Annotated in this window: 194 protein-coding genes, 1 pseudogene and 1 riboswitch (2 of these 196 cut by a window edge); of the genes and pseudogenes, 164 read left to right on the top strand and 31 right to left on the bottom strand. The window is 41.0% G+C overall.

Features of this window, described 5'->3' with window-relative positions; all coding sequences use genetic code 11:
• Both qoxB and qoxA read right to left on the bottom strand, forming a co-directional pair.
• Window positions 1–557: the 5' portion of a cytochrome aa3 quinol oxidase subunit I gene (qoxB, locus tag ACQV1I_RS24130; RefSeq protein WP_438769902.1), read on the bottom strand. It extends 1,387 nt beyond the left edge of the window; the window shows 557 of its 1,944 coding nt (coding positions 1–557); its start codon is at window positions 555–557; its stop codon lies off the left edge, out of view.
• A 26-nt stretch (window positions 558–583) separates the two neighbouring features.
• A complete protein-coding gene (qoxA, locus tag ACQV1I_RS24125) occupies window positions 584–1,546 on the bottom strand; it encodes a cytochrome aa3 quinol oxidase subunit II (protein ID WP_018671130.1) in 963 nt (320 codons plus the stop codon).
• Window positions 1,547–2,388: 842 nt separating this feature from the next.
• Between qoxA and ACQV1I_RS24120 the strand changes: the two genes are divergently transcribed.
• The 10 genes from ACQV1I_RS24120 to ACQV1I_RS24075 all read left to right on the top strand — a co-directional run bounded on the left by ACQV1I_RS24120 (window position 2,389) and on the right by ACQV1I_RS24075 (window position 12,097).
• On the top strand, window positions 2,389–2,532 hold the full coding sequence (locus ACQV1I_RS24120) for a hypothetical protein (RefSeq protein WP_161555061.1): 144 nt from the start codon (window positions 2,389–2,391) through the stop codon (window positions 2,530–2,532).
• A 204-nt stretch (window positions 2,533–2,736) separates the two neighbouring features.
• Window positions 2,737–3,294, top strand: a complete 558-nt coding sequence (locus ACQV1I_RS24115; RefSeq protein WP_094700113.1) for a GNAT family N-acetyltransferase — start codon at window positions 2,737–2,739, stop codon at window positions 3,292–3,294.
• Between the two features lie 163 nt (window positions 3,295–3,457).
• Window positions 3,458–4,069, top strand: coding sequence for a class I SAM-dependent methyltransferase (locus ACQV1I_RS24110; protein WP_116333554.1), 612 nt, complete (start codon window positions 3,458–3,460; stop codon window positions 4,067–4,069).
• Between the two features lie 43 nt (window positions 4,070–4,112).
• Window positions 4,113–5,606 (top strand): DEAD/DEAH box helicase, encoded by a 1,494-nt coding sequence (locus ACQV1I_RS24105; protein ID WP_094700111.1) that lies wholly within the window; start codon window positions 4,113–4,115, stop codon window positions 5,604–5,606.
• A 247-nt stretch (window positions 5,607–5,853) separates the two neighbouring features.
• A complete protein-coding gene (locus ACQV1I_RS24100; protein ID WP_268878063.1) occupies window positions 5,854–6,414 on the top strand; it encodes an MFS transporter in 561 nt (186 codons plus the stop codon).
• A 125-nt stretch (window positions 6,415–6,539) separates the two neighbouring features.
• Complete coding sequence (locus ACQV1I_RS24095; RefSeq protein WP_116333555.1) at window positions 6,540–7,766, top strand: multidrug effflux MFS transporter; 1,227 nt, start codon at window positions 6,540–6,542, stop codon at window positions 7,764–7,766.
• 190 nt (window positions 7,767–7,956) lie between these two features.
• Complete coding sequence (locus ACQV1I_RS24090) at window positions 7,957–8,721, top strand: TerC family protein (RefSeq protein WP_116333556.1); 765 nt, start codon at window positions 7,957–7,959, stop codon at window positions 8,719–8,721.
• Between the two features lie 93 nt (window positions 8,722–8,814).
• Window positions 8,815–9,504 carry a 23S rRNA pseudouridine(2604) synthase RluF gene (rluF, locus tag ACQV1I_RS24085; protein ID WP_094700109.1) on the top strand — a complete coding sequence of 230 codons (690 nt, stop codon included), beginning with the start codon at window positions 8,815–8,817 and terminating at the stop codon, window positions 9,502–9,504.
• A gap of 304 nt (window positions 9,505–9,808) precedes the next feature.
• Window positions 9,809–10,051, top strand: a complete 243-nt coding sequence (locus ACQV1I_RS24080) for a glycosyltransferase (RefSeq protein WP_094700108.1) — start codon at window positions 9,809–9,811, stop codon at window positions 10,049–10,051.
• 114 nt (window positions 10,052–10,165) lie between these two features.
• Window positions 10,166–12,097 (top strand): tetratricopeptide repeat-containing glycosyltransferase family 2 protein, encoded by a 1,932-nt coding sequence (locus ACQV1I_RS24075; RefSeq protein WP_116333558.1) that lies wholly within the window; start codon window positions 10,166–10,168, stop codon window positions 12,095–12,097.
• Between the two features lie 54 nt (window positions 12,098–12,151).
• Here ACQV1I_RS24075 and ACQV1I_RS24070 read toward each other — a convergent pair whose 3' ends face one another.
• Entirely contained in the window at window positions 12,152–12,460 is a 309-nt protein-coding gene (locus ACQV1I_RS24070; protein WP_161555062.1) for a methyltransferase domain-containing protein, read from the bottom strand.
• An 86-nt stretch (window positions 12,461–12,546) separates the two neighbouring features.
• On the opposite strand from ACQV1I_RS24070, the gene ACQV1I_RS24065 reads away from it, so the two are divergent.
• Both ACQV1I_RS24065 and ACQV1I_RS24060 read left to right on the top strand, forming a co-directional pair.
• Window positions 12,547–15,387: a response regulator gene (locus tag ACQV1I_RS24065; protein WP_116333560.1), complete on the top strand. Its 2,841-nt coding sequence runs from the start codon at window positions 12,547–12,549 to the stop codon at window positions 15,385–15,387.
• Window positions 15,388–15,415: 28 nt separating this feature from the next.
• A complete protein-coding gene (locus tag ACQV1I_RS24060) occupies window positions 15,416–16,261 on the top strand; it encodes a CheR family methyltransferase (RefSeq protein ID WP_018671117.1) in 846 nt (281 codons plus the stop codon).
• Between the two features lie 89 nt (window positions 16,262–16,350).
• Here ACQV1I_RS24060 and ACQV1I_RS24055 read toward each other — a convergent pair whose 3' ends face one another.
• Together ACQV1I_RS24055 and ACQV1I_RS24050 are read right to left on the bottom strand one after the other, a co-directional pair.
• Window positions 16,351–18,027, bottom strand: coding sequence for a YcdB/YcdC domain-containing protein (locus ACQV1I_RS24055; RefSeq protein ID WP_116333561.1), 1,677 nt, complete (start codon window positions 18,025–18,027; stop codon window positions 16,351–16,353).
• A gap of 185 nt (window positions 18,028–18,212) precedes the next feature.
• Entirely contained in the window at window positions 18,213–19,349 is a 1,137-nt protein-coding gene (locus ACQV1I_RS24050) for a PP2C family protein-serine/threonine phosphatase (protein WP_116333562.1), read from the bottom strand.
• Between the two features lie 219 nt (window positions 19,350–19,568).
• On the opposite strand from ACQV1I_RS24050, the gene recQ reads away from it, so the two are divergent.
• The 4 genes from recQ to ACQV1I_RS24030 all read left to right on the top strand — a co-directional run bounded on the left by recQ (window position 19,569) and on the right by ACQV1I_RS24030 (window position 27,375).
• Window positions 19,569–21,341, top strand: coding sequence for a DNA helicase RecQ (gene recQ / locus ACQV1I_RS24045; protein WP_116333563.1), 1,773 nt, complete (start codon window positions 19,569–19,571; stop codon window positions 21,339–21,341).
• 219 nt (window positions 21,342–21,560) lie between these two features.
• Entirely contained in the window at window positions 21,561–23,918 is a 2,358-nt protein-coding gene (locus ACQV1I_RS24040; RefSeq protein ID WP_116333564.1) for a 5'-nucleotidase C-terminal domain-containing protein, read from the top strand.
• A gap of 192 nt (window positions 23,919–24,110) precedes the next feature.
• On the top strand, window positions 24,111–25,586 hold the full coding sequence (locus tag ACQV1I_RS24035; protein ID WP_116333565.1) for an FAD-binding oxidoreductase: 1,476 nt from the start codon (window positions 24,111–24,113) through the stop codon (window positions 25,584–25,586).
• Window positions 25,587–25,818: 232 nt separating this feature from the next.
• Window positions 25,819–27,375: an ABC-F family ATP-binding cassette domain-containing protein gene (locus ACQV1I_RS24030; protein ID WP_116333566.1), complete on the top strand. Its 1,557-nt coding sequence runs from the start codon at window positions 25,819–25,821 to the stop codon at window positions 27,373–27,375.
• 144 nt (window positions 27,376–27,519) lie between these two features.
• On the opposite strand, the gene ACQV1I_RS24025 is transcribed toward ACQV1I_RS24030, so the two are convergent.
• Entirely contained in the window at window positions 27,520–29,718 is a 2,199-nt protein-coding gene (locus tag ACQV1I_RS24025) for a HAMP domain-containing sensor histidine kinase (RefSeq protein ID WP_116333567.1), read from the bottom strand.
• Complete coding sequence (locus ACQV1I_RS24020; protein WP_094700098.1) at window positions 29,696–30,388, bottom strand: response regulator transcription factor; 693 nt, start codon at window positions 30,386–30,388, stop codon at window positions 29,696–29,698. The genes ACQV1I_RS24025 and ACQV1I_RS24020 overlap by 23 nt, the downstream gene beginning before the upstream one ends.
• A 287-nt stretch (window positions 30,389–30,675) precedes the next feature.
• Here ACQV1I_RS24020 and ACQV1I_RS24015 point away from each other — a divergent pair, with 287 nt between their 5' ends.
• Entirely contained in the window at window positions 30,676–32,823 is a 2,148-nt protein-coding gene (locus ACQV1I_RS24015; RefSeq protein ID WP_116333568.1) for a YhgE/Pip domain-containing protein, read from the top strand.
• Between the two features lie 131 nt (window positions 32,824–32,954).
• Here the strand turns inward: ACQV1I_RS24015 and ACQV1I_RS24010 are convergent, their stop codons facing one another.
• Both ACQV1I_RS24010 and ACQV1I_RS24005 read right to left on the bottom strand, forming a co-directional pair.
• Complete coding sequence (locus ACQV1I_RS24010) at window positions 32,955–34,265, bottom strand: haloacid dehalogenase-like hydrolase (protein ID WP_116333569.1); 1,311 nt, start codon at window positions 34,263–34,265, stop codon at window positions 32,955–32,957.
• A gap of 108 nt (window positions 34,266–34,373) precedes the next feature.
• Window positions 34,374–36,428, bottom strand: coding sequence for a methyl-accepting chemotaxis protein (locus tag ACQV1I_RS24005; protein ID WP_328208483.1), 2,055 nt, complete (start codon window positions 36,426–36,428; stop codon window positions 34,374–34,376).
• A 558-nt stretch (window positions 36,429–36,986) separates the two neighbouring features.
• On the opposite strand from ACQV1I_RS24005, the gene ACQV1I_RS24000 reads away from it, so the two are divergent.
• The 10 genes from ACQV1I_RS24000 (at window position 36,987) to ACQV1I_RS23955 (ending at window position 46,780) form a co-directional block, all read left to right on the top strand.
• On the top strand, window positions 36,987–37,592 hold the full coding sequence (locus ACQV1I_RS24000) for a glycerol-3-phosphate responsive antiterminator (protein ID WP_116333570.1): 606 nt from the start codon (window positions 36,987–36,989) through the stop codon (window positions 37,590–37,592).
• Window positions 37,564–38,292 carry an HAD family hydrolase gene (locus ACQV1I_RS23995; RefSeq protein WP_116333571.1) on the top strand — a complete coding sequence of 243 codons (729 nt, stop codon included), beginning with the start codon at window positions 37,564–37,566 and terminating at the stop codon, window positions 38,290–38,292. Before ACQV1I_RS24000 ends, ACQV1I_RS23995 begins: the two co-directional genes overlap by 29 nt.
• A gap of 1 nt (window position 38,293) precedes the next feature.
• Window positions 38,294–39,379 (top strand): ABC transporter ATP-binding protein, encoded by a 1,086-nt coding sequence (locus ACQV1I_RS23990; RefSeq protein WP_116333572.1) that lies wholly within the window; start codon window positions 38,294–38,296, stop codon window positions 39,377–39,379.
• Window positions 39,380–40,330 (top strand): carbohydrate ABC transporter permease, encoded by a 951-nt coding sequence (locus ACQV1I_RS23985; protein WP_018669634.1) that lies wholly within the window; start codon window positions 39,380–39,382, stop codon window positions 40,328–40,330.
• A 57-nt stretch (window positions 40,331–40,387) separates the two neighbouring features.
• Entirely contained in the window at window positions 40,388–41,173 is a 786-nt protein-coding gene (locus tag ACQV1I_RS23980; RefSeq protein WP_438769998.1) for a carbohydrate ABC transporter permease, read from the top strand.
• A gap of 32 nt (window positions 41,174–41,205) precedes the next feature.
• Window positions 41,206–42,522: an ABC transporter substrate-binding protein gene (locus tag ACQV1I_RS23975; RefSeq protein ID WP_116333666.1), complete on the top strand. Its 1,317-nt coding sequence runs from the start codon at window positions 41,206–41,208 to the stop codon at window positions 42,520–42,522.
• Between the two features lie 16 nt (window positions 42,523–42,538).
• The gene (locus ACQV1I_RS23970) at window positions 42,539–43,264 is read left to right on the top strand and encodes a glycerophosphodiester phosphodiesterase (protein WP_116333574.1); all 726 of its coding nucleotides are present in this window, start codon (window positions 42,539–42,541) and stop codon (window positions 43,262–43,264) included.
• A 286-nt stretch (window positions 43,265–43,550) separates the two neighbouring features.
• On the top strand, window positions 43,551–44,975 hold the full coding sequence (locus ACQV1I_RS23965; RefSeq protein WP_104031447.1) for an amino acid permease: 1,425 nt from the start codon (window positions 43,551–43,553) through the stop codon (window positions 44,973–44,975).
• A 142-nt stretch (window positions 44,976–45,117) separates the two neighbouring features.
• Complete coding sequence (locus ACQV1I_RS23960) at window positions 45,118–45,657, top strand: flavin reductase family protein (protein WP_116333575.1); 540 nt, start codon at window positions 45,118–45,120, stop codon at window positions 45,655–45,657.
• 172 nt (window positions 45,658–45,829) lie between these two features.
• Complete coding sequence (locus ACQV1I_RS23955) at window positions 45,830–46,780, top strand: aminopeptidase (RefSeq protein WP_116333576.1); 951 nt, start codon at window positions 45,830–45,832, stop codon at window positions 46,778–46,780.
• Window positions 46,781–46,899: 119 nt separating this feature from the next.
• Here the strand turns inward: ACQV1I_RS23955 and ACQV1I_RS23950 are convergent, their stop codons facing one another.
• Window positions 46,900–48,228, bottom strand: a complete 1,329-nt coding sequence (locus tag ACQV1I_RS23950) for an FAD-dependent oxidoreductase (RefSeq protein ID WP_116333577.1) — start codon at window positions 48,226–48,228, stop codon at window positions 46,900–46,902.
• Between the two features lie 482 nt (window positions 48,229–48,710).
• On the opposite strand from ACQV1I_RS23950, the gene ACQV1I_RS23945 reads away from it, so the two are divergent.
• The 3 genes from ACQV1I_RS23945 (at window position 48,711) to rihC (ending at window position 51,835) form a co-directional block, all read left to right on the top strand.
• Window positions 48,711–50,177, top strand: a complete 1,467-nt coding sequence (locus tag ACQV1I_RS23945; protein ID WP_116333578.1) for a flavocytochrome c — start codon at window positions 48,711–48,713, stop codon at window positions 50,175–50,177.
• A 34-nt stretch (window positions 50,178–50,211) separates the two neighbouring features.
• On the top strand, window positions 50,212–50,580 hold the full coding sequence (locus ACQV1I_RS23940) for an FMN-binding protein (protein ID WP_116333579.1): 369 nt from the start codon (window positions 50,212–50,214) through the stop codon (window positions 50,578–50,580).
• A 328-nt stretch (window positions 50,581–50,908) separates the two neighbouring features.
• Window positions 50,909–51,835, top strand: coding sequence for a ribonucleoside hydrolase RihC (gene rihC, locus ACQV1I_RS23935; RefSeq protein ID WP_094699945.1), 927 nt, complete (start codon window positions 50,909–50,911; stop codon window positions 51,833–51,835).
• A gap of 85 nt (window positions 51,836–51,920) precedes the next feature.
• Here the strand turns inward: rihC and ACQV1I_RS23930 are convergent, their stop codons facing one another.
• Complete coding sequence (locus tag ACQV1I_RS23930) at window positions 51,921–53,351, bottom strand: alanine/glycine:cation symporter family protein (RefSeq protein WP_094699944.1); 1,431 nt, start codon at window positions 53,349–53,351, stop codon at window positions 51,921–51,923.
• 240 nt (window positions 53,352–53,591) lie between these two features.
• Between ACQV1I_RS23930 and ACQV1I_RS23925 the strand changes: the two genes are divergently transcribed.
• Both ACQV1I_RS23925 and ACQV1I_RS23920 read left to right on the top strand, forming a co-directional pair.
• Complete coding sequence (locus ACQV1I_RS23925) at window positions 53,592–54,392, top strand: TatD family hydrolase (RefSeq protein WP_094699943.1); 801 nt, start codon at window positions 53,592–53,594, stop codon at window positions 54,390–54,392.
• 178 nt (window positions 54,393–54,570) lie between these two features.
• A complete protein-coding gene (locus tag ACQV1I_RS23920) occupies window positions 54,571–56,241 on the top strand; it encodes a glutamine--tRNA ligase/YqeY domain fusion protein (RefSeq protein ID WP_094699942.1) in 1,671 nt (556 codons plus the stop codon).
• Between the two features lie 84 nt (window positions 56,242–56,325).
• Here the strand turns inward: ACQV1I_RS23920 and ACQV1I_RS23915 are convergent, their stop codons facing one another.
• Together ACQV1I_RS23915 and ACQV1I_RS23910 are read right to left on the bottom strand one after the other, a co-directional pair.
• Window positions 56,326–57,105, bottom strand: coding sequence for a DUF2705 family protein (locus tag ACQV1I_RS23915; protein WP_094699941.1), 780 nt, complete (start codon window positions 57,103–57,105; stop codon window positions 56,326–56,328).
• Between the two features lie 2 nt (window positions 57,106–57,107).
• Window positions 57,108–58,022 carry an ABC transporter ATP-binding protein gene (locus ACQV1I_RS23910; RefSeq protein ID WP_018669650.1) on the bottom strand — a complete coding sequence of 305 codons (915 nt, stop codon included), beginning with the start codon at window positions 58,020–58,022 and terminating at the stop codon, window positions 57,108–57,110.
• Between the two features lie 250 nt (window positions 58,023–58,272).
• Here ACQV1I_RS23910 and ACQV1I_RS23905 point away from each other — a divergent pair, with 250 nt between their 5' ends.
• Window positions 58,273–58,455 carry a hypothetical protein gene (locus tag ACQV1I_RS23905; protein ID WP_094699940.1) on the top strand — a complete coding sequence of 61 codons (183 nt, stop codon included), beginning with the start codon at window positions 58,273–58,275 and terminating at the stop codon, window positions 58,453–58,455.
• An 8-nt stretch (window positions 58,456–58,463) separates the two neighbouring features.
• On the opposite strand, the gene ACQV1I_RS23900 is transcribed toward ACQV1I_RS23905, so the two are convergent.
• Window positions 58,464–59,072, bottom strand: coding sequence for an acetate uptake transporter (locus ACQV1I_RS23900; RefSeq protein ID WP_018669652.1), 609 nt, complete (start codon window positions 59,070–59,072; stop codon window positions 58,464–58,466).
• 401 nt (window positions 59,073–59,473) lie between these two features.
• Window positions 59,474–60,493, bottom strand: a complete 1,020-nt coding sequence (locus ACQV1I_RS23895) for an Ig-like domain-containing protein (protein ID WP_116333580.1) — start codon at window positions 60,491–60,493, stop codon at window positions 59,474–59,476.
• 646 nt (window positions 60,494–61,139) lie between these two features.
• Between ACQV1I_RS23895 and ACQV1I_RS23890 the strand changes: the two genes are divergently transcribed.
• The 9 genes from ACQV1I_RS23890 (at window position 61,140) to ACQV1I_RS23850 (ending at window position 71,438) form a co-directional block, all read left to right on the top strand.
• Window positions 61,140–62,402 carry an exosporium glycoprotein BclB-related protein gene (locus tag ACQV1I_RS23890; protein WP_201747396.1) on the top strand — a complete coding sequence of 421 codons (1,263 nt, stop codon included), beginning with the start codon at window positions 61,140–61,142 and terminating at the stop codon, window positions 62,400–62,402.
• Between the two features lie 455 nt (window positions 62,403–62,857).
• Window positions 62,858–64,111 (top strand): cation:dicarboxylate symporter family transporter, encoded by a 1,254-nt coding sequence (locus ACQV1I_RS23885; protein ID WP_018669654.1) that lies wholly within the window; start codon window positions 62,858–62,860, stop codon window positions 64,109–64,111.
• A gap of 183 nt (window positions 64,112–64,294) precedes the next feature.
• Window positions 64,295–64,972 carry a uracil-DNA glycosylase gene (locus tag ACQV1I_RS23880; protein WP_018669655.1) on the top strand — a complete coding sequence of 226 codons (678 nt, stop codon included), beginning with the start codon at window positions 64,295–64,297 and terminating at the stop codon, window positions 64,970–64,972.
• Window positions 64,973–65,101: 129 nt separating this feature from the next.
• A complete protein-coding gene (locus ACQV1I_RS23875; RefSeq protein ID WP_003334154.1) occupies window positions 65,102–65,467 on the top strand; it encodes a DUF2294 domain-containing protein in 366 nt (121 codons plus the stop codon).
• 156 nt (window positions 65,468–65,623) lie between these two features.
• Window positions 65,624–66,424 carry a formate dehydrogenase accessory sulfurtransferase FdhD gene (gene fdhD / locus ACQV1I_RS23870; RefSeq protein ID WP_094699936.1) on the top strand — a complete coding sequence of 267 codons (801 nt, stop codon included), beginning with the start codon at window positions 65,624–65,626 and terminating at the stop codon, window positions 66,422–66,424.
• A gap of 91 nt (window positions 66,425–66,515) precedes the next feature.
• Window positions 66,516–67,778, top strand: a complete 1,263-nt coding sequence (locus ACQV1I_RS23865) for a molybdopterin molybdotransferase MoeA (RefSeq protein WP_116333581.1) — start codon at window positions 66,516–66,518, stop codon at window positions 67,776–67,778.
• 18 nt (window positions 67,779–67,796) lie between these two features.
• Window positions 67,797–68,828 (top strand): GTP 3',8-cyclase MoaA, encoded by a 1,032-nt coding sequence (gene moaA / locus ACQV1I_RS23860; RefSeq protein ID WP_201747397.1) that lies wholly within the window; start codon window positions 67,797–67,799, stop codon window positions 68,826–68,828.
• Between the two features lie 291 nt (window positions 68,829–69,119).
• On the top strand, window positions 69,120–71,012 hold the full coding sequence (locus ACQV1I_RS23855; RefSeq protein ID WP_116333582.1) for an OPT family oligopeptide transporter: 1,893 nt from the start codon (window positions 69,120–69,122) through the stop codon (window positions 71,010–71,012).
• A gap of 66 nt (window positions 71,013–71,078) precedes the next feature.
• Entirely contained in the window at window positions 71,079–71,438 is a 360-nt protein-coding gene (locus ACQV1I_RS23850; protein WP_094699933.1) for a PqqD family protein, read from the top strand.
• A 52-nt stretch (window positions 71,439–71,490) separates the two neighbouring features.
• On the opposite strand, the gene ACQV1I_RS23845 is transcribed toward ACQV1I_RS23850, so the two are convergent.
• Window positions 71,491–72,858, bottom strand: a complete 1,368-nt coding sequence (locus ACQV1I_RS23845) for an aldehyde dehydrogenase (RefSeq protein WP_116333583.1) — start codon at window positions 72,856–72,858, stop codon at window positions 71,491–71,493.
• A gap of 109 nt (window positions 72,859–72,967) precedes the next feature.
• Here ACQV1I_RS23845 and ACQV1I_RS23840 point away from each other — a divergent pair, with 109 nt between their 5' ends.
• The 5 genes and pseudogenes from ACQV1I_RS23840 to ACQV1I_RS23820 all read left to right on the top strand — a co-directional run bounded on the left by ACQV1I_RS23840 (window position 72,968) and on the right by ACQV1I_RS23820 (window position 80,304).
• Window positions 72,968–74,473 (top strand): DUF4153 domain-containing protein, encoded by a 1,506-nt coding sequence (locus ACQV1I_RS23840; RefSeq protein ID WP_161555063.1) that lies wholly within the window; start codon window positions 72,968–72,970, stop codon window positions 74,471–74,473.
• Between the two features lie 334 nt (window positions 74,474–74,807).
• Entirely contained in the window at window positions 74,808–76,559 is a 1,752-nt protein-coding gene (locus ACQV1I_RS23835) for an ABC transporter ATP-binding protein (protein ID WP_116333585.1), read from the top strand.
• Between the two features lie 5 nt (window positions 76,560–76,564).
• Window positions 76,565–78,586, top strand: coding sequence for an ABC transporter ATP-binding protein (locus ACQV1I_RS23830; protein ID WP_116333586.1), 2,022 nt, complete (start codon window positions 76,565–76,567; stop codon window positions 78,584–78,586).
• A 22-nt stretch (window positions 78,587–78,608) separates the two neighbouring features.
• A pseudogene (locus tag ACQV1I_RS23825) lies at window positions 78,609–79,630 on the top strand (DUF2804 domain-containing protein).
• A 53-nt stretch (window positions 79,631–79,683) separates the two neighbouring features.
• Window positions 79,684–80,304: a sterol desaturase family protein gene (locus tag ACQV1I_RS23820; protein WP_094699956.1), complete on the top strand. Its 621-nt coding sequence runs from the start codon at window positions 79,684–79,686 to the stop codon at window positions 80,302–80,304.
• Between the two features lie 58 nt (window positions 80,305–80,362).
• On the opposite strand, the gene ACQV1I_RS23815 is transcribed toward ACQV1I_RS23820, so the two are convergent.
• Window positions 80,363–81,817 carry a catalase gene (locus ACQV1I_RS23815; RefSeq protein ID WP_116333587.1) on the bottom strand — a complete coding sequence of 485 codons (1,455 nt, stop codon included), beginning with the start codon at window positions 81,815–81,817 and terminating at the stop codon, window positions 80,363–80,365.
• Window positions 81,818–82,126: 309 nt separating this feature from the next.
• Here ACQV1I_RS23815 and cls point away from each other — a divergent pair, with 309 nt between their 5' ends.
• From cls to ACQV1I_RS23795, 4 genes are all read left to right on the top strand, one after another.
• The gene (cls, locus tag ACQV1I_RS23810) at window positions 82,127–83,644 is read left to right on the top strand and encodes a cardiolipin synthase (RefSeq protein ID WP_116333588.1); all 1,518 of its coding nucleotides are present in this window, start codon (window positions 82,127–82,129) and stop codon (window positions 83,642–83,644) included.
• 276 nt (window positions 83,645–83,920) lie between these two features.
• Window positions 83,921–85,297 carry an aspartate kinase gene (locus tag ACQV1I_RS23805; protein WP_104031423.1) on the top strand — a complete coding sequence of 459 codons (1,377 nt, stop codon included), beginning with the start codon at window positions 83,921–83,923 and terminating at the stop codon, window positions 85,295–85,297.
• A gap of 181 nt (window positions 85,298–85,478) precedes the next feature.
• Window positions 85,479–85,751, top strand: coding sequence for an NAD/NADP transhydrogenase alpha subunit (locus ACQV1I_RS23800; RefSeq protein WP_094699955.1), 273 nt, complete (start codon window positions 85,479–85,481; stop codon window positions 85,749–85,751).
• 104 nt (window positions 85,752–85,855) lie between these two features.
• Window positions 85,856–86,668 (top strand): class I SAM-dependent methyltransferase, encoded by an 813-nt coding sequence (locus ACQV1I_RS23795; RefSeq protein ID WP_116333589.1) that lies wholly within the window; start codon window positions 85,856–85,858, stop codon window positions 86,666–86,668.
• Window positions 86,669–86,780: 112 nt separating this feature from the next.
• Here ACQV1I_RS23795 and ACQV1I_RS23790 read toward each other — a convergent pair whose 3' ends face one another.
• The 7 genes from ACQV1I_RS23790 to ACQV1I_RS23760 all read right to left on the bottom strand — a co-directional run bounded on the left by ACQV1I_RS23790 (window position 86,781) and on the right by ACQV1I_RS23760 (window position 93,777).
• Entirely contained in the window at window positions 86,781–87,830 is a 1,050-nt protein-coding gene (locus ACQV1I_RS23790; protein ID WP_116333590.1) for a polyamine ABC transporter substrate-binding protein, read from the bottom strand.
• 30 nt (window positions 87,831–87,860) lie between these two features.
• A complete protein-coding gene (locus ACQV1I_RS23785) occupies window positions 87,861–88,649 on the bottom strand; it encodes an ABC transporter permease (RefSeq protein ID WP_372486635.1) in 789 nt (262 codons plus the stop codon).
• Between the two features lie 10 nt (window positions 88,650–88,659).
• Window positions 88,660–89,508, bottom strand: coding sequence for an ABC transporter permease (locus tag ACQV1I_RS23780; protein WP_018669675.1), 849 nt, complete (start codon window positions 89,506–89,508; stop codon window positions 88,660–88,662).
• Window positions 89,505–90,479: an ABC transporter ATP-binding protein gene (locus tag ACQV1I_RS23775; protein WP_018669676.1), complete on the bottom strand. Its 975-nt coding sequence runs from the start codon at window positions 90,477–90,479 to the stop codon at window positions 89,505–89,507. Before ACQV1I_RS23775 ends, ACQV1I_RS23780 begins: the two co-directional genes overlap by 4 nt.
• 396 nt (window positions 90,480–90,875) lie before the next feature.
• Window positions 90,876–91,715: an ABC transporter ATP-binding protein gene (locus ACQV1I_RS23770; RefSeq protein ID WP_104067817.1), complete on the bottom strand. Its 840-nt coding sequence runs from the start codon at window positions 91,713–91,715 to the stop codon at window positions 90,876–90,878.
• A gap of 14 nt (window positions 91,716–91,729) precedes the next feature.
• Window positions 91,730–92,767 carry a FecCD family ABC transporter permease gene (locus ACQV1I_RS23765; protein WP_116333591.1) on the bottom strand — a complete coding sequence of 346 codons (1,038 nt, stop codon included), beginning with the start codon at window positions 92,765–92,767 and terminating at the stop codon, window positions 91,730–91,732.
• Window positions 92,764–93,777, bottom strand: coding sequence for a FecCD family ABC transporter permease (locus ACQV1I_RS23760; RefSeq protein WP_116333592.1), 1,014 nt, complete (start codon window positions 93,775–93,777; stop codon window positions 92,764–92,766). The genes ACQV1I_RS23765 and ACQV1I_RS23760 overlap by 4 nt, the downstream gene beginning before the upstream one ends.
• Window positions 93,778–93,963: 186 nt before the next feature.
• Between ACQV1I_RS23760 and ACQV1I_RS23755 the strand changes: the two genes are divergently transcribed.
• A complete protein-coding gene (locus ACQV1I_RS23755; RefSeq protein WP_094699919.1) occupies window positions 93,964–94,968 on the top strand; it encodes an ABC transporter substrate-binding protein in 1,005 nt (334 codons plus the stop codon).
• Between the two features lie 63 nt (window positions 94,969–95,031).
• Here the strand turns inward: ACQV1I_RS23755 and mutM are convergent, their stop codons facing one another.
• A complete protein-coding gene (mutM, locus tag ACQV1I_RS23750; protein ID WP_094699918.1) occupies window positions 95,032–95,844 on the bottom strand; it encodes a bifunctional DNA-formamidopyrimidine glycosylase/DNA-(apurinic or apyrimidinic site) lyase in 813 nt (270 codons plus the stop codon).
• 227 nt (window positions 95,845–96,071) lie between these two features.
• On the opposite strand from mutM, the gene ACQV1I_RS23745 reads away from it, so the two are divergent.
• Together ACQV1I_RS23745 and ACQV1I_RS23740 are read left to right on the top strand one after the other, a co-directional pair.
• Window positions 96,072–97,247, top strand: coding sequence for a THUMP domain-containing class I SAM-dependent RNA methyltransferase (locus ACQV1I_RS23745; RefSeq protein WP_094699917.1), 1,176 nt, complete (start codon window positions 96,072–96,074; stop codon window positions 97,245–97,247).
• Between the two features lie 66 nt (window positions 97,248–97,313).
• On the top strand, window positions 97,314–100,256 hold the full coding sequence (locus ACQV1I_RS23740) for a DUF4855 domain-containing protein (RefSeq protein WP_116333593.1): 2,943 nt from the start codon (window positions 97,314–97,316) through the stop codon (window positions 100,254–100,256).
• Between the two features lie 101 nt (window positions 100,257–100,357).
• Here ACQV1I_RS23740 and ACQV1I_RS23735 read toward each other — a convergent pair whose 3' ends face one another.
• Together ACQV1I_RS23735 and ACQV1I_RS23730 are read right to left on the bottom strand one after the other, a co-directional pair.
• Window positions 100,358–101,608, bottom strand: a complete 1,251-nt coding sequence (locus ACQV1I_RS23735) for an MDR family MFS transporter (RefSeq protein WP_116333594.1) — start codon at window positions 101,606–101,608, stop codon at window positions 100,358–100,360.
• A 402-nt stretch (window positions 101,609–102,010) separates the two neighbouring features.
• Entirely contained in the window at window positions 102,011–102,493 is a 483-nt protein-coding gene (locus tag ACQV1I_RS23730) for a TspO/MBR family protein (RefSeq protein WP_104031412.1), read from the bottom strand.
• Between the two features lie 206 nt (window positions 102,494–102,699).
• Between ACQV1I_RS23730 and ACQV1I_RS23725 the strand changes: the two genes are divergently transcribed.
• From ACQV1I_RS23725 to ACQV1I_RS23685, 9 genes are all read left to right on the top strand, one after another.
• Window positions 102,700–103,812: an aminopeptidase gene (locus tag ACQV1I_RS23725; RefSeq protein ID WP_116333596.1), complete on the top strand. Its 1,113-nt coding sequence runs from the start codon at window positions 102,700–102,702 to the stop codon at window positions 103,810–103,812.
• Window positions 103,813–104,045: 233 nt separating this feature from the next.
• On the top strand, window positions 104,046–104,984 hold the full coding sequence (locus ACQV1I_RS23720; RefSeq protein ID WP_116333597.1) for an RluA family pseudouridine synthase: 939 nt from the start codon (window positions 104,046–104,048) through the stop codon (window positions 104,982–104,984).
• 54 nt (window positions 104,985–105,038) lie between these two features.
• On the top strand, window positions 105,039–106,337 hold the full coding sequence (locus ACQV1I_RS23715; protein WP_116333598.1) for an HD domain-containing protein: 1,299 nt from the start codon (window positions 105,039–105,041) through the stop codon (window positions 106,335–106,337).
• Window positions 106,330–106,836 carry a YwgA family protein gene (locus tag ACQV1I_RS23710; RefSeq protein WP_104066607.1) on the top strand — a complete coding sequence of 169 codons (507 nt, stop codon included), beginning with the start codon at window positions 106,330–106,332 and terminating at the stop codon, window positions 106,834–106,836. Before ACQV1I_RS23715 ends, ACQV1I_RS23710 begins: the two co-directional genes overlap by 8 nt.
• A 136-nt stretch (window positions 106,837–106,972) precedes the next feature.
• Window positions 106,973–107,569, top strand: a complete 597-nt coding sequence (locus tag ACQV1I_RS23705) for a hypothetical protein (protein WP_116333599.1) — start codon at window positions 106,973–106,975, stop codon at window positions 107,567–107,569.
• An 18-nt stretch (window positions 107,570–107,587) separates the two neighbouring features.
• Window positions 107,588–108,619, top strand: coding sequence for an S-layer homology domain-containing protein (locus ACQV1I_RS23700; RefSeq protein ID WP_116333600.1), 1,032 nt, complete (start codon window positions 107,588–107,590; stop codon window positions 108,617–108,619).
• Complete coding sequence (locus ACQV1I_RS23695; RefSeq protein ID WP_116333601.1) at window positions 108,616–113,049, top strand: hypothetical protein; 4,434 nt, start codon at window positions 108,616–108,618, stop codon at window positions 113,047–113,049. Before ACQV1I_RS23700 ends, ACQV1I_RS23695 begins: the two co-directional genes overlap by 4 nt.
• 203 nt (window positions 113,050–113,252) lie before the next feature.
• Window positions 113,253–113,768 (top strand): YwhD family protein, encoded by a 516-nt coding sequence (locus ACQV1I_RS23690; RefSeq protein ID WP_116333602.1) that lies wholly within the window; start codon window positions 113,253–113,255, stop codon window positions 113,766–113,768.
• A 259-nt stretch (window positions 113,769–114,027) separates the two neighbouring features.
• Complete coding sequence (locus ACQV1I_RS23685) at window positions 114,028–114,249, top strand: hypothetical protein (protein ID WP_018669694.1); 222 nt, start codon at window positions 114,028–114,030, stop codon at window positions 114,247–114,249.
• 149 nt (window positions 114,250–114,398) lie between these two features.
• On the opposite strand, the gene ACQV1I_RS23680 is transcribed toward ACQV1I_RS23685, so the two are convergent.
• Complete coding sequence (locus ACQV1I_RS23680) at window positions 114,399–116,441, bottom strand: transglycosylase domain-containing protein (protein ID WP_116333603.1); 2,043 nt, start codon at window positions 116,439–116,441, stop codon at window positions 114,399–114,401.
• Between the two features lie 341 nt (window positions 116,442–116,782).
• Here ACQV1I_RS23680 and speE point away from each other — a divergent pair, with 341 nt between their 5' ends.
• The 80 genes from speE to ACQV1I_RS23280 all read left to right on the top strand — a co-directional run bounded on the left by speE (window position 116,783) and on the right by ACQV1I_RS23280 (window position 198,328).
• Entirely contained in the window at window positions 116,783–117,616 is an 834-nt protein-coding gene (gene speE / locus ACQV1I_RS23675; protein WP_026314975.1) for a polyamine aminopropyltransferase, read from the top strand.
• Between the two features lie 11 nt (window positions 117,617–117,627).
• Window positions 117,628–118,497: an agmatinase gene (gene speB, locus ACQV1I_RS23670; protein ID WP_094699904.1), complete on the top strand. Its 870-nt coding sequence runs from the start codon at window positions 117,628–117,630 to the stop codon at window positions 118,495–118,497.
• 196 nt (window positions 118,498–118,693) lie between these two features.
• Window positions 118,694–119,110 (top strand): DUF1934 domain-containing protein, encoded by a 417-nt coding sequence (locus ACQV1I_RS23665; RefSeq protein WP_094699903.1) that lies wholly within the window; start codon window positions 118,694–118,696, stop codon window positions 119,108–119,110.
• A gap of 15 nt (window positions 119,111–119,125) precedes the next feature.
• Entirely contained in the window at window positions 119,126–119,515 is a 390-nt protein-coding gene (locus ACQV1I_RS23660; protein ID WP_116333604.1) for a hypothetical protein, read from the top strand.
• 110 nt (window positions 119,516–119,625) lie between these two features.
• On the top strand, window positions 119,626–121,041 hold the full coding sequence (locus ACQV1I_RS23655; protein ID WP_094699954.1) for a sigma-54 interaction domain-containing protein: 1,416 nt from the start codon (window positions 119,626–119,628) through the stop codon (window positions 121,039–121,041).
• Window positions 121,042–121,292: 251 nt separating this feature from the next.
• Window positions 121,293–122,660: a lysine 2,3-aminomutase gene (ablA, locus tag ACQV1I_RS23650; RefSeq protein ID WP_018669701.1), complete on the top strand. Its 1,368-nt coding sequence runs from the start codon at window positions 121,293–121,295 to the stop codon at window positions 122,658–122,660.
• A 338-nt stretch (window positions 122,661–122,998) separates the two neighbouring features.
• Window positions 122,999–125,083: a (Fe-S)-binding protein gene (locus ACQV1I_RS23645; protein WP_018669702.1), complete on the top strand. Its 2,085-nt coding sequence runs from the start codon at window positions 122,999–123,001 to the stop codon at window positions 125,081–125,083.
• Window positions 125,084–125,242: 159 nt separating this feature from the next.
• On the top strand, window positions 125,243–126,430 hold the full coding sequence (locus tag ACQV1I_RS23640; RefSeq protein ID WP_116333605.1) for an acetyl-CoA C-acetyltransferase: 1,188 nt from the start codon (window positions 125,243–125,245) through the stop codon (window positions 126,428–126,430).
• 79 nt (window positions 126,431–126,509) lie between these two features.
• Window positions 126,510–127,361, top strand: a complete 852-nt coding sequence (locus tag ACQV1I_RS23635; protein WP_116333606.1) for a 3-hydroxybutyryl-CoA dehydrogenase — start codon at window positions 126,510–126,512, stop codon at window positions 127,359–127,361.
• Between the two features lie 68 nt (window positions 127,362–127,429).
• Window positions 127,430–128,572 carry an acyl-CoA dehydrogenase gene (locus ACQV1I_RS23630; RefSeq protein WP_116333607.1) on the top strand — a complete coding sequence of 381 codons (1,143 nt, stop codon included), beginning with the start codon at window positions 127,430–127,432 and terminating at the stop codon, window positions 128,570–128,572.
• 29 nt (window positions 128,573–128,601) lie between these two features.
• On the top strand, window positions 128,602–129,744 hold the full coding sequence (locus ACQV1I_RS23625) for an acyl-CoA dehydrogenase (RefSeq protein WP_094699898.1): 1,143 nt from the start codon (window positions 128,602–128,604) through the stop codon (window positions 129,742–129,744).
• Window positions 129,745–129,756: 12 nt separating this feature from the next.
• The gene (gene meaB, locus ACQV1I_RS23620; protein ID WP_018669707.1) at window positions 129,757–130,698 is read left to right on the top strand and encodes a methylmalonyl Co-A mutase-associated GTPase MeaB; all 942 of its coding nucleotides are present in this window, start codon (window positions 129,757–129,759) and stop codon (window positions 130,696–130,698) included.
• A 131-nt stretch (window positions 130,699–130,829) separates the two neighbouring features.
• Entirely contained in the window at window positions 130,830–131,462 is a 633-nt protein-coding gene (locus ACQV1I_RS23615) for a TetR/AcrR family transcriptional regulator (RefSeq protein WP_003334210.1), read from the top strand.
• A gap of 32 nt (window positions 131,463–131,494) precedes the next feature.
• Complete coding sequence (gene icmF, locus ACQV1I_RS23610) at window positions 131,495–134,740, top strand: fused isobutyryl-CoA mutase/GTPase IcmF (RefSeq protein ID WP_116333608.1); 3,246 nt, start codon at window positions 131,495–131,497, stop codon at window positions 134,738–134,740.
• Between the two features lie 155 nt (window positions 134,741–134,895).
• Window positions 134,896–135,525, top strand: coding sequence for a DsbA family oxidoreductase (locus ACQV1I_RS23605; RefSeq protein WP_161555064.1), 630 nt, complete (start codon window positions 134,896–134,898; stop codon window positions 135,523–135,525).
• A gap of 153 nt (window positions 135,526–135,678) precedes the next feature.
• On the top strand, window positions 135,679–136,242 hold the full coding sequence (rpoE, locus tag ACQV1I_RS23600) for a DNA-directed RNA polymerase subunit delta (protein WP_116333610.1): 564 nt from the start codon (window positions 135,679–135,681) through the stop codon (window positions 136,240–136,242).
• Window positions 136,243–136,477: 235 nt separating this feature from the next.
• The gene (locus ACQV1I_RS23595; protein WP_018669711.1) at window positions 136,478–138,079 is read left to right on the top strand and encodes a CTP synthase; all 1,602 of its coding nucleotides are present in this window, start codon (window positions 136,478–136,480) and stop codon (window positions 138,077–138,079) included.
• A gap of 279 nt (window positions 138,080–138,358) precedes the next feature.
• On the top strand, window positions 138,359–138,724 hold the full coding sequence (locus tag ACQV1I_RS23590) for a response regulator (RefSeq protein WP_003334216.1): 366 nt from the start codon (window positions 138,359–138,361) through the stop codon (window positions 138,722–138,724).
• 98 nt (window positions 138,725–138,822) lie between these two features.
• Window positions 138,823–139,677 carry a class II fructose-1,6-bisphosphate aldolase gene (gene fba, locus ACQV1I_RS23585; protein ID WP_018669713.1) on the top strand — a complete coding sequence of 285 codons (855 nt, stop codon included), beginning with the start codon at window positions 138,823–138,825 and terminating at the stop codon, window positions 139,675–139,677.
• 15 nt (window positions 139,678–139,692) lie between these two features.
• Window positions 139,693–140,337 (top strand): fructose-6-phosphate aldolase, encoded by a 645-nt coding sequence (gene fsa / locus ACQV1I_RS23580; RefSeq protein ID WP_018669714.1) that lies wholly within the window; start codon window positions 139,693–139,695, stop codon window positions 140,335–140,337.
• 206 nt (window positions 140,338–140,543) lie between these two features.
• Window positions 140,544–141,815 (top strand): UDP-N-acetylglucosamine 1-carboxyvinyltransferase, encoded by a 1,272-nt coding sequence (locus tag ACQV1I_RS23575; protein WP_094699894.1) that lies wholly within the window; start codon window positions 140,544–140,546, stop codon window positions 141,813–141,815.
• Between the two features lie 14 nt (window positions 141,816–141,829).
• Entirely contained in the window at window positions 141,830–142,792 is a 963-nt protein-coding gene (glpX, locus tag ACQV1I_RS23570) for a class II fructose-bisphosphatase (protein WP_094699893.1), read from the top strand.
• Between the two features lie 54 nt (window positions 142,793–142,846).
• Window positions 142,847–144,139 (top strand): transcription termination factor Rho, encoded by a 1,293-nt coding sequence (rho, locus tag ACQV1I_RS23565; RefSeq protein WP_094699892.1) that lies wholly within the window; start codon window positions 142,847–142,849, stop codon window positions 144,137–144,139.
• Window positions 144,140–144,205: 66 nt separating this feature from the next.
• Window positions 144,206–145,108, top strand: coding sequence for a M23 family metallopeptidase (locus tag ACQV1I_RS23560; RefSeq protein WP_104031392.1), 903 nt, complete (start codon window positions 144,206–144,208; stop codon window positions 145,106–145,108).
• Between the two features lie 71 nt (window positions 145,109–145,179).
• Window positions 145,180–146,445, top strand: coding sequence for a radical SAM protein (locus tag ACQV1I_RS23555; protein WP_116333611.1), 1,266 nt, complete (start codon window positions 145,180–145,182; stop codon window positions 146,443–146,445).
• A 121-nt stretch (window positions 146,446–146,566) separates the two neighbouring features.
• Entirely contained in the window at window positions 146,567–146,767 is a 201-nt protein-coding gene (rpmE, locus tag ACQV1I_RS23550; RefSeq protein ID WP_018669720.1) for a 50S ribosomal protein L31, read from the top strand.
• A gap of 191 nt (window positions 146,768–146,958) precedes the next feature.
• On the top strand, window positions 146,959–147,567 hold the full coding sequence (locus ACQV1I_RS23545) for a thymidine kinase (RefSeq protein WP_094699953.1): 609 nt from the start codon (window positions 146,959–146,961) through the stop codon (window positions 147,565–147,567).
• Window positions 147,568–147,650: 83 nt separating this feature from the next.
• Window positions 147,651–148,106, top strand: coding sequence for a hypothetical protein (locus ACQV1I_RS23540; RefSeq protein WP_328207594.1), 456 nt, complete (start codon window positions 147,651–147,653; stop codon window positions 148,104–148,106).
• Window positions 148,107–148,283: 177 nt separating this feature from the next.
• Window positions 148,284–149,357 (top strand): peptide chain release factor 1, encoded by a 1,074-nt coding sequence (prfA, locus tag ACQV1I_RS23535; RefSeq protein ID WP_018669723.1) that lies wholly within the window; start codon window positions 148,284–148,286, stop codon window positions 149,355–149,357.
• The gene (gene prmC, locus ACQV1I_RS23530; RefSeq protein WP_116333612.1) at window positions 149,344–150,243 is read left to right on the top strand and encodes a peptide chain release factor N(5)-glutamine methyltransferase; all 900 of its coding nucleotides are present in this window, start codon (window positions 149,344–149,346) and stop codon (window positions 150,241–150,243) included. Before prfA ends, prmC begins: the two co-directional genes overlap by 14 nt.
• 86 nt (window positions 150,244–150,329) lie before the next feature.
• Window positions 150,330–151,097, top strand: coding sequence for a stage II sporulation protein R (gene spoIIR / locus ACQV1I_RS23525; RefSeq protein WP_116333613.1), 768 nt, complete (start codon window positions 150,330–150,332; stop codon window positions 151,095–151,097).
• A gap of 185 nt (window positions 151,098–151,282) precedes the next feature.
• A complete protein-coding gene (locus ACQV1I_RS23520; RefSeq protein ID WP_116333614.1) occupies window positions 151,283–152,362 on the top strand; it encodes an L-threonylcarbamoyladenylate synthase in 1,080 nt (359 codons plus the stop codon).
• Window positions 152,363–152,443: 81 nt separating this feature from the next.
• Entirely contained in the window at window positions 152,444–153,004 is a 561-nt protein-coding gene (locus ACQV1I_RS23515) for a manganese efflux pump MntP (RefSeq protein WP_116333615.1), read from the top strand.
• Window positions 153,005–153,035: 31 nt separating this feature from the next.
• Window positions 153,036–153,515, top strand: coding sequence for a low molecular weight protein arginine phosphatase (locus tag ACQV1I_RS23510; protein WP_116333616.1), 480 nt, complete (start codon window positions 153,036–153,038; stop codon window positions 153,513–153,515).
• Window positions 153,516–153,699: 184 nt separating this feature from the next.
• Window positions 153,700–154,155 (top strand): ribose 5-phosphate isomerase B, encoded by a 456-nt coding sequence (gene rpiB / locus ACQV1I_RS23505; protein ID WP_094699884.1) that lies wholly within the window; start codon window positions 153,700–153,702, stop codon window positions 154,153–154,155.
• A 1-nt stretch (window position 154,156) separates the two neighbouring features.
• A complete protein-coding gene (locus tag ACQV1I_RS23500) occupies window positions 154,157–154,723 on the top strand; it encodes a TIGR01440 family protein (RefSeq protein ID WP_094699883.1) in 567 nt (188 codons plus the stop codon).
• Window positions 154,724–154,796: 73 nt separating this feature from the next.
• A complete protein-coding gene (gene glyA, locus ACQV1I_RS23495; RefSeq protein ID WP_094699882.1) occupies window positions 154,797–156,047 on the top strand; it encodes a serine hydroxymethyltransferase in 1,251 nt (416 codons plus the stop codon).
• A gap of 292 nt (window positions 156,048–156,339) precedes the next feature.
• Window positions 156,340–156,969: a uracil phosphoribosyltransferase gene (gene upp, locus ACQV1I_RS23490; protein ID WP_018669732.1), complete on the top strand. Its 630-nt coding sequence runs from the start codon at window positions 156,340–156,342 to the stop codon at window positions 156,967–156,969.
• Between the two features lie 15 nt (window positions 156,970–156,984).
• Window positions 156,985–158,151, top strand: a complete 1,167-nt coding sequence (gene wecB / locus ACQV1I_RS23485; RefSeq protein WP_116333617.1) for a non-hydrolyzing UDP-N-acetylglucosamine 2-epimerase — start codon at window positions 156,985–156,987, stop codon at window positions 158,149–158,151.
• Window positions 158,152–158,310: 159 nt separating this feature from the next.
• Entirely contained in the window at window positions 158,311–161,043 is a 2,733-nt protein-coding gene (locus tag ACQV1I_RS23480; protein ID WP_116333618.1) for a phosphodiester glycosidase family protein, read from the top strand.
• 284 nt (window positions 161,044–161,327) lie between these two features.
• Window positions 161,328–162,518, top strand: a complete 1,191-nt coding sequence (locus tag ACQV1I_RS23475; RefSeq protein ID WP_116333619.1) for an acetyl-CoA C-acetyltransferase — start codon at window positions 161,328–161,330, stop codon at window positions 162,516–162,518.
• A gap of 129 nt (window positions 162,519–162,647) precedes the next feature.
• A complete protein-coding gene (locus tag ACQV1I_RS23470; protein WP_018669736.1) occupies window positions 162,648–162,860 on the top strand; it encodes an AtpZ/AtpI family protein in 213 nt (70 codons plus the stop codon).
• Window positions 162,861–162,871: 11 nt separating this feature from the next.
• Window positions 162,872–163,234, top strand: a complete 363-nt coding sequence (locus tag ACQV1I_RS23465) for an ATP synthase subunit I (protein ID WP_018669737.1) — start codon at window positions 162,872–162,874, stop codon at window positions 163,232–163,234.
• Window positions 163,235–163,322: 88 nt separating this feature from the next.
• Window positions 163,323–164,165, top strand: coding sequence for a F0F1 ATP synthase subunit A (atpB, locus tag ACQV1I_RS23460; protein ID WP_094699878.1), 843 nt, complete (start codon window positions 163,323–163,325; stop codon window positions 164,163–164,165).
• Between the two features lie 35 nt (window positions 164,166–164,200).
• Window positions 164,201–164,422: a F0F1 ATP synthase subunit C gene (gene atpE / locus ACQV1I_RS23455; RefSeq protein WP_003334246.1), complete on the top strand. Its 222-nt coding sequence runs from the start codon at window positions 164,201–164,203 to the stop codon at window positions 164,420–164,422.
• 116 nt (window positions 164,423–164,538) lie between these two features.
• The gene (atpF, locus tag ACQV1I_RS23450; protein ID WP_018669739.1) at window positions 164,539–165,042 is read left to right on the top strand and encodes a F0F1 ATP synthase subunit B; all 504 of its coding nucleotides are present in this window, start codon (window positions 164,539–164,541) and stop codon (window positions 165,040–165,042) included.
• Entirely contained in the window at window positions 165,039–165,566 is a 528-nt protein-coding gene (locus ACQV1I_RS23445) for a F0F1 ATP synthase subunit delta (RefSeq protein WP_094699877.1), read from the top strand. The genes atpF and ACQV1I_RS23445 overlap by 4 nt, the downstream gene beginning before the upstream one ends.
• A 29-nt stretch (window positions 165,567–165,595) precedes the next feature.
• Window positions 165,596–167,107: a F0F1 ATP synthase subunit alpha gene (gene atpA, locus ACQV1I_RS23440; protein WP_018669741.1), complete on the top strand. Its 1,512-nt coding sequence runs from the start codon at window positions 165,596–165,598 to the stop codon at window positions 167,105–167,107.
• 76 nt (window positions 167,108–167,183) lie between these two features.
• Complete coding sequence (atpG, locus tag ACQV1I_RS23435) at window positions 167,184–168,050, top strand: ATP synthase F1 subunit gamma (protein ID WP_094699876.1); 867 nt, start codon at window positions 167,184–167,186, stop codon at window positions 168,048–168,050.
• Between the two features lie 51 nt (window positions 168,051–168,101).
• A complete protein-coding gene (gene atpD / locus ACQV1I_RS23430) occupies window positions 168,102–169,511 on the top strand; it encodes a F0F1 ATP synthase subunit beta (protein WP_094699875.1) in 1,410 nt (469 codons plus the stop codon).
• A gap of 25 nt (window positions 169,512–169,536) precedes the next feature.
• Window positions 169,537–169,941, top strand: a complete 405-nt coding sequence (locus ACQV1I_RS23425; RefSeq protein WP_094699874.1) for a F0F1 ATP synthase subunit epsilon — start codon at window positions 169,537–169,539, stop codon at window positions 169,939–169,941.
• 150 nt (window positions 169,942–170,091) lie between these two features.
• Window positions 170,092–170,838, top strand: coding sequence for a DUF6042 family protein (locus tag ACQV1I_RS23420; protein ID WP_018669745.1), 747 nt, complete (start codon window positions 170,092–170,094; stop codon window positions 170,836–170,838).
• Between the two features lie 223 nt (window positions 170,839–171,061).
• Window positions 171,062–174,346 carry a S8 family serine peptidase gene (locus ACQV1I_RS23415; protein WP_094699873.1) on the top strand — a complete coding sequence of 1,095 codons (3,285 nt, stop codon included), beginning with the start codon at window positions 171,062–171,064 and terminating at the stop codon, window positions 174,344–174,346.
• A 263-nt stretch (window positions 174,347–174,609) separates the two neighbouring features.
• Window positions 174,610–174,981 (top strand): NADH-quinone oxidoreductase subunit A, encoded by a 372-nt coding sequence (locus tag ACQV1I_RS23410; protein ID WP_094699872.1) that lies wholly within the window; start codon window positions 174,610–174,612, stop codon window positions 174,979–174,981.
• Window positions 174,972–175,490, top strand: a complete 519-nt coding sequence (locus ACQV1I_RS23405; RefSeq protein WP_018669748.1) for a NuoB/complex I 20 kDa subunit family protein — start codon at window positions 174,972–174,974, stop codon at window positions 175,488–175,490. Before ACQV1I_RS23410 ends, ACQV1I_RS23405 begins: the two co-directional genes overlap by 10 nt.
• Window positions 175,487–176,455, top strand: coding sequence for an NADH-quinone oxidoreductase subunit C (locus tag ACQV1I_RS23400; RefSeq protein WP_116333620.1), 969 nt, complete (start codon window positions 175,487–175,489; stop codon window positions 176,453–176,455). Before ACQV1I_RS23405 ends, ACQV1I_RS23400 begins: the two co-directional genes overlap by 4 nt.
• Window positions 176,456–176,469: 14 nt before the next feature.
• A complete protein-coding gene (locus tag ACQV1I_RS23395; protein ID WP_116333670.1) occupies window positions 176,470–177,579 on the top strand; it encodes an NADH-quinone oxidoreductase subunit D in 1,110 nt (369 codons plus the stop codon).
• Window positions 177,580–178,587, top strand: coding sequence for an NADH-quinone oxidoreductase subunit NuoH (gene nuoH / locus ACQV1I_RS23390; protein ID WP_094699869.1), 1,008 nt, complete (start codon window positions 177,580–177,582; stop codon window positions 178,585–178,587).
• Between the two features lie 46 nt (window positions 178,588–178,633).
• Window positions 178,634–179,047, top strand: a complete 414-nt coding sequence (gene nuoI, locus ACQV1I_RS23385; protein WP_003334261.1) for an NADH-quinone oxidoreductase subunit NuoI — start codon at window positions 178,634–178,636, stop codon at window positions 179,045–179,047.
• A 3-nt stretch (window positions 179,048–179,050) separates the two neighbouring features.
• On the top strand, window positions 179,051–179,557 hold the full coding sequence (locus ACQV1I_RS23380; protein ID WP_197261201.1) for an NADH-quinone oxidoreductase subunit J: 507 nt from the start codon (window positions 179,051–179,053) through the stop codon (window positions 179,555–179,557).
• Between the two features lie 5 nt (window positions 179,558–179,562).
• Complete coding sequence (gene nuoK / locus ACQV1I_RS23375; protein WP_003334264.1) at window positions 179,563–179,874, top strand: NADH-quinone oxidoreductase subunit NuoK; 312 nt, start codon at window positions 179,563–179,565, stop codon at window positions 179,872–179,874.
• A 24-nt stretch (window positions 179,875–179,898) separates the two neighbouring features.
• A complete protein-coding gene (nuoL, locus tag ACQV1I_RS23370; RefSeq protein ID WP_116333621.1) occupies window positions 179,899–181,815 on the top strand; it encodes an NADH-quinone oxidoreductase subunit L in 1,917 nt (638 codons plus the stop codon).
• Entirely contained in the window at window positions 181,805–183,358 is a 1,554-nt protein-coding gene (locus ACQV1I_RS23365; protein WP_018669754.1) for a complex I subunit 4 family protein, read from the top strand. The genes nuoL and ACQV1I_RS23365 overlap by 11 nt, the downstream gene beginning before the upstream one ends.
• 3 nt (window positions 183,359–183,361) lie before the next feature.
• The gene (gene nuoN / locus ACQV1I_RS23360) at window positions 183,362–184,882 is read left to right on the top strand and encodes an NADH-quinone oxidoreductase subunit NuoN (protein WP_094699866.1); all 1,521 of its coding nucleotides are present in this window, start codon (window positions 183,362–183,364) and stop codon (window positions 184,880–184,882) included.
• A 261-nt stretch (window positions 184,883–185,143) separates the two neighbouring features.
• Window positions 185,144–185,383, top strand: coding sequence for a DUF1146 family protein (locus ACQV1I_RS23355; RefSeq protein ID WP_003342326.1), 240 nt, complete (start codon window positions 185,144–185,146; stop codon window positions 185,381–185,383).
• 75 nt (window positions 185,384–185,458) lie between these two features.
• Window positions 185,459–186,208 (top strand): YwmB family TATA-box binding protein, encoded by a 750-nt coding sequence (locus ACQV1I_RS23350; protein WP_116333622.1) that lies wholly within the window; start codon window positions 185,459–185,461, stop codon window positions 186,206–186,208.
• 20 nt (window positions 186,209–186,228) lie between these two features.
• Window positions 186,229–187,563 (top strand): UDP-N-acetylglucosamine 1-carboxyvinyltransferase, encoded by a 1,335-nt coding sequence (gene murA, locus ACQV1I_RS23345; protein ID WP_094699864.1) that lies wholly within the window; start codon window positions 186,229–186,231, stop codon window positions 187,561–187,563.
• Between the two features lie 158 nt (window positions 187,564–187,721).
• Complete coding sequence (locus ACQV1I_RS23340) at window positions 187,722–188,222, top strand: Lrp/AsnC family transcriptional regulator (protein ID WP_026314985.1); 501 nt, start codon at window positions 187,722–187,724, stop codon at window positions 188,220–188,222.
• Complete coding sequence (locus tag ACQV1I_RS23335; RefSeq protein ID WP_018669759.1) at window positions 188,219–189,394, top strand: aminotransferase; 1,176 nt, start codon at window positions 188,219–188,221, stop codon at window positions 189,392–189,394. The genes ACQV1I_RS23340 and ACQV1I_RS23335 overlap by 4 nt, the downstream gene beginning before the upstream one ends.
• Before the next feature lie 100 nt (window positions 189,395–189,494).
• On the top strand, window positions 189,495–190,493 hold the full coding sequence (gene spoIID / locus ACQV1I_RS23330; protein WP_104031368.1) for a stage II sporulation protein D: 999 nt from the start codon (window positions 189,495–189,497) through the stop codon (window positions 190,491–190,493).
• 86 nt (window positions 190,494–190,579) lie between these two features.
• A complete protein-coding gene (locus tag ACQV1I_RS23325) occupies window positions 190,580–191,299 on the top strand; it encodes a M23 family metallopeptidase (protein WP_116333623.1) in 720 nt (239 codons plus the stop codon).
• A gap of 263 nt (window positions 191,300–191,562) precedes the next feature.
• Window positions 191,563–191,847 (top strand): sporulation transcriptional regulator SpoIIID, encoded by a 285-nt coding sequence (gene spoIIID, locus ACQV1I_RS23320; RefSeq protein ID WP_003334276.1) that lies wholly within the window; start codon window positions 191,563–191,565, stop codon window positions 191,845–191,847.
• A gap of 95 nt (window positions 191,848–191,942) precedes the next feature.
• Window positions 191,943–192,950: a rod shape-determining protein gene (locus ACQV1I_RS23315; RefSeq protein WP_018669762.1), complete on the top strand. Its 1,008-nt coding sequence runs from the start codon at window positions 191,943–191,945 to the stop codon at window positions 192,948–192,950.
• A 12-nt stretch (window positions 192,951–192,962) separates the two neighbouring features.
• A complete protein-coding gene (locus ACQV1I_RS23310) occupies window positions 192,963–193,865 on the top strand; it encodes a flagellar hook-basal body protein (RefSeq protein ID WP_094699861.1) in 903 nt (300 codons plus the stop codon).
• A gap of 19 nt (window positions 193,866–193,884) precedes the next feature.
• Window positions 193,885–194,739 (top strand): flagellar hook-basal body protein, encoded by an 855-nt coding sequence (locus ACQV1I_RS23305; RefSeq protein WP_018669764.1) that lies wholly within the window; start codon window positions 193,885–193,887, stop codon window positions 194,737–194,739.
• A gap of 27 nt (window positions 194,740–194,766) precedes the next feature.
• The gene (locus tag ACQV1I_RS23300; protein ID WP_018669765.1) at window positions 194,767–195,009 is read left to right on the top strand and encodes a DNA-directed RNA polymerase subunit beta; all 243 of its coding nucleotides are present in this window, start codon (window positions 194,767–194,769) and stop codon (window positions 195,007–195,009) included.
• A gap of 213 nt (window positions 195,010–195,222) precedes the next feature.
• A complete protein-coding gene (locus ACQV1I_RS23295; protein ID WP_018669766.1) occupies window positions 195,223–195,750 on the top strand; it encodes a CDP-alcohol phosphatidyltransferase family protein in 528 nt (175 codons plus the stop codon).
• A gap of 145 nt (window positions 195,751–195,895) precedes the next feature.
• Window positions 195,896–196,324 carry a 3-hydroxyacyl-ACP dehydratase FabZ gene (fabZ, locus tag ACQV1I_RS23290; RefSeq protein WP_026314986.1) on the top strand — a complete coding sequence of 143 codons (429 nt, stop codon included), beginning with the start codon at window positions 195,896–195,898 and terminating at the stop codon, window positions 196,322–196,324.
• A gap of 133 nt (window positions 196,325–196,457) precedes the next feature.
• Window positions 196,458–197,198 (top strand): WecB/TagA/CpsF family glycosyltransferase, encoded by a 741-nt coding sequence (locus ACQV1I_RS23285; RefSeq protein WP_197261175.1) that lies wholly within the window; start codon window positions 196,458–196,460, stop codon window positions 197,196–197,198.
• Between the two features lie 14 nt (window positions 197,199–197,212).
• Complete coding sequence (locus tag ACQV1I_RS23280) at window positions 197,213–198,328, top strand: glycosyltransferase family 4 protein (RefSeq protein WP_018669769.1); 1,116 nt, start codon at window positions 197,213–197,215, stop codon at window positions 198,326–198,328.
• Between the two features lie 482 nt (window positions 198,329–198,810).
• Here ACQV1I_RS23280 and ACQV1I_RS23275 read toward each other — a convergent pair whose 3' ends face one another.
• Entirely contained in the window at window positions 198,811–199,467 is a 657-nt protein-coding gene (locus tag ACQV1I_RS23275) for a YigZ family protein (protein WP_116333625.1), read from the bottom strand.
• Window positions 199,468–199,780: 313 nt separating this feature from the next.
• Here ACQV1I_RS23275 and ACQV1I_RS23270 point away from each other — a divergent pair, with 313 nt between their 5' ends.
• The 5 genes from ACQV1I_RS23270 (at window position 199,781) to ACQV1I_RS23250 (ending at window position 208,977) form a co-directional block, all read left to right on the top strand.
• On the top strand, window positions 199,781–200,950 hold the full coding sequence (locus ACQV1I_RS23270) for a TolC family protein (RefSeq protein WP_116333626.1): 1,170 nt from the start codon (window positions 199,781–199,783) through the stop codon (window positions 200,948–200,950).
• A 519-nt stretch (window positions 200,951–201,469) separates the two neighbouring features.
• Window positions 201,470–204,610 (top strand): S-layer homology domain-containing protein, encoded by a 3,141-nt coding sequence (locus tag ACQV1I_RS23265; RefSeq protein ID WP_236645726.1) that lies wholly within the window; start codon window positions 201,470–201,472, stop codon window positions 204,608–204,610.
• A gap of 136 nt (window positions 204,611–204,746) precedes the next feature.
• Window positions 204,747–206,789, top strand: coding sequence for an Ig-like domain-containing protein (locus ACQV1I_RS23260; RefSeq protein ID WP_438769864.1), 2,043 nt, complete (start codon window positions 204,747–204,749; stop codon window positions 206,787–206,789).
• A 411-nt stretch (window positions 206,790–207,200) separates the two neighbouring features.
• Window positions 207,201–208,064, top strand: a complete 864-nt coding sequence (gene xerA / locus ACQV1I_RS23255; RefSeq protein ID WP_116333629.1) for a site-specific tyrosine recombinase/integron integrase — start codon at window positions 207,201–207,203, stop codon at window positions 208,062–208,064.
• A gap of 91 nt (window positions 208,065–208,155) precedes the next feature.
• Complete coding sequence (locus ACQV1I_RS23250) at window positions 208,156–208,977, top strand: hypothetical protein (protein ID WP_116333628.1); 822 nt, start codon at window positions 208,156–208,158, stop codon at window positions 208,975–208,977.
• Window positions 208,978–209,159: 182 nt separating this feature from the next.
• Here ACQV1I_RS23250 and ACQV1I_RS23245 read toward each other — a convergent pair whose 3' ends face one another.
• Window positions 209,160–211,559: an immunoglobulin-like domain-containing protein gene (locus tag ACQV1I_RS23245; RefSeq protein WP_438769862.1), complete on the bottom strand. Its 2,400-nt coding sequence runs from the start codon at window positions 211,557–211,559 to the stop codon at window positions 209,160–209,162.
• A 335-nt stretch (window positions 211,560–211,894) separates the two neighbouring features.
• Here ACQV1I_RS23245 and ACQV1I_RS23240 point away from each other — a divergent pair, with 335 nt between their 5' ends.
• The 14 genes from ACQV1I_RS23240 (at window position 211,895) to ACQV1I_RS23175 (ending at window position 229,022) form a co-directional block, all read left to right on the top strand.
• Window positions 211,895–213,265: an MATE family efflux transporter gene (locus ACQV1I_RS23240; RefSeq protein ID WP_116333631.1), complete on the top strand. Its 1,371-nt coding sequence runs from the start codon at window positions 211,895–211,897 to the stop codon at window positions 213,263–213,265.
• 271 nt (window positions 213,266–213,536) lie between these two features.
• Entirely contained in the window at window positions 213,537–214,133 is a 597-nt protein-coding gene (locus tag ACQV1I_RS23235) for a TetR/AcrR family transcriptional regulator (RefSeq protein WP_116333632.1), read from the top strand.
• Between the two features lie 86 nt (window positions 214,134–214,219).
• On the top strand, window positions 214,220–215,185 hold the full coding sequence (locus ACQV1I_RS23230) for an NAD-dependent epimerase/dehydratase family protein (RefSeq protein ID WP_116333633.1): 966 nt from the start codon (window positions 214,220–214,222) through the stop codon (window positions 215,183–215,185).
• A gap of 98 nt (window positions 215,186–215,283) precedes the next feature.
• Window positions 215,284–216,258, top strand: coding sequence for an accessory Sec system S-layer assembly protein (locus tag ACQV1I_RS23225; protein ID WP_094699849.1), 975 nt, complete (start codon window positions 215,284–215,286; stop codon window positions 216,256–216,258).
• A gap of 105 nt (window positions 216,259–216,363) precedes the next feature.
• Entirely contained in the window at window positions 216,364–217,296 is a 933-nt protein-coding gene (locus tag ACQV1I_RS23220) for an SLAP domain-containing protein (RefSeq protein ID WP_116333634.1), read from the top strand.
• Between the two features lie 64 nt (window positions 217,297–217,360).
• On the top strand, window positions 217,361–218,365 hold the full coding sequence (locus ACQV1I_RS23215; RefSeq protein WP_094699847.1) for an SLAP domain-containing protein: 1,005 nt from the start codon (window positions 217,361–217,363) through the stop codon (window positions 218,363–218,365).
• Between the two features lie 188 nt (window positions 218,366–218,553).
• Window positions 218,554–221,106 (top strand): S8 family peptidase, encoded by a 2,553-nt coding sequence (locus ACQV1I_RS23210; RefSeq protein WP_438769858.1) that lies wholly within the window; start codon window positions 218,554–218,556, stop codon window positions 221,104–221,106.
• Between the two features lie 73 nt (window positions 221,107–221,179).
• A riboswitch (SAM riboswitch) is annotated at window positions 221,180–221,299 on the top strand.
• A 128-nt stretch (window positions 221,300–221,427) separates the two neighbouring features.
• Window positions 221,428–222,633: a methionine adenosyltransferase gene (gene metK, locus ACQV1I_RS23205; protein ID WP_018669781.1), complete on the top strand. Its 1,206-nt coding sequence runs from the start codon at window positions 221,428–221,430 to the stop codon at window positions 222,631–222,633.
• 161 nt (window positions 222,634–222,794) lie between these two features.
• Window positions 222,795–223,805: a polysaccharide deacetylase family protein gene (locus tag ACQV1I_RS23200; RefSeq protein ID WP_116333636.1), complete on the top strand. Its 1,011-nt coding sequence runs from the start codon at window positions 222,795–222,797 to the stop codon at window positions 223,803–223,805.
• 11 nt (window positions 223,806–223,816) lie between these two features.
• Window positions 223,817–224,995 (top strand): sensor histidine kinase, encoded by a 1,179-nt coding sequence (locus tag ACQV1I_RS23195; RefSeq protein ID WP_018669783.1) that lies wholly within the window; start codon window positions 223,817–223,819, stop codon window positions 224,993–224,995.
• A gap of 5 nt (window positions 224,996–225,000) precedes the next feature.
• Complete coding sequence (locus ACQV1I_RS23190) at window positions 225,001–225,708, top strand: response regulator (protein WP_018669784.1); 708 nt, start codon at window positions 225,001–225,003, stop codon at window positions 225,706–225,708.
• Between the two features lie 92 nt (window positions 225,709–225,800).
• The gene (locus ACQV1I_RS23185; RefSeq protein ID WP_206765409.1) at window positions 225,801–226,181 is read left to right on the top strand and encodes a hypothetical protein; all 381 of its coding nucleotides are present in this window, start codon (window positions 225,801–225,803) and stop codon (window positions 226,179–226,181) included.
• A gap of 75 nt (window positions 226,182–226,256) precedes the next feature.
• Window positions 226,257–228,203 carry a DEAD/DEAH box helicase gene (locus tag ACQV1I_RS23180; RefSeq protein ID WP_116333637.1) on the top strand — a complete coding sequence of 649 codons (1,947 nt, stop codon included), beginning with the start codon at window positions 226,257–226,259 and terminating at the stop codon, window positions 228,201–228,203.
• 12 nt (window positions 228,204–228,215) lie between these two features.
• Window positions 228,216–229,022 (top strand): ComF family protein, encoded by an 807-nt coding sequence (locus tag ACQV1I_RS23175; protein ID WP_236645728.1) that lies wholly within the window; start codon window positions 228,216–228,218, stop codon window positions 229,020–229,022.
• A gap of 88 nt (window positions 229,023–229,110) precedes the next feature.
• Here ACQV1I_RS23175 and map read toward each other — a convergent pair whose 3' ends face one another.
• Entirely contained in the window at window positions 229,111–229,860 is a 750-nt protein-coding gene (gene map, locus ACQV1I_RS23170) for a type I methionyl aminopeptidase (RefSeq protein ID WP_018669788.1), read from the bottom strand.
• A 158-nt stretch (window positions 229,861–230,018) separates the two neighbouring features.
• On the opposite strand from map, the gene ACQV1I_RS23165 reads away from it, so the two are divergent.
• Window positions 230,019–230,432 carry a TIGR03826 family flagellar region protein gene (locus tag ACQV1I_RS23165; RefSeq protein WP_018669789.1) on the top strand — a complete coding sequence of 138 codons (414 nt, stop codon included), beginning with the start codon at window positions 230,019–230,021 and terminating at the stop codon, window positions 230,430–230,432.
• Window positions 230,433–230,622: 190 nt separating this feature from the next.
• Window positions 230,623–230,686 carry the start of a flagellar biosynthesis anti-sigma factor FlgM gene (gene flgM / locus ACQV1I_RS23160; protein ID WP_018669790.1) on the top strand. Its footprint extends 215 nt past the window's final position, so only the first 64 of its 279 coding nucleotides appear in the window; its start codon is at window positions 230,623–230,625; its stop codon lies off the right edge, out of view.

Genomic DNA, 230,686 nt, shown 5'->3' with positions numbered 1-230,686 from the left:
ATGGAATAGTAGTTGTTACCTACTGTAGGACTGAATTCTTTACTTGCTAACGGGAAGTAAGCAGTCCATCCTGCGTCAGGTGATCCACCAATAACAAAGGAGATGTTAAATAGCATTGCACCTGCAAAGAACAGCCAGAAACTAACGGCATTAAGACGTGGGAATGCTACGTCTCTAGCACCGATTTGTAGAGGAATAACAACGTTCATGAGTCCAATGATAAACGGCATCGCCATAAATAGGATCATGATAATTCCGTGTGTTGTAAAAACCTCATTATAATGCTGCGAATTTAAGAAGGTATTATCAGGTGTAGCTAGTTGAATACGCATCATTACAGCATCTACGCCACCACGGAAAAGCATGAGTAGAGCAGCAATGATGTACATAACACCGATTTTTTTATGGTCAACTGTAGTGAGCCATTCTCTCCACAAGTAGCCCCATTTTTTAAAGTAGGTTAAACCGCCAATGATAGCGAACGTGGCAAGGACAATACTTGCCATAGCGCCATAGATCATCGGTTCACCTGTAACGAAAAATTCGTCCCATTTCATACCGATTTGACTCCTTTCTGAGCTAGTTATTTCTTATGCTGGTCGTGATTCATTTCGGAATGCTCGGAGTGCTCGGAAGAAGAATCTGAATGCCCAGAGTGCTCAGAAGAAGAGTTTGGCTCCGATTCAGTTGTTGTTCCGCCTCCATGATTATGACCACCATGGGCACCCTCAGGCGCTGGTCTAAATGTTAAGTGTGTGGAAGAATACGTTTTTCTTCCTACATGCTCCATATCAAGCACGCTATCAAATTCAGGCTCTGTCAATGCAGGAGCCGTTTGCTTTACTTCATCCACCCATTTTGAATAATCAGCAGGTGACATTGCTAGTACTTCAAATTCCATTTGTGCAAACCCTCTACCGGAGAAGTTAGAGTTTTTACCCATAAACGAACCCGGATGATCAGCGGCAAAATGTAATTTGGTAACCATGTCGGACATCGCATATTTTTGACCACCAAGCTGTGGAATCCAGAAGCTCGTGATTGGTCCATACGAATACAGACGGAATTCAATCGGACGGTTTGTAGGGATATTAAGGTAGTTAACCGTCTCAATGTTTTCCTCAGGATAACTAAAATGCCATTTCCAGTTAGAAGATGAAGCATAAATGATCATTGGCTTTTGATCATCATAACCTGCTGGCTTGTTTTCCACTTGATCCAGTGTTTTTACAGTAATAACTGACAAAATCACTACAATGATAATTGGAATGGCTGTCCATGTAATTTCTAGTAGTTTACTACCTTCCTCGTGAGGAGGTTCATAGCCCTCATTCGCTTTGGTAGCGCGATATTTAACTAGCATGTAAACAAACAAAACATAAACTACAAACAATACACCAGCCATAACCCACATAGAAAAAATAATGGTGTCCGATTGTATTTTGGCAACAGGTCCTTTTGGATCAAGTACCATTAATGGCTCACAACCGGATAATAAAAGAGCAAGACAAAAAAACATGAAAAGAAACGACCCTTTGTGTCTCATAAGTGACCCCTTTCTCTGAGATGTGTATTAGTCGAAGGAAGACGGGAGGATTTCTGCCCTAGGTGAAAGTCGTTTACCAATGTTCTATGAGATTACTTTCAATACGAAACCACATATAAAAATAGGGTTCCTAGCGGTATTAATAGACTTCATTTATACGGAATGTTAAATGGAACGCCTTAAACGTAAGGAAGGATTACTACAGGTGAGGCATACGCCATGTAGAATAAGTTGTGGTTTGTTGTTCAGTATGAAATGAATCATGGTTGACCTCCTAGGGTGTGAAATCAATGGTGATTGAAAATAAGAAAGCCTCATGCAATAAACCATATTGGGATATTGCACAAATGTTAAAAATAACAGCATAGAATCATTTTTGAGTTAATTCAATACGGTTTTTTTGTGGAAACAGCTTTGTGCAAAATACCTACTTTGAAGCTCTAACAATTTTGGCAATATGTTAGACAATCTGCTTATGAGCATAAAAATAATTTTGATATGTTCCCATCTACCTCGAAAAAGTAAAAGCGCTTACTGCCCAACCTTCATTTTATGCTTTCTTACCTAAATGGCAAGCACCTGATTGTGGTAGAGATGGGGCTATTACACATTGGATGTTAAAAAAATCACAAATTCGCCACGAATTGTATCAATTTGATGTCATTTTTGGCATTTTTGATTTGTGAAAAAAAGTACAAATATGTTTCTGGTGTTTTTTAGGAAAGAAAGAATTTTGATGATTTCTCTGTCAAAAATCAAATAGAAAAAATTTTTGTAACATTTCTGATAGGTTTCGACTAAACCTTATGATGAACCAAATTACAGGTTAACGGGAGGAGGCTTTGAAAGTAAGCAATGTGCCAAAATATATGATGGGTGGGGACGAGACAGAGTACGATGCTAGCCGGGATGATATCTTCTATAGAGTAACTACACTAGGAGACCGTGTGAAACAATTTAACATCATTGATGCAGTAACACAATGATCGTACAATGTCTTGGCGTCACGCTACCTACTCGATTTGACGACGTTCTAGCCCAAGCTGTACCATTGAAGGATAAGCTAATGAGCAATTAAACAGCTTAGCTTACAAACTATTCAATGGGGTGGAACTATTTGTAGCGCGCACATAGTTAAATTAAAACGTAGCGAGATTGGCCGAGCAGCGAATGTATTAGCAGAAGGGTTTATGGAGGACCCGCTGTATCAGCATATCCTGCCTGACAGTTCTACAAGACTGAATGTTCTACAGATCTTTTTCCAAAACTATGTTACCATGCTGTATGATTACTCCGATTTATATGCGACCTCCGATAGATTGGAGGCTGTTGCATTAGTATACAGATCGGAAAAGGCAGAGGCGTTGCCTAGATTCAGATATATGTGGGATATCTGTCTAGCTATCGTAAAGTCGCTGAAAGCTAGTAAGTATATTGGACTGAGGGGATTTTGGCGGGGAGTAGCTATTCTACGCTGTATGAGCTCTGCTTGGTTGTCAATGTTTGAGGGACGAGTGTATATTCATTTGGATATGCTAGTAGTGCAGCCAGAGTTTCGCGGTCAAGGGTATGTGAGTAAAATCATGAAGCCTCTTTTAGCTGAATGTAATCAGCGAAACATAGTATGCACGCTAGAAACTCAAAACCCTCATAACATTGCTTTATATGAGCGATATCAATTCACCACAATCGAAGTAATTCCTTTGCCTGAGAGTCAGGTAGAGCAGTATTGCATGATTTATCAGTAAACATAAATCAATTTTTAGATAAAAATTATAGATTAGTATAAAGTTATTGCCTATTATATCTGTCGTTTGTGATGATAATAATCAAAAGCGACAGTTTTTTTTATTGTTATGGCATCTGTATAATAGGAAGCAACAAGAAGCGGATATAGAAGGTGATTAGATTTTGTTAGAATGGACAGGAGAACGTATTATTCCTAAATTGCTCAAGCCGATGAATGGAATGCTATTGGAGCATTTGGCGAGGTATTATTTTTCCACCCCGTATTGTCAGGGGAGAGTACTAGATATCGCCTGTGGTACTGGGTATGGGTGTCACATGGTTGTGAAGGAACGCAAACGAGAAGTGACAGAGATGATTGGTGTAGATGCAGATCAGGAGACCTTATTTTATGCAAATCGTGAGTACAATCATCAAAAGGTTACGTACTTACAGCATGATGCGCTCGATCCGGTGCTTCCAGAAAAATTAGGCATGTTTGATACGATTCTAAGCTTTGAAACCATTGAACATGTAGCAGATGATCAGCTGTTTATGGAAAATATATATAACATGCTAAAGCCCGGGGGTACGTTAGTCCTTTCTAGTCCATTTGGTAGAGGAAGAGGGATGCCAACTAGTGAGCCTTTTCATGTTCACCAGCTGACTGCTGAGGAATTTGAGCAACTATTTGTTCGCTTTTCTGAGGTGGAAATTTATTATCAGCGTGGATTAACGTTTGAGAAACCGCGTGACAAAGTTCGCTATTTTATTGGAATAGCTGTCTGCAAAAAGTGATAATCTAAAGGTTTGTTATTGGTAACAGGAAGAGGTGGCGGTTTTGCCAAAGTTTCAGTCATTAGGAATTCAGGCTTCAATAGAAAAAGCACTTCAACAGAACGGATTACATTCACCTACTGCTATTCAGGAGAAAGGGATTCCTGTGGTATTAACTGGCGTAGATGTAATCGCACAGGCACAGACCGGCACAGGCAAGACCTTAGCCTTTGTTTTGCCTATTTTACAGATGGTTGATCCTGAAAACCCGGATGTACAAGCACTAATTGTGACGCCGACCCGTGAACTAGCCCTACAAATTACTGCTGAGGTGAACAAGCTCATTTTCACACAGCCTGGCGTACAGGTCCTAGCTATTTATGGTGGTCAAGATGTGGAGCGACAGCTGAAGAAATTAAGAGGCAGTAGACAAATCGTGATTGCTACCCCTGGTCGCTTGCTTGATCATATGCGTCGAGGTACGATCAAGCTCTCACAGGTATCTCAGCTGGTTCTTGATGAAGCTGATCAGATGCTGCACCTTGGTTTTTTACCCGAGGTGGAAGAGATTATCCGAGCTACGTCGCCGACGAGACAGACGTTACTATTCTCAGCGACCATGCCCAAGCAAATCCAAAGTCTAGCAAAGGGTTTTATGCAACAGCCTGTCACTATTCAGGCAAAGAGTGACAGGGTTACGGTAGCCAACATAGAGCAGCGAGTGATTGAGACGACTGATCGGGCCAAACAAGCTGCCTTACGTCAGGCTATTGATGAATGCCGTCCTTTTTTAGCGGTTATCTTCTGTCGAACCAAACGGAGAGCTACTACTTTAAATGAAGCCCTGCGAGGATTCGGTTATGCAACAGACGAACTCCATGGTGACTTATCACAAGCCAAACGCGAACAAGTAATGAAACGATTCCGGGAGGCCAGCCTCCAATTTTTGGTGGCAACGGATGTGGCCGCACGTGGTTTGGATGTTGAAGGGGTCACGCATGTGTTTAACTATGACATTCCGCATGATGTAGAGAGCTATATACATCGAATTGGCAGAACCGGCCGAGCTGGCGGTACAGGGGTAGCGATCACGTTTGTTGCTCCTAAAGACCGCATGTTTTTAGATATGATCGAAAAGGGTATAGGTCAGTCTTTGAAAAAAGAGACATATGGTAGTTCTTATTCTCAAGAGATTTCTCGTGATGAAGAAGCTGGATATACGGCAGACAAGAAGGCAGGGCGGTCACAGAATAGACGTCAGTCAAAAGAGAGAGACGGCAACCGCGAGAAGTCAACAGGATCACGAGCTGGATCTAAGTCGGTAGCAAGATCAGGCAATGCAAAGCATAATCAGACGAGATCGGGACAAAAGTCTGAAGTAAAGCAAGGGACAAGGGCTCCAAAAAAACCAAGCTCAAGACTAGGTGCACGTCAGGAGACAAAATCAGGAGCAAATCGATCTGGAATGAAAGCTCCAACCAAATCAGGAGCCAAGCCAAACCGCTTAGCGGGTCAAGGGCGGTCAGCTTCCGCTAAAAGAAGAACAAGAACCAAATAATATAGAGGGTAAAAAAGCTGTTCGGTCATATTGCTGAACAGCTTTTTATATGGATAAAGCAAGAAATCAAAAGCCAAAGCAATATATAGTAAACATAAACATTTACAAAGTATCTTATATAAAGTAGGATAGTAGTAAACAAGGTATGGACGGTGATTTACAGACAACTGGAACAACCTTATTAGGTTCAACGATGTTTTGTTCAGGGTTACTTATGTTTCTGATAGGTCCATATTAGGGTACTTTAATTGATCGGTATTCACGGAAAAAAATATTGCTTGCAGAGAACATAGTGGGTTTTCTGGTATTATTTCTACTAACGATTTGGGGTTATTTTGGCGAATATACGAACGGTTCACTCATTGTTATCTATTTGGTGACCACATTGATCTTTCAAGTGCATTACCCAGCTCAGACAGCGCTGGTACAGGAGCAGTTTGAGTCTAAAAGCTATCATGCTATCAATAGCTTGCTCGAGATTGAAAGTCAGACATCTTCTGTACTTGCAGGTGGTGTAGCGGGTTTTCTTTTGGGTCTGATAGGATTGCAATATGTACTATTTTTCAATGCTTTAACCTATCTTTTCGCCTTTCTCATGGTGTGCCGTATTTCTTATTCCTTTACATTTTTTACCTTGGTTGGATTGTTCATGCGCTTGATTTTGATCGGATTATTTACTGTTATTACCGATACAACAGGAGCCGTATTGGGACATATTATCCTTATAGGTTTGTTACTATTGGGTGTGCTTGGAATTATGCGTTCTTTACGCCCTTTATTACAGGAATCAGTTGAGCGGTCTACTTAGAGATAGCGGTAGATATTAATCAGGAACTTTCCAGTTAAAAGCTTGACAGATGTTTACCGATGTAACTATAATCGTTACAAATTGTAATCTTACCTATTCGTTTTAAGAAAGGAAAGTAACATCCTATGAATTCTTCTTCACAGCCAGCAGCTACTGAAGCCGCTGCCAAATCAAAACGCTTATGGCTAGCGATTGTGTTAGGAGCATTATCTGCGTTTGGACCACTTTCGCTTGATATGTATCTGCCTGCCTTGCCAGCAATGGCAACCGATTTTCAAACAACTACTTCAGCTGTACAGCTTAGCTTGACAGCTTGTTTATTAGGCTTGTCCCTAGGGCAATTGTTTGCTGGACCGTTAAGTGACATTCAAGGTCGACGTAAACCGCTACTGATTGGGCTAGCCATTTATGCAGTCGCTTCGATTTTGTGCGTATTTTCTACTTCTATTTGGGCTTTAGTGGCTCTCCGTTTTATTCAAGGAGCGGCTGGTTCCGCTGGGATTGTTATTTCACGTGCAATGGTACGGGACATTTATGTAGGCCCAGACTTAACCAAATTTTTTGCCCTTTTAATGTTGGTTAATGGGGTTGCTCCTATTGCGGCTCCCATTTTTGGCAGTCAGCTCTTACTCTTTACACCGTGGGAGGGTGTTTTTGTAGTATTAGGTGCAATTGGTATTATCATGCTGCTGGTTGTTCTGTTTGGTTTACCTGAGTCATTGCCTGTTGAGCGTCGTTCCACGGGCGGATTCAAGAATACCTTGATTATATTTAAAAATCTCTTAGTAGATAAAATGTTCATGGGTTTCGCTTTGTCACAAGGTCTGGTAATCGCTGCTATGTTTGCTTATATATCTGGATCACCGTTCGTCTTGCAAAATATGTTTGGTGTATCAGCGCAAATGTTTAGTGTGTTTTTCGCTATCAATGGTGTAGGAATCATTCTGGCTAGTCAAATTACGGGTAAGCTGGCTGGTAAAATAAGCGAGAGTAAACTGATGATGAGTGGCTTGATTTTGGCAGCAATCGGTGGTGTTAGTTTACTTATTGTGATCTTACTAGGAGCAGGATTATATGCCATCTTACCTCCTTTATTTATTATCGTATCGTGTGTGGGGATTGTAAGTACGGCAGGTTTTTCTTTAGCAATGCAAAGTCAGGGAAAGGCAGCAGGCAGTGCCTCCGCTCTGCTAGGTGTCTTGTCATTAATCTTTGGTGCGCTTCTGGCCCCGTTGGTAGGTATTGGTGGAAGTGGAACTGCAGTTCCAATGGGTGTTGTAATAGCTGTAGCAGATGTGGGTGCACTTTTGTGTTATTATTTCATGGTCCATAAAGGCAAAAAGACCAGCTAATTCATGTAATTTATATAAATAAAAGGAACTGGATTACGTACACATTTTACGTACTGATCTGGTTCCTTTTTTTTCTGTATGGGGAAGACCTTATGATCAAGTTTGTTTGATCTGGGGCAACTCAGAGCATAATAAGCTGAGCTATTATCCAGATATTTATTATCTAACAAGGAAAGGGTGGGTACCTTAGATGGACGGATCGTTGCTAATGGAATACGTATGGGTGCTACTTATATTAGTGGCTTTGGAAGGAATTCTGGCGGCTGATAATGCGCTTGTACTAGCGATTATGGTAAAGGATTTACCTGAGGAACAGCGTAAAAAAGCTTTATTTTATGGCCTAGCCGGGGCTTTTATCTTTCGCTTTATCTCGTTGTTTATCATTTCCTTCCTAGTTGATGTGTGGCAGGTTCAGGCACTTGGTGCTGTCTATCTCCTGTTCATTTCTATCAACCACATTTTCCGTAAAAGGGGTAGGAATCCCCAAGAACAAGAGCAAGCAGATAAGAAAAAAGGAACGGGAAGCTTCTGGGGTATTGTAGCAAAGGTAGAACTGGCTGATCTTGCTTTTGCCGTAGACTCTATCCTAGCTGCTTTAGCACTTGCTGTTTCACTACCTACAACCAATCTACCTAAGATTGGAGGAATGGATGGTGGGCAATTCTTAGTGATCTTTATAGGAGGATTAATCGGGTTAATCATCATGAGATTTGCAGCCAATTATTTTGTGGCCTTGTTAAAACGGCGGCCTGGATTAGAAACGGCGGCTTTTCTAATTGTAGGTTGGGTTGGGATTAAATTGCTGGTATACACATTCTCACATCCCAATGTGGCTCTTTTACCAGAGAGCTTCGCAACTATGAAAGTTTGGAAAATTACCTTCTACGTAGTGTTAGTAGGAATTGCTCTAGGTGGATGGTTTTTATCAAAAGAAAAAACGACAGAGCCAGGTTAATCATAAATCATGTATAATATAATGATGCCTTAGATCACTTTGAGCCAGAGATTCCTAGGCTGAAATATCTGCTATGGAAGAAGGATATATTACATGAGAATTAATAAGTTTATCAGTGAAACAGGCTATTGTTCCCGCCGAGAAGCAGACAAGCTGGTTGAGGCTGGGCGAGTCACGATTAATGGAGTGGTAGCAGAGCTAGGGAGTCAAGCTGATAGTGGAGACGACGTGAAAATTGACGGGAAAGCGTTGGGGATAAAGAAAGCAGCTGTCTACATTGCTCTGCATAAACCTGTTGGAATTACTTGTACAACAGAGAGGCACATAAAGGGAAATATCATTGATTTCGTCAATCATCCAGAACGGATTTTTCCGATTGGGCGACTAGATAAGGACTCAGAGGGACTAATCCTGTTAACCAATGATGGCGATATCGTGAATAAGATCCTGCGAGCGGAAAACAACCATGATAAAGAGTATATTGTGACGGTCGATAAACCGATTACAGACGCTTTTCTAAAAGGAATGGCTAGCGGGGTACGTATTCTAGGTACTACAACCAAGCCTTGCCAAGTAAATCGTATCAACGAACGATCATTTCGAATCATTTTGACCCAAGGATTAAATAGACAAATCCGCCGAATGTGTCAGGTATTTGGCTATAAAGTTCAGCGTTTGCAACGGATACGTATCATGAATATTCATTTGGACGGAATAAAAAAAGGCGAGTGGCGTGAGGTAAGTACAAAGGAATTGAATCAATTGCTACAAAACGTAACGTAATGAAGCACGTAATGAAGCACGTAATGAAGCTACTAAAACTAAAGTATGAAAAAAGGCACTTTCTTGCCTACTGCTGGTATACAAACAAAGCAGAGGCAATAGAGTGCCTTTTTTTGGGTGGGAGTACCTATACCAATCCTGGTATTACAGCTCCACCAGCATATCGGGTAAATTCCAAGGCTATTGATGTCTTTTTTAATGGGCAAGGTACGTAGTCAAAGGTTCCCACATATAGGTACATGGAGTCCCTTATTACTGGGGTTCATGTGCCTTTTTCATATTTTTGACCGTTGGAGGTACCTTTATGAAGACACGATTACTAGGCGTGCATATGATAGTCAGAAATGAAGAAGAGCTGTTGCCACGTTGTCTGGACAGTATTTGTTCCATTGATGATGAGATTGTAATTGTCGACACCGATTCTACTGATCGAACCCGAGAGATTGCTCTTACATATGAGGCATCTGTCATTCAGACGGAAGGGGAAAATGATTTCTTTAAAGCTAGAAATGAGAGCTTAGCACATGCCAATACCGAGTGGATTTAATGATAGATACAGATGAGGAAGCAATTGCTGACGTTGATAGATTGCGTGATTTTTTAAGCAAACGGAATGTGATTTTTACCCAGTACGAATCGAAAACAAAGGAGGGGGATTCAGTTGACACGATTAAAAATATCTCTGTGTATGATTGTTTGTGATGAGGAGGAGCACCTTGAACGCTGCTTATCTTCAGCGGCAGATACTGTCTCAGAAATCATCATCGTTGATACAGGCTCACAGGATCGCAGTATAGAAATTGCTAGGAGCTATGGGGCAAAAGTTATTTCTATACCTTGGAGGGGGGATTTCTCCGAGGCTAGAAATTTATCATTGGAATATGCGACAGAGCCATGGATTTTGGTACTAGATGCTGACGAGGAATGGGTGGTGCCATCAAAAAAACAGCTAATAGAGATGATGGAAGCAGAAGGAGCGTTTGGTTACTATGTCCAATTGCAAAGCTTTGTAGGCGCTACAGGAGAAGAGTTCATAACTGATGGGGTTTGTCGTTTTTTTAAAAACGATGACCGTCTACGCTTTCGAGGAATTATTCATGAAGAGATTGCAACTTGTATTCTTGAAGTAGAACCAGAGGGAGTAAGATTTTCTCCCATGGTTGTTAAGCACTATAGCTATTTAGATCATGTTATTGCTCAGAAAAATAAAGCTGCCCGGAACGTTTCTCTGATCCAAAAGGCACTACTAGAAAAACCAGATGACCCTGTGTTGATTTACGCTCTAGGGACAGTATTCTTTCAGCAGGAAGAGTACCAGAAGGCCAGGGTATTATTTGAAACACTGCTTACTTCCGTTCCGCATCATGTTGGTTATAGGTCGGATGTATTACTAAAGCTGGCGTTTTCCTATAAAGAAATGGGAAACATGAAAGAAGCGCAAAAAATTACAGAGGAAGCTTTGCGCTTTTATCCAGATTTCGTTGATATGATCGAGCTACAAGCTATTCTTCATATTGAAGAAAATCAACTAGACTCAGCTCTTGAGCTATTACAACAAGCTACCCTTTTGGGAGATGTCTCTCATAAATATACCTCATGTTCAGGCTCGGGTACCTATCGGAGCCTTTATATAAGAGGTTTACTTTACGAGAGGTTACTCTCCTATGAAAAAGCATGTCATTGCTATGAAGAAGCCTTGACCTTTCAGCCACAGTTCAATGCCGCCTGGCAGAGATTAATCCGTATTCGAGGGGCCTTTAATCAAATTGAAGAATTAATGAATCAGCTCCAGCTATATAAAGGGAAATTGTCTACTCAGGTGCAAAACAGCATCGTACAATATCTGATGGAAGTAAACCAACCCCAGTGGTTTGCACAATATCAGTTGTTACTGCCGGATGCATATACCCATAATCCGCTTTGGAAAGGGATTTTCCTCGCACAGCTACGAAAGGAGGAGCTTGCTTTACTAAGCGTAAGAGAGGCACAGCAATGCTTCTATTCCAAAATGCAGTCTGACAAGCAGCATGAAGCGGATCTCTTGCAATGGGCCATTTTACTCCAAATTGATGAATATGCGCAGGCTTACGAAATCGTCTTACGGTTAGCCCAACGGCAAAGAGGGTACCAAGCTTTATTTGGATGGAAACCAGGCCAAATCATTGTACTGTCACGACCCATATACCAATCCTGTAGTCGGGCATTACTGGCGATAGGAGCTTGGGAAAAATGGATAGACCTGTATCGTTCTTGTTCTCCCTTAGGATGGACAGAGGATGTGAGTGATTCATTCGCAATCGCTTTGCTTCGGGCTCCACAATCTATCCAACTCCAATTTCTTCAAATGTTTCTATTGGAAACTCATTTATCTTCTCGGTTACTTCAGATTGCTGGAGTTCTTGCTATATTGTGTGAGAAATACGATGAAGCTACTACTTTGTTCGAAATGTTGAACCATAGCTCGACAGAGAAGGAACAATTAATAGCCCAGCTAGGCTTATTATATTCGCGAGCTGGGCTAGCTAAGACATGGAGAGCAGGTATTTTGCTTGAGCAATTAGATTGCGTACGGTATTTATCTATTTTTTCTTAAGGACGGCCCGAAAGCAGGTTAATGGGCTACCATACATCTGTGTTTGGACAGCATCTATAGGTTGCCCAAGAGTGACTTCTCCTGCAAAAGTAAAGCCTGACGTGAAATCACTGTTGCCAATTGGTCAGGCAGAAGCGGTGGAACGTCACAAGTTATGATAAATAAACCATCCTTTTTGAGAACGCGGGCACATTCGCAGAAAGTTCGATACATGACAGAAAGCTCCACGTACTCTATGACCGAGATACAGAAGATTTTAGAGAAGGTTTCATTGGAATATGGTAGCAGGGTTGATAACCTACTGACGTGTATGGAAATAAGCAGGATTTGAGAACTTTTTTTAAAAAGTAAAAAGGGAGACAAAAGCTGTTTCAATTTTGTTTTATTGGGTAAATAGGAGAGAAATCTGTACTTTCTGCTTTATATTTTGTCTAAGGATGGGAGAGAAAATGACTTTTCGTAGAAAACAATTGCTTGGCTATGGCTGCATATTGTTCTTATTACTGATTTTAGCTTCCCTGGTTATCTTTACGATGAATAGTATTAACGAGAACGTCGAAGAGATTTCGAATGATCGCTCTGTCAAAATAAAGCTGGTAAGTGATTTGCAGAGCAAGTTTTTTCATATTGACCAAGAGCTTAGCTACATCATCGCTGAGAATGATATACAGCTCATCAATCAAAAAATTGAACAAATGAATCAAAAAATACTAGATGCTAACTCTTTAATGACGGTGATCGGCATTAAAATGAATTCAGAGTCTGGTCAGCAATTATTAGCGCAAATCAAAGTCCACTATTCAGATTATCTCACCTATCAAAAACAGATTGTCGCCTATGTTAAAGCAGGAAATAAGGAAATGGCTAGAGCAATGTATGTTGGTGGAAAAGAAGTTACTCGTAAAAATGTTATGGAGATAACAGAAGAATTTAAGAATCGCCAACAAGAATTAATGGATGAAGCAGCTGATGAGTCAGTAAATACCTTCCATACCATGTTGCTCATCATCATTTTGAGTGTTGTACTTTGTTTAGCCCTAGGAATCGGAATTGCGAGTTGGGCTATACGCAGTACCTCACGTAGTCTTAGTCATATTTCCAGTACAATATCCGGAATTGATTTTAAACAAGCTGAAAAATTACCTCGTATACCTATAGTAACAAATGATGAAATAGGGAATATCTGTGAATCTTTTAACGAGATGGCCTCCTCTCTTGAGGAACATACGATTAAGGTAAAAGAATTTAATAATAAGATAAAGGAACAAGGCTGGGTCAAGACTCAACAGGCTAATATGGCAAATTTAACGCAGGGAATACAAGATTTTGATTCTTTAGGACAAGAATTTATTTCTAAGATAGCTTGGATTATAGAAGCATCCTATGGTGCCTTTTATCTAGCTTTTGGGAAGGGAAGGAGCAAGGAATTTAAAAAAGTTGCTTCTTTTGCATCGAGTGGCGAAGAAGTTGGAATTACTAGCTTTCGTTTAGGTGAGGGTGTAGTGGGTCAATGCGCACAGGAAAAGAGAATGATCTCATTAAAAGAGATACCCGAACAGTACATTACAATTAAGTCTGCTTTAGGTGAAGCGTTTCCTAAACAAATTTTGATTGTTCCAGTTACTTTTGAGAATGAAACGGTTGCTGTAATTGAAATGGCTACCTTAGAGTCGTTTTCTGATTTACATTTGCAGCTAATGGAAAATGTCACAAGTCATTTGGGGACTACTGTTAATCGGATTTTCGATCGATTAGAGGTAGACCGCCTATTGCGAGAATCACAAGCGATGACAGAGGAATTACAAGCCCAATCCGAAGAGCTACAGACACAATCCGAAGAATTGCAGATGCAGACAGAGGAGCTTACTAGCATCAATGAAAGGATAGAGGAGCAGAAGCAATATGCAGAAGAGAAGGCCCGAGAGCTGGAGCAAACAAAAATAGAGCTAGAGGGGCGGACAGTAGCCCTATTGAAGAGCTCTCAATACAAATCTGAATTTTTAGCTAACATGTCGCATGAATTACGTACTCCACTTAATAGCATCTTAATCCTCTCAGAAATGCTCTCAGAAAATCTTAATGAGAAACTTACCTCAGAAGAACAAGAATATGCCCGTGTTATAAACTCTTCTGGTTCAGATTTACTCAGCCTGATTAATGATATTTTAGATCTTTCTAAAGTGGAGGCAGGTAAGCTGGAAGTTGTCTTTGAAGAGGTAAATATCAGTGAATTGCCGATGTTTATGGAAAGTCACTTTTCACATGTTGCGGCTCAGAAGAAGCTTACTTTCCATATAGAAGTACACCCAGATGCGCCCGACATTATGTACACCGATGAACAACGGCTTCATCAAATCTTACGTAATCTACTTTCCAATGCTTTCAAATTTACGGAAAAAGGCTCCGTGACTCTACAAATTAAAAAGGCAGATCCTTTGCATGTCAATATGATAATGCCAGAGGAGGATTATACAGATTACTATTTAGAGATTTCTGTAACGGATACAGGTATTGGCATAGCTGAAGACAAGAGAGAACATATCTTTGAAGCCTTCCATCAAGCAGATGGTGCAACAAGCAGAAAGTATGGGGGGACAGGCCTAGGATTATCCATTTGCCGAGAATTTGCCCGGTTATTGGGTGGCTGTATTACCTTAGACAGTGAAGAAGGGCGTGGCAGTACTTTTACGCTATATATCCCAAATATGCAGGAAGGGATGACACAAGAGCTGTTTTCGGTTCGTACAGAAGCCGCTGTAGCTAATATGGAAGAGAGGAATATAGACAGTTCACATCCCCCTGTATCTAACACGGGGACATTACAGGTATCTGTGCAACAAAGCCAAATAATTGTAGAGCAAGATCAATTGGATTCTCCACAAGCACAAAAGCTTGCTCAGCAGGCACCAAGTATGTTCACGGGTAAGCGTGTCTTGGTTGTTGATGATGACAATCGAAATGTTTTTGCGCTCACAACCACGCTTGAACGAGAGGGCTTTCATGTTGTCACAGCTAATAACGGAAGAGAGTGTCTTGAAATACTAGAAAATGATCCACAGATGGATATCATACTTATGGATATTATGATGCCAGAGATGGATGGATATGAAGCGATGCAGACCATTCGCCAAAAAGCTGATCTGAAAAATGTCCCAATCATTGCCCTAACTGCAAAGGCTATGAAATATGACCGAGAAAAATGCTTGAAGGCTGGAGCATCCGATTACATCAGTAAGCCATTAAAGACGAGTCAACTGCTCTCAGTTATGCGTGTCTGGTTGGTGAAGTAGATGTAATAAATAGATGGAGGATAGATCGATGACTTCATTGACTGAGGCAAATGAATATCAAATTGATGAACGAGAAAGTATTGAAATCGATCTTCTTTTAGAAGGAATCTATCGGATGTATGGGTTTGACTACCGTGATTATGTTAGATCATCCATAAGAAGGCGTATATGGAATCGTATGCTACAAGACAGGATTCCTACTGTTACAGCTCTATTGGAGAAAGTACTTCATGATACTAAATTTGTAGATAAATTGCTACGTGATTTCTCGATTAATGTAACAGAAATGTTTCGTGACCCTAGCTTTTTCTATGTTTTTCGTAAGAAGGTTATACCTGTTCTTCAGCAGCTTCCTGAAATTAGAATTTGGCATGCAGGTTGTTCAACAGGAGAAGAAGCATATTCCATGGCTATTCTGATAGAAGAAGAGAATCTAAGTCATAAGACAAAAATCTATGCTACAGATATGAATGAGGAAGTGCTGAAACGAGCTGAAAAGGGCACTTTTTCTTTAAAGAAAATGCAAAATTATACAAGGAATTATATACAGGCAGGTGGCAAAAAAGCTTTCAGTGAATATTACTCGACTGACACTGAATTTGCAATTTTAAACCAATCTATCTTAAAAAACGTAACCTTTGCTCAACACAATTTAGTAACAGATTGTTCTTTTAATGAGTTTCATGTGGTGATCTGTCGGAATGTCCTGATTTACTTTAATACAGACTTGCAGAGCCGTGTCTTTCAATTGTTTGATGAGAGCTTATCTACCAATGGCTTTTTTGGATTAGGCAGTAAGGAATCTCTCTCTTTTGTAAAAGAGATGGGCCATTATCAGGAGATTGAAGGAGTACGTATATACCAAAAAATGTAAACCAGGATATAAAAGAGAGCGAACGGTCCTGTTAATAAGGAAGGTTCGCTTTGTATTTGAAAGGAGTTAGGAGGTATTATGTGATTCAATTATTTTAGGGGTTCACCTGTAAGTGCATCGATGAGGGAGACATCCCGTGGATAACTTAGTACATAAACCAACAAAGGAGCAGGTGCTCTTTGATCCTCATACTGTGGCCATAGATAGCTAAGCTTCATTGGATGTGATGCTACAAGGGCTTTTTTCGCTTGTTCAGCAGTAATGATCTTTTTGCTGTCAGGCAGGGTTGCTTCTGTTTGTAATGCAAAATGGAATCCGACTACTTTTCCTGTAATAGCATCTATTTGAACGGAGTAAGCTTTGTCAGCTACAGGAATGTTTTGATGAAGCTGACTGAAAGTAAGATAATATTCGGGATTTTGCCCATCTTTTTTCAGCTTACTCTTGTCCACCCATTCAGGGATTTGCTCTTTGTCCTGATCGTTCGAGAAAAGGGAGTCGAGAGAGAGCTCTTTTACTTTTGCATCTGCATATTTCTCAATAAATTGCAGAGCTGCTTTTTCAGCATCTGTAGCCGATATGGTACCCTTTTGCCCACGCTTGGAGCTATCATGCAGGTTCATTCTGCTAACTTCTCCGGTTGCCTTATTTGCGGTAATGTATACGTAAAGATTCTTATTATCATCTGTATGAGAGCTCCACGAGTATTCTACATAGGTTGTACCTGTTTCGGAGTCTTTTTCCTCACGTTCGTCATATTTCATCTTGCTCAGATCAAGACCAAATGCTGGCGATGTCAAAAGCTTTTCTGCCTCTGCTTTAGATGTTACCTTCAAGGATTCTCCTTTTGCGGAGATGGTTACTTTTTTAGGGGTAAAGGATTTGAGCGATCCCCATGTAACCACAGGCTTACCTGTCTTTGCATCAATGGTTTTAACTTGTGCTGGAGCGTATGCGAGCACCGGTTTTGCTTTGGTATTGGCTTGGTTATTAGAATAGTTACTGATATAGAATAAATTCATATCTGTCTGCTTCTGAAAAGCTTCTTCAGCCTTTTCTTTACTCATTGCTTCTTTTGGATCAGGAAATTTTTTATCGTCATAGACCAGATCTGAGTCCTCTAGGTAATAAGAGGTAATGTTGCCGGCTTTATCTACAGATACACGGGGACCGCTTGAGAGAAGTGGAATTCCGTTGTACAAACGTTCAAATGTTAAACTTCTATGCTTCCAATCCATTCTTTTCCCGTCTTCAGTTACCATTCCATTTTGTGAGATACCGACATGCTCACTTACCTTTAATTTCTCAAGCTCATCGCCTAGCATCGTTTTGAGAAATTCAGTGGCCTTTTCCTTGGCTAGCTTTTCAGATGGAGGAGTATCCGATACCCATTCAGAATGATTGATAGAAAGCTCGAGTAGTAGACCGGATTTTTGATCAAAGATCAGGGAGGCTTCCGGTTCTATTTTATCTTTAGAGCCTTTTTCGGATTGTTTTAGGAGATAGACATGGTACTTTCCTTCCTTAGTCTTACTATCAGGTTTATGAGATACAACAGTAAATGATTTTAGCTCGGGGATTGCTTTATATACCTTTTCAAGCGTTTGCTTGATAGTTACAGGCAAGGTAGCCTGTTCCTGCTTAGTGGTTGATGTTGGTAAGCTTTTCGTTGACGTTGTGTCCGCTGCCCAAACAGGTGTAACGGATAGCATGCTAACGGCAATGAAAGTAGCTAGCACTGTATGGAGCTTCTTTGCTTTTCTCATAATAACCTCCTTTGAGTGTGGGAAGTAAAATGTTTCCAAATATAAAGACGAGAAAAAACGGGAAAAGTCACGCTTATCAGAAAAAATATTTTAAAAGAATTCAAAGAGTTTCTCTACTCTATGGTTTGTCATTTCCTCAATCATTGGACAAGCAAAGAGAGTCGAATTCTCATGCTAAGGGTAATTTAGTTAGCGCGAATCATTAACAGACACATATCATCATGCTGATGTTCCTTAGCCTCAGGGGGTAAAATATTTTCTACCAGTTGTTCGGGAGTCTGGGGATGTTTGAAAAGCTCTGCCTTTATTGCATCTGTACCATCCTTTACAGTATTTTCTAATACTTCTAATAAGCCATCCGTGTATAAAACCATTTGCATACTTTTCTCATACGGAATAAGCGTTTTTTGTACCTCAATTTCTGAAAAGAAACCAACTGCACAACTACCTTTATCCAAATAATTGACGGATATATCGTCTATAATCATGATTCCCTTTGGATGCCCAGCATTGACGTATTCTACGGTCTTTTTTTCGGTATCAATGACTAGATAAATGGCCGTGAAATAGTATTGTAGGAATCGCTCTGTGCTATTTAACTGATACATGTATCGGTTTAATTCCTGGATAACTTGTTCCGGGTCTGTAATTTTCGTAATGGTATCGCGCAGAACAGATGAAATATACATGCAAACCAAGGAGGCCGCAATTCCATGACCCATCATATCTAATAAAATTACGCCATAGCGATTCTCATCAATGGATATCCAGGAATACATATCTCCAGCTAGTTCAAAGGTTGGTAGATAGGCTGCACTAATCAGAATCTGTTTATTATCGATTGGATGGCTTAATACGCTTCGTTGCACTTGTTTAGCAAGCTGAAGCTCACTTTGGATGACCTTATCACGTTCTCTATGCCAATCGCTTTCGTGCTTTAAACGTAAAGCAACACGAATACGTGCCATTAATTCGATTTTATTAATAGGCTTCATCACATAATCATTTGCACCTACATTAAGAGCTTCTGCCATTTTAAAGGAGTCACCCATAGCCGTAACAAAAATAATCGGGATATGCTTTAATTCATCATTTTGTTGAATGCGGCGACAAGCTTCAATCCCATCTATTTCTGGCATCATTAAATCAAGCAAAATGAGATCCACACTTCGATGAATTTTAGGTGGTACATCTATTTGTAGATAATCAAAAAGTTCGTAGGCTGAATGGAGGAGTTTGATATCTGTATATCCTTCACTGTTTAAAATCTTTTCAATTATGGTTAGATTAATCGGATTGTCATCCACGACGAGAATGCTCATTACCTATTCTCCTTTTTGTAAAGACAGTATAAGTACTCAGTTCATCGTATCATAGTTAGATAGTGAATGAAGCGGCTATGGGTCACTTATTTCTTTACCCGTAACTTACATTTTTGAAACAGACCCATGATAAAATTTTGTCTATCTTCTTTTGATACAATAGAAAAAAACATGGTGGCAAATGAACACGAGGGCTACCGCAAAAAAGTGGTGATGATAATGCTACATCAGGCAGAGGAACTTCTTCAAAAATATTACGGCTATCCTGCCTTTCGAAGGGGACAGCAGCAGATTATTGAAAGTATTTTGACCGGGCATGACACGCTAGGAATTATGCCTACAGGCGGAGGAAAATCCATCTGTTATCAAATTCCTGCCTTACTGTTTGAGGGAATTACGCTCGTAATCTCTCCCTTAATCTCTTTGATGAAGGATCAGGTAGATGCATTGGTTAGTATGGGTGTACCTGCTACTCAGATTAATAGCTCTCTTTCCTATCATGAGGTGCAGGAAAGAATGAGTGATGCTAGACAGGGAAGATACAAATTGGTTTATATTGCTCCAGAGCGTCTTGAATCGGAACAGTTTCGTGAAATGATTCAAGAGATGCCTATTTCGTTAGTAGCCGTTGATGAGGCGCATTGTGTCTCACAGTGGGGTCATGATTTTCGACCTAGCTATCTAGCGGTTGCCAGCCTTGTCCAGTCATTGTATTCGTGTCCTATCGTGGTGGCTTTGACTGCAACGGCTACACCTGAGGTAAAAGAAGATATTTGCCGACTCCTTGCTCTTAAAGAAGGTCAGGTATTCGTTACTGGATTTGGCCGGGACAATTTAATCCTGGCTGTACGAAGAGGCGAAGATAGACGCTCGTTTGTCTCTGACTACGTGACAGCAAATCAGGGACAGGCTGGTATCATATATGCTTCTACTCGAAAAGAAGTGGAAAATCTCTATGAATTTTTACGCCAAAAGGGACATCGTGTGGGCAAGTATCACGCAGGTCTTTCTGAAGATGAGCGTGTAAATAATCAAGATGCATTTCTATTTGACGATGTGAGTGTCATGATTGCAACGAATGCATTTGGAATGGGTATTGATAAATCCAATGTTAGATACGTCATTCATTACAATATGCCAAAGAATCTGGAGGCCTATTATCAAGAAGCAGGGCGTGCAGGGCGTGATGGAGAACGTAGTGAATGCATCCTGTTGTTTCAGGCACAGGATATCCAAACCCAGAAGTTTTTTATTGAACAAAATGAACAAACTGATGAACGAAAAGAGCAGGATTACAAAAAATTATATGCAATGAGTGATTATTGCCGAACCTCACGTTGCTTGCAGCAATATATTTTGGAGTATTTTGGTGATCCGAATGCCAAAGAGTGTGGTACCTGTGGGAATTGTACAGATGACGCAGAATTAATTGATATCACGGTAGATGCGCAGAAGATTTTTTCATGTGTAAAACGGATGAAGGAACGTTTTGGGGCTGTCATGGTGGCTCAAGTCCTTAGGGGTTCTTCCAATAAAAAGGTTCTTCAATTCGGGTTTTCGGCACTGCCTACATACGGAATTATGAAGGACTACACGGAAAAAGAGATTGTAGAAATGATTCAGTGGCTGATTGCTGAAGGATATATGAGTTTAACAGAAAGCCAATATCCGGTTGTTATGCTGGGAGAAAGAGCGGTGCGAGTATTAAAAGGAGAAGAGCAGGTCTGGCATAAACAACGTGCTAAACCGATCAAGCGTCAGGAGGATAGCCAATTATTTGATGTCTTACGTCAGTTGCGCAAGACGATTGCCGAGCGAGAAGGGTTGCCACCTTACGTTATTTTTCATGATAGTACCTTACGGGAAATGAGTGAAATTGTTCCGACTGATAAATCTACCATGCTCACGATCAAAGGTGTGGGAGAAGCAAAGTGGGATAAATATGGCGAAGAATTTATCAAATGTGTAACCGAGTATAGTCAAAAGGTATAGCTAGAAAGGTAGAGTCAGTAGAGTGCTGATTGAACAGGAAAATGTAGGGAAAGCCTTGAATTTGGCTTTCCCTACGTTTTTTGGAAGCGTAGAGAGCGCTTTTTTTTTGGAAATAAAAAACTTCATTTTTTCTTGCTCATTTTTAGTTGTAACATTATTAATATTTAGGTAGTCTACTACTAGGGCATATATCACAATTTGATAAAAGGGAGATACTACATGCACTTACTTCAAAAAGCCTGCAAAGGTTTCTTAACAGCTATGCTTGGTTTTTCCTTTCTTGCTACAGGAGTAGCAACCCCTGCTCCTGTAGAAGCAGCAGAGAGCAAGAGTAATGATGTAAACATCACGCTACTCGGCACATCTGATATTCACGGACGCTTCATGCCGTGGGACTATGGTTTAGATGGTCCTAATCTCACTGGAAGTATGACACAATTATTTACAATTATTAAACAAGTAAGACAAGAAAATCCGAACACCATTTTATTGGATGCGGGTGATCTAATCCAGGATAACTCCGCGGAGTTGTTTAATGATCAGCCAAAATCTCCTATGATGGTAGCCTTGAACGAAATGGGCTACGATGCTTGGGCATACGGGAATCATGAATTTAATTTTGGTTTGGATGTATTAGATAAAATCGGAAGCCAATTCACAGGCACGATGCTCGCAGGGAACATTTACAAAGAGAATGGCGAGCGTTTTATGCCCGCTTATAAAATCATCGAAAAAGATGGCGTTAAAATCGGAATTATCGGGATGAATACCCCAATGATTACTGAGTTTGAAAAAGGTACTGACCATCTGAACGGGTTGGTAATTAAGAACCCGGTTGAAGAAACAAAGAAAGCAGTTAGCGAGTTAAAAGGGAAAGTAGACGTTATGATTGGTCTCATGCACATGGGGATTGAGAATGAGAATGGTATCCCTGGTACAGGTGTAGAGGATATTGCGAACGCTAACCCGGAGCTAACCGCAATTTTCGCTGGTCATATGCACAAATTGGTTAAAAAAGAAGTAATTAATGGTGTTCTAATTACAGAGCCTGATAAATATGGGACACATGTCTCTCGCATCGATCTTTCCTTTACAAAACAAGGAGATAAGGTTGTTTTAAAAGATAAAGAAGCGACTGCTATTCCGGTAAAGGCTACAGATGGTACGTTTGTAACGTCTGACGCTGATTTGGAAAAAACATTGCAACCATTCCATGAATTCGCTCGTGCTGATGCTAACATCGTGATCGCTGAATTAAAGGACGGGAATCTAGTACCACGCGATGAGATTAAAGGAATTCCACAGGTGCAAGTACAAGCGACACCAATGGCTAACTTCTTTAATGAAGTAATGCTGTATTATAGCAAAGCGGACGTGGTTGCCCACCAGATCGATAATGATGATGTGAAGCTAGATGCAGGTCCGATCAAGAAAAAAGATATTGCCTATAGCTATCGCTATGCAGGTGGAGAAGTTACCGTCTATAAAATTACAGGTAAAGATCTGAAGGATTATATGGAATGGGGGGCAGGTTACTTTAACACAACTCGTCCAGGAGATGTTACCCCTAGTTTTGATAAGCAACGCCGTGCATCGAAATACAGCACGAATGACTTTTTTGGTAACGTGAAGTATGAAATTGATTTATCAAAACCAGCCGGTGAACGCATTACTAATGTACGCCGAATGGATGAAACAGCAATCAAGCCAGAAGATACAATTAAAATCGGTATGAACTCCTACCGTATGGAGGCTCTGCAAGCAAAAGGCGGGGCATTGGAAGGACGTAAATTCGATGTTCTTTGGTCTTCTAAGCAAAATGATGCGTATGGAGAGACAGGTGGGACGATCCGTAACCTGTCTATGAAATATCTAAAAGAAGTGAAAAAGGGTGTGTACACGCCAAATAACGAGCAATATTGGAAAGTGATCGGCTTTGATACTAAAGCTCCAGAGCGTGCAGATGTTGTTGAGCTTCTAAATGACGGCATTATGGAAGTGGCGAAGGATGGTAAGTACACAAACGTAGCTTCTATTAATGTAAATGATGCTGTTACGCCAGACGAAATCGCAGAGCTAGCGAAAAAAGCAAATGTAAAAGCAGATCAATTTACTGGAATGAAAACAAAAGGCGAGTTCTATCAAAAGCTAAACCAAGCTCGCAAGGCGGCTGAATCTGCAACGGATAAGGCTGTTGAAAAAGAAGTCTCTAAAGAATCAGCAAAAGAAGCTGAAAAGTCAGCTCCTGCTACTAAAGCTGAAACACCAGCAGTAACAACAACGCCTGCGGAAAAAACAGTGGTTACTCCTGTTGAACCAACAAAACAACCAGTGGTAGAGGTCCCTGCCAAAAAGGTGGAGCCAGCGCAGGTGATCGCATCTGACAAGAAACAAGCTACTGTTACAGCATATTTTTTGAACCTGCGCACCAAGCCATTAGCTGGTTCTAAGATTATGGTAGCTGTACCGAAAAACACCGTTTTAGAGGTCGTAGGTTCTCAAAAAGGCTGGTTAAAAGTATCTTACCAAGGTAAGATCGCGTATGTTGATAATGCTTTTGTAAAGATGCTACCGTAGCCAGATAAATGAAATCAGTGCCGTAGAATATGATGTGGTAGGAAAGCAGTCCGGGTATAAACCGGGCTGTTTTTTTTGTAGGGACAGACCTTCCATCCGTGGTAGACGCCGTGTCCAGCTGTGTTATGTACACATAGAAATAAAGAGGTAAGTAGAATTACCTGATAGCCAAGGTCTAGAAAGGGGGATGACATGCCAAAACAAAAGCAGATAGGTAAAGCTAAGGAACGGTTCATAATTAAAGCAAGGAACGCAGCTATTACAAAAGCTACACCGAAAGAAAAGGTGACAACAAAAACAAAGGTGACAACAAAAACCAAACTAACGGGACGAATCGTTTTCCCAGACGATGCTGATTATGATCGGGCACGTGTAGAGTATAACCGTCGTTTTAATAAGTTTCCCAGAGTGATTGTGTTTTGTCAGCGTACACAAGATATCATTAATGCAGTTAAGTGGGCACGTGAAAGGAAGGTACCTATACGTATCCGCAGTGGTCGCCATAGTTATGAGGGCTTTTCCGCAGTAACAGGTGGAATTATTATCGACGTGAGTGAAATGAACAAGATACGTGTAGATCGTAAGCGTAACCTTGCTTATGTACAGACTGGTGCACAGTTAGCAGAGGTATATCGACAATTATGGGAAAAAGGAGTAACCATTCCTGCCGGTACGGCGGCTGATGTGGGAGTAGCTGGGCTTACATTAGGTGGTGGAATTGGACTGCTGTCACGTCAATATGGACTTACATTGGACCATTTGCAAGCAGTTAACATGGTGGTAGCTTCCGGGAAAAAAGGTGCAAAGCTACTAAAAGCTACTCCAGGCCAACACGCTGATCTACTGTGGGCTTCCAAAGGTGGGGGAGGAGGCAATTTTGGTATTGCTAGTTCCTTTACATTTCGGGTACGTCCCATTAAGTCCGTATCGATCTACAGTATTACATGGAAATGGAAGGACTTTATAAAGGTATTTGATAAATGGCAACGCTGGGCACCAAGTGTAACCAATCGGTTAACATCTACTATTGAAATGTCTTCCAAGCAGGTAGGTACAATTGTATCCACAGGACAACTGCTAGGAACAGCGGAGGAGCTTCGCAGATTAGTAAAACCACTCCTAGACACTGGTTCTCCTATTAAAGTTAAGGTGCAGCAGGTTCCTTATATCGAGGCAGTTAAGTTCTTTGCGGAATCAGATGAGAATTTACTGCCAAAATTTAAAATAACGGGAGCATATGCCTACAAAAATCTGCCGATTCAAGGTATTAAGGTTTTACAGGATTTCCTGGCTAAAGCTCCAAATCGCCATTCTACAGTATGGTGTCAAAGCCTGGGTGGAGCTGTTGGTCGTGTCATGCCATCGGAAACCGCCTACTTTCATCGAGGAGCCAGATATATATTTGAGCTTTCAGCTAGATGGAGGGAGAATACATCCCAACCAGCGAGTGTACATTGGGTCAATCGATTCCGAGAAGCACTTACCCCATATGTCATCGGGGATTACGTCAATTTCCCGGATCTTCATATCAAACATTGGCCTCAGGCTTACTATGGAACCAATTTTGTCCGCTTAAAGCAAATAAAGAAGAAGTACGATCCTCACAATGTATTTTGTTTTCCCCAGAGTATTCCTGTACAAAGGGTTATGAGAAAAAGAGTGAAATAAAGCAAGAAGGTTATGGTTTCCCGGAGATTTTGCTCCGGTTTTTTTTGTTCCAGTAGTTTCCGAGAAAAAGATCAATTTACCTTGAAACTTTTCCTACATTCTGTCGCGATTTTCGATATAATCATAGAGATGTAGATGTGAGTAATTCATCGGTGAAAGTCAATTACGTAAGAAATGATTCTTTTTTCATACAGCAAACTAACAATCAACCATAAAGCTAAAGGAGTTAATCATGAGTATTTTAACCGTACAAGGTCTAAGCCATGGTTTTGGCGACCGTGCTATTTTTAATGACGTTTCCTTCCGTTTATTAAAAGGGGAACATATCGGATTAATCGGTGCTAATGGCGAAGGAAAATCTACCTTCATGAACATTATCACAGGGAAGCTAGAACCGGATGAGGGTAAAATTGAATGGGCGAAGAATGTACGCGTGGGCTATCTGGATCAGCATGCAGTACTACAGCGTGGAATGACGATTCGCGATGTGCTACGTGGGGCGTTTCAATATCTTTTTGACATGGAAGCTGAAATGAATGCAATCTGTGACAAGATGGCTGATGCGACTCCAGAAGAGCTAGAGCAGCTGCTTGAAGATATGGGAACCATTCAGGACACGTTAACTAACAATGATTTTTATGTCATTGACGCTAAAATAGATGAGATTGCTCGTGGGTTAGGTTTAGAAGACATTGGTTTGGAACGAGATGTACAAGATTTGAGCGGTGGACAACGTACCAAGGTGTTGCTGGCCAAACTACTTTTAGAAAAACCAGACATCCTACTACTGGACGAGCCGACCAACTATTTGGATGAACAGCATATTGAATGGTTAAAGCGCTACTTAAACGAGTATGAAAATGCCTTTATTTTGATTTCGCATGACATTCCTTTCTTAAATAGTGTCATTAACCTGATTTATCATATGTCTAATCAAGAGCTGGGCCGGTATGTTGGTGATTATGATAACTTCATGCAAATCTATGAGGCGAAACAAGCCCAGCTTGAATCTGCTTATAAACGCCAACAACAGGAAATCTCTGAGCTTAAGGATTTCGTAGCACGTAACAAAGCACGTGTATCCACTCGTAATATGGCGATGTCTCGTCAGAAGAAGCTGGATAAAATGGAAGTGATTGAGCTTGCTAAGGAAAAACCAAAACCAGAGTTTAACTTCAAGGAATCCCGTGCTTCAGGCAAAGTGATTTTGGAAGCAAAGAATTTGGTTATCGGATATGACGAGCCATTGTCTCGACCGCTCGATTTGTATATGGAGCGAGGACAAAAAATTGCTTTAGTAGGTGCAAATGGTATTGGTAAAACAACCTTAATGCGTAGTATTTTAGGTCAAATTAAGCCAATATCCGGCGATGTGCGTATGGGTGATTACCTGAATGTCGGTTATTTTGAACAGGAAATGAAAGGAAGCAATCCTAATACGTGTATTGAAGAAGCGTGGCAGGAATTCCCGTCATTCACACAATTTGAAGTGCGTGCAGCACTTGCAAAATGTGGACTTACAACCAAGCACATTGAGAGCAAAATTGATGTGTTGAGCGGGGGCGAAAAGGCAAAGGTACGCCTATGTAAGCTAATTAATCGGGAAACCAATTTACTTGTATTGGACGAGCCTACGAATCACTTGGATGTTGAGGCTAAGGATGAATTGAAACGCGCCCTGAAAGCATACAAGGGTAGCATTCTAATCATTTGCCACGAACCAGAATTCTACCAGGATGTTGTGACTGATATCTGGAATTGTGAATCCTGGACGACTAAAGTATTTTAAGCGTAAGTAAGATAACGCTATAATATAATGGTTCCATAAAAGAGAAGCACTCTAAATCCAGCTTTTGCTCATTTAGAGTGCTTCTTCTGTTAGTAAGACGCTTTTTTTCCCAGAATTCCCTTTTTTGTCCGTGACGTTCCATTGCTATGATTGCGACTTGACCTCATGCATAATTGGCTTTGGAAAAATCGCCGTTACTTTAAAATAGTCACCATCAATATCGATGTGCAATTCTCCACCCTGCAAATCCATAATACTCTTGGCTATGGCAAGCCCCAGTCCGGAGCCTTCTGTATGGCGGGATTGATCACCGCGCTTGAAACGCTCAAATAACTCGCTTATTTCAAAGTTAATCTCGTAGGCAGAGACATTTTTGATCGTAAACAGCACGCGATCTGCTTCCTCGTGCAGGGACAGGTAAACACGAGTATTGGGCAAGGAGTACTTAATCGTATTGTTTATTAGGTTTTCGAAAACACGCCAGGTCTTTTTCCCATCCACATGCACGAGCATTTTAGGCGGATCAACATGAAGGCGGAAGGTTAGACCTGAAGCAGGTATCTTATCAGTAAACTCAGCTAGTGCTTGGTTTAGGAGAGCGACAATATCTACCTGCTCTACATGCATCTCAACAGCACCACTCGCGACTTTGGATGCCTCAATTAAATCATCGATGAGTACTTTTAAACGATGGGTTTTTTGGTCCAATACGTTAATGTACTCTTTTGACTCTTCTGGGGTCAGTGTGTCCTGTTTTAAAAAGCCTACATAATTCATAATCGAGGTAAGTGGTGTACGCAGATCATGCGAGACATTAGTGATAAGCTCCGTTTTTAACTTTTCGCTTTTCATCTGGCTATCCAGCGATTTTTTTAAGCCTTCCCGCATATTATTGAGATTCTGGGCTAGCTCTTTAAAATTCCCGGCCTTTGGCTCCTCTATGTGCAGATTAAGCTGGCCTGCTGCCATATATTCTGTAGCTTTCATAATTTTGTTTAAGGTACCTATTCTACGTAGGGTAAGAGGTACTACAAAGAGAAGGTAAAACATGTTGTAAAAGAAACCCAAGAGAATAGGAATACCACCATGATCAACCATTCCCCAGAGGATTAATAGACAGCTAAAGCCAAACCCAGCTGATAAAATTGCTAGCAGTACGACTTTAAACAACAAGCTTTTGTATAAAATGCTTTCTTGATAGAGAATTTTTAGCTGATGCAAAAAACTTTTTTGCCATTGAATCTGAAGCTGTTCTCGATCCTTCATAAGGTACCAAGCTTCGTATATATGCAAGGCGATATAGGCAAACAGTAGTGCAAAAATCGTTAGATTAAAAACGTGTGAGATGTTTGGTGATGAATAGAAAAAAGACGTCTGGATTGATGAAATGAGTGTAATCAAACTAACGATTCCTAGTAAGAAAATACGAATATCAATCGGTATACGACGAATTACTTGTGCCATTTTTTCTATAATGGGTAATAACTTATGCTTTTGTTTGACTAAATAGATCCCAATCAAGATAAGTCCTACAAAACTGACGATACCTACTATACACTCTTTAATTAGCCGATCTCTGATTGACAGATAATAAGTATAATCCATATATATCTGATTTCCTTCACTTATGGTAGCCGGAATCATGATGTAACCGGACCAGTCATGTTGTTTGAAGCGATTATGAACTGATGTGAGATGCTTGTGATTATAAAGGTTAGAGATGGGAAATTTGGTATAATAGAGCGTTTTAGTTTTCAATTCTTCTTGATCTGGCAGACTCTCTATGTTTTTATAGACTTCTTTGGTTTGTTCATTTTGAATATAGTAGTGAAAGCTGCTATCTCGTTTAGAGAGGTTGTGCGTAAGCTCCTCAAACAACTTATCTTTTTTAAGCAAAAAGTATTTTACAAGGTCTTTTGATTCTTCTTCATATTTTTTTTGTATCTCAGCTAACTTTTGAGTTTGCCACTTTTCAATCTCTTCGCCAGAGAGATGGCTCGTTTCTTGCGTATATTCAGAGTCGTAATATTGTTTTACTGCTCGAATTTTTTCGTCTAACTCTGCTTTGTGTTGAAGTTGTAAATCCTCCACGATATCAGTAGGGAATTTTTCAGTAACTGATTTCTTTTCATAATCTTTAAATTCCGTATATCTACGCTCCAAAAGGGTAGAGAATTGATCCAGTTTTTCTGTAAAACTATAAGTAGTAAAATAATAATCCTTGCTTAATTTCTGTTTGTTACTAAAAACATCAATTGTAGCTAGGATTGATAAAGCGAGTAAATAAAAGCTTAGAAGTAAAGCAACTAAGGGGATGTATTTACCCTTCGATTTTGTATCCAATGCCCCACACCACCTTTAAATATTTGGGCTCTTTTGGGTTGATTTCAATTTTTTCGCGAATTCTTCGGACATGAACAGCCACTGTATTTTCTGCATTGTAATAGGGTTCCTTCCACACTTTTTCATAAATTTCCTCAATAGAAAATACATGACCTTTATTGACCATTAATAGCTCTAGAATTTTATACTCCGTTGCCGTCAAACGAATTTCTTCACCATCCACCGTTACGGTTTTCGCATTCGTATTGAGGGTCAAACCGCCGACTGTCGTTTCGCCCTCGCGTACCTTGTAATTGCCCAGATTGGTATATCTACGCAATTGGGATTTCACACGGGCAATTAATTCAATAGGATTGAATGGCTTGGTGATGTAATCATCAGCCCCTACGTTTAGACCTAGCACGATATCGGTATCCTCAGACTTAGCTGAAAGCATAATGATAGGAATATTCTTTGTTTCTCTGATTGTAAAGGTTGCTTTAATTCCATCCATAATCGGCATCATAATATCTAGTAGGATTAGATGAATCTCTTCTTGTTCGAGAATCTCTAATGCTTCCACACCGTTCCTCGCTTGAAAGACGGCGATATCTTCATTACGCAAATAAATCTTAATGGCTTCTCTGATTTCTACTTCATCATCTACGACTAGTACTTGATATTTGGGCATCTGTTATCCACCTTTTCTTCACGTTCCTTTCATTGTGTCATAGGCTTATCTTACAAACAACTTGTTACAAATCATTGGATAGAAATCTTACGAAAGTCTTAAGATGTAGGAATTCCTGCTGCACAAATAACAAAAGCCCCTTTCACAACGTGAGAAGGGGAGCTAGATTTTGTGGACAAGGATAAAATCATTACTTATTGAATGAAATGGTTTCTGGTTTGGATATGTTGATAGATAGAGGTACAATAAAAGCTAATCAAAAGACTAGAGATTATAGGGGATATGCGATGAATAATATTTTTCTGATATTCAAAAGAGACGTAAAAAAAATTGTAACGAATTGGGCCGCTGCCATTATTATTTCTGGACTTGTTTTCTTACCGTCTCTATATGCGTGGTTTAACATTGAAGCTTCCTGGGACCCGTATGGGCAGACGAGTGGGATTAAGATTGCTGTGTCTAATCTGGATAAGGGAGCAGAACTACGTGGAAATAAACTCAATATTGGAGAAGAGATCATTGCCTCTTTAAAAGAGAATAAAAAGATAGGCTGGGTATTCACCGATGCGGATAATGCCTTGAGAGGGGTAGAGCATGGTGATTATTATGCGAGTATCATCATACCTGCTAATTTCTCAGAACGAATCGCAACAGTGCTGTCCAAAAATCCGCAAAAGGCCGAAATTATCTATAACGTAAATGAGAAAATCAATGCTATATCACCAAAAATAACCGCAAAAGGAGCAAGTGGTGTAACGGAAGAGGTAAATCGTAACTTTATCAAGACAGCGAACGGTACCATTTTCCGGATTTTTAATGAAATTGGCATTCAGTTAGAGAGTGAGCTACCTACGATTAGACGATTAATTGAACTCGTATATAAAGTAGAAGCCTCTTTCCCAGAAGTACATAAAGTGATTTCTACAGCTAGTGCCGATTTGAAAAAAGCTGATGATATCTTGAAGAAGGCCCAAAATAATCTACCAGTGGTGACACATCTTGCCCAAGATGCTGAAAAGCTCTCTGTGCACGTAGGTGAGTTCTTGGATCACAGTGCAGATGCTATCGGAACGTTAACACCTACGATAAAAGAGAACCTACTGGTGATTCAACAAGCCTCTGTGCTGAGCGAAAAATTATTAGGAATTCTACAGGATATTAGTTTTGTGCCAAGCTTGGCTAAAGTGGAGCTTGATCGTACTGCTGAACGCTTAGACAGAGCAATAAGCGTCACAAATCGTTTGATAGGGGTGTTTGAGCCACTATCCAATCTAACAGGGAAACGGCTGCATTTTGTTACTGATAAGCTCAAAAGTATAAAATCAACTTTTGAAAAGCAGCAGACCATTGTCACCTCCCTTGCAGATGCGATTGACCGAGGCGAAAGACCAGCTCAACAACTAGTGGATCAGTTTATACAGCTCTCCAGAGACACCTCCCAAGCTATTGATGATCTTCTCAATCGCTTTGACACACAGATTGAACCGCTTATTATGGAAGGGATCGAAAAAGCGAAACAGGATGCCAATCAAGCAAGAGCGGTGATCAGGGATGCCATTACTAGCATACCGGATGTGCAAAAAATCTTACAGGATGCCGCAAAAGGACTGTCTTTGGGGAGTAAAGATCTATTGTTGCTTCAAAAAAATCTGCCTGAGGTAGAAGCGAAAATTAAAGATTTAGCCAAACGGATTAGAGCTTTAGAAAAAGAGGGTAACTTAGAAGAAGTAATCGATCTGTTGAAGAGAAATGCGGAGAAGGAGAGCCAATTTTTCGCGGAGCCAGTTATTTTGAAAGAAAATCGAATGTTCCCGATTCCTAATTACGGTTCAGCAATGTCGCCGTTTTTTACTACATTATCCTTGTGGGTAGGTGCATTGTTACTGGTTTCTTTATTAAGCGTAGAGGTTCATGATGATGAGCATGCTTTTAAAAGCTACGAGGTTTATTTTGGCAGGTATCTGACCTTTGGAATGCTAGCCGTACTACAGTCTGTTATGGTAACGATGGGTGATATATATATTTTAGGTGCCTACGTAGCAGATAAATGGTGGTTTGTCGTATTTGGCTTACTGATTAGTGCGGTGTTTATGCTGATTGTTTATACGCTCGTCTCTGTTTTTGGAAACGTAGGGAAGGCGATGGCAATCGTGCTCTTGGTGCTACAGCTTGCTGGTTCTGGAGGGACATTCCCGATTCAGGTCACACCGCCATTTTTCCAAGCTATCTATCCATATTTGCCCTTTACGTATGCCATTAGTATGATGCGAGAAGCGGTTGGTGGCATCCTATGGGACATTATCAATAGGAATATCATGATGATGACTGCCTATGCCGGAATTGCTCTGATCATTGGGTTAGCTTTAAAGAAATTCATCAACCGATCTTCAGCTAAATTAGTTAAAAAAGCTAAAGAGAGTCAGCTGATCCACTAACACAACCTACCTAAGATAAATTAGAACGTCTCTAAAACAAATGAAAGACCGTTCCCCAACCTGTGGGAACGGTCTTTTACATACAATGTGCGAGTATAGTGAATCGTATCACTCACACTAATCGTGCTATATTACTTACTTGGAAGTAGTTCAGCTTTTGTGCTACCTACTTTAATGGATGATTCAGTAGGAATCCACATACCTGTGTTTTCATCGCGACCTTGTAGTACGAATTTAGGGTCTTGTTTTTTCATTTCATCTACAGCCTGTTTAGAAAGTTTACCAATATTACCATCTTTTAGAAGATTTAGAATTAAAGCTAGTTTTGTATCAGGGAATTGAGTCATCATTTCGTAGTCGCCATTGCTATCGCCACCAATAAATAGAGGACCATTTCCACCGTGTTTTTTAGCAATCTCAGCTTTAATTACTTCTGTTTTTCCACCATAAACTGTTTTGAACCAGTCTTTTTTGTATACTGGCTGCATAACACCTTTTGCATCTTTCTCCAATTCCATACCAATTACGTTTTCTTTTGGAATGTTATAGCCATACTTTGGATTTGAAGCAAATACTTCTACTACTTCTTTCATAGATGCAGACACTACATAAACGTCGATGCCATTAGAACGGAAGGTATTCATCATGTTAGCAACCTCTGGAGATAGACGAAGACCGGATGTATATGTAACGCTGATTACACCAGCTTTACCGCTTAGCGTTTTTGGACTTGTATAGTTGATTTTGCGGATGGAATCACCTAGACCGTAGTCATTGGAAACCTCAGCCAATTCATGAACTTCATCAACGCTCATGTTAGTCAAGAAGTAAAGAACCCAAGGATAACCTACATCGCTACCATGAGAACCGTTAATTGCTTCGTACAAGAAGTACATTTTTGTACGGAAGTCGATGAATTGGTCAGACTTAGTTACTTCTTCTAAGGATTTTTTACCTTTGAAGCCTTTATAATTCTCATACAAGAATTTGTAGTCAGAAATGATGTCAGCAGAAACGTTTTCCATTGTGATTGTTTTGCCGTCTACTGTTTTGTATTTATCAGCAAAAGGACCCTTTGGAACGTTCATAACCAATACTTTTGCAAATTCTTCTGGTGTTAATTTGAAGTTCAAGTGATTGATTTGATAAATAAGTAGCGCTTCTTGAGTATCGTGCATGATGCTAGTGTTATCCCAGTCAAAAACAGCATAAGGTTTTTTATCTGCTTTGTAATTAGGACTCTTTACGCCATATTGGTCGATCATTTTTTGAACAGCAGCGTGAGTTTTTTCAGCCCATTTACCTTTGTCAAGCATTTGTAATTGCTGTTGAGCAATTTGTGTAGCAGAAGCTGTTGATAACGGAGCAGCGAATGCTGGTGCTGCACCTAGCATAAGTGATAGGGATAGACCAACACTTAGCAATACTTTTGTTTTCTTCATGATTTTCTCTCCTTTATGATGTAGGTTTTCTTATAAACAATCGGGAATATCATGGATACTCCCGACTATTTGCGATGGGAATCTTGCTAAACAGAGAGTACAAATGGGTTATACTCGGAAACGGTCAATTAAGCTCGTTAATTCCTGAGATATCTGACGTAGTTCCTCAGATGATCCTTGAAGAGCCATCATTGCAGTTACCTGGGACTCAGAGGATACAGACACGTTTTGCATGTAATCAGCTGAAAGCTTAGCTATATGTGCTGTCTCATCAACAGAAGATGCAATCTCTTCACTGGCAGCGGACATTTCCTCTGAAATGGCAGAGTTATCATGAATTTGTTCCGTTATATTTTTAATTTGTTGAAGGATGCGTTGGAAAGCTTCACCGGAATCTTGTACCATTTGAACACCGTTAGAGACGCTATGGTTTACATCATTCATAGATTCCATGGCACGACTAGTCTCTCCGTGCACTTCATTAATTAAGCTAGCGATTTTACCAGCAGACTCTGAAGATTGTTCTGCAAGCTTCCTTACTTCATCTGCAACAACAGCAAATCCTCTACCATGTTCTCCTGCACGGGCAGCCTCTATGCTTGCATTTAGAGCAAGAAGATTGGTTTGGGAGGAAATGTCGGTAATCATATCTACAATTTTTACAATCTCGTTAGATCGATCCTGTAGGACCTTCACGACAGAGAGGGAATGCTCGACAGATACACCGATGTTGCTCATTTGTTGTACGGCGTGCTGTACGGTATTGTTACCACTCTCAGCTTCTTGTGTTGTATCAAGTGAAAACTCTGCAATTGAGGAGGTAGATTCAGCAATTCGTTGAATACCCAGTGCCATTTCCTCCATGCCCTTAGCACTTTCCTCTGTACGCATGAGCTGATTATCTGCGCCACTTGCTACTTCTTTTACGTTTTCAGCGATCTTATCGATAGCCACTATATTACTCTCCACATGAGCGGATACCTGCTCTGAGGAGGCTACCAGTTTTTTGGATGCGGATACAATCTCTGAAATCAGATACTTAATAGATAATTGCATGGATTGCAGAGAATTAGCCAAAGTACCTAACTCATCCTTACGTTGAAGTAAATGAGGCTGTACTTCTTTGGTTAAATCACCCTCTCCAATCTCTTGCATGTGACCAATTAAGGTAGTGATTGGCTTAGAGAACTTACCAGCTAGAATAATAGATGCAACCAAAGCAATAACACCCAAAATGACACTCATGATCAAAATAAGGAAGAAGATATGATCAATGCTACTATTAAGCTCGCGTTGTTCAATAAATGAGATATATTTCCAACCAGTTTTTGGCGAGGTATAGACGTTCGTTAAATAATTTTGATTCTCCATAACGACATCCAGTTGACCTGTCGACATTTCACTTAGTTGGGCTAATGTTTTATTATCCAAATCTTTTACGTTTTTGGAGATCATATCCGGATATTGAGGGTTAGCAAGTACAGTACCCTCAGCGGAAATCATCATAACATAACCGGTTTCTCCAATTTTCATTTCCTTCAAGACTTCGGTTAAATTCAGTAGGTTTGTATCAATACCAAAAACCCCTACTGCTTTTCCAGTCATATCGCGAAGCTGTGTAACGATACTGACTGCAATAGTATCTGTTCCTGTCAAGATATAAGGAGCAGTGATTACGACCTTGCCTGGTTCTTTCATAGCATCTGTATACCAAGGACGGTCACGTGGGTCATAATGTGAGCTCATATTTTTGACAGGATACTGTGTATAACCGCTAAACTCAGTTCCTACAAATAGCGATGAAGTGTTGGGATGGGCTTCAATATAGCGTTTAAATTCTTGGGCCAGTTCTGCTTCTAAACCACCATTTCCCATAGCATCTATTTTAACTGTCCCAGATTCATTTTTATATGACTTGATCGATGCATCTGTTTTTTTCAACAGAGCAGAGTTTGCAAGCATGAGTACGTTTTCACGGATGGAATTAAAATAAATAGATACGCCATTATCCACTTGGGCTACTTCCTTGGTGTTAGCAGCCAAGAAATCCTGATGAATCTGTCTTTTCATATCCAAGTAAACAACACTACTAATAAGAGCAATCGGGATCGTAATGCATAAAACAAATGCAATGATTAACTTGGCTTTTATTGTATGAAACAAAGGCGTTCCCTCCCACATGCAAGTAACCCCTATCAACTTTTTCCAAATAAAAGGAAATAGAGGCGAAATTTTATTTCTGTTCTATTAATTAATCGGATAAATTCGGAATAAAATGAAGGATTATTTCGAAACGACATAGTCGTGTTAATTATTCATGAACAATTTGTTACATTTATGAAAAGTTTTAAAACAATGATACTGGAGGAATTCTATGGAGTTTTATCGTGTAAAAATAGGTGGTTTTTTGAACTGTTTTTAAGTGGAATTTAAATTTTATATTCACAAAAAATATCATTTTAATAAATATTTTTATGGTAAATATGGTAATAAATGATGGTAAGATTCATTTTCTTAACAAAATGATGTTCTAAACTTAACAGCACCTACACAGCATATTAAAAAACAAAAGGTAAGATACAACTAACAAGTAGATAGCGATAAGGTTGGAGCCGGGGAGAAACCTCAATAGAAATTACCAAAAACTTTTTTTAAAAGAAAGTGTATTGGCAGGTTCTATTTGAGGTTTTTTGTTTTTGAACAGGAGGGTAAATAGCAGACATGAATCAAGCGGAGTTTTACGCCAGATTAGAAAAGCATAAAATCATTGCATCTATTAAACAGCCGAAATCTCTGGAACGTGCATTGGAGGCTCCCATTAGTGCTGTCGTGCTTTCCATCGGGAATGTCAACACAATGAAACGATATGTAGATCTGTTTAAATCACACCAGATTCCGGTATTTCTGCACGTAGAACGCATGGGTGGGATTAGCTACGATCGGGAAGGTATGGCCTATATAGGAGAGAGTGTGAAGCCAACAGGAATCGTTACAACGCGTAATATGCTGATTAAATTAGCCAAAAAACATGGCCTCTTTACTATCCAACGTTTGTTCTTAGTTGACAGCGATTCACTAAAGTCTGGAATTCAATCTATTCAGGAAACTCAACCAGATGCTGTGGAGATCATGCCTGCCTTACTACCGGAGTATATCATTGAGTACCGAAATATGCTTCAACAGCCAATTATAGCAGGGGGGTTGATCAAGAGGCGGGAACAAATGGTGACGGCTCTTCGGCATGGTGCCATTGCGGTATCTTTAGGACAACATCAGTTGTGGAAGGAGAATATGGGAGATGAGAAATTGCAGCACTCTTCTATTTGATTTAGATGGAACCTTGCTTGATAGCAGAGAAGGTGTGATAAATGCGGTTTACTTCACGATAGAAGAGCATTGTCCAGGCTTGTTTACTAGAGATGAAATAACAGATCGCTTTGGCGAATCCTTGGAGGAATTTTTACATGAGGTTGAAATAAGAATCAACGAACAACAGGTACAAAAGTCTGAACTCCCCGACCAGTCAGAATCAAATAAAGGAAAGCTTTGGGATCGCACAGCATATTGTAAAGATTATTTTACTTACATGGAAAAACACCATAACAGGCAGATACAGTTGTTTCCATTTGTAAGAGAAGGACTAGTAGCACTGCAAAAAAGAGGATTTCAGCTTGCTGTTGTCACCAATAAACAACGCGAGTTTGCTTTACAAGGCTTAGAAATGGCAGGCATCCTGCATGTATTGGACACAGTGGTCACGCTAGATGATGTGGCACTTGGCAAGCCTTCTCCTGAGCCAATACAGAAGGCGATAGCAATCCTACGTACTACACCTGAAGAGACACTCATGATTGGTGATAGCAGGTATGATCTGTTATCTGCTAGTGCGGCCGGTGTGCGTAGCGTGTTGTTGGAGTGGTATGGAGTAGATCAACAAATGCAAGAGGAGCCTCATTATCGATTTTCAACATTCCAAATGCTTGTCGATGAACTACTGCTAGCCAGTGTGCAAAGAAAGGGTGAGTAGAGTGGCAGAAGTCGTGCTGAAGCAAGTAGTGAAATCCTATCAACAGCAACAGGTGGTAAAGGGAATGGATTTAGTAATTCCGGAGGGTTCCTTTACGGTTCTTGTTGGTCCTTCAGGCTGTGGTAAATCAACTACGCTGCGAATGATAGCCGGACTTGAGAGTGTGTCGGAGGGTGAAATTTGGATAGGCAAGCAAAAGGTGAACGATGTGCCACCCGGTAAGCGAGATTTGGCCATGGTGTTTCAAAACTACGCGCTGTACCCTACGATGACAGTCTTTGACAACATTGGCTTTGGTTTAAGAAACCGAGGCGTTTCTAAAAAGGAATGCAAGATATTGGTCGAGGAAATTGCTGAAATCGTAGGACTTCAAGATTATTTACATCGCAAGCCAGCCCAGTTATCAGGCGGTCAGCGCCAGCGTGTGGCATTAGCCAGAGCAATGGTTAAAAAGCCAAAGGTGTTTCTCATGGATGAGCCCTTATCCAATCTGGATGCTAAATTGCGGAATCAGATGCGCGTGGAATTAACCAGTTTGCACAAACAGCTAGGGACAACATTTGTATATGTGACACATGACCAGGTAGAAGCGATGACGATGGGCGATCAGATTGTTGTCATGAATGAAGGGGAAATTAAGCAGGTGGCCTCCCCGATCAAACTCTACCATGACCCAGAGAATTTATTTGTTGCACAGTTTATCGGCTCGCCTTCCATGAACATTTGTCAACAGAAAAATCACACAGGAATGATAGTAGGCTTCCGCCCGGAAAAAGTGATGATAGTGACAGAACAAGGAATGGCACAACATGAACATGTGTCGCAATCACCTATTTCAGATTTCTCTAGTAAAGGAAGCATTATCTCGCGTGAAATCCTTGGCTCTGATGTCTTGTATTACGTACAGACGGAAGCAGAGAGAATCATTGTCAAAAAAGAGGCGGATCAGCTTTTTTCCATAGGAGCTGACGTCATCATATCAGTGCTCCCAGAACACCTTTATCTCTTTGATCCAGCTACAGGAATGCGAAAGATTCCCCCTCAACTACCTTATCAAAAATCAGCGATCGCAGGGGGATTGGTGTGAATGGAAAAGGTGGCTACGACACAAACCAAATCGCTGCCCACTCCATCAGCCTGGTCTAGGGAACGGATGATAAAAACGAAATTTTTGGAAAATGTGCGTCCTTATGCATACATTACTCCTGCTTTGTTGTTTTTTACGCTTTTTTTCTTATTTCCGATCGGTTACATGATTTATCTTAGCTTTCATGATTGGTCACTACTAAATTTGGATGCGATCGAGTGGGTAGGTTTTGCCAACTTTCGAGAGCTACTACATGAACCAGATTTTCATCTCGTTTTCCTCAATACCATTGTGTTCACTATTGGTACCGTATCTATCAGTATTTTGTTAGCTTTTTTCCTGGCCCTTTGGCTTAATCGAACAGCTAAAATTTATGGAATTATGCAAGCCGCAGTTTTTAGTCCGCATATCATTTCATTGGTGTCAGTGTCCATGCTATGGATGTGGCTTATGGACCCGCAATACGGTTTATTGAACGCTCTGTTGGAATTTATCGGATTACCTGCTTATACATGGCTCAGTGATACCAAAAGTGCAATGATTTCACTCATTCTGGTGAGCGTTTGGAAAGGTGTAGGCTATAACACGCTAGTCTTTATTGCGGGACTGCAAAGTATACCGAGAGATCTCTACGAAGCGGCCAGTTTAGATCAGGCAAGCAAATGGAAAACGCTACGTAAAATTACCGTTCCAATGCTGTCACCTACTTTATTTTTTCTGACGGTCATTAATATCATTTCCTCCTTTCAAGTTTTTGACACGATTTATATCATGACGCAAGGAGGACCTGTTAATAGTACAAATATGCTGGTCTTTTATATCTATGAGCAGGGAATGGATTTCTATAATGGAGGGATTGCTTCAGCGGCGTCTGTCTTATTATTGGGACTCATCGGAGTTGTTACTTTTCTGCACTTTTTATTTATGGAAAAACGTGTTCACTATCGCTAAAAGGGGGGATGACAAGTGAAGCAAGTAGGACATCTTTCGCTTAAAGCGATTGAATGGATGCTGTTACTAGCAGTATCGCTCGTCTTTGTCTTTCCTTTTCTATGGATGGCGTTGACTGCTTTTAAAACATTGCCAGAGGTCTTTCAATTTCCACCTACTTGGTTGCCTGAATCTTTGCAGTTTCAGAACTTTTTAATCGCTTGGAGTTCAGGACCATTCTTTACCTATTTACTAAACAGCACGTTGGTAGCGGTTGGAATTTTACTTCTTCAAATTCTAACGGCTGTGCCTGCTGCCTATGCATTTGCAAGGTATCGCTTTCGGGGAAGAAATCTTCTGTTTGGCGTAACACTGATCGCTCTTATGATTCCGCCTCAGGTTATCTTTCTACCTATCTATGTGGAGATGAGTAATTGGGGGCTAGTAAACACATTATGGTCATTGATTTTACCTTATGGGGCGAGTGCTTTCGGTATTTTTTTACTACGCCAGGCCTTTATGCAGGTACCAGACGAGGTAATTGAAGCGGCACGACTCGATAATGCATCTGAGTGGAAAATCATGTGGACCATTATGGTCCCTATGGCAAAGCACGTACTGGTCACATTTGGGCTATTTAGCTTCATTTATCACTGGAACGATTACTTTTGGCCGCTCATCATGACCAACAGTAACGAGGTGCGTACATTACCTATAGGAATCTCCATGCTTAAAGCGGCTGACGGTGGCAGTCAGTGGAATGTGGTTATGGCGGGGAATATGATTTTGGTGTTTCCCATACTGCTGATTTTCTTTTTTGCCCAACGCCATATTATTAGCGCGTTTGTCTATCAATCAAAATAAAAGTAAGAATCAAGGAGGGCAAGAACGTGAACGTGAAAAAGTGGGGCTTATCTATTCTCATGTGTACAGTCGGTTTGTCAGGAATGCTAGTGGGATGTGCTCAACAGAAGGCAGCAGGAACCACCGAACGGGGGACACAAGCGAAGCAGGAAGCAACAGCATCCAGCCAGCCTGTTGAGATTGATTTCTGGTATGCAGTAGGCGGTCACAACGGGGAAATGGTCCAAAAGCTTGTAAAGGAATTTAATCAAACTCATAAGGATATTGTGGTAAAGCCTTCTTATCAAGGAAGCTACTACGAGAATCATACTAAGGTACTGTCAGCGGTAACAGCAGGGAATCAACCTGATGTTACGATGGTGGAGATTGCTTCAATTGGTGCCTTTGCCGATGCGAAGGTATTGGAGGATCTAGGACCATATACTGCTGGAGAAGAAAAGAAATACAATCCTGGCCTCATGGGTAACTCCTATTGGAAGGAGAAACTATATGCCATTCCGTTTAATCGCTCCACTCCTTTGTTATATGTGAATCGGAATTTATTGAAAAAAGAAGGACTTGATCCAAATGGCCCCAAAACATGGGAGGAATTACGTAGTTTTTCTCAAAAGCTCACTAAAAAGGAAGGCGGAAAAACCAAAACGTACGGATTCTCCACACCAATTGATATCTGGTTTTATGAAGCGCTGGTATTTGAGAGCGGTGGACAAATTTTAAGTGAAGACGGCAAGAGCTTAGTCATTAATACAGAGGCAGGTAAGGCGCCTTTAGAATTTTGGATAAGCATGTTAAAAGAAGGAATTATGAAAGCTCCTCCAGGTGAGAAGTACAATGCCTGGGATGTAGCCGCGCAGGATTTCCTGAATCAGCAAGTAGGGATGATCTTTACGACTACTGGTGAGCTGAAGGGCATGCGGGAAAAAGCCAAGTTTGATGTAGGAACGGCCTTCTTGCCTGCTAATAAGAATTTCGGAGTACCAACAGGTGGGGCAAATTTAGTCATCTTACAAAAATCATCTGAAGAGGAAAAGAAGGCGGCGTGGGAGTTTGTAAAGTGGATCACTGATACCCCACAAACCAGTGTATGGTCAGCAGAAACAGGATATATGCCAGTCACATCGGACGCAATTCAGTCAGATGAAATGAAAAAAGTATATGAACAGGACCCTAACTTCCAAGTGGCTGTGAAGCAGTTAGAGTATGGTAAGGCACGTCCAATGGTACCAGGCTATAAAGAACTACAGGAAGTCATCATGACAGAAATTCAGCGCGTAATTTTAGGTCAGGCTAGTGTTGACGAGGCTCTATCAAAAGCTGTGGAAAAAGGTCAAAAATTATTGAAGAAATAGGGAGAGGAGATCTCATATGAGCTACTGCATGGCACATCGGGGTTGGTCAGGGAGAGCACCTGAAAATACTATGGCAGCTATTAAGCTAGGTTTAGCAGAACCGGGTATTCAGGCGATTGAGGTAGATGTACAGCTATCAAAGGATGGAATCCCTGTGCTCATTCATGATTTCACACTAGATCGTACCACAAACGGGTCAGGACTAGTCAAAGATCATACGTTTGAACAGCTTCGTGAATGGAGCGCAGGAAGCTGGTTTGCTGAGGAGTTTTCCAATGAACAGATTCCTGCCTTAGAAGAATTGTTTCAAGCTGCATCACAGCATACTTGCCGCCTTAATGTAGAGCTAAAGACAGCAGGAAATTTATATCCGCTTTTAGCTGAAAAGGTCGTGGAGCTGGTAGAAGCATATGAGCTAGCTACACAGGTTTGTCTCACATCTTTTGATCACGAGATAATAAAAAGAGTCAAAGAGTTACAGTCTTCGATTAAAACGGGATTGATTATAACGGGCAAACCAGTTCTGTTGCGAGAACAGCTAGCAAAGACAGGGGCAACCATTCTTTCTATGGCTTATCCATATCTGACAAAAGATTTTGTACAAATGATGTTGGAGGAAGGATTCGAAATATTTGCTTGGACGATTGATGATGAGAATGAGATAGAGCGAATAAGCGAATGGCATCCCAATATATATATTTGTACAAATCATCCTGACCGAATGCTTTCCTTAGCACGCTGAACGAGAAGAGACGGAGAAAATAACAGAATAGAAGAGTGAACCAAAAGGAGCAGTTACATGTAACCGATGTAACTGCTCTTTTTATTTTTTTGATAGATATTTATAAAAACGTGCTTTTTGGTAATGATAATTTTTATGCCTCATGATTATATTTTAGATTTTTTAACTATTAATAAAAAGACAAAAATATTTTGATTTCGTTATAGGAATAGATCGAGCCCTCCTATATAATTTACAAGGGGAATCTTTGTATATTTTTTAATTTCAGGAAGGGGAATTTCTTTTTATGGGAGCGGATTCAAAAAAACTCCGATGGTATAATATTGCGTTAATGGCGTTTGTAGCAGTATGGGGATTTGGTAACGTTGTTAATAACTTTGCCAACCAAGGATTACAAGTCATTACCTCTTGGGTTTTGATTATTGCCTTATATTTTATTCCTTATGCATTAATGGTAGGGCAATTGGGTTCCACCTTTAAAGATGGTAAGGGTGGTGTTAGTACATGGATTAAGGAAACGCTAGGGGCTAATGTTGCTTATTTGGCAGCGTGGACCTATTGGGCTGTTCACATTCCATATCTAGCACAAAAACCACAAGCTATCTTGATTGCGCTAGGTTGGACATTTACAGGTAGTGGTAAGGTACTCGACCAATATTCTACCTTGGTGATTCAATTAGCCTGCTTAGCGATCTTCTTATTCTTTGTATGGATTGCTTCTAAAGGTATTTCGTCCTTAAAGCGCATTGGGACAGTTGCCGGTATTTCTGTATTTGTGATGTCCTTGTTGTACATTGTACTAGCTGTTACTGCACCTGGTTTAACTGGTGTAAGTGTAGCAACAACCAATATGACAGTTAGCACGTTCATTCCTGAATTTAATTTTGCTTATTTTACTACCTTATCCATGCTAGTCTTTGCGGTAGGCGGGGCGGAGAAAATTGCTCCTTATGTCAACTTCACTAATAACCCAACTCGTGAATTCCCTAGAGGAATGTTGATTCTGGCGATCATGGTTGCGGTCTGTGCCCTGTTGGGTTCATATGCAATGGGGATTATGTTTGATGCGAATAATATCCCTGCAGACTTAAAAATGAATGGTCAATATTATGCGTTCCAAATGCTAGGTAACTACTATGGAATTGGTAACACGTTCTTAATTCTATATGCAATTTCTAATACATTGGCCCAAATTTCAGCATTGGCCTTCTCTATTGATGCGCCATTGAAGGTGTTACTATTAGATGCTGATGAAAGATACATTCCAAGAAAGCTTTTGAAAAGCAATGACAAGGGTACCCCTACTAATGGTTATATCTTAACTACGATTCTAGTGGGTATTCTAATCGTTGTACCAGCCCTAGGTATCGGTAATATGAATACATTGTTTAACTGGTTGTTAGACTTAAACTCTGTAGTTATGCCGCTTCGTTACCTATGGGTATTCGTAGCGTATATTGCTGTAATGAAAATGGCTGATAAATTCACGTCTGAATATCAATTTGTGAAAAATAATAAGTTTGGTCTGCTAATTGGTGGTTGGTGCTTTGTCTTCACTGCCTTTGCTTGCTTGATGGGGATGTTCCCGAAAGTACCTGCTTTTACATCAGAATGGTACTTCCAAATTACGCTTAATATCGCGACTCCGTTCGTGTTGCTAGGTCTAGGTCTGATCCTACCATCGATTGCTAAAATGACAAATAATAAGTAATCGGAAGAATCCATCCTGTGTTTATACATGGGGTGGATTTTTTATTATGAAGCACGTCATGCTTTTGTCAAAAAGAGAGAACGGGCACGAGTAAAATGTCAGTACAATGAAGGGGAGGATAAACATCGAAAGGGTGTTCTTGATGGATCAACAGCTGGGGAATATAGAAGATCATGAGCCGAAAAATCAAATGCCCGTAGCTTTTTTAGAGCAAATGGAGCTCACAACAGATTGGCTACATCGGAGAGGGGCTTTTCTAACAACGCAGGTAGGAAAAGAGATCAACACGATGACAATTGCCTGGGGTAGCATTGGTTATCTATTCGGAAAGCCAACGTTGACAGTTATGGTACGTAAAAGTAGACATACCACCCAGCTCTTACAGGCTTCTCAAGAGTTCACGGTCAGTGTTCCTTTTTCAGATGATATGGGAGAAAAGCTTTTTGCCTGTGGAACACAATCAGGTCGTACGGTGGATAAAATCTCCACTTGCCAATTAACTCTGTTAGACTCGCAGGTCATTGCAACACCTGTGATCGGAAATTGCGAGCGTTACTATGAGTGTAAGGTGATTGTAGCCCAAGAGATTACTGCGCCTGTTCTTTCTGAGGAAATAAGGCAGGAACATGTGATAGAGGGTGATCCTTATTATTGTTATATCGGTGAGATCGTTCATTGCTAGTAACAAGGAAAAAGTTATTTCCACGAAATGTGTTGGAGAGGTACTGGATTTGTCGCGGAGCACCCCATAAGGAAGGACAAGGCAGAGTGTGCCTGTGGAAGGTGAACGTGGTAAAGTAGATTTCGGAATGTGTTCATAAAATTTCTGAGATGCTAGGAGAAAGGTGGTTCATATGCAACAATCCATCATTGAAATTAGTAAAAGTGTGCTACAAAGCTCCTTGGGAGTAAAAGCTGGTGAAACTCTTCTAGTTGTAACGGATGACTCAAAGAAAAAGCTGGCGGAAGCTCTCTATGAGGCAGGAAAAAGTCTAGGAGCCCAAACCTTGCTAATGGTTATGCAGGAGCGTACCAAATCAGGGGAGGAGCCTCCTGAAGCTGTAGCTATCGCTATGACAAAAGCTGACGTAGTCATTGGGATTACCGAGCATTCTCTGACTCATACGCATGCTAGAAAAAATGCGGTAGCAGCAGGAGCTAGAGTGGCCACGATGCCTGGAATAACAGAGGACATGTTCTTGGCAGGGGCTATTGCGGCCGATTATGTAAAAGTAAAAGCGCTGACTGAAGTAGTAGCTAGCATGCTTACAGAAGCTAAACAAGTGAGAATTGACAAAGCGGGTTATTCTCTAAGCTTTTCCATTGAACAAAGAAATGGGATACCAAGCACCGGTGTGTATGTTAATCCAGGAGAATCAGGTAATCTGCCTTCCGGAGAGGCTTATATCGCTCCTCTAGAGGGAACAGCTACCGGGCAAATCCTCGTAGATGGTTCCATTGCTGGAATCGGTACATTAACAGAGCCTGTCTTGCTTACAATCGACAAAGGACGAATTATCTCAGCAGAAGGCCCGAGCGGGAAACAGCTTTTGGAGTTGTTGGGAGATGGAGATGGCCGATTATTAGCAGAGTTTGGAGTAGGGACAAATGATAAAGCTCGTATTACTGGAGTAGTCTTAGAGGATGAGAAAGTATACAGCACAATTCATGTAGCTTTCGGAAGCAACAATACCTTTGGTGGAGTCATATCAGCTGGTGTACATATTGATTGCGTTGTTATGCAGCCAGACTTCTATTTGGATGAGAAGCAAGTAATGGAACACGGTGCATTGCTTGGTTTGTAGATTGGAAAAAACCTTTCATAAAGGGAAAAAGAGCGTTAGCTAGGTGGCTGACGCTCTTTTTGCTGATCACTTATGATTAGCTAGATCCAGACGTAACAAGCTACTTGATCTAGCTCTGTCTACATTGCTTGCAATCCAGCCTGATTCAAGAAGTTCCAAGGCTTGTTGTAATGCGGTTGGAAGAAGAAATCGACAAAGGCAAGCTGGTCAATTGTCATGTGATTTTGGATGCAAACAGATAAGGTATTCATCGCTTGCGTCAAATCAGCTTTGGACATGATTTGGGCTCCCACGATGCGACGAGAAGTCTCTTCAAAGACTACTTTTAGTAAAACCTTTTCATGTTCTGGCATGAATTCTGGTCGATAGCTGTCTTCGATTGTGACAGTCTTCACATTCATAGCTAAGTCTGAAGCTGCTCCTTCTGTTAATCCAGTAGAAGCGATGTTATAGTCATAAATTTTAATCCCAGAGGTTCCTTGTGTGCCCATATAAGCCATTGTAGGTGTAACTAGATTCTTCGCAACTAATGTACCCATACGTACGGCATTAGTAGCAAGAGGTATATAGGCGTGTTGCCCAGTTGGATTGTAGCGAATCGCGCAGCTGTCACCAGCGGCGTACACATCCGGTTTGCTAGTTTGCATATATTCACTCACGATAATAGCTCCATTGTTCAACATATCTACTTGTCCTTTAAGCAAACTTGTATTTGGACTAAAACCAATACACAGAATCACCAAGTCAGCCTGGTATTCGCCTTTTGTGGTGATGACCTTTGCCACTTTACCGTCTACGCCTTCAAATCTAGTAACAGTTTGACCTAGAGCAAGTGTAACACCATGATCCTGTAATTCTTTTTCGGTAACCTGAGTGAATTCTTCATCAAGGTAACGGTTTAAAATCCGATCAACACTATCGATGAGAGTCACTTGCTTGCCATTCATTTCAAAGGCTTCAACTAATTCAATCCCAATGTAGCCGGCACCTATGACCACCACATTTTTAGCTGTTTTTGCTTTTTCAATAATGGTATTGGAGTGGTTAAAGTTCTTAGACAATACGATATTGTCTAGTTCAATACCATCTAAATTAGGCATGATTGGCCAAGAACCAGTAGTAACAATTAATTTATCAAAGGAATCGATGATTTCTTCATTTGTATTTAAATTGCGAACGACCAATGTTTTTTGATCAGTATCAATCGAGATAACATCGTGGCGCATATTCGTAACCACGCCCAGCTCGGCTAATTTCTCTGGAGAGGAGTAGAACAATCCTTGAGGATCTTTCACTACACCACCTACATATAAAGCAATCCCGCATGAAAGAAAGGAGATATTATCATTTCGTTCATAAACGGTAATGTGAGCATCTGGATATAACTTAGCAGCAGTAACAATAGCGGCAGTTCCGGCATGCGTGCATCCAATAACAGCAATTTTCATAGGTAGTCCTCCAAGTAGTTAGGATTTATGTGCAAGTCTGTTATTCCTCTTTATACGATTAACACTGTTGTAATAGTGTTTATGAGGTTTATTATAGGAGCGTCCTAGTAAAGATGACAGTGAACGTTTTGTGAATGTTATCACATTCACAACTGTTACTCTTGTAAACTATGCTTTCACAGGGTACAAGATGGTTAGAACCCTATAGCTACAAACATAAAAGCTAATCCAAACATTTTTGGATACGGATCAAGAAATTTTCTAATTATGACAGATATTACCTGCAATTGGTAAATAACGGGAAAAGAAGGGTGAATGATTGGTTAAAAAAAATTATAGTGTGAAATTATTCACATACATTAAAAAGTCTACTGTATATACTACCATCGAAGGATAACGTTATTGCCTTCACAATTAAAGAGAAAAGCAAAGAGGTACTGAATATCCATTGATCACGTGGTAGAAAAAAGGGAGGATTCAACATGAAGAAATGGATGTCTCTTATGATGGCTGCATTCCTGGCAGTTCCTGTACTGTCTGGATGTGGGAGCTCAACAACTCCAGGTGCAACAGAAGGCAAGGCTACAACCGAGGCGGCAACTCCGCAAGATGAAAATACGGATATTGTAGTAATTGGTGCAGGTGGTGCAGGTTTATCAGCTGCGATAGAAGCCACAAATGCCGGTGCCAAAGTCATCGTACTAGAAAAAATGCCGATGGTTGGTGGTAACACAACTCGCGCTACTGGTGGATTAAATGCAGCAGGAACGGAAGCACAAAAGAAAAAAGGAATTGAAGACAGCCAAGAGCTGTTTTACCAAGATACAATGAAGGGTGGATACGATAAAAATAACCCTGAGCTGGTAAAACTTCTGACAACACAAGCAAAGGATTCTGTCGTTTGGTTAGAATCAATGGGAGCTGATTTGTCTGACGTTGGCCGTGCAGCTGGAGCAAGTGTAAACCGTATTCATCGTCCAACTGGCGGAGCGGCAGTAGGCTCTAATGTTGTGTCTACTTTAAAGAATCAAGTGAAAGAAAAAAACGTTGATGTCCGTGTCAAAAATAAAGCAGTCGAAATTATAAAAGATCAAGAGGGTAAAGTTACTGGTGTAAAAGCTGAGAATAAAGATGGTAAGGCTTACACGATTAACGCAAAGGCAGTCATTTTGGCTACAGGCGGTTTTTCTGCTAACCAGGAGATGGTTATTTCTTATAAACCAGAGCTCAAAGGATTTGCTACAACGAACCATCCAGGAGCATTGGGTGAAGGTATTAGATTAGGCGAAAGCGTTGGTGCAAATTTAGTTGATATGGCTGAAATCCAAACACACCCAACTGTTGTTCCCGAAAAAGGTGTGATGGTAACAGAAGCTGTTCGCGGAAATGGAGCTATTCTAATCAATAAAGACGGTAAACGTTTCATCAACGAGCTATTAACTCGTGACGTAGTGTCTAAAGGTATTTTGGATCAAAAAGATGGAGTAGCTTACCTGTTCTTTGATGATGGATTGAGAAAAGGTCTAAAAGCAGTAGAAGAATACTTCAACATGCAATTGGTAACAGAAGCTGATTCTGTCGAAGAGCTGGCTGGTAAGATCGGTGTAGATAAAGACGCTATGATAAAAAGCGTGAAAACATATAATGATGCGGTAGCAGCGAAACAAGATAAGGAATTTAAGCGTGATGACCTACCTCTTCAATTAAACCAAGGTAAGGTATATGCCATTCAAGTAACTCCTGCGGTTCATCACACTATGGGTGGCCTACAAATTAATACAAATGCGGAAGTAATGAATAAAGAAGGCCAAGTCATTAAAGGCTTGTATGCAGCCGGAGAAGTCACAGGTGGCGTACATGGTGGTAACCGTCTAGGTGGTAACGCTATGGCTGATATCGTAACATTCGGTCGCATTGCAGGACAAAATGCAGCAAAGGCCGCGAAGTAATCTTGTAAGGCAAGAACATGGGGAGAGAATGATGATGAAAAAATTATTTTATCTAGTAGCTCTGCTAGCGATGGCGGCGTTGATGCTAGTTGGTTGTGGAGCAACAGGCTCGACCACTGCTGATACTGGAGCATTTAAAGACGGTACATACGAAGGTGCTGCTCGAGGTGCTAGTAGCGATATTAAAGTAGCTGTAGAAGTGAAAGCAGGCAAAATCGATGCCATTAAAATCCTAGAGCATGAAGAAACTCAAAACCTGATTGAAGCTGTTATGGAGAACACCATCCCCGAAATCATTGAAAAACAAAGTACAGAGGGTGTGGAGGCCATTTCTGGTGCATCTAAATCCAGTAATGCTGTAAAAGAGGCTGTAAATCAAGCATTAGAGAAAGCTAAGAAGTAACAACAGCAAGACAGAGATAAAAGAAAAACTCGACCAGTAGAATGTATGAACCAGTGAGTTATCAGCACGAATCGCCTTATCTGTTCGGGTGTATCACTTAATTTCATTACTCATCTGAGAGCTTTTTTGGAGTAAAGCTCTTACGAAGAATACAGCAGTCTGTAAGCCGTTCCTGTAGGGAGCGGCTTTTATTTATGAAAATAGCAACCCTCGCGGTGTTGGTCTATATCGTATGTGGTTATGCCTTATAATTGACTCCTAGCTAGCCCATCTTTACAATAATATGCGTAAACGGTTACATAATGGAAAAGAAGAAGGGATGATCGAGATGGAAAAAATACACCACATTATCATTGATACCGATCCGGGAATAGATGATGCTGTCGCAATCGCAGCTGCTCTGTTTCATGATCAGATAGATGTGAAATTAATCACCACAGTTGCTGGCAATGTGTCGTGTGATAAGACTACCAATAATGCCTTAAAGCTTCTCGAATTCTTTCACAGTGATGTACCGGTTGCCAAGGGGGCAATCAAGCCCCTCCTACGGACACTAGAGGACTCTAGCCATATCCATGGTAACTCTGGGTTAGATGGATATGATTTTCCTGATCCAAAGAAGGAACCACTGGGTATTCATGCTATTGAGGCAATGCGTGAGACCATTTTGAATAGCGAGGAACCTATTACGCTAGTTCCTATTGGCCCTTTGACCAACATTGCTCTCCTATTATCTGTTTATCCAGAATGTAAACAAAATATCAAAAGAATTGTGCTAATGGGTGGTTCAGCTTCACGTGGCAATCACTCTCCTGCGGCAGAATTTAATATGTTTGTTGACCCGGAAGCGGCTAAGATCGTTTTACAATCAGGGATAGATATTACAATGTGTGGTTTAGATGTAACAAGCTTAGCTACTTTGACTAAGGAAAACGTAGTAGCTTTGAAAGAGATGAATCGAACAGGAGAAATGCTCTATGGATTATTCCAGCATTATCGAGGTGGAAGCTTAGCGACTGGTTTACATATGCACGATCTCTGCGCTATTGCTTATCTAGTAAAACCTGAGCTTTTTGTCACAAAGGAATGCTTTGTAGATGTAGAAGTAAATGGGAGCTATTCTGCTGGGGCAACTATCGTTGATCTGAAGGGTTATTATCAAAAACAAGCGAATGCGAGAGTATGCTTGGAGATTCGTGTAGAGGAATTCCGCGAGTGGTTTATGGGAATATTTACTAAATCAAATGTTTTATAAAAAGCTAAATAAGTAAATAAAAGAGGACACTACTGCTAGTAGTATCCTCTTTTTGTGTATATTCGTATGTTCTCAATTCCTATTGCTAGGAGACCTCTTTTACTTTATTAGGATCTCGTTCCCAGCATTCAGCATTTACTAGACCTGGAATAGAGTCTGAATAGAAGACCGGGTCTCGACCTGCTTTTCGCTGCTGAACATAATCGGTTAGAGCAGCAAATGCATATTTTCCAAGTAGGAAAATAGCAATCAGGTTAAGGAAGGCCATCATCCCCATAAATAAATCAGCTAATGTCCAGACGATATTGTTTTGTGCTAGGGATCCAAACATTACCATTCCAATGACGCAGAGTCGATAAAGAAGCGTCCACGTGCGAGATTCACTGCGAATAAAATCGATGTTTGTCTCACCGTAGTAGTAATTACCAATAATGGAACTATACGCAAAAAAGAAAACAATTACGGCAACAAAGTAAACAGCCCAATAGCCGAGTTGAGAGCTTAGTGCTGCCTGTGTTAATTCAATTCCACCCATCCCACTATCTACATAAATGCCTGATGTAAGAATAATAAAAGCAGTCGCACTACATACTAACAGGGTATCTACATAAACTCCCAGCGTTTGTAACAAGCCCTGTTTAACAGGGTGCGTAATATCAGCTGTAGCTGCCGCATTAGGAGCACTACCCATCCCAGCCTCATTAGAGAATAGTCCACGCTTGATTCCCATGCTAAGAGCCATACCAATACCGCCACCAAATGCTTCTTGCAGGCCAAACGCATGACTTACTATGCTCATGAAGACAGCAGGAATGTGCTGATAATTCATAAACATAACAAATAAAGCAATTGCAATATAAAGAGTTGCCATAATCGGTACAATCCATTTAGAGATAGCCGCTACGCGTTTTACTCCACCAAATACAACAATAGCAGTGAGGATGCATAGAATGATACCCATTGTCACTTTATCTACCCCGAAGGCAGTTTGCATAGCTGCTGTAATGGTATTAGCTTGTACTGCATTAAAGACAAATCCGAAGCAAATAGTAATCAGAACAGCGAAGGTAATACCCATCCAGCGCTTATTTAAAGCTTTCTCCATGTAATAAGCAGGACCGCCTCTAAATCCATGCTTATCATGTACCTTATAAATCTGCGCGAGTGTGCATTCTACAAAGCTTGAAGCCGCCCCGATTGTAGCCAGCAACCACATCCAGAATACTGCTCCAGGCCCACCAACTGCGATAGCAATAGCTACCCCAGCTAAATTTCCCGTTCCCACACGGGAGGCTGCACTCATACAAAAGGCTTGGAAAGAGGAAACCCCTTTTTTCTCTTTTGGATTACGATTAACACCATCACCAAGCAGTCTAAACATTTCACCAACTAGGCGAATCTGCACAAATCTGGTTCGAATCGTAAAATAAATTCCGACTGCAATGAGAATGAAAATGAGAATGTAAGTCCATAGGAAATCATTGCTAACAGATAATACTCTTTCTAATGATGCCAAATGAAAGAGCCTCCTTTCTCCATAACCTTAGCTAACATATTTTATCTATTTTAACATACATACGCGTAAATAAAATTAGTAAAAGCTGATTATTTACTTTTGTAAAAAATTATGAATTATATATAAAAACTTAGAATGCTGTTGTTATAGGGTTTTTACTAGGTATTTTTGTTTTCGTAGTAAAGTGTAAATAATTGCTACAATAAAAAGATCAAGTAGTCGACAAAAGGAGGAATTCTCTTGCCGAATGGTTCCTTTCCTATGATTGATTCCCATATTCATTTAGATTTGTATAATCCTGTTCATGCCCAGCAGATCATGGATGAGTGTCAGTCATGTGGGATTCAAAAGGTGATTGCCGTTTCTATGAATTTATCATCATGTCTTGTTAATCGAGAATGGTTACAGTCGTACCCTGAGCAAGTTAAAGTAGCATATGGTTTTCACCCTGAACAGAAATTGCCCGCTGAAGAGGAAATACAGCAATTGTTTGACTGGATCGACCAACATCAAGCTGAGATGGTAGCGATTGGAGAGGTAGGTCTGCCTTACTATACACAATTAGAGGCAAAAAATAAGGGACAAGCTTTTTGTCAAGAGCCATATATTTACTTACTGGAACGTTTTGTAAAGACAGCTGGTCGCTATGAGAAGCCGATTATCCTACACGCTGTTTATGAAGATGCTGAAATAGCTTGTGATCTACTCGAAAAACATAATGTGACGAAAGCGCACTTTCATTGGTTTAAAGGTAGTGAGTCTACTACTTTGAGAATGAGTAAAAGTGGCTATTATATTTCTGTTACACCAGATGTTGTCTACGAGCCAGAGATACAGCAATTGATTCTACAATACCCCTTAGAACAAATCATGATAGAGACAGATGGCCCCTGGCCGTTTGAGGGGCCGTTTACAGGACAAGTTACCCATCCTGTTATGATGAAAGATAGCTGTCGAGCTATTGCCAATGTAAAGGGGCTTTCAATCGAGGAGACAGCCTCCATCCTTTATCAGAACACAAAGCATTTTTACGGTATGTAAGATATTCTTGTTTCTGTCATATCATTGGGTCAGAAGCAGGTGTAGTTTTTTCCTATTTACGGCTAAACTAAAAAAGATCAGCTTAAAAGCGAAGGTAGGTTGAACTAGAAAGTAGTAAACTGTATTATTTTACTTATAAAGAATGGTACAAGGTACACGTTAACTTGGTGGAGAAAGGTTGATTTTAGTGGAAAACACTTCGGCATCATCAAATTTCATTCGCAATATCATTATTGATGATCTTGAATCAAAAAAAGTAGATGAGGTCGTGACGAGGTTTCCTCCAGAACCAAACGGCTACTTGCATATAGGACATGCTAAATCTATTTGCCTAAACTTTGAATTGGCTAAAGAATTTAAAGGAAAAGCATTTTTACGTTTTGATGACACGAATCCTACAAAAGAGGATCAGGAATATGTAGAATCTATCAAGGAAGACGTAAAATGGCTCGGTTTTGAGTGGGATGAACTGTATTTTGCATCTAATTATTTCGAGGAAATGTACGAACGTGCTGTACTGCTTATTAAAAAGGGTAAAGCATTTGTTTGTGATCTGTCTGCGGAGCAAATGAGAGAATATCGTGGTACGTTAACGCAGCCAGGCAAGGAAAGCCCGTATCGCAATCGTAGTATCGATGAGAACTTGGATTTGTTCGAGCGTATGCGCAAGGGTGAATTTGCAGATGGAGAAAAGGTACTACGTGCCAAGATTGATATGACTTCTCCGAACATGAACATGCGTGACCCGGTTCTTTACCGTATTTCTCACTCTACTCACCATAACACGGGTGATACTTGGTGCATTTACCCGATGTATGACTATGCTCATCCATTGGAAGATGCAATTGAAGGCGTTACGCACTCTATCTGTACTCTTGAGTTTGAAGACCATCGCCCTTTATATGACTGGGTGGTTGCTGAGACAGAGATGAAGCATGTACCGCACCAATACGAATTTGCACGTTTGAATCTAACGCAAACAGTAATGAGCAAGCGTAAATTAAAACAACTCGTTGATGAAAACATTGTGGATGGATGGGATGATCCACGAATGCCAACGATCTCAGGATTACGTCGCAGAGGATTTACACCAGAATCTATCCGAACCTTTGCTAGAGAGATCGGTGTTGCTCGTAGCTACAGCGTAGTCGATTCCAAGATGCTGGATCATTTTATTCGTGAGGATTTAAAGCTCAAGGCACCACGTACAATGGGAGTAGTAAAACCACTTAAAGTGGTAATCACCAACTATCCAGAGGGACAAGTGGAATGGCTCGAAGCTGAAATTAACCCGGAAAACCCAGAGATGGGCTCTCGTTTGATTCCGTTCACACGTGAAATTTATGTAGAGCAAGATGATTTTATGGAAAACCCTCCAAGTAAATATTTCCGTCTATTCCCGGGAAATGAAGTTCGACTTAAACATGCTTATTTCATTAAATGTAATGAGGTCATTAAGGATGAAAATGGTAATGTAGTAGAGCTTCACTGCACATATGACCCTGAAACAAAGAGTGGCTCTGGTTTTACAGGTCGCAAGGTGAAAGGTACGCTTCACTGGGTAGATGCAACGCATGCTATTCCTGCTGAGTTCCGTCTCTATGAGCCATTGATTTTAGATGTAGAGGAAGAAGAGGGTAAAACCTTCCTTGATTATATGAATCCATCATCTTTAGAGATCCTGCAAGGATTTGTAGAGCCAAACATGGCAGAAGCAAAACCACAAGATAAATACCAATTTTTCCGCCATGGGTACTTCAACGTTGATCCGAAGCATACAACCTCTGAGAAGCTGGTATTCAACTTGATTGTGTCATTGAAAAGTTCATTTGACCCAACGAAAAAATAAGTAGGTATAATTATTGTGATCAAAAAAAGCTGGTTCTTCCGTTCGAAGAGCCAGCTTTTTGTATATCGTATTTTTTGTCCAGGTTTATTGCACGTCCCGTTTTTTGAAAATCAGGATCGATAGGAACACCATCAGTGCAATATAAATAGCGATTATCATCAAGGAGAACCAGATACCTAAATCGGGATAGGCAGGTGCAGATAAGCGAGAGATTAATGGATTGTCGGAATAAGCATTTAAGTCCAGATGATTAAATATCACAAATTTACCCCATACATACTTCTTGGTAAACATACTAGCGATTGAACCAGAAAAGTTTGCAATAATGGCTATACTAATCGCAAGTGCATTTGTTTTAAATATAGTTGCAGTGAAGAAAGATAGTGTTGATAAAAAGAATAACGCTGGAATGTTGTAGAAATACGCTTGCAGTAACGTTGTGAAATCTAAATCTGCCATTGATTTTGTTCCGAAAAAAACCAATCCAACGAGGCTACTAAATAGCATCAAAAATAAAGTGGCAGAAACTAACATGATAAGGACTGTCACATATTTAGAGAGTAAAATTGTTGTACGACTGCTAGGACGAATCAAGAGCTGCTTAATAGTGCCTTCTTTATATTCATCAGTTAGGATTTGAGCACCTGTAACAAGTCCAAATAGAGTAATTAAAAAGCCAAGACCTATTTGCATAAAGACGGAGAATCCAGCATAACCAATGCCAGATGTCATGTCTGTCGCATAAAATTTACCGATAAGTCCTGCTAATAAAACAAGAACTGCTAGTAAGGAGAAGAACAGAACGGTTTGCTTTTTCGCATTAAGCTTCATGATTTCATTTTGTATGAGGTGGATAAATTTCATCGCTATTTTCCTCCTTTTGTCAGAGCTAAGAAGCGATCTTCCAACGACTTGGTTCTAATTTTAATTTGATAAATAGGGCAACTGTTCTCTACTAATCGTTGTACAATGACCGGGATATCCGATTTTTCGATTTGAAGGAGAAGGAGCTTGTCACTCATTACCTCAACTGTCCAATCAAGTAAAATATCTACTGCCTGCTGACTGCTTTCTACCTCGAATTCAACAGATAAACCCTTAACTTCTGTTGCTTGATTGTTAACAATCATCTCTTCAATAAATTGACCCTCTTGGATAACAAGGGCACGGTCACACATAAGCTCCACTTCGGAGAGGAGGTGACTGGAGACTAGAACCGCGATATTTTCACGTTTTGCTAACTCCCGTAGATAGTCACGGAGCTGGCGAATTCCTGCTGGGTCCAGACCATTTGTTGGTTCATCTAGAATCAAAATGGATGGATTGTGTAGCAGAGCCTGAGCAATTCCTAAGCGTTGGCGCATCCCTAGTGAATAGGTTTTCACCTTTTGATTGATAGCGCCTGAAAGCTCTACAAGGTCAATAATTTGGTGAATTCGTTCCTTTGATACTGGTTGAACAGCCATACGGGCAAAGTGAATCATGTTTTGCATCCCGGTCATATAACCATATAGTTCAGGATTTTCAACAATTGCTCCGACATGAGCCATTGCTTTTGACCGATCTTTTTTTATATTGTAACCTTCTACATATATTTCGCCTTCCGTAATGGAAGAGAGGCCAACAATCATACGAATGGTGGTAGTTTTACCAGAACCATTGGGACCAAGAAAACCGTATACCTCTCCTCGTTGTACGGAGAACGTCAGGTCTCTAACAAGTGTTTTCCCCGCGACTCTCTTTGTCACGTTTTCTAATTTCACCACTGGTTGGTTAGACATTCATTTTCCTCCCACAATTTTTAATATTCTTGTATTGCCGATAGTAATAGAGTTGGAATACCCTTTTTTACTTTTACTAGGCTATTATAGATGAAAAACCTTTCATTGGACTTAACCTACTCTTAAACTTACCTTAAATAAGGGAGTGCTACTAATTTGAAAAAAGCCTTTATTATGTTGATTTTATCTGAAATTTGTTAAAATTACATTAAATTTATATACAGAATGAGAAAAGTAAGGAGGAGTGTAGATGACCATCAAGCGATATCCTCTGGATCAACAGGGGAGTAGTTATTTTGGTAAAGGAGAGATTACGGAACTTCGTGCTATTTCCTTTCCCGGGGAAAAAGGGGTTGTAACACGTGTAGGGCCTCTCTTTTCATGTAAAAGCCGCCTACGCAAAGGGCGCAAGCGGCTATATAGAACTAGGTAACCTGTTCTTTATTTTTTAAAGATGCCCATTGGCTTACCGATTGGTAAGAATTCACGACCAAAATGTGCATTAAGTACACAAGCAGCAGAACCATAGAATGATGATAAAGAAATAAGTAACTCTGATACTCCAGCAAGAGTATGCATTGGATCTTTAGCGATTCCTAGACTACTGAAAGTAAGTCCAATAAATAGGAAATCAATGAAAACAAAGATGATGAAAAGGACTTTATTTGTTTCGGCGGCACCAATCGTCATGAATATGCTAAAGATTAGATATCCAAGGAAAGCAATCCCGAGATGTTTTCCATCTACTTTAGCAGCCATTTCCGCTCCAAAAACCCCCATCTGAATCATCCAGGAAAATGCCATAGCAAACCAGAAAAAAGCAAAAGCACCGAAAGCAGTAGTACCAAAAATATTATTGCGTTTAGAATCATTGATGCAAGCAAATAACTGTGCAAATGCTCCTAAGAAAATAGCCCATGGGACGACCATGGATAGGCCTTCAGTGAAGCCTAATTTTTGCATAGAAGCTACCAATGTTACCATAGCTAGACCAAACAAACCTAATGCTGATGGATCACAGTTGGTAATCTTCACGGATTGAGTGTTCATCCTAGTGTGTTTCCTCCCCATATATGTTGCTACGAAAAATACTTACTTATTCTAAAGCAAGGATAGGGGGATTTTCTATTGTAAATTCTAACAAATGTGTTACATCGTTATATTTGTTATATTCAAAAAACAAGAAAGCGGCCATTCCTCTCTGGAATAACTGTTTTCCATCCTTTAATCTCCTCAATACGGCGTGACAAGGTGTTACCAGTCTCTTTAATAATTCATCAATATATAGGACTGCTCCATTGTAAGTTCTTAAAACCTAGCGTGAAGCCTGAAAAGATTGCCTTTTCTGCATACCAAGCAATGCAGTTTTACATATAAGACTAACTGAATCAAATACAAAGAAAGCAGCCCTGTGGATTGTCAGGCCTGCTTTTTTTAGATAAAGAGACGGATTACTCCTCAGTGCATGTTGTACTACTGCTGGATTCAAAGCAACTGCTAGAATGACTGGAGTGACTGGAGCAGCTGGAGGATGGTTTATAAGAATGAGAGTGACTGGAGCAGCTGGAGGATGGTTCATAAGAATGAGAGTGACTGGAGCAGCTGGAGGATGGTTCATAAGAATGAGAGTGACTAGAGCAGCTGGAGGATGGTTCATAAGAATGAGAGTGTGAATGTGAGCAACTAGATGAACTAGATGAACTAGAAGAACTAAAAGAACTAGAAGAACTAGATTTGTGATGGTGATGGCAATTTTTCCTCACTAGAACAACGACTCGCACAATAGCTGTGAAATGGCAAATAGGATCTACTACCAAAACAGTAAAGATATCTTTTCCTGTAAAACCGCGATTTGGTTTATAGGCGTATCGACCATCGACTAAGAGTTTAATACAACCATGTTTTGGAGAAGACAGAAGTTTAAACAAGAGAGTATTTCGGTTTGGATTAGCGATTTTAATAAATGATTTAATTCCTTCGCCTTTGCAAACAATGATTCCATTATTTGTTGCTTGCAGTGGAATACAGGCTCCCGGAAAAGGAATCGTTACTACATTCGAAAGGACAGAAATAGGAACTTGTCGATCTTTTGGGAAGGTCAGTGTGCCAGTTAATCTTGCTTGACTAATGATCTCTGCTGGGGATGGGACAGAGACTACCTGGAATTGATAAGTAACACTTACGAAATTTACTCTTACAGGAATGGTTCCAAGACTAATACCAGCTATGGGTGAAGCACCAGGTTGAGGGAATCCATTCACAGTGACGCTATTTGGTATAAACACAGTGCCTGTAGGGGCTTGATTAAACAAAAAGGCGTTAGTCAAAACCCCCTTTCTTTTTTTATTAAGTATTCGAACTGTGAATGTAATGATGCTCCCAATTGTAATAGTTGAGGTATTAGCTGAGAGTTTAACAATGACTTTATTGTCGGGATGATGATGGTCACAATCGTGTGATGAAATATTCACGGTAATTTGTTCACCTCCAGAATTATTAGAAAATGGGGTAGCCCAGTTGGGGCGACTAACGTAGAGTAATAAGTTGGGCTACTCACATGAAGTAACCTGGTATTCCTTTTACCTGGTTACCTATAGTGCTTTTTTATCACCTTTTAACAAGAAAAAAGATGATATATACGGAGCGATAAAGCTAGGAATTACTCATAAGTATATTTGGTAATTCGTGCGGGTGTTACTTAACTTGTAGCTAATAGGGGTACATGGCAGGGGGCATAAAAACCAACACTTGCTTTCCCTACATTTTTTCAATGAAAGAAAATATACTGTGTGGAGATCGCCTCTTTAGCAGATGAAGTTTTCCGTAGCCATAGCCAAGGGGAGAACATAGGAAGATGGTAGGAGGAGTGTAGAGAGAAACGCAAATGTGGTACCTCCTTTAACTAAGATAGTTATGTATATGTGTAGTTATGGTAGAAGGGTCACGGTCAAACTTGTTTTGGAGTAAAAATGGTCATATGTAATAGGGACACTAGTCTAGTTTATTAAGTAAAAGGAAGTTATTAAGCCTATTTTTACAAGTACTTTGAAAAATAATGCTAACAGTCTCTAAGGTTTTTCCATACGATATCACATCTTATTAATGGAGGTGTGATTTTTGAGATACGATAGCCATGATGATCTACGAAGGATTAAAGATGAGTTGATTGAACCTGAATTATTGGACTTTATGAGTCGAAATCCAACAAACCATCACAAAATATATTCTCAACATTGTAAGTCTAGCTCGTCCACGTCTTCATGCACACATTTCACCACTTTTTGTCCCATAATAGGTCCAACAGGTCCAACAGGTCCAACGGGTCCAAGAGGTCCAAGAGGTCCAACAGGAGCCACAGGAGCCACAGGAGCCACAGGAGCCACAGGAGCCACAGGAGCCACAGGAGCCACAGGAGCGACAGGAGCCACGGGGGCCACAGGAGCCACAGGAGCGACAGGAGCCACAGGAGCCACGGGAGCCACAGGAGCTACGGGAGCGACAGGAGCCACGGGGGCCACAGGAGCCACGGGAGCGACAGGAGCCACGGGGGCCACAGGAGCCACAGGAGCGACAGGAGCCACGGGGGCAACAGGAGCCACGGGAGCGACAGGAGCCACGGGAGCGACAGGAGCCACGGGAGCCACGGGAGCGACAGGAGCCACGGGAGCCACAGGAGCCACGGGAGCCACAGGAGCCACGGGGGCCACGGGAGCGACAGGAGCCACGGGAGCCACGGGAGCCACGGGGGCCACAGGAGCCACAGGAGCGACAGGAGCCACAGGGGCCACGGGAGCGACAGGAGCAACGGGAGCGACAGGCCCAACCGGCCCAACAGCTCCAACCGGCCCAACCGGTGCAGGTTCAATCATTCCATTTGCATCTGGTGTTCCTCTTGCACTAAGTGCTCTTGGCAGTGGTCTTGCTGGAACTATTGGATTGGTTGGATTTGGGAACTCGGCACCAACAGTATTTGCCTTTGGAACCACTATCGATTTGACTGGAGCAGCAGGTACGCTTCTAAACTTTGCCTATTCTGTACCACGTGACGGTATTATTACGTCCATCTCGGCGTTCTTTAGTACGGCAGTAGAAGTGTTTATATCTATTGTAGGTTCAGCAACTATCACAGCTCAGCTCTACAGTTCGCCTACTCCTGATAACAACTTTACCCCAATTCCAGGAGCAATTGTGACCTTAACGCCTTTTCTTTCAGGAGGACTTGTCCCTATTGGTACGATAAGTAATGGCCTTACCACAGGTTTAGCTATACCAGTAACAGCACAAACTCGTCTATTAATGGTGTATTCCATCACTACTACTGGTTTAACAGTAGCTACTATTGTTACAGGTTACGCAAGTGCAGGTGTGACGATCGTTTAATTCAATATGGATGAAATATCCCTCGATGCTTGAGGGATATTTTTTTGTTTCATAATAGGCAATTTTTTGTTAAATGGATGTATCGAAAATGAATGGGTAATAAATAATCCAAAGGTAATATAGCCTTATAAATCGCTAATTATCGCTTGTATTTTACCGCATAGTGAACGATTCATTGTCAATTAAACTTGTTACATATTGGAACTGAATATGCGCTCAGTTGTGAAAATATATTGTCTACTTGCTAGAGGATTGATAAGATAAGTAAGCGATCACTTTCAACAAAATTAAATAACAAGTACATTTATATTTATACGAATAATGGTATACCCCCTGTGTTATAACTTTTTCAGTTAGTGTAATCGAATTTTTTCCCCAATGATCGTAGGTTACTTTTTCTTAATCACCGTACATTTTTTGTAAATATTTTAAGTTTTTGTTAGCGAGGTGCAGGAATGAAAAAATATGGTTTAGCAGTGCAAATCCTTATTGGTCTTGTATTAGGTATTACAGTTGGTGCAATTTTTTATAATAATCCTGTTATAGAAAGTTATCTAAAGCCCATCGGGGATATTTTTCTTCACTTGATTAAAATGATCGTAGTCCCAATTGTAATTGCTAGCTTAATTGTCGGCGTAGCAGGTGTAGGTGACATAAAGAAACTAGGGAAGATTGGTGGTAAGACAATCTTGTATTTCGAGATTATTACCACGATTGCCATTGTAGTTGGCTTACTTGCAGCTAACGTCTTCAAGCCAGGTGTTGGGGTTAACATGGCTGATTTAACTAAGACTGATATCAACAAATATGTACAGACAGCCGATCAAGCGACACATCACAGTTTTGTAGATACTTTTGTCAATATTGTACCCACAAATGTCTTTGAGTCTATTGCTAAAGGGGACATGCTGGCAATTATCTTTTTCTCTGTTTTGTTTGGATTAGGTGTGGCAGCGATTGGAGATAAGGGAAAGCCTGTATTACAATTCTTCCAAGGTGTGGCGGACGCCATGTTCTGGGTCACCAATCAGATTATGAAGTTTGCTCCATTCGGTGTGTTTGCTTTAATTGGTATCACAGTTTCTAAGTTTGGTTTACAATCACTTGTTCCATTGGCCAAGCTCATGATTTTGGTATATGGAGCTATGTTCTTCTTTATTATCGTGGTGCTAGGTATTGTAGCTAGAATAAGCGGGATTCGCATCTTTACTATAATGAAAATCCTAAAAGATGAGATGCTACTAGCTTATACAACAGCTAGCTCAGAGACTGTATTACCTAAGATAATGGAAAAGATGGAGAAGTTCGGTTGTCCAAAGGCAATTACTTCTTTTGTGGTGCCGACTGGATACTCCTTTAATCTAGATGGCTCTACACTCTATCAAGCGATTGCAGCTGTTTTCATCGCACAAATGTATGGAATTGATCTATCTCTCTATCAACAAATTACATTAATGCTAGTTTTGATGGTAACGTCTAAAGGAATTGCAGGCGTACCGGGAGTCTCCTTCGTTGTATTGCTTGCTACGTTAGGAACGGTAGGAATTCCTCTGGAGGGCTTAGCATTTATCGCGGGTATTGACCGTTTGCTAGATATGGCACGGACAGTTGTTAACGTGATTGGTAATGCTCTAGCTGTTGTAGTTATTTCTAAATGGGAAAAAGAATATGACCCTGAAAAAGGAAAACAATACGTTGCTACTCTCTAAAGGGATGTATTGAATAAGTGTACGAAGGTTGCCGGCAGAAGTCGGCAACCTTTTGTTGTATAAATCGAGACGCATGGAAGAATGTAAGACGCTAGATGACCATACTCGGTAAAGGGTAGAGGCTTGGCGATTTTTTACTTTTACTTTATGCTTAAGAAGTAAAAAAGCGGGGAGGTAAGATACATGGCCATTTTAAAAAACGACTGGGCTCCGTTATTAGAGGATGAATTTCAGAAACCATATTACTTACGATTACGAGAGTTTTTACGAAACGAATACGCTACTAAAACTATATATCCAGATAAATATGATATTTTTAATGCCTTACATCATACGCCCTATCAAAAGACAAAGGTAGTTATTTTAGGACAAGACCCTTATCATGGTCCGAATCAAGCGCATGGATTAAGCTTTTCAGTTAATCCAGGTATTAAAACGCCACCTTCTCTCGTAAATATTTATAAAGAGTTGCGAGACGATCTAGGGTGCTTGATTCCTAATCATGGATATTTAGTGTCTTGGGCAAAGCAAGGCGTACTATTGTTAAACACGGTACTAACAGTTAGAGATGGGGAAGCCAATTCACATAAAGGGAGAGGCTGGGAGCTTTTCACGAATCGTGTAATTGAAGAGATAAACAAGCGAGATAAGCCAGTGGTCTTTATCTTATGGGGGAGAAATGCCCAAGATAAGAAAAGTATGATTGATACCAATAGACATTATATTTTGGAATCTGTTCATCCAAGCCCATTATCTGCAAGTAGAGGGTTTTTCGGGACAAAACCTTTTTCTAAAGCGAATCAATTTCTTTTAGAAATGGGAGAGGAACCGATTGATTGGCAAATTCCTCCGTTAAATTAGATTCGAAATGGTGAGATTGTATTTTACTTAGCTAGTAGTTTTTGTACAACTGATTACAATTGCCTAATCATATCGATACTGTTAGAATTTATGAAATAGGTATATATTTGAATAAGTGAGTTGGATAACATGACGAACTATGAAGCTGAATTTAGCAATTTGGTCAGGACATTTCGCAAACGTCATATGGGAAAAGGACCTAGTCAAATAAAAACCACATTTTGCAAGAACTGGGCGATCTGTGAAATGCAAGGCAATCTCTCTCCTGTAGAGAAATTTATTGCAACTGCAGATACAGGGAAGCAAATGCTTCGTTCAGCTAGGACTGAAATGGTCAAAGAGATGTACCAGAAAACTCGTCCTGTTGAGATGGAAGAGCTTCTTGGAGCAAAGTTTATAGACCTATTTGTAGATATTGATATTGAAAGTGACTTTGGGATGTCCATTTTTGTTTTCGACCAGGATATTGAGCGCAAATTTGGATCGGATCGCTAATAATAAGCATAACTATATCTCATTAGAGCAGTTGGAACTTGGTAGCGTACCTGCTAAAGACTAACCGCCGCAAGTTACCTCCTTGTTTCAAGGTAGGTCTAGCTTGTGGCATTTTTTAATTGGTAAAAAGGTCTGCTATATGGAAGGAAGAGGGCTATGAGCAAGGAAGTATCGACCGTACGTGGCATCATGAGATACGATGGAGAGGTTTTTCGAGTAATAGACGATGAGATTGCCTGTGAATATCCGTTAACCATCATGGTAAATGGAATGGAATTCGCAACAATGGTGTGTACACCTGAACATATGGAAGAGCTTCTTCTTGGTTTCCTTGCATCAGAGGGTGTTATTAGGCTTCCAGATGATGTAGAGTCATTCTCCGTCAATCAAGGAACTGGATTCGCTTATGTGGAGCTAAAAAATAAATGCAAGCTATCACCTCAACATTCTAAGCGTTTTATTGGCTCCTGTTGTGGTAAAAGTCGACAATTTTATTTGCAAAATGATGTTCAAACTGCTAAAACGATCATGTCAAAGCAGCAAATTAGCGTACAAGATTGTCAGGCGATGATGAAACATATGCAAGAAACGTCTTCTTTTTTTAAGCAAACAGGCGGTGTCCATAATGCTGCCTTATGCAATAAAGAAGGGATTGTGGTGACAAGAACCGATATTGGAAGACACAATGCACTAGACAAGGTATATGGATTTTGCTTACAGAATCGGATTGGTTTATCGGATAAGGTTATTGCCTTTAGTGGAAGGATATCTTCAGAGGTCTTGTTAAAGGTAGCCAAAATTGGAGTAGGGATTGTCCTCTCTAAATCAGCACCTACCAATCTCGCGCTTGATCTTGCTGAAGAGTTGGGCATTACAACGGTAGGATTTATCCGAGGGAAAACGCTAAATGTATATACGCATCCCGAACGAATAACAGAGACACAGTCTATAAAATGATGAGAGCCCTCATGATGTATAATACTTTATAGGGACGTAAACATAATGCTGTTAATAAAGAACCTGTACACTAAAGGAAAGTGTGACATATATGAATAGAACTCACCGATTTCAGCGAAAAGCCCTTCGAGTTGAAGAAGCACAAAAACGCATTCTTTCCCGAATAACAACCATGAATACGGAGGAGATCGCATTAGTTGACAGTATAGGGAGACGATTAGCTGATCCTATATATGCCACCAATGATGTTCCAGCTTTCCCAAGGGCAGGTATGGATGGGTATGCTATTAGGTGTGAAGGAATTGAGAAGGCTACACCAGTTGAGCCACTTACCTATCGAATTGTGGGAGATATTGCAGCGGGGAGTGCTCCCGCTATAAAGCTGAATAAAGGGGAAGCCGTTCGAATTATGACCGGTGCCAGCGTTCCCGAAGGTGCTAATGCAGTGATTATGTTCGAACAGACACAGGAATACGAACAAAATGAACAAGCTTTTGTACAGGTCAAACATAATGTAGGACAGGGACAGAATATTGCACAGGTAGGAGAAGAGATACAAGAGGGACAGGCTATTATAGAACCTGGGAGAATCATTCAGCCGGGTCAAATGGCATTGCTTTCTACGTTTGGCTATCACCGTGTAAAGGTATTTGTTCCACCTAAAGTAGGTATTTTTGCTACAGGAACGGAATTGCTACCAATTGAACAGCCCCTGCTTCCTGGTAAAATTCGTAATAGCAACAGCTATATGATCCAAGCATTGGTGGAAGCCTCTGGTGCGATCCCTTGTCTATATGGAATTATCCCTGATGATAAGGAACGAGCAAAAGCTTTATTGATAGAGGCTCTTCAAGAGATGGATATTGTTATTACCACAGGTGGCGTGTCAGTTGGTGATTATGATATTATGGCAGAAATCTTCCGCGAACAGAGTGAAGATATGCTGTTTAACCGGGTATCCATGAGACCAGGTAGTCCTACCTCAGCTGCAGTTATTCATAACAAATTATTATTCGGTTTGTCGGGGAATCCAGGTGCATGTTTTGTTGGTTTTGAATTGTTTGTAAAGCCAGCTATTCGAGCTATGCTGGGTGCTAAAGAGGCACTTCCTACCGTAATGGAAGCTTTTTTAGATACTGATTATGATAAGGGCTCTCCTCATGTACGTTACGAACGGGGCAAATTGTGGATAGAAAAGGGAATAGTAAAGGTAAAGTCGATTGGTGTGACTAAATCAAGCCACATGCTTTCTATACAGGATGCCAATTGTCTCCTTAAGATTCCTTCTGGTAGTGCAGGAGCAGCTAAAGGAGATTTAATTCAGGTAATCCCACTTCAGTACGATGTCACCTAAAGAAGGGAGCTGTGGCTAGTGAACCAGAAGATCTCACATACAAAAGTAACTGACCATTTGCAACGTCCATTGCGAGATCTGCGCATTTCTGTTACAGATAAGTGCAATTTTAGGTGCCGTTATTGTATGCCGGAAGAAATATTCCACAAGGATTTTCAGTTTCTCCCCAAAGAGAAATTGCTCTCATTTGAAGAAATAGAACGGTTAACCCGCATTTTTGTAAATATGGGTGTCGAAAAAATCCGATTAACCGGTGGAGAGCCTTTACTGCGTAAAGATGTAACGGTATTGATACAAAAAATCAGTCAGATCGAAGGCGTAAAGGATATTGCACTGACAACCAATGGTTCGCTGCTAGAAAAGTTTGCTCTCCCTCTAAAGGAAGCAGGTCTTGATCGGGTATCTGTAAGCTTGGACAGCCTTGATGATGATCGGTTCGGATATATGAATGGGCGAGGAGTTAAAGTCAGTACAGTATTAAAAGGTATTGAGGCCGCACAGAAAGCAGGTCTTGGAGTAAAGGTAAACATGGTAGTACAAAAAGGGGCAACAGATCAGGATATACTTCCTATGGCCCGCTATTTTAAAGAAGCTGGGATTACGTTGCGATTTATTGAGTTTATGGATGTTGGCAATGCAAACGGCTGGGAGCTCAGACAGGTGGTGCCTAGTCTAGATATTTTAGAAATGATCAATCAAGAAATGCCGGTAGAACCTGTAGAGGCTGATTATTTTGGTGAGGTTGCCAAACGTTACCGTTATCAAGGAACCGAGACAGAAATTGGATTTATCTCTTCCGTAACGCAAGCGTTCTGCTCCTCCTGTACTAGAGCTCGCCTGTCTGCCGAAGGTTTTATATACATGTGTCTATTTGCTACAGAGGGAATAGATTTGAGAAGCCGTCTTCGTGATGGGACTAACGATGAAGAATTGGCCTACTACATTCAACAGCTATGGTCACATCGTAAGGAGCGTTATTCAGAAGAACGTCTATCAGCTACTAAGGGGTTACCACGGAAAAAGGTGGAAATGTCTCATATAGGTGGATAAATGGATGTAGCCAATTTTAAAAATGAAAAAGAAAGAGGATACAAGAACTTCCGAGTTAAGGTTCTGTACCCTCTTTCTTTTTTTTGCCTCAAGACGTGATAAAGAATGCATCGTGTAAGCATAAGAAAAAGGTATTTTTGGAATGATAATACTAAGAAACACTTTACAGTTTGACCAATAAATGGTTTTGGTGTAAATAATAAGATGTATTATATTTTTTAGCACTCGCATTGTTCTTAAAAGTCAAAAAATTAAGAACTGCGAATCCATTTAAAGTTAGGGGGACTTTATATGAATGGTGGAAAATCTAATTCTTCCTCATTCGTCCCGTATGTTCCTGCATCACGTTCTTTGCCAGAGCTCACTGTGGTTGCAGTCGTATTGGGATTAATTTTAGCTGTTGTTTTTGGAGCAGCTAATGCCTATTTAGGCCTTAAAATCGGTTTAACAGTCAGTGCATCTATCCCGGCAGCTGTTATTTCGATGGCGATTCTACGTGGTATTTTACGTCGTGAATCTATCTTAGAGAACAATATTGTACAAACCATGACAACTGCTGGCGAAGCGGTTGCGGCGGGTGCTATCTTTACGCTGCCGGCTTTATTTCTATGGAATGTTGTACCTAGTCAATTAACGATCAGTTTCATCGTGTTGACTGGTGGTTTTTTAGGGGTCTTAATGATGATACCGTTACGTCGTTTATTGATTGTAAACGAGCATCAAACATTGCCATACCCGGAAGGAACTGCTTGCGCAGAAGTCTTGATTTCTGGTGAAAAAGGGGGCAACAGCGCCAAGCTGGTCTTTACTGGGTTTGGACTAGGGGCTTTAGTTAAAGCGTTGGGTGATGGGTTTAAGCTATTCAAGACGGAAGTAGAGACTGGCATTGCTAATTTTAAAAATGCATTGATTGGATTGGATACATTTCCAGCTCTGCTTGGTGTGGGATATATTATTGGGCCCAAAGTATCTGGAGAGATGATGGCAGGTGGAATACTTGCTTGGGTAGTCATGATACCAATGATTAGCTTTTTTGGTACACATAGTTCCCAGGCAATTCCGCCAGCTTCTGGATTGATTTCTTCCATGGATGCATGGGCTATCTGGGGAGACTATATTCGTTATATTGGTGCAGGTGCGGTAGCTACCGGTGGTTTAATTAGCTTAATAAAAACGTTACCAATATTATATTATTCGTTGCGAGATACACTCACAGGCTTAGGGAAAGGTAATAATCAATCGCTGGTGGAACGTACTGACCGCGATATTTCAAAGACATGGCTCTTACTTGGTATAGTAGCAATCATATTATTAATTGCCTTTTCACCGCTTACTGAAGTGGGGATGATAGGGGCTGTAGCTATTGCCATATTTGGATTCCTATTCGTTACGGTAGCTTCTCGTATCGTGGGATTGATAGGTAGCTCGTCCTCGCCTGTTTCAGGAATGACTATTGCTACCTTGCTAATTGTTACAGTGGTGTTTAAGTCAATGGGTGTAACAGGTCAAACAGGAATGGTCACCGCTTTGATTGTGGGAGCGATCGTGTGCACTGCCCTTGCTGTTGCCGGTGATATCTCTCAAGACCTAAAGACAGGATATTTAGTCGGGGCTACACCATGGAAACAACAGATGGCTATGATGCTAGGGGTGTTGATTTCTGGCTTGGTTATTGGTTATGTCCTTGTTATTCTGCATGAAACATATGGAATGGGAACGAAGGATTTAGCTGCACCGAAGGCCGTTTTGATGAAAATGGTTATTGAAGGACTCATGGAAAATAACTTGCCGTGGGATTTAATCTTTATTGGTGCGGCGACTGCCATTTGTGTTGAATTCTTAGGCCTTCATTCCTTGACTGTCGCAGTAGGAATTTATTTACCAATCCATACTAGTGCACCGATTATGGTTGGTGGCTTAGTTCGTTGGATAGTGGAGTATTACTCGAAGGATAAAAACCGTAAAAAGCTACGTCTGGAAAGAGGAACCTTGTTTGCATCTGGTCTAATTGCTGGTGAGTCGCTGTTAGGGGTAGTGATTGCTATGCTCATTTCAGCCAAAATAACACTGCCAGAGAATGTCATGTTTCAAAGTGGCATGGTAAGCACGGTGATCTTTGCAGTAGTAGCGGCTATCCTTTTATGGGTGTCTATGCGTGCCAAAGATCAGGGTAGTAGTCATTAGTGACTGGATACGAGGGTGTCATTTACTATGAAACTTGCTTATTAATGGGGTGTAGGTGAGGACAGCGTGTGGATTTTTACAAAGAAAAAACATGGAAATTTATTGACGATGAGGCCTATGTTGGCGAAACGGATTATGCTAGAGAAGTCGGAAGATGGCATCTCTACCGTTATTATCCCTCGCGATAGTTGGTTGGAACGCTTGTCTGTACGCTATTTGAGACAGCCAGCCGCCTTCCGAATCAAGCTAGACGTGCTGGGAAGCTATGTAATTGCTAGATGTACGGGCATGTATACGGTAGCAGAAATTGCTGAGGAAATACGACAAGAATTTGGTGAACAAGCAGAGCCTGTACTACCCCGACTAAGCCGATTCTTTCAAATGATTGAAACGAACCAATGGGTGACGTGGAGAGAGCGCGAATAGAACAAAGCCAATGACTGATCTAATGAGATCGATCATTGGCTCTTGTTATGATTTATTTAAAAAACCATTTTATCTTTTTTAAAGCTTGCTTGGTGGTATGATAGCGAACAGGAATGTCAAAGAGTGTAGTTTGCTTCAGCACACTTTTTTGATGAGAGAAAACATCAAAGCTTCCTTTTCCATGGTAGCTACCAATACCGCTATTACCAACCCCACCAAATGGTAAATAGGGAGTGGCGATATGAAAGATTGTGTCATTAATACAACCACCACCGAAGGAAAGATGGGATAAGAGTAGCTTCTCTGTCTCTTTACTTTCTGTGAAAAGATAGAGAGCCAGTGGCTTTGGTTGGGCACTTATTCTGGAAACAGCTTCAGCCAGCTCATCATAAGTCAGGATGGGGAGAATGGGTCCAAAAATCTCGTCCTGCATGACCGGGTCTTGCCATGTTACGTTATCCAAGAGAGTAGGCTCAATAGCTAGTGTACTAGGGGTTACATTTCCCCCATGGATGATTTTTTCCTGGTCCAGATACGAAAGCAACCGCTCAAAATGTCGTCTATTTACAATGTGAGTATAATCCGGATTGCTTAGAGCGTCAGGATAAAGCTCTTGAATAGAGGTTTTGAGCTGTCTAATTAGTTCCTGTTTCACTGATGAGTCCACAAGTAAATAATCGGGTGCCACACAGGTTTGACCAGCATTTAAAAATTTTCCCCAAACGATTCGCTTAGCGGCCAGACGCAGGTTAGCATCTCGATGTACAATGCATGGACTTTTTCCGCCTAATTCAAGCGTGAATGGAGTCAGATGCTTGGAAGCCGCTTCCATTACCACACGACCAACAGGGACACTACCTGTGAAAAAGATATAGTCGAATTTCTCCGCTAGCAATTGATTGCTAACCTCAATACCTCCCTCTACTACACTAATAAATTCAGCAGGGAAGGTCTGTTCAATTAACCGCCGAAGAAGGTCGGAGGTTCGGGGGGTAAGCTCTGATGGCTTGATAACAGCACAATTCCCGGCAGCAATAGAACCAATTAAAGGAAGTAGAGCGAGTTGAAACGGATAGTTCCATGGGGCGATAATCAGTGTAACACCATAGGGTTCGGAATAAATGTAACCCTTGGAACCGAAGTGAGTGAGAGCTGTTTTTACTCGTTTTGGTTTTGCCCAGCCCTGTAAATGTTTACAGATATATCGAATCTCTTCTAGCACGATTCCAATTTCAGTCAAGTAGGTTTCAAATTGTGATTTATGCAAATCTGCCAGTAGAGCTTGATAAATTTCTTGTTCGTGCAACATGATGGTACTTCGTAGTTTTTGAAGTGCTTCTATTCGGAAAGCAACGTTTTTCGTTTGTCGCGAGTGAAAAAATTGATGTTGCTTGGAAAGTAAATCTTGAATGGGATTCATAAGTGCCTCCTCTCATTTTACATTTACGTATGATGAGTTTATCATCGACAGAATATTTATCCAATATTATGCTTTTGAAGATACAGCAGAGCATAGGAGGGATCTTGCTATGATAGATGTTGAGTCCAAACGAGTTAGATGGGCTTTTATCTTCTCCATTCTATTGGGTATTCTATTTAAAATGTTATTTACAGAGTTTATGCTGGGAGTTTCATACCCATTATATTTGACAGCGATGTATTTGATTTTCCTCTACTTCTTTCAACCAGATGTAGCTTGGCAATCGAGCTTTGGGTGGTTTCTATCCATTCCGATGTTCTTACTTTCGCTTATGTTTGCTATTTATGAGCAGCCAGCATTCCGTTTAATTAATTTTCTGCTTATACCTTGTTTATGGATTCTTCATACCTTGCTAATCACAAATAGAAGGCTAGAGAAGACCGGATTATTAGACAACTTGTTCTTCATTATCGACTTACTCCTTCTTAGATATTTGTGCAGTATAGGAACCCCATTTAAATTATGCACAGCATGGTTGAAACAACAGGGGAATCCTCAAACTCTTGGGCAGCTTGGTAAAGTTGTTATTGGCTTACTTATATCGATTCCCATTTTCCTCATTGTGGTTCCGTTGCTGACTTCTGCTGATTCCCTGTTTCGGCAATTTATTATCACAATGCCTACGTGGAGTGGGCTTTTGTCCATTTCTGGTTGGTTTATTAATATAGTAGTGGTTCTAGTAAGCGGAATCGGTTTTTTTGTATACTTGGTTGCTTTAGCTACTCAGCAAAAGGAACAGCTTGTTGAACCGATTGCTTTGCCACAGGAATCAAGTCATGATCAGTCAAAAATAGGATATCTTGATTTTACGGTGGGTGTCACGATCTTATTGGTGTGTAATGTGTTGTATGTGGTATTCGTAGGCTTTCAAGTTTCTTATTTATTTATGGGAGCAAATGGATTACCTGATGGAGTAAGCTATGCGGAATACGCCCAGAATGGATTTTATGAACTAGTAAAGGTGTCATTTTTCAATTTATTACTCTTGTTACTCAGTCTACATTTTATAAAAGGAGACACCCTACTCAAGAAGAGAATTATTAATCTGTTACTGACTGTCCTTACTATAAGTACACTGTTTATGCTTTATTCGGCTCATGTTAGGCTCCAGTTATATGAAGAGGCATATGGTTTCACCTTTCAACGAATCATAGCTCGCTTGGCAATGGGATGCCTACTAATAGCCTGTGGAGTGACGTTATATCAGATATGGAAACGTACATTGCCGCTTATAAAGGTATTTATAATGATAGGATTATGTGCATATACGCTAATAAATGTGATAAATATAGAACATTGGATTGTAAAATTAAATATAGAACGATATCAAGCAATTAAGAAGATAGATTATTTAACTACTTTATCACTTGATGCGATCCCTACCTTAGCGGCTTATGCGGAGAGTGAACCAGAGTTACGTGAGAAAGTAAGTCGAATTTTAGCTAATTATCGTGTAGATGATGAATCAAATAAACATACGTCCTGGAGTTCGTTTGTTTGGTCGCGCTATCGAGCGAATCAAATATTGCATGAATACGTAGAGAATGAACTATAAAATATTCTGAAAAATAGATTGACGCACTTGAGGTAGTGAGGTAGAATTTGTAAATACAAAAGTGAGCCCAAAAGGAAAAGGAGATGAGTAACATGAGAATGATGTTGTTTCCCAATGCAAAACAAATACAATTTCATATCTCCTGTAAGCTATCTCTTACATCCAAGGCATCACTGTCTTGATTGAGTGTAGGTAAAAAATAAGAGCGTAGGTTACAGAATTTTGTACGTGCGCTTTTTATGACAGAATAGGTGTAAAGACATGTCGCACATAGTGACGTGTCTTTTTTGCTTCTGTCAGATGATAGGTTCATGCGAGAAGGGAGAGAGAATGCATGATAGCTGTGTTTCAAAAGTTAGGCTGGTTTTTCCGTGAAGAGTGGAAGAGATACTCCATTGCAGTCGTTTTTTTGGTGATCAATGGTGTGTTGGAAGTCTTACCACCGAAGCTAATGGGGACGTCGATTGACCAAATTTTTGCTGGCTCTATGACAACCACAAGATTGTTCCTCATAATTGGATTATTACTAGCAATCGCTTTAAGTAATTATGGCGTCACTTATATTTGGATGAAGAATCTGTTCGGAGGCTCTTTTTTGGTTAGTAGGAAATTACGTTCCAACTTAATGGGACAATTTTTAAAAATGACGCCAACCTTTTATGAAAAAAATCGGACGGGAGATCTGATGGCCCGGGCGACGAACGATATTCAAGCAGTATCACTAACAGCTGGGTTTGGCATTCTTACCTTAGTTGATGCGACTGTATATCTAGCGGTTATTTTGCTTACGATGACGGTTTTAATTAGCTGGAAGCTTACCCTAATTTGTATTTTACCAATGCCGTTGGCAGCCTACGTGTTGAGTAAGTATGGGGAGATGCTTCATAAAAGATTTATGGAAGCGCAGGATGTTTTCGGAAAAATGAATGACCAGGTCCTGGAGAATATTTCAGGTGTCCGGGTGGTTCGAGCTTATGTACAAGAAGAGGCAAGTCGGAAGAGCTTTCGTGAAATATCTGAGGAAACGTATAAGAAAAATCTGTCCGTTGCCCGGATCGACTCACTATTTGAGCCTACGATGAAATTGTTAAATGGTATAAGTTTTCTACTAGGTATCGGGTTTGGTGCGTATTATGTTTATCATCAAGAAATTACGATAGGCGATATGATTTCATTTAACATTTATTTAGCCATGCTGTCTTGGCCGATGTACGCTATCGGGGAGTTAGTTAATATTATGCAACGGGGTAATGCTTCTCTGGATCGAGTGAACGAAACGCTTGCTTATGAACCAGATGTTCAGAATGAGCACAATCTAGTGGATGTGCCAATGCCTTCTACAATCTCTTTTCAGAATGTGACATTCCGTTATCCTTCATCTGAGGTAGATAACTTGAGAGATGTAACGTTTGAGCTGAACCGAGGGCAGACCTTAGGAATCGTTGGACGTACAGGCAGCGGTAAGACAACTCTGATGCGTCAGCTCCTGCGTGAGTACCCGTTAGGTAAGGGGGAAATCTTGATTTCAGGAACTCCCATGCAAAAAATTGCAGTAGAGCAAGCAGTTGGCTGGCTTGGATATGTTCCGCAAGGTCAAATCCTATTTTCTAAAACGATTCTACAAAACATTCGATTTGGTAAACCGACTAGCTCTATGGCTGATGTGGAGCATGCATTGGTTATGTCAGCTTTCCAAAAGGATATTACCTATTTACCAGAGGGCTTGGATACGATGGTTGGGGAAAAGGGCGTTTCCTTGTCAGGAGGTCAGAAGCAGCGTGTCTCCATAGCCCGTGCTCTAATAGCAGATCCAGAGATTCTTTTGCTAGATGATGCCCTCTCTGCGGTGGATGCTAAAACGGAGACTGAAATTATCACCCATATTCGTGCGGAGCGAACAGGTAAGACCACATGGATTACGACGCATCGCCTGTCAGCAGTTCAGCATGCCGACTTAATTCTAGTGATGGACGAGGGAACAATTGTTGAACGTGGGACTCATGATCAGCTTATGAAACAGAATGGCTGGTATAAACAACAATATGAACGACAGCAAATCGAGGCAACTTTAACAGATGGAGAGTGAGAAACATGGGTAGGCCTTCTAAAAGGTTATGGCAATATGCCTTGCATTTTAAGAAAACACTCATCTTGGCTTTAACCATGCTATCATTAGCGGTTGCAGCTGATCTGATGGGACCTATTTTGGTCAAACAGATGATTGATGTCCATATACGGGGTATTGAGTATAGTTGGTACCAGAGTGAACAGGGGAGCGAAGCTGTTGCTTACCGGGATCACTATATAAAACGAAGTGATCATTGGTTACCGGGTGAGCAAAAGGGTAAAGAAGTCCGCATTCTACAAGTCGGGCGAGACTATTACTTCATTGATCAACCAGTAGCATTTGATGGAGAACGAACAATCGAAAATGGAAATCTCCTGATTCAAAATGGTGCGGACAGAGGAGTATACCCTGCTGAAAAATTAACGACAGCGGAAGTGTTTGCTCTATATAAACCGGAAGTACAGCCGCTCATTACCCTTTGTTTGATTTATCTTGGCTTATTAGCCCTGATTTCACTCTTGTTATATGTAAAAAAGTATTGGTTACAAATCTCAGCGAACCAAATCATTCAGAAGATGCGTGTAGACGTCTTTGATCATATTCAGCGGCTTCCAATTCAGTATTTTGACAATTTACCAGCAGGAAAAGTGGTTGCACGAGTGACGAATGATACGGAAGCAATCCGTGATCTATATCTGACTGTGCTTTCGAACTTTTTTACGGGGATCATCTATATCACTGGTATTCTGATTGCTATGTTCTTATTAGAACCTATGCTAGGTACCATTTGTCTTGTGATCATTCCGATTTTGATTGTGTGGATTTACGTCTATCGATATTTCGCTTCTCGCTTTAACCATGTCATTCGAGCAAGAATCAGTGATATCAATGGGATGATTAATGAATCGATTCAGGGGATGACTATCATTCAGGCTTTCCGTCGCCAAAAGGAGACAAGGAAAGAATTCGAGGAATTAAATTATGATCATTTTAAATACCAAAACAAATTACTGCTACTAAACTCACTTACTTCCCATAATCTAACCAACTTCTTGCGTATTATAGGGTTTGCCCTGCTGCTATGGTATTTTGGAGCACAGTCTTTAACGCTGGGCAATGCATTGTCGCTTGGAATGATGTATGCCTTTTTGGAATATATGGTTCGGATCTTCAATCCGATTAGTGGGATTGTTAATCAATTACCCCAATTAGAACAAGCATTGGTGGCAGCCGAGCGCGTATTTGAATTAATGGATGAACCAGGTATTCCAGTAACAGATGGTAAAATGGATAGATATAGGGGGAATGTAAAATTTGAGAATGTATGGTTTGCTTACAAGGATGAGGAATATGTGCTGAAAAATATCTCCTTTGAAGCTAAGGAAGGTCAAACCATCGCATTGGTTGGTCATACAGGATCAGGTAAAAGCTCCATCATGAATGTTTTATTTCGATTTTACGATTTTACGAAAGGGAAAGTAACCATTGACGGCAAGGAGATTCAGGAATGGCCAGAACAATATGTACGTCAGCATATGGGAATCGTACTACAGGAACCATTCTTGTTCACTGGAACGATTGCTAACAATGTCAGCCTTGGCGACCCAACTATTTCTCGGGAAAGAATTGAGAAAGCCCTAGATGATGTAGGGGCCAGACAGTTGTTTGCCCATCTAAGCAAAGGCTACGATGAGCCTGTCGTGGAGAAGGGAAGTACGCTATCAGCGGGTCAACGTCAAATCGTGTCATTTGCTCGTGCCCTTGCTTTTGACCCAGCAATTTTAATTCTAGATGAGGCAACAGCTTCTATTGATACTGAGACGGAGACCATCATTCAACAGGCGTTAGATGTAGTAAAAAAAGGACGTACTACCTTTATTATCGCACATCGACTCTCTACTATTCGTCAGGCAGATTGCATCCTCGTGCTTGATAGAGGGGAAATTGTGGAACGAGGTAACCATGATGAATTAATGCTAGTAAAAGGCAAGTATTATCAAATGTATCAGCTGCAACAAGGTGAAAAGCAAGAAATAGAGGTATAAGGTTAATTAGGGGGAGGACACTATGGCGTTTCCTGCTAATGTGGAAAGAGAGATTACAGAGCATACCGTTCTTTGTGACAGACGGGGAAAATTGCGACCAGAGGCCATTGGCTGGTCGCGTTACCCCTTGCATGATTGTCAGATATCAGGACATATGGGACGAAAGAAGAAATGGAATTTTTGGTTTATTATAAATAATCAAGTTATTATTACGGTGGCAGTTTGTCATTTGGATTATATTGGGTTAGCGTTTTTTCATTTGATCGATCTTCAATCGGGCCAGAAGGTGGAACAAACGATAAAGGTCCCCTTGGCGATTGGAATATATTTGCCTGATTCCGTTCATGGAGACGTTCATTTTGACCAAAGAAGCTCCAGATTTCTTTTACTCATAACCAGACGACTACAACGATCTTGGTTGATGGGGTGACTAGTCAAGGGATAGCTTATTCAGTAGATATGAGTATCTCAGAGACTGCCGAGGCTTTACATATGGTTATTCCTTGGGCTGATACCAGATTTCAATATACAGCAAAGCAACCGGGAAGAGCAGCGGCAGGTACAGTACGCGTAGGCAGTAAGCTTTACGACCTTACACAGGAAGCAACATCAGCAAGTCTAGATTTTGGTCGTGGTATTTGGCCTTATGTGACCCAATGGAATTGGATGACTTGTTGCTTTCGATGGAGGGGAAGCTGGTGTGGGTGCAATCTCGGAGCTGGTTGGACAGATGGAACGGGAATGACTGAAAATGGCTTATTGCTTCAACAGCGTGCCGAAAAAATAACAGAACCGATTCAATTCCGCTACGACCCAAGCTCACCCATGAAACCCTGGCGCATAACAACTACTAGTAGCGACCGAGTTCAACTCATCTTTACACCTATTCATTATCAGGAGAAACGTGAAAATTATTTGGTATTATCCTCTCATTTACAGCAATATATTGGAAAGTATAATGGAACCTTACAAACGGAGGCCAACGACCTAATTAGGATAGAGGATGCCTGGGGAATCTGTGAAGATCAGAAGGCACGATGGTAACCATGCAGGCAGGTACAATCATTTTAAAGAGATGGAAAAACAGGGGGTTTAATTTGTTGAGGGAGTATGTTAAACAATATTTTAGCCAATTCGATGTGTTAGTGATCAGCATTCTGTTTGTTTTTGGCTTTTTGTGGTTAATTCCCGATATGGAACGTATTCATATATGGATGGCATTGGCGATCGGGATGCTTTCCTACGCGATCAGCGAATACCTCATCCATCGATTTATCTTTCATATGAAACCACCAAAAGTACGTTGGCTTCTGACAATGCTGAAACGATTGCACTACGATCACCATGTATCTCCTGATCAATTACATCTATTGTTCCTACCAGTCTGGTATAGCTTGCCTTTGATCATCATAGCGGGGAGTGTGGCCTTTTTCATCACAAAGGATTTTTCTCTGATGGTTGCATTCGTAACAGGGATTATGGGTTACCTACTTTATTACGAATGGGCTCATTATATTGCACATCAGCCTGTGCAACCGATCACCCCATGGGGAAGATGGATGAAGAAAATGCACCTCTGGCATCACTATAAAAACGAAAACTATTGGTATGGGGTAACCAATCCTGCCCTTGATGTATTATTAGGTACCTATAAGAATGAGAAACAAGTAAAACGAAGCTCAACAGCGCGTAATTTAGAACAAAGCGATATGAAATAAAAGCAGGAAGCCCATCTCTTATACTGTAGAGATGGGCTTATTATGTTGTTGCTAGTTGTTATTTTACATAGGAGCTAATGTCTACATTCAGAGCACTTGCGAGGCGCATTCCGAATTCCCGATCTGCACGGAAGAAGTTACAAATGGCAAGCATTTTTGTACGCTCATGAACAGTAGCCAGATCGTTAGCAAGATTGGCAATCAAATTGACTTTTTCTTCCGGACTATAGCTTCGATAACGTTCACCAGCTTGGGTAAAATCATTAGGTTTCTCAATTTTTTCACGACTAACATATCCAACAAGAAGTGTCTCAGACTCCTTATATGCAGGATCTTCTACCGGATTCTCCGCATGTCGGCTTGGTTCATAATTAACAGGAGAGCTTTGCTGCTGGAATTGCATTGCACCATCACGCTGCTGATTATGGACAGGGGCATACGGACAATTAATTGGGAGTTGCAAGTAGTTAGCTCCTAAACGATAACGCTGTGTATCAGGATAGGAAAACAAACGTCCCTGCAAAAGCTTATCTTCTGATGGTTCGATACCTGTGACGGTTGCACTTGGGGAGAAGGCTACCTGCTCTACTTCCGCAAAAAAGTTTTGTGGGTTGCGATTCAAAGTCATCACGCCCACTTCTTGTAGTGGATAGCTTTGTTCATCCCAAATTTTTGTCGGGTCGAGTGGATCATAATCCAGAGAATCCAATTCATTTACAGGCATGATTTGAACATAGAGTGTCCATTTTGGAAAGTCACCAGCTTCAATATGATCATACAAATCACGGGTAGCATGGTTAAAATCTTTTGCCTGAATCTCTGAAGCCTCCTGGGCAGATAAATTTTTAACACCTTGGGCAGGTTTCCAGTGATATTTCACATATACGACTTGGCCTTCTGCATTTACCCATTTGAATGCATGGACACCAAAACCCTCCATTTGGCGATAGTTAGCAGGTGTACCATAGTCAGAGAATAACCAGGTGAGCATATTCGTTGATTCAGGAGTTAAAGTCATGAAATCCCAATAACGATCCGGTGTTTGGAGATTTGTATCAGGAGATGGCTTTAGGGAGTGAACCATGTCAGGAAATTTTAGAGCATCACGAATAAAAAACACAGGTAGATGATTACCGACTAGATCATAATTGCCTTCTTCTGTATAAAATTTGGCGGCAAAACCACGTGGATCACGTAGTGTCTCTGGGGAACCCTGACCGTGAATAACTGTGGAGAATCGTACAAAGACAGGCGTCTTTTGACCTACTTTTTGCAGGAAGGCTGCTTTTGTAAATGAGCTCATATTTTTGGTCACTACGAAAATTCCATGTGCACCTGAACCTCTAGCATGCACCACACGCTCAGGGATTCTTTCTCGATCAAAATGGGCTAACTTTTCAATTAAATGATAATCCTCTAATGTCGTAGGCCCTCTTCTCCCAGCAGTACGAGAATTTTGATTATCTCCTACAGGGACACCTTGATTTGTAGTTAAACGTGGTTTCTTATCCATATATAAACATCTCCCTTAATTAAAATTATTATCAGAAGAAAAGTATTTTAATTACTAATTTATAATTATTATAAAATGAAAATTATTTTTGTCAATGGAAAATGCTAAGCATGAAATGCAGGGACGTTTGCAACGATTTACATTGTAAAAATAGAAATAATCTTGTTCAGTTAAAGCCAGCAGGTACGGTTCTGCTGGCTTTATTTAATTCCCTGAGATTACTACTCATGATTTGGAAGGAAAGTAGGTAACCTACAAACAAATGAATTATTTTCCTACATTGATCGGACGAAAAGTGAGGGTGGTTTTATGCTTCATTTCTTTTGGATTTCAACAATCATCCATCTTAGTATTACGCTTATTTTTACAGGATTTATTATTACAGAAAAACGTATGCCAGAACGTACATTAGCATGGATTTTTGCTGTGTATAGCTTCCCGGTGCTTGGAATTTGTTTTTATTTTTTTGCAGGGAGACATTGGAGGAAAGAAGAGAAGGATCGACAGCATGAAAAACATCAGGAGATTGTAACTCAAAACCTCACTGAAACTCAGCAGATATTAGCTAGAGGATGTACAAATGGAGCCACCCAATCAGAGGGTACTAGTAGTTTGGACTCGTCTATTACAAAGATGGTAAGACTCATTCAAGCGAATGCAGATGCTAAGCTCACACAGGGGAATCACGTGGAGTTATTTCATAAAGCGGCTCCTTTTTACACTGCTTTATGGGAGAAAATAGACAAAGCTATTTATCAGATTCATGTTTTGTTTTATACAATTGAAGGAGATTATGTGGGACGATCTCTGATTGATTTACTCAAGAAAAAGGCTGAGCAAGGCTGTGAGGTACGAGTTATTGTTGACGATATAGGAAGCAAAACTTTTCCTGAGGCTTGGGCCGATGAATTGTGCCAGGCTGGTGGACAGTTCTACAGATTCAGTTCACGTAAGCATTTACGGACTTTTATGCGCCTTAATTATCGTAATCACCGTAAGATCGTCGTGATTGATAATGATATCGGATTCTTTGGAGGATGTAATATTGGAAAAGAATATGTAGGGGAAGACCCTAAGCTGGGGTTTTGGCGAGATACTCATATACAGGTAACTGGAGAATCTACATGCGAGCTTCAAAAAATCTTTATTCAAGACTGGAAGATGGTATCTGGTCTTACCATAGATATGACCAATTCTGCTACAGAAAATAGTTATTCTGAGACGCAGAAGCAAGATGAAGAGGTGGACAAATCAATAGTTGAACCTACTTATGAGCACAAGAATAAGCATATGATTCAGGTGGTAGCGACCGACCCTAGAGAACGTTGGGAACCAATTCGCCAAGCATTCCTGCAAATGATCATGCGTGCAGAAAAATCGGTAAGAATTACTTCCCCCTACTTTATCCCCGATGAGGTATTGCTGGTAGCTTTGTGCACGATTGCGCAGGCAGGAGTAGAGGTAACGCTTGTCCTACCAGGCATTCCTGACAGTAAGCTGGTCTACTATGCTTCCCAAAGCTTCCTAGATGAGTTAAGAAAAGCAGGGGTTAGCATTTATCTGTACGACAAGGGTTTCTTACATGCAAAAGTGCTACTAGTCGATGATAATCTAGCATTAGTGGGAACGAGCAATTGGGATTTCCGGAGTTTTTATCTCAATTTTGAAGTTAACGCGCTTTGTTATGGAAGATCACTTTTGATCCAAGAGCTAACGAAACAATTTGAACAGGATATTAGTAATAGTAGGATAAGCAGAGAAGAGCCTAAATTAATTGGACGTAAATATGTAGAATCTGTAGCCCGGCTATTCTCCCCTCTTCTCTAATGATCACGCCATAAAAATTTTTGTACGAAATGTACACCTCACAAGGACAATAGTTTTCATGGAATGGATTATGTGGTAGAGTGTAAAAAGTAGAAGGTCGAATAAGGGGATGCTACCTACCTTATCAGGAATGGTAGCATCTCATTCTTCCTTATTTTGGGACTAAACTGTAAAAAATTATGAAATTTGAGCTTGTGTAATAGACATATGGAAAAGCAAGAGGTAGGATAGTGTACAACCCAAAGAGAAGCAATACAGAATGGTGGAGGGAACGACATGAAAGTGTGTAAATTTGGTGGTACTTCCTTGGCTAATGCCGAACAGATTCGAAAAGTATGTCAGATCATTCTGAATGATGAAACTCGTAGGCTTATCGTGGTCTCAGCTCCTGGAAAGCGTTATAAGGAAGATGTTAAGGTCACTGATTTACTGATTACATTTGGGACCAAACAGATTGAACACGGGCAGGCTCAGGAGGAATGGCAGGCGGTTGTAGATCGTTATCAAGAAATTTGCTCCGAATTACAATTACCACCAACATGCATAGGGGCAATCATTGCTGACCTTCAAAAATTATTACAATGGGATGGGACAGACTCAGAAGGCTTTATGGACGTTGTAAAAGCATCAGGAGAAGATAATTGTGCCAGAGTGGTTGCTGAATATCTAAGAACGCTAGGCGCTCCTGCTACGTACATTAATCCGAGAGATGCGGGTCTTCTAGTCAGTGGTGAATATGGCAATGCTCAGGTGCTTCCAGAAGCTTATGAGAAATTAGCTTTATTAAAAGAGAAAGAAGGATTGCTAATATTTCCTGGTTTTTTTGGTTATACACAGGAAGGTAAGCTAACAACCTTTTCACGTGGAGGTTCTGATGTGACCGGCTCCATTTTAGCCGCTGCTGTTAGAGCAGAGCTGTATGAAAATTTTACTGATGTTGATTCGGTGTACGCGGTAAATCCAAATTTAGTTCCTAATCCATGTAAAATAAAGGAGATAACGTATCGAGAAATGCGGGAATTATCATACGCTGGGTTTTCGGTTTTCCATGAGGAAGCGTTAATACCTGCTTTTCGAGCGGAAATTCCTGTTTGCATAAAGAATACCAATAATCCCACAGCACCAGGTACAAAAATTGTGACCAGACGGGATAATTCTTCACGGATTGTAGCCGGTATTGCTAGTGATGTGGGATTTTGTCGCATTTATGTGAGTAAATACTTGATGAATAAAGAGATCGGCTTTGGTAGAAGACTATTGCAGATCCTTGAGGAAGAGCATTTGTCCTATGAACATAGTCCATCTGGCATTGATGATATTACGGTCATTCTTCGCCAGCATCAGCTCACTAAGGAGAAAGAGGCTCGAATTGTATCTCGCATAAAAAATGAGTTGCATGTTGACGATGTGCATGTACAATATAATATGGCTCTTGTTATGCTGGTAGGAGAGGGAATGCGGTCTTCTGTAGGTATTTCTGCTCGGGCAGCAACAGCGCTAGCCATCGCAGACATTAATATCGAAATGATTAACCAAGGATCATCTGAAGTGAATTTAATGTTTGGTGTAAGAGCAGGGGATGCAGATCATGCTGTCATAGCATTGTACCAAGAGTTTTATAAAGAAGAAGAGCTTTCGCTAGGAATATGCTAAAATAGATAAGTGCAAGGTTGTCCGTTGTCTGGACATGATTTCCTACGTGTAACATCAGAGATACCCCTATTCAAGGTTGATAGATCGTACATGATTTGGATATCTTATAAAGGTAGAACAGACAACAAAACAGGCACGGATATTCAACATGTAAAAGAAAGGGTGAGGAAACATGTCGACAATGAGATGTATCACTGTATTTACAAACAATTACAGCGTATTTTCTGAAATTTATCAGGTTGTTCTTAAAACACCTTTAGCTGAGGATGAGGAAAAAGAAGTAGAAGGTGTTACCATCAGCGACGCAGGGGAAGTACCTGATGAATATATCGAAATGATGAAGCAAAAGCCAGAAGTTGCTGTTATGAAAATTAAAAAACAGAACATCACAATTCTGCAGCATGGAGAAGTTTTTGAAATTCTTATGCCGATGAGTGAAGCAATTACTGCTTAATTATTTACAGTGGATTAAGTTGAATACAAGCAACAGAAGAGCCACCCATTCATACATTAGGGAAAGAAGAACTTCTATCCAGTATGAAATGAGGTGGCTTTGTTTTGAATATTTATCTTGATTATCCTGTAGTTCCTCTGCCACGGCATGGATATGGAAAACCCCCGCATGCTAAATTACAACAGAAAATGGATACCGAACGTAGTACGTATAAGGAATATCTTGAGGAGACCATGAAGCATATTGATGCATTAGCTACTATATCGTTAGATTATCCTCAGAGTGATAAAGAACCGTTTTATCGCAACAATTGGCTGCCTTTACTAGACGGTGTAGCCATATATACTTTCTTAGCAAAGCATAAGCCAGCTAGATATGTGGAGGTAGGATCAGGTAACTCTACAAAGTTTGCGCGTAAAGCTATTCGTGATCTCAATTTATCAACCAAGATTATTTCTATTGATCCACAACCGAGAGCAGAGATTGATTCTTTATGTGATGAGGTGATTCGCCAAACCTTAGAGACGATCCCCATAGAATTTTTCCAACAGCTAGAATCAGGGGATATCCTGTTCATTGACAGCTCACATCGTTCGTTTACTAATTCTGATGTAACGGTTGCCTTTTTAGAGATTCTACCAATAGTAAAGCCAGGTGTAATCGTTCAAGTTCACGATATTTTCTTGCCGTATGATTATCCACATGAATATATGCAGCTCTTCTATTCTGAGCAATATTTATTGGCATCTTATTTATTAGGTGGTTCCAAGTTGAAGCTGTTATTCCCTAATTTTTATGTAGCTGAGGATCGAGAATTATTTAGTATGTTAGAGCCACTATATATGAAGCTGGGTGTTCTTAGTACCAATCCGATTTGTGAGGGATGCTCTTGTTGGTTAGAAGTTCAACCTGATTAAAAATTTTTTATAAATAAAAACAAGTTTAGCCTAGACTAGCATGTACATAGTCAAATAAAAACCTGTCGCCTACGTTTTTTGTAGACAACAGGTTTTTTTGTTTCAGGTTATCTTAACGACCGCTTTTTAGTTCCGTCCATAGACGATCGTATACTTGCAAGGTTTCGCCGACATCTTTTAACCACTCGGTACGACTCATCTCTTCAGGAGTCAGGAAAATCATTTTATTGTTGCGATACTCTTCGTTATGCAGAGGATGTGCTTTTTCATTTGGATTGCTATAGCCGATTTTTTCATAGTTTTTTACAGATACGGCAGGGTCCATCATATAGTTGATGAATTCTTCAGCTAGTTTTTTGTGCTTAGCACCTTTTGGAATGGCGAAGGTATCAGCAAAAATAGTTCCGCCTTCTTTTGGAACAACGTAGCCAATGTTGTTATTTTCCGGATAAATAAAGGCTGCATCACCAGACCAAACAGTACCAATCCAAGCTTCTTCCGCAATGAATTTTTGTTTGATAGTGTCTGTATCAAATGCTAATAGGTTTGGTAACAGTTTTTTCAAATCAGCATTCGCAATATCTAATTCTTTTTCACTGATTGTACTGTTAGAGAAGCCATTTTTTTTCAGGGACATGCCCAAAGCTTCACGGGAATCATTTAATACTACGACGCGACCTTTATATTTTGGATTCCATAGATCGATCCAGCTTGTTGGTGGCTCTGTTACATACTTCTTGTTGTATGCAATTCCAGTTACACCCCATGTGTATACTACAGAGTATTTGTTGTCCGGATCATACGGAGGTGTTTTAAAGGTAGACACCAAGTTTTGCAGATTAGGGATCGCTGATTTATCCAGTTCTTCTAGCAGGTTTAATTTAATCATAGTATCAACCATGTAATCGGAAGGCTGAATAAGGTCAAATTGGGCACCACCAGCCTGAACCTTTGCTAGCATATCTTCATTGCTGGAGAAAATGGCATAATTGACTTTAGCATCGAATTTTTGTTCAAAATCCTTGATAACATCCATGTTGAAATTATCAGCCCAGCTGTAGATGTTTAGAACTCTTTCTTCTTTTCCACCATTAGATGAGCATCCAGTCAGGGCAAGTACAGTAGTCATAACGATTGGCACAATGGCCTTAAGTAAACGCATAGCATATCCTCCTCCTGAGAGATAAAATTTTTATTCTTGAGTGGTTTTATTTCCGGTACCTTTAAAAGCAAGTGATTCTGCGAGGACAATTAATACCACAATCACAAGAATCATTATTGTGGATAGAGCATTTAACTCTGGAGAGACACCACGTTTGACCATACCATATATATATAATGGCAACGTAGTAGAATCCGGTCCTGCTACAAAGAAGCTGATTACGAAATCATCCAGCGACATCGTAAACGTCATTAAAGCAGCTGCAATCAGTCCTGGGGAAATAATTGGCAAAGTAACATAGCGGAACGTATTAAACGCGGAGGCACCCAAATCCTGGGCTGCTTCCTCTAGTTCCTGCCCCATACCAGCTAAACGAGCAGTAATGATAACCACCGCAAACGACAAGCTAAATGTGATATGAGCAATAATTATCGTTAGTTTACCCAGTGGCATATACAATTGGCTAAACATGACGAGTAAGGATAATCCCATTAGAATATCAGGAATTAAGATTGGCAAATAAATTAACCCATTGAATGCTTGTTTAAAGCGAAATTTGTAACGATGGAGGGCCAAAGACAGAAAAGCTGCCAGAATGGTAGTAACCACCGTTGTAACTACGGCAATAATTAAGCTGTTCATCAATGCATCTAGCACACGATCGTTTTCAAACAGCGACGTGTACCACTTTAAGGTGAATCCTGACCAAGTGGCATTGATCCTCGAATCATTAAAAGAATAGAGGATGAGTACGGCGATCGGTAAATATAAAAACGCGATAATCGCCAAGGAGTAGGCAAACAGGAGATTTTTACGCATTTTCATAGCCTCATCCTCTCCCTTCTTGTTTCTCTTGCATTTTGGTTGCGCGATAGTATAAATAAATCATAATGATCGAGAAGAGCACAATCACCATGGATAATGCCGAACCAAATGGCCAATCACGTGCAGACAAGAATTGGTTTTGGATAACATTACCAAATAGTGAAGACTTGGCCCCACCCATTACATCTGGAACGACGAACATACCCAAGGAAGAAACGAATACTAATATACAGCCGCTTACAACCCCCGGCATAGTTAGAGGCAGGGTAATGTGCCAAAATGTTTTGGCTGGTGTAGCTCCTAAATCATAGGCAGCCTCCAGCTTTTTACGATCTAGTTGTTCTAAAGAGACATAGATCGGCAAAATAATAAACGGCAACAACGCATAGACCATCCCGAGCAAAACAGCCCCTGGTGTATACAAGAGCGTGAGCGGTTGGTCGATAAGGCCAAGCGATTGTAAAACAGTATTTACCAGACCTTGTGTACGTAAGATGATGACCCAAGCATAAGAGCGAACCAGAAAATTAATCCAAAATGGAATCATCACTAATAAGAGCCACATGTTCTGCCACTTACGATCTAGTCGCGTAATCATATAGGCTAAGGGATAACCTAACAGTAGACAAATGAAGGTCGTTCCCAAGGATACTAGTAAGGTTTCGATAAATATTTGTACGTATAGCGATTCAAAGAATCTTGCATAGTTAGCTAGTGTAAACTCGTAGACGATTTGTCCGTATACTCCCCGCTTAAGAAAGGAGAGTATAACTACAAAAAGCATCGGAACTAAAAAGAAGATCGTTAACCAGAGGAATCCTGGGAGAGCGAGTAGCTTTCCTTTATTTTTCAACGCAGAATCACCTCATCTTCTTCAGCCCAGAATACACCAACTCTCTCGCCTTTGTACCAAGAGCCTTTTTCGTAAAGATGTGCAGTAATAACGATGTCGTCCTCGGCGCGGACAAACACTTTAAAGATATTACCTAAGAAAATAATATCTTCAATGATACCTTGGCTCTTATGTTGAGCTACTTCTTCATGTTCTTTATATAAACGAATCTTTTCAGGACGAACGCCTAAAAGACCTGCTTTTGTATTCATGATATTGTTCTCGCCAATAAAGGTTGCAACGAACAAACTGTTTGGCTTGTAATAAATCTCTTCTGGTGTACCCAACTGCTCAATTCGCCCTTGGTTTACAACTGCAATTCGGTCTGACATAGACATAGCCTCATCTTGATCATGCGTCACATAGATAAAGGTAATGCCCAAATTGCGCTGGATATTTTTTAATTCAACCTGAAGGTTTTTACGTAGTTGGTAGTCTAGAGCACCAAGTGGCTCGTCCAATAATAATACCCTTGGATTATTAATGATCGCACGGGCAATTGCAACACGTTGCTGTTGTCCACCAGATAGCTGTTTTGGTTTACGTTTCTGATATTCGGTCAGTTGTGTAAAGTGCAACACTTCTTCCAAACGAGTCTTTTGTTCGGCTTGTGGCACATTTTTCATCTTTAAACCAAAAAGAATGTTTTCAGCAACGGTCATGTGTGGGAACAGAGCATAATGTTGAAATACCATGTTCATATCTCGTTGGTAAGGAGGAATTTTTGTTACATCCTTTCCATCAAGGTAGATATGTCCTGAGGTAGGCTCTTCAAACCCAGAAATCATGCGCATCAGCGTCGTTTTTCCGCATCCGCTGGGACCGAGCAAAGTGATGAATTCACCTTCCTGGATTGACAGTGAAAATGCGGGAATGACCACGTGATCATTAAAGCTTTTTTCCACTGAATCCAAGTGTATGATCGTTTTCATTTATCATTTCCCATCTCTATATAAATTTAGTAGTTCTCACCCATTTTTCTCTAAAAAAACGCTAAATATTAAGATATATCATTGAGCCAATAAATTCAATGAAATCACAAATAAAAAAGCAAGAAAAAATCTCCATCAACTAGCGACGGAGACATGTTCATCGTAAGCGTGCAAGTAGCCTCGTAACAGTTATAAGAGCAATATGTATTCTAGATAGATTGTCTGTCAGACACAATTCATTTATGAATGGCAAAAACTATCACACGAGGATTGTAACGTGAAAGACAATCGTTTGTCGAGTTCTAGAGCTAAATATCCACAAAATAATCTACATTTGAATGATGACTTTTATGGAGATGATTTATGCTTCAAATACATTACATGTGCTTACGTAGTTTAGGTAGCGAGTCGTTGTGCTTGCAAAATCTCACCTTGTGTAGATGATAGTAACATGCGACCATTTCCCACAGGGATACACATTGGTGTACCGTACAGAGGATCGGAAATAATTTTTGATTGCATACGGAAAACATGTTCAACCATTCTTTCCGTCAGCACTGTTTCAGGACTACCTTGAGCATAAATTTGTTTATTTTGAACAGCAATTAAATGATGCGCATACCGACATGCTAAATTAAGATCATGTAGCACCATGACAATTGTAGATGCACGTGTCTGATTTAATTCAAATAAAATATCAAGCACTTCAATTTGGTGGGTCATGTCTAGATAGGTTGTGGGCTCATCAAGCAAAATAATATCTGTATCTTGAGCCAGTGTAAGAGCGATCCAAGCACGTTGGCGTTGTCCACCGGAAAGCGAATCAATTGGACGGTGAGCTAGCTCTGTTAATTGTGTTACTTCTAGAGCAAAAGCGACTTTTTCTTCATCCTCAGCAGTCCATTGTTTGAGCCAGTTTTGGTGTGGGTAACGCCCTTGTTTAACTAATTGCAAGACAGTTAATCCTTCAGGGGCAATCGGACCCTGTGGCAGAATAGCCATTTGCTTGGCGATCTCTTTTGTTGTTTGTTCTGCAATAGCTTTGCCATTTAATAATATATGTCCTGTTGATGGTTTTAATAATCGAGCCAAGGAACGAAGAAGAGTGGACTTTCCACACCCGTTGCTTCCAATTAAAACAGTAATTTCACCCTTAGGAATACAGAGACCAAGATTTTCAATTATAATCGAATCCCCGTATTGCAGGGTTAGCCCTTTCGTTTCTAGAGCAGACATTGCATCTCATCTCCTTACTTATTACGATTTTTAACCAATAGAAATATGAAGAACGGCGCTCCAATGAGGGAGGTGAAAATTCCTACAGGTAGATCAAGTGGTGCAAAGACAGTGCGAGCCAAGAGATCAGAGACTAAGACGATTACGGCACCCAGCAGTGCCGATGTAGGCAATAAAGCTCCAAAAACGGGAATTACTACCTTTTTTGCAATATGAGGGGCTAATAGTCCAACAAAGCTGATTGCCCCACCGATGGCCACAGCAGCTCCGGCTAATGCTACGGAAAAGGACAATAGGATGAGACGATGTTTTTCAACAGCGGAACCAGCTCCTTGGGCCACATCATCCCCTAATTGTAGCAGGTTAACACTACGACCATATATGAAGGCGAGTAACATAAAGCAAGCAATCCAAGGAGCTAGCATGGATACGGTATCCCATGAGGTTCCATAGACACTGCCCGTTAACCAAATTTTGGCCTTAGGTGTTAGATAAAGTGGGCTAGCAACAGTTATTAAGGTGGTAAGAGCGGTTAAAATCTCTTTTACACCGACTCCTATCAAGACGAGTCGTACAGGGGTTACCCCTTTTTTCCAAGCTAATACATAGATTAGTAAGCCTGCAATACCGGCTCCTAGAATCGCAAACAGAGGAAGCCAGAAAATACTAGCTGTCTCAAACAAAACAATGAAGACTACTGCCGCAACACTAGCCCCACTGGTGATACCAATGATATCGGGGGAAGCGAGTGGATTGCGAATGATGCTTTGAAGGATTGCCCCTGATACACCAAGCCCCATTCCAACTAGCATTCCTGTCAAAAGACGGGGCATGCGAAATTTCATGACAATTAGATTTTCTTGGCCACTACCTAGTCCAAAAAAGACTTTTATAACATTCCACAAAGAAATAGGATATTCGCCCACTCCGACGCTACATACCATTGCCATAAACGTTAGGAACAGAATAGTAAGAACGATCCAAAGCACACGTCTTTCCATTAAATAGGAAATATTCGGTTTTTTAAGACGAAATACAAGTGATTTCCTCATGAACGAAGCATCCCCTTTCGAATGACATAGATGAAGAAGGGAGCTCCAAATAAGGCGGTCATTACACCGATTGGTAATTCCTGAGGCATCGCTATGGCTCTGGCTAATATATCAGAGATGACAAGTAAAATTCCTCCAAATAACCCGCTGTACAATATTGTCCACTTCATATCATTTCCAGTAAGGTAACGTGCTAAATGGGGAGTAAACAGACCAACAAAGCCTATTGGTCCGGCCACAGCCACCGAACAGCCGGATAAAATAATCACGACTACACCCATTCCGATCTTTAACAAAAGCGTTTGTTGTCCCAAGCCTTTTGCTACATCTTCTCCCAACATGAACGTATTAATTGCTGGGGCTAACAATAGCGCTAAAACCCAAGCGGCGATCATGAAAGGTAACATTTCAATTAGATAGGAGAGCTTGCGATCAGCTACAGAGCCTGCTAACCAAAATAATACTTCCTCTAAGGCTTGTTCATTTGTCACTAAAATACCATTAGTGAAGGAAGAGAAAAGAGCGGTTAATGCGGCACCTGCCAGTGTCATTTTTAAGGGGGTCATTCCATCACGACCAATAGAGCCTAAGATATAAACGGAAATCCCACCTAGCAAGGCTCCTGTAAAACCAGCCCAGGTTAAGGCTTGCATAGAGTTCGCTCCTAAGAAACCAACGGAACAAACAATAGCAAATGAGGCGGCTCCATTAATCCCAAAGATGCCTACGTCCCCAATTGGATTACGTGTCAAGGCTTGCAGAATCGAACCTGCTATACCTAAATTAATCCCTATGGCTGCTGCAATAATACTACGAGGAACCCTTGTTTCAAGAATGACAATGTGCTCATTGCTTCCGTTAAAATTTGTATAAGCTTCTATCAGGGTGTGTATATCAGTATTAATAACACCATAAACAACACTGACCAGCATACAAGCTATTAATACTAACAATCCGAGTAGCAGACCTGTTGATTTGGCAAAAGGTCGTTCTAAGATGCTCTTTCTCATTACAGTGTTCTCCTATTTTTTTGCATTCTGTCAGTATGATGTGACAGGTGTTCAACATTATCTTTTTTGCGAAAGTTCAAATATGTTGTAAGGAAATGTTTTCCCTTGTTGACACATCGAAGTCTGGCATATACGATTATATCCGACATTGATAATCGTTATCAAGAGTTCTAGGGGGAACAACAAATGAAAATTTCAGAAATAGTGCACCAATCACGTTTCATGAAGATTGCTGCGCCAGTTTTGCTACTAATGATGCTTGTCGTAGGGTGCGGTCAACAACAAAACGCCACAACAGAAGCCAAGCCAAGTGAAGCAAAACAAGAGGGCACAGCTTATAAGGTGAAACATGCAATGGGAGAAACTAAATTAAATGGAACTCCTCAACGTGTGGTAGTTTTGACGCGTGAAGGTACAGAAGCTGTTCTGGAGCTAGGTGTTAAGCCAGTTGGCGCTGTGCAATCTTGGGATAAAAAGGACCAGCCCTTCTACGATCATATCAAAGCAGACATGGAGGGTGTAAAAGAAGTTGGTGATGAGCTACAGCCCAATATCGAGGCAATCGCGGCTCTACAACCCGATCTCATTCTTGGCGTAAAAATGCGTCATGAAAAGATTTATGATCAACTAAGTGCCGTTGCTCCAACTGTCTTAGCAGAAACATTGCGCGGTGAATGGAAAAACAACTTTACATTGTATGCGGAAGCTTTAAATAAGAAAGCAGAAGGCGATAAAGTAGTTGCCGATTTTGATAAAAAAGTAGCTGACTTACGTACAAAGGCTGGGGATAAATTAAAAACAGAAGTATCCTTGGTACGTTTTATGCCTGGTAAAACTCGCATTTACTATAGTCAAACCTTTGCAGGAATGTTACTGAATGAAGTAGGTTTTGCTCGACCAAAAGCACAGCAAAAAGATGATTTTGCAGCTGAAATTACCAAAGAGCGGATGCCTGAATTAGATGGCGACATCTTGTTCTACTATACGTACAATAAAGGTGTAAATGACGATAGTGGTAGCAAGCTAGAACAAGATTGGTTAAACGATCCATTATGGAAGAACCTCAGTGTATCCAAGAAAAACAAAGTGTTTAAAGTAGACGATGTCATCTGGAATATAGCAGGCGGTGTACGTGCAGCCAATCTGCTTTTAGATGAATTTGATAAGTATTTGGTAGAGGGAAAACAATAACGTATTGGTAAAAGATAGAGGACTGATCTAGTAGCCTTGAAGGGCTTATGATCAGTCCTTTTTTTAGAGTTGACAGGTTGGACAATAGAACACCTTACGAGAAGCCAACCGAGTCATGACGATAGGTGTCTGGCAACGTAAACAAGGCTCTTGGGGGCGGTCATAGACCAAGCAATGATGATTGTACCCTCCTGTAAGGCGATCATCCTTATAAAAACGCTGCTCCATATAACCCCCTAGCTGTAAAGCGCGTGTCAATACTTCATGAAATGCTTGAAATAATGCTTGGATATCTGCTGTCGATAATTCCTGACAATTTTTAAGAGGTAGCTGCCTTGCTTGAAAACATATTTCATCAGAGTAACAATTTCCAATGCCAGCAATGACATGTTGATCCGTGAGAGCTTTTTTTAACACGGTTCGTTTCTTTTGCAACAGCTTGGCTAGAGCATTGGCTGTAAATAGTGGCATCAGTGGCTCTGGGCCAATTGGAGCAAGCTGCTGTGATATGTCCTCCTCGTTCGTGTATATATGTAAATAGCCAAGCCGTAACCCATGGAAAAACAGTTTGTTTTGATCAAAGGTTAGGGTAACTTGAGCTGTCCGATCCAATTTGTCGGAATCGGTACCCCAGTACATAAATCCAGATAACATGAGGTGGAGCAAAAGAACCTGATTGTTATTTAGATGAAATAATAGATGCTTGCCCCGACGCTGTACAGTTGTGATGGTTTGATTTAGCAGTGCTTGTTGAAAGGTAGTGACAGGGCAATTGATGGTTTTCTCTCTCGTTACCTCAACATGTCGAATCGGTTTATTTAGGATATAGCGATTTAACATGCTTCTATAATGCTCCATCTCTGGAAGTTCTGGCATAGAAGTATCCTCCTTTTACAAGAGTGGCAATACAAGGATTTGTAACTTTGTTTACCTTCTCCTTATCGTGAAGCCTTCATCAGTAATAGTCTGTTTCAATTTCATGAGAAAAATGAGGAAGAAGTGGAGAACCTTTCGTTTTTCGGGGGAAAATATACTATAATGAGACGAGTTGATTTCAAAAATATCGAGTTCGTGAATAGATGCATAAAGACAGGAGAATAAACATGAAACATCAAGTAGATTTAATCGCGACCGCTGCATTTGGCTTAGAAGCAGTAGTAGCAGAGGAAGTACGTGGGATGGGATATGAGAATGTGCAGGTAGAGAACGGAAAGGTAGTGTTCCGTGCTGATATCTCAGATATTCCGCGTACAAATTTATGGCTACGTACGGCAGATCGCATTCGATTGAAAATTGGAGAATTTAAAGCAACCAGCTTTGATGAATTATTTGAAAAGACAAAGGCGTTACCTTGGTCTGATTTTATTCCAGAGAACGGTCACTTTCCTGTTGAGGGAAAATCAGTAAAGTCGGAGCTGTTTAGTGTATCTGACTGTCAGGCAATCGTAAAGAAGGCAGTTGTGGAAAGCCTAAAGAGAACCTACAATACTAGTTGGTTTAACGAAGAAGGTCCTACTTTTAAAATTGAAGTGGCATTATTAAAGGATATTGCGACATTGACCATTGATACAAGTGGGGCAGGCTTGCATAAACGTGGCTATCGTGATTGGATCGGAACAGCCCCTATCAAGGAAACGATGGCTGCTTCGTTAATTATCCTTTCGCGTTGGAAGCCAGACCGTATTCTGATTGATCCGTTCTGTGGTTCTGGTACGATTCCTATTGAAGCCGCTATGATTGGCAGAAATATCGCTCCTGGTATGAACAGAGAATTCGTATCGGAGAACTGGCCGATTATTCCGCGTACAGCATGGCGTGATGCGCGTGCGGAAACTCACGATTTGGCTCAATATGATCGACCGCTTGAAATTATCGGAACCGATTATGATGAAGAGGTTATTAAAATAGCGAGACGAAATGCAGAAGAAGCCGGGGTAGATGACACAATCCACTTCCAACGGATGGATATGAGAGATTTAAGCTCCAAAAAGAAATACGGATATCTGATTTGCAATCCGCCGTATGGAGAGCGTCTAAGTGACTATCGCACGGTAGAAAGATTGTATCGTGACATGGGGCAGGTATTTGGTAAATTAGATACATGGTCTTCTTACGTGATTACCTCTGATGAAAATTTTGAGTCATATTTTGGCAAGAAAGCTAGCAAAAAACGTAAATTATTTAATGGAAACATGCGTGTCGATTACTATCAATTCTTTGGGCCGCGTCCACCGCGTCCACGGACTAATTCTGGGGATGTAACAGATCAAGAGAGATAAACGTCATATACAGGGTCGAATACCAAAGATTAGGATCGACTCAGGGAAGGAGAGAGGTTGTTTTTTATGTGGAAAAACGGTTTTACTCATAGGCTTATGAGTGTGGCTACAGCTACTGCATTGTTGTTTACCTCAGGTATCATGCCAACCCAAGCTTTTGCGGCAAAAGAGGGGGATGCTTCTATTCCGGTATCTTCTTCTGCTAATTTAGGAAATGGTGAGTTCGTAGATACGAAAGGACACTATGCAGAAAAAGCAATTAAACATCTTGCCAGCATGCAAGTCATTAATGGAGTGACGGCTACTGAGTTTAGGCCAAATGCTCAAATATCTCGCCAAGATTTTATTGTGCTGTTATCTCGTGCATTAGGGCTGTTGCCAAGCGAGCATGCAGAAAGTACATTCTCTGATCTCTCAAAAGATAGTGTGTATCAAGCATATGCCTCTACATTAGCTGATAATGGCATTATTAAAGGTAAAGCTGATGGTAGTATGGGAGGGAAAGACCCTCTTACCCGTCAGGAGCTAGCCGTAATGTTAGAGAGAGTTAATCAGCATCTGTCATTTGGAACGACCGAGAAAAAAGCTGATCCTGCTACTTTTTTAGATGAACAAAAGATAGCTAGCTTTGCTCAAAAGGCTAGTTATGAAGCAGTACGTCAAGGCTGGCTAACAGCTTATAAAGGAGCATTTCAGCCTGATAAAATGTTAACGCGTGGCGATGCTGTTGTATTAGTGGAGCGCCTAGTAGAGCTTCGGAAAAAACAAGCTGACGTAAAAGGCTTTACTGTTAATCAATCCAGCATCAAGATCATGACTGGTATGTCTGAACAGATCAAGGTCAAACCTGAGGGAGATCAGCCATTACCATTTACGCCAATCTTTGCTTTTGACGATAAAGCACTAGGTCATATTTCTGCGGACGGTACTTTTGTAGCGGGTGCAGTAGCAGGTAAAGGAGTTATAACAGTAACGGTTGGATATCAAAGTATCCAAATACCTGTAGAGGTAACAACTCATGGTGTAGTAGAGGATGAGAAAAAGGCGGAGGATCAAGCAAAAACAGATGAAGCCAAGACAAATGGTGCTGAGTCTAACGCTGATGAACCGAAGCAGGCTGAGAATAAGAAACAGTCAGACGATCAGAAGCAAACCGACGATAAAAAACAAACTGATGAAAAGAAACAAACCGTTGATCAAAACTCAACAACTGATCAAAACTCTTCCGAACAAAAGCAGCCAAGTCAGTCTGTAGTATCTGCAACAGAAACTGCCAGCAGCAAAGCAACTAAGGAAGAAAAACAGGAACCAAAAGAGGAAGAGCTGGTAGAAGGTTGGATCAATTATGCTCGAAACGGCCATGTAACCGTAACATCACTCGATCCTGCTGATCCTTTGTTTAATGAGTCAGAGAAAAAATATCCTGGACCCGCCGGTGGATTAACCGATCCAGCAGATGTATGGACTGGTTATCTTCGCCAAATGGGACGTGAAGTAACGCTTGATTTGAATAAGGTACATACGCTAGATATGGTAGAGCTTACCTTCAGACAAGAGAAAACAAGCGGAATAACACTGCCTTCCGAGCTGGAGGTTGAAGTATCAAGAGACGGTAAAATTTGGGGGTATGCTGGTAAAGCTACTCATGCTGTTTCCCCCGGTGAATTAAACAAGCTTGATCGAACCTTACGTATTAGCTTACCAGAATTGGATGCGCAATATGTTCGACTACGTTTCCCTGTAAAAGTGTTCACATTTGCTAAACAACTGAAGGTATATGGACACGAGGCAGAGCCCGAACAAGCCAAGCTAATCTCCTTTCCTTTAAGCAAAACCAGCACTCCTTTAGAAGATAATAAGGCAGATGACCGGGTAAAGGATATGCTACTGGTATATCATGGGGCATATGCAGATCGTGGTAGTTGGACGAAAGATGACTTTTTACCAATGGCAGGCTATATTGAGCCAGATGGTACGATCCCTGATCAAATGTTTGATACCATGTTGTTTCTTCCATTCCCGAACATGGCCGAAACAAAGGCAGCATGGGAGAATTATATGGACAATCTGTTTGAATCAGGTCGTCAATTGGATGCCTTAAATTCGGCTATGCTAGAAATAAATAAACGACGTAATTCTCTTGTATTAAATACTAAGAAGGAAAAGGTGGTACTAACGTTGCCTTATCCTTCTCCAAAAGTGAGCGATTGGGGTAAGCTAGAGGAAAATGGGCCATCCTTATCCTTTGACCCTGCTAAGGTAGGAGAAGAGCAAGCCTATAAAAACCGTTTAGCAGCCGTTACATGGTACAAGGATAAGCTAATTAATCGTTGGTACCAATCAGAATATAAGTATTTGAAGCTAGAGGGAATCTACTGGTTCCAAGAGCTTGTAGATGATGCGGCACCGAAGGAACGCGAGCTGATTCGCAATACTGCCGATATGGTTCATTATCATGGATTCCGGTTCTATTGGATTCCGTATTATGGCTCTCCTGGTTTAGAAGAATGGAAAGATCTTGGATTCGATTACGCTTTCCTTCAACCTAACTATTATCAGGCAAATGAAGTGCCAATAGAACGGGTTCAGCTCACCTTAGATGTAGCTAATAAGTATGGAATGGGTGTAGAGATAGAGGGAGACGAAAAATTCTTACGCGATATGCGTCTCTATCGTACCTACTACAATCAACTAATTGCCGGTCATAAAATCGGAATTGATAAGGACAAAATCCATGCGTATTATTTTGGTTCAAAAAATCTATTGATGGCTTACCAAAGTAAAGAGCAACAAGCCAGAAAGATTTATGATGATACGTACAAGTGGATGAAGGGCAAGTTTGATATGAAAGAGTTCCTTGTCCCTGAGGTAGTGCCAACTCCAGCTACTAAGCCAGATGAACAAAAGCCAAACACTGGGGATGGAAATACTGCTACTAAGGATGAATCTGAGAAGAAGGATAGCCAAAAGGCTGAGGATCGGAAAGCCGAAACAGAGAAACCAGAATAACGACATGTGTTGAAACGTAGAACGATGACAGGCCCCTGCCGCTCACTAAGGATGAGAAGCAGGGGCCTGATTTTTTTGATGTAGGTTCTATGACAAAGCTTTTAAGCTTGGACGGAATTTTTACGGGCCATGATGGTGAACATCTTTTGATAGCATAGGATACTTAGAACTGCTACACCAAAAATGATCCCGAAAATGATTAGTGGACCAAACCAATTAGATAAGGTAACGAGTAACGGTGCCAAGATGCGTCCAATTGTAAATTGAAGCGTGGAGGCACCCATATACTGCCCGCGTTGATGTTCAGGGGCTAGTTTACTAACGAAGCCTAGTGCAATTGGGGTGCGGATCAATTCTCCAATTGTAAGAACTGCCATACAGAAGAATAGGAACCAGATATTCTCACTAAAAGCCATCATGAAAAAGCCCATCCCACCTAGAAACGATGCAATTACAAATGCTTTTTGATCGCTCCACGCACTAATCCAGCGAGTCATCGCTGCCGTTAGAGTTACTACCATGAATCCATTCAAAGCCATCATCCATCCAAAAAAGGACGTTCCACCTAGAGAGAAGGTCCAATCTCCCCACCATAATAAAGGTTGATTCAATACATGTTCCTTTATATAGATAGCCATGTAAAGATCCATCTGAGAAAAAGCGATAAACACAAAAATACCAGCTAACAAGTAAAGAGAAAAAACCTTGTCACTAAAAATAACTTGAAAGGATTTTAATTCTTTTTTCCAACTGGGTGTTGGATCAACTAAATCTGAGTTAGTCTGAGGTGCCATTGGTCTAGTCTCTTTTAAAACGAAAAAGTAGACGGCAAATAGGATAGTAGTCACGAACATACAGGCTAGCATAAGTTCATCACGGTAATTTACAAAGAAAAAGGCACCAAGCAAAGGGCCGATAACAACCCCTAAATTCATGGCTGTGTAGAACATCGCAAACACAAAGTTTCGGTCTCCTTCGTTGGTCAAATCTGCGATCATAGCCTCACTAGCTGGCTGATACAGAGAGGCACTCAGATTCAATCCGACAAAAGCAAGGTACATCATCCAAGGTGAAGAGGATAGAAAAAATAGGAGGAACATGAGGGCCTCAAATGCTACAGAAATTAGCATGACGGGACGACGCCCCATTTTATCAGAAATACGACCACCAACTAAGCTTATGACAACACTAAGTAGCGGGGGAATGATTAATAATACCCCAGCTGTACCCTTACCAAAAGTTTCACTAAAAAAGAGAGCCATGAAGGGTAGGAACATCCATAAAAAGATAGAAAATAAGGTCTCTCCAATTAGACGAACCTTTAAGTTTAAATCCCAAGATAGCCAACTCATGAGTTGCACCTCCAACGTGTTTTCTGAGTAATATGCAAGTTGGCTTTCCTCTTTCCCGTTTGAAATACAAAGTGGTTTATGGGCCTGTTAGGGTGTTACTGCTTTAATAAAAAAAGCGACTATATGCTGAAAAACTTGCTTACCATACAAGTTTATCGCATAAATGCCGCTTCTTTTGTAAGAAACGGGGCCGATAACCGTATAATCCAATCAGTAAAGAAGAAAGCCGATCTAAATAAGCATGCCAAAAAGAATCGATATCCTTTTGACTTTGCTACATGTAGATTAGATGGCTACAATTTCTTTACTGATGAATTTCATTGGTTACATGCCCCTTTATTTTTGGTATTTTTAGATAAATGAAATTCTATCAGGTTTTATATAGATGTGCAAGACAGTCTTTTAGAGATTTATTTGATAAATAACCCATGACATATATGCCGTTAGACTGGACCAAAGGAGATACGGAATGAGTAACAGTGCTGCCCAGCGTGAGTATTTTCCTGTGTACAATAGCAATAGCAGGGTCGATATTGCGGCAGCCAGACAATCATAAAAGGCTAACGATAAGTCCTTTTGAATAGACAGGAAAAAGGTATAAGCTTGATTGAGCACGTAGTTAATCGCAAATAACAGATACCAAGAGTGGTTTAGGTTATCTAATCCAACGGTTTTTTGTAATACAACGACTGTGAGAGCAATCAGTGCGTATAATATAAACCATATGATATCAATCACTTTACTTGGGGGAGTCCACTCAGGCTCTGCAAGGGTGTTATACCAGATTTGGTCACTTGGAAAAAGAATACCTGACGACGAAAAAAGAGCTACTATTACTAGGAATAATACTATGGAGGATAATATGCTTGGTTTTTTCTGTGTCATGTATAACCACCTCCTTTTCTTATAAGCTAGTACTTAGTTTATTATTGATTCTGTCGACCATGCTTATTATTTCTGATCCTCAGACGAATAGCATAGGTAAACAAGAATCTTTTGATAAAATATTTTTAATCAAGAGCACAAAGAGATAAGAAATCTGCTACAATTTGTAATAAATCCCATTGAGAACGGAATGGAGGAGTTTCATCGTGCAAGATCCACGTTTAAAAAAATTGGCCTATAATTTGTTGCACTATTCTGTTGGTTTGAAGGAAAAGGAAGTTTTAAATATTGAAGTGCGCGGAAACGGGCATGAATTGGCTAGAGAGTTGGTAAAAGAGGCATATGCCATCGGAGCCTATCCTTATGTGGAGATAATTGACACACGAATTCAGCGGGAACTAATGATGAATGCTAGTGCCGAACGAGCAGAATATCTAAAGAAATGGTCTGAAGGACGTATAAAAGATCAACATGCAAACATCATTATTAACGGGGTTGATAATGATAGTGAGATGTCTGATGTACCAAATGATAAGCGTCAGGAGCACTTGAAGGTACTAAAACCACTCAGTGATTACATGATAGCTAACGTCCGATGGGTTCTACTCAATTATCCAACAGCTTCCATGGCCCAAAATGCGAGTATGTCGACTGAGGCATTCGAAGATTTCTTCTTTGATGTATGTATAACAGATTACCGGAAGATGCGAAATGCATTCTTGCCCCTACAACAACTGATGAATGAGACGGATAAAGTAAGATTAGTGGGACCGGGAACCGATCTGACCTTCTCCATTAAAGGAATTCCAAACGTGATTTGTGCCGGAGAAAATAATATTCCAGATGGAGAGATATTCACGGCACCTGTGCGTGATTCTGTGAACGGTGTACTTACTCACAATGCTACAACACAATACATGGGGACTAAATTTGAGAATATTAGCTTACGCTTTGAAAGCGGAAAAATTGTGGAGGCAACCTCCAACAATACAGAGAAACTAAATGAGATTCTTGATACTGATGAAGGAGCCCGCTATATTGGAGAATTTGCCATTGGTGTAAATCCGTATGTGCTACATCCGATGAATGATATTTTATTCGACGAAAAAATCGCAGGTAGCTTCCACTTTACACCAGGCCAGGCTTATGAAGATGCTGATAATGGAAACCGAAGCATCGTGCACTGGGATATGGTAACAATTCAACGCCCAGAATATGGTGGTGGTGAAATTTGGTTTGATGATGTGTTGATCCGTAAAGATGGACTATTTGTGGTGGATGCATTAAAAGGTCTTAATCCAGATGCTTTAAAATCCTAAACGCTATGTAGAACAAACAGATTGATATGGACAAAATGTCAAGGATAGAGCATGCAATAAAAAGTCTGGTGATTCCAGGCTTTTTTTATTGAGACGATTGCTTCCATAGCTCCATTAGGTTTCATAATAAATATTACCTGATAAAATCAGCTCTACTCGTTTCTAAGTGGCATCCGCCCTCGCTTTTCGTTACAATGAAGCGTAGAAACTGTAGAACGGAGAAAATACTAGCTATGACAATGAAAAAATGGTTGGATCACATTGTAGTCGATCAGGAAAAAGGAATGACTGTTGAGGAGATCGTACGACAAAAAATGTCGGTCTCTGGACGCATGCTACAGCGTTTAACACGGAGTAAAGGAATACTGGTAAATCGTAAAGTCCCCTTTCTTAAAAGGCAGGTCAAGCCTGGGGATGTGATTTCTGTACGCATTTTTGATGATAAACGCGAGCAGGAAGCGCTAGTTATGTTACCGCCAGCACCATTTGAAATTCAGCTGGAAGTTTTGCATGAGGACGAGTATTTTATTGTCGTTAATAAACCAACAGGTATGACTACGCACCCCATTCGTGAGGATCAGCATGATACTTTATTGAACCAACTGGTACTATACTGGCATAAGCAAGGTAAGTCTATCATGCCCCACACAGTCCATCGTTTAGATCGCGAGACTTCTGGTACTATTTTGATCGCGAAGAGTAGCTATGCCCATCAGTTAGCAGATAAGCTGATAAGGGAGGGAAGTGTAGAGCGTAATTACATTGCCCTAGTAACCGGTCGTATGCAACATGAAGCAGGAACAATAGCAGAACCGATCAAGCGGGACCCCATGCATAAAGTAAAGCGTCAGGTACATCCAAAAGGTGAAGAAGCGGTTACTCACTATAAGGTTTTGGCTACAAATGATGAAGTTAGCTTAGTCGATATTACATTAGACACTGGACGAACGCACCAAATTCGCGTGCATTTTGAATACATGGGCCATCCTTTGGTTGGTGATACCTTATACCGGGGTGCTCGAATGGGCTTTTCCAATCAGGCGTTGCATGCCTATCAGCTTTGTTTTACGCATCCAGTGACAGAAGAGCTACTTCAAATCCAAGCACCTATGCCATCAAAGATGAAGCACTTTGTGGAAGACAAGTTTTCTCTCCCAAATTTTATGCTATAAAAATAGATGCATGTGAAAAATAAATACTTATGGGGAAGGGTGGAGGTGTAGAACATGGTAGTACAGAAGCTATTAGATGAGGAAAAGGTTTTTAAAGATCCCGTTCATCGATATGTACATGTCAGGGAGAAAGTGATTTGGGATCTAATTGATTCACCTGAATTTCAACGACTAAGGCGTATCAGACAGCTTGGAACGAGTTATTTTACCTTCCATGGTGGCGAACATAGCCGATTCAATCACTCGTTGGGCGTCTATGAAATTATGAGACGCATCCTAGAGACCTTCGAGGGTCGAGTTAAGCTTCCTTATGAAGAAAAGCTCCTGTGTCTTTGTGCGGCTTTGCTACATGATGTTGGACATGGTCCTTTTTCACACTCCTTTGAAAAAGTATTTCGCTTTGATCATGAGGAATGGACGAGAAAAATCATTATGGGCAGGACAGGCATTAATCAAATTTTACGTACGGTTAGCGATTCGTTTCCTAAAAAGGTTGCGGAGGTTATCGCGAAAACGTATGAGAATAAACTGATTGTCTCTCTTATTTCTAGCCAGATAGATGCAGATCGAATGGATTATTTATTGCGAGATGCTTACTATACCGGAGTCAATTACGGTAATTTTGACATAGAGCGTATTCTGCGTGTGATGAGGCCCTCTGAGGATGGAGTAGTGATTAAAGCGAGTGGGATGCACGCGGTAGAAGACTACATCATGTCACGCTATCAAATGTACTGGCAAGTGTATTTTCACCCGGTGACGCGGAGTGCAGAAGTTGTTCTACATAAAATTTTTAAGCGTGCGAAGGAATTGTTTCATCGTGATTACCGTTTTCAACTAGAACCGACACATTTCCTGCCATTTTTCTGTGATCGTATCGAATTGAAAGACTATCTGATGTTGGATGAATCCATTGTTTATTTCTATATGCATCAGTGGAGAAAGGAGCCAGATGCAATTTTATCTGATTTGTGTTCACGGTTTTTAGACAGGAATCTCTTGCAATACGTCGAATATAATCCTAGAAATTTCCGAACGGAGTATGAGATCAGGGAATTGTTTCAAGAAGCGGGAATTGATCCCGACTATTATGTAGAAGTTGATTCTACATCCGATTTGCCCTATGATTATTATCGCCCTGGAAAAGAACAAGAACGGATTTCTATCATGTTGGTCAAACCAAACGGTGAGCAAGCGGAATTATCAACGATGTCAGAGATTGTAGAAGCGGTTTGCGGGAAGCGGAGATTTGATTATAAGCTTTATTATCCTGCTGATCTGATAGAGTCGCTGCCTGCTGAGCTTGCCCAAAAGATTAAAGAACGACTAGGAGTAGTGATGTCGGATGCATAGAGGGCACGCCAAAATAATGCGGCTAGTGGAGGTCCTTGGTGAAGTAACAGGAAGAAAGAAACTGCAAAAAATGGTGTATATCTCTAAAAAAATGCAGGTGGATTTTGAGGAAAGATTTGAGTTTCATATGTTCGGGCCTTATTCCGAAGAACTGACATTGCGCGTAGATGAATTGTGTAGCTTTGGTCTTTTGAACGAACAGCATGAAAGTAAGGGAGCGATTGAAGTATATCGTTATTCCTTGAACGAATTGGGAAAAGAATTTTTGCGCTATCATGATGTAGACCTAGGGATGGGAGAGCGTCTCATTAAACGCCTAAATGAAGAAAATTCCCGGTTTCTTGAGTTGGTTTCCACCATTCTTTATTTTGAGCACTTATCCTATGAGGAAATGCTGGTAAAGGTCTTTACATTGAAAAGCAAACAGCGCTATACAGAAGAGGAAGTACAAAAGGGACTTACTTTTCTTGACGAATGCAGACAAATTAGCTTGCAATAATAGAAGGTACATTCTTGAGCCTGCTGGCTTTAAAATCTCGTTTACGCCTATGTGTGAACGAGATTTTTTTTGTCCTACATTAGTAGTACATACTGTTTCATATGATTATGGAAGAGAGAAGGGGGGAGCAAAGAGAATGATTTTGATGAAGAAAAGCAAAAGCTTTTGGAAACGATACTTTGTCATTTTATGGATGATAATTACAGCCTTATTTTCTTTTATGGGTGGAGTTTTGGGGGCTGGGGCACAGGAATTTTGGCCTTTCAAGGAGCGTCCAAATACAGCTTGGAAATGGGCAGTGAATGAGAAAATCATACCAGTAGATAAGCGGGGGTTAGCAGAGGCGAAAGCTACAATAAAACAGGGGGAGTTTTTACAAATGATCGTACAGGTAGCCAAGCTATCTGGTCAGGAGGGAGAAGTACCTATCGGAGCAGAAAATCATCCGGCTGCTCCGGCTTATGCAGCAGCTAAGGCACACGGAATCATCGATTGTTCTTGTCAAATTAAGCCCGATGGTGAACTGAGCAGGGATGAAGCAGCAAAATTTATCATGATGACCGTTAATGGAATTACGAATCAGAGTACATTGAGCCTAGAAAACGCAAAGAATTGGTTTTTCAGCAACTCTATGGCAAAAGCCAAACCAAAAAATGAACAAAGCATTAGTTTTGAACAAGCAGTGGATGCACTATATCAAATGAATCAACTTCTGTTATTGCAAGGTAGATAATGAGAGGGGGAGATAGGGATGAGTTTGAATCGAAAGTCGTTGATGATACTTGCAATAACACTAAATGCCGTACTGGGAGTGGGAGTGATTCAAACCGAGACATATGCTAAGGACGAATGTAAGGATAGTCAGCAAATCGGAAATAATTTCACCCAGAAACAAGTCATCAGCAGCAAGCAGTCGATTGTAAAATCTTCCGATAGGCAAAAGGATTATGCAAAGCATTGGGCAGTAAAAGAAATTAACTTATCTCTCCAAAATAAATGGCTTGGGAATTACCAAGATGGGAATTTTCGACCTGATGAACCTATCACCCAGTCCCAATTCCTGTCTGCTTTAGTTTCATTACATCGACTGAAAGAGAAACAACCTCATGCCGAAACAGCCAACTCATGGGCCAAGGAAGCCTATGAAAAGGCAGCGAAAGCAGGCTGGATGACTCCAGATATTAAAATCCATCCTGATCAAGGTATTACCAGGTATGAGGCGGCTGCTTGGATAACGAATGCTTGGGGACATAAGCAAACTGATGTTTTTCAGTACACGTATTACAATAAACTCCTTCTTTCTAGTCATAAATTTGTTGATGGATTATATCAGCCTAATGGAAGGCTCGCATCGAAAAGCATGAGATTTATACAACAAACTGCTTTAATGACAGACTCATTCACGAGAGCTGAAGCAGCACATACATTTTATTTACTATCAAGTAGAATAAACAATCTGAACGAATGTAAGAGTTGGATGAATCAAATACAAAAATCATTGGTTATGAAGAATGGAAAATTGACCGGTAGGGTCCCCGTTTTACCTGATGTGATGTATATAAAACAAGCCTCATTAATACAGAATGTTGATGGGGAAATAAAGGATCTGAAAGGGGATTTTTCAATAGAGCCTAAGGGTAAATTAGTTTTTGGTGCTACTTACAATTCTAGCACCACCGTATTGTATGAATGGAGGCTACCAAACCTTACTCCTCAAGATGTGCTAGATCTTTCGTATAATGATTCGCAATATTTGGTGAGGAATTTGGATGCTGACATATGAAAAAAGCATTAAAAGTATTTATAACGTTTGTCATAATGCTATTTTTATTAGCAGTTGATTTTCAAACAGTGGGCGCTGGTAATCTTCCAGCACCAAATTTTAAGGGAATGCCAGAAATTATAACGATAAATAATGATTATACCCCAGGAACTAAGGAAAACGGAAAGAGTCCAAAAACTCACGATTTAGTACAGGTGAAAAGAAAACATAGTAACGATCCAAGAGATCCATTACAGCTAAGCAATGAAGACTATAGGCTACATAGGATGTATGTCTATGTTGATGGAGATTTACGAGATAAAAAAAGCATATCAAAACAAGAAGTACTCTCTCTAGTTGAGGCTAATAAAGACTCTGATAATGGATATCCGATGATCAATCTTGAATACATGCAAGCCTGGATTGAGAAATTAGGAGGGAATTGGAGATATATCAGTAAGGAAATCAGTGTTTATCAAATTAAGGCTAACAATAATCCCTCGAATATGATGGACGTTGTCTCCCTCTCCCAATTAATCGAGCTATGTGGAGGCATGGGAGGAGGACGATTTGGATTCGAACCGTATAGGAATGGTTACGCCAAATACATTGGGTTTGCCAAATACACACAGACTAGGGTGCCCATCGGAAGCATAGGTTCTTTAAACACAAGCTATAAAGTAAATGATACGGTAAGCATCACTGGTCAAGCTGAAGCTTTTTCCGCTTATAACAGGAAAATCCTGATCGATAAATTTACCGTATACAATAAAAGTACGGGAGGGAGCTACAAAGAAGTTGTGCCAGCGGGAACGAAGGGAGGCGCTTTTTGGCAAAGCAAGCCCTTCTTCTACAAAGTAACCGAACCGGGCTTGTACGAAGTTAACCTCTATGTAAAAGATTATCAGTGGCGAAACGCAGGCCACTATCCCTACACGAAGACTTTTGTCGTTGGGGACGTTTGTGATCCAATTACCTCGAAAACCACAGCAGAACTACATATTAATAATCAAAAAATAATTCTTCCCACCAATCAGACCTATCAGATGCCGAAGGGTACAGATAGCGTCACACTGAACTTCAACAAAGTAGGAATTATACGGATTAATAATTCGGTGTATCAGACAGGAAAAACCATTATGAATATTCCAATCACTGGTGTTAAACAAATTCGGTTTACTTCAACAGACGGTAGTGAATGCTGGACTCATGAGTTTATACCAGCTCAGGAAGATAAGCTCAACTGCAAATCAGACCAAGTATTTCGTGTTTTGCTAGACGGAACAAAATATGAGAAAGATTTACAAATGGCAAGTGGCGGTAGCTTTATTATTCTGGACCAAGCAGACATGCTACGAATAGAAGCTCCTATTCGAGGGACTTATTATGTAAACAACAGCCCATTAAGCCCTGACCCCTCAACATGGATGGAAATTGGTATCGCTCCCTATGCACCTTTTACCATTACATTCAAGAGCGATGATGGTTCTCTGTGTTGGCAAAAAGAATTTACCTGGAAATCTGACAAGATTAATTGTCCAATCTATTCGTATGATAAGCGAGGGAATGAGCAAATTGTATCCGGGAAAACAATTGAGGTTCCCTTGCATGGTGAGCTAGAAATTTACGCTTCCCACCAGTTTGAGGATGACTTCCATACACCTGTTTATCTTTTATGGAAGATTAAAAAGCCGGATGGTAGTACTTACACATTAAATCGGTATTTGGATCATGATGACCGTGGGGGAAAAGATCGTTATGTGTGGAGGAATAGTCCGACCAATCATCTAAAGCTACCGACCATGCGAAAGTATGCTAACCAAGAACAAGTAACGTTTGATCAAATAGGAAAATATGAAATTTGGACGTACAATTCCGATGATGATTTCTCTGATTGTCCTAGTTGGAAAATTACCATCGAAGTAAAAGCGCCCACATGTACAGACTTTACAGTTCATGTCGAGATAAATGAAAAGACGGTATTGTTGGATCATCGAACCCTGACCTTAAAGCCAGGCAAACAGTACGTTAGATTTAGTGGCTATTTGTTTGATGATGATGATTTCAGGGGAGATTGGGTTTTGACCCGAGATAGGGACAAAAAGGCAATTACCAAATGGACTGGAACTAGTTTCGACCACGAATTTATTGATCTGATGGACGAGAGTTATACATTGACTGCTATTTTTAAGAAAGACGGGTTAGAGTGTAAGAAGGAGTTCAAAATTTATGTAGGCGGGTTTACTTGTGACGATGTAACCATGGAAGCATATGTGAATGGAGATAAAGTAGATATAAAGAGAGTGGATGGTCAGAATCAAGTTAACATTGAAGTAGGAAGAATGAATAATATCCACATACAGAGCTTATCCGAGAACTCTGATAAGGATGTAGGAATGTCGTGGAAACTATCTCAATCTGGAAGTCTGGTGGCTGAGGCAACGGGAAAGCCTTTTCTTTATAGTTTTATGGATAACGTAGAAGTAACATATCTGTTAGAAATAAAAGCATTACAGAACGGAAGAGAGTGTCTGAAGACTATTAAAATTGTGGGTAAAGGCAAAGGATGCGATGATATTTACTTGCATTTTTATAACAAAGCAACCAATGAATACTACCATGATATGAATAAGAGAACCAAAAAGTTTCGCGTAGCTAGTTTGGAAGAATGGGCGCTATTGATTACCGATAATAGTTCCCAAGCGGAACAAACCATTGGAACTTCAGTTATTCAGGCAGACTGGTCATCTGATCTCCCAAATATGGCACGTAACTTTAAAGATAGGTTTATCGGTAAGCAAACGGGAGTGGGCACCTACATTATCACTGCCAAAGTAAATGATCCGAGATACCCTCAGCTACAGGGGTGTAGCTTCACGTTTACATTGGTTATTGACCCTAATCAGACAGTAGATTGCTCTAGTTATTTTATTCATTTATTACAAGATGAGCCGATCAAGTTTACTTATAATGTGAACCAGCAAAAACTGACAATTGTTGAAGGAACCAAGTCAGTTTTATTGATTAATGATAATGCTGACGATTGGAAGGGGACTATTCAATATGTAAAATGGTCCATTTCCCCAGAAATATTTCAGCCTAGGGAAGAATTAGGCTTCCTCAAACTTCCTATGCTACAGCCAGGTGTTTATAACATTAAGGGAATGATCAACAGTAGATCGGCACTACTTGATAATTGCACGTATGAAATAACGATTGAAGTGATAAAAGCAGGTATTCCTGATTGTCCGAATTGCTATCCAGGTGGAGAAATAAGTGGTGGTGCCCTTCAGCTAGAATTGTATGATTCTGGTCATCGCTTCCTACAAGGAAAAAAGGACGGTGTTTGGGAAAAGGAACCGATGCGAATTGATGTGAAAATCGATCAAGTGGTTATCAATCAAGCATTTTTTAAGATTGATGGAGAAATTGACAAAGCTGTTCGGGAAAGGACAGCTCAAATCGAAAACATGTTAGGCACCAAAGGATACGAGGATATTACAGTACATGCAGTACCGAGTCCATTTCAAGCAAGAAGTAGTCCTTCAACTGTATGGCCTTCTCTTATTGGATTGAAGGTAGTGGGACCAAGTCAGCAGGAAAGTTATCAGATTGATCCGCAAAAGGGAGTTCAATCATATCCTTATACAAAAGCGATAAATCCAACCCAAACTACTTGGGGAGATGTTTTACAAACAGTACAGTACATTGTAGATGCAGATGGTTTTCAAATTAAGGTTCCTTATTCAATCAAGCTAGACGTAAGCTATAAAATATGTGATGAACCTATAGAAAAAGAGGATGAAAGTGGTAATCCAATAGGAAAGAAGTGTACAGAGGAGCGAGATCAGTACGAGATTGCTAATCGGTATACGATAAGAGTAGAAGGCGCCCAGCAAGAGTTTCAAGTGTTTGAACCAAATGGAAAAGGGATAATTGAGCATACGGAAGAATGGAAGGAATATCATGCACGTGATCGATACCCAGCAAGTAAGCCAAATGATTTCTATGCAGGGGAACGAATTTTAACTAGAGTGATACTTGAAGAGAGACATAAACATCCTGTCAGCAAAAAGCTTCCTGTGATTGTTTCAGCCAATGCTTGGATTGCGGAACAAGGAAAGCAAAATGATTTATTACAAACTCAATTATCATTGCGACAGATTAGTCCTGCCTTATGGAAGGGAGGGGAACAGATCGTTGATAAGCTGGGAAAACGTGAAGTAGGCATAGATAATCCATTAATGGGCCATAAGCAAAGAGGCTTGGAAAAGGGAAAAAGCTATGGTGTGCAATTTCAGATAGAATTTACCTTTGGGGTAAAAAAGGGGTTTTCCTATCCTCAAAAAACGAAAAGCTTGGGACATTCTGTAGGGGATTATCGTGCTATTTTTACGATCATTGCCAATGCATGGGAGCGTCAAGGACTCCGTAATCACATTACAAAATAAATGCTAAATATTAATGTTAAAATGGTTAAAAAATCATACCTAGCCAATTTGCTACAGCAAACAGTCACAAGGATCAATTTTTTCCTCCCTATAAATAGACTACACGGAATTCGACAAGCGCTATCCATGCACCCTAAAAATTGCACGAGTATGAGCTTTCAGGGTAGAATAGACAGAAGATCTTTTTAGGGGTTGGTGATAACATGAATTTATTTGATAATAAAAAAAATAACGGATTTACTATTGTGAGTAAAAAGACAGATGTTCATGGTGGATTCGGTCAAGGTGTGCTTGACTTAAGTCATGTTTCTGCTGTCATTATCGATGTAGAGGGAAATGATGCCTACATTGACATGGGAGCGATGCATGCCAAGAGTACTGTTGAACGAGGCATCAAATTTTCCACGAATAAGGAAGATGTTCCGAATGGAAAACCGTACTGGATCGTCTGGGTTACCATTGACCGCAAAGAAGAGGGACCTTACTATGCCGGTGTAACTGCTTGTTATATGGAGGTTGACCGTGAAGCACGTCGTGGATACAAACTATTGGTAGATCACGTTAACCGCATGGATGCTGCTATGAAGCGTAAACTCATGGTGAATGAGCTAGGAGAAACCGAAAAAGTAACATTGCGGAAATTGTTGATGGAACACAATTCAGACATGTGGGCAAATTCGTCTGAAGAACTTAAGCAGAGCTTAGAGATACAGTCATAGTTTTCAAATGGGCACCAGTTGAAAATCTGGTTTTTATTAGGGAAAAATGAACGCTGTGTGAACAACGTGCAAAAGAATTGTACGAAGAAACAAAAAAAGGGTAAACTTAGATTTGTATATAAAAAGCACTAGGTCAGCAAACAGGGAGCGACAACATGTCACTCCCTGTTTGTCTTAATTTGTAGGTTATGAATTAGCGGTAGGGATGCACACTAAGAAGGCATATCATTACTTTATCTTCTCAAAGGGGGAGCATGCCTTGGATAATCAAAATGATCATTTTGTCAAACATGGTGGAGTGCATTTTCGTAACAACGTACCACCGCAAGAGATTAATAATTTTATTCGTAAGCTACCAGCAGGAAAGCGAGAAAGTCTTTTTGAAGTGTTAGATAAATTGGAACAAAGTGGGCTTATTACTGTTTATAATGACCACATATTTACCGATGGAAATGGTGTTATTGGTGGCGGGGAACAATAAGATAACAAAGTAGAGAAATATCAAACCAAGGCATAGCTGTTAGCCAGAGGAAGAAACAACATAAATGCAAAAGCAAAAAGCTTTAGAACAAAGGGGTACCTAATCACATAGTGATCCATAGGTAGCCCCTTTTTCAAAAAGCTTACATATTATCTGCCCCACAATTTGTTCCACAATGATTTTTTTTCTTTTTCAGGTGGCTTTGGGTTAGGTAATTCTTGTTCAGGAATATGCTCAGAACAGTAATCCTGAGGTTCTGTACCTGCTTTAAAATACATGACCTGCGCATGCGGGCAGTTTTGGGTAGCCAATTTTTTGGTTACTGGGTCTATGTAAACCGATACGACACCGGTAGGAGCATTAAATTGGCTAGGAGGTTGATTATGCAGAGCACTTTCCATGAAATCGGCCCAAAGTGGTGCCGCTAGACGTGCATCCTTGATCGAATCAATCTTCTTCCCTTCGTCATAGCCTGTCCATACACTGGTTACTAGCTGGGGTGTAAATCCACTTATCCAGGAGTCATAGTCAGTAGACCCGGTTTTCCCAGCGACTGGACGGTTAATTTGTGCGGCAACTCGATTAGCTGTGCCACGTGTATCGCTAAAAACGGTTTGCATCATCTGATTTAATACATATGAACTACTTGGATCTGCCACAGGGACATGCGTAGAGGAATCCTCAGCTAAAATGGCACCTGTGTTATCCATAATTTTCAAAATAGCTATTGGTGTAATGTATGATCCATTATTTGCGATCGTACTGTACGCTGCTGTCAATTCCAAGGGAGAAATAGGCGATGTTCCTAAAGCAAGGGAAGGTACAGCCTGTAGGGGACTAGTTATCCCCAGTTTTCTAGCCTCGTCTACTGTTTTTTGTGGTGTTAATTGATTAATTGTTTTGACAGCATAAATATTATCTGATGTGGCGATGGCTTCTTGCATGGTAATAAAGGTATTCGTGAATTTATTGCCATAGTTACTGGGAACGTATTCTTGTCCATTTTCGTAAGTAAAGACAGTCGGCTCACTCTTCATCAATGTTAATGGAGTAAAACCATTATCTAAAGCTGATAAATACATGATTGGCTTAAAGGTAGAACCGGGTTGTCGTTTACTCAATACACGATTGAATTGGCTTTTTTTATAATCACGGCCACCTACCATTGCTTTAATGAACCCCGTTTTAGGATCGATGGCTATTAAAGCTACCTGTAATTCTTGATTATTTTTAGGCATGTTTTTTAAGATAGCTTCTTCCGCTTTCTTTTGGGTTGTAACATCTAAGGTGGTGTAAATTTTTAATCCGCCGTTCTGAACTGCTTCTTCACTGATGCCGTATTTATCCTTTGCTAAAGCAAGAATATAATCTCGAAAATAAGGAGCTATAGAAGTCTTCTGTGCTTCCTTGGGGGACCGAAACGTTAATTTCTGTTCGTACGCCTCCTGCATTTGTTTTTCGGTAATATATCCATCACGGTGCATGGCAGACAAGATTAATTTTTGACGCTTTTTAGCATTATCAAAATTAGTAATAGGTGAATAATAGGTAGGGCCTTTTGGAATTCCTGCTAACATAGAGCTTTCTGCGAGCGTCAATTCTTTTGCTTTTTTGCCAAAGTAGGTTCCAGCGGCGGCTTCTGCACCATAGGCAGAATGACCGTAATAGATTTGATTCATGTACATTGCTAAAATTTCATCTTTTGAATAATTAAGCTCTAGTTGTAAGGTCAGTAAGGCTTCTTTTGCCTTACGTGTCCAGGTCTTCTCGTGACTCAAATATAGATTGCGAGCTAGCTGTTGTGTAATCGTGCTGGCACCTTGAGCTTTGTTCATTTCGGCAATGTTCACGTAAACTGCTTTAGCAGTCCTTTTTAGATCAATGCCCATATGCTGGTAAAAATAACGATCCTCAATGGAAAGAGTAGCTTTCACTAAATAAGGAGAAATATTGTCTAATGTGACGACATAACGATTTTCTCCTCTGTGAATACTATCTATAACTTCCCCGTTACCTGCGTAGATGGTTGATGTTTGATGAATAACTGTGGCGGGCATTGGTTGAGAACGTAAATATAAGACCAGAAATAGGATGGATAATGCAGCCGCCAGCATGGTAAGACCTAGAATTTTTAAAAAAAGTTTGACCCGCCTAAGCCAACGAAGTAATGGATGCTCGCGGATGACTTCCATGAAAAGACACGTCCTTTCTGTACAGTTTGGTAATACTAGGAAAAATCTTAATAAATAGTATAGGTAATTCAGCATATTTTCATACTATATGAAGCCGGTATCGCCCGTTCTATAAAGGTTTTACAAAAAATGGGGAGATCTCTAGCAATCCTTTTTCAAAAAGCTATTTGTTCTGAAAAACCAGTGAAGTAAGAAAAATATCGGATGAAAAGACAAAAAATACTTGCTTTTTGGGGGGTACCCTCTATAATTCATTTTGTTGATGCATTATGTGATCTTCATTACATCATTCATCATCATGAAATGATTCGGTTAAAAAGGAGGCTTCATTAATTATGAACATGGAACTATGGTACACTGAGAAGCAAACGGAAAATCACGGGATTACAACAAAAATCTCTGAGACACTATATAGTGAGAAAACTGATTTTCAACAGTTAGATATTATCAATACCAATCAATTTGGACGTATGCTTGTACTGGACGGTATGGTAATGACTACGGACGTTGATGAGTTTGTTTACCATGAAATGATTACTCACATTGCTCTTAACACCCACCCTAATCCTAAGAAAGTATTAGTTGTGGGCGGAGGAGACGGAGGAGCAATTCGTGAAATCGTTAAGCATGCTTCCGTAGAAAAAGCTGTACTGGCTGAAATTGACGGCGGAGTGATTGAAGCCTCCAAAAAATATTTCCCAGAGATTGCGAAAGATTTAATGGGAAACCCGCGTGTCGATGTGCAAGTTATCGATGGAATTAAACATATTCATGATCACAAAGGTGAATATGATGTAATCATGGTTGACTCTACAGAGCCAGTTGGTCCAGCCGTGGGCCTGTTTGAGAAAGGCTTTTATCAAGGAATCGCTGATGCCCTAAAACCAGACGGAATCATGGTTGCACAGACAGAATCACCTTGGTTTAACCGTGAATTAATCAAACGAGTATTCAAAGACTTATCTTCTATCTTCCCAGTGACTCGTTTGTATACAGCAAGCATTCCAACTTATCCATCAGGTCTGTGGAGCTTTACGATTGCTTCTAAGAAATATGATCCGTTGGCAGTAGATCCATCTACGATCAAAGATATGGATACCAAATACTATAACAAAGATATTCATAAAGCAGTGTTTCAGCTTCCTAACTTTGTAGCTGAACTGACTCGCGACTAGGGGGTAGAGAGATGCGTTTTGATGAAGCTTATTCTGGCAATGTGTTTATTCGCAGCCATCAAAACTATGAAGAGAGTCAAGCAGTCATTTATGGCATGCCTATGGATTGGACAGTAAGCTTCCGTCCAGGCTCTCGTTTCGGCCCTTCACGTATTCGCGAAGTCTCCATTGGCTTAGAAGAATACAGTCCTTATTTGGACAGGCTATTGGAAGAAGTGAAGTATTTTGACGCTGGAGATATTCCGCTACCTTTTGGAAATGTGGAAGGCAGTCTCCAAGCGATTCGAGAGTTCGTTGCGAAAGTATTAGCTGATAATAAAATCCCTGTTGGTATGGGCGGTGAACACTTGGTTACGTGGCCAGTGATTCAAGCCGTGCATGAGAAGTACGAGGATTTAGTTATCTTCCATTTTGATGCACACACCGATCTTAGAGATAACTATGAAGGCTATGAGTACTCCCATTCCACTCCAATTAAAAAGGCGTGCAATTTACTTGGAGGCAAAAACGTTTATTCGTTTGGAATTCGTAGTGGGATGAAAGAAGAGTTTGATTGGGCGAAGGAAAACATGCATTTATACAAGTACGATGTATTGGAGCCTGTTAAACAAGTCCTTCCTACCATTGGAAATCGCCCCATTTATTTAACGATTGATATTGACGTATTAGATCCTTCTGCTGCTCCTGGTACGGGTACGACAGAAGCTGGCGGTATCACGTCTCGTGAGTTGCTAGATACTATTCATTTTATGGCGAACAACGGAGCTAATGTGGTCGGATTTGATTTAGTGGAAGTAGCACCTGTGTACGATCACAGTGAGATGACACAGATTGTTGCCTCCAAAATCCTCCGTGAGATGATATTAAGCTTTGTGAAATAACCAGCTATCATCATTTTGTCATACAGGCTATTACGGAAAAGGGCAAGAAAGCCGAGTGCTTTCTTGTCTTTTTCATTTTTATACGTAACACTCTTGTTTGGTAAGAAAAAATGGAAGCGAGAAGGTAAACTATCCTATAATAAAGGGAAGGTAAACAAACAAATACTACAGTGACAAATAAAAGTGAGGTTTCGGAATGCAAGAAGTTCAATTATTCTTATCTATCATACAAAAAGCAGAAGGGCAAACCGACAAAACAGAGGTAAAAATGTCGGGTAAAGCTTCTCTACGTAATTCTTCCTGGTTCCTGCAATATAAAGAACAGGTTGAGGGAGTGGGAGAGGTATCCAATATTGTACGTATTAACGAAGAGAGTACACAATTGCTACGCCAAGGTAGTTTGCAGATGAAGCAAATATTTGAAAAGGGGAAAGGTACAGATAGTTTGTATAGCAGTCCTTACGGAAATATGCAGATGCATACTCATACTCGAACATATAAAGTAACGTACCAAAGTGAAAAACCAATTCATGTGTTTATTGCCTATCAACTATGGTTGAGTGGACAGTATGTTGGTGAATTCGAATGGGACATGAAAATTGCATGGGATTAGAAAGGGGTAGTGTGTATGGCGTTCTCCCTTATTAACGGGCTATTTTCTGGTTTGTTATTATCAGCTTTTCTAGCGATTGGAGATGGATTGTTTCAAACAAGTACGTTTCAGGTTTTATTAGACGTTACCTATGTTCCAGGGATGGAAAATACACCTCCCTTACTAGCCTTTCTCATTCATTTGGTGATTTCGGTTGTCGTTGCCTTTGCGTTTATCTATTTTTATCCGAAAGGGAACGGTAAGAAGATTGTCATCTATGTAACCTTGTGGAATGTAGCCTTTCTTATTTTGTTCTTTCCATTTACGTATCTTAGCCAAGGTGTTTATTCAGCGAGTAATATTTTGATGTGGTTTTTTGGTCATTTGTTATATACGGTATTTTTAACGTATCAAATAGAGCGATAGAGAACAGCGCTGTAGATGCGTAGTGCCGATTTTTTAGCACAGTGACTAGTTTTTGGCAGTCTGTTAGGAGGGATGTTGTGAGTACATTACCAAAATCGGAAACAGTGGAGATGTTAAGCGCAATTTTAGGAGCAATTGATGAAGGCATCCATGTGGTTGACGCCCAAGGAATAACGATCATGTACAATCACATCGCTGCAAGATTGGATGGTTTAACACAAGAGGAGGTGCTGGGTAAGCCGTTGTTGCAAGTATTTCCTTCTTTAGATAGCGAGTCCAGCACCTTGTTAAATGTCATTCAAACAGGCAAGCCCATGTATAATCGCACCCAACGCTATACCAACTGGCGAGGCGTACAGGTGGAGACAATCAATACGACGTTACCAGTCCGTGTAGACGATCGGCTAGTTGGGGCAGTTGAGGTAGCTAAAGATATGAAAAAACTAAGGGAGTTGTCGGAGCAGCTAGTTGATTTGCAGGTTCGAGTCCAAAGTGGACGAAAAAAGCAAGTGAAGCCACTTGTGTCAGATCAGGTATTTTATGAGTTCTCCGATATCTTAACAAATAACCCTGAGTTAAATCGTGTGAAACAGATAGCGTTAAAAGCAGCGCGAACCAACTCTCCTGTACTGATTTATGGAGAAACAGGGACAGGTAAAGAGTTGTTGGTACAATCTATCCATCAAGCATCCCCACGAAAGAAACGTCCATTTATTGCTCAAAATTGTGCTGCCTTGCCTGCTTCCTTATTAGAGGGAATTCTCTTTGGTACCACGAAGGGTAGCTTCACTGGGGCAGATGATCGTCCTGGATTGTTTGAAGTAGCAAATGGAGGTACGTTATTCCTAGATGAAATAAACAGTATGCCATTGGAGCTACAAGCCAAATTATTGCGTGTATTACAGGACGGTCAGATCAGAAGAATAGGCGGTACGGGATCAGTGCAGGTCGATGTGAGAGTCATTGCAGCTACTAATGAATTGCCAGAAAAAGTGGTGGAAAGTGGGGGATTGAGAGCTGATCTGTATTATCGCTTAAATGTTGTGTCCTTCTGGCTTCCACCGTTACACAAACGTCCAGAGGATCTTCCCCTTTTAGTAGAGCATTTCGTACAGAAGTATAACAACATGTTTGAGCTACAGGTAAAAGGATTGGATCAAGAGGTATGGACTTTATTTAAGCGATGTATGTGGCCGGGTAACATTCGAGAGTTAGAGCATATGATTGAAGCTGCCATGAATGTTACTGAAGGCGAATGGATTACAGTCGAAGACCTTCCGTTATCCTTTTTAAAAAGAATGGATGAGATAGAGGAGGTACTACAAGAACAAGAAGACGGTGTAAGTAATGAAAAAATTATCACTATAGATGGAACCTTACGAGATGTACTAAGAAAAACAGAGAAGCGTTTAATTCAAATGGCACTGGAACAAACCCAAGGAAATATTCTGCAAGCCGCAAAACAATTAGGAATTCCTCGACAAACTCTACAGTATAAATTGGCGCAACAGAAAGATAAAAAGTAATGCAGGTTTGGTTTAAAAGCAATCCAACAATCGGACATTGCCGAAAAGCTGGCACAATAAACAATCCCCAAAAAAGTACCATAAAGTAAAACATGCGTGTTCAGAACGCAGAAAAGCTAGCAAATACACTGTATATCTCATCTAATTCTGAAAATAATAAATATTCCATCTGAATTGGCATCCTCCTTGCATTATGTAAATGATGAAGCTTCAAGATGTTCTGTTATTTAATAAGCAGGGGGGATTATAACATGGCATTAGCAGTTCGTAAATTGCGTAATTGGCGGGACGTGGAATTATGGAAAGACGTTACGGATGAACAATGGAACGATTGGATGTGGCAGTTGACCCACACCATTAAAAATGTAGATGACTTAAAAAAGGTAATTCATTTAACCCCTGAGGAAGAAGAGGGAGTGCGGATTTCCAACCAGACCATTCCGTTAAATATCACACCTTACTATGCTTTGCTAATGGATGAGAACGATCCAAAGGATCCAGTTCGTTTACAATCTGTCCCGTTATCACATGAAATGGTTCGCACTCAGTACGATATGGAGGACCCGTTACATGAGGATGAGGATTCACCTGTTCCTGGTCTGACTCATCGCTATCCAGATCGCGTTCTATTTTTAGTAACAAACCAATGTTCTATGTATTGTCGTTACTGTACGCGCCGGCGTTTTTCAGGTCAGATCGGTATGGGAGTACCTAAAAAACAATTGGATGCCTGTTTAGATTATATTCGTAACACCCCAGAGGTACGCGACGTACTTTTATCCGGTGGGGATGCTCTACTTATTAATGACCGTGTACTTGAATACGTTATAAAAAGTCTGAGAGAGATTCCGCATGTGGAGATCATTCGGATTGGAACACGAGCACCTGTCGTTTTCCCACAACGCATCACGGAGAATTTGTGCGAGATTTTGAAGAAATATCATCCTGTTTGGCTCAATACGCATTTCAATCATCCCAAAGAAATTACCGAAGAAGCAAAAAAAGCCTGTGAAATGCTTTCGTATGCTGGCGTTCCGCTAGGTAATCAGTCCGTTATTCTTGCTGGAGTCAATGATGATCCGTACACGATGAAGCAATTGATGCAAGACCTTGTTAAAATCCGCGTGCGTCCTTATTATATCTATCAATGTGATCTATCAGAAGGCATCGGTCACTTCCGAGCACCAATTTCTAAAGGATTAGAGATCATGGAATACTTACGCGGTCATACCTCGGGCTATGCAGTACCTACTTTTGTTGTAGACGCTCCGCATGGTGGTGGTAAGATTCCAGTAATGCCCAACTATATCATTTCTCAATCGGCTGATAAAGTAATCCTACGTAATTTTGAAGGGGTTATCACTGCTTACCCTGAACCACAGAATTACAAGGCACCAGATCTATCACAAAATGAATACTATCAGGCTGAGAGGGGAAAAGCAGTAGGTATTGCAGCATTAATGGAAGATTTAGCAGACAATTTGGAGCCAACAGGTCTACAGCGTAATAAACGGATTGAGGCCACCAAGGTCAAGTCGCTTGCCGATGTGCGTAAAGAACAGAGTGAGCAGAAGAAGCAGAAAGAGCAACGTGCTAGAATAAGTGAAAAAGAGGCATAGGAACGTGTAAACAGGTCCTTTCCCTTCTCTATGATTAAGTAGAACTTCAAGTATGGAGGTGTTACTTATGATGGAGAGAGAAAGGACTCTTTTTTGTTCGTGTAACCAACCGATTACTCAATCTTTACGGTAGCCAAATGAGTATGATATGATCAAAAAAGAAAGTGAGCGACCGCTCAGGAAAGCTATGCAGTCGTTTTATTAAAAAAATTTGGGTGGAAATGTAAAATTTGAATGAATAGTCATTCATTTTTTCTGATACTTCTGATAAGATTAAACAAAAGAAAACTTACAATCCAATATAACTACATTATGTAAAAGAAAGGGAGCTGGAAGATATGGAAATCCTACCACTATTAAATTTAATTGCCTTCTTCCTTGTGCTGGCTTATGGGCTATATCTTGTAGCGCATCTGTTGTACAGCCGGTATCTGTTTATCAAGTTGGGTAAAAAGCCAGATATAAAGGATGACTTTAAGACCCGCTTCAATTTGATCATTCAGAACGTTTTTTTGCAAAAGAAGCTCTTAAAGGATAAGAAGAGCGGTATTATGCACGTTGTCATTTTTTACGGTTTTATTATTTTGCAATTTGGTGCCATTGAACTTATTTTAAAGGGACTTATTATTGGGTATGAATTACCATTTGGTAGCGCCCATAAGTACTTTAGCTTAATGCAGGAAATAACCGCCATGCTGATTATTATAGCTATCGGTTATGCGTATTATCGACGTTATGTTGAAAAGTTAAATCGCTTAAAGCGAGGATTAAAGTCAGGTTTAGTCATTATCTTTATCAGTTCATTGATGGTGACAGTTCTCGGTTCACTCGCTTTCGAGCAGCTATGGTTAGGGCACGAGGGCTCTATCTTTGCTCCTTTCTCCACAGCTATCGCATTTGTGTTTTCAGGAATCGGTGAAACGGCGGCAGCTGCTTTGTTCTTTTTCTTCTGGTGGGCGCATCTGCTTATTTTGTTAAGCTTTGCTGTTTATGTACCGCAGTCCAAGCATGCCCACTTGATTTTTGCTCCCTTTAATGTCTGGTATAAAAAGCTGGACCCACCAGGTAAGCTCTCTACCATTAACTTTGAAGATGAGACACAGGAAGTTTTCGGAAATGGAAAGATTGAAGATTTTACCCAAACACAACTAATTGATTTATATGCCTGTGTAGAGTGTGGACGCTGTACCAATATGTGTCCGGCCGCTGGAACTGGCAAAATGCTCTCTCCTATGGATATTATCGTGAAAATGCGTGATCATCTCACTGAAAAAGGGGCAAGCGTTACTTCGCGTACACCTTGGATGCCTACTTTTGCATTTCCCAATACAAAAGCTAACCAGATCGCCCTGCAAGCTGGAGAAGTAGCAGCTACCGCTGAAGGTGCCGCTGCTGTAGAAAATGTATATGATAAAGCATTGATAGGTGACGTGATTACCGAGCAGGAGCTATGGGCGTGTACAACCTGTCGTAACTGTGAAGATCAATGTCCAGTGATGAATGAGCACGTCGATAAGATCATCGACATGCGCCGCTATCTAGTGATGACAGAAGGTAGTATGCCACAAGAAGCTCAACGTGCATTAAACAATATTGAACGTCAGGGTAACCCGTGGGGGATCAATCGTAAAGACCGCATGAAATGGATGGAGGGTCTGGATGAAGCGTATACAGTACCTACTGTAAAAACGGCAGAGGAGTTTGAGTACCTATTTTGGGTAGGGGCTATGGGTTCCTTTGATAACCGCAGTATGAAAATTACGCATGCATTTGTTAAGCTGATGCACGAAGCAGGTATTAAGTTCGCCATCCTTGGGAATGAAGAAAAAAACTCAGGCGACACAGCTCGCCGTATCGGTAATGAGTTTCTGTTTCAACAATTAGCCCAAGAAAACATCGCTTTATTTGAAGGCTACGATGTTAAAAAGATTGTGACCTGTGACCCGCATGCTTTTAATACCTTTAAGAATGAGTATCCTGAGTTTGGTTTGCAAGCAGAGGTATATCATCATTCTGAGCTGTTAATTCAATGGATGAAAGAAGGGCGCCTTACACCAAAGAAAGAAGTGAAGGAACGTATTACGTATCATGATTCATGCTATTTAGGGCGTTATAACAATATTTATGATATGCCTCGCCAGATTCTTCAAGAAATTCCGGGTGTAGAGATCGTAGAGATGAAACGAAGCCAATGTGATAGCATGTGCTGTGGCGCTGGTGGTGGATTGATGTGGATGGAAGAACATGAAGGTACTCGTGTCAATGTTGCGCGTACGGAACAAGCCTTAGAAGTTAACCCAACGGCAATCGCGAGTGCTTGTCCATACTGCTTAACCATGATGGATGATGGGCTAAAAATGAAAGAGGCTGAGGAACAAGTGAAAGCGAGAGATATTGCTGAAATTTTAGCCGATGCTCTGTAAGGAGTAACTGGAAAAGCGGTGGTCAAAGGACTGCCGCTTATTGTCATAATAAATTGACTAATGGGAATAGAATGTGCAAAATAAAGATATAAAATGAGCGACCGCTCGATCGGTTTTTGCATTGACTGATAGGGTACATAAGAAGAAGGAGGAATTGCATTGAATACAGTCATAGTTGGAACGGCTCGAACACCTTTTGGGAAGTTTAATGGTGCATTAAAAGAAGTGTCTGCTGTAGAGCTAGGAGCATTGGCAATTAGGGAAGCACTGAGTAGAGCTAAGGTCGACCCCTTGTCAGTTGATAAGGTCATCATGGGGATGGTCGTGCAAGCAGGTGCTGGACAAATTCCATCAAGGCAAGCTGCCAGAAAAGCAGGTCTTCCATGGGAAGTAACAAGTGAGACAATCAATAAGGTGTGTGCTTCTGGCATGCGTTCCGTTGCCATGGCGGATCAGATCATTCGTTGCCAGGATGCGGAGATTATTGTAGCTGGCGGAATGGAGAGCATGAGTAATGCCCCTTATGCAATGCCACAAGCAAGGAATGGCTTTCGCATGGGCGATAATCTTGTGAAGGATTTAGTGTTATATGATGGGCTAACTTGTCCATTCGATCAGGTGCCTATGGCTGTGCATGGGAGTAATGTAGCGGAAGAATACAACATTACAAGAGCAGAGCAGGATGCTTGGGCCTATCGTAGTCAGCAACGTGCCACGAAGGCCCGCGAAGCAGGATATTTCGCAGAGGAAATTGTTCCAGTTCAAATTCCCCAACGAAAAGGAGAGCCACTGCTCGTAACGGAGGATGAGGCGATACGATCGGAAACCACATTGGAGGGCTTGGCTAAATTAGCACCGGTATACAAAAAGGACGGGACCATTACAGCCGGGAACGCGCCTGGACTCAATGATGGCGCGGGAGCTCTTGTGCTCATGTCAGAGCGAAAAGCTGAGGAACTTGGGGTGAAACCTCTAGCTACGATTCTTGGGCATGTGGAGGTTGCGGCAGAGGCTCCTTATATCGCCACTACACCTGGGCTCGCTATTCAAAAATTGTTGCAAAAGACAGGAAAAGAACTTGAGGAAATAGATTTATTTGAAGTAAATGAGGCATTCGCCGCGGTTACATTGACAAGTGGAAAAATCGTCGGATGGGACGAGGAGAAGGTTAACGTAAACGGCGGTGCGATTGCGCTGGGGCATCCGATCGGAGCAAGTGGTGCAAGGATTATCATGACGCTTATTCATGAATTACAACGACGCGGTGGAGGATTAGGCATAGCTGCTATTTGCAGTGGAGCCGCTCAGGGAGATGCTATTTTAATACGCGTTGAGTCAGGAAGGTAACTACTCCGTTTTGATAGGTGGTTTTTTGTACATCTTAAACGAAATTGCATCATTTTTGAAAAGAGAAGGAGCAGGGTAAATGAGCATTCAAACGATTATGGTTATAGGCGCAGGGCAGATGGGGAGCGGTATTGCTCAGGTGGTGGCACATGCCGGATTTCAGGTGATTTTACATGATCAATCTACCTCTTTCCTTGAACGTGGTTTAGGCAATATTGGTAAGAATTTAAATAGGCAGGTGGAAAAAGGCAAGCTGACAGAAGAAACAAAGGGAAAAATTCTTTCCCGTATTATCACCTCAACAGAGCTTACAAGTGCTAAGGACGCGGATGTGGTTATAGAAGCAGTGGTCGAGAACATGCAGATAAAAACCGAAATTTTTAAAAAATTGGATGAAATTTGTCAACCACATACCATCCTAGCTAGCAACACCTCCTCCCTTCCTATTACAGAAATTGCAGCGGCTACAAAACGTCCAGAACAGGTTATTGGCATGCATTTTATGAATCCTGTACCTGTGATGAAGCTAGTGGAAATGATCCGTGGCTTACAAACATCAGATGAGGTCTATCAAGCGGTCGAAGGATTGGCAAAACGACTGGATAAGATACCAGTTAGCTGTAAAGACTTCCCTGGTTTTATCTCAAATCGCGTATTAATGCCAATGATTAATGAAGCAATCTACTGTGTATACGAAGGGGTAGCCACTCCAGAAGCGGTCGATGACATTATGAAGCTAGGTATGAATCATCCGATGGGACCTATTACCTTAGCTGATTTTATTGGACTGGATACTTGTCTCTACATTATGGAAGTACTCTATGAAGGATTTGGGGATTCCAAATATCGCCCTTGTCCGTTATTACGCCAATATGTGAAAGCCGGCTGGTTAGGTCGCAAGTCAGGAAGAGGATTTTATGTGTATTCCTAACCTGATGTACATGGAGCGCCATATAAGTAGGGACAACGAGAAATTTGCTAAAAGGAAGGGTTTTGTTTATGGAGCTTCATTTTACAGAGGAACAGCAAATGATGCGAAAGATGGTAAGTGATTTTGCAAAAAAAGAAATTGCTCCATTTGTTGCTTATATGGAAGAAACAGAAGAATTCCCGCGTCCACTGCTTACTAAAATGGCAAAGCTGGGCTTAATGGGAATCCCAATCCCTGAAGAATGGGGGGGATCTGATTCTGATTTTATTTCTTATGTAATTGCGATCAATGAAATTTCTAAGATAAGTGCCACTATAGGGGTAATTCTATCGGTTCATACCTCTGTGGGTACAACACCCATTTTGTACTATGGAAATGAAGAGCAAAAGCAAAAATATGTCCCAAAGTTGGCAAGTGGAGAATATTTGGGTGCATTTGCTTTGACAGAGCCTCAAGCAGGATCTGATGCCGCACGCATTCGTACTTCTGCTATACGCCAAGATGACCATTATGTATTAAATGGTAGCAAAATTTTTATAACCAACGGTGGTGAAGCGGATACGTACGTAACATTTGCAGTGACAGATGCTACGCAAGGAACCCACGGGATTTCTGCCTTTATCGTGGAAAAAAGTACACCAGGCCTTACGGTGGGAAAAAAGGAAAAAAAGATGGGACTTCATGGCTCTAATACTACGGAGCTCATTTTTGAGAATGCAACTGTTCCGGTAAAAAATCTTCTAGGTGAGGAAGGAAGAGGCTTTGCCATTGCCCTGTCTAATTTGGATGTGGGTCGGATCGGTATTGCGGCTCAAGCCTTGGGTATTGCGGAAGCCGGTCTAGAGTATTCAATTCAATACGCGAAAGAGCGGAAGCAATTTGGTTCTGCAATTGGTAATCAGCAAGCAGTGGCTTTTAAGCTGGCAGATATGGCTACGCAAGTGGAAGCGGCTCGATTACTTGTATATCGCGCAGCCTTCTTGCGACAGGAAGGTCTACCATGTGGGCTTGAAGCATCCATCGCAAAAAAGTTTGCCTCGGATGTTGCTATGAAATCAGCGATAGAGGCTGTGCAGATTTTTGGAGGATACGGCTACACAAGAGAATATCCTGTAGAGCGTTTGTTTAGAGACGCTAAAATTACGCAAATTTATGAAGGAACATCAGAAATTCAACAACTAGTCATTTCTAAGCATTTGCTTACTAAATAGAACAACAACAAGCAGGGAGTGTGGAAAAGATGGACTTTCGTCTAAACGAAGAACAGGAAATGCTACGTAAAATGATTAGAGAATTCGCTGAGGATCAAGTAGCACCAACTGCTGCTGAACGCGATGAAGAAGAGCGATTTGATCGTTCTATATTTGAACAGATGGCACAATTAGGTCTTACAGGAATCCCGTGGGATGAGAAATATGGTGGTGCTGGAGCTGATTATCTCAGCTATGTACTTGCTGTTGAAGAGTTGTCAAGAGTAGATGCATCCATTGGCGTAACTCTGTCTGCACATGTCTCCTTAGCAAGCTGGCCGATCTATAAATTTGGTACAGAAGAGCAAAAGCAAACATTTCTACGACCACTTGCAGAGGGTAAGAAAATGGGGGCGTACTGTCTGACTGAGGCAGGGTCCGGCTCTGATTCAGCAGGAATGCGTACAACTGCTGTTCGAGATGGTGATCATTATGTGCTCAATGGTAACAAAATTTTTATCACGAATGCTGGCGAAGCTGAAATTTATATCGTTTTTGCAGTAACGAATCCTGAATTAAAACATAAGGGTGTAACAGCCTTCATTCTAGAAAAAGATATGCCAGGATTCTCTATGGGTAAAAAGGAGAAAAAGCTAGGAATTCGTTCTTCGCTCACACTAGAAGTGATTATGGAGGATGTACGTGTACCGGTGGCTAATCGTTTGGGAGAGGAAGGGCAAGGATTCAAAATTGCGATGATGACACTAGACGGTGGACGAAACGGTATTGCAGCTCAAGCTCTTGGAATTGCGCAAGGTGCGTTTGAACATGCCGTAAGCTACGCGAAGGAACGTATTCAATTTGGCAAACCGATTGCTGCGTTGCAAGCCATTCAGTTCAAATTAGCAGATATGGCTACTCAGATAGAGGCGGCAAGATTACTAACGTATCAAGCCGCTTGGTTAGAAGATAAAGGCTTGCCGTATGGAAAAGCGTCAGCTATGTCCAAGGTGTTTGCCGGTGACATTGCGATGCAAGTAACGACAGAAGCGGTGCAAGTGTTTGGAGGATATGGCTATACGCGCGAATATCCAGTAGAAAGATTTATGCGTGACGCTAAAATTACGCAGATATATGAAGGAACAAATGAAATACAGCGTGTGGTTATCAGTAACCTGCTGTTAAAAGAGTAGGAGCTGACCTACGTGCATCCGATAACCAAGCGAATACTGGCAGGAGATGTTCGCGCGGCTGCCAGAGCAATTACCTGGATTGAAGACGGCTTTCCTGAAAAGGGGCAGGTGTTACAGGAAATTTTCCCCCATACTGGCAAAGCACGATTAATTGGGTTAACGGGTTCCCCAGGAGCAGGTAAGAGTTCGTTAGTAGATGCATTGATTACTTATTTGCGTTCGCAACAGATTTCAGTCGGGGTCATTGCGGTTGATCCTACTAGCCCATTTACTGGTGGTGCTTTGTTAGGGGATCGTATTCGGATGCAGCATCATGCTCCTGACAGAGGCGTCTTTATAAGAAGTATGGGGACCAGGGGAAATTTAGGTGGTCTATCACGCAATACGAAAGAGGCAGTACGTGTTCTGGATGCTTATGGCTGTGAAGTTATTATTGTTGAGACAGTAGGGGTTGGGCAGTCTGAGTTAGACATTATGAAAATTGTTGATACAGTCGCTGTTGTACTAAATCCGGGAAGCGGGGATACTGTTCAGGCATTTAAGGCTGGAATTATGGAGATTGCTGATCTATTTGTCATTAACAAAGCAGATTTGCCTGGTCTGGATAAATTACTGACAGAGATTGAACAAATGATAGAGATCGTAAAGCATGATGCAAGCTGGCAACCTCCTCTTATACGTACAATTGCAACAGACCGAGTTGGGATAACTGATTTGTGGCAAGCTATCCATACACATGAGAGGTTCCTAACTGAATCGGGTGAAGGGGAAAAGCGTAGATCGTATCACTTACACGAAGAGGTAATGGAGTTAGTGAACCAGAATCTTTATCGTGTCATGCTACAAGGAATTGAACAAGGTGCATTTGCTAACGAGTTATATGAAGTAGCGAATCGACAGGTAGATCCTTATCATGCAGCAGAAAAAATGGTACGTATTTTTTTACAACGTTAACTTATGGGGTCGCTTTTGTTACAAGTCTGGCACGATTAGCCGCAAAAAGAGGATTGTAGCATAAATTGTGGATTAGTATAATGGGGAGAAACCAGAGACGTTAGTCAAATTGGTGAAAGGTGGCTTATTCGGTGCAAGAACGTAAGAAAGTAATCCCTTCCTTGGTGAAGGACCCAAAACTAATCGAAAAACGGCGTGAACAAATTATTGAGGCGGCCGTTGACCTATTTATACACAAAGGATTCCACAAAACAACTACGCGGGAAATTGCTCGTGCTTCTGGCTTTAGCATTGGAACGCTATATGAGTACATTGAATCCAAAGAAGATATCTTATATTTGGTTTGTGACTCTATTCATAATGAAATGGAAGAAAGACTGCGTGAAGCGATTACCTACAATGGTTCTGGTCTCAAAAGCCTCAAGCTCGCGTTGAAAAGCCTAATACGTGTTATGGATCAGGTAAATGATCGTGTGCTATTAATCTATCAGGAAACCAAGTCGTTACCACATGAAGCGATGACGTATGTGTTACGTCGAGAAGAGTCTATCACAGGCATTTTTGAAGAGATTTTGCATAAGGGGATGGAAGATGGTTCCATTCGGACTGATGAGCGCTATGTGAAGCTAATGGCTAACAACATCATGGTACTAGCTGAAATGTGGGTGTTCCGACGTTGGACACTTGGCAAGAGCTATACCCTGGACGAATACATCGAGAAACAGACCGAATTGCTTCTGCGGGATATCAGCGGACACGAATAGAGCCATCCCATAGATAAGGGGAGGCTGTCAAGGTGATAACAGAGGTCTATCGTCCAACTAATAAAATACGGTTTGTAACAGCAGCGAGTCTCTATGACGGACATGATGCTTCCATAAATATTATGCGTCGAATATTGCAATCCTCTGGAGCGGAAGTGATTCATCTGGGTCACAACCGCTCTGTCATGGAGATTGTTGATGCTGCTATTCAGGAGGATGTGCAAGGAATTGCCATCAGCTCCTACCAAGGTGGGCATGTCGAGTTTTTTAAATATATGGTTGATTTACTACGAGAACGTGGGGCCGGTCATATTCGCGTGTATGGCGGAGGTGGTGGCGTAATCGTTCCTCGAGAAATTCGTGAATTAGAGGAATATGGTGTAGCTAAGCTGTTCTCACCAGATGATGGCAGGGAACTAGGGCTTCAAGGTATGATTAATATGATGATTCGAGAATGTGACTATCCGACAATGGCTTCCCTGCAATCGGAAGTGGATTTGTTACAGGAAAAGAATATCCAAGCGGTTGCTCGCTTAATTACGTTGGCGGAGTATGATGTTGTCGATCATAAATGGTTCAATCAGGTTAGAGATGCACTAGTTAGTCTAACCAGTGATGTGCCTGTCGTGGGTATTACAGGCACAGGTGGAGCAGGTAAAAGCTCGTTAACAGATGAATTAGTTCGTCGTTTTTTATATACGTATCCCGAAAAGACAATTGCCATTCTGTCGATAGATCCATCGAAACAAAAAACAGGTGGTGCACTTTTAGGTGACCGAATTCGAATGAACGCAAATAACACGCCACGTGTTTATATGCGTAGTTTAGCGACTAGACAATCGGGATCAGAATTGTCTCTTGCACTGCAAGATGCGATCCAGGTAGCTAAGGCTGCTTGCTTTGATTTAGTCATCGTGGAAACAAGCGGGATTGGACAAGGGGATGCTCGCATCAACGAACTTTGTGATTTGTCACTATATGTAATGACAAGTGAATACGGTGCTCCTTCTCAGTTAGAAAAAATTGATATGCTTGATTTTGCCGATTTGGTGTCCATTAACAAATTTGAGCGAAAAGGCTCAGAGGACGCTTTACGTGAAGTAAGAAAGCAGTATCGTCGTAATCATCAATTATTTGAAGTGGAAGATGAAAAGCTACCGATCTATGGCACGATTGCAAGTCAGTTTAACGATCCAGGCACCAATGCTCTTTTTGCGGCCTTGATGCGAGCGATCGTTCAGAAAAAGCAGCTTGATTGGGATGTAGAGCATCTCGACCCAATGCCGATCTTAGCTCATAAACCACCACTCATTCCATCTGAAAAAATTACGTATCTTCAGGACATAGCTAATACAGTACGGAATTATCACAAGTTTAGTGAAGAGCAGGCAGGCTATGCGCGTAAACTGTATCAACTTAATGGAGCTTACAAAGTTTTAGCAGAGCAGGGAGCAGACGAAGCAGTGCTTGCTCAAGTAGCTTCTCAAATTACATTATTTGAAGAGACATTGCATCCCGAATCAAAAAAGTGGCTGGAAAACTGGCCAAAACAAAAAGAATTGTATAAACAGGATCAGCTTGTCACAAAAATTCGCGATAAGGAAATAGTGACAAAGTTATTTTCCACATCACTTTCTGGATCACGGATTCCCAAGATTAGCACACCCACCATCCATGAGTGGGGAGATTTACTATCTTGGTCTATGAAAGAGAATGTCCCAGGGGAATTTCCATTTACCGCAGGTGTTTTTCCTTTTAAAAGAGAAGGAGAAGATCCACGTAGGCAATTTGCAGGAGAAGGGTCGCCAGAGCGTACTAATAAACGATTCCATTTCCTATCTAAAAATGATGATGCAAAACGATTGAGCACAGCATTTGATAGTGTGACGCTATATGGCCAAGATCCTCATGAGAGGCCTGACATTTATGGAAAGATCGGAACCAGCGGAGTAAGCATATGTACATTGGATGATATGAAAAAGCTGTATGCGGGCTTTGATCTTTGTGCCCCTTCCACTTCTGTCTCCATGACAATTAATGGGCCTGCGCCAATGATTTTAGCTATGTTTTTAAATACAGCCATTGAACAGCAGATAGAGAAATTCGTAGAGAGAGAAGGACGTCAACCTTCTGGAGAAGAGCTTTCGCAAGTTAAAGCCTATACTCTCTCGAACGTACGGGGAACAGTGCAAGCAGATATTTTAAAAGAAGATCAGGGACAAAATACTTGCATTTTCTCTACGGAGTTTGCCCTTCGTATGATGGGAGATATACAAGCATACTTTATAGAAAATAAAGTACGTAATTACTATTCTGTTTCTATCTCAGGCTATCATATAGCTGAAGCAGGGGCTAATCCCATTACACAATTAGCTTTTACACTTGCAAATGGCTTTACCTATGTGGAGTATTATTTAAGCCGTGGTATGAAAATTGACGAATTTGCTCATAATCTATCTTTCTTCTTCTCTAACGGACTTGATCCTGAATATACCGTAATTGGAAGGGTAGCTCGTAGGATTTGGGCAATCACTATGAAGAAGCGTTATGGTGCTAATGAGCGTAGCCAAAAATTAAAGTATCACATCCAAACATCTGGACGATCTTTACATGCCCAAGAAATGGACTTTAATGATATTCGCACTACGCTACAAGCGCTTATAGCAATTTATGATAACTGCAATTCTTTGCACACTAATGCCTACGATGAAGCGATCACGACACCTACCGAAAATTCGGTACGTAGGGCAATGGCAATTCAAATGATTATTAATAAAGAATTGGGATTGGCAAAAAATGAGAATCCGTTGCAGGGTGCTTTTATCATTGAAGAGCTGACTGATTTAGTAGAGGAAGCTGTATTACAAGAATTTGAACGGTTAAGTATGCGTGGTGGAGTATTAGGGGCCATGGAAACACAATATCAACGAGGGAAGATTCAGGATGAGTCAATGTATTACGAAATGAGGAAACATTCAGGTGATTTACCGATCATTGGAGTTAACACTTTCCTAAATCCAAATGCTTCTGAAGATGACTATGAAATTGAGTTGGCAAGGGCTACAGATACGGAAAAGCAACAACAAATTGATAATGTGCGTGCTTTTCAGCAAAGACATGCACAACAAATTCCTGGAGCTTTAAAGAAGCTACAAGAGGCTGCGTTAATAGGCGGGAATGTATTTGCTGAATTAATGGAGACGGTAAAAGTGGCTTCTCTTGGTCAAATTACGGGAGCCTTGTATGAAGTAGGCGGACAATATCGACGTAATATGTAAGAACGGATTATGCCCCAGTAGTTACTATTTCTTCTGGGGTATTTCTATTGCTTTCATCGATTTAGTATTTTACGACAATATCATTCTGGAAGGGCGTCGTCGAATTAAATTGGAAGGAATTAGAGCTTTACAGTCGAGAAAGGGGAAGTTTCCGTGTGCACATACATATTTTTCAGGACATTGTTTGCCCTTGGTGCCGCATAGGTATTGCTTCTTTGCTGGGTGCTCTCCAAGAGTGGCAAGCAGAGGAAGTAACCCTTCACTATCATGCCTTTACTATTGATCCTTATTTACCAAATGAAGGGGTACCCTTTCGAGCAAATATGGAACGTCTGCTAGGGGGAAAAGAGCAAGTAGGTAAAGCCTTAGAATACGTAACAGCTATGGGACAGGAAATCGGCTTGCATTTTTGCTTTGACCAAATAAAGATACACGCTCATCCCGACCTAGCTCATTCTCTCTTAAAACTGACCCCGCTTGCTCAACAAACAAGTATGCTACAGACCCTACAGCGCGCATATTTTGAAGAAGGTTTAGATATTGGAAACATAGAAGTTATATTACAAATTGCTGACATCTTTGGATTAGATAAACACGAGGTTGAGGAAAAATTACAGAGTGGTAGGATGGCAATCTATCTACAATCAGACTATGAATTAGCAGAACAATATGAAGTAAAGGCCGTTCCATTTTTTGTGATAAATCACAGTCTAATCGTGACCGGAGCCCAAACGATTCCAACCTTTTTGCAGGCTCTTAAGAAGGTAACGTGTGATGAATCGTAGTGCGAAACATTTTATCAGGAATGCGTGCGTAAATGTAGAGATATGTAGATGAAAAAAGCTTTTCTTTTTGTAGGGTTTGAATCACTTGCATTTTCGGATAAAATAGGGAATACTGTATGATAGCCAAGTTTTGTTTGAAAGGACGTGCCTTGCTTGAGTAAATTACTTCAGCAATATAATGAAGAGAAGTTGCAAGAGATGGCGATGGTTGATATCGCTTATGAAATTCTAAGAGAAACAAACCGGCCTTATAATTTCCGTGAACTAATGAACGAAATTGCTATCTTGCGTAAACTGACAGAAGAGCAATTGATGGCTGTCATTGCTCAAGTGTATACAGAAGTAAATATCGATGGTCGTTTTGTATGTATCGGTGAGAATACATGGGGATTAAAACGCTGGTACGCAACGGAAGCAGTTGAAGAAAGCCAAGAAGGCGGAGTTAAAAAGAAAAAAGCTGCTGTTGTTGACGACTTTGAAGACTTCGATATGGAAGATGATGATGTTGCTGAAGTCTTTGAAGAGGAAGATGATATCTCCCTGTTTGAAGAGGAAGAAGAGGAAGAAGAAGACTTTGTTGATGAAGAAGAGGTTGATTCTGATGATGAGATCGAAGACATCGATGAAGAAGATGAAGATCTAGAGGACGAGGATCTTTTTGAAGAAGACGAAGAAACCGAGGGAGAAGAGGAAGAAGATCAGGAGTCTGATAAGTAAGCAACTATCGACTTTCACGACTTTATCCTTGACTTTCATTTCTGCCCATTATAAAATACTTTTTGGGCTTCACATGAAGATTTGTCATATATGAAAGAATAACAAACAAAAGCGCCCCTATTCAGCAGAGATGTTGAGATAGGACCCCGCTTTTGTTTTTTCTTTTTGTAGCACCCTACTTAATAACTGTTCATCAAAAATGTTGAAATAAGGGAAAAGAGGGGACGTAGGCGATATGGCGAAGTATATATTTGTTACAGGTGGGGTCGTTTCCTCGCTAGGTAAAGGGATTACAGCTGCTTCACTAGGACGGTTGCTTAAAAACAGAGGATGCAAGGTTACTATTCAAAAATTTGATCCATATATAAATGTTGACCCAGGAACAATGAGTCCATTTCAACATGGTGAGGTATTTGTAACTGATGATGGTGCAGAAACCGATTTGGATCTTGGCCACTATGAGCGTTTTATTGATATTAACCTGAGTGCTAATTCTAATGTAACAACCGGTAAGATTTATTCTAGTGTTATTAGTAAAGAACGTCGTGGGGATTACTTGGGTGGTACTGTACAAGTTATTCCACATATCACCAATGAAATTAAAGAGCGTGTATTCCGTGCTGGTCGTGAAACGAATGCCGATGTTGTTATCACTGAAATTGGTGGTACAGTAGGGGACATTGAGAGCTTACCTTTCCTTGAAGCGATTCGTCAAATCAAGAGCGATGTAGGCGTCTCCAACGTCATGTATATCCACGTAACACTGATTCCGTACATTCGTGCAGCCGGTGAAATGAAGACAAAGCCAACGCAGCATAGTGTAAAAGAATTGCGTAGCTTGGGAATTCAGCCAAATGTGATCGTAACGAGAACAGAACAGCCGCTCTCTCAAGATATGAAGGACAAGCTTGCTCTATTCTGCGATATTGATAAAAATGCCGTAATTGAATGTCGTGATGCAGATACGTTGTATGAAGTACCACTAATGCTACAAGAGCAAGGTTTGGATGATTATGTATGCAAACACTTTGGTTTGTCTTGCCCTCAGGCTGATATGACCGAGTGGAGTGCACTTGTGGAACAAGTAAAAAGCTTACATCATAATACTCGCATTGCGATTGTGGGTAAATATGTTGAGCTACATGATGCGTATCTGTCAGTAGCTGAAGCACTTTATCACGCTGGATTTGCTAATGATACCGATATTGAAATTAAATGGGTTAATTCTGAAGAGGTTACAGATGAAAATGTAGCTGAAGTTTTGGGAGACGTTCATGGTATTTTAGTTCCAGGTGGTTTTGGAGATCGTGGAATTGAAGGAAAGATCACTGCAACTCGCTTCGCCCGTGAGAATAAGATACCATTCTTTGGGATTTGCCTAGGGATGCAAGTAGCAGTTATTGAATATGCTCGTCATATGCTACATCTAACTGGTGCGAACAGCTCAGAAATTGATCCTTCCACTAGCTATCCTGTTATTGATCTATTGCCAGAACAGAAGGATATTGAAGATAAAGGTGGTACAATGCGTCTTGGCCTTGGACCAACAAAAGCAAAAGAAGGTACAATGGCAGCGCAAGCTTATGGTAGCACGTTGATTTATGAACGTCACCGCCATCGTTATGAAGTAAATAATGAATACCGTGATCAACTGGAAAAAGCAGGTTTGGTTATTTCCGGTACAACGCCAGACGGTAAATTAGTAGAGATGGTTGAGCTGAAGGAGCATCCATGGTTCTTAGCTGCTCAGTTCCATCCGGAATTTACTTCTCGTCCGAACCGTCCTCAACCATTATTCCGTGAGTTTGTGAAAGCTGCCTTGCTTTCTCATCAATAACAAAACATAAGTATAGCAGTATCTTAGAAATAGCCACAGGCTGTCGAATTTCTCGACAGCCTGTTTTTGTTACGAGCCGTGAAGCTTGTTGTAACAAGGAAAGAGATTTCATTAATCAAAGCCGTGAGCAATGTTAAAAGTAAAGGGAATTATGGGAAAATTATGTAATTCAGAAGCTTGCTACAATCTACTGGAAAAATAAAGATAGAATGTGGCAGGATTTCCGGCCGTCAAGGCGTATTTTAGTAATTAGAAGCAAAGGAACGAGGGGGAAGCAATATGCAGGACAAGAAGGTACTAGTCGTGGATGACCAGTACGGCATCCGCATCCTACTATATGAGGTGTTGGGTAAGGAAGGATACTGCACTTTCCAGGCGGCTAACGGCAAACAGGCACTCGAAATCGTCGAAAATGAGTCTCCAGATCTCGTCATTTTAGATATGAAGATTCCCGGAATGGACGGCATAGAAATTTTAAAACACATTAAAAAGATAAACAAAGATATTAAAGTAATTATGATGACTGCGTATGGTGAACTAGATATGATTAAGGAAGCAACGCAACTGGGAGCGCTTACTCATTTTACCAAACCTTTTGATATTGATGAATTACGCTGTGTAGTCAATCAACAATTAGTCAGTTAGTCACAAGTTCTCTGTTAATAAAGGCGTCGTTGTGGTATAATAACCCCGTATTGTAAGTAGTGAAATACAGAGAGTTAGGATTAGGAGGACATACCGAAATGCAATTAGTACCTATGACCGCCTTTATTGAGGACGCAAAGAAAAATAAGTATGCTGTTGGACAATTCAATTTGAACAACCTAGAATTTACGCAAGCGATTACCGAAGCAGCTATGGAGGAGAAATCCCCTGTAATCTTTGGAGTTTCCGAAGGTGCTATGCGTTATATGGGTATTGAGTATACAGTAGCAATGGCTAAAGCCGCTGCAAAAACTGCTGGCGTACCAATTGCGCTACACTTGGATCATGGTAGCAACTTTGATGTTGTTATGAAATGTATCCAAGCTGGATTCTCTTCTGTTATGTTCGATGGTTCTCACCATTCCTTCGAAGATAACATCCGTTTGACTAAACAAGTTGTAGAAGCTGCCCATGCTGTAGGAGTATCTGTTGAGGGTGAGCTAGGTACAATTGGCGGAGTAGAAGACGATCTACAAGTAGCTGAAGAAGATGCTAGCTTGGCAAAACCAGAAGAAGCTATTCGTTTCTGGGAAGAGACTAAAGTTGACTACCTAGCTATTGCTGTAGGTACTGCTCATGGTATGTACAAAGGTGAACCAAAAATCCATTTCGATATTATCGAAAAAGTAGTGAAAAACATCGGCGCTCCAATCGTATTGCATGGTGGATCTGGTGTACCAGACGAAGCGATCCGTCAAGCTATCTTGCACGGTGCTGGTAAAATCAACGTAAACACTGAAAACCAAGTTGCTTGCACAGCTGCAATCCGTAAAGTACTAGCTGAAAAACCTAACGAAATCGATCCTCGTAAATACATGGGTCCTGCTCGTGAGGCAATCAAGCAAACTGTTATCGAGAAAATTCGTTTGTTCGGAAGTAATAACCGCGTCTAATTCAGGAGGGTACCCATGCGTTTCTTCATAGACACAGCGAATGTTGATGAAATTCGAGAGATTCATGAGTGGGGAGTCGTTTCTGGCGTAACCACCAATCCATCTCTAGTAGCCAAGGAAGGCCGCGATTTCATCGAAACATTAAAAGAGATTCTTGATATTGTAGATGGTCCTATCAGTGCAGAAGTTATTAGCATTGATGCAAAAGGTATGATCGAAGAAGGAGAAAAACTGGCTAGTCTATCCAAAAACATCGTCATTAAGGTGCCGATGACAGAAGAAGGGCTAAAAGCTGTAAAGATTTTCTCAAAACGCAAAATTAAAACCAATGTAACATTAGTTTTTAACGCGAACCAAGCATTGATGGCTGCAAGAGCAGGGGCTACTTATGTATCTCCGTTCCTTGGCAGACTGGATGATATTGGCTACGACGGCATGCAACTCATCGCAGACATCACAGAAATCTTTGCTGTCCATGACATAGAAACGGAAATTATTGCAGCAAGTATTCGTCATCCTTTACATGTGACGGAGGCTGCAAAGCTTGGGGCGGATATTGCCACCATTCCTCATAAAGTATTTAAACAACTCTTGCAGCATCCTTTAACTAGCAGTGGGATTGAGAAATTCCTTGCCGATTGGGAAAATATGCAAAAGTAATTTAAACCGAAGAGCACCTTTTCCAGTGGAGAAGGTGCTTCTTTACCTTAATGACCTCTGCTATCCTCGTTTTCTCTTTTTGCCCATTAAACATGTAATGATAATAAGGTTGATTTACAGCCTGCAAAACATGAAGGACTAGACTATCTGCAATAGAGGGTATATTCTGAATAGGTGCAAGAACATCATTTAGGGAGATTAAATGTATGGATAAATTGCTAATACAGGGTGGAATCCCATTGTGTGGAAAAGTAGGGATTAGCGGTGCAAAGAATAGTGCTGTTGCGTTAATTCCCGCTGCGATTCTCGCTGACGGACCTGTTGTCATTGAGAATTTGCCACATATTGAGGATGTGGAAGTATATGTAGAGCTCCTTCGGGAGATGGGGGCAGATGTTTTGTTTGAGGATGATTGGATAGAAGTTGATGGACGTTCTATCTCAGAAACATTTATGCCGAATGGTAAGGTAAAAAAATTACGTGCTTCTTATTATTTATGGGGTGCACTGCTTGGCAAGTTTAAAGAAGCTCAAATTGGATTGCCAGGTGGCTGTGATTTAGGACCAAGACCGGTTGATTTGCATATAAAAGGTTTTGAAGCCCTTGGTGCGGTTGTTGAAAATCGAAAAGGTGTTATGATTATTCGTGCGGAGCGTTTGAAGGGCGCACGTATTTATATGGATTTGGTTAGTGTAGGCGCTACTATTAACATCATGTTGGCTGCGGTCTATGCGGAAGGAATCACAACAATTGAAAACGCTGCACATGAACCAGAGATTGTAGACGTAGCAACATTATTAAACAATATGGGTGCTAAGATATCTGGTGCGGGAACAGATGTAATTCGTATTCAAGGTGTAGACAAATTGCGCGGTTGCCGACATACTATAATACCAGACCGTATCGAAGCCGGAACGTATATGATTGCTGCTGCTGCAACCGGTGGAGATGTGACGTTAGAAAATGTTATTTCGAAGCACATGGAACCCGTTTCGGCCAAACTTCGTGAAATAGGTGTGGAAATAATCGAAGGTGACGATACAATCCGGGTCATCGGACATAAAAATTATCGTGCAGTCGACATTAAAACAAGTCCATATCCTGGATTTCCTACTGACTTACAACAACCTATGACCACATTGTTAACACAATCAAAAGGAACAAGTATTGTCACTGATAATATATATAGTGCTAGGTTCCGGCATGCAGACGAATTGAGGCGCATGGGAGCAACACTAAAAATTGAAGGGCGATCCGCTGTGTTGGAGGGACCCTCTAAATTGATGGGCGCAAAGGTAGTAGCTTCTGATTTACGAGCGGGAGCAGCTTTAGTAATAGCAGGCTTACTTGCACAAGGAACTACAGAAGTTGAGGGACTTGAACATATCGACAGAGGTTATGAAAATCTGGTACAAAAACTTCAAAATCTTGGTGCCAGAGTTACGCGAGAAAAGCTGCATGAAGCCGAACAAAAATGAGGAGGACAATCGAGATGGAGCGCAGTCTCACACTTGAATTGGTTCGTGTAACGGAAGCGGCCGCTTTGGCTTCCGCAAGATGGATGGGTACGGGTAAAAAGGACGAAGCAGATGGGGCAGCAACGCAAGCGATGCGATCTGAATTTGAAAATATACCCATGGATGGTGTTGTAGTAATAGGGGAAGGCGAAATGGATGAAGCGCCTATGCTCTACATTGGGGAAAAATTAGGTCAGGGAGTGCCACCTTTTGTAGATGTTGCAGTTGATCCACTTGAGGGTACTAACATAGTAGCCAAAGGTACATGGAATGCTATCTCTGTCATTGCGATTGCTGATAGAGGCAATTTATTGCATGCACCTGACATGTACATGGAAAAAATTGCGGTAGGCCCCAATGCAGTAGGGAAAGTAGACATTGATGCTCCAATACGTGATAATTTAAAAGCAGTCGCTTTAGCTAATGGAAAAGATATGAGCGATCTGGTTGCCTGTGTGCTAGATAGGGATCGGCACAGTCGCATTATTGAAGAGATTCGTGCAGCTGGAGCGCGTATAAAATTAATTCCTGATGGAGATGTAGCGGCAGCGATTAATACTGCCTTTCCTGATACAGGTGTGGATATTCTTTTTGGATCAGGAGGAGCTCCTGAAGGGGTTTTAGCAGCGGTAGCTCTAAAATGTTTAGGTGGAGAAATTCAGGGCAAGTTATTGCCTCAGAATGATGAAGAATTGCAACGATGTTTGAAGATGGGCCTAACTAACCCGTACCAGGTTTTGCATATGGATCAGTTGGTTAAAGGAGACGATGCCATTTTTGCAGCTACGGGTGTTACGGATGGAGAATTGCTACGAGGTGTTCGTTTTCAGGGAATGAGAGCGACAACACATTCTGTGGTAATGAGGGCCAAGACCGGAACGATTCGTTTCATTGAAGGTAACCACCGCTTAGAAAAGAAACCTGGCTTAGTATTATAGGTAATTTTTAGGAAATAATAATAGTAGAAAGTGCAAAGAGTGGTGGAATAATACGTGCTTTTATCAGAATTAGAAGAAAAGAAATTAACCGATTTGTATAAGTTGGCAAAAGACTTTCAAATTCCTTATTACTCACAACTTAAGAAGAAAGAATTAATCTTTGCCATATTACGAGCTCAGGCTGAGCGAGATGGGCTTATGTTTATGGAAGGTGTGTTGGAAATCTTACCGGAAGGGTTTGGTTTCCTTCGACCTATCAATTATTTACCTAGCCCCGAAGATATTTATATTTCCCAGTCCCAAATTCGACGTTTTGATTTAAGGAATGGAGATTTAGTATCAGGAAAAGCGAGAGCGCCGAAAGAAACAGAACGTTACTTCGGATTATTGCAAGTAGAAGCTGTTAACGGTCAAGACCCTGAGATGGCATCCGAAAGACTGCATTTCCCCGCCTTAACACCGCTGTATCCTCAAGAAAGACTTGCGTTGGAAACGTCACCTACTAAGCTTTCTGTTCGGTTGATGGATATGATAGCACCTGTTGGTCTGGGACAGCGTGGATTGATTGTAGCGCCACCTAAGGCTGGTAAGACGATGTTGCTAAAGGAAATTGCTAATAGCATTTCTGCTAATAACCCAGATATTCATCTATTTGTTTTACTTATTGATGAGCGTCCAGAGGAAGTAACAGATATGCAACGCTCTGTTAAAGGTGAGGTTATTGCTTCTACCTTTGACGAGGTACCGGAGAACCACATTAAAGTTGCAGAACTGGTTTTGGAACGAGCAAAACGCTTAGTAGAGCATAAGAAGGATGTTGTCATTCTCTTAGATTCCATTACCCGTTTGGCCCGTGCCTATAACTTGGTAATTCCTCCAAGTGGCCGTACGCTGTCTGGTGGTATTGATCCTGCAGCCTTCCATCGCCCGAAAAGATTCTTCGGTTCGGCTCGTAATGTTGAAGAGGGTGGTAGCTTAACAATTTTGGCTACTGCTTTGGTGGAAACTGGGTCACGTATGGACGACGTTATTTATGAAGAGTTTAAAGGGACAGGCAATATGGAATTGCATTTGGATCGTAAATTAGCAGAGCGCCGAATATTCCCAGCTATCGATATTAGACGATCTGGTACACGTCGGGAAGAAATGCTTTTATCCAAAGAAGAATTGGATAAGCTGTGGTTAATTCGTAAGAACATGAGCGAAAGTCATGATTTTGTGGAAACTTTCTTGAAAAAATTAGGCGATTCTAAAACGAACGAGGAATTTTTACAAGGCCTTGATAGCATCAGCGCTTCAAAGACATCAAAAGGTAAAACATATACAACATCGACGACGGCGGGTTAATCCCCCGTCATTTTTTTTAGATTGGCGCATAGGATAGTCATATGCACATGAGGGGAGGTTACCCGGATGGATGCCAATCACCCAACGCTTATTACTGAGTGGAAAAGTAGTGGGGAAGCAAAACAAGCCGTCGTGGAACAAACTCTGTTTGAGGTGTTTAATCCGTACTCATCTATTGAGGTCAATAAAGCTAAAAGCAAGCGTGCCATCACTTCGTACACCGTTCAAAAAGGGGACACGCTCTCGCGTATATCGGAACAATATGGAATTACGCTACAGCAGTTGATTCAGGATAATAAACTGAGGAATCCTAATATGGTTGGAATTGGGATGAAGCTAGTGATCGGTAAAAAGGAGATGACCCACACAGTAGAAGCTGGTGAGTCGTTAGAACGCATTGCTAACAGATATCAAGTATCTAAAGAAGAGATTATAAATCGCAATCCTTTGCTCAAGGCGATCCCAGATTGTCTTTATCAGGGACAGCGTTTAACGATACCAGTAGAAGCTAGTGAATCTGCATTAGCAGGAACGGTTGAAATGCGAAGACAAATGGCACAGGTAGCTAGTAGAAGCATAAATCTAAATCGTGTGATGGAGTGGCCGATTCCAGCACCGACTGTAACAAGTGATTTTGGATCACGATGGGGTAAAATGCATAAAGGAGTAGATCTATGGAATGAACGGCGAGGTAATACGCCTATTATGGCAGCAAAAGAGGGATTTGTAGTAGAGGCTGGGGCAATTCGTAGTGGATATGGACGAATGGTAGTGTTGGATCATGGTAATGGATTACAAACCTTTTATGCGCACATGCGCAAAATTAATGTTGTAGCTGGGCAATATGTGCATCAAGGAGATGTGCTTGGCTTTATGGGGAAAACGGGGGATTCTACTGACTACCACCTTCATTTTGAAGTAAGGCAGGATGACATTCCTCTAAATCCTATGCGCTATTTACGGAAGTAGTCTCCACGTTTACAATGCTCTCTGTATACGCTACAATTGTCACCAGCAGAAAAGAGAGGCGGATGTAATTCATGTATTTGGTGTATGCAGATAAAAAAGGCCAGGTGTATGACCATCATGCTGTTCTGGCGATTGCCAGAAATGGCGACATCCTAACCGAGATACTAGAGGAAGAATTGATTCCTCTACCAGAGGGCTCTACATTGGTTAGTTTGCCTGATACGGTTCCGGTCGGAATGGATGAGAACACCGGTAAAATGACTAAGCTAGATGGGTATACTTCGGTAGGAGCGTTGATCCCACAAGGTTTTACACGCTTATTACTTCCTGGTTACATCAAAACAAACAAAGAAAGTAAATTTCCTTTATTTGGTTACACAGCAGTCGTTTGGAAAGACGATGCTTTTTGGGTGGCTGCTCGAAAAAGTGATGAACCACATAATTGGAATCCAGATAATTTTCCAATGGAAGAGTTGCGTGGCAAGGTAGATGCTACTCTCAAGCAATTTCCAGAAAATAGAATTTTGCAGCATTTGTCTCACTGTGCGCTAGAATATGAGTGTTTAACCGCATCCAACAACTTTTTCCACCGTTGGGAAGGTAGCTTACCAGTATCTAAAACCTGTAATGCTGGTTGCTATGGCTGTATCTCGGAGCAACCAGATGATAGTGGCTTCCCTTCTCCTCAGACCCGTATGAACTTTAAACCGACGGAGGACGAGCTGGTAGAGGTAATGTTGCATCACCTACAAACCCCAGAAAGCATTATTAGTTTTGGACAAGGGTGTGAAGGGGAGCCATCTACTATGGCTTCGATTATTATTCCTGCAATGCGACGCGTTCGTGAACGTACGAACATGGGCTACATCAATATTAATACAAATGCTGGATTAACTGATCATATTAGAGGAATTGTTGATGCAGGTCTTGATCTCATGCGAATTAGTACAATCAGCGCAATTGAGGAGCATTACAATGCTTATTATCGTCCGCGCGGCTATACGCTAGAAAATGTGGCTCGCTCGGCTGAGTATGCTACGAGTCAGGGTGTCTACACATCCATTAACTATCTGTGCTTCCCAGGTGTATTTGATCGGGAAGAGGAGATGGAAGCAATGATTGAATTTATCAAGCGGACAGGTATTAAGTTAATTCAATTGCGCAATCTAAATATTGATCCAGAAAGCTATTTAGACATGATTCCAAAGGCCCAAGGAGAAATATTTGGCATGAAGCAGGCGATTGAAATCTATCAACAGGAATTACCTGATGTGGTGATTGGATCGTTTACACATGTGCCTCCTCGGCATCAACGCAGGCAGAAAAATAGCAATTAGACTTTTGTTTCCAATCAAGTCAGTATGGTTGCAATAGACACATAGACGTGATACTATTCATTTATATGTTTATATAACTCTGATTCGGCAAACGATTCAGGGCGGAAAGAGGTGCATAGAGATGAAACAAGGTATTCATCCAAACTACAAAACGGTTAAAGTAACTTGCGCATGTGGCAATGAGTTCGAATCCGGCTCTGTAAAAGATGTCCTTCGCGTAGAGGTTTGCTCCGCTTGCCATCCGTTTTACACTGGTAAACAAAAGTTTATCGATGCTGGCGGCCGTGTAGATCGTTTCAAACGCAAATACAATCTTTCCTAATTATAGGAAAAAAACAAAGCCCAGGTGGAAGTCATTCTACCTGGGCTTGTTGTTATGATAGAGCTTTTTTTGTTCGTAAGAGGTGCCTTGACTATATCTCTCCATTGGCGATCCTCCCATAAAGTGATATGATGTTACAGTTGCTTGGAACGGAAACGAAGAAAAGAATGGCGACAGAGGGAGAATGCGGAGTGGCTCAATTGTATTTTCGATATGGTGCAATGAACGCATCCAAGTCTATTCAATTGCTAACAGTAGCACATAACTATGAACAATCCGGTAAGAAGGTAATGGTATTCACACCGGAAATTGATGACCGTTATGGTGTAGGGATGGTAGCGTCCAGAGTCGGGATTTCACGAGAGGCATTTCCGATTCAGAATACCACTGATCTGTATCGGGTTGTAAATGAAGAGCAAGAGCAACCTCATTGTGTATTAGTAGATGAGGGGCAGTTTTTATCGGAAGAACATGTAAGGCAATTGGCGAGAATTGTCGATGAATTAAATATTCCTGTTATCGTGTACGGACTTTTAAAAGACTTTAAAAATCAATTATTTCCTGGGAGTCAAGCTTTGCTCTGTGAAGCTGATAAGATTGAGGAAATTAAAACAGTATGTGTTTTCTGTAATAAAAAAGCGACACATATTCTAAAATTCCAGCAAGGTAAACCGGTTTACACAGGGGAAACGATTCAAATAGGTGGAGAAGAAACCTATAGTAGTGTTTGTCGTAGACACTACTATCAGCCACCTGGGCTTCCAAAAACCTTGCCTGTTGATTTCAACAATTGTAAGTAACAACGTAATAGAGAGAGCTATCTCTTTTTTTGCATGGGTGTGGGAGTGCTTGCACACACTAGGCAAAGCGGGAGGTGGCTTTTTTGATAAAAGAAAGCAAAAATGGTACAAGCCTATTCTTAAGTAAAAGCTTGATTGTGAGTTGTGTTGTTCTAGGGGTGGTGATAGGTGGGTGTGCTTCATCTTCTCAGCCTAAAGTACAACAGCAGGAAAAAAAGCAGCCTATTAACCAATCGATGCGACAACAACAGAAGCTACAGCAGGTTCCAAAAGGGCAAAAGCCGTATAAGGCTATGGGTGAAAAAAAAACAACCTCCCAATTGCTTCAGGAAATGGAACAAGAAGCGAAGAGGGTTCAAGGTGTAGAAAATGCGCGTATCACGATCCGAGAAAAAGATGTGTATGTCACACTTGATCTCAAGCGGAACGTGACGGCTGCAGAAGCTCGAAAGATTGAGCATCATGTCATAGATGCCTTGCATAAAAAGAGTGGGCGCTACGATTTTCATGTAACTTCCTACGATGGATATCATTCATAGTGAAGGTGTAAAAAACTCGGTAAGTAAGCCGAGTTTTTCTTTCTGTGATGTATAGAGGTGATAGGCAAATCCTTTGACTTTCAAAGCGAAATCTACTATAATTTTGATGTTATGCATTGATTTATAGCTTGTATATAAAAAGCTTACAGGAAATTGGGAAAAATGGGGTGAGAAGCTATGTTTAAACGCCTATCTGCTGTTGAAGAGCGTTACGAAGAAGTTACAAACCTTTTGTGTGACCCCGACGTAATTAGTGATACAAAAAAGCTACGTGAGCTCTCCAAAGAACAATCTTCTTTGGAAGATATGGTCACCGCGTACCGTGAATATAAATCTGTTCTTACTCAACTTGATGATTCTAAGGCTATGTTTGAAGAAAAATTGGACGATGAGATGCGTGAGATGGTTAAGATGGAGATCGCTGAACTGTCCAAAAGTAAGGAAGAGCTGGAAAATCGTCTGAAAATCTTACTATTGCCTAAAGACCCGAACGATGATAAAAACGTTATTGTTGAAATTCGTGGTGCAGCAGGTGGAGATGAAGCAGCTTTATTTGCTTCAAGCTTATATCGAATGTACACTCGTTTTGCAGAGCGTCATGGGTTCAAAATCGACGTAATGGAAGCGAATGAAACAGATATTGGTGGATTTAAAGAGGTCGTGTTTGCTGTGAATGGCAGAGGTGCTTATAGCAAACTTAAATTTGAGAGCGGGGCACATCGTGTACAGCGCATTCCGTCTACAGAGTCTGGCGGTCGTATTCATACGTCCACAGCTACAGTTCTTGTATTACCTGAGGTTGAAGAAGTAGACGTTGAAATTAGTGATAAAGATATTCGGATTGACACGTTCTGTTCCAGTGGTGCGGGTGGACAGTCTGTTAATACTACGAAATCAGCGGTGCGTGTTACTCACCTACCGACTGGTATCATGGTATCTTGTCAGGATGAAAAGTCTCAGCATTCCAATAAGGATAAAGCATTAAAAATTCTGCGTGCTCGTTTGTCTGATTTCTATCGCCAACAAGCGAATGCTGAAATTGATGCGAACCGTAAATCCTTAGTGGGTACTGGTGACCGTAGTGAACGTATTCGTACCTATAACTTCCCACAAAGCCGCGTAACTGATCACCGCATTGGTTTAACGCTACATCGTCTGGAAAATATTCTAGATGGAGATATGGATGAAATCATTGATAATCTCATTATGCACGAGCAAACGGAGCTAATGAAAAACGATGCCAGCGCATAAGATGAATTCAATGAATAATGTGAGAGAAGCCCTGCTCTGGGCTTCTTCCTTTTTAGGAGAAGCCGGTACGAAAGATCCACGGTTTGAAGCTGAATTAATTATTCGTCATGTGCTCAGAATGAATCGGGCGAATTTCTTAGCATCTATGCCTGACCCGATTAAGGATGAGGAGATAGCTTCTATTCGAGTGTTACTTGAACGAAGAGCTGCTCATGAACCTATTCAGTACATCTTGGGTGAACAAAATTTTTATGGGCGTGATTTTATTGTAGCGCCAGGTGTACTGATTCCGCGTCCAGAAACAGAGTTATTAATTGAACAGGTCCTCTTGCATTCCCAACGAATTTGGAGTGCAGAGCAGCCTTTATCTGTTGTGGATTTTGGGACGGGCAGTGGGGCAATCACGCTAACGCTGGCAGCGGAAAAACCGAATTGGCAACTAGCGACTGTAGATATTTCTTTGGACGCTATAGCGATTGCCAAGAAGAATGCTGAGCGATTAGATGTAGCAGAAAGAGTTCGTTTTATACAAGGTGATTTAGTTGAGCCAATCCTCGACATGGGCGAGCGTGTAGACATCTTAGTGTCTAACCCACCCTATATTCCAAGTACTGATGTGGACGAATTGGACAAGGAAGTTCTTGGCTATGAACCACGTTTAGCTCTTGATGGAGGAACAGACGGCTATATTTTCTATCGTAGAATCTGTGAAGCATTACCACGATTGTTGGCAGCGACTGCACTGGTGGCTTTTGAAGTAGGAATCTATCAGGCAGAGGCAGTAGCTCAACTTATGAAGGAATCAGGCGCCGTTGATGAAGTATTCATTTATCCTGATTTGGCGGGAATAGATCGGATTATTGTTGGCTATCGACTACACAATTAAAAATAGTATAAAGAACCGGGTTTATCACGAGCTCTTTTTGTCCATACTGTTTGCTAGAGAGACAGTATATGAGGGGAGAGTTGGTTATGATGAAACGGTTCTTTTTTATCTTATTTGGTTTAGCGGTCGCGTTAATGAGTTGGGAAGGGCAAATAGCATCGGCAAATATACATAGCAATGGTCCGATTCCACAAGAATCTATTCGCCTGCGTATTTTAGCAAACAGTGATTCCATGGAGGATCAATGGCTGAAACGTGAAGTGCGTGATGCGATTATTGCAGAAATGAACAAATGGATAAAAGAGATTCATAGTTATGACCAAGCGCGTCTACTTGTAGCTGATCATATGAATGAAATAAAAAAAATTGTGGATAAAACAATCGCTGAACGAGGCTATTCCTATCCGGCAGAGGTATATTTCGGACGAGTTGAATTTCCTACCAAGCAATACGGTTCATACATTTATCCAGCGGGTGATTATGAAGCCCTGCGTGTACGCATTGGTAAAGCAGAAGGACAAAATTGGTGGTGTGTATTATTTCCCCCATTATGCTTTATTGATTTGTCTAATGGGGATGGGATTGCCAAAAGGGATGACGCTGTGGATAACTTGTCGGGTACTGTGGAGGAAGAAATACAAGTGGTAGAATCTGCACAAAGTACTATGGGAAATAGAGATTTGCAACCGCAATTAAACATAGAAAATTCTGATAATTATAATGAAAAAGAAACAGGTATTGTACGGGAAGAGATGGCAGAGAATATTGATACAGCAGCTATTGTACCTAATGACCAAGCTTCTAAAGTGGAAGTACGCTCCTTTATATGGGACAAACTTCGCTCCTGGTTTTAAGCTGGGAAATAACATTGCTCCCCCTCCAGCCTGTCCCATTTGGATAGGCTTTTTTTAATAGAAAAGTCACAAAAATCAATAGTTTTATCCACAGGTTACCCACAGCCTGTTGAAAACTTTTTTGGAAAAACATATACTATGGAAGCAAAGCGAGCACGAATAACGAAAAAGAAAGGGTTTATCGGATGGAACAGAATATACTGACAAAGGTTTGGGTTGTGGATAAGAATGTGGAAGACCAAAAAAGTTGTGCACATCTTGTGGATGCAGCAAAACTTGTCGAATCAGGAGAGCTTGTTGCGTTTCCTACCGAAACGGTTTATGGGTTAGGAGCGAACGCTTTATCTGATGAGGCTGTGGAAAAAATCTTCGTTGCTAAGGGTAGGCCGAGTGATAATCCACTGATCGTCCATATTGGTGAAAAATCACAACTAGACGCTGTGGCCACTGACATCCCTGTGAAAGCAAGACAGCTGATGGAGGCATTTTGGCCAGGTCCACTTACTATGTTTTTACCCAAGAGAGCAGGAATTGCCTCCAAAGTAACGGCCGGATTATCTACAGTTGGAGTACGCATGCCAGATCATCCTGTTGCTTTAGAATTAATTAAACAGGCGCATGTTCCAATAGCAGCACCAAGCGCAAACCGTTCTGGTCGTCCCAGCCCTACTACAGCTCAGCATGTCCTGGAGGATTTAGAGGGAAGAATTACAGGGATTGTGGACGGAGGGAGTACAGGTGTAGGCGTGGAATCTACGACAATAGACATGACAGTGGAACCTCCGATGATTCATCGTCCAGGTGGTATTACAGTAGAGCAGATTCGGCGTGTAATCGGAGAGGTAGAAATTGATCCGGCATTCCTAACAGAAGAAAAGGAACAACCAATTTCGCCCGGAATGAAATATAAGCATTATGCTCCAAAAGGAGATTTATGGTTAGTGTCAGGTCAAGAGGACAAAGTGAGAGCGAAAATGCTGGAGCTTTTAATAGAAGCGAAAGAACAAGGATTAACAACAGGAGTTATGGTACCCAGAGAACATCTGGATGGCTGGGACAATCATACTCTCGTGGATTTAACACTTCAATGTGGTTCGTTGGCATCATTGGAGGAAGTAGCTCAGGAGCTGTATACAGACCTACGTCGATTTGATGAGGAACAGATTCAGTTTATTTTGGCGGAAACATATCCACGTGAGGGTCTGGGGCTAGCTGTGATGAATCGTTTAGAAAAAGCAGCTTCCCATCGAATTATAAAGGCTTAAACATCTAGAGGTACAACCTGTAGAGAAAAAGAATTTTTATCCCCCTGTCCGCATAAGGTGAAAAAGACAGGGGGGGAGAGTGTGGAAGCTACAGTATTTCTTTGGGGACAATTTCTAACATTACTGCTAATTGCGATCGCGTTGGGAATGGATGCGTTCTCACTGGGTATTGGGCTTGGTATGGTGGGTCTTCGATTGCGTAAAATTGTGAACATCAGCATTATGATTGGATGTTTTCATGTTGCAATGCCTCTGTTAGGTATTGCGATCGGTACCTATCTCTCTGATATAGTAGGAGATATCGCTATTTTCATTGGGGGCGGTATCTTGATTCTCCTTGGCGTACATATGTTATGGAGCGTCTTTTTTGGAGAAAATGAGGGGAGTATAATTAAAACATCAGGGCTTGGACTGATTCTGTTTGCCTTTAGTGTCAGTCTGGATGCCTTATCAGTAGGCTTTTCGCTTGGTTTAATGGCAGTAAACAAATGGCTGGCAGTTAGCTTGTTTGGTATCATTGGAGGTATGATGGCTTCTGCTGGTCTGCTACTAGGGAGAAGCGTCGGAGGCTGGCTGGGTGAATATAGTGAAATTATTGGCGGTGTCATACTGCTGATTTTTGGTTTAAAATTTATTTTGTAAATCGTGTGGTCAAAAAAGGGGGCACCATAACATGCGAATTTTATTTGTCTGTACGGGCAATACTTGCAGGAGTCCTATGGCAGAAGTTCTTTTCCGTGAACAAGTAAAGGATTTACAAATGGAAATTGCCTCAGCAGGAGTTGCTGTATTTGAGGGACAACCGGCTTCCTTGCATGCCCAACAGGTGTTAGAGGAAAAAGGACTAGCACATGAGCATTTTTCTAAACAGATTACGAATGACCAAATAAATCAGGCTGACCTAATCATTACAATGACGCAAGGACATAAAATAGCGATTTTGAGTCATTTTCCTAAAGCAACAGAAAAGGTATACTCACTAAAAGAGTATGCGTATGGTCAACAAGGCGATATAACAGATCCTTACGGTGGAACCTTAGAGATGTATCGTGCTACAGCGAAGGAATTAGAAGAGGATTTACAGGCTGTACGAGAAAAACTACAGAAGAATGTAAATGAGAAGAATAAAGAGTATCGTCAGGATATGGAATGAGTTAAAAAGGTGCTGGAACGTTCCCAGGACCTTATTTATTTAAAATCCGAACGATTATTTTTTATTTTTAATTAATGTTTGTGTTTTGTTGGTAAAACGAGCTTTTTGCTTGTTTCTATACTGTATTTCGTTAGGATAATCATGTATAATACATCATATGACGACAAAAGTGAGGGATTGCACAATGAAAGTAGCATTAGCAGCCGATCATGGCGGATTACGTCTAAAAGAAGAGATCAAAAAGCTTTTAACATCAATGCAGATTACGTTCGAAGATTTTGGTTGTAATTGCGAGACCTCTGTTGATTACCCAGACTATGCCTTACCTGTTGCGGAAAAAGTAGCTTCTGGAGAGTTTGACAGAGGTATTTTAGTATGTGGGACAGGTATTGGTATGTCCATTGCGGCTAATAAGGTACGTGGAATTCGTTGTGCATTAGTTCATGATACGTTCTCTGCAAAAGCAACCCGCGAGCATAATGATACGAATATGCTAGCTATGGGAGAGCGAGTAATTGGACCTGGCCTAGCTCTTGATATTGTGAAAATTTGGCTGGGAACTGATTTTGAAGGTGGCCGCCATGAGAATCGCGTTAAGAAAGTGATGGATATTGAGGCTAAATATTCGGGAGTGAAGTAAGGTGGAATTTGCTCGTCTTCAGCAAGAGATCAAGGATTGTGTGCTGGAATTAGTCAAAGTAGCAAAGCTGCAAGCTGACCAGCTTCTGGTGATCGGTTGCAGTACGAGCGAAGTGATTGGTCAGCATATTGGTAAGTCCGGTAGCGAGCAAGTGGCTAGTGCTATTTGGATGGGGATTGCAGAAGCTCAGCAGGAAGTAGGCTTTCAGCTTGCTTTTCAATGTTGTGAGCATTTGAATCGTGCACTTGTTGTAGAACGTTCTACTATAAGACAATATGGACTTGAAGAAGTAAGTGTTATTCCAGTACCACGCGCAGGAGGTTCTATGGCAGCCTATGCCTATCAGCAAATGAAGATGCCAGCTGTTGTAGAACATATCAAAGCAGATGCTGGCCTTGATATTGGCGATACCTTCATTGGTATGCATCTTAAACATGTGGTAGTTCCGGTTAGACTTAGTCGCAAACAAGTAGGGGAGGCTCATCTAACAGCAGCCTATACACGACCAAAGATGATTGGTGGAGCACGAGCGGTTTATGAACGTATTGATCAATTGACTTGTACCTAGAGAAAAACAACTTGGGTTGACATTCAATGGTGAATTGAAATAGAAGTGTAGATAACCAGGGAGGGATAAAATTATGTTCGATATTTTAAAAGAAAAAGATCCACAAATTACAGAAGCTATTCGTTTGGAATTAGGTCGCCAGCGTGACAAGATTGAGCTAATTGCATCAGAAAACTTTGTGAGTCGTGCCGTGATGGAGGCGATGGGGACTGTACTTACTAACAAGTATGCAGAAGGTTACCCAGGTCGCCGTTACTATGGCGGTTGTGAATATGTTGATATTGCAGAAAACATCGCACGTGATCGAGTAAAGGAAATTTTCGGTGCAGAACATGCCAACGTACAGCCGCATTCTGGCGCTCAAGCTAACATGGCTGTTTATTTTACCATTTTACAACCAGGAGATACTGTCTTGGGCATGAACTTGTCTCATGGTGGACATTTAACACATGGTAGCAGCGTTAACTTCTCAGGTACTCTCTATAACTTTGTTGAATATGGTGTAGATGAAAAGACACATCTCATTAACTATGAGATCGTTCGAGCAAAAGCATTAGAACATAAACCAAAAATGATCGTAGCTGGCGCAAGTGCATATCCGCGTGAGATTGATTTTGCTAAATTCCGTGAAATTGCTGATGAAGTTGGAGCATACCTCATGGTTGATATGGCGCATATCGCTGGTCTTGTTGCAGCAGGCTTACATCAAAATCCAGTGCCTCATGCTCATTTTGTTACATCTACTACCCATAAAACATTGCGCGGTCCACGCGGTGGTTTGATTCTTTGCAAAGAAGAGTTTGCCAAAGCAATCGACAAATCTGTATTCCCAGGGGTACAGGGCGGTCCATTGATGCATATCATTGCAGCGAAAGCCGTATCATTCGGTGAAGCACTGCAACCTGAATTCAAAGAATACTCTCAACGTGTTGTAAACAATGCTCGTGCTTTTGCTGCGGCATTACAGGCAGAAGGTTTACAGCTGGTGTCTGATGGTACGGATAATCATCTTGTATTAGTAGACGTACGAAATCTAGAGCTTACAGGTAAAGTAGCCGAACATCTTCTTGATGAAGTAGGTATTACGACAAATAAAAATACAATTCCATTTGATCCAGCTAGCCCGTTTGTAACAAGCGGTGTGCGTATGGGTACGCCAGCTGTCACTAGTCGTGGGTTCGATGAAGAGGCAATGAAAGAAGTAGCGAGCATCATTGCTTTGACTCTGAAGAATCCAGAGGACGAAGCTAAGCATGCAGAGGCTCGTGAACGTGTTGCCGCACTGAGCAAGAAGTTCCCGCTGTATGAAGGCTTGTCTATCTAAGTCTTTACGTAAACAATTCTCGTAAAGGGTCATAAATAACAAACAGGTCCACCTACCTTACGAGGAGAGGGCCTGTTTTTCTGTGTGTTTCTTCCTATTTATATTTCAATATAGGCGGGGGAAAACTAGCGAAGGGAAGTAAACGCACGATATTCATATAAGATATAAGTCAATATTTTCAGGCAAATTGACGTTATAGCTTTGCTCCTTTATGATAAGAAAAGCTTATTTCAAGGAGCCATGGGCTTCGTGTACATAATGTGTTTGCTAATAATGAAACGGAGGTACTAGCATGAGCCGTGTATATGTATTTGACCATCCTTTGATTCAGCATAAGTTGACGTTTATTCGTGATAAAAATACAGGAACAAAAGAATTCCGTGAGTTAGTAGATGAAGTAGCAACTCTCATGGCATATGAAATTACCAGAGATATGCCTTTGGAAGAAGTAGAAATCCAAACACCAGTAGCAACTTGTAAATCCAACGTAATTGCAGGTAAAAAAGTAGGGCTAGTACCAATTTTGCGTGCTGGATTAGGTATGGTTGATGGCGTACTGAAATTAATTCCTGCCGCAAAAGTAGGACATGTAGGGCTGTATCGTGATCCCGAAACGCTGCAACCAGTAGAATACTATGTAAAATTACCAACCGATGTTGCTGAGCGCGAATTGATTGTCATTGATCCTATGCTAGCAACAGGCGGTTCTGCTGTGGCTGCTATTGAAGCTCTGAAAAAACGTGGTGCTAAGAACCTCAAATTAATGTGTTTGATCGCTGCTCCAGAAGGAATTAAGGTAATCCAAGACGAACATCCTGACGTAGATATCTTCGTAGCGAAAGTAGATGAATATCTGGACGATCACGGCTATATTATTCCTGGATTAGGAGATGCCGGTGACCGTTTATACGGAACGAAATAGGGGGTGTCTTGTTTGATGAAAAAGATAAAAGTAATGACGGTATTCGGGACAAGACCGGAAGCGATTAAGATGGCTCCACTTGTTCATGAGTTAAAAAAACATAACGAACAGATTGAATCTATCGTATGCGTTACAGCTCAACATCGACAAATGTTGGACCAAGTTCTGGAGATTTTCCAGATCACGCCTGACATGGATTTAAATATTATGAAGGATCGTCAAACTTTGATCGACATCACAACCCGCGCATTAGAAAGCTTAGATAAAGCGATCAAAGAAGCACAACCAGATATCGTACTCGTACATGGAGACACCTCTACAACCTTCGTTGCAAGCCTGGCTTCCTTTTATAACCAAGTAGTGATTGGACATGTTGAAGCTGGACTTCGCACGTGGGACAAGTATTCTCCATTCCCGGAAGAGATGAATCGCCAATTGACAGGAGTTATGGCTGATCTTCATTTTGCACCAACAGAAGGTTCGGCTGATAATTTACGTCGTGAGAATAAGCAAGAGCAATCAATCTATGTTACAGGGAATACAGCGATTGATGCACTACAGACAACCGTGAAGTCTGACTATCAGCATCCTGTGCTAGATAAGGTAGTAGGCAAAAAGATGGTATTGATGACAGCCCATCGTCGTGAAAATCTAGGTGACCCAATGCGCCGTATCTTCCGAGCGGTTCGCAAATTGGTAGATGAGCATGAAGAGATTGCCGTGGTTTATCCGGTGCATCTAAACCCAGCGGTGCAGGAAGTGGCTCAGGAGTTCTTGGGTAATCATGATCGTATTCACCTAATGGATCCATTAGATGCGTTTGATTTCCACAATTTTGCTCGTCACGCTCACTTAATTTTGACTGACTCGGGTGGAGTACAAGAAGAAGCTCCTTCTCTTGGAGTACCAGTACTTGTCTTGCGCGATACCACAGAACGTCCAGAAGGCATCGTGGCTGGTACGTTGAAATTGGCAGGCACAGATGAGCAACAGGTATATGATATGGCGAATGAATTGTTAACCAATCCAGTAGCTTATGAACAAATGGCTCAGGCAGCTAATCCATATGGAGATGGAAAGGCGTCAGAAAGAATTGTGAAAGCAATCTTGTACCATTTCGGATACACTTCTGATCGCCCAGTCTCTTTTCAACCAAGTCAAGAGAAGTTATTATCTAAATAAAGCATAGAAAAGAGGCGTTTTTCAGGAACGTCTCTTTTCCTTTTGCAGTAAATAAAAAACGCTAAAAAACTGCAACTTGTGAGCGATTTGCTACGTCTAAACATTGTAATGGATAGGAAAAAAGAGAAAGTTTAGCCAATGGAGAGGGGTTTCAACAAAATGAATAAGAGGCCAGCTCGGTTTCTGGCGTTAATGCTGGCTACAACTGTGGCATACGGGGCAATTTTTCCTGTCGTGCTACCTGCCTATGTAGTAGAAGCTGCGACAGTGGGACCGTTAAAAATGGTTTGGCAAACGCCAATTGGGGAAGGTACAATCTTAACGCATTATGAAAAGGCTTATGGTGACCAAAAGAGCAAAATCTACATAACGAAAGTGGATCTGAATAATGAATACGTAGAAGTGAAGCCCATTTATGGAACAAATGGGCATGTAACAGAAAAACAATCTATCACTAAAATGACGAATGAAGCAGGAGCAATTGCTGGTGTCAATGCTGACTTCTTCAATATGTCTCTACGTGGCGCACCATTCGGAATTGTTGTAAAAGATGGAGAAACAATTTCCTCAATGGGGCATTTACCGTATTACTACAGCTTAGGGATTACTGCTGATAAGATAGCGTCCATTGAACGATTTGGGTTCACGGGACTCGTCACCTCTCAAAATGGTAAAAATATGAACCTGCGTGGAATTAATAAGGAGGAATACTCTTCTACAGCAGGCAAAAGCCATGAGAATCAGCTTAATATGTATACACCTGCTTTTGGGAAGACTAGCTTAGGTACAATTAAAGGCTATAAAGGTGTGGTAGAGGTAGTTTTTCGAAATGGCATAGCTACTGAGGTCCGTGTGGATCAACCTGGGGCAGCGATTCCTGCTGATGGCTTTGTTTTATGGGGACACGGAACTGCCGCTCAATTTCTACAACAAGAGTTTCCAGTCGGCTCTTCAGTGACTGTAAATTCACAAACTACTCCCAATTCCAAAGAGTGGGTCCAGGCAGTAGGTGGTCATGCTTTGCTAGTCAATCAGGGGAAAGTCGCTAGCATTTCCGCCGATAGTGCAGTTATGGGTAAAACAGCTCGAACTGGTGTTGGAGTCTCTAAGGACGGTAAGACACTATACATTGTAAGTGTGGAACAAGGTAGCGCCAGCCGTGGGGTAACACTGGTAGAGTTTGCCCAGATAATGGTTGAAGCAGGTTCTTATATGGCAGCTAACTTTGATGGTGGTGGTTCACAAACATTAGCAGTTCGCATGCTGGGGGAGACAGAAGCTAAACTAGCTAATCGCCCTATGCAGGGTGTAGAGCGTCGAGTTCCAACGGGATTGGGTGTATTTAATACAGCACCTGCTGGAGATTTAGCCGGTTTCCAATTAACGGGACCTACTGAAACGCTAATTGGACAAGCTATTCAGTTTGGAACCAAAGCATACGATAACCACTATTTACCTTATAAAATTGATGCCAATCAGATTTCTTGGGGTGTAGAAGGGGATTCTGGATCATTTGAAGGAACCTCATTTATTGCACGTCAATCAGGCACTTCTGTTGTTACAGCTAGTGTAAATGGAATTCAAACAAAGAAAAATATTCATGTCGTTAGTGGTGCTGAGGTAGAGCAGGTGATGGTCTCGCCATCTCCGCTTACAGTAATGCCAGGCCAAACATTGCCACTTGATATAAAAATCAAAACGAAAAAAGGACAGTTGGTCACAGCAACACCATTATCTGTAAAAACGTCTGTTAGCAATGAACTTGTACACATTAATGAACAAATGCAATTGGTTGCAGGAGAACAAACCGGACAAGCTACCTTGACTGTATCTTACGACGGTAAAACCACTTCGGTACCAATTACAGTAGGGGCTACTGAGCAGCAATGGATCAATTTTGATAATATTGCCGGTATTTCATTTGCAGGAAATCCAGAGGTTCTGACTTCGAAAGGTTCCTTCTTGCTCCAAAGTGAACAAGTACATGGTTCTGGTAAATCTGCTAAATTAACATATGATTTCAGTGGGGCATCATCTGCCAATACTCGCTTTGCTTATGGAAAAATGGGTGCCGCACCTATAGCGATTCCTGGACAACCAATTGGTATGGGATTATGGGTCTATGGAGATAACAGTAATCACTGGCTTCGTGCTGAAGTAATTGATAGCAAGGGTAAAACACATTATGTGGATCTTGCCAAGGAAATAGACTGGACCGGTTGGAAACAGCTTAGAGGCTATTTCCCATCAAATGCAGCTTATCCTTTGCAACTGAAAAGTATATATCTAGCTAATTTGCCTGAAGGTACTGAATCGCGTCCAGAAAAAGGAAGTATCTACATGGACGATGCAACATTGTTGGTGCCATACGGTCAACAGTTTAGCGATATTGTCAATCATCCGTATAAAAAAGAGATTCTATATATGGCTGAACAGGATTTTGTGAAAGGACTTTCTGCTAATAAATTTGGTCCAGACGTCGCTTTAACACGTGCTCAATATGTTTCGCTACTAGCTAGGGTGTTTAATTGGGAGCTACCGACTCAACCTAAATTGAGCTTCAAGGATAAGGTTCCTTCGTATGCTCAGGGTGCGGTACAAGTAGCGGTATCCATGGAATTGGTGAAAGGATATAAGGACAATACCTTCCGTCCAGATCAGCCTGTAACACGAGCGGAAGCGGCCATCATTCTGGATCGGATTCTACAGCAATCAGCTACGCCTAAGGTGCAGCTGAAGGATCAAAAGCAAATTCCTTCGTGGGCATCAACTCCTGTTGCTAATATAGTAGGTTTAGGGTTAATTGATCCAATTCAAGGAAATTTTAAACCTGATAGCCCAACCACACGCGCTGTTTGTGTTGCAGCCTTATACCGTTTAATTCAACGATAAAGCAAGGGTTTAGCCGTCTTTTGCTATCTGCAAAGACGGCTTTTTTTATCAAACTGTAGGATGCAATCTAATTCTAAAGATTACCTGTTTACTTTTTATTTATTTCTACTATAGTAATAATGGGAAACTTATAAATAGTATAATCAAAGGGATATCTGTCTCCTTAAAAATATGGTAATATAAAGCTTAGTTACTAATTATTGTTAGTAATAGACTGAAGATTCACAAGTGGTCAAATTAACTAACTAAAGCTTACGATCTGATGTTTTTAAGGAGTGGATATGATGAAAGGTAGCGATGTAGTCATTGTCAGTGCTGTACGTACTGCCATCGGTAGTTTTCAAGGTAGGTTATCTTCTGTAAGCGCAACCAGATTAGGAGCAGTAGTGATTGAAGCGGCACTTGCCAAAGCCGGTGTTGATAAACGGCACGTAGACGAGGTTGTGATGGGGAACGTGCTACAAGCGGGACTTGGGCAAAACCCAACGCGTCAGGCCGCTATGCTAGCTGGCATCGGGGAAGAGAAACCATCAATGACCATTAATAAAGTTTGCGGGTCAGGATTAAAAGCTGTACATCTAGCTTATCAAGCTATCGTTTCTGGAGAAGCAGATGTGGTAGTTGCTGGCGGAATGGAAAATATGAGTCAGGCTTCTTACCTATTAGAAGGTGCCAGAGATGGATATCGTATGGGTGATCAAAAGGTCGTAGACTCCATGATCCGCGACGGGCTCTGGTGTGCTTTTAATGACTACCATATGGGTATTACAGCTGAAAATCTTTGCGAACGTTACCAGATCAGCCGAGAAGAACAAGATGAGTTTGCAGCTTGGAGCCAACAAAAGGCGAACAATGCTATTCAAGAAGGACGCTTTCAGGATGAGATCGTCCCTGTGACTATCCCACAAAAAAAGGGAGAGGCAATTTTGTTTGAGCACGACGAGTTCCCTCGAGCAAGTGCCACAGTGGACGTGTTGGCTAAACTTCGACCTGCTTTTAAAAAGGACGGGAGCGTCACGGCAGGGAATGCTTCTGGAATTAATGATGGGGCTGCAGCACTAGTTTTAATGTCTTATGCAAAGGCAGAAGAGCTGGGGATTAAGCCTTTAGCTACAATAGTTGCCAATGCAAGCGCTGGAGTTAATCCGCAGGTAATGGGACTTGGCCCAGTACCAGCTACAGAAAAGGCTCTAAAAAAGGCTGGTCTATCTTTAGATCAAATAGACCTAATTGAAGCGAATGAGGCCTTTGCGGCACAATCAATAGCAATTGGCAAAGAACTAGGTCTTGATCGAGAAAAGTTAAATGTGAACGGAGGAGCGATTGCCCTTGGTCATCCAATTGGGGCAAGCGGGGCTCGTGTTCTTGTTAGTCTGATCCATGAAATGTTGAAACGAAGCGATTCTCGCTATGGTTTAGCTACCTTATGTATAGGTGGAGGTCAAGGAATTTCAACAATAATCAAAATAATATAGACAAATTTGTGAAAGATTTGTGTCCTACAGTTCGACAAGTTGACAATGCGGATAAATCTTCGTTAATATGTTAAGGTGTCAAGGTGTCAACCAAGCTCTTCCATTTCTGGTTTGAAGGGAGAAGCGAACTTGTCAAAAAAGGTAAATAACCCATGGAAAGCTATCGGATTAGTAAGCATGATTGGAGCAGATCTAGCAATATGTATCATAGCCGGAGTCTTATTTGGAAAATATTTAGATGAATGGTTACATACAGCTCCTTGGCTCATGATTACCGGGCTATTTCTAGGGTTGGGCGTAGGTATTGTAAGCGTATACCGAATGATACGTCCTTATCTGTAGGGAGATGTAGCATGCAAACATTCTATACTGCCGTACGTAATATTATCCGCTGTGTTTTATGGTCTATTGCCCTTATCGGGGTTTTATGGTTTCTCCTACCTGATTATAGATTGTTTTTTCAGTCATTATTGCTGGGAAGCTTTGCAAGTCTTATCAATGGACTTCTCCTCTATCTGAAGGTATGGAAAATTACTGGTAATATAGGAAAAACCAAGGGAATAGGAATGGTGCAGAGGTTTGCTGTTACAATTATAGCAGTTTTTGTAGCCCTAAGATTTCCAGAATTGTTTCAAATTATAGGAGTTATTATTGGACTTCTAGTATTTCAAGTGTTTTCGATTATTTTCGTGTATTACAATCTTAAAAATAGATGATTAGTTCAATATTTGTTAACTGTTTTTCAACAAATTAAGAGGTAGAATAAAGAGTAAGCTCTTAAAAGGTTGACTAAGGAAGTATTTTTTGAGGGAAAGGGGTGAACAAATTTTGGATCATTGGTCATTAAAATTTAAGCTCGGTGGACTCGTATTCGATATTCCGACCATGCTTATGATTACGTTGACAGCTATTTTGGTTTTTGTCCTACTGGTTGTTTTATCGCGTCAATTAACGACAGGTGTTCCGGGTGGAAGGCAAAACCTTCTTGAGTGGGTTGTTGATTTCATCAATAACTTAGCGAGATCGGTTATGGATGCAAAAACGGCTGCAAGGTTTATTACACTTGCTGTGACAGTTTTTCTCTATATTATTCTAGGAAACTGGTTAGGGCTTGGTCTTAACGTAACCACATTGCATCACAACGACCCTGCTGAAAATAAGGTGGTTAGCGAACAGGTTGTTGAGATGTTAACGATCTCTGGGACTCCTGAGGCTCAGGCTAAGAAAATCGAAAAAGTGGAACATGCACTTGAACCAGGTGGCCATGGTATACACATAGCGTGGTGGAAATCTCCAACGGCTGCTGCAAGTGTGACCTTCTCTCTGGCGCTTACTATCCTTCTTTACTCTCAATACGTGGATATTCGTCGTCATGGGTTAGGTACGTACCTGAAGCATTTTCTTAACCCACTCCATATCCTTGAAGAACTGGTCATTAAGCCTTTAACACTTCCACTCCGTCTATTTGGTAACATTTTTGCTGGGGAAGTTTTGATTGCCTTCTTAATGAGCACCGGCGTCTTTATTGGTAGTATCCCGTTATTAGCGTGGCTTGGTTATTCCGTCTTCGTAGGGGCAGTTCAAGCTTATATCTTCACGACCCTTACAATCATATATATTTCGCAGAAAACGAATGATGGTCACTAATTTTTAATCAACAGAAATTGAGGAGGATTATTTTAATGAATACTTTGGCTTTAGCAATCGGTATTATCTTTGGTTTAGCTGCATTAGGTGGAGCTATCGGTAACTCTCTAGTTATCTCTCGTACAATTGAAGGTGTTGCACGTCAACCAGAAGCTCGTGGTAGCTTAATGGGTCTTATGCTTCTAGGGGTAGGTCTAGTAGAAGCAGTACCTATCATCGCGGTTGCGGTTGGTTTCATTCTTTACTCCCAAATGTAATTTTACAGGGCGAAGGCTAGCAGGCTAGGCCTTCGCCTTGTTTATGCAACAGTAAAAGATCATTGCTTGTTTATTTTTACTAAAATACTCTTCTGAACCAGGAAGGAGTGAATAGCATGCTAGAGTTTGGAGCGGTAACCCTTGAAGGGGGCACGATGCTCTTTCAAGTACTCGCATTCCTGATACTTCTTTTAGTTGTTAGGAAATATGCAGTTGGCCCTATAACACAAATCATGGAAAAACGTCGTCAATACGTTGCATCAGAAATTGAAGCAGCAGAACGTAACCGTAAAGAAGCGGAAGGACTACTAGCTGAACAACGCCGCTTGTTAGATGAAGCTCGTCAAGAAACAAAAGCTCTAATTGAGCGTGCAACTCGTCAAGCACAAGAAGAAGAAGCGCGTATTAAAAAAGAAGCGGAAGAAACAGCGGCTCGTCTAAAAGCGGAAGCAAGTGCAGAAATTGCCCGTGAGACTGAGAAAGCTAAAGAAGAACTACGTACACAAATGGCAAGTCTATCTGTTTTGTTGGCTTCTAAAATTATTGAAAAAGAATTGGACGAAGCTACGCAAAAATCCACGATTGATCAGTTCCTGAAACAAGTAGGGGATCGCTTATGAGTGGAGCATTAGCAAAACGTTACGCACGTGCCCTGTTTGAGATAGCAGAAGAGCGTGGACTCATTGATCAAATTGAAGGTGAGTTAAAAGACATTGCTGAAGCATTACAACAGGTACCTGACTTCCAAAAATTATTTACACATCCTCGTATTGCCGTTGCTTCTAAAAAAGAGTTGCTAGAGGAGCTTTTCAAAGGAAAAGCTTCGCAGGAAGTAATCAACTTTCTTTTTGCGTTAGTAGATAACAAACGTGAGAATGAATTCGAAGAAATAACAAAAGCATACGTAGAAATGGCTAACGATAAACGTGGCTATGCGGATGCTGTTGTTACTACAGCGAAACCATTGAGTCAGGAAGAATTAGAAGAGCTAGCTGCTCAATTTGGTCAAATGCTGGCTAAAAAGCTACGCTTCGAAAGCGTAGTAGATCCTACTATTATTGGTGGAGTCGTTGTAAAGATTGGCGATCGTTTATATGACGGTAGCCTGAAAACGAAATTAGAGCATTTTGCGCATCAAATATAAGACGCTGGGTTGAATGGGGTGAATCGTAAGTGAGTGCAATCAGACCTGAAGAAATTAGCTCGCTCATCAAAGAGCGCATCGCTAATTATAAAGCTGAGATCGAAATCGCTGACGTAGGTACGGTTATCACTGTTGGTGACGGTATTGCGCGCGTACATGGTTTGGAAAAGGCAATGGCCGGTGAGCTTCTTGAGTTCCAAAACGGCGTTATGGGTATGGTACTCAACTTGGAAAGCGATAACGTAGGGGTAATTATCCTTGGAGCTTTCCGTGACATTAAAGAAGGTGACACGGTTAAACGTACTGGCCGTGTAATGGAAGTACCAGTAGGGGAAGCGCTATTAGGTCGCGTAGTTAACCCACTTGGTCAACCAATTGACGGATTAGGTCCAATTGCGACTACGGAATTCCGTCCTATCGAGAACAACGCTCCAGGTGTAATGGCACGTAAATCAGTTCATGAGCCATTGCAAACTGGTATTAAAGCGATTGACTCTATGGTACCTATCGGTCGTGGTCAGCGTGAGTTGATCATCGGTGACCGTCAAACAGGTAAAACATCCGTAGCTTTGGATACCATCATCAATCAAAAGGGTAACGGAATGATTTGTATCTACGTTGCCATTGGTCAAAAGCAATCAACAGTTGCTGGCGTAGTTGAAACACTACGTAAGCATGGTGCTCTTGATTATACAATCGTTGTTTCCGCTACAGCTTCTGATCCAGCCCCATTGCTGTATCTAGCTCCTTATGCGGGTGTAACAATGGGTGAGTACTTCATGTACAAGGGCGGACATGTCCTATGTATTTATGATGACTTATCTAAACAAGCGGCAGCTTATCGTGAGTTGTCCCTGTTGCTTCGCCGTCCTCCAGGTCGTGAGGCATACCCTGGTGACGTATTCTACTTGCATTCCCGCTTGTTAGAGCGTGCAGCAAAACTATCTGATGAACTGGGAGCTGGTTCTCTAACAGCACTTCCTTTCATCGAGACTCAAGGTTCTGACGTATCTGCGTACATTCCAACGAACGTTATCTCCATCACAGATGGACAGATCTTCTTGGAAACGGATTTGTTTAACGCAGGTCAACGTCCAGCGGTTAACGCAGGTATCTCTGTATCCCGCGTAGGTGGTGCCGCACAGATTAAAGCAATGAAAAAAGTAGCTGGTCCACTTCGTTTGGACTTGGCACAATATCGTGAGTTGGCTGCATTTGCGCAGTTCGGTTCCGATTTGGATAAAGCAACACAAGCTCGTTTGACTCGTGGTGAGCGCGTTGTTGAAATCCTAAAACAACCTTCATACCAACCAATGCCTGTTGAAAAGCAAGTTATCTCTATCTTCGCTGCGACAAAAGGCTTCCTAGACGAAATTGCTGTGGAAGACGTTCGTCGTTTCGAAAAAGAATTGCTTGCATTCATCGACTCCAATAAACCACAGTTGTTCGAACATATTCGTACAACAAACGAATTACCGGATGAAAAGGAATTAGGAGCGGCGATCGAAGAGTTTACAAAAGGCTTTGCTTCAAGCCGTTAATCTTCGGCATCGATAGATTTTGTGCATGCTGGATTCAAGAGAATTCAGCATGCATTTCCCAAGGTGGTGAAAATGAGTGGCTCAAGGTATTCGTGAAGTAAAACGACGTATAAAAAGCGTTAAAAACACGCGTCAGATCACGAAAGCGATGAAGATGGTGTCTACTGCAAAACTTCGCCGTGCCCAAGACCAAGCGCAAGCGGCTCGCCCGTATGCTCAAAAGGTTCAGGATGTAGTAGCAAGTATTGCATCAGGAAGCACCAGCTTTAAACATCCGATGCTTCAGACCCGTCCGGTGAAGAAGACAGGATATATCGTTATTACTTCTGACCGTGGACTCGCAGGAGGATATAACGGGAATATCATCCGTAAGGTTCTTCAGGCGGCTAACGAAAAGCATAAATCTAAAGATGAGTATGCGATCTTTGCTATCGGACGCAAAGGCCGTGATTTCTTTGTGAAACGTGACTATCCTGTCATTGAAGAGGTAGTTGGAATGCCGGAAAACCCTAGTTTTTCTGACATTAAGCAAATTGCGTACACAGCAGTCAAATTATATGCGGACGAAAAGATCGACGAACTCTATCTCTGCTATAACGAATTTGAATCTGCTATCTCGCAAATTCCACAGGTGAAACGCCTGTTGCCACTTCAATCAATTGAATCTGATTCACAGGCCTCTACAGTTAACTATGATTATGAGCCTTCTGCAGAAGAGGTTCTCGAAGTGCTTTTGCCAAAATATGCAGAAACGCTAATCTATAGTGCTGTATTGGATGCGAAAGCTTCAGAGCACGGAGCACGTATGACATCGATGGGTAATGCGACTGATAATGCATCTGATATTATCGATCGTTTAACACTCTTCTATAACCGTGCTCGTCAGGCAGCCATCACGCAAGAAATCTCCGAGATTGTTGCGGGTGCAAACTCACAAGTATAACAAAGACAGTTATAAAGGCTTCCAATTAGCTTTTAGGAGGGAAGATTTAAGATGGCGAAAGGGCGCGTAGTTCAGGTAATGGGACCGGTTGTTGACATTGAGTTCGACCATGGTCATTTGCCTGCTATCTATAATGCGATCAACATTTCTTATAAAGCACAAAGCTCCGGAGAACGCGACATTGATCTAGTATGTGAAGTTGCGCTTCATCTGGGAGATAACCTAGTTCGTACAGTTGCGATGTCTTCTACAGACGGTTTAATCCGTGGCATCGAAGCAATTGACTCAGGTGCACCTATTTCTGTACCTGTAGGTGAAGTTACATTGGGTCGCGTATTTAACGTATTAGGCGAACCAATTGACCAAGTGGAGATGAACGATGTTCCTCGTCGTGATCCAATTCACCGTGCAGCACCTGCTTATGAAGACCAAGCAACTTCTACTGAGATCCTAGAAACAGGAATTAAGGTTGTTGACTTGCTAGCACCATACGTAAAAGGTGGTAAAATTGGTCTGTTTGGTGGTGCGGGTGTAGGTAAAACCGTACTAATTCAGGAATTAATCAACAACATCGCACAAGAGCACGGCGGTATCTCTGTATTCGCTGGTGTTGGTGAGCGTACTCGTGAGGGTAATGACCTTTACCATGAGATGAGAGATTCCGGTGTTATCGCTAAAACTGCGATGGTATTTGGACAAATGAACGAACCACCAGGTGCACGTCTACGTATCGCACTGACTGGTCTTACAATGGCAGAGTTCTTCCGTGATGAAGAAGGTCGTGACGTACTTCTGTTCATCGATAACATCTTCCGTTTCACGCAAGCTGGTTCTGAGGTATCCGCTCTACTTGGACGTATGCCATCTGCGGTAGGTTACCAGCCAACGCTTGCTTCTGAAATGGGTAGCTTGCAAGAGCGTATCACTTCCACGAAAAAAGGTTCTGTTACTTCTATTCAAGCGATCTACGTACCAGCGGATGACTATACTGACCCAGCACCTGCTACAACGTTTGCTCACTTGGATGCAACAACTAACCTGGACCGTGGTATTTCCGAGTTGGGTATCTACCCTGCGGTTGATCCACTAGCTTCTACTTCTCGTGCTCTTGCACCTGACATTGTAGGTCAAGAACACTATGAGGTAGCTCGTGGCGTACAGACAATCCTACAACGTTATAAGGAATTGCAAGATATCATCGCTATCCTAGGGATGGATGAGTTGAGCGATGAGGACAAACAAACTGTATCACGCGCACGTCGTGTACAACGTTTCTTGTCCCAGCCTTTCCACGTTGCTGAACAATTTACTGGATTCTCTGGTAAATATGTACCGGTTAAAGAGACTGTACGTAGCTTTAAAGAAATTCTTGATGGTAAACATGATGATCTGCCAGAATCAGCTTTCCTATTCGTAGGTACGATTGATGAAGCAGTTGAAAAAGCAAAGAACATGAAGTAAGACAACCCTGAAAGGGGAGACGGTAATGAGCAAAATGATAATAGAGATCGTTACTCCTGAACGGGTTGTCTATAGCGGAGAAGCCACAATGGTAATTGCACGAGGCGTTGAGGGTGAGTTGGGTATTCTCCCTAACCATACGCCGCTAGTGACTCCGTTAAAAATTGCTCCTGTTCGGATTAAGCAAGAAGGCGACAAAGAGACCATAATCGCAGTTAGCGGCGGCTTCATGGAAGTTCGCGGCCAAACGGTAACGATTTTAGCTGAAGCTGCAGAGCAATCAGACGACATTGATACAGCTCGTGCAGAATTAGCAAAACAACGTGCCGAAAATCGTCTCAATGAGAAGATTCCAGATCTTGACGTTCAACGCGCTGAGTATGCCCTACAACGTGCTATCGTACGTTTAGATGCGGCACGCCACAAGTAAGCGAGAATCCCCAGGCATTTTTATATGCTTGGGGATTTTTCTTTGGAAATTGGAAATATGCCGCTTGTTATGTGTATAATAAACCTAATGTACTCTAGGATTACTAGGAAGTACTCTGTGAAACGCAGTTGTGGATAAGGAGAGTGTAATATGCAAACGATACAAGATCTTCGCACAAAAGGTAGCGATGATATTATTATTCCGAAAGGATATGACATGCATGGCTGGAGCACCGTGTTCTCTCATGAGATGAACGTATTGTTTAAAGCCGTTTGCTATGCGGTGAGCAAGCTAAACACAAAAGAAGAAATGTTAGAGTCCATCTTTTCTACGAAGGCGTTGGATGGTACCTTCGATACGTTGGATAAAAATAAATTCAATGACGAAGAAAACTATGAAAACTACGTGGCTCTATTGGAGAAATACGGTAACTTTTTGAAACGCTCTAACTATGAGTATCCAGCAACAGCTCAGGAAGCGTTAGATATGTTCATTAAGTGGGGTCTAGTAATTGATAAGGGAACAAGCCTAGACGTACCAGTAGATCCTTTCCCAGAAGTAGTAGATACATTCGAACTTCGTGATGATGAAATGTTTGCTTTGTATCATATCCGTTTGGAGTCGTTGATTCATCCAGTGTTTAGCCAGTTGGTTATGTATCTACATGAAAAAGAAGAGAATGAATTCTCACTTTCAAAAAATGAAATCAAGGAAATTCTGGGAGGCATTAACGATAATATGCTAACAGAAGTCTTGATTAAACTAACGCCATACTTGGAAGAGCCGATTGATCGTTTCCAAGAGATTCCAGACAATGAAAAGATGGGATTCAAAGTGGTATGGGAGCGTATTTACGAAGATTTCTTGGGTACAGAAAATCCACAAGCTCTTCAATAAACGTTATACAATATACAGATTTTACCAATAAAATTAAAAATGACTGTCCTTAAAGTATAGACATTTATACGGAAGGACAGTTTTTTTTAATTTTGTAAAAATATGACTTTAGACCTAAAGGAATAAAGAAAAATATAGAGAAATTAATATGTACTGATTTTTTAGAAAAATCAGATGCTATTATAATTTTTTCTTAATTCTATTAAATTAGGAGGGATCTTAGTTGTTACGAAAACCTAAAAAGATCACATCAATAGCACTAGCTACTAGCTTGTTGCTAGGAGTTATCCCATATAATGTTATGGCGGCGACTCCAAAGGAAGGCTTAGAATTGGATGCGCTCTTAGATGTTAATGCGTTAACAAAGGCAAAGGTATCGGGAGAAACTGATGAGGAGGTTTCTACTGGCCCTGCGTACATATCCCCTGCTTTGGATACCAAGTCTTCTAAAATGGTGACTGTTATTGTCCAGTTAAAAGCTGATCCAGTTGTTGTGACGAAAGGAAAGTCAAAAAGTTCTGAAAGAGAAGCACGTTCACTAGTATCTGATGATCAAGATGATTTTGAAGGACTTGTAGAAGATAAGGGTATTGATTTGGATATCGAGAAGAAATTTGAAGAAGTATTTAATGGAATGGTAGTGACTCTGCCTGCCAATGAAATCCCTAAGTTAGCTGAACTACCTAATGTAAAAGCTGTTTATAACAACATTAACTACTACTCCCAGCCAGACGTAGAGGTTGTATCTGAGACAGCTGAGCTACCACCGGGAAATTATGATGTGAATCCTTTAAAAGCAATGAAAATACCTGAAATGTGGAAGCTAGGCTACACTGGTAAAGGCTTAAAAGTGGGTGTTATTGATACAGGTGTAGACTATTTGCACCCTGACTTAAAGGATGCCTATAAAGGTGGCTATGACTCCTACGATGATGACGATGACCCATATGAGCAAAAACCAATCCCTGTTGATGAAGATCCAGAGGGAAAAGGTTATAAGGGCTCACATCACGGTACCCATGTAGCTGGCACAATTGTTGGGCGAGCTTCCAATAAAACATCCGACGTTCATGTTCGTGGAATTGCCTATGAGGCTGACCTTTATTCATACCGTGTATTAGGTCGACATGGTGGAAGCTCGGCTCAAGTAATTGATGGAATTGAACGTGCTGTTAAAGATGGCATGGATGTTCTTAATTTGTCGTTAGGATCTGATTTGGAAAAAAACTCTGATTCACCTGATGCTATCGCGTTAAATAATGCAGTATTAGCTGGGGTTATTCCAGTTGTAGCTAACGGAAATGCTGCTAATAATAATCCAAATCAATATTATTACACAGCCGGATCTCCAGCTGGTGCAAAATTAGTTATTTCTGTGGGAGCAACTACACCACCTGTAGAGTTGTATACCAGTACAGCTACTACTTCCTTCGGTAAAAACTATGAATTTAAAGTAGCAAGTTATGAAACAGGTCTATCTGATTTTGCTAAGATAGTGGGTTCAGAAACTCTCCCTCTTGTATTTGCTAACCTGGGATTGATTTCTGATTTTGATAAGGTAGATGTAAAGGGCAAAGTGGTTTTAGTTTCACGTGGCGGAGTGGCCTTTGTTGATAAGATTTCTAACGCGAAAAAGGCAGGAGCAAAAGCTATTATTATTTATAATGGCAATGATGCTAATGGAGATGGCATCGCAGATCCAGATCCAGTAGGTCGTGATGATTACTTTAATTCCTATCTTGGTGATCAGATGGATGCAATTCCTACCTTTGACATGAAAGGGAAAGAAGGCCGTGAATTGGTGAAGCAAATTCAAGCTGATCCAAGCAAAGCTACCATCACGTTTAGTAGTGAATATCCTAAGACAGAAGAAAAAGGCGATCAGATGGCTGACTTCAGTTCACGTGGGCCAGCTATCGATGATGAGTACTCTATCAAGCCAGACGTATCGGCTCCTGGGGTAAGCATCTTATCAGCAAAGCCAACATGGAAAAAAGATTTCCCAGATGCGAATTACGATCATGCCTACCAACGTCTAAACGGTACAAGTATGGCGACTCCGCATGTAGCTGGTCTTGTTCTGCTCTTGAAACAGGCCCATCCTGATTGGACGCCATTTGATGTAAAGGCGGCTATGGCTAATACTGCTGTTGAGATTAAAGATGGAAATGGTGTCTTATACGATGTTTATTCCCAAGGCTCTGGTCGTGTAGATGGTTTGGCGGCCCTAAAAACACCAGCCTTGCTACAAACAGTTGAAAAGACCAAAATCTTAGATAAAAACATGAACGAAAAATTTGTCACCAACTATGGAACAAATATTAGCTTTGGTTTAGTTTCCAAAGACATGAAAAAACCGTTAGTTAGAACACTTCAATTAAAAAATACTTCTGATGAAGAGGTTGAATACGAAGCAGAAGTTATTATGCACGAAAAGGTTACGTCCGTACCTGGAAAACCAGCGACAACTACCGACGTAGACAACCTGAAAGTGAAGCTGTCAGACGATGACTTTACTGTAAAACCCGGTAAATCTGTACAATTTAATTTACAGGTAGAGGCTAAGAAAAAATTAAAGGATGGCGTATACGAAGGTGAAGTTCGTCTGAAGAGCGAAGATGGACACCCTGACTTGCACCTGCCGTTTGTTATCCATGTAGGTGATGAAAGGGAAGAAAATAAATTCGGCTTTGATAGCTTTAAGCTTTCTAGCACTCAAGTTAATCCGGATACACTTACTTTCTCTGCATCTGCTGACTTGCAAGCAAAGGATATTAATCTTATTGAACTACAGCTTTGGGATCTAAATGACGAAAAGCTAGGCACAATGGCTGTAGAGAAAAAGACGGATAAAAAAGGAAATCTTCAATTGTTGAAACCAGGAAAGCTCTCCTTTAAAAACCTAACCGGGGAATATGTGAGTGCAAAAACTGGCAAGCTAACAACACCAGAAAACGGGAAATATAAAGTAAGAATCTTTGGATATCAGTATGATCCAGAGAATCCAGTTGAAAAAGAAGACGATTTAAAAATTAAATATGAAGCTTGGAATGCTATTTCGATTCAAGGTCCAGTAGATGGAGAAGATCGTGAAGATATCAGGGAATTAGTTAACGAAGCAGCTGAGGATTTCTCAGCAAAGGTTGTTAATGTTAGTGAATTGAATAAACAAGTGTTAAAGCTACCGAATGAAACAGATGAAATTACTTATAAAGTGGTAGAAAGCTCTAACACTGATTTGATTGACAATGATGGCTTCCTAGTAAAATTACCAAAGAAAAAACAGAAAAAACCAGTGTACATTACCGTTCATGTATCTTCCGTGAAGGTTCCTTCCATTAAAAAGGTTGTAGTTGTAGATGTATTATTGCAACCGAATAAAGGTAAGGGAAAAGGAAAAGGGCGACTTCCTGCTCCAATCGAGGTGGAAGAACAAATTGAACAAACAACCGAGCAACAAACCGAACAACAAACGGAGCAGCAAGTAGCTGAACAAGCTGCTCAGTAAGCTAGTAACATTTTTATTTAGGAACAAACACCAAGTAACAAAGGGTCCTACCTGCACATCTCTGTTGCAGGTAGAACCCTTTTATTTTATTAGTGTAATATTTTTTCATAAAATAAACAAAAATCTGATAAAATAAGTATATAAATGTACGTAGGCTAATAAAAGTCTTAGTTTTTGTAAGGGCTTTCGTTGTACAGAAATGTACTGATTTGCTATAATTATGAAGAAATTCGAAGACCTACAGCACAATGGAGGGAAATAAGATGGATGCTGTTTATGCAAACAATTATGTCATTGTTGCCATCTTTCTGCTTCTTGGTGTTCTGCTTCCAGTTGCCACGGTAAGTATTATTGGGCCTTTATTACGTCCCAATAAACCGAATGCTGAAAAGCAAACGACATACGAGAGCGGAAATATCCCGATTGGAGACAGTTGGGTTCGTTTTAACGTAAAGTATTATATCTTTGCTCTTCTGTTCGTTATTTTTGATGTAGAAACTTTATTTTTGTATCCGTGGGCAGTAGCTTTTAATGAATTAGGATTATTTGCTCTCGTGGAAATGAGCATTTTCATCGTTCTTCTGATTATTGGCCTGTTGTACGCATGGAGAAAGAAGGTGCTTGAATGGAATTAGATTTGAAGAGCATCGAACCAGATTTACAGGATGAATTAAATCGGAATGTTCTGTTTACGAGTTTAGAGACCTTAAAAGGATGGGTAAGAAGCAACTCGCTATGGCCACTTACGTTTGGATTAGCCTGTTGCGGGATTGAAATGATGGGGACAGGCGGTTCACACTATGACCTTGATCGATTTGGAGTCATTTTTCGCCCTTCTCCTAGACAGTCAGATGTGATGATAGTAGCTGGAACAGTAACGAAAAAAATGGCGCCATTATTAAGACGATTGTATGATCAGATGCCTGAACCAAAATGGGTCATTGCCATGGGTTCCTGTGCTACGGCGGGTGGTCCCTATATTAAATCGTATAGTGTGGTAAAGGGTGTTGACCAAATATGCCCTGTGGATGTTTATATTCCAGGTTGCCCGCCAAGTCCAGTTGCGCTGATCTATGGTATTAATAAATTACAAGAAAAAATCCGCTATGAAGCAAAGACCGGAAAGCGGGTGGATCAGCAATGAGTGAAGAAAAAAGAAAACCTACACCTGAGGAGAAGGCAGCAGCAGTGGCTGAAGCGAAGGCAAAAGCGGCAGCAGCTGTAAAGGCTAAATTGGCACAGCAAGCACAAGCGAATGTAGCCGATGAAGAACCAAACCAATCCACAACAAAAGGAATGGCCCAAGGTGATTCTTCTGCTAGTTCTTCCGTACCTGATGAAAAATCGATAGCGAAAGCAAAGGCAGCAGCAGCCGCGAAGGCGAAGGCAGCGGCGGCAAAAGCAAAGCTTGAAAGTGGCACGACTATAGGAAGTGCTGAGCAGTCTATTCAAGAAAAAAATACAAAAGCAAGTGAAGAAGTGACCACAGGACTAACTACAGATACAGATGCCAAGGCTAAAGCAGCCGAAAAAGCGAAAGCAGTAGCAGCTGCAAAAGCAAAAGCGGCAGCAGCCGCGGCGGCAAAGGCGAAAGCAAACGAAGAAACTGTAGCAGCAGAAGTTCCCCCCTCAAAGAATCAACCCTACCTAGATCGTTTTGTACAAATCATAGCAGAGAGATTTGGCAAAGAAAGCATGGAAGAATCCTACATTAACACGTTGTCAAAAGAAGTTCCCACCATGACGATAAAAAATCAGATTTGGCATGACATTGCACTCTTTTTAAAGCAGGAACCCAGCTTACAATTTAATTACCTTTCCAACCTACATGGAGTCGATTATGAAGATCGAATGGAAGTCTACTATCATTTGTACTCGTATGCACATCATCAAAGCTTGGCCATTAAGGTGAAAACTACGCGTGAAGCATCGTCTGTTGCTTCTGTTGTAGATGTGTGGCCAGGAGCTGACTGGAACGAGCGAGAAACATACGATTTGTTAGGAATCCACTTTGTAGGACACCCCAATCTGGTTCGAATTATGATGCCAGATGAGTGGGTTGGACATCCGTTGCGTAAAGATTATGAGCCTTTTGATGAGGGGGTATAACCTTGAGTACTCCAATGACGACTAGTATTCGCACAGAAGAAATGATTCTGAATGTTGGACCTCAGCATCCAAGTACCCATGGAGTATTTCGTTTAATTGTAAAGATTGACGGTGAAACCATTAAAGAATCCATTCCTGTAATGGGCTATTTGCATCGTGGCACAGAAAAGCTAGCTGAGAATCTTACCTACACTCAAATCATTCCCTATACAGATCGGCTAGATTACCTCTCTTCCATGACCAATAATTATGTATTGTGTCATGCGGTCGAAACGATGATGGGATTAGAAATCCCTGAAAAGGCTGAGTATTTGCGTGTAATTGTAATGGAGCTAAATCGTGTCGCTAGCCATTTGGTTTGGTGGGGCACCTATCTTTTGGACATCGGAGCAATCGGTCCCTTTCTGTATGCGTTCCGTGATCGAGAAACAATTATTAATTTGTTCAATGAGATTTCGGGGGCACGATTGACGTACAATTATATGAGAATTGGTGGAGTAAAATGGGATGCTCCTCCTGGATGGATTGATAAAGCAAAGGAATTTGTTCAATATCTTAAAAAGGAATTAGCTAATTACCACCTTCTGGTGAGCGGGAATGAAATTTTTATTAGTCGCTTAACCGGCGTTGGTACCTATGATCGTCAAATGGCTCTTGATTATTCTTTGTCTGGTGTTATGCTGCGATGCACAGGAGAGAATTGGGATATTCGTAAAAACGAGCCATATTCCATTTACGATCGGTTTGATTTTGATGTTCCTGTATCTACAGATGGGGATTGCATGGCTCGCTATCATTTACGTCTCCAAGAAATTGAGCAATCGCTACGTATTTTAGAGCAAGCCCTAGATCAATTTCCCTCGGAAGGAGAGGTTATTGGAAAAGTCCCTAGGGTGATTCGACCCCCAGCAGGAGAAGCGTATGTGCGCATTGAAGCACCACGTGGGGAATTAGGTGTGTATATAGCTAGTCAAGGCAAGGATAGACCGTGGAGAATGAAGCTAAGAAGACCGTCCTTTGTGAATTTGCAGATTTTACCTACCTTATTGAAAGGTGTTAATATGTCCAATATGGTGGCGATTTTGGGTAGCATTGATATTGTGGTAGGGGAGGTAGATGCATAAATGACTAGTTGGCTTCAACAGACCCCATCATTTACCAATGTTTTACTGTTCTCCATGGCCGCAATAGTGTTACTGTTAGTGGTACTTGCTTTTGTTACATATGCTATCTATTTTGAGCGAAAAGTAATTGGCTGGATGCAATTACGCTATGGCCCTAATCGTGTAGGTCCCCTAGGGCTTCTGCAAACGGTATCCGATGTTGTCAAATTGCTTATTAAAGAAGATACTCGTCCCAAAAATGCAGACCGTGCTCTATTTACACTAGCTCCTATATTGGCTTATGCTCCCGCTTTTGCGGTACTGGCTGTCATGCCATTTACGGATAAGCTACAATTTGCCGATTTAGGGATTGGAGTATTGTATTATATCGCCTTGTCCGGCATTACTGTCATGGGTGTCATTACGGCTGGATGGGCTTCTAATAATAAGTATTCTTTACTTGGTGGCATGCGTTCGGCAGCACAGATGATTAGTTACGAGGTGCCACTGGTAATGTCGGTTGTGGGTGTTGTCCTAATGACTGGCAGTCTTAACCTAAAAGATATCGTCTATGCACAACAGGACATGTGGAACATTATTCCGCAAATATTAGGATTTGGTGTATTCTTAATTGCAGCACAGGCTGAATTGAATCGCTCTCCGTTTGATTTGCCAGAAGCTGAGTCGGAGCTTGTCGCTGGCTACCATGTGGAATACTCAGGATTCCGTTTCGCAATGTTTATGTTATCAGAGTATGTGTACATGTTTGGCATGGGAACTTTGATTACCATTCTGTTTTTGGGAGGATGGCTACCGATTCATCCGAGCCTCAGCTTTATTCCGCCGGTTATTTGGTTTATCCTTAAATTTATGTGTTATGTATTTTTGCAGTTCTGGATTAGGGCAACAATGCCGCGATTCCGTGCGGATCAACTAATGGGCTTTGCTTGGAAAGGGCTTTTACCAATTGCCCTTTTGAACATATTGCTTACGGCTGTAGTCATCTCATTTCAAAAAGGTTTTATTTAGATTTTCAGCTATAAGCCATCTATTTTGATAATGGGGAGGAATTTACATGCTAGGGTTTGCCAAAGGCCTAGGTTACACGCTCAAAAAGCTGTCTGAGAAGAAGCTAACGACGATGTATCCAGATGTGCCCTTCCAAATGCCGCCTCGATTTCGAGGAATCCAGCATTTCTCACCGGAAAAATGTATCGTGTGCAATCAGTGCGCTCGCGTCTGTCCGACTGAGTGTATTCAACTGACTGGGAAGCCGCATCCTGATCCCGAGAAAAAAGGTAAAATCATTGATACGTATGATATCAACTTTGAAATCTGTATTTTATGCGATCTATGTACGGAGGTCTGTCCAACGAATGCAATCGTCATGACTAATAATTTTGAGCTGGCTGTGTATAGTCGAGATGAATTGTACAAGGATTTAAAATGGTTGGATGATAACAATACCAATGTGAGGGAGGAGAACTAATTGATAAGCGGGTCGTATGCCGTGTTCTTTATATTGGGCCTTCTGACCATTGGTGGGGCAATTTTTATGATTAACTTTAACCGAGTGGTTCACATGGTGATCTCTATTGGGGTAACGTTTATAAGTATTGCGGGTTTGTTTGTGCTACTAGGAGCTGAATTCGTTGCCGTTTCTCAAATATTGGTCTATTCAGGAGCTATCTCGATTCTGATGCTATTTGGAATCATGCTGACAAAGCATAATGCGACAGAAGAAGGGAAAAAACGTGGTGCACGGTTTTGGTTTAGCTTGGCGGGAGTTGTTACTTTGTTTGTAACTATTTTTACAGCCATTCAATACACAAATTGGACTTCTGTGCCAGCGAGAACCCCCAATCCATCTGTTAGTAACGTCAAGGAAATTGGAATTGACGTATTTACAAAGTTCGTTATTCCATTTGAATTGCTATCCGTTTTGTTACTAGTAGCTTTGGTAGGCGCAATAGTGTTGGCTAAGAAAGAGGAGGAGTAACGCAGATGGATATTCATATCTCTTCTTATTTGCTTGTTGCCCTCATTTTATTTTGTGTTGGGCTGTTCGGAGCATTGACCAAACGAAATGCCATTATCGTCTTGCTCTCCATTGAACTTATGCTGAATGCTGTAAATATTAATTTAGTAGCATTCTCTAAATATGGTTTGCATGCGGCTGTTACTGGTCAAATCTTCACTCTGTTTACCATGACGGTAGCTGCGGCAGAGGTAGCTGTTGGGATTGCAGTATTGATCGCTCTTTATCGTAATCGTGATACGGTGAACGTTGATGAGATGGATAAATTAAAAGATTAACCAGGAAAAAGGATAGGTGAAAATATGGATACAAGTATGCAGTACGCTTGGCTCGTACCGCTTTTTCCTCTGATCGCTTTTGCCATCATCCTCTCGTTCGGACGGCAATTAAAAGAGGGAGCGGGATACATAAGCATTTTATTGACGGCGGCATCTCTGGTGTTGGCTTGTATCACGTTCATGGCTCGTTTTCAAGAAGGGGCACAGGATTACGTACTCAGCATTAAATGGCTCCAAGTAGGTGATTATGTCATTCCTGTAGGCTTTGAAGTAAATCAATTAAACGCCATGATGCTGGTGATCGTTTCAATTGTGAGTTTGTTAGTACAGATTTATTCGCGTGGATATATGCAAGGAGACCAGCGCTTCCCCGTGTTTTATCAATATTTAGCGCTATTTACCTTCTCGATGCTTGGCTTGGTTATCTCACCAAACCTCTTACAGTTATACATTTTTTGGGAATTGGTGGGTGTCTGTTCCTTCTTATTGGTGGGGTACTACTACTTTAAACCAGAGGCTAAGGCAGCGGCGAAAAAAGCTTTTATTGTTACACGAATTGGTGATGTTGGATTATTCATTGCCATTTGCCTGCTGTTTTGGCAGACGGGACGCTTTGAATTTGATGATATATTTACCGCTATTCAGGGTGGTAAAGTAGAACCGTTTATCATTACCCTAGCTGCTATTCTTATTTTTGTAGGAGCAGCAGGGAAATCAGGTCAATTTCCGTTACATACTTGGTTACCTGATGCAATGGAAGGGCCAACGCCTGTGTCTGCTTTGATTCACGCGGCAACAATGGTAGCCGCTGGGGTGTATCTGGTTGCGACGACATTTCCGTTATTTATTGAGTCCCCTATCGCTTTAGACGTAGTGGCATATGTTGGTGGATTTACTGCTATTTTTGCTGCTTCTATCGGTCTAACGCAACGTGATATTAAACGTGTTCTTGCCTACTCTACAGTCAGTCAGCTTGGTTTTATGATGATGGCATTGGGAGTAGCGGGGGCTGCGGGTTATGTGGCAGGAACCTTTCATTTGATGACGCATGCTTTTTTTAAAGCGTTATTATTCCTTGCCGCAGGTAGCGTGATACATGCGGCACATACCCAAGATGTGTTTAAAATGGGTGGTTTATCGAAACGCATGCCAGTTACATCGGTTGTTTTTCTGATCGGGTGTCTCGCTATAGCTGGAATACCGCCATTCTCCGGATTCTGGTCAAAGGAAGAGATTCTCGGTGCGGTATATGTAGCTGGACGATATGACTTATTAGTAATTGCGATTGTAGCTGCATTTTTTACCGCTTTTTATATGTTTCGTCTGTATTTCCTTACGTTTAAAGGAATGCCTGCTTCTGAAGGAGCTAAAAAAGCATATGAATCACCAAGCGTCATGACGATTCCTATGCTCTTATTGGCATTGTTAGCAATTGGTGCTGGTTTTATTAATCTTCCGAATGCTCCTATGCTAGGAGAATGGTTGATGAGTGGCTCTGTTGGTCAATTTATTATCGATAAATATGGAGAAGAAGCTGGGCATGGTGCTTTATGGCTACAGATTGTAGCTGTAATCATTTCGTTGTTTGGAATAGGACTCGCTTATCTGATATATGGCAAAAAAAATCTGCCAAACGATATTATATCCGAACAACTGCCGTGGCTGTATCAGCTTTCGTACCGTAAATTTTACATGGATGAGATCTATACATTTGTATTTATTCGTCCGCTTAAAGGCATTGGCCTTGCTTTTAACTGGCTGGATCACTACATCATTGGTGGCCTGGTTAGAAGTATTGGTGGATTGACCAACATGATTGGAAGGTTATTAAGCCGCTTACAGTCTGGTCAGATGCAGACCTACGGCTTTGTAGTCTTACTGGGGCTCGTTGTTCTAATGGTCAGTCTTACGGCGTTAGGGGGTGTTCCTTTTGTTAAATAGCTATCTGTTATCGCTCCTGACGTTCTCGCCTCTTCTGGCTCTCTTGATCTTATTGTTCGTTCCGAAGCAGCAGGTTAGCACTGTCAAGCAAATTGGAGTACTAGGAACGTTGGTGCCGTTGATTCTGGCATTAATGATGTTTGGCGCCTTTGACTATCAACAGAGGGGCAATCAATTTGAGGAACATGCGACATGGATTCAAATACCTGCTTCAATCACAGCAGATCAACAGCTGTATAATTTGCATATTGATTATGAAATGGGCGTAGATGGTATTTCCATGCCTTTGATCCTGATGACAGCTATCATTGGGACACTAGCGGCTGTAGCATCGTGGGGGATTAAAAAGAGAGCGAAAGAGTACTTTGTGTTCTTTCATCTATTATTGATTGGAATGTTTGGGGTTTTTGCTGCTCAGAACTTGCTCTTGTTCTTCTTGTTCTTTGAGATAACTCTGGTAGCTATGTATTTCCTAATTGGGATTTGGGGTTATACAGATCGAGAAAAAGCGGCAAATCGTTTTCTCTTATATAACGGAATTGGCTCGGCACTAATGTTGGTCGGATTTATCACGTTGTTTTTTGTGAGTGCAATCGTGACACAAGAACCAACTATGAGTATACCTGTGCTGACAGAGGCACTAACTTCACCAAACAATGCATTTATTGAACATGTCCCAGAGACATTCCGTTGGGGACTGTTCCTGGTACTATTTATAGCTTTTGGAATTAAGCTTCCGATCTTCCCTTTCCATACTTGGATGTTAAGAGTGCATGTTCAAGCTCCACCGGCTATCGTCATGATTCACTCTGGTATCCTCTTAAAAATGGGAGCCTACGGGTTGTTACGCATGGGGATTGGATTTTTTCCCGAAACGGTTCAATATTTTGCTACAGGAATGGCAATTCTCGGTTTAGTTAATATTTTGTACGGAGCAGCGCTTGCCTTTGTTCAAAAAGATCTCAAAATGGTCTTAGCCTACTCCAGTATTAGCCATATGGGTGTTATCTTGTTAGGCTTTGCTTCTATGAATCAGTTTGGTTTTCAAGGAGCTTTATTCCAAGTGATATCACATGGCTTTATTTCAGCGCTAATGTTCTTCTTAGTGGGAATCATTTGGGATCGCACAGGTACTTCTCAACTAGATCAGCTAGGTGGATTAGCTAAATCAATGCCTTTTGTAAGTGGAGTCTTCCTAGCTGCGGGAATGGCTTCCTTGGGATTGCCGGGGATGTCAGGCTTTATCAGCGAGTTTTTTGCCTTCCTTGGCTTATTTGCGAGTCAACCAGTGTTAGCGGCGATTGGTACCTTAGGTATTATATTTACTGCGGTCTATGTGTTGCGTGCCGTGATGGCCATAACGTATGGTCCAACAAAAGAAAAGCATCTGGATTTGGCCGATGCACAGCCGATGGAGGTAATTCCGATTGTTGTATTGCTAGGATTTATCATCTTGATTGGTGTTTATCCAGCGATGTTAAGCAATCCCTTGCAAGAAACGCTTAAAAACATTGTCATCCATGTGACGGGAATAGGAGGGTAAACGATGGACGTAAAAGATATTTTTTCTTATAACTGGAGTTATCTCCTGCCGGAGTTTACGATTCTTGGTTTTGCCACTGTCCTGTCCCTTGTTGACTTGATCGCAGGTAAGCGTTTGAATCGGACTATCATGGGTTGGCTATCACTATTAGGCGTTCTTATAGCTGGCTACTTCATTGTATCTAATGTGACTTCGCTACAAGAACCTGTCGTTTATATGGCAGATATGATGCGGGTAGATCATTTTGGCAGTGCGTTTAAACTGATATTGTTAGCTGGGGTCGCATTTGCTTTATTAATGTCGATCAGCTATATAAAGAAAACAGATGAGGTTGTTCATTCTGGAGAATTCTACTATTTAATGCTAATGGGGCTAGTTGGCTGTATGGTGATGGCTTCTTCAGCTGATTTAATCACGTTATTCGTAGGACTAGAGCTACTTTCTTTGGCTTCGTATATCTTGGTGGGTATGCGGAAGAAACGGATGGATAGCAACGAATCTGCCTTTAAGTACGTAGTAGCAGGGGGAATTTCTACCGCTGTTACGCTGTTTGGAATGTCTTATCTATACGGATTTAGCGGTACAACGAATCTGTACGAAATGACCCAACGTTTGTCAGAAGCGTACCAAAGTGGATTCGGTCCGATGATTTTGATCGGCTTTGTCTTTCTCGTGGCAGGTCTGACGTTTAAAATCTCAGCGGTACCTAATCATATGTGGGCACCTGACGTGTATCAGGGAGCCGCTACCCCAGTTACTGCTTTTTTGGCAGTTGTTTCTAAGGGAGCTGGTTTTGCGCTCCTCATCCGCGTGATGATTTTAAGTTTTGCTGGGTTATTTAATCAAGAAACCAATCAAAGTGTCTTTAGTGGGATGCTATGGGTTTTATCAATTGTAGCTGGTTTGTCTATGATTGTCGGGAATACGCTGGCGCTACGACAAAAAAATGTGAAGCGCCTCATGGCTTACTCCGGTATCGCCCAAGCAGGTTACTTACTAGTACCACTGGTTATTTTGCATCAGACCTTCTTTTTTGAACAAATCATCTTCTATCTAGTTGCTTACCTGCTGATGGCATTTGGTGCTTTTGCACTGATTATGGTGGTGACAGAGGATAGAAAGACACAGGATATCAAGGCGTTTGCAGGGTTGTACCATCGTTCTCCACTGGCGGCATTAGCTATGACGCTCTTCTTGCTTTCGTTAGCAGGCATTCCTATCTCCGCTGGCTTCTTTGGTAAGTTTTATATTTTCCTAAGCGCGATTGGAAGCGGTAGCTTCTGGCTGGCAGGAATCATGCTCGCTACCAGTGTCGTTTCTTATTATTACTACTTTGGAATCATTCGACAGATGTATATGAGAGCCGGAGAGACGGAGGCGGCGTTGCGATTGCCAATAGGAGTAACAATCATTGTAGTGCTGGCGGCGCTCGGAACCTTTGTCTTCGGACTTGTACCAGAGGTTCTCATCCAGTATATCCATACCCACTTTAATCCAATGTTTAATTTAGGTGATATGCTGTAAGCAAGCAATACAGGAAAGAGGATGGCCAACGGCTGTCCTCTTTTTAGTAGGAGAAAAACGTATATGTGTCTATATACTTCTAATCGATTAGAGTCTTAGCAATCGTTAACTTTTTTAATACCTATAAAGTTTCTAACATCTCTATGATATCTAGCGCCTTTTCCTTTCAATGCCAACAGGTCTATGGTAAAGTAGTAAAAGAATTCACGCAGGGAAACGTTACAAAAATGGAAAATGAGTTTATAGAAAGAAGTGAGAGTTTTGTTGCTCGGTTCAAATGGACTTTACTCTTTGATGATGATTCTTATTTCTGTCATCTGTATAGGCATTAGCTGGTGGGCTATACAAGCTTTTCGCTTTGATCTATTTGTAAAACGTGCAGATAGTGCCCAAACCAAGCTATTACAAATCTTGCTTTCCATTGTTATCGGACATGGAGTGGCACGTTTTTTCATGGACTATTTAGGTTATTCTCTGTTACTGAATCAATTGTTTCAGTAGATTGGTATAACCCTCCAATTTTACGTACACAATGACTATTAAGATATAGAAAAAGTGTACGGGGAGAGGGAAAGAATGAAAAAGCACATATTTATGGCCTATGTTGTCATGTCACTTATTGGTCTGCTTGTTGTAAGTGGATTCTCTTATTGGTCACAATCAACCAAAGCATCTGTGGCAATGCAGTTAATAGAAGCTGCGGAAGCCACTGAGGCTTCAATAACCGACATTGAGCATCGGACCAGTATACGGCTTGCATCTCTTAGCACTGCTAAAGAGTTTCTTTCTCTCGGTCATGAATGGAGCGGTATTCTGGGGATACCTTCTGCACGAGCAGTAACCGCAGAAGGAAAACAGCTCATCTATCAAACCGAAGGAAAAGTGGGACAAACCAAGCTTCAAATTCGCTTGATAGGAGTACCTGAGCCCCATAACATCAGCATATATTTGGTGATCTCGTTGGAAGGGAAGCGGATTCATGCGCAAGATATTGAGAGAGCGTATGAAAAAGTTGTGGATAAGACCAAAAGTAGGGGTCTGATTCCGCAATTTAGCACTTGTATTCGCGGAATATACAATGATACACTGAGTGATGGTTGGCAGGAGGCTAGAATTAATAAGGTTTTTGCCCTCCTCCAAGCACAAGAAGTTGAGCGATTACAGGATGAATCTGTGACTAGTATTTCGGGCTATACCACACAATGGAAGCCGTATATAATAACCAACGATCAAAAAATGAATGTGCAAGTAGCGACACATGTAGATTCGTTGAACCAATTGACTAGGATCACGTTAGGGACACCTATCATCACAGCGGAATACTAAGCACGCGGAGGGGTATAACATTGGAAAAAATTATTGTCCGCGGTGGTAAGGCATTAGCAGGAAACGTAAAGGTTTCTGGTGCGAAGAATGCGGTTCTACCGATTATTGCTGCATCTATTTTGGCAGAAGAAGGAATATCTATCATTCATGACGTTCCTGGATTGGATGATGTCCATACAATTTGTGAATTGCTTAAAACCCTGCAAATTGACATTACATATCAAAATGAAATGTTAACCATTAATGCGACTGATTTAAAGGGTGTGGAAGCACCTTATGAATTGGTACGCAAAATGAGAGCATCATTCCTTGTAATGGGTCCTTTACTTGCGCGTAAAGGAAAAGCTCGTATTGCGTTGCCTGGTGGATGTGCGATTGGTACGCGTCCAATTGATCAGCACCTTAAAGGTTTTGAAGCGATGGGTGCTAAAATTGAGATTGGCCAAGGATTTATTGAAGCGAATGTTAATGGTCGCCTGCAAGGAGCAAAAATCTATCTGGATGTTGCGAGTGTAGGGGCTACTGAAAATATTATGATGGCTGCATGTTTGGCTGAAGGAACAACGATTATTGAAAATGCAGCGGAAGAGCCAGAGATTGTTGATTTGGCTAACTTCTTGAATAGCATGGGCGCTAAAATTCGTGGAGCTGGTACAGGTTCCATTCGGATTGAGGGCGTGGAGAGCATGAAGGGTTGCACCCATTGTGTAATTCCTGACCGCATTGAAGCAGGAACCTTCATGGTGGCAGCGGCTATTACAGGTGGAGACGTGTTTATTGAAGGGATTATTTCCGATCATGTCAAATCCGTAACTGCTAAGCTTCGTGAAATGGGCGTTACTGTAGATGAACAAGAAAACGGCATTCGTGTTACTCGCAAGGGTCCATTGAAAGCAGTAGACTTGAAAACATTACCGCATCCAGGGTTCCCAACTGATATGCAGTCACAAATGATGGCGTTACAGCTTGCTTCGGAAGGGACAAGCATTATTACGGAAACGGTATTTGAAAATCGTTTCATGCATGTCGAGGAATTTAGACGCATGAGTGCTAATATCAAAATTGAAGGTCGTAGTGCAATTGTCGAAGGTAATGTTCCACTCACTGGTGCTAAAGTGAGTGCAACTGATCTGCGTGCCGGTGCTGCGCTCATTTTGGCTGGGCTTATTGCTGAAGGTGAGACAGAAGTAGGCGGATTGCACCATCTTGACCGAGGTTATGTGAACTTCACTGAAAAACTGCAACTGCTGGGTGCAAATGTAAAGCGTGTGAAAGTAGAAGAGCAAGTAGCTCCAAGCTCTGAAAAAGTAACAGCTAAAGCTTTGAAAGTAAATTTATCTCCTAATTTTGCGTAACTCGTAAATTAGGCTGGATGACTAGTAGAAAATCCCTTGCCTTTTGGTGAGGGATTTTCTACATTTGCACTGGGATGAGTGCGAAACCCGTGGTAAGATGATGGATAAGAAAAAAAACTGATAATAAATCAGCACATAATGGATGGGAGAAGAAGATCATGGAGACTGTGAAAAGCAAAAAACTGCTAATGCTCCTGGAAGAAAATTGCCGACTGAGCAATAAACAACTTGCGCTCTTATTGGATAGTACAGAAGCAGAGATTGAAGCAGAGATTAAACGTCTACAATCAGAGAAAATTATTGTGAAATATCCAGCGCTGATCAATTGGGATCGTGTAGAGGATAATCATAATGTAACAGCCATGATTGATGTTAAAGTAACGCCGATCCGCGAGGTTGGCTTTGAAAAGGTAGCGGAGCGCATCTCACGTTTTCCTGAAGTAAAGGCCGTGTACCTTATGTCGGGAGCGGGATATGATATTTCAGTAGTATTAGAAGGTAAAACAATGCATGAGGTTGCTAACTTTGTTACAAAAAAATTAGCTGTTTTAGATAACGTCGTATCGACAGCGACTCACTTTATTTTGAAACGTTACAAGCACGATGGTACCATTTTAGAAGATTATGATGATGATCGCAGGATGGTGGTAACGCCATGAGTAAGGTGTCCAATAAAAGCCGTTTGTCAGCCATCGTAGATGAACTCAAACCTTCTGGCATTCGCCGCTTTTTTGATTTGGCAGCTTCTATGGAAGGTGTTATTTCGCTAGGGGTGGGAGAGCCTGACTTCGTGACGCCTTGGCGCATTCGTGAAGCGTCTATCTCTTCTTTGGAATGCGGTTATACAGCTTATACCTCCAATGCAGGACTCATGGATTTGCGAAAAGAGATTCAGCGTTACACAGAGGAGCTAATCGGTGTCTCCTATGAACCTGCCAAAGAAATCATGGTGACTGTGGGAGCGAGTGAAGCGATTGATATTGCGCTACGAGCTATCATTAATCCAGGTGATGAGGTGCTAATTGTTGAGCCATGCTATGTTTCCTATGAACCTGTGATTCGTTTAGCTGGTGGAGTACCAGTCTTTTTACACACGTATGCAGAAAACCAATTTAAACTCACACCTCAGGAACTAGAAGCCAAAATCACCGAGAAAACTCGCGCGATTATTTTTTGTTATCCGAACAATCCGACTGGTAGCATTATGAGCTTGGAAGAATGGAAGGAATTAGAGCCAATTTTAACCAAGCATGACTTACTTGTACTCTCTGATGAAATCTATGCCGAGCTAACCTTTGACCAAAAGCATGAGAGTATTGTGAGCTTGCCTGGCATGAAGGAACGGACGATTTTAATTTCTGGATTCTCTAAATCTTTTGCTATGACAGGCTGGCGCCTAGGATATGTATGTGCACCGGAAGATTTGTTGCAGGGTATGCTAAAAATCCATCAATACACGATGCTTTGCGCACCGATCACTGGACAGATGGGGGCCCTAGAAGCATTGCGTGGTGGGCGTGACGATGTAGATCGTATGGTGGAGAGCTATTCTCAACGCCGTAATTTTGTTGTGCAAAGCTTCTCTGAAATGGGACTTTCATGCCATAGACCAGCTGGAGCCTTCTATGCCTTCCCATCTATCGCTTCTACTGGATTAGCATCCGCTGAATTTGCAGAGCGTTTGCTTATGGAAGAGAAAGTAGCAGTTGTACCAGGTGACGTATTTGGTTCAAGTGGAGAGGGATATATCCGTTGCTCATACGCTACATCCTTTGAACAATTACAGAAAGCACTAGAACGTATGAGTCGTTTCGTAGAGCGTCTCTCTTAACTTGTTTATCTAATCTTGTAAATCGTTCTATCCTCTTGCCTTCATTCATAGACTAGTACAGCAGCAGGTTGTCTAGTTGAAAAGGCAGGGGGATTTTTTTATGAGACGTTACTTTCTTTTTCTGGTCTTCACCCTACCAACTCTCCTTGTTTTTGTACCAGCAGCTCTAGTCATGTATTACACGCCTGATCCGGTAGTTACCCCTGTTGTGATGGTCGAACAGCAGGGCGAACCTTATTCGGACAACCAGCCTCAGATTAATGTCTTTCGTAGCAAATTAAATCAGATAGAAAAAATGCCGCTAGAGACGTATATCGAAGGTGTGGTTGCGGCGGAAATGCCAGCTGAATTTGAGCTAGAAGCATTGAAAGCTCAGGCAATGGCGGCTCGAACCTATATTGTTCGAAGATTGGCGGAGGGTGAGTTTAAAGACGTACCTAAGGGGGCGCATGTACTTGATACTGTTAAGCACCAGGCCTTTTTAGGAGAAGCAGAGCGAAAGAAAATATGGGGAAAGCAGTATGAGTGGAAGCAGAATCGTATTCATCAAGCTGTGAAAGGTACTCTTGGCAAAGTATTAACCTATGAGGGTAAGCCAATTGAAGCTACCTTTTTTTCAACCAGCAACGGGTTTACTGAGAATGCAGAGGATTACTGGTCATCCCGCATCCCCTATTTGCGGAGTGTAGCTAGTCCTTGGGATATTGATTCTCCTAGGTATGAACAAAGCGTACAGATTCCAATTGAACAATTTCAACAAAAGCTAGGTGTGATGATTGTGGCAACGGCTTCTGATGGCAATTGGTATTCCGTTGAGGAGCGAACAGTCGGTAACCGTATTGGACGTATTAAAGTAGGAGAAAAAGAGTTTAGTGGTAAAGAGATAAGAGAAAAACTACGTTTATCCTCTAGTTCATTTTCTATGAAAATAAAACAAGGAAATGTGGTGATCACCACAAAAGGCTACGGTCATGGAGTAGGCATGAGTCAATGGGGGGCACACGGTATGGCTAAAGCTGGTAAATCAGCAGAGCAGATCGTTAAATACTACTACAAAGGAATCGCCTTGCAGGATTATCAGAATGTTGTGAAAGTGTAAGGTGTGAGAAAATTTTTTTAGTTTTCCCTTGTTTCTCAGGTTTATACGTCAAAAAACTGGCGATACTGAGGGATGAGGTGATCAAAATGGAAGATAAAAGAAATCAAAAACAACCTGTTTCTATGAAAAAGTCAACATGGAGAAGTGTTTTAGGAAAAAAATGGGCATTCCCAGCTATCTACATCGGGACAGCAGCAATCATCCTAGCATTCGTGATGTGGTATCAAGGAAGCTTACTTAATCAAGCAACCAAGACTCCACAACAAACTGACAACGTGACAGTAGTCAATGGTGAAAACAATCCAGCTACTGTTCATGAGAAAGAGGAAGCTGTTGCGGTAAACAACACGACTCCAACTCTTGCGTGGCCTGTAGCAAAAGAGGTAATGTATGAGATTGGCATGGGCTTCTTTAATGAAGAAGCAAACGCTGATGAACAAGCTAATTCATTAGTCAAATTTAACGATTCTTTCGTACCGCATACAGGGATTGATTTAATCTCTACGAATGGTAAGGCATTTGATGTAGCAGCTGCTGGTGACGGGAAAGTTGTGAAAGTTTACAATGATCAATTGGTAGGCAATTTAGTGGAAATCGAGCATGCCAATAAGCTAGTAAGTGTATATCAAAGCTTGGAGAAAGTTACTGTGAAGGAAAATGATGAAGTCAAGCAAGGTCAGATCATCGGTGTAGCAGGGCGTAACGTATTCGAGAAGGATGCGAAAGCACATCTACACTTTGAAGTCCGGATGGATGGAAGCTCTGTTGATCCACACAAGTTTTTAAAAGAAGCACAACCGCAATAAAAGGATTAATGATAAGTGACAGCCATCGCATAACCTCAGGAAAAAAGGGTTGGGAGAAATCTCAGCTCTTTTTTTATAGATGTGTCTCCTGCTGTGTAAAAGAAGCCAAACCCTAGGTGTGGCGCGGATAAAAGCCTAGTGAGTGTACAACCCTCCAAAAAAAGATGGGTACTTGTTAGCTTGTCATATGAGGATATGTAGAATATGTGTCCCCCTCAACCCATATATTGTATCAGACAATTTGATGCTGGGAGGCGAGGGGCGTGCACGATTACATCAAAGAGCGAACCATTAAAATAGGTAGATATATTGTGGAAACGCGCAATACGGTTCGCATGATCGCCAAGGAGTTTGGAGTGTCCAAAAGTACGGTACACAAGGATTTGACAGAAAGGCTGCCAGAGATCAATCCCGAACTGGCTAACCAGGTAAAAGAGATTTTAGAATATCATAAAGCGATTCGTCATTTACGTGGCGGAGAGGCTACTAAAATCAAGTATAAGCGTAAGAATAAAAAGGCTCGCAGGGAGCAGGAAGAGAGCGTGTAAGAAATATTTTATCTAATGAAGGTTTTCCTTGTACATTTCCAAAATAATTCCTATAGTATTAGGTAGCAGGTTAGTAAGTACAGGGAGGCCCTTTCATGTTGAGTAAAGATATTGGAATCGACTTAGGAACTGCCAATGTGTTAATTTATGTAAAAGGCAGAGGTATTGTTTTAGATGAACCGTCCGTAGTAGCAATAGATGATCATACAAAAAAAGTGTTAGCTGTAGGGAATGAAGCACATCGTATGGTGGGTCGTACACCAGGAAACATTATTGCGATTCGTCCTTTGCGTGATGGGGTTATAGCTGATTTCGAGATTACAGAAGCGATGTTAAAACACTTTATGGCTAAAATCGGAGCAAAAAGCTTTTTCGCGCGTCCTCGTATTCTTATCTGTTGCCCAACCAATATTACATCTGTTGAGCAAAAAGCAATCCGTGAGGCTGCTGAGCGAAGTGGAGGGGCACGTGAAGTGTTCATTGAAGAAGAGCCAAAGGTTGCAGCTATCGGAGCTGGAATGGATATTTACCAACCATCGGGTAATATGGTAGTTGATATAGGCGGTGGAACCACGGATGTTGCGGTTCTATCCATGGGAGATATCGTCACCGCCTCATCGATCAAAGTAGCTGGTGATAAATTCGATCTAGCCATTATGAGGTACATAAAGAGTAAATATAAAATGTTAATCGGAGAACGGACGGCTGAAGATATCAAAGTACAGATCGGAACAGTCTATGGTTCACGCCAGGATGAAATGGACATCCGCGGACGTGATATGGTAAGTGGCTTGCCGCAAACCATCACGATTCGTTCGCAGGAGGTACAGACTTCCCTGGCTGAATCAGTGAGTCAGATTGTACAAGCTTCAAAAAATGTTTTAGAACGAACACCTCCAGAGCTTTCTGCCGATATTATTGATAAGGGAGTTTTCTTGACCGGTGGAGGCGCACTCCTGCACGGTCTAGATCAAATGTTGATGGACGAGCTGAAAGTACCCGTATTGGTAGCAGAAGAACCAATGAACTGCGTAGCCAAAGGAACAGGCTTGATGCTTGATTACCTTGATAAGCTTCCTAGTCGTAAAAAGTTTTTTGGATAAGGAGGAGTTCTCTTGATTAGAGGGCTATACACGGCCGGCTCCGGCATGGTGGCATTACAGAACCGTCAAGAGGCGTTGGCTAACAATCTGGCCAACATTAATACACCGGGTTACAAGCAGAATGAAGGCGTGCTACGCGCGTTTCCTGAAGAGCTATTGATGCGTATGAATGATGAGGAAGGCCCTGACGTAAAAGGCTATCCGAAAATCGACAAGCATGCGGTACAAATCGGTAGATTGCATCAAGGTGTCTATATGTCTGAATCGATTTCTAACTTCATTCAAGGGGATATCGCTGAAAGTAATAATCCATATGATGTTGCTTTGACCGATAACCTGCCAATCCCGGAAAATGCCCCCCTCTTTAATAAAAAGCCAGTTCAGCCTAAGCTATTTGTTAGTGTAGCTAAATTGGAAAACGCAAACGGGGCGGCAACAGCGGAACAGATTCGCTATGGACGCAATGGGAATTGGAATGTGAATCCCCAAGGATATCTGGTGAATACCGATGGCTACTATCTGTTAGGAAATGATAATCGTCCTATCCAGATTAGTGATGACACGGGTCTTTTAGATGGTAAAATCACCATTGATGCTGATGGACTGATTCATCTGTCAGACGGTACGACACGTCAATTAGGACTTGTAAAAGCAAACAATCCTTATCAAATGGTGCGCGAGGGAAACAATGTGTTTCGTGCACAAAACCCTGAGGATGTACAAGCTCTTGAGGGCCCTGACGCTGGACGCTATGCTATCCGACAAGGATGGGTTGAGCGTGCCAATGTTGATCCAACCCGTACAATGACTGACATGATGACGGTAATGAGAGCGTATGAAGCTAATCAGCGCGTCATTACCACATTAGATGGTACGATGGATAAGGCCGTCAATGAAGTAGGACGTGTAACCTAATAGAAAAGGGGGAGCCTGCGTGCAATCGTTAAATATTTCTACATCTGCTCTTCGTGCTGTCCAACAGGTGATTGACGTTACATCGAATAACATTGCTAATGTGAACACTGTAGGCTTTAAGGGGAGTAGCGCAGATTTTTCTGAGTTGTTGTCAGACACCATGGGTAAACAACCAGTTAAGGATCAAGAAAATCGTAATACACCAGAGGGTATCTCTATTGGTAGCGGTGTGAAGATGGGCATGACTCGTACCAATCTAAAACAAGGTGGAGTGCTAACGACAGACGTTCCCACTGACTTAATGATTGAAGGCGACGGAATGTTTATTGTCCGCAAACAAGCGATGGATGAAAACGGACAAGTCATTTTCCGTAATGGACGCCCTGTGGAAGAGTATTATGCAACACGGAATGGTAATTTCCATTTGCAAAAGAATGAGAATGAGCGGTATAATCTGCTAACGGCTACTGGTGAAACGCTTGTCGATGCTTCAGGTATTGAAATTGACATTGATGACCCGGAAGGTGGGCAAATTACTGTCAACGACCAAGGTGAAATCCTTGTTAACGGAAAATCAGTATCTATCAGTGCAATTCCTTTATTTAAGATTACAAACCAAGATCGATATGAGCGGGTAGGTCAAAATAATCTACGTATTACGAATAACGTCGATGATCTGGCAGGTATGACGCAAATTGATTATGCTGAGGGTGAAGGTAAACTACGCCAAGGCATGCTGGAAACGTCAAATGTAGAGTTGAATCAGGAAATGACCCAGTTGATGTTAGCTCAACGTGCCTACCAATTTAATGCGCGTGCACTATCCATTAGCGATCAGATGATGAGTACGGCAAATATGTTACGTAGCCGATAGGCAAATTAGTAAGGAGGACCCCAAGCAGTGAACCAGGTAAAAGGACGTAAAACACAACGTGAAGAGCTGGATGCAAAAGAGGTAAAATCAAAAAAAGGTAGGAGCTTTCCAAGAGTGCTTGTTAAAGTAACCATGGTGCCTATCCTGTTATTTATCTCTCTTGCGATAGGCCTTGCTATCGGGTTTTCTGTCGTGGGAAAGATGCCTCTATCTCAAGCATTCCAGTTTGAAACGTACAAGCATATCTATGATTTGATGTTTTCAAGCTAATAAAGTATACAATTTGACAAGGTAGAAGTCCTTTTCTGTAGGAGAAGAGGACTTCTTTTTTGATATCTCATTCCGCTCCTACTCCTAGTTGCTGTTTGTTCTGTGAAAAGGGTATAATGAGAATTGCTTGTGTGAACATAAGGTGAACCATTTTCTCTGGAAAATACTCTTCTCGCTCTTGGTATAGAGCCGGAATAAACGGAGGTATGCTCGGTGAATGTCCCTAATGCGTTAACTCTTTTGCGCATCGCATTGGTCCCGATCTACCTATTTGTGTTCTTTTCCGACCATATTATTTGGGCCTATTTCATTCTTATCTTCGCAGGCCTTACGGATGTGGTGGATGGATATATAGCACGTACTTATAAAATGACTACTGCTACAGGTGAAATGCTGGATCCACTTGCTGATAAATTGATGATGTTAGCCGTTATCTTTTCATTTTTGCTGTCTGATCGTATTAGCATGTGGGCTGCATCCGTATTCTTTTTGCGAGATTTGGCAATGATTATTCTTTCTGCACTCTTCCATTTTCGCGGTAAGAAGCTCGTATCAGCTAATATTTACGGGAAAGTAACCACCGTGTTATTTTATATCGTGTTTACTTCCATCATGTTTCAATACACATATGGTGAATTATTATTATGGATCGTTATTTTGTTCTCCATTTTGACCAGTGCCATTTATTTGATGAAGGTATTATTGTTAAACAAAGATATAGGAGAAAAGAGCACTCCGTAATCGAAGTGCCCTCTATAGGAAACCCTCGTCCTGATTGGGACAAGACAAGGGAGTACTTATATTGTAAGTAGATTAAACAACTCACATACATAGCTTAGCTAGTGAAAAAATGGAAGTGGAGGAAAGACGCGTGGAATACCCAACAATCTTAGATGCTGTACAAATTCAGGAAATCATCCCTCATCGTTATCCATTTCTTTTGGTGGATCGAATTGTCGAAATAGAATATGGAAAACGTTCTGTTGGATTGAAAAATGTAACGATTAACGAACCATTTTTTCAAGGGCATTTTCCCGGCTATCCTGTTATGCCAGGCGTTTTAATTGTAGAGGCACTTGCTCAAGTTGGTGCAGTAGCAATTTTGGGTAAAGAAGAGAATAAAGGGAAATTAGCTTTCTTTGCAGGTATTGACAATTTCCGCTTTAAAGAACAAGTAACGCCAGGTGATACATTGGTGTTAGAAGTAGAAATGACAAGGGTTCGCGGCACTGTCGGTAAAGGAAATGCAGTGGCACGAGTTGGCGAAAAAGTAGTGGCGGAAGGCGAAATTATGTTTGCAATCGCCAATAAATAAGTAAATTAGACAAAGAAGAACATGGGCACATTCTGGAATTGATCTTGAATGTGCCTTTCTTTTAGAGTAAAATTGGCTACGTGCAACCTGTCTCTTTAAGGCCTACATAATAGAATTAGTGGGGGCATATATTATGAAAGTCGCGCGAATCCTGGGGGTTCCGTTTTCTACTAAAGGTTTGCAGGATACGGTGCAGCATTTGACCGATCTTGTCAAACTCGGGGAGCGTACACACGTCGTTACCGCCAATCCAGAAATCGTGATGCTATCTCAAGGAAACAAAAACATGGCACGCTTGATGGAACAAGCCTATATCGTGCCAGATGGTATTGGAATTATTTATGCAGCTCGGTGGTTAAACGCCCCGATCCGCGAACGTGTTACAGGTGTCGAGTTATTAGAACACCTCATGATACAAGCAAATGAAAACCATTGGGGGGTTTATTTGTTAGGGGCTTCGCCGGAGGTAAATGAGAAAGCGGCTGAAGTCCTACAGGAACGTTTTCCTCAAGCCAAGATTGTTGGTCGTCAAGATGGATACTTTAAGCCTGAAGAAGAGGCGAGAATTGTCGCAGATATACAAGAAAAGAAACCAAATTTACTATTTGTAGCCATGGGTGCACCGAAACAAGATGAATGGATAGCAAAACACTGGAATGCACTGCCTGTTTCACTTGCTATGGGAGTTGGAGGATGCTTAGACGTCATTTCTGGTAAAGTAAAGCGTGCGCCGAAGATGTGGCAACAGCTACACTTGGAATGGCTTTATCGATTAGTAAAGGATCCATCGAGATGGAGAAGACAGCTGGCAATACCACACTTTGTCGCCACAGTGCTGTGGAGCCGTTTGAAAAAACGTTCCGAGTCTCAGTAGAGAGGGGAAACATCATGTCTGGTTATGTCTTCGGACTGTTGACTGCGATGGTTGTGGCTTTTATCGCTACACCATATGTAAAAAAACTAGCAATAAAAATTGGAGCAGTCGATGCTCCCAACGATAGAAAAGTACACACCAAAATTATGCCGCGTATGGGCGGACTTGCGATTTTTATCGGATTTGTAGTTGCGCTATTTATCTTCCTAAAGCCTTTAACCAATGAAATGCTGGGAATCTTTATTGGTGGAACGATTGTATTAATCACAGGAATTCTTGATGATAAGTATCAATTGTCCCCTAAGTGGAAGCTGCTCGGACAAATAGTCGGAACAGCTGTTGTCGTGCTGGGGTTTGGCTTGAAGATTGGGGTAGTGAATCTTCCATTCGGGGATGTTGGTCTAGACTTCTCCACAGGCTGGTTAGCTTTACTAGCCGTTCCGATTACGATGGTATGGATTATTGGAGTCACCAATGCCATTAACCTGATTGATGGATTAGATGGATTGTCTGCTGGTGTATCTGGTATCGCCACAGCTACCATGGGTGTTATGGCCATTATCATGAAGGATACTGGTGTTGCGATGTATTGCTTCATTTTGCTTGGAGCGATCATTGGTTTCCTTTATTTTAACTTTCATCCAGCCAAAATTTTTATGGGTGATACAGGAGCACTATTCTTAGGATTTAATTTAGCGGCTCTATCCATTATGGGCTTTAAAGAGGCTGTATTTGTTTCCTTTATTATTCCGATTGTGGTTTTGGGGGTTCCGTTGTGGGATACGTTTTTCGCAATTGTACGTCGTATTCTGAATAACAAACCAATTTCCAGTGCGGATAAAGGGCACTTGCATCACTGCTTATTGAATATGGGACTTTCCCATCGAGCAACAGTTATCACGATCTATGGAATGAGTGCGTTTTTTGGCGGAGCAGCCATCCTGCTTACGAAAGTAACCAACGCACAGCATACGATTTGGATGACGCTCATTATTCTGGCTGTTTTAGGCTTTGTCATTCACATGGTGACCGAAATTGTTGGTCTGGTCGGCCGTAAGCACCGTCCAATCCTCAATGCTTATGAACGCTTAAAATTAAAAGTAAGTAACTCGATGCGTCGAGGCCAATAAAAGCAAGAGCCGCTGATTTAGAGCGGCTCTTTTTTATTAGACACCGCTGAGATAAATGACGTGAGCGTGTAAGCACGATGCATAAGGTTTATGACGTAGTAATAACAAGAAATTGATGAATCATCTATCATCTCCTAGACATTAGGAGAGAAAAGTGTGTAGACAGCAGATCGATCTACACGTTTTTTTGTTGAAAAATAAGGGGATAATGAACTGTTTTGCGTTTACTTACGAACGAAATAAATCTTTGCCTGTAAATTTTCCTTCATTAATATAGATGCAAAGTTAGAAGTAAAAAACACCTGCCGTAATTTGGCAAGTGCTTGTTCATACGAGTAGGTCTAGTATTTCACAAATAATCCTTATATAGTTGTATAGGAAACCATTTCTTTGATAGGAAGTTGCAACCTTCAAATGGTTCCATGCGTATAGTAAGTAGATACTGGTTTTGTTTCGTCTTTCAATAATATGTCATACCTTTTTTATTCCGTATCTTCCTGAATGGCTTCGACAGGTAGCTCTACATACTCTTTAGTACCCAGAGTCAATGTAGCCTTACCATTTGTAAGATCTGTGATTCGTTCAATAAAAGCTGTTTCTTCCCCCTGTGGCAACTGCACCCGAACGGTTACGGTATCGGCATAATCAATACTTGCTACGCGTTGGTTTCCCAGTCGCAACTCGTTTTCCACCTTCCCCCACCAATGATAGTCTAAAGAAATGATTACTTCTTGGTGAAGAATGTGGGCAACGATGCCTGCTGCTTTCAATGCAGTGACCGTACCAGCTGTATAAGCACGTACCAATCCACCTGCTCCTAATTTGATACCACCAAAGTAGCGGGTAACGACAACAACAGTATCTTTTACCCCATTTTTCTTGATGCATTCTAATATGGGTTTACCAGCTGTACCACTTGGTTCACCATCGTCACTAGAACGCTGGATTTGGTCATTCTCTCCCATGATGAATGCAGAGCAATTATGGGTTGCATCCCAATGCCTTTTCTTGATCATAGCGATGAAAGCAGTCGCTTCTTCTTCTGTAGTCACACGCTGTGCGTATCCAATGAAGCGGGATCGTTCAATCACGATCACATCTTCTCCGTAGCCGGCCACGGTTTTATAATGTTGTAGCATTTGCATCACCTCATGCTACCAGCATATCGAGAAACAGAGATCGTTGCAAATGATGTGTAATTTTTTGCGCCTAGTAGACGTATTGTAAATGAGTGCAAGAAAAAATTCACTTGCAATACAAGTAATCTGCATCAGACAAGTGGGATATGCATACAAAGCTGAGGATGCGTCGCCAACCAAGGTCTAAGCAAATCTGTAACAAAATACGAATGATTTGCCAGAGACCAATTTACGCCAGATATGGTATGGTACTAATGTAGATAGACGAGAGAGTTAAATAAATCGAATGGTAATTGAGAAGGAGTGTACAGATATGAATTTTCCTTATTCAAAAAAATGGATTGCCCTAACAGTAGCAGCGATGGTGATGACCTCAGGTAGTGGACTTGCTGCGGCAGCCACTTCAGCAGCACCAGAGAAAGCAACGACTCAACAAGTGAATGTAAAGAAGGAACAAGAAGTAGGAGCAAACGATCTTACTGTAGAAAAAGCAGTAGAACTTACATTAGAAAATAATCTTGATTATAAAAAAGCAAAGATAAATGTAGATAATGCGATGATTGGCGCAAACGCCGCCGCATTCGCTAGTGTTAGAATCAAGGAAGATATGATTGAAAATACTGGCACTGCGAGTAGTAAATATGTAGGAACGGTTAAAGCGGAGGGGCAGGAGAAGCTTGGAAAGCTTGCCTTGAAACGTTCAGAGGGAAGCTTTAAGCTAGGTGCAGAGAAGTTATACTTCGATTTATTAAATGCCGAGGATGATTTTGCGCTAAAAAAACAAAGCTTGGAACGTTCTGAATCTCAGCTGAAAATTGCTAATGCAGCATTTGGTGTAGGTACACGAGCAAAAACCGATGTATTACAAGCAGAAGCAGGGGTAGCCCAAGCTAAGGCTGCAGTCGCTCAAGCTGAGTCTGCAAAAGACATCGCCAGATTAGAACTCAACAAATTTATGGGTGTGGACCTGAATAAAAAATGGAACCTACTGACAAAACAAACAAATGAAAATGTAGAAGTATTGGATGTAGAAAAAGCAATCGCCAAAGCATTAAAAGAACATGTGGACATCCTAACTGCTGAACAAGAAATTACAAACACAGAAAAAGAACTGGAAGTTATTGAGAAATACTCGATCCTCTCCGGGTTCGAAGGACAAATGACTAAGAATAAACATGAAACAAATAAATTAGCTTTAACACAAACTCAGAATCAAGTTAAAATGGATCTCATGCAGTCCTACTACAACCTAAATTCAATTAAAACTGCGTTGGAAGCACTTAAAAAGGGAACAGAAGCTGCATCAGAGAACTATCGTTTGACCAAGCTACGCTTCGAGAACGGCTTGGCAACAGCAATTGAGGTAGTTGGTGCTGAGGAAGAGCTGTCAAAGGCAGAAAACAGCTATCAAAAGAATTTGCATCAGCTAAACCTGGCTGTGATGGCGTACGAAAATGCAGTTTTGCAATCAACTAAGGGGTAATAAAACAAAATAGGGGTAGTTACCATCTGTATGTAGGCAAATAAACAGACGAACCAAAGAGGGGATAGATCATTCTATCCCCTCTTTTTTGGTATCCGATAGTAAAAATGGAAGAAGATTGTAGATGACAGGTGCAGAACCGATTATTATAATTACCTTTGTGAGTCAATTCGTCCAGAATTATCAACTTACAAAAAGTTTTTTTAAAAAATGTATGCAACAACCGCAACTTTTTAAAATCCTATGCGTTTAATAGTATGTCGAAGTAATTACGGTTAGATTCCTAAAAAAGGATTCACGAAGTCTAGCAACTATGATACACTAATGACTGTTGCACTTTTATGACATGATTCGCTAGTTTTGCGTAAATTATGAAGGATTTTGTTCTTTCTAATATGCGATCCTGCGAAAGGGGGTGAAACGCGCTTGCAGGATTCGGGCTGGAAAAAGAAAGAGACAACTAGTAATAAGATATCCCAAAATCAATTGTTATATACTAGAGGAGGAGAACCTAAGGTTATGAAAAAGGTTGTTAATAGCTTATTGGCAAGTGCACTAGCACTATCCGTAGTTCCTGTTGTTGCAGGAGCAGAAGAAGCAGCAAAAACTACAGAAGAAACAAATACTACTGCCCCACAATTAGATCCAAGCATGGAGAAAGTGATCAATCGCTTGAAAGCTCTAGGTTTGGCTGCAGGGGATGACAAGGGTAACCTTAACCTTGACCAAACAATCAAACGTTCTGAGTTCGCTACTTTGATGGTACGTGCTCGTGGACTAGAGCAAGCTGCAAACACTGCAACTTTCAATCCATTCTTTAAAGACGTTACTGCTACTGACTGGTTCAAAGGTTGGGTTAGCATCGCAGTTAGTGAAGACCTAGCAAAAGGTTATCCTGACAAAACTTTCCGTCCAAACAACACAGTAACATATGCTGAAGCAGCTACTATGTTAGTACGTGCACTAGGTTATGAGCCATTGGCACTTCAAAAAGGTACTTGGCCAAATAACTTCATCGCACAAGCTTCTGCATTGGGAATTTCCAATGGCGTAACTATCGATCCTAACAAACCAGCTGTTCGTGGTGACGTATTGAAGATGTTAGACAACTCTCTTCGCGTTGACCTAATGAAACAAACAACTGTTGGATCTAACAACAATCACGAAATTCTTGTTGGTAAGAACCTTCTAAACGAATACCTAAAAGTACAAGTTTACGATACAAAATGGACTATGACTGATCGTAACAAACCTGAAGATCTTCCTTCAGTTTCTAACGTACCAGTAATCGGTCTTGGTTCTTTGAAATACAACGAAGTAGAATTGACTTCTGACAGCCGTTCTTTCTTCAACAAAGTGAAGTACAAAGTTGCTGACACCATCAATGCTAACGACTACGCTGGTCAACGCGTACAAGTATGGATCAAAGACAAAGATAACACTGTAGTATGGATGGAAGGTTCCGAAGACGAAACAGTTGTTTTCGATAAATACAAAGCTATCCATAACAATAATAAAAAATTGTCTCCTACTAAAGACAAAGACCAAATCAAAAAAGATAAGTTCAACAAACTTACTCTTGAGCTTGATAGCGACAAAAAATACGATTTCGCTGACGATGTAACTGTAACGTTCAACTTTGAGCGTGCTACAAAAGCATCTGATGTACAAGAAATGCTACAAAAATTGCTAGAAGCTGACGATGCTTATTCTGTTAAGCTAGTTCTTAACACAAAGAATGAAATTCGTTACCTAAGCATCGTTGACGATCGCAGTGGCGACCAAAACTGGGTAAACAACCACTTCGGTTCTGAGCTAATCAAAAAAGTATCTGACAAGAAGGTCACTACTTTGGTAGGTAAAGATCTATCTCTTGATGGTAAAACAGAAGGTATTGATTACCTAGTATTCTTAGATGGTAAACCAGCTAAATTGGCTGACCTTAAAGAAATGGACGTTTACCATGCATACCGTGCAGACGGTAACAAAGACAAAATCTTAATCTTCGCTAACCGTTCGGTTGTAGAAGGTAAAGTTGAAAAAGTTCGTACGAAGTCTGAAAGCGACTACCGTATCAGCATCGACGGCAAAGAATACCGTTTCAGAAATGCTTCTTTCGCGAAAGACAAAGACAAGGAAATCGAAGACACTATCTCTCCTGATGATGTTAAGAACCTTGAAGGTACAAAAGTTAAGATCTATCTTGACGCTGTAGGCCGTATTCGTCACATCGAAGGATACGAAGCTAACGATCGCAAACAATTGGCTGTTATTTCTACTTCCGGTGTTTGGGATAACACAAATGATAGATATGTCTTCAAAGTGTTTACTGAAAAAGGTAAAACTACTTCTGTTAAACTAGAAGGCAAATATATCAAAAACGAAAAAGGCGACAAGTTCAGCGACTTGAGTAAAAAAGAAGATGAACTTGCTAAAGATTACCTAACTTTGTCTAACAACAAAAAATTCATTCTTGCAGAAATTGAGATGAATGCAAACGGTGATATTGAAAAAGTTTCAATGAAAGATCCTGACAAAGTAAAATCTATGTCTAAATCTGAATGGAGCAAAAACTCCAAGAAGAGCGATGAGACAGTTAAAATCAACGGTAAAACATATGAATACACTAGCAGCACTGTATTGATTGATGGAACTAAGGATCTTACAGGTAGCAAACCTGAACTTAAGAGCCCTAAGATCTTGAAATGGAAAGATGTTGCTGAGAAAGACGCTGAAGTTTACTACACTGTAGACGGTAGTGATCTAGAATCAGTATTCGTATTGGATTCCAAAGGTCTTGCATCTGGTTCTGAGTTTGGTGTGGTTACTGAAGCTTACACTAAAGGAAGCACAGACTACCTAAAAATCAAACACCGTGATGATAACAACAAATGGGTTGAAGACGAGTTCAAATATGATGGTGACAATGGCGACAAGCTTGAGAAAACCTTCATCCGTTACAGCGTAGATAGCGACAAGCTTATCGAAGAAGATGATGTTAAAATCATCGTTGACGCTCGTGGTGACGAGTATGAATACAAAGCTATCAAGACTTCTGAATTTGAAGATGCAGGTGTTGAAGCTGTAATTCCTGCACTTGTAACAAAAACAGAATCTAAAAAGATCTACTTCAACACTGCTGATGAGAAGAAAGAAAGCATCAGACTTAACAAAGATGTTGTTTACTTCGACAAAGACGGTAAAGACCTTGGCGGAGTTGACACAGATGACTATGTAGTACTAGTTGATACTGATGATGAATCTGACGATATCGATTATGTATTGTATGTTATCAGCACTGACGATGCAAAAACTGAGGGTTACCTGAAGAAAGATGAAAACAAAGAAACCCTAATGGATCAATTCATGAAGCAAAAATGGGATGGCGAAAAACCAGATCCAAATGAAGATGGTGACCTAGACATCACTTCACAAAAAGCTAAGCTTGTACTTCCAGGCGTATATGGCTATGACATTGCTGGTAAATTGACTGGCGATTTGAAAGATGAAAAAGAAGTAACAATCGTTCTAGGTGAAAAAGAGTTCACAGTTGACGTTACTAACGGCAAATTTGAATTCAGCCAAACCTACAAAAAAGTTGACGAAGCTTATGTAAAAGCAGGTAAAGAGAAATTTGATCTAAAAATCAAATTCGAATAGGTTACCCTCGTCAATCATAGAAACAAATGTATGGATAGATTAGAGGCTTAGGCCTCTAATCTATCCAATACATATATGTTATGTAAACAAGCGGTGAATTAGATACTTCAATATACGATATTTGGAGGGGTAGTAAGTGAATAAAAAAGTAATCCTATCAGTGCTATCTACAGCACTAGTAACTAGCATGGCTACTTCCGCTTTCGCAGCAGCTGGCGGTGTATATATTGGTGGAAAAGTAGACAGATTCTATTCTGATGAAGCACTAATTAAACAAACCGATAAATTTGTAGCAGATTTGTATGATTCCGGTTTAGAGAATGTTGATAACAGCGTTCTTTATGTAAACTGGGAGGGTAAAGCAGCTACTTTGAAAGAATTGGCTGATGCCCAAAAGAATGGTACAGAAGCTAACTACAAAACAGTAACTAGCGAAGACTTCGAAAAAATCGGTGGCGAAGAAGGTTTCTACGCTGTAGATGGTCAAGGTAACGTTTCTACTGACAAAGAAATGCAACCTGAGCAAAAACCTGTTACTCCTGGTGATTTGAACGTTGAAAGCGTAAGTGCTATTACCTCTACAATCGCTCAAGGTGCAGTAACAGAACCTCAATTCTTGCAAGTATCAGTGAATGAAGATCAAAAAGTAACTGTTGCTGATCTTGAAAAAGCTGGTTACACTGTAGCTTTCCAAGCAACAAAAGCTGTTTTCGCTAATAACGATACAACTTCTGCTACTGGTGAGCTTAAAAACAACCTAACAGGTGCAGATAACTTTAAGTATAAGGTAGTTGTTTCAAAAGACAATGAAAAGTTTGAATCTGCTCTAGTGTCCGTTACTGTTTTGGATGCTCAAGTAGTTATCGAACCGACTGAAGTTAAAATGATAGAAAACGGTGCTGCAATTGACAAAGCATACGCAACTCTTGGTCAAAACCTAAGCATCGCTATCACAAAAGGTAAAAACTTCGCTGGTGAAGTTCTAGAAGCAGATGCTGGTTTCCAAGCTGATAAACTAGCTGATACAGCTGAATTCGCTTCTAACCAACCTTCTGTAGCTCTTGTGAGCAAAGACGGTAAACTGAACCTTCTAAAAGAAGGAACTTCTACACTTACTGTAAAAGTTGGCGAAAAAACAATCTCTTTTGACTTGGTAGTTAAAGCTGCTCCTGCAGTAGATACTATTCAAGAAACAACTGCTAAATTGAAATCCGATGAGAATAAATTGGAAGTAACTGTGATGGATCAACACGGTGCTGAATTCAAACTAGCAGATGTTACTGGACTTTCTGTAGCAACTCAATCTGGTAAAGACACTGTAGTAGCTCTACCAGCAGCTAATGCACTTAAAGCTGAAAATGGTAAACTTGTAGTTAACTTCGCAAAACTTGCTGAAGGTACTGACACTCTTGTTATCAAAAACGGAGACAAACAAATCGGTACAGTTGCAGTTACGGTTGTAGACGTAACTGATAAAGAAGTAGATTCCTACAAACTAGTTCCTGAGAACAACACTGCTGATCTTACTTTGGACATCTTCAAAGCAGATGATAATAAAGTAAATCTTAAAGTACAAAAATTCGTTGGAGATGTATTGAAAGGTGAAAGCACAGATGCAGAAGCTGGCTTCAGCTTCAAATCCTCCGATGATAAAGTAGCAACTGTTGATGCAAAAACAGGTGAAGTTACTGCGGTAGCTGCAGGTAAAGCAGTAATCTCCTATGTTGAAGGTAGTGTAGTAGTTGGTACAGTAGAAGTTACTGTTGAAAACTCTACTCCACAAATCACAGACGTTAAACTACAAGAAGGCAAAACTGCTGTTGTAGTTGATGCTTCTAAAACAGATACTGAGCTTCTAGCTGACCTGTTTGACGAGCTAGACGTATTCGCTGGTGAGAAAAAACTTCCAGTAACTATCGATATGCTAGCAAGCATCGCTGACTCTGAGAACGCAATTGCGATCGCTGGAGGCAAAGTAACAATCAAAGCTGACGCAGCTAAAGATGGTACAATCGTATTCACTTTCTCTGATTCTTATGGCAAGCTTACTAAAGACTTTGCTCTTAAAGTAACTAAGCCTGAGCAACCTGAACAACCTGAGCAACCACAACAACCTGATGAAGATGAAGAACAACAGCAACAACCTGTTGATGGGCAACAACAGCAAGCTAAGCAATAAGGGATAATTTATCTCTATAGCAAATCTAGCTTGTACATCCATTCTTAATGGATAAGACATAAAGAGAGAAACCCTCATGGTTCCAAGGAGACTTCTCCAGAGCCTTGAGGGTTTCTCTTTACATACATAACACCCTGTTGATCGCAGGTCTACCCGATCAAAACCGAGTGGTAAGAATAGCATAAACACATCTAGGACGACACGCATCGAGACCACTCTATGTATGTCGTCCTTCTTTATATTTTGGTAAAACATTACTTTTTTGTTCAGAATATAAAAATATAGAATCTTCATACATAACGTTATAAAGCAGGAATAATGGCAACAATGATTACTACACTTCAAGAATGTTTCTAACGAGGATCACTCCATACATGAAGCCTACTCTCTAATCAAAGGTGGATCGCTGTAATGTTACTGATGAACACAGTAGAAATCTTTCTGGAATACATGTCATCTATCGGTCGAAGTGAAGAAACCATTTCGGGTTACGGAAAAGACTTAGTACACTTTACACGCTTCCTTGAAAACAAGTATAACTGTGAATCTTACATGGAAGAAGTAACTGTAACCGATATAGAAGAATATCTGCATTACCTAAAGGAAGAGCGTGGTTATGCTCCTGCTAGCAGGCTACGTAATCTGCATACGCTCCGTTCCTTTTTTGCTTACGCCTACAAAAAAGAGCTAGTCGTCCGCAATATTGCCCTCTCTGTTGAGAAGATCAAAGTACAGCAGAAGGAGCGAATATACTTAACAGAAGAGGAAGTGGAACGGCTCGTCCATGCCATTGATCATCCTCTCATTCGTCTAGTAGTCATTGTCTTGTATATGACAGGTCTACGTATCTCAGAGTGCCTAAATCTCACAATAGACGATGTGAATTTAGAAGATAAGGTAATCCACGTAGTAGCCGGTAAGGGTAACAAGGATCGACTGATCCCCATCTCACTTCGATTACTCCCGTTACTACAGGAATACGTTCAGGAGAAGCGACCAGCTACAGCCTCTCCCCTCTTCTTTTGTACCAAAAAGACAGGGATGCTCTCTCCCGTCTACGTAAATAAGGAAATTACCGAAGCCGTAAGAAGGCTAGGCTGGAAAAAGAAAGTGACAGCTCACATTCTGCGCCACAGCTTTGCCAGCCAGCTCGTAAAAAATGATGTTAATCTCGTTCAAATTCAAAAGCTACTGGGGCACTCTTCCCTAAATGTCACCAGTATCTATACGCACACCAATCTAGATCAACTCAGCGATGCCATTAACACCCTGTAAGCCCTAGATACAAAACAAATACATCACACACACATAACACACATAACACACAACTCACACATTATATCCAACATACCTGGGAGTGTTGAACATGGAATTATCAACAGAGAAAAAGCCTATCTATGATGAACGTGTAAATGAAATATTGCGTGGACTGGTAGAGGGCAAATCCAGAGACCTTTTGGCAAAGGAATTGGGACATAAAAACTACAAGACCCTAGACATCTATATGCGTCGTAAGAACTTCGTCTGGGATCGTGATAAACAAACCTATGTACCTGCCTATAATCGAATTGAGAAATGGGATTCCAGCAAAGACCTTGTCAGCTCTTCTAAAATATCTACAATCATCTCGCTGTTCCAAAAAGAAGGCGCTGATGCGAAAACAATTGCGAAACGCTTAGGATTTAGCGATCATCGCGAGCTAGCTACCTATATGAAATCAAAAGGGTATAAATGGTCTTCGGATAAAAAGAATTATGAGAAGCTAACGGGGAAATTTACAGAAGAAACATTGTCGACTTCCTTGCCTGCTACAACACGAGAAGAGGAATGTAGCGTAGAGGCTCCAGAAGCCCTTCAGAGCGTTTTAAAAGTAAATCGTATAGATAAGGGGCAGTTAGGACAAATAGAAGCTTATCTGCCCATTTTGGAGCTTCTCGACCGAAATAAGGATCGATTAATTGATCTCATCGTGCCTGGATCAGAGTCAGGTAAGGTACCTCGCTATGCCGTGCCAGGGATTTTTGTTACGAAATCCGTGCATATGACTAATACGTTAGATCAAATGGTGCGGGAATATAGTAAAGAGAAGAATATTAGTCAACGGGATATTTTTGCGGTGGCATTGATTGAGTTTTTTCAGAGGTATGGGTATGAGAGGGAGATTGAGACGTTGTTGGGGAGGTTGTAGGGGTTCTGCAAACCCATTTCTATATTATTAATTAAGTCAAATCTTTAGCTTCAGCAGGTTACAAGACAGTGTAGTATGCGATTTTCATTAATCAACTCAAAAAGATTAATATTAAAAAGACCTCTTAGACAGTATAGTCTAAGAGGTCTTTCTCTACTTTGTTTACTCAACAAAGTTTTTTATTATGCTTGTTTTACTGTTAAAGTAAACGTTTTTGTTTGCTCAACACCATTTTTTGAGATTGTTGCAGTTAAAGTGACAGTTTCATCGGCATTTGGACGAGTTACTGTCGCTTGGCCATCCGTTACACTAATAACAGTTGGTTTACTGGATACCCAAGTAATAGAAGTTCCTTTTGAACCACTAGTAGGTACAGTAAAGTCGCTTTCAACAGCATCTTTTGTTTCAGAATTAGCCAAAGTGATCTCTAATGCTGCTTTATCTGCTTCAACTGCTTTAGTATCGTCTGCCAATACTGTTAGAGTAAACTCTTTTGTATCCTTTTCACCATTTTTTGAGATTGTTGCAGTTAAAGTAACATTCTCATTGTCTACTGAACGAGTTACTTCTGCTTTATTACCATTCACGGTGATAACACCTGCTTTATCGGAAGCCCAAGTGATAGAAGTTCCTTCTAAACCAGCAGTAATTAAATCAAAACCGTTTTCAACAGTATTTGCTGTTTCAGATCCAGCAAAAGTGATGTTTAATGCCGTTTTAGCTGCCTCAACTGCTTGAGCATCGCTAAGTGCAGGTTTAGCTGCTACTTTCACATCAATGATAGCATTAGTTTTTACTTCATATTCTTTACTTCCGATTTTTACTTTAAGATCAGTTACCACTAAGCTAGCTTTTCCTTCAGCTTTAGCGTTAATTGTATTAGTAAAAGCAGCAGAAGAATCAACTACATCAGTTGCATCGGAAAAGAATTTAATTCCTGTAATTTCTGCAGTCTTGTTAACTTTACCTTCAAAGGTAACTTCGAAGTAGTTATTTTTTAATTTATCAAGAATATTGTCACCAGCAGTAACATCTAATGCTTGACCAATTTGAGTAACAGCAGGTTTTGGTTCAGAATCTTTTACATCCAAAGACTTGGAGTAAATTTCCAAATTACCAACTTTAACTTTCACTGTATAAGTTTCACCAGCATTTAAAGTAGCTGCATTAACTTCTTTTGTAATAGCTACATCTTTGTAATCAGTTACTTCTTTTCCATCTTTATCAAAAATAGTGTATGTTACACCAGTTTCAATAGGATCACCTGTAGCTGTTCCATTTGCATCTACACCATAAACAGATAGTTTAAACTTAGAGTTTTCAGCAACGTGTTTATCAAGCTCAGCTTTGAATCCTTCAACAATATAGTCGTTGATTATTCCAGCTTCTTTAACATTTACTGTTAAAGTTACTTTTTTGTCAGTATTAGCTGCGCTGAACTCAACAACTGCTGTACCGGCTTTCTTAGGTGTGATAGAGAATGCAGCTTCACCTTTAACTGCATCTGCAGACGCATTGATGGAAATCACATCTTCTCCACCAGGTTTCACAGAAGCATTAATAACTTGTGCTCCTGTGAAAGCGTCATTGAATTGGTCTTTTAGAGAAACTTTTACAGTTTGAGCAGTAGTTACTTTATCAGATACATCAAGTTGGTTCTTATCTAAGCTGATTGAACCTAGTTTTGCTTCTTCTCCAACTTGAATAGTTACGATTTCATTGATTTTTCCAGCTTTGATACGAACATCAGCGCTACCTGCTTTTAGCGGAATTAATTTACCAGATGTTCTATCAACAAGTAAAACTTCCTTATTTAAAGACTCAAATTCTACAGGATTATTACTATATTTACCAAATTGATCTTGAGCATTAATAGAAATAACTTTATCTTGTTTAATTTTAACAATATGAACAGGTTTAAAATCAGTTGCTTTCCAATCATCTTCAGCTAATTTAGCATCTGCAATTGTAAAGTCATTAAGCTTAGTTGCAACATTTGCAGTTCCTTCTACAGTAATTCGGTTACTCTTGACAACAGTTCCATCTGCTTTTGTGTAAGTAACAACCACAAAGGCAACTTGAGGAGTGTCTAACTTAATTGTTTTATTAGCCAGATCAATTGCACCAGGGATTGAAGACTCAAAACCTACTGTAGTATCAGCAGTAATATCTAGACCAGCTGCGTCAAGTACTTTGTAATCAAGTAGAGTTGGAACATCAACAGGGATATTCATATTTGATGCTTCAATTTTTGCAACGTCACCTACAACAAAGTCAAACTCTTTAGTTAGAATTTTATCTCCAGATTTGTAGGAAACTACATAAGTTGACTTAGATTTCAAAACATCATAGAACTTTAATGTTACTTCTTTTTTATCTGCAGAAAGAGTAGCTGTTTGGATGTATTGCTTTGTTCCATTATCTTTAGCTACTACTGTAAATACATCACGATCTACAGATTCAACTGCGTTATGCAATTTTACTACGACAGTTTTGCTGTTAATAGCACATACCTTCACAACAATTTGTAATATACTGTAAATTGCAAAACTCCATTCATTACCAAGCTTTAGCAGTATCATGTTACTTTATCATTTGTAGAAAAAAGGAATATGGCTGTAACGAATTCCTGAGGAAGTAATTTACCCACAATATAGAAATGGAGAAACCCATTACTTGGATATCCATTGGCAAATCATTAGTTTACCATAATCTGTATATACAATTGTTATGTTTACAAATAAGCATAATATAGTGAATTTAATAGATAAAAATGTAATAAATTACGTAAAATGTAAATTACAAAAAACTTCTTTAGTAGAAAAGCTTTTTTGTCTTCACATAAACTTCCAATAAAAAATCCAAACTATGTTATAATTAGACTTTGTAATTATCCAAAAAAATACAGGGGTCAATTATGAATCAAACCTACAACTTATCTCAAAAATCAAAACATTTTTTACTCATTCTTTTGCCGATCATGGTTACACAGGTGGCCCTTTTTGCAATGTCCTTCTTTGACACAATTATGTCAGGACATGCCGGGGCTAATGATTTAGCAGGGGTAGCAATTGCAACTAGTATATGGGCGCCTGTTTTCACAGGGTTGAACGGCATTCTATTAGCGGTCACTCCAATCGTTGCTCAAATGATTGGTGCACAGAAGAAGGAGAAGGTTCCTTATACTGTTTTTCAAGGAATTTATCTAGGCGTGGCAATTTCCCTCTCTGTAATTCTAATTGGTATATTTGCCATTCCTTCTATCCTTACGGGAATGAAGCTGGAGCCAGAGGTACACCGGATAGCTCAGAGTTTTTTATTAGCACTTGCTTTTGGTATTATTCCTCTCTTTGTCTACACCGTTTTACGTTGTTTCATCGATGCTTTGGGCGAGACTAGAGTTACCATGTTTATCTCCCTAATCTCTTTACCGGTTAATGTTGTATTAAATTACTTGTTAATCTTTGGTAAATTTGGCTTTCCACGATTAGGTGGGGTTGGGGCAGGGGTAGCGACGGCCGTTACCTATTGGATCATTTTGATCATTACTTGTTTTGTTATTTTACGTGTTGGAAATTTTAAGGATTATGGATTGTTTAGCAGGCTTTATAAGCTCTCCTTTAAGACCTGGGGAGAAATTTTAAAATTAGGCTTACCGATTGGATTCTCTATTTTCTTTGAGACCAGTATTTTTGCGGCTGTGACCCTGCTAATGAGCCGATTCGATACCATTACGATTGCGGCGCATCAGGTAGCAATGAATTTTGCTTCCTTCCTATACATGATACCGATGAGTATCGCCATGGCATTAACGATTGTGGTTGGTCATGAGGTAGGAGCAAAACGACTCAAGGATGCGCGTCAGTACAGTTATTTAGGAATCGGAATTGCCGTAACACTGGGGTTATTATTTTCAGGGGCTTTGGTTATCTTCAATAAAGAAGTGGCATCCCTTTACACGAATGACATTGAGGTATTTGAGCTGGCTCAGCACTTCTTATTGTATGCCATCTTTTTTCAGTTGTCTGATGCGATTGCTGCACCAATTCAAGGGGCACTACGCGGCTATAAAGACGTGAACATTACTTTTATTGTTGCTTTGATTTCCTATTGGGTGATTGGTCTACCACTTGGATTTTTATTGGTACAAATTACGGATTTAGGTGCATTCGGTTATTGGATTGGGTTAATTGCCGGTCTTGCCGTTGGAGCTGTTTTCCTCATGTGGCGATTGTTGCATTTGCAGAAGAAAACCGCGAGAAGTACTGGCGAGGGTACTATGGAGTAAGAATTAGAGGATGATAAACGACAAATGAGACGAGCGAGCTATACGCTCGTTTTTTTTGTATATAGACACAGAGGATTAAAGCTGAAAATACCCTGCGTAAAGAAGGCATATAATAAGGAAGCAATTTGATTTGATTATGGATTCTTTCTGATGCCGTGAAAAAATAACGGCTATTTATCCTTTGACAAGTAATGAATATAAGGATATACTCGAAGTATTAATTGACCGCTGGTTAAATAAATTGAAGTGAGTTCGTAAGGAGTGAAGCACGATGGCGGCAAGAAAGGCGGTAGCTAGGGAACTGAGCCGTGAACAGATTGTAAAAGTAGCTCGGGAACTATTTGCAACACAAGGCTATCGAGCGGTTTCTATGCGAAGTATTGCACAAAAACTAGGCTATAGCCACGGGTCACTTTATTATCATTTCAAAGAAAAAGCTGAGCTATTTAATGCTATTGTGCAAGAGGACTACCGTACGTTACAGGAACAAATGAAAAAATCAATTGACCAAACAGATGCAGAGAGGCAGTCTCAACATAAATTAGAATCTCTGATGGAGACCTTCATCCATTTTGGTCTTAGCCATCCGCATCATTATGAAATGATGTTTTGTTCGAACGAACCGGAGACGCAGCAGTACGCTCGGCCAGAACAGGACAGTTGTTATGAAACCTTTGCAAGCCTAGTAAGGGAAGAGGCAGGAGATACGCTGCAAAAGATAGGGAATATGTACACAATACCATGGGTTATCTTCCTCTCTTTACATGGATTTGTCGTTCATTATATCCAAACGAAGCAAACGTATGAAGATGTGGAAGCACTTGTAAAGGTGCATGTACGATACCTAGCTAGCCAATTGATTGGCTAGCGTGAGGCTTGAAAAAAAGAACTCGGCAGAAGTCGAGTTTTTTCTCAAACATTAATTGACCATTGGTTAAAAAGGAGAGAAGAGACATGAACAAAGCATTGGTATTCGGAGCTACAGGTAGTATTGGAACAGAATTAGTTTTAGAATTACTTCGCAATGGTATTCATACGGTAGCGTTTGCGCGTTCTGATAAAAAGCTGACGAAATTACAAGCAGAATGGGAATTGGAAGCAAAAGAATTAGACTACTCTCCAACTCTGTCTTTATATACGGGAGATGCCTACTGCCTAGAAGATGTACTACAAGCTGCTACAGGCGTGGATGTGATTTTTCATTGTGTCAGTGTTCCTTATCCGGAATGGAAAACAGGTCATCCTGTTTTAATGCACAATGTCTTAACTGCCGCCAAGCATCATGGGGCGAAAGTAGTTGTGATCGACAACATCTATGCATATGGTAGGGCCAAAGCACCACTGGTAAATGAACAGCACTCTAAAGAACCACATACGGCCAAGGGAAAGATTCGCTTACAGATGGAACAGCTTGTGTGGAAAGCTCATGAGTCAGGTATTCCATGTATGCTCGTTCATTTACCTGACTTTTATGGTCCGCACGCTACTAATACCTTTTTACATGTTACGTTGGAGTCTATGACTAAAGGGAAGCCCGGTATTTTTATTGGTGATACTACTATCAAACGTGAATACATCTATACACCTGATGCAGCACAAGCGATTGTCAAATTAGCTAAACGCCCAAATACGTATGGAACGACTTGGAATATTCCAGGCGCGGGGACGATCTCAGCACAACAAATCGGGGAGATAGCGCGTCTATATAATGGAAGAAAAAATTTCATCCTTCCTATCGGGCGCAAATTAATGACAGTGCTAGGCTGGTTCCAGCCCTTTATGCGAGAAATGGTGGAGATGATGTATGTTACAGAATCTACCATTCAACTGGATGGTAGTAAGTATGAACGCGAGCTTGGGCGAATTGTACATACCCCATATGAACAAGGTATAATGGAATGCCTGAAACGATTGAGTTAAGGAAAATATGGGCTTTTGTGTTTTGAAGGTTACTTATGATAATATGAAAAGATAAGAATATAGGTAGACAATACTATACACGTGGGAGCGGAAAAATCATGTTTTCCTTTTTGAAAAATATATTGTCAGGTAATGAAAAAGACACTGCTAATTTGCCTAAAAGTAAGGAACAGTCGGTGTTGCCTGTTACAAACACGGATAAACCAGCTTCAGATAAAAACAATGGGAAAGCCAAGAAGACCACGAAACAACAAAAAACAACTGGCGTCGCTAAACACGTGACGGAGCTATCCCTGCACCCGTTATGGGAACGTGAGCTAGATGATATGCAGAAATATTCTATGTCCTTTATGGCTAATCAATTAGAGCCTTTAGAAGAGGGCAATATTGCTATCTCCGGTTTTAATATGGTGCCGCATGAGGACGGAATTGAAATAGCGGCTTTTGTACGAAATGCAAGCGATAAGCCTGTTTTGTTGGGAAAAATGACCTTGCTTATCATGTTTGAAGGCGATCAGCTATTTACTCGACAAGAATTTGATCTAAGTGAGCTTGGAGAAATTCCAGCGTTCCATGCTAGACCGTGGAATTTTGTATTTACGAGAGAGCACTTTATCACGACAAATGTTCTCTTGCAAAACTGGAGCCTTTCCTTTGAATTGGCTCAAAAGAAAATGGTCCTGCCGAAAAATTTGGAGCTGGAAGAGTCTTGGGTGAAGTCGTTAACTGACGATCAAAAGAAATACTTTATTGAGCTGGCCAAAAGGCTTCCTGAGTTAAAAGAAGGTGAAGTAAATGTTCAGAGCGTTCAGGCGAAGCAAAACGATGAGGGCATGATTCGGGCAATTCTCTTAATTCGTAATGGATCGACGCAGAATCTCTCTTTTGAACAATTGCCACTGTCTCTCTATGATGCCACAGGTGATAAGGTAGCAGAGGGTGTATTTCAGTTAAAAGATTTTGTCGTAAATGCACAAACGAGCAAACCATGGATGTTTATTTTTCCAAAAGAGAGCATCCTAAAGGAAAACGTTGATTTATCTCAATGGAAAGTGCAGCTTGCTCAGAATTAACCTTTTGCTAGGCGGATAGCTCTTGATCACTGAATGGAGATATTACCTCGTTAAAACGGAATTGATCATATAGGAATTTTGTATCACAGCAAAGAGGGGGATCTTATGTTTAACTTTTTAAAGAATTGGTTTACGAACGATAATGAGATGCGGAGTCCTGAGGATCTGAAGAAAGACCTTTCTCAGACTACGCATAATCGGATTGAAGAAACGAAGGAAAAAATGTTAAAATCAAGCGATCTGGATGTTTCTTTTAACACAGCATGGAACGAAATGCTGGATCAAGAGAAAAAGTATACCTTGCGCTTCTTAAATGATAGCTTGCCGGATATCCCTGAGGGAACGTTAGGACTCACAGGATTTAGCTTGATTCCTCGTGAAGGTTTCGTTACAGTAGCTTTATTTATTCGTAATGCCTCATCAATACCGGTAGAAATGGGTACATTAGACCTAGCGATTGCTGTTGAAGGTCATTTATTTGCTAAAGGCGAATTTGACCTGAGTCCGGTTGGAACGATTCCACCAATGAGTAGTCGCCCATGGGAAATTACTTTCCCAGAAGATCTAGTGACGAACGAAAAATCCATGGACGTTAGACAATGGAAACTGATTATTGGATTGCCACAACGTGAGTTCGTCTGGCCAAAAAATTTAGAGATTGATCCAGCTATGGAAAAGCGATTGACCGTAACTCAAAAGGATCGTTTGGAAAACATGATATATAATCTTCCTTTCTTGGCTCCGGGTACAGTTAGTTTCACTGGTTTTGATATTGGCTTAAAAGAGGATGGACGTTTAGTTGTGGCTATGCTAATCCGTAGCTCTCTGGAAGACACATTTCAACCAAAGGCTTTGCGTGTAGTAGTGCGCGAGCGAAACAGTGAGAAAGTAGTAGCTGAAGGAATTGTGGATGGAAGTAAGATCAGTCTGAAGAGTGGTTCTAGCAAACCTTGGATATTAGCGTTCCCTCCAAAAGTTGTTACTATGAATAAAACATTGAATAAATCCAATTGGGAATTGGATGTAGAAGTTCTATAGAGAAAAGCGTGCAAGGTGACTGCTTATAGCATGTCGCCTTGCCTTATGCACAGGAGGTTATAGGATGAGTTGGCAATTAGCAAATTGGTTTGGTTCTAAACAGGGGTTAGAGCAGGCCCGTGAGGATATTCATGAATTTCTACAAAAAGAATTTTACCTAGGCGTGTCTGGGATTGAGCAACCTGAACAATCGTCTAACCGCATCCCTTCCAAGGAATTGTTTCTAAACTTGAATAGTTTAACTTCCAAGAATTTGGAAGAGATGGACGTTGAGTTGTTGCAATTCATTCACGATGAGTTGCCACCGGTTGTCCGTGATGAGGTAGGAATTTTTCCGTTCTTTACTAATGTATTAAATACAGGTTTCTTAGTTATGACATTTGTTCGTAATGCTACACATCAGGATATTATGTTAAATAAACTACCTCTGGCTTTGGTTACTTCTGATGGTAAAGTAGTAGCACGTAAATCCTTTGAGATGTTAACAATGGGTGGTTTGCAAGATATGTCTGCAAGCCCATGCGAATTCCTTTTCACATGGGATGACTTCTTGTTCATGCCTGAAGATGATACGCAATTATTTATGGTCTATGATAAAGAAAGATTAGATCAATATAAGATGGAAGAAAAGCTAGTGGAGAAACACAATGGCTTAACGGATGAAGAAGAAGAGTCATATATACAAAAGGTAAAAGATCTTTTCCCGATCCGAGACGGTCAAGTGGAGTTGACAGCTATTGATTTAGTTCAGGTTCAGGATGGTGGCTTAAAAGTCATTGTAGCCTTTATGAATGGTTTGGATAAACGTGTAGAATTCACAGAGGTACCTGTATATATCCGTGATGAGATTGGAAGAGACATTGCACGTATGCATTTTGGTTTGCATAGTCTCTATATTAAGCCTAAAACTCAACGTGTATGGGGATTCTATATTCCAGCAAGTTCACTAGAAGGCAAAGAGCTAGACTTGTCTAAATGCAAAGCATATGTACCAGATGCAAGACAGGATAAAGATGTAAAAGCTCAGAAGCTAGAATTACATGAAAATAACAAGGGATTCATTCAGTAATCCTTTCCATGACCCCTTTCGTGAAGAGAGGGGTCTTTGTCTATAACATTTTGGAAATATTTAGGCGCAGGAAATAGTTGTCTCTTGAGCAAGCCTATACTATGCTATATAAAAGAACAATCGAAAGATTAAGAACGCTAATCCTTCCTGATTTACTTCTTTACAGGAGAAGGAGGAAAGGGCACCATATGCTATATTCACAGTTGACAAAAAGAATGATAATTCCAGCGGTTATGGCTATAATTACTTTTACAATTGGTGAGGCACCTGCGCGGGCAGCTACCAGTCCGAACGATCCTTATTTTTCAAAACAGCTTCATCTACCGCAGATTAAAGCGGTTGAGGCTTGGGGGATCGTCAATAGCAATACAGCCATTAAGATTGCAGTACTTGATTCTGGGGTGGACTCTTCTCATCCAGATTTAAAGGATAATCTGTTACCTACTATTAATTTGGTACAAGGGGAAAGTGCGTCGGATCTAAACGGGCATGGAACCAATGTGATCGGGATATTAGGAGCTAAAGGAAACAATGCTTTAGGGGTAACAGGGGTATTGTGGAATGCTAAGATTCTGCCTATCAAAGTCTTGGATAAAAAAGGATTTTCATCATCTGACCGTTTAGCAGCGGGAATAAAACGAGCGGTCACTGAGGGAGCTAAAGTTGTTCTTATGTCAGCCAGCACACTGTATTATTCGAAAGCGCTGGAAGATGCAATAGATTTTGCGGAGGGCCGAGGAGTTGTTGTTGTAGCGGCTTCTGGAAATGAAGGTAGTCGTGTTAACTATCCTGCTGCTTTTCCGACGGTAATCGCAGTTGGCGCTGTTACTAACTCTAATACCATCCATAGTCGTTCTAATTTTGGACCAGAAATTAATCTGGTGGCTCCAGGTGTGAATGTGTACACGACAGCAAGAGGTGGCGGGTATGATTCTATGAAGGGCACCTCAGCAGCAGCTCCTCAGGTAGCTGGTGCAGCGGCGCTAATTCTTGCGAGAAACCCAAAGATGAAACCGTTAGAAGTACGACAGCTTTTGTACCACTCAGCAACCAAATTACATGGAGCTAGATGGGATAAACGAACAGGTTATGGGCTTTTAAATGTTCAGAAGGCAGTAATGAGTAGACTACCTGATGATATAAATGAACCCAACAATACACAGAGTACAGCGGCCGCATTCCCAATGGAAAGCCAAATCCGCGGTTCTCTGAGCGATAAAGATAAGAGCGATTGGTTTTACACCGATATTCCATATGAGGGAACCTTAGAATTAAAAGCAGAAGTATCAGTGGATACACCTGCTCCATTGGCAGCTAGCGTTTATCAGGATGGAAAGCCTCAAGATACGTACTATTTTGGAAATAAGACGACTGCAACAATTGCGGTTAAGCCAGGGAAGGTTCACATTCATTTCCAACGATCTGCGATATCTGGCACGGTTCACTACACGATTACGAACCGTTTTTCCATTGCGCCTGATCGATATGAGCCAAATAATAGTATTGATCAAGTCCGACCCTTGCCTCCTGGTAATAATATTGAGATCAAGGGAAATTTTCATACAGCACAGGATGTTGATTGGTATTCCTATTTTGTACGTGATCCAGGTAAGCTTTATCTGCGCGTGGATACAGATACACTACGATTAGACCCACAAATTAGGGTACGTAAAGAACGTGATAAGACATCTGGCGGAATATTTCTTGATAGTAGCTCAGCAACCGATCCGTTAGAAAGCTTAGAGATGAATGTTACACCAGGTCGCTATTTGTTCCAAATTCAGAACAGCTATCCTGCTGCTGTGAGCGGGGAGTACTTTTTTCAGCTGAATTATATGCCGGAACGAAAAGACCCAAACGAACCAAACGACACGTATCGTTTAGCTACAAAACTAGGGGATAACAGTCTGATTACGGGAACAATTTCTTCGGAAGCAGATAACGATTGGTTTACATTTTCGATACCAAAAGAAACGTACGTTACTATTCGAGCGCCTTATGTACCGCCACAGGTTAAGATCATGATGAGTATTTATGATAGTCGCGATATGAAATATGCGATTCGAGCGGAAAAGGTTTCTGGACAAGATAATAGCATTGTCTTTGAACGGAAATTAGCTGCAGGCACATACTACCTGAAGCTAACCAGTACCACGCCATTCCGTTATGATGCATATCGATTTACGTTAACTCGTCAGGAAATGTATGCAGGCTTTCGAGACATACATGGGCATTGGGCTAGAAATGATATAGGGCGCTTAACTCAACGTGGGGTTATTACGGTACCTAATACGTATAGTTTCCGTCCAGATGCAAATATGACACGAGCTGAGTTTGCAGATATGCTTCTACGTTCGATGAAGGCCAAAAAGATACCTGTTGGTCGATTGGGTACTAATACCTATAAGGATTTAAACAAAAAGCATTGGGCGTATGAGAGTCTATTACAGGCTTCACAAATGGGGATTATGAACGGCTTCAACGGAAAAATTGAACCGGATCGATCTGTTAATCGAGCAGAGATGGCTTTGATGATTGCGCGTGCTAAGAAACTAAACGTATCGAAATCGTCTAGTGTTTCTTATCGGGATGTGCCTAATTCACATTGGGCGGTGGCTGCAATAGAGACCCTTTCACGCTATGGTTGGTTACATGGTTATCAGGATGGAACCTTTAAGCCGGAGCGTCCGGTAAAGCGAGGAGAAATGGTTACCGTTTTAGCTAAATCATTCCAATTGTAAAATATCGGATTATTTTACTGAAGTACATTGACACCCTTCTAAAAAAAGATTATTCTATAAATCATGGATATTACTCTTATCCAGAGTAGGTGGAGGGACTGGCCCCATGAAGCCCGGCAACCGTTTTGAGCGGTGCTAACCAGCAGAGAAGGATAACTATTTAAATAGTTAGACTCACTCTGGCCGATAAGAGGGTTAAGGAACGCACTAGAAAAGCAACCTTTTCCTCAACGAAGGGAAAGGTTTTTCTTTTTGTCGTGATGGAAACCTGGCTCGGCAAACATATTATATCATGTTTCCAGTTGAAGGAGGTTTTTAGGTATGGAATTGCAAAAAGGGCGTCGCTTGTTTACATCTGAGTCCGTTACTGAAGGACATCCAGATAAGATTTGTGACCAAGTCTCTGATTCTATTCTTGATGCGATCTTATCGAAAGATCCAAATGCTCGTGTAGCATGCGAGACATCTGTTACCACTGGTTTAGTACTTGTGGCAGGTGAAATCACAACTTCTACGTATGTAGATATCCAAAAGCTAGTAAGAGATACGATTCGTGAAATTGGTTACGATCGTGCAAAATATGGTTTTGATGCAGATACATGCGGTGTTATTACTGCAATCGGCGAGCAATCAGCAGATATCGCACTAGGTGTTGACCAGGCGTTGGAAGCTCGTGAAGGTAGTATGACTGATGCAGAAATCGAAGCGATCGGTGCAGGTGACCAAGGTCTAATGTTTGGTTATGCTTGCAACGAAACTCCAGAATTGATGCCTCTACCAATCAGTATGGCTCACCAATTGGCTCGTCGTCTGACAGAAGTGCGTAAAAATGGTTCGCTTCAATACCTTCGTCCAGATGGTAAAACTCAAGTAACAGTTGAATACGATGGCGATAAGCCAGTTCGCATCGACACAATTGTTATTTCTACTCAACATGCTCCAGAAGTAGAACTAGATCAGATTAAAAAGGATCTAATGGAGCAGGTAATTAAACCGATCGTTCCTGCAAATCTGTTAGACGATCAAACGAAATACTTTATTAACCCAACTGGTCGTTTCGTAATCGGTGGTCCTCAAGGGGATGCTGGTTTAACTGGCCGTAAAATCATCGTAGATACGTATGGCGGTTACGCTCGTCATGGCGGGGGTGCATTCTCCGGTAAAGATCCTACAAAAGTAGACCGTTCTGGTGCTTATGCAGCTCGCTATGTAGCGAAAAACATTGTAGCAGCAGGTCTTGCTGAACATTGTGAAGTACAGGTAGCTTATGCAATCGGGGTAGCTCAACCGGTATCTATCGCTGTAAATACATTTGGAACAGGAAAAATTGCGGAATCTGATTTGGTAGCATTGGTTCGTAAACACTTTGATCTACGTCCAGCAGGTATCATTAAGCAATTAGACCTACGTCGTCCGATCTATAAACAAACCGCAGCATATGGTCATTTTGGTCGTAATGATCTTAATGTACCATGGGAGCGTACAGATAAAGCAGAAGATCTGAAAAAAGACGCTGCTAACCTGTAAAAAATACAAAGAAGCCTGGGATTTTCCTAGGCTTCTTTTTTCTTACAAAAATTGCGAAAAAGGCTAGGCAAGTACAACTTCAATGGGTTAGACTACGTAGAGGATTCTGTAAATCTTTGTCGAAAAGCACTATAATAAGATCGAAAGGAATATGGCGCATCATGAGGAAAAAACCTTTCTTTCTCGTCTTTTTCTTTCTTCTCCTCTTGTTTTCTACCCTTGTGTATTGGCTTGGACCAGAGAGTGTAGGAGTAGAAAATACGGATTATGTGCAACAAAAGACGGGGGATCATACGTCTCATTTATTAGAACATAAAGAGTTAGATCTAGAGCAAACATCTTTTAGAAATAGTAAACCAAAGGAAAAGCTATCAAACGAGAGATGGTATAAAGACAAGGTTGTAGTCTTGAATTATCATCACATTACCCGTGACAGTAATAAGCCTTTTGTAATGACACCAGAGCAGTTTGGTGAGCACTTACAGTTTATAAAGGAACATAACCTTCAGCCTATCAGCCTAAGTGAGTTTTTTACTTTTATGCAAACAGGCGTAACTGCCAAAGAGAATGCAGTTTTACTTACGTTTGATGACGGCTATGAGAGTTATTACACAGAAGCATATCCGTTGCTTTCTAAATATGGGTATCCGTCTGCAGCTTTTGTCATTGCAGGCAGATTGCGGGATACTTTAGATCGAAAGCGAGAAAATATGACCGTTCCTTTAGCTTATCAACAAATTGACGAAATGCTGGCTTCCGGCTTAGTTGATATTGGCTCGCACACATTCAGTTTACATGAACATAAAGAGCTGGATGAGTGGGGAGTTCAGAAAGCGGGGACGGAGCCTGTATACCTAGAAGAATTTCAACGTGCAGAGAATGAGGAAGAGTACCGAAGTCGTTTATTTGTTGATTTTAAGATGTCAAAGGTGGGCTTAGAACAACTTGTGAAAAAGCCTATACCCTCTCTCTCTTTACCCCAAGGCTATACAAGCAACATTGTGATTGACTCGGTAAAGGAAGCTGGATATCAATATGTCTTTACATCTAGGAGAGACGTTGTGAAGCCAAATGAAAATCCATATTCCATCCCGAGATTCGATGCAGGAATACGCAAGGTAGGTGCACCCCAGCTCCTCGAACTATTTACCAAAGTAAAAATGGAACAATAAGGGGGAAACCCATGGATAAAGGCATTGATATCAGCCTTCTAGATGGGGTCATTAAAAAAACGATTCGAACGGTTGAAATGAGCAAAGAGCAAATATTTCAAATTGCAGAAGGGGCTCGTTCGGAGAGTAATGCAATCAAAAAAGAGATTGTTGAAATACGGCAAGTATTAACAGAAGTGATCCAGAATGTTGATAATCTAGAGTTACAGTCCCGCCGATCAAGGTCGAGATTGGTGCAGGTAAGCCGTAATTTTCAAAGCTTTACGGAAACAGATATTCGTGCAGCTTATGAAGAAGCTCATAATGTTCAGATAGAGCTATCCTTAATGCGTGAGCGAGAAAATAATCTCAAGAAACGCCGTGATGAGCTAGAGTTTCGTCTGCGGAATATCTTAGAGACAATTACTAGAGCAGAAGGGCTTTTAAGTCAGATCAGCGTGGTTCACAGTTTTTTAGCAGGGGACTTGTCCAAAGTGGAGGAAGCATTGGAGTCTGCCAAGCAACATCAGCTTATGGGACTGAAAATTATTCAGGCTCAGGAAGAGGAGCGTAAGCGGGTAGCCCGAGAGATCCATGATGGACCTGCACAATCCATGGCCAATGTGGTATTGCGTACAGAAATTGTAGAAAAAATGTTGAAAAACGACGCAATACAGGATGCTCAACAGGAGTTAGGTAGCTTAAAGGAAATTGTAAGAATGAGCTTAGCAGATGTTAGAAAAATTATTTTTGACTTGAGACCAATGGCTTTAGATGACTTAGGACTCATTCCAACTTTGCAAAAGTATATACAAACCTTTGAGGATCGTAGTAAATTACATATTGATCTAATTGTTTTTGGTAAAGAACATACGCTGGAAAGTTCATTTAAGGCAGCAGCTTTTCGCTTAGTTCAGGAATGCCTAAACAATGTGTACAAGCATGCGAAAGCTAATTTTGTCCAAATAAAGGTTGAGTTTCAGCTGGAAAACATGTTTATTGTCGTAAAAGATGATGGAATTGGATTTAATGTGAGTGAGGTTAGCAAAAAAGGACAATCGTTCGGAATAATGGGAATGAAGGAACGTTGCCAATTACTGAATGGTAGAATCGGCATTACGTCCAATAACAAGGAAGGGACTAGAGTGGTGTTTCAAATACCGCTTCAGCCCGCGTCAGTATTCAAAAGTACCGGCAAACAGGGGGGTTAATTACGGTGGAAAAATTGTTGGATGAAATTAAAATCGTGTTAGTAGACGATCATCAATTGTTTCGTGAAGGCGTAAAGAGAATACTTGATATGGAATCTGGTTTCAAAGTGGTGGGTGAGGGCTCAGATGGGATGGAAGCTCCCAAGCTAGTAGCTGAATATAGACCAGATGTGTTATTGATGGATATTAATATGCCGAACGTGAACGGTGTTGCGGCTGCAGAAGAAGTCGTAAAAATTAGTCCAGAAACAAAAGTAATTATTTTATCCATTCATGATGATGAAGGATATGTCTATCGCACACTTCGTTCAGGAGCATCTGGATATTTATTAAAAGATATGGGTACTTCTGAATTGGTAGAAGCGGTACGTGTGGTGGCCCAAGGTGGGGCGTATATCCACCCGAAAGTGACCGGAAAGTTAATCGATGAATTCCGTCGTTTAAGCGAGCAGGAAGAGTCAATGGATCGTAGTATTACGTTCGAAGAGTCACCAGTGATGGACCCGCGCATTATAGAATCCTTGACGCGTCGTGAGCGTGAAGTATTGCAATTAATGGCAGAAGGAAAAAGCAACCGAATGATCGGTGAATATTTATTTATTAGTGAAAAGACGGTTAAAAACCATGTAAGTAGTATTTTGCAAAAGCTAAATGTACAGGATCGGACTCAAGCTGTAGTTATATCAATAAAGAATGGCTGGGTAAAGCTGTAAGGTTTTTAAACGGATCATACAAAACTTATGAAAAATGAGCGTAGAGAAAGCAACCAAGTCAAGCAGTACGGCATACCTTATTAAAGGAGGGGATGACCGTGTTAGCTGATTTTATGATCTGGTTGTTTGCAGCATACGGCTGCTCCGCTCTTTTGCTGAAAATGTTCTACATCTGGATGGAGTCAGGTAGGGCCACTGCTATTATGGAACCTTTGACCTTGACACATTATCAACTACTTTTGCATAATTCAGAGCATCGAGTTGAAGAGGCTGTACGCACCCTGATGTTTCAGTCCGGTTTATATGGACAGCCAATTAGTATTAGTTTTGTGGATGAAGGCTCTTCTGACGATACGCCACGGATGACGGAGATATTATACCGAGTCCATCCAGATACCATAAGAGAACAACAAGCAGGAAGAGAACCAGTCGTTGTCATCGATTTGAGAACAGATGGAAAAGAGGCTAGCTAAGTTACAGGCTGGTCTCTTTTTTCTTGCGCGATCCCATTGTCTTTTTTAACAATAAGGACAAGGGGGATAGATATTATGCATGAATATGTTCTTTATATCAAAGAAGATGGACAATCTGTCTTAGCATATATTACTCCGTGTTTCCAGGTAGACAAGCAATTTTGGAAAGAGCAGAACGGGCAGAGATTGCACATTATTGGAAAAAGTAAATCACTCGCCTTACTTTTTGCGATAAGGGATAGAGTGAACCAAAAAATTACACGACAAGTAGCCGATGGTAGGGTTGTTCCTCATACACTCAAGCAGGCACGTCTGTTGGCTCAAGGCTACACGAAAGAGGTAAATCGCCTATCTGTAAAGGAGGTAGGTGAAAATTATTCCTACGGGCGATCCTACGCCTTCAGCTTTGAAGAAATAGAGGATGAAGGAAAGACTTGTGAATCTAATATGCTTGAAAAACAAAAATTGCTAGAATTCCTTGCTAGAAACAAGCAACAGACGCATCAGCTTCTTTTTAAACTACAAGGTAGAGCGTTATTATTGGACGAGGTAAAGAGGCTGAGTCTTCAAGAATCCCCCTATGTAAACCAAAATAATCCAGACTACCTTATGATGTCACTGCAATGGTTAATTTTACAGGGAAAAGCAGAGTGGCGTCCCAGTATCAGTCTTGAACTAAATCATTCATGGTGGGAGCATCAATTGTCGTATCATTGTGAGCGGTGCAACAGTGTCACGGAGATTGAACGAACCATCTGCTATAGCTGTCAACAGCCCTGCTCATACTGTTACAACTGTCTCTCTATGGGAAGGTGCAAGAGCTGTGTACCCCTTATATGTGTGCCTGCCGAACTGTTAAGTCAATCAGATTCTACTGTGGGACGTCGTACTATTTCTGCAACTGTCCTGCAATGGAATGGACAATTCTCTAAAAGACAAGCAATCGTAGCCAAAAAGGTGAAGGAATTCATTTTTTCAAAAGAACGGAGATTTCTCATCTGGGCGGTGTGTGGAGCAGGGAAAACGGAGCTCGTGTTTCCGGCAGTTGATGCAGAGTTGACTCGTGGAGGAACCGTTTGTATCGCTACACCCCGTAAAGACGTCGTTTTAGAATTAGCACCACGTCTACAAAAAGTATTTCCTTCCATTTCAGTCGTAGCTATCCATGGGAGCAGTCAGCAAAAATGGGAGCAAAGCCAACTAATTATTTCGACTACACACCAGATGCTACGTTGTTACCAGCGTTTTTCTTTGATAGTAATTGACGAAGTAGATGCTTTTCCTTACCATAAAAATGAAACACTGTATCATGCTGTAAAACGAGCGTTAGTACCCCATGGCAAGATTTTATATCTGAGCGCCACACCTCCACACTATCTACAGAAAGAGCTAGTAACAAAACGAGTGGACAATCAACTGTTCCCTTATCATAAAAGGCTGTCGCTTACTTCCTCTACCCATGCTATTTTGCCAGCTAGATTCCATGGACACCCACTCCCTATTCCAACAAAGCTTATCAAAAGTCACTTAAATCGAAGCATTCATTTGCTGCAGCCCATTACTTCTCTATTATTTTTTTTACGCAATAGTTTACAGGCACAAAGACAGGTTTTTATATTTGTCTCGCGAATTGAGGAAATTCCCTTTGTGTTAGCTTATGTTCAGCACTTCTTTCCAGATATGAGAGATAAAGTAGAAGGAGTACATGCATCCGATCCTGCACGGGAACATAAGGTGCGTGCTTTTCGAGAAAGGGTGTACATGATCATAGTAACTACTACGATCCTAGAACGCGGCGTAACCATTCCACGTAGCGATTGCATTGTGTTGGAGGCAGATGCTGCTATCTTTGATGAAGCTTCGCTAGTCCAGATAGCAGGGAGAGTAGGACGCTCCAGTGACTATCCAGAGGGACAGATTCTCTATCTAATGAATAAGAAAGCCCCAGGCCCTACTCAAGCTATCAGACATATTAAACGAATGAATCGCTTGGCGGAAGAGACTGCAACAATGGTAGAATGAGAGGAGTGAATCATGATGCAGTGTCTGGTCTGTAAAAATATGATTCAAATTGCTAAAAAAACAAGACAATTAATTCATCATCTATCAAAAAGTGTGCCTGCTTTCTTTTATCCAAGATGCTTTTATCAGCTAATGAAATTGCTTTTATGTGAGAAATGTGTTTTAGAGGCTATACTTCTGATGAAGAATGTTTGTAAAATGTGTGGTAAAGCATGTAAAGGAAACTTTGAGATATGCCGAGATTGTAGTCGATATAGGCAAGAATTGAATGGAAATCGAAGTGTAATCCAGTATAATGAGTGGGCAAAAGAATTAATGAAACAGTGGAAGTATCAGGGGGATGAGAGACTGTATTTAGTCTGTGCAACATTCATATTAGTAGGTTATCAGTTTCATTACGGTCTGGGGAGAAAGGTGGATCTCATTAGTTACGTTCCAATGCATAGGAATCGGATGCAAGAACGGGGATTTAATCAAGCGCAGAAGCTAGCCGAATATGTGGGCTATCATCAGCGAATCCCTTGTGTTCCGCTATGGGAGCGTCCAAAGGAAACAGAAAAGCAGAGTAAGCAAAAAGGACGAACAGCACGGTTTGTAAGTATGCAGGATGCATTTATTATTCATCCTAGCCTGCAAACCACATCTCTAAGTTCTCACCCATTTTCTTTTTCTCGGAAAAAAACATGTTGGCGGATATTGATAGTAGATGATATTTTTACAACGGGGGCAACAATTGAAGCATGTGCTAGGGTACTTTCGAACTATGCAAAAAAACAAAATCTTCAGTTATCCATCTTCAGTCTGACATTGGCTCGCTAAATGCTGGGAAAAAGAAAAACGGCAAATCTGTTAACGCAAATTTGCCGATGAAAATAATAAGTAATCATGATTTTCTGGTACAGAAGACTTATAATTGAGTTAGGATTTGTGGCCCATCTGCCGTAATGGCAAGAGTGTGTTCGTACTGAGCTGATAATTTACCGTCGCGTGTACGTGCTGTCCACCCATCTTCTTCATCAACGACTGCATGATAAGTTCCTACATTTAGCATGGGCTCAATGGTGAGAACCATGCCTTCCTTTAAGCGAACTCCTTTACCAGCAGGCCCGTAGTGTGGAACATATGGATCTTCATGCATTTTTTTGCCAATTCCATGGCCGGTAAAATCACGGACGACAGAGAATCCACGCTCTTCGGCGAATTTTTGAATGGCATGGGAGATATCGCCGATACGATTGCCAACAACTGCTTGCTCAATACCTAGATACAGAGATTCCTTGGTGGTGGTTAACAGACGATCAGCTTCTTCAGAGATTTGTCCTACCCCATATGACCAAGCGGAGTCGGCCAACCATCCATTAAGATTAACAACCATGTCGATCGTCACGATATCACCATCTTTTAATTCCTTTTTAGTAGGGAATCCGTGGCAAATGACATCGTTAACGGATGCACATGTGGCATAGGGATAGCCATGATAACCTTTTTGCTCCGGCGTGGCACCATGTTCTTTCAGATAGCGTTCTACGAATTGATCGATTTCCCAAGTCGTAATGCCTGGTTGAATCATGGTAGCAATCTTTTGGTGAATACTGGCTAAAATGATGCCAGCTTGACGCATGAGTTCAATTTCTTCCTTGGTTTTAATGACGATCATGGTAAAGACCTCCATGTACTTGATATATGCCTATAGTTTATTCAGTCGACTAGAAAAACTGCACACGGCACTGAATTCAAGCAATAAACATAAGTATAAGTAATGATAACATATATTTTTCATGCCAAAAACAAAGTGAATCAGGGAGGAAGAAAATTATGGGATTAGGACATTTAGCAAACTGTCCGATATGTGACGTGCTTTTTGTGAAAGGAATAAGAGATGTATGTCCATCGTGTTATAAAGAACAAGAGAAGCAATATGAACTATGTGTTAGTTTCCTAAGGAAAAGGGAAAATCGCGGTGCTACCATGTATCAATTGAGCGAAGGGACGGGTGTCGACGTGAAAGAGATTACCCGATTTATTCGTGAAGGGCGGATTTCGGTTCAAAGCAACCCGAACCTTGGATACCCATGTGAAAGCTGTGGGGAAATTATTCAATCAGGGGCTTTGTGTACAAATTGCTCGGGTAAGTTACAACGTGAAATTACACAACAAATGGACGTTGATCGTCGTCTTACGGATGATGAGCGAAAGAGAAATCAGGTCTATAAGTTTAGAAAAGAATAGGACTATCCAACCAAACGATTTTGGGTGATCAGAAACATTAATCGTTTTCATTAGAAAAGCCGATGTTACTACTAGAGCAAGCAAACGGTGATTTCCCATCCTGTAGCTAAGAAACAGTACGGTCAACTTCTTAATATGGGGGTAGCCGTAAGTTCTTTCTAGCGCAAGTCTCAATGATCGAGGTGAAAATATGCGTATTAATGAAACGAATCGCACAGGAATGATACAAGCCTATAATAAGGCTAATAAAGTGC

The sequence above is a fragment of the Brevibacillus sp. JB24b genome, assembly GCF_051713385.1.
Classification (GTDB): domain Bacteria; phylum Bacillota; class Bacilli; order Brevibacillales; family Brevibacillaceae; genus Brevibacillus_B; species Brevibacillus_B laterosporus.
The sequence above is the reverse complement of the archived record's forward strand: the minus strand, read 5'-3'. Positions and strand labels throughout refer to the sequence as shown.

Bases quoted from the DNA above. Each gene is read 5' to 3' on its own strand.
- ACQV1I_RS23180 (WP_116333637.1), top strand. From the start codon at position 226,257: ATGCATGAATATGTTCTTTATATCAAAGAAGATGGACAATCTGTCTTA.
- ACQV1I_RS23185 (WP_206765409.1), top strand. From the start codon at position 225,801: ATGACCGTGTTAGCTGATTTTATGATCTGGTTGTTTGCAGCATACGGC.
- ACQV1I_RS23865 (WP_116333581.1), top strand. From the start codon at position 66,516: ATGAATAGAACTCACCGATTTCAGCGAAAAGCCCTTCGAGTTGAAGAA.
- ACQV1I_RS23970 (WP_116333574.1), top strand. From the start codon at position 42,539: ATGAGCTACTGCATGGCACATCGGGGTTGGTCAGGGAGAGCACCTGAA.
- ACQV1I_RS23665 (WP_094699903.1), top strand. From the start codon at position 118,694: ATGCAAGAAGTTCAATTATTCTTATCTATCATACAAAAAGCAGAAGGG.
- ACQV1I_RS23835 (WP_116333585.1), top strand. From the start codon at position 74,808: ATGATAGCTGTGTTTCAAAAGTTAGGCTGGTTTTTCCGTGAAGAGTGG.
- ACQV1I_RS23285 (WP_197261175.1), top strand. From the start codon at position 196,458: ATGAAAGTCGCGCGAATCCTGGGGGTTCCGTTTTCTACTAAAGGTTTG.
- ACQV1I_RS24060 (WP_018671117.1), top strand. From the start codon at position 15,416: ATGACTTCATTGACTGAGGCAAATGAATATCAAATTGATGAACGAGAA.
- ACQV1I_RS23710 (WP_104066607.1), top strand. From the start codon at position 106,330: ATGCATAGAGGGCACGCCAAAATAATGCGGCTAGTGGAGGTCCTTGGT.
- ACQV1I_RS23555 (WP_116333611.1), top strand. From the start codon at position 145,180: ATGTATTTGGTGTATGCAGATAAAAAAGGCCAGGTGTATGACCATCAT.
- spoIID (WP_104031368.1), top strand. From the start codon at position 189,495: ATGAGACGTTACTTTCTTTTTCTGGTCTTCACCCTACCAACTCTCCTT.
- ACQV1I_RS23325 (WP_116333623.1), top strand. From the start codon at position 190,580: ATGGAAGATAAAAGAAATCAAAAACAACCTGTTTCTATGAAAAAGTCA.
- spoIIR (WP_116333613.1), top strand. From the start codon at position 150,330: ATGATGAAACGGTTCTTTTTTATCTTATTTGGTTTAGCGGTCGCGTTA.
- atpF (WP_018669739.1), top strand. From the start codon at position 164,539: ATGCTAGAGTTTGGAGCGGTAACCCTTGAAGGGGGCACGATGCTCTTT.
- ACQV1I_RS23425 (WP_094699874.1), top strand. From the start codon at position 169,537: ATGAGCAAAATGATAATAGAGATCGTTACTCCTGAACGGGTTGTCTAT.
- glyA (WP_094699882.1), top strand. From the start codon at position 154,797: ATGTTCGATATTTTAAAAGAAAAAGATCCACAAATTACAGAAGCTATT.
- ACQV1I_RS23595 (WP_018669711.1), top strand. From the start codon at position 136,478: ATGGCGAAGTATATATTTGTTACAGGTGGGGTCGTTTCCTCGCTAGGT.
- ACQV1I_RS24090 (WP_116333556.1), top strand. From the start codon at position 7,957: ATGGACGGATCGTTGCTAATGGAATACGTATGGGTGCTACTTATATTA.
- map (WP_018669788.1), bottom strand. From the start codon at position 229,860: ATGATCGTCATTAAAACCAAGGAAGAAATTGAACTCATGCGTCAAGCT.
- ACQV1I_RS23225 (WP_094699849.1), top strand. From the start codon at position 215,284: ATGTTTTCCTTTTTGAAAAATATATTGTCAGGTAATGAAAAAGACACT.
- ACQV1I_RS23815 (WP_116333587.1), bottom strand. From the start codon at position 81,817: ATGGATAAGAAACCACGTTTAACTACAAATCAAGGTGTCCCTGTAGGA.
- ACQV1I_RS23560 (WP_104031392.1), top strand. From the start codon at position 144,206: ATGGATGCCAATCACCCAACGCTTATTACTGAGTGGAAAAGTAGTGGG.
- ACQV1I_RS23630 (WP_116333607.1), top strand. From the start codon at position 127,430: ATGGAGCTTCATTTTACAGAGGAACAGCAAATGATGCGAAAGATGGTA.
- ACQV1I_RS23195 (WP_018669783.1), top strand. From the start codon at position 223,817: ATGGATAAAGGCATTGATATCAGCCTTCTAGATGGGGTCATTAAAAAA.
- ACQV1I_RS23680 (WP_116333603.1), bottom strand. From the start codon at position 116,441: ATGGAAGTCATCCGCGAGCATCCATTACTTCGTTGGCTTAGGCGGGTC.
- ACQV1I_RS23645 (WP_018669702.1), top strand. From the start codon at position 122,999: ATGGAAATCCTACCACTATTAAATTTAATTGCCTTCTTCCTTGTGCTG.
- ACQV1I_RS23980 (WP_438769998.1), top strand. From the start codon at position 40,388: ATGCTGTTACTAGCAGTATCGCTCGTCTTTGTCTTTCCTTTTCTATGG.
- recQ (WP_116333563.1), top strand. From the start codon at position 19,569: ATGCTACATCAGGCAGAGGAACTTCTTCAAAAATATTACGGCTATCCT.
- nuoK (WP_003334264.1), top strand. From the start codon at position 179,563: ATGGATATTCATATCTCTTCTTATTTGCTTGTTGCCCTCATTTTATTT.
- ACQV1I_RS23200 (WP_116333636.1), top strand. From the start codon at position 222,795: ATGAGGAAAAAACCTTTCTTTCTCGTCTTTTTCTTTCTTCTCCTCTTG.
- ACQV1I_RS23520 (WP_116333614.1), top strand. From the start codon at position 151,283: ATGGAACAGAATATACTGACAAAGGTTTGGGTTGTGGATAAGAATGTG.
- ACQV1I_RS24015 (WP_116333568.1), top strand. From the start codon at position 30,676: ATGAATAATATTTTTCTGATATTCAAAAGAGACGTAAAAAAAATTGTA.
- ACQV1I_RS23210 (WP_438769858.1), top strand. From the start codon at position 218,554: ATGCTATATTCACAGTTGACAAAAAGAATGATAATTCCAGCGGTTATG.
- ACQV1I_RS23705 (WP_116333599.1), top strand. From the start codon at position 106,973: ATGATTTTGATGAAGAAAAGCAAAAGCTTTTGGAAACGATACTTTGTC.
- ACQV1I_RS23845 (WP_116333583.1), bottom strand. From the start codon at position 72,858: ATGAATCCCATTCAAGATTTACTTTCCAAGCAACATCAATTTTTTCAC.
- ACQV1I_RS23765 (WP_116333591.1), bottom strand. From the start codon at position 92,767: ATGAGGAAATCACTTGTATTTCGTCTTAAAAAACCGAATATTTCCTAT.
- ACQV1I_RS24065 (WP_116333560.1), top strand. From the start codon at position 12,547: ATGACTTTTCGTAGAAAACAATTGCTTGGCTATGGCTGCATATTGTTC.
- ACQV1I_RS24020 (WP_094700098.1), bottom strand. From the start codon at position 30,388: ATGCCCAAATATCAAGTACTAGTCGTAGATGATGAAGTAGAAATCAGA.
- nuoL (WP_116333621.1), top strand. From the start codon at position 179,899: ATGGATACAAGTATGCAGTACGCTTGGCTCGTACCGCTTTTTCCTCTG.
- ACQV1I_RS23280 (WP_018669769.1), top strand. From the start codon at position 197,213: ATGTCTGGTTATGTCTTCGGACTGTTGACTGCGATGGTTGTGGCTTTT.
- ACQV1I_RS23700 (WP_116333600.1), top strand. From the start codon at position 107,588: ATGAGTTTGAATCGAAAGTCGTTGATGATACTTGCAATAACACTAAAT.
- ACQV1I_RS23410 (WP_094699872.1), top strand. From the start codon at position 174,610: ATGGATGCTGTTTATGCAAACAATTATGTCATTGTTGCCATCTTTCTG.
- ACQV1I_RS23405 (WP_018669748.1), top strand. From the start codon at position 174,972: ATGGAATTAGATTTGAAGAGCATCGAACCAGATTTACAGGATGAATTA.
- ACQV1I_RS23755 (WP_094699919.1), top strand. From the start codon at position 93,964: ATGAAAATTTCAGAAATAGTGCACCAATCACGTTTCATGAAGATTGCT.
- nuoI (WP_003334261.1), top strand. From the start codon at position 178,634: ATGCTAGGGTTTGCCAAAGGCCTAGGTTACACGCTCAAAAAGCTGTCT.
- ACQV1I_RS23270 (WP_116333626.1), top strand. From the start codon at position 199,781: ATGAATTTTCCTTATTCAAAAAAATGGATTGCCCTAACAGTAGCAGCG.
- ACQV1I_RS23695 (WP_116333601.1), top strand. From the start codon at position 108,616: ATGAAAAAAGCATTAAAAGTATTTATAACGTTTGTCATAATGCTATTT.
- ACQV1I_RS23945 (WP_116333578.1), top strand. From the start codon at position 48,711: ATGAAGAAATGGATGTCTCTTATGATGGCTGCATTCCTGGCAGTTCCT.
- ACQV1I_RS23250 (WP_116333628.1), top strand. From the start codon at position 208,156: ATGGAATTATCAACAGAGAAAAAGCCTATCTATGATGAACGTGTAAAT.
- mutM (WP_094699918.1), bottom strand. From the start codon at position 95,844: ATGCCAGAACTTCCAGAGATGGAGCATTATAGAAGCATGTTAAATCGC.
- ACQV1I_RS24000 (WP_116333570.1), top strand. From the start codon at position 36,987: ATGAATCAAGCGGAGTTTTACGCCAGATTAGAAAAGCATAAAATCATT.
- ACQV1I_RS23445 (WP_094699877.1), top strand. From the start codon at position 165,039: ATGAGTGGAGCATTAGCAAAACGTTACGCACGTGCCCTGTTTGAGATA.
- ACQV1I_RS23510 (WP_116333616.1), top strand. From the start codon at position 153,036: ATGCGAATTTTATTTGTCTGTACGGGCAATACTTGCAGGAGTCCTATG.
- ACQV1I_RS23915 (WP_094699941.1), bottom strand. From the start codon at position 57,105: ATGAAATTTATCCACCTCATACAAAATGAAATCATGAAGCTTAATGCG.
- ACQV1I_RS23910 (WP_018669650.1), bottom strand. From the start codon at position 58,022: ATGTCTAACCAACCAGTGGTGAAATTAGAAAACGTGACAAAGAGAGTC.
- ACQV1I_RS23220 (WP_116333634.1), top strand. From the start codon at position 216,364: ATGTTTAACTTTTTAAAGAATTGGTTTACGAACGATAATGAGATGCGG.
- ACQV1I_RS23400 (WP_116333620.1), top strand. From the start codon at position 175,487: ATGAGTGAAGAAAAAAGAAAACCTACACCTGAGGAGAAGGCAGCAGCA.
- ACQV1I_RS23805 (WP_104031423.1), top strand. From the start codon at position 83,921: ATGAAAGTGTGTAAATTTGGTGGTACTTCCTTGGCTAATGCCGAACAG.
- ACQV1I_RS24080 (WP_094700108.1), top strand. From the start codon at position 9,809: ATGAAGACACGATTACTAGGCGTGCATATGATAGTCAGAAATGAAGAA.
- atpE (WP_003334246.1), top strand. From the start codon at position 164,201: ATGAATACTTTGGCTTTAGCAATCGGTATTATCTTTGGTTTAGCTGCA.
- upp (WP_018669732.1), top strand. From the start codon at position 156,340: ATGAGCCGTGTATATGTATTTGACCATCCTTTGATTCAGCATAAGTTG.
- ACQV1I_RS23275 (WP_116333625.1), bottom strand. From the start codon at position 199,467: ATGCTACAACATTATAAAACCGTGGCCGGCTACGGAGAAGATGTGATC.
- fsa (WP_018669714.1), top strand. From the start codon at position 139,693: ATGCGTTTCTTCATAGACACAGCGAATGTTGATGAAATTCGAGAGATT.
- nuoH (WP_094699869.1), top strand. From the start codon at position 177,580: ATGACTAGTTGGCTTCAACAGACCCCATCATTTACCAATGTTTTACTG.
- ACQV1I_RS23660 (WP_116333604.1), top strand. From the start codon at position 119,126: ATGGCGTTCTCCCTTATTAACGGGCTATTTTCTGGTTTGTTATTATCA.
- speE (WP_026314975.1), top strand. From the start codon at position 116,783: ATGGAACTATGGTACACTGAGAAGCAAACGGAAAATCACGGGATTACA.
- nuoN (WP_094699866.1), top strand. From the start codon at position 183,362: ATGGACGTAAAAGATATTTTTTCTTATAACTGGAGTTATCTCCTGCCG.
- metK (WP_018669781.1), top strand. From the start codon at position 221,428: ATGGAATTGCAAAAAGGGCGTCGCTTGTTTACATCTGAGTCCGTTACT.
- rpiB (WP_094699884.1), top strand. From the start codon at position 153,700: ATGAAAGTAGCATTAGCAGCCGATCATGGCGGATTACGTCTAAAAGAA.
- ACQV1I_RS23840 (WP_161555063.1), top strand. From the start codon at position 72,968: ATGATAGATGTTGAGTCCAAACGAGTTAGATGGGCTTTTATCTTCTCC.
- glpX (WP_094699893.1), top strand. From the start codon at position 141,830: ATGGAGCGCAGTCTCACACTTGAATTGGTTCGTGTAACGGAAGCGGCC.
- ACQV1I_RS23715 (WP_116333598.1), top strand. From the start codon at position 105,039: ATGGTAGTACAGAAGCTATTAGATGAGGAAAAGGTTTTTAAAGATCCC.
- ACQV1I_RS24010 (WP_116333569.1), bottom strand. From the start codon at position 34,265: ATGAAGAAAACAAAAGTATTGCTAAGTGTTGGTCTATCCCTATCACTT.
- ACQV1I_RS23690 (WP_116333602.1), top strand. From the start codon at position 113,253: ATGAATTTATTTGATAATAAAAAAAATAACGGATTTACTATTGTGAGT.
- rluF (WP_094700109.1), top strand. From the start codon at position 8,815: ATGAGAATTAATAAGTTTATCAGTGAAACAGGCTATTGTTCCCGCCGA.
- ACQV1I_RS23625 (WP_094699898.1), top strand. From the start codon at position 128,602: ATGGACTTTCGTCTAAACGAAGAACAGGAAATGCTACGTAAAATGATT.
- rpmE (WP_018669720.1), top strand. From the start codon at position 146,567: ATGAAACAAGGTATTCATCCAAACTACAAAACGGTTAAAGTAACTTGC.
- ACQV1I_RS23720 (WP_116333597.1), top strand. From the start codon at position 104,046: ATGACAATGAAAAAATGGTTGGATCACATTGTAGTCGATCAGGAAAAA.
- ACQV1I_RS23240 (WP_116333631.1), top strand. From the start codon at position 211,895: ATGAATCAAACCTACAACTTATCTCAAAAATCAAAACATTTTTTACTC.
- ACQV1I_RS24050 (WP_116333562.1), bottom strand. From the start codon at position 19,349: ATGAGCATTCTCGTCGTGGATGACAATCCGATTAATCTAACCATAATT.
- ACQV1I_RS23420 (WP_018669745.1), top strand. From the start codon at position 170,092: ATGCAAACGATACAAGATCTTCGCACAAAAGGTAGCGATGATATTATT.
- fba (WP_018669713.1), top strand. From the start codon at position 138,823: ATGCAATTAGTACCTATGACCGCCTTTATTGAGGACGCAAAGAAAAAT.
- ablA (WP_018669701.1), top strand. From the start codon at position 121,293: ATGGCATTAGCAGTTCGTAAATTGCGTAATTGGCGGGACGTGGAATTA.
- ACQV1I_RS24095 (WP_116333555.1), top strand. From the start codon at position 6,540: ATGAATTCTTCTTCACAGCCAGCAGCTACTGAAGCCGCTGCCAAATCA.
- ACQV1I_RS24115 (WP_094700113.1), top strand. From the start codon at position 2,737: ATGGAGGACCCGCTGTATCAGCATATCCTGCCTGACAGTTCTACAAGA.
- ACQV1I_RS23745 (WP_094699917.1), top strand. From the start codon at position 96,072: ATGAAACATCAAGTAGATTTAATCGCGACCGCTGCATTTGGCTTAGAA.
- wecB (WP_116333617.1), top strand. From the start codon at position 156,985: ATGAAAAAGATAAAAGTAATGACGGTATTCGGGACAAGACCGGAAGCG.
- prmC (WP_116333612.1), top strand. From the start codon at position 149,344: ATGCCAGCGCATAAGATGAATTCAATGAATAATGTGAGAGAAGCCCTG.
- ACQV1I_RS23965 (WP_104031447.1), top strand. From the start codon at position 43,551: ATGGGAGCGGATTCAAAAAAACTCCGATGGTATAATATTGCGTTAATG.
- ACQV1I_RS23880 (WP_018669655.1), top strand. From the start codon at position 64,295: ATGGCCATTTTAAAAAACGACTGGGCTCCGTTATTAGAGGATGAATTT.
- ACQV1I_RS23475 (WP_116333619.1), top strand. From the start codon at position 161,328: ATGAAAGGTAGCGATGTAGTCATTGTCAGTGCTGTACGTACTGCCATC.
- ACQV1I_RS23215 (WP_094699847.1), top strand. From the start codon at position 217,361: ATGAGTTGGCAATTAGCAAATTGGTTTGGTTCTAAACAGGGGTTAGAG.
- ACQV1I_RS23960 (WP_116333575.1), top strand. From the start codon at position 45,118: ATGGATCAACAGCTGGGGAATATAGAAGATCATGAGCCGAAAAATCAA.
- ACQV1I_RS24030 (WP_116333566.1), top strand. From the start codon at position 25,819: ATGAGTATTTTAACCGTACAAGGTCTAAGCCATGGTTTTGGCGACCGT.
- ACQV1I_RS23730 (WP_104031412.1), bottom strand. From the start codon at position 102,493: ATGACACAGAAAAAACCAAGCATATTATCCTCCATAGTATTATTCCTA.
- ACQV1I_RS23885 (WP_018669654.1), top strand. From the start codon at position 62,858: ATGAAAAAATATGGTTTAGCAGTGCAAATCCTTATTGGTCTTGTATTA.
- ACQV1I_RS23905 (WP_094699940.1), top strand. From the start codon at position 58,273: ATGACCATCAAGCGATATCCTCTGGATCAACAGGGGAGTAGTTATTTT.
- ACQV1I_RS23855 (WP_116333582.1), top strand. From the start codon at position 69,120: ATGAATGGTGGAAAATCTAATTCTTCCTCATTCGTCCCGTATGTTCCT.
- ACQV1I_RS23735 (WP_116333594.1), bottom strand. From the start codon at position 101,608: ATGAGTTGGCTATCTTGGGATTTAAACTTAAAGGTTCGTCTAATTGGA.
- ACQV1I_RS23940 (WP_116333579.1), top strand. From the start codon at position 50,212: ATGAAAAAATTATTTTATCTAGTAGCTCTGCTAGCGATGGCGGCGTTG.
- ACQV1I_RS23575 (WP_094699894.1), top strand. From the start codon at position 140,544: ATGGATAAATTGCTAATACAGGGTGGAATCCCATTGTGTGGAAAAGTA.
- ACQV1I_RS23760 (WP_116333592.1), bottom strand. From the start codon at position 93,777: ATGAGAAAGAGCATCTTAGAACGACCTTTTGCCAAATCAACAGGTCTG.
- ACQV1I_RS24035 (WP_116333565.1), top strand. From the start codon at position 24,111: ATGCCAAAACAAAAGCAGATAGGTAAAGCTAAGGAACGGTTCATAATT.
- ACQV1I_RS23395 (WP_116333670.1), top strand. From the start codon at position 176,470: ATGACGACTAGTATTCGCACAGAAGAAATGATTCTGAATGTTGGACCT.
- cls (WP_116333588.1), top strand. From the start codon at position 82,127: ATGCTTCATTTCTTTTGGATTTCAACAATCATCCATCTTAGTATTACG.
- ACQV1I_RS23770 (WP_104067817.1), bottom strand. From the start codon at position 91,715: ATGTCTGCTCTAGAAACGAAAGGGCTAACCCTGCAATACGGGGATTCG.
- ACQV1I_RS23230 (WP_116333633.1), top strand. From the start codon at position 214,220: ATGAACAAAGCATTGGTATTCGGAGCTACAGGTAGTATTGGAACAGAA.
- ACQV1I_RS24040 (WP_116333564.1), top strand. From the start codon at position 21,561: ATGCACTTACTTCAAAAAGCCTGCAAAGGTTTCTTAACAGCTATGCTT.
- speB (WP_094699904.1), top strand. From the start codon at position 117,628: ATGCGTTTTGATGAAGCTTATTCTGGCAATGTGTTTATTCGCAGCCAT.
- ACQV1I_RS23635 (WP_116333606.1), top strand. From the start codon at position 126,510: ATGAGCATTCAAACGATTATGGTTATAGGCGCAGGGCAGATGGGGAGC.
- atpD (WP_094699875.1), top strand. From the start codon at position 168,102: ATGGCGAAAGGGCGCGTAGTTCAGGTAATGGGACCGGTTGTTGACATT.
- ACQV1I_RS23350 (WP_116333622.1), top strand. From the start codon at position 185,459: ATGAAAAAGCACATATTTATGGCCTATGTTGTCATGTCACTTATTGGT.
- ACQV1I_RS23655 (WP_094699954.1), top strand. From the start codon at position 119,626: ATGTTAAGCGCAATTTTAGGAGCAATTGATGAAGGCATCCATGTGGTT.
- ACQV1I_RS23165 (WP_018669789.1), top strand. From the start codon at position 230,019: ATGGGATTAGGACATTTAGCAAACTGTCCGATATGTGACGTGCTTTTT.
- ACQV1I_RS23335 (WP_018669759.1), top strand. From the start codon at position 188,219: ATGAGTAAGGTGTCCAATAAAAGCCGTTTGTCAGCCATCGTAGATGAA.
- ACQV1I_RS23340 (WP_026314985.1), top strand. From the start codon at position 187,722: ATGGAGACTGTGAAAAGCAAAAAACTGCTAATGCTCCTGGAAGAAAAT.
- ACQV1I_RS23955 (WP_116333576.1), top strand. From the start codon at position 45,830: ATGCAACAATCCATCATTGAAATTAGTAAAAGTGTGCTACAAAGCTCC.
- ACQV1I_RS23900 (WP_018669652.1), bottom strand. From the start codon at position 59,072: ATGAACACTCAATCCGTGAAGATTACCAACTGTGATCCATCAGCATTA.
- ACQV1I_RS23740 (WP_116333593.1), top strand. From the start codon at position 97,314: ATGTGGAAAAACGGTTTTACTCATAGGCTTATGAGTGTGGCTACAGCT.
- ACQV1I_RS23480 (WP_116333618.1), top strand. From the start codon at position 158,311: ATGAATAAGAGGCCAGCTCGGTTTCTGGCGTTAATGCTGGCTACAACT.
- xerA (WP_116333629.1), top strand. From the start codon at position 207,201: ATGTTACTGATGAACACAGTAGAAATCTTTCTGGAATACATGTCATCT.
- ACQV1I_RS23245 (WP_438769862.1), bottom strand. From the start codon at position 211,559: ATGATACTGCTAAAGCTTGGTAATGAATGGAGTTTTGCAATTTACAGT.
- ACQV1I_RS23590 (WP_003334216.1), top strand. From the start codon at position 138,359: ATGCAGGACAAGAAGGTACTAGTCGTGGATGACCAGTACGGCATCCGC.
- ACQV1I_RS23235 (WP_116333632.1), top strand. From the start codon at position 213,537: ATGGCGGCAAGAAAGGCGGTAGCTAGGGAACTGAGCCGTGAACAGATT.
- ACQV1I_RS23315 (WP_018669762.1), top strand. From the start codon at position 191,943: ATGTTGAGTAAAGATATTGGAATCGACTTAGGAACTGCCAATGTGTTA.
- ACQV1I_RS23985 (WP_018669634.1), top strand. From the start codon at position 39,380: ATGGAAAAGGTGGCTACGACACAAACCAAATCGCTGCCCACTCCATCA.
- ACQV1I_RS23875 (WP_003334154.1), top strand. From the start codon at position 65,102: ATGACGAACTATGAAGCTGAATTTAGCAATTTGGTCAGGACATTTCGC.
- ACQV1I_RS23785 (WP_372486635.1), bottom strand. From the start codon at position 88,649: ATGCGTAAAAATCTCCTGTTTGCCTACTCCTTGGCGATTATCGCGTTT.
- qoxA (WP_018671130.1), bottom strand. From the start codon at position 1,546: ATGAGACACAAAGGGTCGTTTCTTTTCATGTTTTTTTGTCTTGCTCTT.
- prfA (WP_018669723.1), top strand. From the start codon at position 148,284: ATGTTTAAACGCCTATCTGCTGTTGAAGAGCGTTACGAAGAAGTTACA.
- fdhD (WP_094699936.1), top strand. From the start codon at position 65,624: ATGAGCAAGGAAGTATCGACCGTACGTGGCATCATGAGATACGATGGA.
- ACQV1I_RS23175 (WP_236645728.1), top strand. From the start codon at position 228,216: ATGATGCAGTGTCTGGTCTGTAAAAATATGATTCAAATTGCTAAAAAA.
- rihC (WP_094699945.1), top strand. From the start codon at position 50,909: ATGGAAAAAATACACCACATTATCATTGATACCGATCCGGGAATAGAT.
- ACQV1I_RS23950 (WP_116333577.1), bottom strand. From the start codon at position 48,228: ATGAAAATTGCTGTTATTGGATGCACGCATGCCGGAACTGCCGCTATT.
- ACQV1I_RS23265 (WP_236645726.1), top strand. From the start codon at position 201,470: ATGAAAAAGGTTGTTAATAGCTTATTGGCAAGTGCACTAGCACTATCC.
- ACQV1I_RS23830 (WP_116333586.1), top strand. From the start codon at position 76,565: ATGGGTAGGCCTTCTAAAAGGTTATGGCAATATGCCTTGCATTTTAAG.
- ACQV1I_RS23800 (WP_094699955.1), top strand. From the start codon at position 85,479: ATGAGATGTATCACTGTATTTACAAACAATTACAGCGTATTTTCTGAA.
- ACQV1I_RS23465 (WP_018669737.1), top strand. From the start codon at position 162,872: ATGCAAACATTCTATACTGCCGTACGTAATATTATCCGCTGTGTTTTA.
- ACQV1I_RS23995 (WP_116333571.1), top strand. From the start codon at position 37,564: ATGAGAAATTGCAGCACTCTTCTATTTGATTTAGATGGAACCTTGCTT.
- ACQV1I_RS23775 (WP_018669676.1), bottom strand. From the start codon at position 90,479: ATGAAAACGATCATACACTTGGATTCAGTGGAAAAAAGCTTTAATGAT.
- ACQV1I_RS24055 (WP_116333561.1), bottom strand. From the start codon at position 18,027: ATGAGAAAAGCAAAGAAGCTCCATACAGTGCTAGCTACTTTCATTGCC.
- ACQV1I_RS23790 (WP_116333590.1), bottom strand. From the start codon at position 87,830: ATGCGTTTACTTAAGGCCATTGTGCCAATCGTTATGACTACTGTACTT.